Consider the following 224,114-nt stretch of genomic DNA (forward strand, 5'->3'; position numbering starts at 1 on the left):
GGGGGACCGTGTGGGAGAGTAGGACGCCGCCGAACAATTATTCAGCCTCGGTCTTCGAGTTTCGACTCGGAGACCGAGGCTTTTTCGCGTTGTGGTCGGTTCTGCTCCGAGGGGAATTCGACTTTCGGTGTGACGTCGCCGGTCTCGTGATGCCGTGACGCCGCGCGGTGTCGGCGTCAGGCCGGGAAGCGGCGGATGAAGCGGCGTTGCCGGGGTGTTTCGACGGCACGTGGGGAGTAGTGCTTCCTGACGTGGGTTACGGCCTCGTCACCCGGTAGTCCGTCCAGTGCGGCGAGGCAGGCCAGCGCCGTGCCGGTGCGGCCGTATCCGCCTCCGCAGGCGATCTCGACGCGTTCGGTTTCCGCGCGTTCCCATGCCTCGCGCAGGGCCTCGGCCGCCGCCGTCCGGTCCGGCGGCAGGCGGAAGTCCGGCCAGCGGACCCAGCGGAAGTCCCAGGGGACGGCGGGTGGTTCCTTGCCCAGGAGGTACAGCGCAAAGGCGGGGGCGGGGCCTTCGGGGAGCGGGCGGCGCAGTCCACGGCCGCGGACGAGCCGGCCGGACGGCAGCCGAAGCACACCTGCCGCGGCGGGATCCCAGGTCGTGGTCACGGTGTGGGTCTGGGAGCCGGCGGCCCGGTTTCGCCGAGCTGCGGCCACCAGACGTGTGCCTGGGCCTCCGAACGCAGCAGCGCCAGGGTCGGCATGCCCATCGGCTCGCCGTTCGCCAGCAGGTCGGGAAGCTGGGGGATGGGGGCGACGGCCGCGACGTTGTGGAGGATCAGGGAGAGTGGTGGGTCGAGCCGACCGGCGGATGACCCTGCGGCCATGCGGCGGCCGTGCTCGACCACGCTCGCGGTGAGGGCCGTGAGGAGCGGCATCGTGCCGGGGGCGCGGCGCGGATCCTCGACGGTTTCGCCCACGACATAGAGCGTTCCCCATTCGGCCGCAAAGGATTCCAGCGCGGCCGAATCCGTGCGGGGCGCCGTACACGCGTTGCGGACGTGGAGCTGGGAGAGGCAGGCGAGGGCGCTCCGGACGATGCGGAGGGCGGCGTCCCGGCGCTCGGGGTGGGCGATCAGGGTCGCCTCCAGCTCACCCGCCGCACCGGAAGCCGCCTTGGGGTGCGTGCGCAGGATCCGGACGGCCTCGGAGGAGGAGCCCGCCGTGGCGTTGGCCCAGCGGTGGACCTGGCGGAACGGCTCTCCGGCCACGGCGGCGGCGTGCAGCCAGCATCCCAGGAGCGTCTCGGCGGCGTCGTGGGCGGCCGCGTCCGCCCGTGCGGGGCTGCGTACGGGAGCGAGCAGGGCCGCGGCCCGCGCGGCGGCGGTACGGCGGTCGTCGCAGCCGTGGTGGGGTGACCAGCGCAGCCGTACGGGTGCGTCGGTGAGCTGTCCCGGGTCATAGACGTGGACGGGGCCGAGCTTGGCGCGGGCTCCCGCGGTCTCCGCCCACAGGGCGGGGTCGGCGGTCACGACGAGTGCGGCTCCGGGGGCGGCGCGCAGGGCGTCGGCCGCCCGGTGGGTGTGGAGAGCGCCGTACTCGGCGCCCGCGGGCGGACCGGAGAACGCCTCGGGGACGGGATGGGCCCGTACGGCGGCGGGGGCCTGTACGGGCTCCTGCGGGGACGTGGGGGCCGCCGCCTCGGGCGGTGCGGCTCCGTGGTCCTCGGGCCCTCCGTGAGAGGGGAGGGGCGCCGCGGCCGCCTCGTGGGGCGAGGGTGGGACGCTCTTGTGCGGAGCCGCCTGCCGGGCAGCCCGCCGGGCAGCCCGCCGGGCCGCGCGCAGGGCGCGCCGACGGGCCACGGCGCCGGCGGCGAAGAACCCCAGGACCGTCAGGACCATCGCCTGGCCGATGAGGATCCCCCAGAACAGGCCCGGCCCCGGCAGGGTCCCGGTCTGTGCCCCGGGCCAGGCGGCGGCCAGGTCGCCCGGTTCGGAGACGAGCGAGCGCATGGCCGCCGGGGTGTGGACGAAGGTGACGCCCCGCGGCCATGCTCCGTGGGCGAGGAGGCCGGCCAGTCCGGCGGCCGTCCAGCACAGGGCGGTGACGCCCAGCAGGAAGCCGATGAGGCCGAGCAGCAGGCCGTCGGGGATGCCCCTCTCCGGCGGGGCGCCCGTACCGCCGTCCTGTGCCCCGGGCGCTCCGCCGTGGCTCCGCGCCACCGTCAGGCCACCGTCTCGTCGGCGCGTGCGAGCCGCTCCATCGCGGCCGCCCGGGACTCGGTCTCGGCGTCGAGGTCGTCGGCCAGGGTGTCCTGCAGGGGCGAGCGGGGCGAGGAGTCGGCCGGGGAGTCGTCCGCGGAGGATTCGGTCATGGCGCGGTCGGTGAAGACCAGTGGGCGTTCGGCCTCGGTGACCAGGTGTTTGACGACCTGGACGTTGCCGTTGACGTCCCAGACGGCGATACCGGGGGTGAGCGTGGGGATGATCTCCACGGCCCAGCGGGGCAGTCCCAGCACCTTTCCGGTGGCCCGCGCCTCGTCCGCCTTCTGGGCGTAGATGGTGCGGGTGGAGGCCATCTTGAGGATGGCGGCCGCCTCCCTGGCCGCCGCTCCGTCGACGACGTCCGACAGGTGGTGGACGACCGCGACGAACGACAGGCCCAGGCGCCGGCCGAACTTCAGCAGGCGCTGGAAGAGCTGGGCGACGAAGGGGCTGTTGATGATGTGCCACGCCTCCTCGACCAGGAAGATCCGCTTCTTGCGGTCGGGGCGGATCCAGGTGTGCTCCAGCCAGACGCCGACGATGGCCATCAGGATCGGCATGGCGATGGAGTTGCGGTCGATGTGGGAGAGGTCGAAGACGATCAGGGGCGCGTCGAGGTCGATGCCCACCGTCGTCGGGCCGTCGAACATGCCGCGCAGGTCGCCGTCGACCAGGCGGTCCAGGACGAGGGCCACGTCCAGGCCCCAGGCGCGGACGTCCTCCAGGGCGACGTTCATCGCCTCGGCCGACTCCGGCTCCGGGTGGCGCAGTTGCTCGACTATGTCGGTGAGGACGGGCTGGCGTCCGGTGACGGTCTCGTTGACGTAGGAGTGCGCGACCTTCAGCGCGAAGCCGGCGCGCTCGTCGAGGCCGTGGCCCATGGCGACCTCGATGATGGTGCGCAGCAGGGCGAGCTGGCCGGTGGTGGTGATGGACGGGTCCAGCGGGTTGAGGCGGATGCCCTGGTCGAGCGCGGCCATCGGGTCCAGGCGGATGGGGGTGACGCCCATCTGCTCGGCGATCAGGTTCCACTCGCCCACGCCGTCCTCGCCCTGGGCGTCCAGGACGACGACCTGGCGGTCGCGGAAGCGCAGCTGGCGCAGGATGTAGGTCTTCTCCAGCGCCGACTTGCCGTTGCCGGACTCGCCCAGCACCAGCCAGTGGGGGGCGGGGAGTTGCTGGCCGTAGAGCTGGAAGGGGTCGTAGATGTAGCCCTTGCCGCTGTAGACCTCGCGGCCGATGATCACCCCGGAGTCGCCCAGTCCGGGGGCGGCGGTGGGCAGGTAGACGGCCTGGGCCTGGCCCGTGGAGGTGCGCACGGGCAGGCGGGTGGTCTCGGTCTTGCCGAAGACGAAGCTGGTGAAGGCGTCGGTGACGGCGGTCAGCGGATCGAACGCGGCCATGGTGGTTGCGCCTCCTCAGCGGCGGATGCCGGTCGCGAACGGCAGGGTGTTCACGAACGCACGGTGATGCTCCCGGTCGCACCACTCCAGCTTCAAGTAGCTCTTTCCGGCCGATGCCCGGATCGTGCGCTTGTCACGTGCCAGGGCGTCGGGGTTGCGGGACGAGACGGTGATGTAGCCGACGAGGTTGACGCCCGCGGCGCCGGAGGCGAGGTCCTCGCCGCGCTGGTCGACGCGGCTGTGGGCGGCCACGTCGCGCGGGTCGACGGTGCGGTTCATCTTGGCGGCGCGGCTGGCCTCGGCGGCGTCGTTGGTCTTCTCCGTCAGCATGCGCTCGATGGCGACCTCGGTCGGCTCCAGGTCCATGCAGACGGCGACGGTGCGGATCACGTCGGGGGTGTGGACCAGCAGCGGGGCGAGGAAGTTGACGCCCACGGGGGTCATCGGCCACTCCTTGACCCAGGCGGTGGCGTGGCACCAGGGGGCGCGGGTGGCGGACTCGCGGGTCTTGGCCTGGAGGTAGGTGGGCTCGGAGGCGTCCAGTTCGGCGGGCCAGGCGTTGCGGCGGCTCATGGCCTGGATGTGGTCGATGGGGTGGTCCGGGTCGTACATGGAGTGGACCAGGGACGCCATGCGGGACTGGCCCAGCGGCTGCCGCACCCGGATGTCGGCCTCGGTGAGGCGGGCGCAGATGTCGGTGAGCTCCCGGGCCATGACGACGGCCAGGCCCTCGTCGCGGGTGAGGCGGCGGCCGGTGGAGGCGCGGGTGGCCTTGGCGATCGCGGCGGCCTCGGCGGCCAGGTCGCGGGTGTAGTGCATACAGGCCACCAGATAGGCGCGGTGCTGCTCGCTTGAGGTGGAGACCATCGACAGCAGCTGCTCGTAGGAGTCGCGCAGCCAGGGTGCGGCCCGTTCGTCGCCGCGCTGCGCGACGTCCTTGGCGTGGGCGTCGGGGTCGGCGGGGAGGGTGCGGGCGAGCATCTGGAGGCGGGTGACGAAGCCGTCGCCGTTGGCCACGTGCTTGAGGAGGGTGCCGAAGCGGTCGACGAGGGCCTCCTGGTCCTCGCTGTCGCGCAGGCCCACGCCCGGTCCCTCGATCTCGATGGCGGCGGTGACGGTGCGGCGGTCGGCGTGGAGCAGTACGGCGATCTCGTCGGGCCCGAAGGGTGCGGACAGCCAGTTGACCCGGCCGACGCCGGGGGGAGCGGGGATGTCCACCTCGGTGCCGTCCAGCCGGGTGCCGGCCTCGGCGGCGGTGGAGCGGTAGGTGGTGCCGCGGCGCAGCAGGCGCCGGTAACTGCGGTTGATCTCGAACCACTTGTAGTACGTCCGGCCGTTGTAGGGGACGTACACCGCGGCCAGGGCGATCAGCGGGAAGCCGACCAGCAGGGCGATGCGCAGCGACAGGACGGGGACCAGGAGCCCGCTCATCATGCCGAGGAAGGCGCCCGCGATGATCAGCGCGATCTCGCCCGTCTCCCGGTTCCTGCCGACGATGGCGTTGGGACGGGCGCGCCCGATCATGTACGTGCGGCGCGGAGCGACGGTGTGGGACGGGGTCGTCATCCGCGATCACCTCCGGTGCGGTTGCTGGTGGTGCCGCCGCCGCTGCCCGTGCGGGGCGGGGGCGGCGCGGTGGGCCGGGAGGTCTGGGCGCCACGCGAGGCGTGGGCGGCCACACCGCCGGAGACCGGGTTGGCGGGCCGGGCGGCGGCGCCGGACTGCCCGCCGCCGCTGCCGCCCTCGGCGCCGCCGCGGGCGCTGTGGGTGGTGATGCCCTGGCGGAGCATGGCGGCGGGCGAGGAGACGACGGCTGCGGCCGTACGGGAGGCGGGGTCGGCGCTGGCGTTGCGCTGGCGGACGATCTCGTCGCCGAAGCCGGGGACGAAGCGGTAGATCATGGCGCTGGCGAAGATGGCGAGCAGGATGATCGCCAGGCCGGAGACGATCGCGGAGAAGGCGTTGGGGCCCTCGTCGGAGGCGAGCGCCCCGGCGAGGCCGAGGACGATGACGATGACCGGCTTGACGAGGATCACCGCGATCATGATGCCCGCCCAGCGGCGTACGTGGCCCCACAGGTTCTTGTCGACGAGCCCGGCGTAGACGACCGTGCCCAGCAGGGCGCCGACGTACAGCAGGGCGGCGCGGATGACGAGTTCGAGCCAGAGGACGCCGGCGGCCAGGACGGAGACGAGGGAGACGACGATCAGCATGATGGGGCCGCCGCCGATGTCGTCCCCCTTCTTGAGTGCCTCGGAGAAGGAGCCGAAGAACTTGTCGGTGTCGGATCCGGTGCCCGCGGCGATCACGTCGGTGACGGCGTCGGTCGCGGTGACCAGGGTGTAGAGGATCAGGGGGGTGAAGGCGGAGGCGAGGACCGTCAGCCACAGGAAGCCGATGGCCTCGGTGAGCGCCTCGGTGAGGGGGATGCCGCGGACGGCGCGCTTGGCGACGGCCAGCAGCCACAGCACGAGGGTGAGGATCGTCGAGGCGGCGAAGACGACAGCGTACTGGCGCAGGAACGCGGGGTTGGTGAAGTCGACGGTGGCGGTGGAGGCGACGGCCTCGGAGAGCTTGTCGACGATCCAGGCGGCGGCCTCGGCGCAGCCCTGGGCGAGGGAGGCGAGGGGGTCGAGGGTGGACAGGGGGTCGGTGCCGGAGCCGCCGGCGCCGTCGGGGTCGCCTGTGTCGCAAAGGTCCCTGGCGGGGCTGCGGAGTTCCTCGCAGGCGTCCTGGCTCGGGGGTGTCGGCTCGTCGGCTGCCGCGCGGGCGGCCAGGCAGAACCCCGCGGCCTGCAGGCCCGCCAGGATCCCGGCGAGCGACAGGGCGCGGCGGCCGGCTCGGTCAACGGGCATAGGTGAACCCTCCGTACTCCTCGACGGCCTTGCTGATGTCCTCGGCTGTGGAGGCCCGGATGTCGCCCGGTACGGGGGCGGGGCCGTCCTCCTGGGAGTCCTGTGCGATCCTCCAGTCGGATCCGGCCCACCGCAGCTGGAAGGTCCAGGTCTTCCAGGTGGTGGTCACGGGCGTGGTCGACTCCTCGCCGGCCATGCCGATCAGGCCCGTGTACCAGACCTCGACGGTGGCGCCGTCGTCCCCGTACTCCGTCACCCTGGTGCCGACGGGGATGGTGCGTGAGACGAAGGTCATGCCGTCGGGGGCCTCGCCCTCCGGGGTGAGACCCAGGCGCTCGAAGAGGGCCTTCGAATAGGCCCTGTCCTGCGCGTCCTTGACGCGTGCGGCGGCTTCGGGGGTGTAGAGGGTGTCGACGAGCATGTGCCGGTGCTCGGTCTCGAACATGCCCGTACCGCCCAGTGCCACCGCGTAGTTGGCCGCGGCGCTCTGCGCGCCCTGTTCGGTGCGGGGGAAGCCCGAGGGCACGCCGTTCGACTGCCCGGTGACGGGGCGTTCGCCGGTGGGGGCGGTGGGCCGGGCGTCCTCGCGCGCCTCCCCGCCGCCGCCACCGGACGTGGTGTCACCGCCGCCCCTGTTGGCGAAGGCGATGGCCGCGATCAGCAGGACGACGACGCCCACCACCGTCACCATGCTGCGGCCCACCCGGACGGGCTGCCGTCTGGGCTCGTCGTACGCGTCGACGACGTCGTCCCCGTACCCGCCATCGCCGCCGATGCTCATCGTGCGCGTGCCCTCTCGGTCGCCCGGGCGCCGCCCGGTTGTCGTCGTGCCCTGTCCATGACGTTAACTCCGCCGCGGCGGTTGTGGGACCGGTGTGTGCAGGATCGCTTCCGCACCGTGAGCAGTGGATCGCCGGACTCGGTCCGGTGGCGCCGCCTCGCGCCCTCCGGTCGTGTTCGGGCGGGGGAGGAGGGGAACCGGCCGGGGTGGGGGCGGATCCTGGGCTGGTGCATCGCTGCGGTGCTCTTTTTCCTGGTGGGGGGAGCGGTCGGGCGGACGCGGTCTCTCGGGTGCGGCGGGGCCGGCGCCGGCGGGTGCGCCGTCTGCCCCCGTCTGCCGCCGGTGCGCTGCCCGTGGGCGGGGACGTCCGGTCCCGCGGGGCCGTTCCGTCCGCCGTCGCGGGGTGACGGTTCTCACGGGGCGTCAGGCGTCCGCCGGCCGGGGCGCGCACCGCCGGCCGGCGGCGTACGGGACGGTTCGGACCTCTCGCCCGGGCACGCGGGCGCGCCCGGGAGCCGGGCACCGGGGGTGGGGGTCGGAGGGGGACGGGAGGCGGGGGCGGTGCGGCTACACGGCCATGCCGTAGACGATCGTGAAGAGCGTGCCGAGGGACCCGATGATGAAGACTCCGGTCAGGCCCGCCACGATCAGGCCCTTGCCCTGCTCCGCGCTGAAGGTGTCGCGCAGCGCCGTGGCGCCGATGCGCTGCTTGGCCGCGCCCCAGATGGCGATGCCGAGGCAGAGGAGGATGGCGACGGCCATGACGACCTCGATCATCACGCGGGCCTCGTTGCCCAGAGATCCGAACGGGCCCCAGTCGGGGGCGATTCCGCCGATGATGGTGGTGATGTCGCCCTTTTCGGCTGCCAGAAACATGCTGTGTTCACCGCCCCGGTGAGGGTTGTCGAAAGTTGCGCTTCACTTGGATTCTGACACGGTTGCGGCCGAATCGGCAGTGAACTCCTTTCGGATGGGGGAGGGTTGAGGGGTGCGGAAGGCGTGGGTGGCGATCGGGATCGGTTTCGGGCTCGTCATGTGCCTGATGGCGTTGCTCGTGGTGGGCACGTACAGCGCCGCGTCGAACCTGTTCGGCGGGAGGGGCGGCACGGTCGCGCTGGCGAAGAACTCGGTGCCGGCGGCGTACCGGCCCCTGGTGCAGAAGTGGGGCAACTACTGCCCGGCGCTCAACCCGGCGCTGCTGGCCGCCCAGCTCTTCCAGGAGAGCGGCTGGAACCCGAAGGCGCGGAGCCCCGCCGCGGCGCAGGGCATCGCCCAGTTCATCCCGGGCACCTGGGCGGTCCACGGCGTCGACGGCGACGGTGACGGCGACCGCGACGTGTGGGACCCGGCGGACGCGATCCCGTCGGCTGCGAAGTACGACTGCACGCTGGCGAAGGACGTCCGGGGGGTGCCCGGCGACCCGACGGACAACATGCTGGCCGCCTACAACGCGGGCCCGTACGCGGTGGTGAAGTACGGCGGTGTGCCGCCGTACCGCGAGACGCAGAACTACGTGAAGGTCATCCGGAAGCTGGAGCAGAGCTTCGCGGCGCCCGCCGGGCGCCTGTCGCCGACGCGGCAGGCCGCCGGGGCGATCGACTTCGCGCAGAAGAGGCTGGGGACGCCGTACCTGTGGGGCGGGGACGGCACACCGGAGGACGGCGGGCGGTTCGACTGCTCGGGCCTGACGAAGGCGGCGTACGCGAGCGTGGGCATCGAGCTGCCGCGTGTCGCCAACGACCAGTGGAACGCCGGCCCGCACCCGGAGCGGAACGAGCTGCTACCGGGTGATCTGGTCTTCTTCGCGCACGACTTGAACGATTCGCGGTCGATCCACCACGTGGGGATCTACGTGGGCGGTGGCTATATGATCGACGCGCCGTACACGGGCGCGGAGATCCGTTTCGATCCCATCGACTCCCCCGACTACTTCGGGGCGACGAGGCCCACGGCGTCGTGAACCCCGGGGCGGCCGGTGCCCCGGTGACACGGTGCGCGGCCGCGGCCTCCGGGCCGCGGGTGCGGGTCACCCTCCGGTAACGTCCGGGTGATCGTTCGGTGGAGGTCGGAACGTACGGCCGGGGCAGGGCGTTTCCTTGTCCGGAACGGGCATTCCGCTACCACGGGGGTCGGCAGCGAAGAGTGAAGGGCAGCATCGCGATGGCTGAATGGGACAACCCCGACGTCGAGCTGCTCCACGACATCAACGGATTGGCCAGGGAAGCCCCCGGCTGGGCCGACCACCTCATGGAGTACGTCGGCGAGTACGGCACGATCGCGGCGCTGGGGCTGCTGGGCCTGTGGGCCTGGTGGACGGCGCGGCGCCGCCCGGACGCGGTCTCGGCGGTGGCCGGGCTGGTCTGGGCGCCGCTGGCGGCCGGGGTGGCGGTGCTGGTGAACGTACCGATCCGGGAGTTCGTGGAGCGGCCCAGACCCTTCCTGACCCATGACGGGCTGGAGGTGCTGGTGGACGGGAAGAAGGACTTCTCGTTCGTCAGCGATCACGCGACCCTGGCGATGGCGCTGGCCGTGGGGATCTTCATGGTCAACCGGCGGCTGGGGCTGGTCGGCATCCTGGTGGCGGTGTTCGCGGGCTTCTGCCGCGTCTACATGGGGGTGCACTACCCCACCGACGTGATCGGCGGCCTGGCGCTGGGCACGGCCGTGACGCTGCTGCTGGCGCCGGTGGCGCTGGCGCTGCTGACTCCGCTGCTGCGCGCGATGGCGGCCTCGCCGCGGATCGGCCGGCTGGTGAGCGCGTCGCCGGAACCGCGACCGGAGCCGGGGGCGCGGGCCGGGGAGCCGGACGCGGAGCGGCGGCCGTACGACCGGGACCTGGTCGCCTGAGGAAGCCCGGGAAGCCCGGGACGCTCAAGGGGATTCACGGCCGCCGGGGCGCACGCCCCGGCGGCCGTTCGCCGCCTTCGGGACCGCCTCTCCGGCGGGCTCGCGTCTTCCGGCGGCTTCACGCCTCCTGGTGGGCCGCGGCGTCCGCGCGGGCGCGTCCGCGGGCCCGCCGGGCGGGCCCGCGCCACCCGCAACTGCAGGCGGCGCTGCAGAACGGGCCCTTCTCCACGGTCGAGATCAGATGCTCCTGCGGTGGTGCCTGCCGCTGGGGCGGCACCCTCTGGCTGTCGTCCTGCTGCACACGGTCACGGTACCGGCCGTGACGGGGGCCCGGAGCCGTCGTTAGTCGGAACGGGTTCCGATACGCGTGCTTGGGGGTCGTCAGACGATGGTGGTGCAGCGGGGGCGGAAGGGCAGGGCCGCGGCGGTCGGTGCGGTCTGCGCCGGGACGGTGCTGGCGGCGCTGGCGGCCGCGGGCTGCTCCGGGCGGGGGACCGCCGCCGCCGCCGCCGACGTGAGCGCCGCCGAGGCGCGGGCCGCCGTCCGGGGGGCGGCCGACGCGCTGGCCGGGGCGGGCACATCCCGGACGCGTACGGCGGTGGAGATGACCAACGGGGGCACCCGGGTCACCATCCGGGGCACGGGTGTCTTCGACTACGGCAGACGTACGGGGCGGTTGAGGGTGGTGCTGCCGGGGGAGGCCACCGGCGAGAGCGAGCGCCGCCGGGTCGTGGAACTGGTCACACCGGGCGCGCTGTACATGAGGAACCGGGGCGCGGGCGTGCCCGACGGCAAGTGGGTGCGCGTGGACACGGCGACCCTCCCGGACGGGAACCTGGTCACGGGAGGCGCCACGGACCCGATCAGCGCCGCCGAACTGCTGCGCGGCGTGCGGTCGGTGTCGTTCCACGGGGAGGAGCGGCTGCACGGGGAGACGGTGCGGCACTACCGGGGCACCGTGGACCTCGCGGCGGCGGCCGAGGCGGCGGAGCCGCGCTCACGCGGGCAGTTGGCCGCGGCGGCCAAGGGGCTCTCGAACCGGACGGTGGCCTTCGACGCGTACGTGGACGAGCGCGGGCGGCTGCGGAAGGTCCGCCACCGCTTCTCCTTCCCGCAGGCGGCGGGCGCCTCGGGGAGGCGGGGGGAGGAGGCCGCGGTGGTCTCCACCACGTCGCTGTACGGCTTCGGCGTGCCGGTGGAGGTCGAACTGCCGCGGCCGGAGGACATCTACACCGGGAGGATCGCCGCACCGTAGGTGGTGCGCCGGCGCGTAGCCGGGAGCGGTGGCGCGAAATGGCCCGGACGTGCCATGCGCCGGGGCGCGCTTCTTCCTACTCTTGAGTTCGGGTGCGTCGCAGGGGAGGCGGAGGAGGTGGTGCGTGTGTCCGGCGAGAACAGGGGTCCGCTGACCGAGGACCACGTGGCCCTCGACGAGATCGAGCTCTACGGGGAGCTGATGATCGCGGCGTCGGCCGCGGTCGAGGACCGGCTCAGCCCCGCCCGCATCGACGAGGTGCTGCGGGTCGGGCGCGACCACGAGCGCAAGGGCCGCGGCCGCCCGCGGCCCTGACCGTGATCCGGTGGCCGCCCACCGGCCGCCGGCGTCCGGATCCGGGAAGGACCGGACAGAGCGGTACGAAATAGGGCAGGGCGGTACGGAACGGGCGTCAGGTGCGCAGCAGCCGGGCGATGGCGGCCGTGGCCTCCTCCACCTTGGCGTCGATCTCCTCGCCGCCCTCGGTGGCCGCCTGGGCCACGCAGTGGCGCAGGTGCTCCTCCAGCAGCTGGAGGGCGAAGGACTGCAGGGCCTTGGTGGACGCCGAGACCTGGGTGAGTATGTCGATGCAGTAGATGTCCTCCTCGACCATGCGCTGCAGGCCGCGGATCTGGCCCTCGATGCGCCGCAGCCGTTTGAGGTGGGCGTCCTTCTCCTTGGCGTAGCCGTGCGGGCCGTGGGCGGTCTCTGGACGGGCGTCGGTGGTCGTCATACGGTCCTCCCGTGGTCGCCGTGAGGATCAATACCCCCACTGGGTATATGGTACCGAATGTTCCGTTCTGCGGTGATGAGAGCCGGATCCCCGGGTACGGAGCGTGTGGTCCGATGGGTGACACTGAAGGACGCCGGTTCCACGTGGCCGGATGATGCGCCTAGCATCATGAGACCGACAACGATGCACCTCGAGGAATCCCAGTGCGCTTTCGTCTGACCCCCAGGGAGACGAGCTTCTACGACATGTTCGCGGCTTCCGCGGACAACATCGTCACAGGCTCGAAACTCCTGATGGAACTGCTCGGGGCGGAGACCTCGGCCCGGGCCGAGATCTCGGAGCGCATGCGTGCTGCCGAGCACGCCGGTGACGACGCCACCCACGCGATCTTCCACCAGCTGAACTCCTCGTTCATCACGCCGTTCGACCGCGAGGACATCTACCGGCTCGCGTCGTCGCTCGACGACATCATGGACTTCATGGAGGAGGCCGTCGACCTCGTCGTCCTCTACCAGGTCGAGGAGTTGCCCAAGGGGGTCGAGCAGCAGATCGAGGTCCTGGCCCGGGCGGCCGAGCTGACCGCCGAGGCGATGCCGAACCTGCGGACGATGGCCAACCTCACCGAGTACTGGATCGAGGTCAACAGGCTGGAGAACCAGGCCGACCAGATCCACCGCAGGCTGCTGGCCCACCTGTTCAACGGCAAGTACGACGCGATCGAGGTGCTCAAGCTCAAACAGATCGTGGATGTCCTGGAGGAGGCGGCCGACGCCTTCGAGCACGTGGCGAACACGGTGGAGACCATCGCCGTCAAGGAGTCCTGAATCACGTGGACACCTTCGCGCTCGTACTGACCGTCGGGGTCGCGCTCTTCTTCACCTACACCAACGGCTTCCACGACTCGGCGAACGCCATCGCCACCTCCGTCTCCACCCGCGCGCTCACCCCCCGGGCCGCGCTGCTGATGGCGGCGGTGATGAACCTGGCGGGCGCCTTCCTGGGCAGCGGCGTCGCCAAGACCGTCAGCGAGGGGCTGATCGAGACACCGGACGGCCAGAGCGGGATGGCGATCCTGTTCGCGGCGCTGGTCGGGGCGATCACCTGGAACATGATCACCTGGTACTTCGGCCTGCCGTCCTCCTCCTCGCACGCCCTGTTCGGCGGCATGGTGGGCGCGGCGCTGGCGGGCGGCATCGCGGTGTACTGGTCCGGGGTGTTCTCGAAGATCGTCATCCCGATGTTCGTCTCCCCGGTGGTCGGCCTGCTGCTCGGCTACCTGGTGATGGTGGTCATCCTGTGGCTGTTCCGCAGGACCAATCCGCACCGGGCCAAGCGCGGTTTCCGCATGGCCCAGACGGTCTCGGCGGCGGGCATGGCGCTCGGCCACGGCCTGCAGGACGCGCAGAAGACGATGGGCATCGTGGTGATGGCCCTGGTGATCGCGGACGTCCAGGACCACGGCCAGATCCCGATCTGGGTCAAGGTCTCCTGCGCGCTGATGCTGTCGCTTGGCACGTACGCGGGAGGCTGGCGGATCATGCGGACGCTGGGGCGCCGGATCATCGAACTCGACCCGCCCCAGGGCTTCGCCGCCGAGACGACGGCGGCGTCGGTGATGTACACCGCCTCGTTCATGTTCCACGCCCCGATCTCCACCACCCATGTGATCACCTCCGCGATCATGGGTGTGGGCGCCACCAAGCGGGTCAGCGCGGTGCGCTGGGGCGTCGCGAAGAACATCGTGCTCGGCTGGTTCATCACGATGCCGGCCGCCGCGCTGGTGGCCGCGGTCAGCTACTGGGCCGTGAAGATGGTCGCGGGCTGAGGCCGTGTCCGGTGGTGCGGGGGCGCCGGTTTCCGGCCGGGGGTCCGGGGGTTGCCTCCCGGGAGGTGCGGTCTGGGCGGTGAAGACGGTCGCGGGCTGAGGCCGCGTCCGCCGTCCGCGGGCCCGGAACGTGGGGACGCCCGCCCCCCGGGAGCCGGGGGGCGGGCGTTTCGTCTTGCGGTGGCACCGCCATGCAGCACCGCAGACGGCCTGGACGGGCCGGGACCGGCCGGATCAGCCGAAGCGGCCCGAGATGTAGTCCTCGGTGGCCTGGACCGAGGGGTTGGAGAAGATGCGCTCGGTGTCGTCGATCTCGATCAGCTTGCCGGGCTGGCCGACCGCCGCCAGGTTGAAGAACGCGGTGCGGTCCGAGACACGCGCGGCCTGCTGCATGTTGTGGGTCACGATGACGATCGTGAAGCGCTCCTTCAGCTCGCAGATCAGGTCCTCGATGGCGAGGGTGGAGATCGGGTCGAGCGCGGAGCACGGCTCGTCCATCAGCAGCACCTGCGGCTCGACCGCGATGGCGCGGGCGATGCACAGCCGCTGCTGCTGGCCGCCGGAGAGGCCGGATCCGGGCTTGTTCAGGCGGTCCTTGACCTCGTTCCAGAGGTTGGCGCCCTTGAGGGACTTCTCGACGACGTCGTCGAGCTGCGCCTTCTTGTAGGAGCCGTTGAGCCGCAGGCCCGCCGCCACGTTGTCGTAGATCGACATGGTGGGGAACGGGTTCGGGCGCTGGAAGACCATGCCGATGGTGCGGCGGACGGAGACCGGGTCGACACCGCCGGCGTACAGGTCCTCGTTGTCGAGCATCACCTTGCCCTCGACGCGCCCGCCGGGGGTGACCTCGTGCATGCGGTTGAGGGTGCGCAGGAAGGTGGACTTGCCGCAGCCGGACGGGCCGATGAAGGCGGTCACGGAGCGGGGCTCGACGGACATCGAGATGTCCTCGATCGCCTTGTGGGAGCCGTAGTACGCGGTGAGGCCGCTGACGTCGATGCGCTTGGCCATGGGAATCACTTCTCTTCTGCTCGTGCGGCCGGTCAGCGGCCGGTCTTCGGGGCCTTCCAGCGGGCTATGCCGCGGGCCACCAGGTTCAGGATCATCACGAAGGCGATCAGCACGAGGGCCGCCGCCCAGGCCCGGTCGTAGGAGGCCTCGTTGCCGTTGGCCCACTGCTCGTAGACGTAGTACGGCAGGGAGGACTGGGCGCCCTCGAAGGGGTTGTTGTTGATCGACTGGGCGCCGAACACCAGCAGCAGGATCGGCGCGGTCTCACCGGCGATACGGGCGACGGCGAGCATGACGCCCGTGGTGATGCCGCCGATCGCGGTGGGCAGCACGACCTTGAGGATGGTGCGCCACTTGGGCACGCCCAGCGCCAGGGACGCCTCGCGCAGCTCGTTCGGGACGAGCTTGAGCATCTCCTCGGTGGAGCGCACGACGATCGGCATCATCAGGATCGCCAGCGCCATGGCGCCGGCGAAGCCGGAGTAGCCGAAGTCCAGGATGATGATCCAGAAGGACAGGACGAACAGGCCGGCGACGATCGAGGGGATGCCGGTCATGACGTCGACGAAGAAGGTGACGGCCGTGGCGAGTCTGCCGCGCCCGTACTCGACCAGGTAGATCGCGGTCAGCAGGCCGATCGGCGCCGCGATCAGGGTGGCGATGCCGACCTGCTCGACGGTGCCGATGATCGCGTGGTAGATGCCGCCGCCGGGCTGGAGGGTGATCACGCCGCTCATGGAGTGGGTGAGGAAGTACCCGTCCAGCACCTTGGTGCCGCGTGCGATCGTCTCCCAGATCAGGGAGGCCAGCGGGAGGACGGCGACCAGGAAGCTGACCCAGATCAGACTGGTGGCCAGCCGGTCCTTGGCCTGGCGGCGGCCCTCGACGGCCGTGGTGAGGGCGTAGGTGGCCACGACGTAGACGATCGCGGCGATCAGACCCCACTGGATGCGGCTGGCCAGGCCGAACGCCAGGCCGGCCCCTACCCCGACGCCCGCGGAGAGCAGGGCGAGGCCGACGGGGGCCCAGCGCGGCAGGCGGGGCTGCTTGAGGGTGCCGCCGGGGGGCGGCACGGCGACCGGGGGCTTCTCCATGACTGCGTTGCTCATCAGGCGTTCGCCCCCGAGTACTCCTTGCGGCGGGCGATGATCAGCCGGGCCGCACCGTTCACCAGAAGGGTGATGACGAACAGGACGAGGCCGGACGCGATCAGGGCGTCACGGCCGATGTCGCCGGCCTCCTTGAAGCCCGCGGCGATGTTCTGGGCGAAGGTGCCGCCGCCGGGGTTGAGGAGACTGACGTTGATCAGGAAGTTGGGGGAGAGGACGGTGGCGACCGCCATCGTCTCGCCCAGCGCACGGCCCAGGCCGAGCATCGAGGCGCTGATCACACCGGAGCGGCCGAAGGGCAGGACGGCCATCCTGACGACCTCCCACCGGGTGGCGCCGAGCGCGAGCGCGGCCTCCTCCTGCATCTTCGGGGACTGCTTGAAGACCTCGCGGCTGACGTTGGTGACGATCGGCAGGATCATGATCGCCAGCAGGATGCCGACGGTGAACAGCGAGCGCGGGGCGCCGCCGTCGTAGGAGAGGATGCCCGTCCAGCCGAGGAACTGGTCGAACCACTCGTACAGGCCGGTCAGGTGCGGCACCAGGAACAGGGCGCCCCACAGGCCGTAGATGATGCTGGGGACGGCGGCGAGCAGGTCCACCACGTACGCCAGCGGGGTGGCGATCCGGCGCGGTGCGTAGTGCGAGATGAACAGGGCGATGCCGACGGCCACGGGGACGGCGAGGAGCATCGCGATGATCGAGCTGACGATCGTGCCGTAGGCCAGGACCGCGATGCCGAAGACCGGCGGGTCGGCGTTGGCGCTCCACTCGAAGGTGGTGAGGAAGTTGCCCTCGTTCTCGGCGAGGGCGACCAGGGTGCGCCAGGTGAGGAAGACCGCGATGGCGGCCATGATCACCAGCAGCGCGATGCCGGAGCCCCGGGAGAGGCCGAGGAAGATCCGGTCGCCCGGGCGGGTGGCGGAGTCCTTGCCGGATGGGTCCTTCGGTGGTGGGTTCTGCGGGGCGGCTGAGGCGGTGGGTGCTATGTCCATGGTTTCTCCGGTCTGGTTAGGGGTTTCATCCCCTGGCGGCGGTGCACCGGATGGGTCGTTCGTGTGCGGAGCGGTTCCGTGCCCGGACGCGGCCGGGCGGCCGGCTCCGCTGGGGTGCGGGGCCGGCCGCCTGCTGCGTCAGGAGAGGGAGGAGATGGTCTCGCGGACCTTGGCGATGATCTCGTCGGGGATCGGGGCGTAGCCGGCGTCGGCCAGCGCGCTCTGGCCGTCCTCGCTGGCCGTGTAGGTCAGGAAGGACTTGGTCAGGTCCAGGGACTCCTTGCTGTTGCCCTTGTCGCAGACGATCTCGTAGGTCACCAGGACGATCGGGTAGGCGCCGTCGGCCTTGGTGGCGTAGTCCAGCTCCATGGCCAGGTCGCTGCCCTCGCCGACGACCTTGCCGGCGGCGATGGCCTTGGTGGCGTTGTCGACGGTGGCCTCGACGGGCTCGGCGGCACCGGTGTCGAGCTTCACGGTCGGGATGTTGTTGCCCTCGGCGTAGGACAGCTCGAAGTAGCCGATGGCGCCGTCGTTGTTCTTGACGTTGGTGGCCACACCGGAGGAGCCGTCGGCCGACTGGCCGCCCTTGCCGGCCCACGCCTTGGCGGGCTCGTACTTCCAGGCGTCGGGCGCGGCGGCGTGCAGGTACTCGGTGAAGTTGTCGGTGGTGCCGGACTCGTCGGAGCGGTGGAAGGCCTGGATCTTGGTGGACGGCAGCTTGGCGTCCGGGTTCAGCTTCTTGATCGCCTCGTCGTCCCACTGGGTGATCTTCGAGTCGAAGATCTTGGCGATGGTCTCGGCGTCCAGGACCAGGTCGTCCACGCCGGCCAGGTTGTAGCCGACGGCCACCGGGCCGCCGACCATCGGCAGGTTGATGCCCTGGCCGCCCTCGCAGACCTTCTTGGACTGCTCGACCTCCTCCTCCTTCAGGGCCGAGTCGGAGCCGGCGAAGCCGGTCTTGCCCTGGAGGAACTCCTGGATGCCCGCGCCGGAGCCGGTGGGCTTGTAGTTGACCGCGGAGCCCTCGCAGGCCGCCTGGTAGTTCTTGACCCAGATGTCCATCGCGTTCTTCTGGGCGCTGGAGCCGGACGCGAGGAGGTTGCCCTCGCCGTCGCACTTGATGTTGCTGGCGGCCTTGGTGCCGCCGCCCTCGTTGCCGCCCCCGGTGTTGTCGTCCGAGCCGCAGGCGCTCAGGACCAGTGCGCTGGAAACCACGGCGGCGCCGATGGCGAGCGTGCGGAGCCGGTTGGTGGGCTGAAGCTTCACTTCGTTCAGTTCCTTCCTGGGGCCCGCCGGTGGGGACGGCAAGCGGTGAGGTGTGTCCGGGTCTCGTCGTTCAGCATGCGGGGCGGTCCGCGTCCGCCGGCGACCGGGCGCGCTCCCCATGAGGCCGAAATTAGGCAGGACAGGTGAAGCGCCCGGCGGCCGAGAGTGAACGAGAGGTGAACCTCGGCGGACGGTGCAGTTGACGCGGCCGCCGGTGCGCCGCCGGCGGGGGCCGGCCGTGCCCTCTGTTGCCGAAGTGGCCGACGTGGCACCATCCCCGGCTGGGACTCGTTACGCGCGGGTAGGGACCGTGTGACGTGCGTGGAAGGGAGACGCGTGGAAGGGCAGGGGGGCGGCGCCGGTGCGGCACGCCGTGGAAGGCCGTCGGTGGGCGCCGTGTCCGTGGGGGCGGCCGTCTGCGCACTCGTGTGCGCGCAGTTCGCGCTGCTGGTGGCGCCGGCGGGAGCGGCCCGGGCGGAACCGGGCGGGCCGGGCGCGCGGGGGAAGGGCGTCGTCCGGACCTCGCCCCCGCCCTCGGCCCCGGAGCCCGGGGATGGGGGGAGGCCGGGGGAGGCCGGGCAGCCGGACGAGGAGGTCGGCGAGGGCTCCGCCGCGCGCCTGGAGGAGCTCCGCAAGAAGATCGAGAAGCTCCACGACAGGGCGGAATCGGCCACCGAGGAGTACAACGCGGCCGGCGAGCGGGCCGAGAGGCAGCGGCGCGAGATCGTACGGCTGGCCCGGGCGATCGTGCGGACCCGGGGGCAGCTGGACGATCTGACGGACCGGGCCGGGGCGATGGCCCGCGCGCAGTACCGCGGCGGCGGCCTGCCGCCCTCCGCGCGGCTGGTCCTCGGCGGTGATCCGGAGGACTTCCTGCGCGACCTCGGCCTGCTCCACAAGGGCGACCAGGCGGCCAAGGGGCTGATCGCGAAGCTGCGGACGGCCAACGAGGACCTGGACGAGTACGCGGACGAGGCCACCGGCCGGTGGGCGAAGCTGGAGGCGGACCGCAAGCGGAAGGCCAGGGCGAAGAAGGACGTCGAGGCCGAGCTGGCGAAGGCCGAGAAGCTGGAGTCGCGGCTGGAGGCCGACGAGCTGAAGCGGCTGCGGGAGCTGGAGGACGAGGCGGCCTGGGCCCGGCAGGCGCGCTGGCTGGAATCCGGTGTGCTGGAGGAGATCGACCAGCGGGCGTCGGCGCGCGGCAGGAAGGCCGTCGGGTACGCCATGGCCCAGATCGGCAAGGACTACGAGTGGGGCGCCGAGGGCCCGGGGACCTTCGACTGCTCGGGGCTGACACTGCGTGCCTGGGAGGCGGCGGGCCTGCGGATCCCGCGCACCTCGCAGGAGCAGTGGAGGCTGCTGCCGCGGGTGGACATCACCGACATGCGCCCGGGCGACCTGATCGTCTACAAGCGTGACGCCAGTCATGTCGGCATGTACGTCGGCGACGGCGTGATGGTCCACGCGCCGCGGACCGGCCGGCAGATCACCACCGCCGGCGCGGGATCGCTGCCGATCCTCGGTGTGGTGCGGCCTGACGCGTAGACTGCCTCGGTTGGTTGTCCGCAGGCCATTTGGCATATGCCACAAGGCATTCCGTGCAGGGCCCCGGGCCGCTATGGTCGCCCGGGGCGTCTCCACCCTGACGCCTGTGTGCCCTCGGGGGGAGGGAAGAGGAATTCTGGCATGCCCGTATCGATGGGCGACGAGGTGATGACCGTGGCGCTGCCGCGGCAGTCCGCCGGTCCGAGGACCGGTTCCCCCGGTCCTTCCGGTCCTCCCGGTTCCGCCGGGTCCCCCGGCGGGCTGACCCTGCTCGTCATCGAGGACGACCCGGCGGGCTCCCTGGCCATTCCCGAGCTGCTGGACGCCTCCGGGGGCCGGATGAGGGTCCGTACCGCCCGCAACCTCACCGAGGCCGAGCGGCTGCTCACCGACGACGTCCACTGCATCCTGCTCGACCTGGCGCTGTCCGACGGCAGCGCCGCCGGGGGCGCGCAGGAGGAGGGCGGGGGCGAGCTGGACATACTGCGCCGGGTGCTGCGGCTGGCGCCCCGGCACGCGGTGCTGGCGCTCACCGCCGAGGACGAGGCCGAGCGCGCGGCCGAGGCCGTACGCGTCGGGGCGCAGGACTTCCTCTTCCGCGACGAGCTGGACGGCCGGGTGCTGAGCCGGGCCGTCCGCTACGCGGTCGAGCGCAAGCGTGCGGACCTGGCCCAGCGGCAGCTCACCGAGTCGCGGCTGCGGGCCCAGGAGAACGCCCGGCTGGAGCGCGGGCTGCTGCCCACCCCGCTGCTGGACGGCTCGGAACTGCGGTTCGCCGCCCGCTACCGGCCCGGACGCTCCCGGGCACTGCTCGGCGGCGACTTCTACGACACCGTGCGCACCGCGGACGGGACGGTCCACGCCATGATCGGCGATGTGTGCGGGCACGGCCCGGACGAGGCGGCGCTGGGGGTGGAGCTGCGGATCGCCTGGCGGGCGCTGACCTTCGCCGGGCTCTGCGGCGACCAGCTCCTGGGCACCCTCCAGCGGGTGCTGGAGCACGAGCGCTCCAGTGACGAGATCTTCGCCACGCTGTGCACCGTCGACATCGCGCCGGACGGCCGGCGGGCCGGGCTGTGCCTGGCCGGGCACCCCGCGCCGCTGGTGGCGGGCGGCGGGCGCGGGCCGCGGCTGCTGCCGCACCACGAGGAGGGCGGCGGCCCGGCGCTGGGCGTCCTGCCGAAGGCCCGCTGGCCCCGCACCCAGGTGGAGCTGGGCGGCTCGTGGAGCCTGATGATGTACACCGACGGGCTGATCGAGGGCCGGATCGGCCAGGGCGAGCAGCGCCTGGGCCAGGAGGGCATGCTCGGGATCGTCGGGCACCGGATGGCCGCCGGGCTGCGCGGCGAGGAGCTGCTGGACGCCGTACTGGCCGAGGTGCGGGAGCTGAACGGCGACGAGCTGACGGACGACGTGGCGGTGATGCTGCTCGACCGGGGCTGACCCCCGGACGGGCGGCGGCCGGGCGGCCCGCTCGGGCGGGCGGGCCCGGCCGGCTCGGGTGGCCGGCGGCCCGGCGGCTCAGCGGCCGCCGTTGTACGGGCCGTAGGGGCCGTCGCTGCTGCTGCCGCGGCGGAAGCCGCCCCGGCCGCCCCCGCCGACCTGGACGAGCGCGGGCCGCACGTCGACCATGTAGACGATGTTGGCGATCAGCCCCGCGATGGTCAGGAAGAGCATCCCCAGGAAGAGGTTCACGGCCACCGTGATCCCCAGGATGATCAGCCAGAAGCCCTTGGTCTTCTTGTCCGCGGCGCGGTAGGCGTCCTCGCGGCGCAGCGCCGCGTCCACGAAGCAGAAGATGCTGAAGATGAGCAGGCCCAGGAACACCCAGGACATCAGCCCGTAGAAACCGTCCAACAGCACGCTGGCCACCATCCCGTCCATGAGCCGGTCGTCGGCCCTCCACGCTACCGGTCGGGGGACCGGACACGAAGTGCGTGCCCGGCCCCGGCGGCGCTCACTCCTGGGAGTTGTCCGTGGGCAGCTTGTCCGACGGCGACGACGCCTTCGGGGAGGCGGACCGCTTCGCGGCGGTCTTCTTCGCGGCGGACTTCCTGGCGGCCGCCTTCTTGGCGACCGTCTTGGGGGTCTCCTCGGCGGCGGCCTTCTTCGCGGCGCCGGTCTCGGAGGCGGCGCTCCTGCGGGCCGTGGTCTTCGAGGCCCCGGCCCTCGGGGCGGAGGTCTTCGAGGCGGAGGCCCTGCCGGGCGTGGCCCGGCGGGTGTCGCCCATCTTGGGGCGCGGCTTCTCCTCCTTCCCGCCCGCCTCGACGGTGACGGCCTCACCACCGCCGCGCCCGCCCTTCACCGGGAGTCCGCGGGCGACCCCGGCGCCGTTCCGCTCCCCGTTCTCCCCGGCGTTCTTCTCGCCGCGCCAGGTCTCCACCGCGCCGCGGCCGCGCTCGGCCAGCTCGCCGTACCCCTCGCGCGCCTTGACGGCGTACTCGGCGGCGAGCCCGACACCCTGGAGGGCCAGGTGCTGGGCCTGCTCGCGCAGCTTCTTCAGGTCGGCGTCGAAGCCGGACAGCGCGTTGGTCAGCCGCGACTGGGTCTCCTTGGCCTGCTGGGCGAGGCGCTCCTGCACGGCCTTGGGGTCGGCGGTCCTGTCCTTCACGGCGGCCAGGCGCTCGGGCGCCGTCCGGCGGATCTTGTCGATCACGCCCGCCGCGAAGTACAGCGGGGTGGGGTCGGTCAGGGCCTTGCGGAGGTCACCGGTCTTGTTGGCGGCCTCGCCGGCGGTCTTCTCGGGCATGAGGGTCCCTCCTGTTCATGGGGTCTGGGGCTTCGTCTCGGTGGAGGGGGCGTCCTCGGCCTCCGGGCCGGAGGCGTCCTCGGTGGGTCCGTCCTCGGTGTGTCCGTTCTCCTTGCGGAACGACCCGTAGATCTGGAGCAGTACCTGCTTCTGCTGCTCGTTGATCGACGTGTCGGCCAGGATCGCGCTGCGCACCTCCAGTCCCGCCTGCTCCTTCTCGTCGAGGATCCCGGCGCGGACGTAGAGCGTCTCGGCGGAGATCCGCAGCGCCCTGGCGAGCTGCTGGAGGATCTCGGCGCTGGGCTTGCGCAGCCCCCGTTCGATCTGGCTGAGGTACGGATTGGACACCCCGGCGGCATCCGCGAGCTGCCGCAGGGAGAGCTGCGCGCTGCGCCGCTGCTCCCGCAGGAACTCGCCGAGATTGCCGACATGCAGTGAAGCCATGTCTCCACAGTGCCTCCCTCCGCTAACTTTTGCAAGCAACTGCTTGCAGGAGTGTCGCTCCGCGCGTCCCGCGCCGCTTGTCCGCGGAACCCGCCACACACGCCCGCCGTACGCGGGAGCATGAGACATGCGACCGGACGGCTGGCACCTCACCGATGACGTCGACGACTTCCTCGCCCGGGCCGGGGGCTTCCTGCGCTCGCGGCCCGGCCTGCACGTCATGCCGCTGACGTGGGCCGAGAGGGTGCGAGTGCGCGGGGCGTCCGCGTTCGGCGCAGAGGCACCCGTCTTCGGCGTGCTGGAGCGGGCGGGCGAGGTCTGCGCCGCCCTCCACCGCGTTCCCTCCCGCGGCCTGGGCCTCACCCCGCTCACGCCCGGGCAGGCCGACGGCCTCGCCGCCCGCCTGGCAGCCCTCGGGCACTCCCCTCCGTACGTCAGCGCGGACCACGCCACCGCCACCGCCTTCGCCGGGGCCTGGCGGCGGCACACCGGCGCGGTGCCGCGGCTGCGCGACACACAGCTCCGCCTGTACCGCCTCGGCACACTCACCCCGCCGGACCCGCTGCCGCCGGGCCGGGGCCGCGTCCTGGGCGATCAGGACGTCGAGGAGGCCGTGCTCTGGTGCGGCGAGTTCGCCGAGGCCGTCGGGGAGGCCGTCACCGTGGACGCCGGTTCCTGGGCGAGCACGCGCTACGCCGACAAGCGGTACACGCTCTGGGAGACCCCGGACGGCACCCCCGTCTCCATCGCGGGCATGAACCCGATGATCGGCGGCCAGATCCAGGTGGACGTCGTCTACACCCCGGCCCGCCTGCGCGGCCGCGGCTACGCGGCCGCCGTGACGGCGGAGGTGAGCCGGGCCGCGCTGGCCGCGGGCGCGAGGGACGTCGTGCTCTTCGCGGACCTGTCCAACCCCACCAGCAACGCCCTCTACCGGCGCCTGGGCTACCGCGCGCTCACCGACTGGGCCGTGTACGACTTCTCGTACGCCGCACCGGCGGCCGGCTGAGACGGGAAGGCCGAGGGGCGGGGAGGACACCGCCGGTGTCCTCCCCGCCCCTCGGGGTGTCTCGGTTCCGCCTCGGTCTGCCTCAGCCCTCGGTGTCCTGCCGCGGCGGCACCGCGCCGGCGTACGGCTGCGCCCCCGCGCGGTGCCGGCCGCCCGCACCGCCGGACGCGCCGCCGACCGTGCCGTCGGCCTCCGCCGCGCGGGCGGTGGTTTCGCGGGTCTCGCGCCGGGTCTTGGTGATGTGCTCGGCCACGGCGAACGCCGCGACCACGACGAAGCCCAGCGCCGCGAACCCGATCGCCGCGCCGAGCTGGCCGTCCGGCGCGAGGAGGGCCCGGTCCTCGTCCTGCCAGGGCCACAGCGCCCGCAGGCAGCCGGCGACCACGCCGGTCAGGACCACCAGGGTGATGCGCTGCCGGTTCTCCAGCAGCCACTGCATCAGCTTGACGAAGGAGGCCAGACCCAGGAGGGCGCCGAGCGCGAACAGGCCCAGGTAGCCGAAGTCCCGCTCGTTGACGGCGGAGAGGGTCCGCTCGTACAGCCCGAACGTCAGCAGCAGGAACGAGCCGGACAGGCCGGGCAGCACCAGCGCGGAGACCGCGACCGCCGCCGCGGCCACGATGACCAGCGGGGTGGCCTCCACCTCGCCGGGCGGCAGGCTGACGATCACGAAGGCCGCCGCCGCGCTCACCAGGGCCACGACGACCTCACCCGGCCGCCAGGAGGATGTGGCGCCGTTCGGCAGCGGCGCCCGGGAGGCGAGGGAGAACGGCACCCACAGCGAGGCCAGCACCAGCCCGAAGAACAGGGCCCGGCTGTGCACCGGCTGCTCCTCGACCCAGCCCTCGACCAGCCCGGCCATCAGCACCAGCGCGGCGAACATGCCGATCAGCAGCGGGACGATGACGTTCCACCGGACCTGGCGGATCTCGTGGAGGGCCCGGGACGGCCCCCGCCCCCGGGGGAGGTCGGCGAGCGCCAGCCGGACGCCGGTGACCAGGCGGCTCGCCGAACCGATGGCCGTGTCGTACACGCCGACCACGAGCGCCACGGTGCCGCCGCTGACGCCCGGAACGGTCTCCGCGGTGCCTATCAGGGCGCCGCGCACCAGATTGAGGCCGTGTGCCGGCCAGGACGACGGTGACGACGGCTTCGCTGCCCTGTGTCGCTGGGTCTCCCCCACCAGAGCTCCTTCGGTGCTGGTCGAGTGCTGTGGGACTGTCCGCACGCCGGTCCCCGGGAGTGCCGGGGCGGGCGCCGAGGACACATTGTTCACGATGCCGGATCCCGCCGGCCGCCGGAGTCGGCCGGGGCGGCGCCGGCCCGGCCGACTCCGCCCGCCTTCCCGCCCGGCCCGTACGGAGTTTGACCGGCTCCCGGTGTGGAACCCGCCGCGCGCTGCGCGCCGCGGGGGTGCTTCCGGCCGCCGCGGAGCCGTGGAGCCGCGAACCTCGAAGCGGGCGGAAGATGACAAAAGCCGCATAGAGTGACGACCGGCAGACGGTGAACGGAACGCGCCGGCGGCCGAGCGGCCGCCGGCGCGGGCAAGGAGTCGGAATCAGATGAGCGATGTCAAGCTGTCCGTGATCTACTACTCGGCGACCGGCACGATCCACAAGATGGCCGAGCGTCTGGTCGAGGCGGGGAAGCAGGCGGGCGCGGAGGTGCGGCTGAGGAAGGTCGCCGAGCTCGCCCCGCCGGAGGCCATCGCCTCCAACCCCGTGTGGAGCCGGCACCACGAGGAGACCAAGGACGAGCCGAGGGCCACCCCCGACGACGTCGTCTGGGCCGACGCCGTGCTGTTCGGCACGCCCACCCGGTACGGCAACGTCGCCAGCCAGCTCAAGCAGTTCCTCGACACCCTCGGCCCGCAGTGGCAGCAGGGCCTGCTCGCCGACAAGGTGTACGCCGGCTTCACCGCCTCCCAGACCGCTCACGGCGGCCAGGAGTCGACGCTGCTGACCCTCTACAACGTCATCATCCACTTCGGCGGCCTCGTCGTCCCGCCCGGCTACACCGACCCGCTGAAGTTCACCGACGGCAACCCCTACGGCGTCTCCCACGTCACCGGGGCGAACAACGACGCCCCGCTCACCGACGCGGAGTACGCCGCCCTCGACCACATGGCGCAGCGCGTGGTGCGCATCGCGGGCCGCCTCAGGGGGGAGGGCTGACGGCCCCGCCGCACGGGTGGGCCGGGGGAGGGCGACGGCCGCCCTCCCCCGGCCGCCTCGGGCCCGGCGCCCGCCGTACGGCGGCAGCGGGGGCGGTCAGGCCCGGTGGACCTCCAGCGCCGTCCGTACCGCCGACTCCAGGGCGCCCTCGATCCACGCCGTCCTGATCGAGGTGTGGTCGCCCGCGAAGAACAGCGGCCCCTCGCGGCGGCCGAGCAGCGGGAACAGCTCGGTGTGCTGCCCCGGCAGCAGTACGGCCGCCTCGCCGTACGCGTACGGGTCCCGCTGCCAGCTCTGGGTGCGCCCGGCACCGGTGTAGAAGACCTCCACCCGCTGCCCGTAGACCTGCTGCACACCGCGCAGGGCGTACGGGTAACGGGCGTCGTCCTCCAGGCAGTCCCAGCGCCGGGCGTCGTCGGCCCAGCTGTAGGAGGCCAGCAGGACGCCGCCCTCGCTGCCCTCGACGCGGTGCGAGGGGTTGAACATGAACCGGTTGGGGTTGTCGCACACCGACCCGCCGCCGGTCACGCCCGCCGCCTCCGGCTGGTCCCGGGAGATCCAGCGGCAGGCGGTGTAGTGCACGCGCTGGGCGTCGGAGATGTGGCCGCGCGGCACGGACGGGTGGGCGCCCAGCAGGCTGCCGTCGTCCGGCGCCCTCCCCAGGCGGTAGGCGTCGTACAGCCCCGGCCGTACGCGCTCCAGCTCGCGCTTCCAGTCGGCCTCGCCGAACTCCCACCAGCGGCGGCTGAACTCCAGCAGCACCTTGGTGGCGCTGTCGTAGTGCAGTTCGGTGACGGCCCGCCGCTTGCCGTACGACAGCGGCGGGGCGATCTGGACCTGCCGCAGCCCGGAGAAGGGCACGGTGAGGACCGCGAAGTCGCCGGTGAACTGCTCGCGCACCACAGCGCCGTCGCGGCCCTCGGAGACGGTGTCGATCCACACCGCCGGGCCGTCGGCGCCGACGTGCGCGGTGCCGTCGCTTCCGTTCCGCCCCTCCCCGCGGTACTCGACGCGGGTGGCGCGGCGGTCGAAGCGCACCGGGACCTTCAGGCCCTCGAGTTCCTTCAGCAGCGCGTCCGCCAGGGTGGCGGTGCCGCCCCGGAGCTCCCAGAAGGCGGTGCCGGGGTTGATCAGGGACCAGCCGATGAAGCTGTGGAGGAAGGACAGGGGCAGGCGCGAGGTGAGGTTCTCCAGGGTGCCGATCAGGTCGATCGTGCGCTCGTCGAACCCCGCGTGCTCGGTCAGGAAGCGGTGCATCGACCAGCCGCCGAACCTCTCGACCACCCGCGCCCAGCCCTCCAGGCACTCCGGCAGCGGCTTGTTCACGCGCTTCCCGTCCGGCCCGACGGTGCTGTACTCGTCGCGCACCGGGTCCAGGACCCGGCCCAGGATCACCGCGGCGGGGACGTCCCGGTACTTCTCGGGCACGCCGAAGGACCGGTTGACCGCCCGCGGGTCCTTCGCGTAGTCGGCGCGGCGCACCCGGACGCCGTTGACGTTGATCCAGGTGCGGTACGCGGGCCTGCCGTCGGCGTCCACGTCCACCAGGTGGAAGCGGCGGCGCCTGAGCCCCAGTTCGTCGATCAGGCCCATCACCAGCGGGTGGCTGCCGGGGATGCGCATGGCCCCGGCCTCCGCGTACTGCCTCGGGTCGGCGAAGGGCTGCTCCGAGCCCTCGTGGCCGCCGGTGCGGAAGGTCTTGATCCGGCCGCCGGCCCGGTTGCCGTTGGCCTCGACGACGGTGACGCGGTGCCCGGCCCGGCCCAGCAGCAGCGCGGTGACCAGTCCGGCCGGGCCCGCGCCGACGACCAGCACCTTCTTGCCGGACGCGCCGGACGCGCCGCCCCGCGCGGCGCCGGAACGGGGCAGGCCGTCGCGCAGGATCCTCTCGTACCGCGGGGTGAGTTCGGAGCCGTCCTCGTCCAGCAGGAGGATGGCGCGGGCCACCGCCAGGCAGGCCTGCCGGTCGGCGGCGCCCGCGGGCCCGGGGGAGTCCCCGGGAGAGGATGCCCGGGACGGGGGAGCGGCGGGCGCGGCGGCACCGAGCCCGGCGACGGCGGCGGCCGTCGTGGTGCCGACCGCGAACCGCCGCCGCGACAGGGACGCGGCGGTCCCGGCGGTGCGGTGGGCGGTGACTTCGGTGGTGTGTCCGGTGGTGTGACTGTCTTCGTGGGGAGCCATGGCATCTGACTAGGGCCGCGCCGCCCCGGCGGGCCGTCGGCGCACGGGACGACCTGCCGGATTCCCCCGTACGGGAGCGGCTTCCGGGTGCGAAAAGCCGTTGGGGAGCGGCGCGCGTCTCGGGCAGTGTGCCCCCATGGACATCATGAGCTCCGCCCACGTCGCCCTGCGCCCCCTGGACGAGGCGCTGCTGGACGCGCTGGCGGCCACGGCCGCCGCCGACGCGGACCCCGGCGAGGTGATGCCGCCCGCCGAGGACGGGAGCGGGCCCGGCTGGACGGACGCCCGGCGCGAGGCGTTCGTCCGCTTCCACCGCTCGCGCTCCCTGCGCGCGGATCCGGTGGAGACCGTGTACGCCGTCCTCGTCACGGAACCGGGGGAGGACGGACGGCCGCGGGAGGCGGTCGCCGGAGCCGCCCGGCTGGCCCCCGCCCCGGAGCCGGGCGCGGTCGAGGCCGGACTGTGGCTCGGCCGCTCCCACCGCGGCCGGGGCATCGGCACGGCGGTGTTCGCCCTCCTCCTCGACGAGGCCCGTGCCGCCGGAGCCGCCCGGCTGCTCGCCCGTACGCACGAGACCAACGCCGCTGCCCGCCGCCTGCTCGCGGCCGCCGGAACCGGCCTGGAGTTCCACGGGGACGGGACGGTCACAGCGTGGTGGCCGCCGGCCGGCCGCCGCCCGCCGGCCTGATGTTGCGGTTGAAGCGGAAGAGGTTGTGCGGGTCGTGGACGGCCTTGAGGGCCGCCAGCCGCTCGTAGGCGCCCGCGTCGTAGCCCGCGCGGGTCTGGGCCTCGCCGGCCCGCTCGCCGTCCCCGTAGAGGAAGGCCGGGCTGTGGCCCAGCGTCCAGGGGGCCAGGGCCTCGCGCAGCAGGTCGAACCGGTCGCGGATCTGCCGGAGGCTGTGCCCGGTGCCGCCGGGCGGAGGACCGGGGGAGGCGATGGCGCGCACGATGTACTCCGCCTCCCGGTGGTCCACGGCGACCGCCGCCGGCCCGCGCCTGCGCAGCGCCCCGCCGAGGTGGCGCACGTCAGTGACGCAGGGGACGGGCGAGCCGGGCCCCACCGTGTCGAGCACCGCGTCCAGCGCCTCGGGCGGCAGTTCGCGCAGCAGGGCGTTGGTGGCGGTGTAGGGCTGGGGGAAGGGCGGGTCGCGGTGGACGGAGTCGCACTCGGCGTACGGCATCTCGCGCAGGTCGTCCACGAGCCGCTCGCCGACCGCCCGCAGCGGCGCCACCAGCCGCTCGCCCTCCTCGGCCGGGCCGCTGTGGACGATCCGGAACGAGGCGGCGTACCGGCCGCGCAGCGGCGCGGTGACGGCCGGCACGTCGGGGTGGGAGAGCAGGGCGACGGAGGAGGTCAGCGTCTCGGGCACGTCCGCCGTCCAGCGCCGCCAGACCTCCAGCGCCCGGTCCGCCAGCGGGGCGCCGAAGACGAGCTGCCCGCCGTAGATCGCGGGTACGGGGAAGAGTTCGATCTCCATGGCCGTCACCACGCCGAAGTTGCCGCCGGTGCCCAGCAGGGCGCCGAACAGCTCCTCGCCGGGAACGGTGCGGCGCGGCCGGCCGTCGGCGGTGACGACCTCCAGGGCGCGCACGTGGTCGGCCGCGTAGCCGAACCGCCGGGCCAGCAGGCCGATGCCGCCGCCCAGGGTGTAGCCGACGGCGCCGACGGTCGGCGAGGAGCCGTTGAGCGGGGCCAGGCCGTGGGCGGCGGCCGCCGCGACCACCGCGCCCCACCGTGCGCCGGCGGTGACGCGCGCGGTACGGCTCTCCGGATCGACGCTCACGCCCGTCATCCGCCGGGTGCCGATCAGCACCCCGCCCTCGGCGGCCACCGACAGCCCGTGCCCGGTGGCCTGCACCGCCACCGGCAGACGGCGTCCGGCGGCGTACGACACGGCCAGCCGTACGTCCTCGGCGTCCACCGCGCCGACGACCAGGTCGGGGCGGTGGGTCCAGGCCGTCTGGAAACCGGAGACCTCCTCGTCGTAGCCGGGGTCGCCGGGCCCGAGGACCGGGCCGGTGGCGGCGAGTGGACGGCGGGCGGTGCCGGGGGCTCCGGGGGTTCGGGCGCTGCTGTGCTGTGCGCTCTCCATGACCTCCAGGGTGGTGGCGGTTCGCCCATAAGTCCAAGATCTGGTCGGTATGGGAACTAGAATCAGCGGTTATGGAGATTCGGCAGCTTCGCTATCTCGTCGCCGTGGTGGAGGAGGCTGGCTTCACCCGCGCCGCCGAGCGCCTGCATGTCGCCCAGCCCGGCGTCAGCGCCCAGATCCGCCGGTTGGAGAGGGAGTTGGGCCAGCCACTGCTGGACCGGTCCGGCCGCACGGTGCGCCCCACGGAGGCGGGCGAGGCGCTGCTGCCCTACGCGCGGGCCGCGCTCGCGGCCGTCGACGGCATGAGGCAGACCGCGGACGAGTTCACCGGGCTGCTGCGCGGCCGGGTCACGGTCGGGCTGTTCTCGGCCGCGGCCACCCACGACCTCGACGTGGTCTCCGTGCTGGCCGGCTTCCACGAGGACCACCCGCACGTGGAGATCACCCTCACCGAGGACGTCTCGGACCGGATGGTCACCGCGCTCCAGCACGGTGAACTGGACGTGGCGGTGATCGGGCTCACCGGCGAGGAGCCGCCGCCGGGCGTCGACCTCCGGATCGTCGTCGACGAACCGCTGGTCGCGGCCGTCCCGCCGGGTGACCCGCTGGCCGGGCGCGCGAGCGTGGCGCTGGCCGCGCTCGGTGAGCGCACCCTGATCAGCCTGCCGCGCGGCACCGGGCTGCGCGCGGTGCTCGACCGGGCCTGCGCCGCGGCCGGGATCCGGCCGCGCGTCGGCTACGAGGCCGCCGCGCCGCACGTCCTGGCCGAGCTGGCCGCACGGGGCCTGGGCGTCGCCGTGCTCCCGGCGGGCTCGGCGGCGGAGGCCGGGGACCGGCTGCGCGCGCTGGAGATCGTACGGCCGCGGCTGCGCGGCCGGATCGCCCTGGCCTGGCGCACCGACGGCCCCTCCGGGCCGGCGGCCCGGGCCTTCCTGGCCCGCATGCGCGAGGCGATGCCGGCACCGGCGCCCGCCGGCCGGGTGGCGGGCGCCGGCCGGGCTACGGGCACCGGCATCGCGGGGTGAGACCGGGGGCGGTTCAGGGGACGGAGGGGCCGCCCAGATAGGTGCCGTCGGCGTCGTAGGGCCAGGCGTTGGCGACGCAGCCCTTGAGACCCTTGATCTGCTGCATCATCGCGGGCGCCGGCCGCCCCGGGCCGGGGCAGGTCTCGTGGCCGCGGCCGATGCGGTGGCCGACCTCGTGGTTGACGATCAGCGCCCGGTACTCGGTGACGGGCCCGGCGAACTGCGGCGATCCCAGCACCCAGCGTTTGAGGTTGACCACCACGGTGGGGCCGACGGCGCAGTTCAGCTCGCCGCGGGTGTTGAGCCCGGCGGCGCCGCAGATGGCGTCGGCGGTGCCGGGGGTGGCGATCTTGACGATGAAGTCGGCGGGCCCGGAGGCCACGAGGCGGAAGCCGTTGACACCGTCGTTGGTCCAGCCGCGCGGATGGGCGAGGATCGCGGCGACCTCCCGCGCGGCCTGCCGGGCGGAGAGCTCGATGCCGTCCTCCACCTGCACCTGGTAGGTGCGGATGGTGCCCTGCCCGACGGCCTCACCGGAGGCCTGGGCGGTGGTGAAGGTGCCCGGACCGGTTGCCGGGACCGGGATCACCGACTGCTCTGCCGACTCGTCCGGCTCGTCCGGCTCCTGCGTGGAGGGCGACGGCGACGGCGAAGGGGAGGGCGACTCGGAGACGGAGGGGGAGGGGGACGGCGGCACGAACACCGCCTCCTCGGAGGCCCTCAGCTCGTCCGGGTCCTGCGGCGTGGCCATGGTCCGGGACTCGGCGGAGTCCTGCTCGGTGACGAGTAATCCGCCGAGGGCGAAGGCCCCGACGGTCGCCACGGAGGCCAGTACCCGTATGTGCGGACGTCTCCGGCGGCGGCTGCCCGGACGGCCCCCGCCGCCCTGGCCGCCCCGGCGGTGGGTGGCACCGCGGCGAGCGGTGTCGGTGCGCCGGTTGCTGGGCCGGTCGGTGCGGCGGCGGCTCAAGATGGACTCCCCCCGTGGTTCGGCGTACGCGAAGGTGCTCTCGGCGAATCGTGGGGGGCGGTCGAAGATCACCGTAACACCGCCGTACGACAAGCCGGTTGTGGGACCACCGGCCGCCGCCGCACCCGGCGCGCCCCCGCGGAACTCCCCCGCGGCGCGCTCCGCGCCGCCCCCGTGTCACGCTCCGGCGAGCGCCCGCTCCCCGGGCTCGCAGGCCTTCCGCAGCGCGTCCAGCTCGTCCGGCGGCAGCCGCAGCGAGGCCCCGCGCCTGCCCGCGTCGAGCAACGACCGGCCCGCCGCCAGCCACTCCCCGTGGGGTTCGACGCCGACGAACTCGGCCAGCCGCGACAGCTCCCGCTCGGTCGCGTCCAGCAGGTCCTCGTACGACAGGCTCGTCCGGGCCGCCTCCGGCACCCGGGCCAGGTGCTCCAGGCACTCGGTCACCAGCCGAGACCACAACTCCCCGAACCGGGCCACCGGCATCACCCGGTCGAACACCAGCCGGGGGTCGAACGGGTCCTGGAGGAGCCCTGCCAGGTCCGGCGGGAGCTCGCGGGCGTGCTCGGGCGTCAGCTCGTCACCGAACTCCAGGCCCAGCAGCGCGTACATCTCCTCCAGCATCGAGATCATCCGGAAACCGGTGTGGCGGCTCATCGACAGCGCGCAGTCGGGGCCGCCGCGGTACAGGTGGACGAACCTCGCCTCGGGGAAGCCCGCCCGCAGCCTCGGCACCCACCGCACCGAGAAACCCGAGCGCTCCACCACCGCCCGGCGCCCGAACCGGGCGCACAGCAGCCCGAACAGCTCCCGGTACTGCTCCTCGACCGGGCGGCGCGGCCAGGCGGAGACCAGCGGGGCGAGCTCGTCCAGCAGGCCGTCGGGGTCGTCGGTGAGGTGCGGCAGCACCATCAGGGACAGCCTGGGGATGCCGGTGGTCTCGGCCGAGAAGCGCCCCGGACGGCGCGGGTAGAGGAACTCCGGAATGGGCGCGCCGCTGCGGACCATCCTGTCGAACGTGGGGTTGGGCTCGGCCAGGAGCCGCCAGAACTCCCCGCCCTCCAGGGACCCTTCGGGCATCCCCTCGGACCCGACCGAGGCCAGCAGCTCGTTGAGGCTGAGGACGTCCCGGTGCAGGTTCAGCACACGCGAAAGGGCGGTCGAACCGCTCCGCCCCGTCCCGACGACGAACGACAACGGCCGTGCGCTCACGTCCCCCACCCCACTGCCCCCTCGGTCCCGTTCCCGTTCCCGTTCCCGGCGCTGGTCCGGTTCCGCCGGTGATCTCCACACCGCAGCGTACGGACCCGGCCGCCGCGTGCGGCAGGGCGACTTCCGGCCACCCGCCGCCACCCGCCCGCCGAATCGCCCGGTGAGGCGGGCGGATGGGAGGGTGGGGCCATGACGGAGGGAAACGGGAACAGCGGCGGGGAGCGGCCGGGGAACGGCGATCTCGCGACGGGGATCTCCATCGGAACGGCGATCGGCGTCGCCCTCGGCCTGACGGTCTTCGACAACATCGCCCTCGGGATCGGCGTCGGGATGGCCTTCGGCGTCGCCCTCGGCTCGGCCCGGCGGAACCGCCGGGAGCCTCCCGGCGGTTCCGGGGACGAGCGCTGAGGCGCTCCTCCGCGGTGGCGGGCCCGGTGACGGCGGGCCCGGTCACGCGGCGGCCCGGGTCACGGCAGGAGGCGCCGGCTGCGGGCGTTGGCGGCGGCGAGACGGGCGCTGAGCTGTTCGTGCGCGGTGAGCGGCCGGACGTCGTCCGGCTTCGCGTCCCACTCCCGCCCGCCGCCGAGCGGGCGCAGCCACACCCGTCCGGGGTGGACGTCCATCACGTCCCCGATCCGCCCGTCCCGCAGATCCCGTGCCACCGAGCCGACCGCGATCGCGGGCGGCCTCTCCCGCCTCTCCTGCCTCTCCCGCCTTTCCGCGCTCACCGAGCCGCCCCGGGCCTCGGCGCGGCCAGGGCCGTCCCCGGCGGCTCGGCCGGTGGTCCGGCAGGTGGTGCGGAGTCCGGTGCGTACCCGGCGTGTACGGGCGCCGGCGTCCGCCGGGGGCCCCCGGCGCGGCGGCCCGGAGGAGCCTCCGCGGTCGTGTCCGCGCCCGCGTCCCTCGCGGCGCGGGCGAGGTCCTCGCCGTCGGCGAAGACCGCCGGGGAGTGGTGAGTTCGGGATTCCATCGTGCTCCGTGATACGTCGATGCCCTCTGACGGGCGACTATCACTTTCTGTATCCCGATCGTCGCTTTCCGACGCCGCCGCCGACGGATTTTTCACCGTGACCCCACACGGGCCCCGGGAAGGAGAACGGAAGGTGACGGCGCGGTGCCGGGGTCAACCGGCCGCTGGGGACGGGTGGTTCGACCGCGGTGCCCACCGGGACGCGAGCCCGGAGGTCTATCGTGAGCGGTATGTCCGCCCCTGAGCTGATCCGTATCGTCTCCCGCGACTCGCCCATGGCACTGGCGCAGGTGGAACGCGTCCGCGCCGGACTGGCCGCGCTCCACCCGCACGTCCGCACCGAGGTCGTCCCGGTGCGGACCACCGGCGACAAGTGGCTGGGCGACCTCTCGCAGGTCGAGGGGAAGGGCGCGTTCACCAAGGAGGTGGACGCCGCGCTGCTGGCCGGCGAGGCGGACCTGGCGGTCCACTGCCTCAAGGACGTCCCCGCCGACCGGCCGCTCCCCGCCGGTACGGTGTTCGCCGCCTTCCTCGAGCGCGACGACGTCCGCGACGCCCTGGTCCACCCCGGCGGCCTCACCCTGGACGAACTCCCGCCCGGCACCCGGATCGGCACCTCCTCGGTGCGGCGCGTCGCGCAGCTCGCGGGTTCCCACCCGCACCTGGAGTGCGTGCCGTTCCGGGGGAACGCCAACCGGCGCATGGAGAAGATGGCGGCCGGGGAGGCGGACGCCCTGCTGCTGGCGGTCTCCGGCCTGGAGCGGATCGGCCGCCCGGACGTGATCAGCGAGATCCTGCCGACCGAGGTGATGATGCCGCCGATCGGCGCGGGGATCCTCGTCCTCCAGTGCCGGGAGGGCGACACCGCCCTGATCGAGGCCGTCAGCGGCCTGGGCGACCCGGACACCCACCGCGAGGCCACCGCCGAGCGGATGCTGCTCCACGTCCTCCAGGGGCACTGCAACAGCCCGATCGCCGGGTACGCCAGGACCGAGCGGGACGGCGAACTCTCGCTGCGGGCCTGTGTGTTCACCCCCGACGGCAAGACCGTCCTCAACGCGCACGAGTGGGCGGGCCGCCTCGACCCGGCCACCCTGGGCACCTCCGTCGCCGTCGCCCTGCTCCGCCAGGGCGCGCGCGACCTGATCGACGGCATCGCGCACTAGGCGCAGCGCGCCGCGGGTCCGCCTCCGGCGCGGAGAACCGCCGTGCCCGGCGCGAGGGGGCGGGACGCGCGAGGCGGCCGGCCGGGGCGTGGGCCCCGGCCGGCCGCCTCGCAGCGCGGCTCACTCCGCGCCGAGCAGCTTCAGCAGCTCGTGGCGGCCGAACATCCGGGCCGTGTCGATGGCCGACGGATTGCCGGCGGCCGGGTCGGCGCCGGCCTCCAGCAGCAGCCGCACCATCTCCTCCTCGTCCTTGAAGACCGCGCCCCCGATGGGGGTCTGGCCGCGGTCGTTGACCCGGTTGGGGTCGGCGCCGCGCTCCAGGAGGGCCCGTACGGTGGGGGTCCGGCCGTAGTAGGCGGCGAGCATCAGGATCGAGTCGCCCTTGTCGTTGGTCAGGTTGGCCGGGACGCCCGCGTCCACGTACGCCGCGAGGGTGTCCGTGTCGCCTTCCCGGGCGAGGTCGAAGACCTTGGCCGCGAGCTGGAGCACCTCCGGGTCGTGAGCGGGCTCGGAGGTCTCGGGGGTCGGGGCGTCGGACATCGGGTGCCTCCTCGTCGTACCGTCTCGCCGCCTCGGCGGCTGATCGTCTTCAGAGTACGTATGCCCGCTTCCCGGCCGGTGCCGCCGCGCTCCCGCCGGCCGCTTCCTCCCGTGTGCCCCGCATACGCTTCGTTCCATGCCGCCGATCGCGACGTCCGCGCCCCGCCGCCCCGTCCGCCTCCTGGCGGCGGCGGTCGTGCTCGCCCTGGTGGGGCTCAACGCGTACCGGATGACCGTCATCCCCCAGCCGTGGCCGAGGATGGCCCTGGACTGGGCGCTGGTCGCGGCCGGCTGCGGCGCCCTGTACTGGCGGCGGCGCCGGCCGGTGCCGGTGGCGCTGGCCGTCCTGCTGTGCGCGGCGGTGTACTACCCGGCCAACCCGTACGACAGTCCGCTGCCGGTGATCGCCTTCGCCGTCGCGCTCTACACGGTCGCGGCCGAGGGGCGCATGACGGCGGCCGTGACGCTGGCCGTACTGGCCATGCTGGCCGTCGGCTACGGCGAACTGGCGCCCGGACAGGGCGGCGGGCGCCATGTGGACGACGCCGCGATGGTGCTCCTCACCGGCTGGCTGTTCGGGGTGATCGCCGCGGGGCACGCCCAGCGCAGCCGGCAGGCGTATCTGCGGGAGGTGGAGCAGCGGGCGGTCGCGGCGGAGCGGGAGAAGGAGGTGCGGGCGCGGCAGTCCGCGGTGGAGGAGCGGCTGCGCATCGCCCGCGAGCTGCACGACGTGATCGGCCACAGCCTGTCGCTGATCAACGTGCAGTCCGGGGCCGTGCTGCACCGGCACACCAAGCGGCCCGGGGAGACGCGGGAGCTGGTGGCCGCGCTGGAGGCGGTACGGGCCGGCAGCCGTGACGCCCTGCGCGAGCTGCGCGCCACGCTCGGGGTGCTGCGGCAGGCGGACGAGGAGGCGGCGCCGACCGCGCCCGCGGCCGGGCTGGAGGACGTGGGAGCCCTGGTGGAGCGGGCGAGCGCGGCCGGACTGGACGCGCGTCTGGTGACCGAGGGGCTGCCGGGGCGGCCGGTGCCGCCGCAGGTGGGGCTGGCCGCGTACCGGATCGTGCAGGAGTCCCTGACGAACGCGGTCCGCCACTCGGGGGCGCGGCGGGCGGTCGTCACCGTCCGCCACGAGGAGGACGCCGTGCGGGTGCGGATCGAGGACGACGGGCACGGGGTGCCGGGGGAGGCGGCACAGGGGGATGCGGCGCCGGGGAGGGAGGGGCCGAAGGAGGCGGGGAGCGCCGGCGACGGTTCGGACCGCGGCCCGGGCGGAAGCGCCGCGGGGAGCGGCATCGAGGGGATGGCGGAGCGGGCGCGGGCGCTGGGCGGTGGGCTGACCGCCGGGAACGTGCGCGGGGAGGACGGCAAGGGAGGCGTCCGGGGCTACCGGGTGGAGGCCCGGCTGCCGCTGGGGAAGTCCGCCCGGTGACGGCCGTTCAGAGCTTGATGACGACCAGGGCCGCGTCGTCGGCGGTGCCCCGGTTCATGCCGAGGTCCTCCAGGAGGTTGTCGGCGATCTCCTCCGGGCCCAGGTCACGGTGCCGGGTGAGGCTCTCCGACAGCCGCTTCAGCCCGACGTCGATGGACTCCTCGCGGCGCTCGACCAGCCCGTCGGTGTAGAGGATGAGGGCCGAGCCCGGCACATAGGTGGTGATCGCCTGCGGCCGGTGCGAGGGCCTGCTCCGGGCGGCCAGGGGCACGTCGGTGGCCTGGTCCAGCAGCTCGGTGTACCCGTCGGGGTGGCACAGCATCGGGGGCAGGTGGCCGGCGCTGCTGTAGGTGAGCGTGTGCGTGTGGGTGTCGATGTCGAGCTTGACGGCGGTGGTGGCCAGCGCGCCGTCGAGGGAGCGCGCGTACAGGTCCAGGCCGTACAGCGCCTGCGCGGGGCCGTCGGCGACCCGCATGGCCGCGCTGAGGGCGCTGCGCAGCTGCCCCATCACGCTGGCGGCCTCCAGGCCCCGGCCGACGACGTCACCCACGGCGACGGCGAAGCGGTCCTCGCTGAGGTTGATCATGTCGTACCAGTCGCCGCACACGTTCAGCGAACCCTGGGCGGGCCGGTAGCGCACGGCCGCGTTGCGGAGCTCCAGCGGCATGTGCGTCGGCAGCATGGCCTTCTGGAGGGTGAGGGCCACCTCGTGCTCACGGGCGTGCGCCCGCCGCAACCGCTCGTTGTGCTCGTACAGCTCCCGGGCGCGGGCGTACAGCTCGGACTCGGCGATCTTCCCGTCGGCCGCCCGCAGGCCGCCGCCGGTGTCGGCCAGGCCGGTGGGGTGGGCGAGGCTGTCGCGCACGTACGCCGTGGCGTCCTCGACGCGGTTGACGATCAGGCTCACCGAGCCGTCCTCGCCGAGGACGGGGGTGTTGACCGGGCTCCAGTACCGCTCCTCGTACCTGCCCTCGGAGCCGGGGCGGGGGATGTCGTACCGCTGGAGGATCATGGTGTCCGGCTTGCCCGTCTCCAGTACGCGCCGGAACGAGGCCAGCAGGTTCTCGGGGCCGTCGGCGTCCGGGTCGTCCGGATTGACGGGGAAGACGTCGAACAGGTGGTGGCCGATCAGCTCGTCGCGGGTGCGCCCGGTGATCTCCAGGTAGGCCTGGTTGGCCTCCACGAAGACGAAGTCCCGGTCCAGCACCGACAGGGGGGTGGGGACGGCGTCGAACAGGGCGGCGTAGTCGATGTCGCCGCTCACCTCGCTCATGGCCCCTCCCCTCTGCGTGGTGCCGGCCGGAGCCGGGGACCTCTTTCGTCATGGTGGCACGTACTCTCCACCCGCATCGAACACTACCGCGCGGCCCGTGGGGCCAGCAGGCCGCGGACGGATGGCCGGCGCCTCCCCCCGGCCGCGGTGTGCCGCGGGCGGACGGAGCGTCCCACTCCGGGCGGAGAGGGTGAATTCGGCCGTCGAGCACCTGCCTTTGTGCAATTGTGCGCCACCTGGGCGGGTGTGTGCCGCACCGGCGCGGCGGGCCACGACCGTACCCGATCTTGGGAGGACGTGTGGCAGGTTCCACAGCGTCTCCACACCCGGCGCGGGCGGCGGCCGGGCGGGGGCGGGCGGCATAGGCTCGTGCCATGGCCGCAGAGCACGACGGGCGACGGGTGCGCGTCATCCTCGCCGACGACCAGACCCTGGTGCGGGCGGGTTTCCGCTCCATCCTCGCCGACGAGGACGACATCGAGGTCGTCGGCGAGGCCGGGGACGGACTGCGGGCCGTCGAGCTGACGCGCGAGCTGCGGCCCGACGTGGTGCTGATGGACATCCGGATGCCCGGGCTGGACGGGCTGGAGGCCGCCCGGCGCATCGCCGCCGACGAGCGGCTCCCGGACACCAGGGTGGTCATCCTGACCACCTTCGACGTGGACGACTACGTGTACGGGGCGCTGCGCGCGGGCGCCTCCGGCTTCCTGCTCAAGGACACCGAGCCGATGGAGCTGCTGCACGCGGTGCGGGTCGTGGCGCGCGGCGACGCGCTGATCGCCCCCGCGGTGACCCGCCGGCTGATCGCGGAGTTCGCCGGGCGGGCGCGGCAGCCGGACCCGTCGCCCCGCCTCGGGGCGCTCACCGGGCGGGAGCGTGAGGTCATGACCCTGGTGGGCGAGGGCCTGTCCAACGACGAGATCGCCCGCCGCCTGGTGCTCAGCCCGGCCACCGCCAAGACGCACGTCAGCCGGATCATGACCAAGCTCGGCGTACGCGACAGGGCGCAGCTGGTGATCCTGGCGTACGAGTCGGGGATGATCACGCCGGGCTGGCTGGGTTAGGGACCGGCCCGGACGGGAGCCGGACGGAGCGGGGACGGGGGCGCGGGGAGACGGCGGCTGCGGGGATCCCTTAGGGGGAACGCGCCCGCGGACGCAACCCGGGTGGTACGTCCGCGCGCCCGGCCGCGCCCGGTGCCGTACCCGAGGTGTCCGCCACGGGCCGATGCGCCGGGGCGCACCGTTCGCCGACGGTGGTGGCGTGGACGGAACCGGAGCACTCGACCTGGCGCGGTGGCAGTTCGCCCTCACCGCCGCCGCGCACTTCCTGTTCGTCTCGCTGACGCTGGGCCTGGCCACCGTGGTGACCGCCGTCCAGACGTGGGCGGTGCTGCGGCGCGGGAGCGGCGGGGACGGCGGGCGGGACGCGGCCGTGCGCGCGCGCATGGTGCGCTTCTGGGGCCAGCTCTACGTCGTCAACTACGCGGTCGGGATCGTCACCGGCATCGCCATGGAGTTCCAGTTCGGGCTGGCCTGGAGCGGGCTCGGGCACTACGCGGGCGATGTCCTCGGCGCCTCGCTGGCGATGGAGACGATCGTCGCGTTCTTCGTCGAGTCCACCTTCCTGGGTCTGTGGATCTTCGGCTGGAACCGTTTCGGACCGCGCCTGCACTGCGCCCTGCTGTGGGTGGTCACCGGCACCGCCTACCTGTCGGCCTACTGGATCCTGGTCGCCAACGGCTTCCTCAACCACCCCGTGGGGTACACCAGGACGGCGCACGGCATCGAACTGGCCGACGCCCCCGCCGTCCTGGCCAACCCCAGCACGCTGCTCGCCTTCGGGCACATCGCGGGCGGGGCGCTGCTGACGGCGGCGTTCTTCGTCGCCGGGATCAGCGCGTACCACCTCCGCCGGCGCGGCACGTCCCGTCCGTCCGGGGCCGACACCGAACTGTTCCGCAGGTCGCTGCGGATCGGGGTCTTCCTCGCGCCGCCCGCGCTGCTGTGGACGGCGGCGTCCGGCGGCCTCCAGCTCTCCGCGATCGCCGGCCACCAGCCGATGAAGAGCGCGGTGTGGCGGGCGGAGACGGCCGAGATCGCGCGGCTCCAGGCGGAGCTGGTGGAGCGTTTCGGCCCGGGCGACTACGTCCCCTCCCAGGGGCTGGTGCGCGGCGCCGCGCTGCTGATGCTCGGCGCGTTCGCGCTGATGCTGTACGCCTCGGCCGGCTCGGCGCTGCTGGCCTGCTTCCGCCGGGCCGTGCTCCGCTTCCGGGGCTGGCACGTGCTGCTGATGGCGCTGGTGCCGCTGCCGTACGTGGCGATGACGGCGGGCTGGGTCTTCCGGGAGGCCGGACGGCAGCCGTGGGTGGTCTACGGGCTGCTGCGGACCGAGGACGCGCTCTCGGACGTGTCGGCCGGCGGGATGCGGGTCTCGCTGGCCGTCTTCACCACGCTCTTCGCGCTGCTGCTGGCCGTCAACTGGTGGCTGCTGCTGCGCACGGCCCGCCGGGGCCCCGGCGCCGTCGCGCTCGGGGGGCTCGGGGAGCCGGGTGAGGACGAGCGGGACGAGCGGACACCGGGGGACGGGCCGCCCGCCGGACGCGACATCGGCCCCGTCCCCGCGTACTGAGCCGTACCGAGAGCCGTACCGAGAGCGGAGACCGCCGTGGAGATCGCCGTGGAGACCCTCGCCGCCGCCCTGCTGGGCCTGTTCACCGCCGGCTACCTCGTGCTCGGCGGCGCCGACCTCGGCGTCTGCATGCTCCTGCCCCACCTGGGGCGCGACGCGGACGAGCGGCGGACCGTCCTGGCCGCCATCGCCCCCTTCTTCCTGGGCAACGAGGTGTGGCTGATCGCCGCCGCCGGGGTGTTCGTCGGCTGCTTCCCGGCGCTGGAGGGTGAGGTGTTCACCGGTCAGTCCGCCGTCCTCGTCCCCCTGCTGGCCGGATGGATCGTGCGGGACGCGGGCCTGTGGTGGCGCGGACGCGCCCCGTGGCGCGCCTGGCGGGCGCTCTGCGACGGCATGGTCGTGGCCGGGAGCTGGACGGCTGCCCTCGCCTGGGGATGGCTGCTGGCCGGACTGCTCACCGGCGACCCCGCCGAACCGGCCGCGGGCCCGGCCACCGTCCTCACCTCGCTGGGCGTGGCCGCGCTCTTCGCCGTCCACGGGTCGGCCTTCGCCGCGCTGCGGCTGACCGGTGGCCTCCGCCGCCGCGCCCGGCTGCCCGCGGGCCGTGCCGGCGAGCGCTCCACCTTCGCCCTGACCGCCCTGGCCATGGCCGTGCTGCCGCTCGCCGCGGGGGTACGGCTGCCCCTGGCCGAGTCGGCGGCCGGCGGCCAGGTGCTCGGCCTGCTGGTGCCTGCGGTGCTGGCGGTCGTACCGCTGCCGGTGGCCGCCCAGGTGTGGCTGTGGCTGACCTTCCGGGGCCGGGTCACCGGCCCCTCGTACCTGTGAACACCCCGATCCGAGAGAGCGAGAAGACCGTGAAGCACGTACTCGCCGCACTCGCCGGCCTCGTCGCCGGCTTCCTCCTGGGCGAGCTGGCCGCCGTGGCGATCGGCCTCACCGCCGAGGCCGTCCTCGGCGCCTCGATGCCCTTCGCGCTCAAGCTCATGCCCCTCTACCTGGCGGCGGCCGGAGCCGTCGCGGGCCCGTACCTCCTCGGCCGGAAGGCCCGCCGGAGGCGGGGAGGGAGGCCGGAGGGGAGCCGGTGACACCGGCCGCCCGCCCGCCGGGACGGGAGGCTCCCGCCCCCGCCGCGGCGCGTACCGCCGGGGCGGGGGCAGGGGCAGAGGCGGGGCGGCCCGGGCGGGGCTTCACGCGGCCGGGCGCCGTGTGCGCCGTGTGCGCCGCGTATGCCGCCTCGACCTCCCCCCTGCCGGGCACCCTGGCCATCCCCAGGGCGTCCGCGGCACGCTCCAGGACGCCGTGCACGGTCCCGGCGACCCTGCTCAGCCGCTCGCCGTACTCGGCCGGGCCCGCGCCGGCGAGCCACCGGGCCTGGCGGACGACGTCCGTGTACACCGACTGGGCCCTCTTGTAGGCGAGGTAGCGGGGCAGGTCCTGCCCGGCCGCGGCCCCCGCACCGGGCAGTACGGCTTCCACCGTCGTGCGCCAGCGTTCGACGACCTCGCCCTCCTGCGACGGCGGGTAGCCCATCAGGTACAGATGGGTGGCCAGGTCGTAGAGCGGGTCGCCGAGCATGGCCAGCTCCCAGTCGATGGTCCACAGCAGGCCCGATCCGTCGACGATCAGGTTCGCCCGGTGCAGATCGCCGTGGAGCAGGCAGAACGGCCGCGGCGTCAGCTTCCCGGCCTCGGACCACAGCCGCGACGTCCGGCCGAGGGCGCGCGGCGGGACGCCCAGCCGGTCGAAGAGCCGGCCGTACTCGGGGCGCCGGGCGCGGTAGGCGCGTCTGCGGGTGAACCGGATGAGGCCGCGCAGGAACTTCGAGCTGCGCGGCGAGGCGACGCGTTCCCGGCGAGAGCACCGGCGCGCCGCGGTGACGGCCTCGGGGCGTACGCGGGCCAGTTCCGAGAAGCGCCGCAGGATCTGCGCGAGGTGCTCCTCGGCCACGGCCTCCCCGGTGGGGGAGACCTCGGACAGCGTCCTTCCCGCGATGAAGTCCTGGACCGCCGGGCCTCCGGCGCCCACCGGGCGGGCCGACGGGACGCGGGACACGCCGTGCCGGCCGAGTTCGGCCAGCAGGTCCTCCTCGGAGCGGAAGCAGCGCCGGTCGAACCAGAGGACCTCGTCGCGGGGTTCGGCGAGTTTGACCCATCCGCGGCCTCCGGGCCCGGGGACCACGTGCCAGATGCGGTGGTGTCCCTGGAAGGTGGAGGGGTGTGCCATCGACGCGGTTCCGGAGTCCTTCGGTCGTGCGGACCGGCCCGCCGGGGACGGGACGGTGCAGGGCTGTGCGGTGCGGTGCGGGGGACGGGAGGCGGGGAAGGCGAAGACTACTCCGCGGACCGCGGGGGGATGCGCCCGTGCCCGGACCCCGCACACCCCCTCACCCGAAGGTGGGGGTCCGTACCGCGGTCAGTACGTCCTGGAGCGATGTGACGACGTGCGAGGCGCCCGCCTCGCGCAGCTGCTCCGCCTTTCCCCCGTTCCGGGCGTACCCCAGGAAGCGGACGCCCGCCGCCCCGGCGGCGAGCAGGTCCACGGGGCTGTCGCCGATCATCAGAGCGCGCTCGGGTCGCGTTCCGGTGGACTCAAGGGCGCGGTGCAGGCAGTCGGGATGCGGTTTGAGCAGCCGGGTGTCCGGCCGGCGGCCGTGGATGTGGCCGGAAAAGTACGGTGCGAGGCGCCGGCCGGTCAGATAGAGCTCGGCCGCACGGGCCGAGTTGTTGGTGGTGACGGCCAGCCGCCGCCCGGTGGCCGCCAGGGTCTGGACGAGCGGGTCGGCGTACGGGGTGGGGCGGGCGACCGCGGCGGCCCGCATCTCCTCCTCGGTGAGGGCCCGTTCCAGCAGGGCGGCGAGTTCGCCGCCGGGCCGGGCGGCGGCGACGGTGCGCAGGACGACCTGCGGATCGCCGGTGGAGCGGGCCTCCTCGCCGAGGAGCCGCTCCTGCCCGTGTTCGGCGACCAGATCGCGCATGCGCTGGGCTATCCCGGCGGACGGATGACCCGAGAAGAGCCGGCACACCGGTCCGTCGAAGTCGAAGAGGACGCACTCGGCCGAGCTGATGAGGTCATACATCTAACCGAGTGTCAGGGGTTGGGCAATGCTTGACCAGAGCGACTCGAACCACCGCCGTGTCTCGTCCACGAACGCCGTGCCGTGCTCGCCGTGGAGATCGGGGCCCGAGGCGTGGCGGAAGAGCTTGGCCCTGATCCCCATCACGTCGTGGATCTCCATCTCCTCGCCCCGGTAGGGCACCTTGTGTCGCATCACCTGGTAGTAGCCGAAGAGGGCCTCGGTGCCGTTGAGCAGGTACACCTTGTGGGTCGGGGTGATGGGCACGGTGCGGAACTCCACCGAGACCTCCGGCACCAGATCGCGCACCTTGAGGGTCTCCAGCTGCCTGCGCAGGGCGTCCGCGAAGGTGTGGGTCAGTTCGTGCAGCCGCTCCAGGGGGCGCTTGTCGTTCCCCTCCGGGTCCGAGACCGGGCGGGGGAGCGCCAGATCGGCCTCGGTGCCGGGCAGCAGCACCCGTGCCGTGATCGACCGGGGGGAGAGTTCACCGCTGCTGATGGCGATCGTCGCGTGCGCCAGGGCGGTGTTGAGGGTCTCGGTGGTCAGGGAGAAGACGTCGATGGTGACGTGCTCGGCGCGGAAGGCCTCGTGGAGCCGGTCGGCCAGCTCGATGTCGGCCTTGCGGGGGGCCTCGTGCCCGCGGGCGTGCTCGGCGACCGAGGGCGGGGCGCCGCGGCCGGTGCCGGTGAGCAGGCCCTCGCGCCGGAGGGTGTCGATGGCCTGGCGGACGGCCGTGCGGTTGGTGTCGAACTCGACGGCCAGCTCTTGCTGGGTGGGCAGGCGGGAGCCGGGGCGGAGGGTGCCGGAGAGGATGCGGGCGCGCAGGGCGTCTGCCACACGATCACGCGATGAGGGATGCGTTCCGTTTGTGGCGGTGCTGTCGTGGCTCACGCTGTGACCGTACAACTTCTGGCCATTGAGCGGGAGTTGGCCGCGAACCGTTTTGAAATTTCATCCGGATGGGAAGAAGTTAAGCAAGTTGGAGACCAACTTGAGAAAGTTGTAAGAGCCGCAATCCAGTTGGTCGCAAGGTCCTCGCCGAAAGGTACTCGCCAGGAGCGCGCCGTCGCGCGCCCGGCGGCGCAGGGCGTGGCCTCGGCCTCAGCACTCTTCACCCGTCGAGCCTGCCGACACCCGTCGAGCCTGCCGACACCCGTCGCCCGTTCCGACGAGCCTTCCGGAGGAGGGACCGCCATGCCCGTCTACGCTCTCGCGCTCGCCGCCCTCGAACAGCTGGTGGAGTCCCACCTCGGACTGGCCGGGGTGTTCGGCCTGGTCATGCTGACCATCGGCTACCGGGAGGGGAACACCACCTGCGGTTGCATCGGCGCCGTGGTGCTGACCCTGCTGGTGCTGCCGGCGGCGTAGCACCGCACGGCCGAACGCCCGTCCCTCCGCCGCCGTGAACCCACGCCCCGGCGGCGGAGGGGCGGGGCGGCACCCCGGGAGCGCGCCTGCGGAAGCGCGCCCGCGCGAGCGTGCCTGCGCAGCGCGCCCGGCGGGCGCCGTCAGAAGACGTCCGGTGACCAGGGCCGGCGGCCCGTGCGCAGCAGGGCGTCCGCCAGGGCCGCCGCACCGGGACGCTCCTCGGTCAGCTGCCCCAGCTCCCGCAGCCGCGAGGCGGACTCGTCCCCCAGGTACATCGAGCTCAGCGCGCCCACCCCCATCGAGAGGTCGGCCGAGCGCGTGGTGGGCGCGCAGGTGGCGCCCTCGGGGGAGGCGTCCAGCAGGAAGCGCCCCCCGGCGATGCCCATCGGATCCTCCAGCTCCAGCACCAGCGTGCCGGAGACCGGGTACGTACGGGTTCGGAGCAGCGCCGGGACGTCCAGCGGGCGCAGCCACAGGAAGTCCGCGTGGGAGGTGATCCGGGCGGCGCGCGGGTTCGGCAGCAGCCGGGGGAGGAGGGAGTCGGGGGCGCGCCGGCGGCAGTGGACGGTGGCGACCCAGTCCATGGAGAGCAGGAAGTGCCACAGGGCCCGCTCGGCGGCGGCGTCGGCGGCGATCAGATCGCGGACGCGGGCGTTCAGGCGCGGCGCCTCGTTCTCCCAGTTGTCGTCGGCGGTGTACGTCAGCAGCCCCTGCACCCGGCCCGCGGCGTCGCGGTACACGGCGGTGAAGGACGGCGGGAAGCCGCTGCCGGGCCAGTCGATCGCACCGGTGCTCAGCTTCCACCAGCGCTCGGTGCGGTCGGTCATGCCCTGCCGGTCGGGCAGCGCGCGCACCCGTTCGTGCAGCTCGGCGCCCAGGACGCGCGCCTGGGCGGGCTCCACCAGATCGATCCGGGCGCCCTCCTCCTCCGGGCGCGACCAGCGCGGGTCCAGCCCGGCGCGGGCGGCGTCCACGGTCCAGTCGGTCGACCAGGTGGCCGGGCCGTAGCCGTAGCGGCCGTAGATCGGGTACTCGGCGGAGTCCAGCGTGGAGCAGACGTCCCCGCGCTCGCGTCCGTCGGCCAGCGCGTTGCGCATCATCCGCGTCAGCAGCCCGCGCCGGCGGTGGGTGGGCAGGGCGGAGACGTTGGTGACGGCCAGGGAGTCCACCGCCGCGCCGCCGGGCACGGTCAGCCGCTGCGGCAGCGTGCGGAAGGTGGCGACGCAGCGGCCGTCCTCGAACGCCCCCTGGGTGCGGTCGAGTTCGATTCCGCCGCGCCGGGCGGCCAGCTCCTCGGCGGTGAGTTCCGAGGAGTTCAGGAAACCCGCTCGCAGAGCGCGCACCCAGCCCGGGTACTCGTCCTCGGCGATGGTGCGGATGTCAGGGGCGTTCGAGTCCATGGCGGTCACGTTAGGACCACCCGCCTCAGAACGTCGCGCGGATTTCACCCACCCGCCGCCCCCCGCCCAGCAGCGGGGAGTCGCCGATCTCCGCCAGCACCGGGGACTCCACGCCCATCCGCGCGAGCGTCCGGGCCAGGACCGGGCCGAGCGCCCGCAGCCCGCCGTCGTCGATCTTGATCGCCAGCGCGCGGCCGTCGGGCAGGGCCACCGCCTGGACCGCCTCGGCGCCCACCTTCGCCAGCGCGCCCGGCACCCCGCGCATCAGCCGGGTGTCCTCGCGCCGGGTGCCCGCCACGTACTCGGGGTGGGCCCGCATGGCGTCGGCGACCCGGCGCTCGGGCGTGCCGGGCGCGGCCAGCACGAAGGAGCGGAAGGCACGGGCCAGACCGGTGAGGGATATCGCCATCAGCGGAGCGCCGCAGCCGTCGGTGCCGGTGTGCGCGACCGGCTCGCCCGCCGCCGCCTCGATCCGCTCGCGCACCAGCACCTGGAGGGGGTGGCCGGGGTCGAGGTAGTCGGCGCCGGACCAGCCGTTCACCCGGCAGGCGGCGAGCATGGCGGCGTGCTTGCCCGAGCAGTTCATGGCGGTGCGGGAGGGCAGCGAGCCCGCCGCCAGGAACCGGTCGGCCTCCTCGCGGTCCAGCGGCAGGTCGGGCGGGCAGCCCAGGTCGTCCTCGGTCATCCCGTGCTCCGCGAGCACGGTGCGCACCAGCTCCAGGTGGAAGGGCTCGCCGGAGTGGCTGGCGGCGGCCAGCGCCAGCCGCTCGCCCGACAGCTCCAGACCCGCGTGCAGCACGGCCGCCGCCTGCATCGGCTTGTTGGACGAGCGGGGGTAGACCGGCGCGGCCACCTCGCCCAGCGACCACTCCACGCCGCCGTCCGGGCCGAGCACGACCACGGAGCCGCGGTGGTGCCCCTCGGTGAACCCCGAGCGCACGACCTCGGCGAGGACCGGGAGCTCCGCGGAGGGCCGTGCTCCGGTCGCTGCTCCGGTCTGCGCGCCGGAGGGCGTGCCGGTCTGCGTGCCGGGAGCGGGGGCGTTCGCGGGCGGGGTGGTGCTGGCGGACATGGGCGGCCTTCCCTGGGTGTAGGGGGGACGACCGCCTCCGGGGTCAGGGCAGCAGGTCGTCCACGTGTGCTTCGCCCTCACGGTACCTGCGCGCGATCTCGGCGCTGCACCCGTTCGCCGTCCGCTGGAGCGCCCGGCGGCGCCGGGAGATCCGGTGCTCGTGCCGGCCCAGCCGCGCCATGGCGGCGTGCAGCTCGGCGTCGGTGCGGGCGGCGAGGTCGGACAGCTCCACCTCGGCGAGCACCTCCTCGGCCAGCCGCCGGTACTCCTCGCTGCGCGGGGTGCGCAGCGTCACATGGCGGGCCGAGCGCGCGGGGCCCCGGCCGGGCGGGGGAGCGTCGGCGAGGATCTCCGCCAGCCGGTCGATCAGGGGTACGTCCGCGGCGCTGCGGCGGGCCAGCTCGGCGCGGAGGATGTCGACACGGCCCTGGACCAGCCGCCGCACATAGCTGAGGTCGGCCTCCTCCTGCTGCGCCTGGCGGCGCAGCTCGCGGAGCTGGGGCAGGCGCAGAGCGGTCAGCTCCGGCGGCTCGGCGTCGTGCGGGACCGCCGGGGTCGCGTCGTCCGTGTCGTCCGCGCCGTTCGCACCGGTGGTGCCGTCCGTGCCGATGGTGCCGTCCGCACCGGGAGGCGGTCCGGCCGAAGCGGCCCCGGCGGCCCTCGCGGCGCCGGCCGGAACGGTCTCCGCGGCACCCGCCGAGGCGGCGGAGGCGGTCGTGGACGCGGCCGTGGACGCTGTCGTGGAGGCGGCCTCGCGGGCCGTCGGTACGGCTCCGGGCGTCCGCCCGGTTCCGGCAGTGCTCATCTTCTGTCTGCCCCTCATCCCCTTCGCCGTGGATCACAACGAGGTCCACGGCCCGTCACGGATACGCCGCAGGCCACCGTGCGCACCGTGCTGCACGCATCGTGCCACCACGGGCACCCTCCGTGCAGTCCGGGCCACCCGTCCGGCGGCGGTCGGCGGGCGCACGACCGGGGCGGCATGATGGTCGGCATGCGAGCTGTGGTGCAGAGGGTCGGCGGCGCGAAGGTCGTCGTCGGGGGAGAGACCGTCGGCGAGATCACCGGGGAGGGCCTGTGCGTGCTGGTCGGGGTGACCCATGACGACACCCCCGAGAAGGCGGACCGGCTCGCGCGCAAACTGTGGGGCCTGCGGATCCTGGAAGGCGAGAGGTCCTGCTCGGACACCGGCGCCCCCCTGCTGGTCGTCAGCCAGTTCACCCTCTACGGCGACGCCCGCAAGGGACGCCGTCCCACCTGGCAGGCGGCCGCCCCCGGCCCGGTGGCCGAGCCCCTGGTCGAGGAGGTGTGCACCAGGCTGGGGGCGCTGGGGGCGCGGGTGGAGACGGGCCGCTTCGGGGCGAAGATGGAGGTCTCGCTCACGAACGACGGCCCGTTCACGGTGCTGCTGGAGGTCTGAGGGCCCGTCCCGCGGTTCCGTGCGGGTCCGCACGGAACCGCGGGACGGGCGCCCGGGCCCTGCCGCCCCCCGTGACGGCGGCAGGGACCGCTCACCCCCCCCCGCTCACCCCCCCCGCTCACAACCCCCCGGCCCTTACGGTCACTTCACCGATCCCGCCATGACGCCCTGCACGAAGTGCTTCTGGAAGGCGAAGAACACCACGAGCGGAACGGCCAGCGACAGGAAGGCGCCGGGCGCGAGGATCTCGATGTTGCTGCCGAACTGCCGCATCTCCGACTGGAGCGCGACGGTCAGCGGCTGCGAGTCGCTGTCGGCGAAGATCAGTGCGACCAGCATGTCGTTCCACACCCACAGGAACTGGAAGATGGCCAGGCTCGCGATCGCGGGCCTGCCCACCGGCAGGACGAGCCGCGTGAAGATCCGCCACTCCCCGCCGCCGTCCATCCGCGCGGCCTCCAGCATCTCCCGCGGGATCTCCGCGAAGTAGTTGCGCAGCAGGAAGATCGCGAACGGCAGTCCGTAGGCGACGTGGAAGAGGACCACGCCGGGGATCGTGCCGAACAGCCCGACCGCGCCCAGCATCTCGGCCACCGGCAGCAGACCGACCTGGACCGGCACCACCAGCAGCCCGACGACCACCAGGAAGATCCAGTCGCGGCCGGGGAACTCCAGCCAGGCGAAGGCGTATCCGGCCAGCGCGGCGACCACCACCACGGCGACGGTGGTGGGCACCGAGATCAGCACGGTGTTCCAGAACGCCTGGGTGATACCGGAATCCGCCAGCAGGGCCGTGTAGTTGTCGGCCGACAGCTGGCCCGGCTCGGTCAGCGCCGTCCACCAGCCGCTGGCGGAGTTGGCCTCCTCCGACCGCAGCGAGGACAGGAACAGCCCCAGCGCGGGGGTGATCCACACCAGCGCGACGACGACCAGGAACGCCTGGACCGCGCCCCTGCCCAGCCAGGTGCCGATCCGCGCGCCGGCGGGCCGCCGCGCCCGGCCCGTGCGCGGGGGGTGGTGCCCGGCCCCCGCGGCTGCCGCCGCAGCCGCGGGAGCCGGAGCCTGTGCCGCCGCTCCCTTTTCGACGGTGCCGTCGACGGTGCCGTGGGTCATGACTGGCTCCTGCGGAAGCGTCGGATGTTGAAGACCATGGCCGGGACCACCAGGAGCAGCAGCAGGACGCCGATGGCGCTGCCCAGCCCCTGGTTGTTGCCGCCGCCGAAGGACACCAGCCACATCTGCATGGCCAGCACGTTGGCGTCCTGGAGCACCGGGCCCGGGGCGATGATGTAGACGAGGTCGAAGACCTTCATCACGTTGATCACCAGCGTCACGAAGACCACGGTCAGCACGGGCGCGAGCAGCGGAACGGTGATCCTGCGGAAGATCTGCCACTCGTTCGCGCCGTCCATCCGCGCGGCCTCCAGCACGTCCCGGGGCATCGCGGCCAGCCCGGCGCCGATCAGCACCATCGAGAAGCCGGTCCAGATCCACAGGTACGCGCCGATGATCGCCGGGGTGACCAGGGCGGGGCCGAGCCAGGAGATCCCGCCGTAGGGCTCGGCGAAGTTGGACGCCGGCAGCCGCAGGGCGTACGAGCCGCCCTCCAGTCCGGTGATGCGGAACGAGCCGTCGGCGGCGGTGGTGGCCTCGCCCACCGTCTTCCCGTCGCGCACCGCCTGGACGGTCATCCCGGGCAGTCCGCGCTCGCCGGAGTCGATCCGGCCCGGCTCGCCGCCCCCGCCGGGGGTGAAGTCCAGGTAGACGGTCCCGGCGAGCGCGCCGTCCCCGGCTCCGGGGGAGCCCTCGGGCCCGGCGGCGGGCTTCGCGTCGGAGGGCACCTCCTTCGGCGGCACGCCGACGATGCCGAGCGAGGCGGTGCTGCCCGGAGCCAGGTCCGCGGCGGTGCCGTAGGAGCCGTCCTCGCCCTTGGCCAGAGGATTCGGGCCGGCGTCCTCCCGGGCCCGGGCGCCCGGGTAGGCGGGGCGGTCGGCGAAGACGTCGTGGACACCGACGGCGACCGCGTTGAGGACGCCGCGGTCGGGGTCCTGCTCGTAGGTGATGCGGAAGATGATCCCGGCGGCGAGGAAGGAGATCGCCATCGGCATGAACATCAGCAGCTTGAACGCGGTCGCCCAGCGCACCTTCTCGGTGAGCACGGCCAGGATCAGGCCCAGGCCGGTCAGCAGGGCCGGGGCGACCACGACCCAGATCGCGGTGTTGCGGACGGCCTTGAGCGTGGTCGGGTCGCGGAACATCTCGACGTAGTTGTCCGCGCCGACGAACCGGGTGCCGGAGGCGTCGAAGAGGCTGCGGCCGACGGAGAACAGGATCGGGTACGCGACCAGCGCGCCGAGCAGCAGCAGCGCGGGCAGCAGGAAGGCGGCGGCGACGGTCCTGCGGCGGCGCGTCGCGCGCCTGCGCGGGTCGTCGCCCCGGGCCGGCGCCCCCTGCCTGGGGGAGGCGCCGGCCGGGGTGCCGCCCGCTTCCGCGGGCGGCACGGCGGGGGCTGTGGCGGACATCGGTGCTCTTCGCCTCAGCTCTTCTTCCAGGCCTTGGCCGCGGCGGCCTCCAGCTTCTTCGCGGTGCCCTCCGGGTCGGAGGGGTCGCGCAGGAAGTCCTGCAGGAGCTTCCACTCGCCGGCGCCCTGGGTGCCGCCGAAGGCGGCCGGGGCCTGGTCGGACATGTCGAACCGCACGCCGTCACCGGCCTCCACCAGGGACTGGGCGATCTGCCGGGTGGTCTCGTCCTGGTAGGCGTCCAGGTTCAGGGCCTCGTTGGGGGAGATGAAGCCGCCGGCTCCGGCCCACACCTCGGCGGCCTCCGGGGTGGCCAGGAACTCCACGAACTTCATCCCGGCGTCGGCGTTCTTCCCGTCCTTGAGGACGACCGCCGCGTCACCGCCGCCGACCACCGGCGGCTCGCCGCCGTCCACGGCCGGGAAGGGGAAGAACTTGGCCTCCTCGCCGACCTTCTTGCCGAACTGCCCGCTGATCAGGCCCGCGACGAAATCGCCCTCGTAGACCATGCCCGCCTTCGGGTCGTCGCCGAAGACCTTCTCGACGGACTCGGGGAAGTCCGTGCGCAGCGCGCCCGCGCCGCCGCCCTCCACCAGCTCCTTGTCGCCGAAGAGTTCGCCGAGGGTGGTCAGGGCCTTGACGACGGACGGGTCGGTCCAGGGGATCTCGTGGGCGGCGAGCTTGTCGTACATCTCCGGGCCCGCCTGGGAGAGGTAGACGTTCTCGAACCAGTCGGTGAGCGGCCAGCCCGCCTCGCCCGCCACGGAGAAGGCCGCGACGCCGGAGTCGGAGAGGGTCCGGCCGGCCTTCAGCATCCCCTCGTAGTCCTTCGGCGGGGTCACGCCGGCCTGCTCCAGGGCCTCGGGGCTGTACCAGACGGTCGACTTGTTGGACGCCTTGAAGTACAGGCCGTAGAAGACGTCGCCGACCGTTCCGTACTCCTTCCACACCGGGGCGAAGTAGTCGCGCGCCCGGTCGTCGGCGGTCTTCGACAGCGGCTTGAGCCAGCCCTTCTCGGCGAACTGCTCGAGCACGCCGACCTGCGGGACCATCACCACGTCCGGCGCGTTGCCGCCCTGGATCTTGGAGCCGACGACGGTGGAGACGTTGTCGCCGGTGGAGACGAACTTCATCTCGGCGCCGGTCTTCTCGGTGAAGGCGTCCATCACCTTCTGGAAGTTCTTCTGCTCCACGCCGGTCCACACCCCGGCGACCGTGACCGTCTCGCCCTTCAGCTCCTGGCCGCCCTTGTCGCTCGCGGTGGTGGACTCGCCGCCGCAGGCGGACGCGGTCAGTGCGAGGACGAGCGCCGTCGCCGTGGCGGTCGCGGTGCGTCTGGCGGTGCTGGCTGTGTTCATGGACGTCCCTCTCGGGGTCGGCCGGCCCGGGGGCCGGAGGGCGGATGGGGTGGGGAGGTTCGGTGGAGCCACGGAAGCCCCGGTGGTCAGGGGGCGGCGGACGGTGCGGGGTCGGCGACCCACCAGGCGGCGGTGGAGCCGGGGAGCGTCCCGTCCGGGCACTCGCCGCTGGCCAGCAGGGGAGTGCCGGGCGCCGGGGCGGGCACGGGCGAGGTGCCGAAGTTGACCGCGCAGACCAGCCCGTCGCCGCGTTCGAAGGCCAGGACCTGCGGCGGCGCGTCCAGCCAGCGCAGCGTCCCCTCGCCGAGCTGGGGCAGGTCGCGCCGCAACTGGAGTCCGTCGCGGTACAGGTGCCAGAACGAGCGGGTGTCGGCCAGCGCCCGGTCGGTGGCGTGCTCGGCGAACCACTCGGGCTGCGGCAGCCACGGGCGGGCCTCCTCCGCGCCCGAGGTGAAGCCGAAGGGCGAGGCGTGGCCGGACCACGGCAGCGGTACGCGGCAGCCGTCGCGGATCCGGCTGCGGCTGCCGGTGCGGCGGAAGATGGGGTCGGTGAGCACCTCGTCGGGCAGGTCCACCACCTCGGGCAGGCCCAGCTCCTCGCCCTGGTAGACGTAGGCGGCGCCGGGCAGCGCCAGCATCAGCAGCGCGGCGGCGCGGGCACGTGCGGCGCCCAGGCCGGGGTTCCCCGGCCCGCCGCCCTCGCCCGCGTACCGGGTGACGGTCCTGACCTGGTCGTGGTTGTTGAGCACCCAGGTGACGGTGGATCCGGTGCCCGCGATGTCCCGCAGGGCCTCGTCGATGACCCGGCGGAAGGCCTCCGCGTCCCAGGGCGCGCTCAGCAGGTGGAAGAAGAACGCCTGGTGCAGCTCGTCGGGCCGCACGTACTTGGCGTGTTCGCGGGCGGTGGGCACCGACACCTCGCCCACCAGCAGCCGGTCGCGGCCGTCGCGGTCGGCGTACTCGTCGCACAGCGCTCTCCAGCGGCGCCACACGCCGTGCACCTCGGGCTGGTTCCAGGCCAGCGGGTTGACCGAGTCGCGGGTGCGCTCGTCGGCCTCCGGGTCGGGGGAGTCGGGCAGTTCGGGGTGCTTGAACAGGCCGGCGGCGACGTCGACGCGGAAGCCGTCCACGCCCCGGTCCAGCCAGAACCGCAGCACCCGGTCGAAGTGCTCGGCGACGGCGGGGTCGCGCCAGTTGAGGTCGGGCTGCTCGGGCGTGAACAGGTGCAGGTACCACTGGCCGGGTTCGCCGCCGGGCTCGGTGACGCGGGACCAGGCCGGGCCGCCGAACATCGCACGCCAGTTGTTGGGCGGCAGCTCGCCCCTCTCGCCGCGGCCGTCGGCGAAGTGGAAGAGGGCGCGGTGCGGGCCGCCCGGCCCCTCGGCCAGCGCGGCGCGGAACCAGGGGTGCTCGCTGGAGCAGTGGTTGGGGACGATGTCGAGGACGACCTTCAGGCCCAGGCGGTGGGCGGCGGCCACGAGGCGGTCGAACTCCTCCAGGTCGCCGTAGACCGGGTCCACGTCCAGGTAGTCGGCGACGTCGTAGCCGTGGTCGTGCTGCGGGGAGGGGTAGACGGGGCTGAGCCAGATGCCGTCCACGCCCAGCTTCCGCAGGTACGGCAGTCCGGCGCGGACGCCGGCCAGGTCGCCGATGCCGTCGCCGGTGCTGTCCAGGAAGCTGCGGACGTAGACCTGGTAGACCACCGCGTCCCGCCACCAGCGCCGGGGCTCGCCGGAGGCGGAAGCGGGCCGCGCGGGGCGGGGCGAGACGCCTTGTTCGGTCGTGGCTGTGAGCATCTCTCGTGATCCCGTTCCTGCTCGCAGAGCACATGGTTCGTGAGCCGCCGTTATGCATGCATGTTATGTACGGGTGTCATCGAGGTGTCAACGCGTAGTTGAAAAGCCGCCCTTGTATACCCTGGTATGTCTGTGCAAGGGGCGTGGAGGGAGGCTGTTCAATACCTAACGGGTAAGCAGGGAGAGAGGGTGTGACGCCCGCGAGCGGATCAGTCCTCGCCGGCGGGACCGGCGCCCCGGCGGACGGGTTCGGCGCCCTCGCGCGCGACGGACCGCAGCTCGCGCGCCAGCCGCGCGACCGCCTGACGCGGGGTCTGCCGCCCCGCCATCGCGTCGTGCACCACCGCCTGCACCACCAGGCTCACCTGGTCGTAGCGCGGGCTCTTGGGACGCGGCTCGGCCGCCAGCACGCTCTCGCGCAGGGTGGGCAGATAGGGGAAGTCGCGCACCAGCTCCGGGTCGGAGTACAGCGACGCCCGCACCGGCGGCAGCGCCCCCTCGGTGAGCACCCGGCGCTGCACCTGCTCACCGGTCAGGTACGCGATCAGATCGGCCGCCGTCTCCGGGTGCCGGGAACGGGAGTTGACCGCCAGGTTGGAACCGCCCAGCACGCTGACGCCCGGACCGTCCGGACCGGGCAGCGGCACCGCCCCGAACCTCCCGGCCACCTTCGACCCCTCGCCGCCCGCCAGCGCGTACACGTACGGCCAGTTGCGCAGGAACAGCAGCCGCCCGTCCTGGAACGCCTGCCGCGACTCCTCCTCCTTCCAGGTCAGCGACTCCTCGGGGATCCAGCCCTCGCGCACCCCGTCGGCCAGGAAGCGCAGCCCCTCGACGGTCGCCTCGGAGTCGGCGGTCACCGTCGCGCCCTCGTCGCCGAGGAGCGAGCCGCCCGCCGAGCGCACCGCCTCGGTGGCGTTGGCCGTGAGCCCCTCGTACGGCAGGAACTGGCCCGCGTAGCCGTCCAGCCCGTGCCGGGGGGCCACCTCCCGCGCCAGCCGCTCCAGCTCGGACCAGGTGCGCGGCGGCCGCTCGCCCTCCTTCGCCAGCACGTCCGCGCGGTAGTACAGCAGCCCGGCGTTGGTCACGTACGGCACCGCGTACAGCCGCCCGCCGAAGGTGGCGGTGTCCACCACCGGCGGCAGGAAGGCGTCCAGCGGGAAGCGGCCGGGGTCCACCGGGGCGATCCAGCCCGCCGCCGCGAACTCCGAGGTCCAGGCCACGTCGATGTTGAGCACGTCGAAGCGGGAGCTGCCCGAGCGCAGGCCGGTGACCATCTGGGCGCGGGTCTCGTCGGCGGAGTCCGGCAGCTCCACCAGGGTGGCCTTCTCGTCCGGGCGCGCGCGGTTCCAGTCGTCGAGCACCGGGTCGAGGTAGTCGGTCAGATCGCCGGCGGTGACCAGGGTGACGGGACCGCGCCCTCCGCCGGCCGGCGAGCCCAGTCCGGCGTAACCCGCCAGCACGACGGCGGCGGCCAGGAGCCCCCTTCCCGCGGCCCGCGTCCACCGCATAGGTCCCTCCCCAGCGCACCGGTCGTGCGCGGCCTCGCCATCGAGCACCGGACGCCCATATATACCCGTTGGGCATGGGCGATACTAGACGCCGAACGACAGACAGCCGGCGCACCGCCGTCCGGGCCGCCGCCGCCCGGACGGGCCGCCGGCCAGGCGCCGGCCCGGCACGGGACGGGGAGGAAGGAGTGCGCGCGTGCGTCTGCCGCTCCTGGCCCTCCTCGCGTCCGGTCCCGCCCACGGATACGAGCTCAAACAGGCCCTTGAGAAGCTGCTGGGCGCCGCGTACCCTCAGCCGAACGTCGGGCAGATCTACGTCACGCTGGGCAGGCTGGAGAAGTCGGGGCTGATCGAGGGCGAGGACGTCGCCCAGTCCACCCGGCCCAACAAGCGGATCTACCGGCTCACCGACGCGGGGCGCGAGGCGGTGCGGGCCTGGTTCGAGGAGCCGACCGACGAACCCCGGGTGCGCGACGAGTTCTTCATGAAGCTCGCGATCGCCCCGCAGACCGGTCTGGCCGACCAGATCGCGCTGATCAACAAGCAGCGCCGCCAGTACCTCAACACCATGCGCGAGCTGTCCCGGCTCGCCGCGGCCGAGGACCGGGACAACCGGGTGGCGCAACTGCTGATCGAGGGCGCGATGCTGCACCTCCAGGCCGACCTCGACTGGCTGGAACGCTGTCAGGAGGAGTTGGAATGAGCCTTTCCGAGGCGCCGGCCGGTACGGGCCCCACCGCACCGGCGGACGCGCCCCCTCTCGTACGGGCCGAGGGCCTGGTCAAGACCCACCACGGCGAGGGCGCCCCGGCCAGGGCGGTGCGGGGCGTGGACCTGACCGTCTCGCGCGGCGAGTTCGTCGCCGTCACCGGCCCGTCCGGCGCGGGCAAGTCCACCCTGCTCCACCTGCTCGGCGGGCTCCAGAAGCCGGACGCCGGCAGCATCTGGTTCGACGGCACCTGCCTGGACTCCTACGGCGAGTCCCAGTGGGCGGTGCTGCGCCGCCGCCGCATCGGCATCGTCTTCCAGTTCTTCAACCTCGTCTCCAACCTCACCGTCGCCGACAACGTCGAACTGCCCGCCCTGCTGGCGGGCAGCAGCCCGAAGGGGGCCCGCGCCGACCGCGCCGAGCTCCTTGCCGAACTCGGTCTGGAGGGCAAGGAGCGCAGCATGCCCGGCGAGCTGTCCGGCGGCGAGCAGCAGCGCGTCGCCCTGGCCCGCGCCCTGGTCAACCACCCCGACCTGCTGCTGGCCGACGAGCCGGCCGGCAGCCTCGACAGCCGGGGCACCCGCGAGGTGCTGCGCCTGCTCTCCCGCTTCCACGGGCGCGGCCAGACCATCGTGATGGTCACCCACGACGCCCGCATGGCCAGCGCCGCCGACCGCGTGATCAGCTTCTTCGACGGCCGCATAGCCGACGACGCCGCCCTGGACGCGGACGCCCCGGGCCTGCGGCGGCGCGGCAAGGGCGTGTCCGGCGTACTGGAACTGAAGGACTGAGACGACGTGCGCGCCACCCTGCGCTGGGCCCACGCCGACCTGCGGGCGCACCGCGGTGAGGCGCTGTTCACCGTCCTGGCCACGGCCGGGATCATCGCCTCCCTCCTGCTCGCCGGCGCCCTGTTCTCCTACACGGCCGACCCCTGGCAGCGGGTCTTCACCCAGTCCGAGGGCGCGCACGTGTGGATCCACACCCGCGACGGCGCCGAGCCGGAGGAACTGCGCGACCTGGAGGGCGTCGCGGGCCTGTCCGGCCCCTTCCGCACCGCCCGCACCACCGTGGAGCTGGGCGGCGCGCGGGCGAGCGCGGAGCTGCGCGCCACCGGGCCCGAGCCGCCCGAGGTGGGACGCCCGCTGGTCACCGACGGACGCTGGCAGGCGGCCGGCGCGGCCGACGAGATCGTCCTGGAGGGTTCCCTCGCCCGCGCCCTGTGGGCCGAACCCGGCGACACCCTCACCGCACGAGGGGCGCGCGGCACCGAGCACACGCTGCGCGTCGTGGGCGTCGCCGACACCGCCGAACCCCGCTACACCCCCGGCGACACACCCGGTATCGGCTGGCTGCCGGACGAGGCCCTGGACAGGCTCCAGCCCGACCCCGAACGCACCGGGCAGACCGTCGGACTGCGCCTGGCGGACCCCGACGACACCGACTTCATGGTCCAGCGCGCCGTCACCGCCCTCGGCGCCGACCAGGTCTCGGAGGTCACCCGCTGGCAGCAGGCCCGCGCCGACGCCGAGGGCGAGGGGCGCCTCCTCGGCCTGCTCCTGGCCCTCTTCGGGCTCGGCGCGCTGCTCGCCGCCGCCCTGGCGGTCGCCGGGGCGATCAGCACCCGCGTCCACGGCCACCTGCGCGACATCTCCGTGCTGAAGGCCATCGGCTTCACCCCAGCCCAGGTCGTCCGCGTCTTCCTCGTCCAGCACCTGGGCTTCGCCTTTCTCGGCGCCGCCTGCGGAGCGGCCGTCACCGAACTGCTGGGCGCGCGCGTCCCCGGCCGCATCGGCGAGGCGGTGGACGTGTGGCGGCAACTGCCCGGCCACACCTGGACGGTGCTGGCCACCACCGCCGCCGCCGTCCTCTTCATCGCCACCGCCACCTCGCTGGCCGCCTGGCGCGCCGGCCGGGTGCCGCCCGTGCCGGTGGCCCGTACGGCGGTGCCGCGCGGACTGGGCCCGCTGACCCTGCCGGAGCGGCGCGCCCTGGGCCGGGACGCGCCGCCCGCCCTCGTCCTCGGCTGGCGCGGCGCGTTCCCCGGCCGGACCCGTTCGCTGGCCGCCGTCGGGCGCCTGGCCGTGCCGCTGGCGATGATCACCGCGGCACTGGGCGCCTGGGCCACCGTGGACCGCTTCCACGAACGCCCGGAGGAGATCGGCCTGCCCGCCGCCCTGACCGTGCGCGACGGCTCCCCGGACGACTCCGGTTCCTCCGGCTCGCCCGGCTCGCCCGGGAGCGCGGCCTCCGGGGCCTCCGAGGCCGAGCGCCACGCCGGCACCGAGCGGTTGCTGGCCGCACACCCCGACGTCACCGCCGTCCACCCCGGCACGGAGGTCGAGGCCCTCGTCCCCGGCCAGACCGCCACCATCACCCTGCGCGGCCTGGGCACCGACGCCGACCCCTACCCCTTCGCCCTCGCCGAGGGCCGCCTGCCCGACGGCCCGGACGAGGCCGTCGCCGGACAGGGACTGCTCGACCTGCTGGACGTACGCGTCGGCGACTGGGTGCGCATGACCGTCCAGGGCCGCCCGCAGATCCTCCACATCACCGGCCGCTCCATCGAACCCGAGGACGGCGGCCGGGTGATCTCCACCTCCCTGGACAACCTCGACCTGGGCGACGGCTCGGGCACGACCGCGCCCGACCTCCACCACCTCGTCCTGCGCGACGGCGCCGACGCCGGGGAGGTCGGCGCCGAACTGGCCGCCTCCTCCGGCGGTCGGCTGGAGGTCCGCGAGGCGGTCAACCCCGCCGACGGGCTGGCCGGCGTACGCGGCGTCATCGCCGGACTGATCGCCGTACTCGCCCTGATCGGCCTGACCGAGCTGTCCACCGTCCTCGGCGCCCGCGTCCGCGACCGGGGACGCGATCTGCTCGCGCTCAAGGCCATCGGCCTGACCCCGCGCCAGATAGCGGGCGTGATCACCGTCTCCACCGCCTTCACCGCACTGGCCGCCGCCGTCGCCGGCACCGTGCTGGGGACCGCCGCCGGCCGCTGGCTGATCGACGCGCAGGGCCGCTCCAGCGGCATCGGCGCGGGCATAGCCCAGTCCCCGCCCCCCGGAGCGCTGCTGCTGGTGATCGCCGCGGCCGTGGTGGGCGCGGTCGCGGTCTCGGCCGTCCCCGCCGCCCGCGCCTCCCGCCGCCGCATCGCCGACACGCTCAGCGAGACGCTCTGACCGCCCGGGCGTGACCGGCCGGGTCCGACCGCCCGGAACCGGAAACGGGTCCTCCCCGTTCCGCCTCGGCGGAACGGGGAGGACCCGGAGGAAGAGACTGCCGTGAGAACGGACCGCGCGGGATCAGACGCCCGCGATCGACTGGATCCAGGAGCGGTAGGCGGTCACGTTGGTGTAGGCCGTGGTGGTCTGCCGGTCGCTGGTGGACGCGACACCGACCTGGACGCCATTGGCCATCATCGGGCCGCCGGAGTCGCCGCCCGCGGTGATGCCGTCGCCGCGGCGGGCGCAGATCGCCGAGCCGGAGTAGGCGTCACGGCAGCCGCCGGTCACGATCACGTTCGCGACCTTCAGGTACTGCGACTGGCAGTTGGCCTCGGAGCCGCAGCGGGAGGTCGCGCCCCAGCCGTAGACCTGCACGGTCTGGTTCACCGAAACCGAACCCGGCTGGCCCAGGCGGGCGTAGGTCGCCGAGACGGAGCGGTCCAGGCGGACCAGCGACAGGTCCGAGGAGGAGTGGTTGTAGATCTGGGTGCCGTTGGCGACGGTGCCGCCGCTGTGCTGGTTGAGGCTGCCGATGCGGAACGACAGCCCGCCTCCGCTGACGCAGTGCCTGGCGGTGAGGATCCAGGTCGGCGCGATGATCGTCGCGGAGCACGTCTCACGGCCGTTGGAGAACAGCCGGGCGGCCCAGGGTGCGTTCTGCGCGTAGCCGCCGCCGATGATCGGCTGCGGGCCGCCGCTGCCGGGCGCCTCCTTGGCGGACGCGGCGGGGGCCAGCACGAAGAGGGAGAGAACGGCGGCCATGGCCGCGATCAGAGCGGGGACGAGCCTGGTTATTCGCAAGGGGTGCCTCGCTTCCGGATACACGCGGTGGTTCGCGTGTGGCCTGTGGGGGAGGCACCAGGATTCCCGTAAGCGGAACGGGCTGGGTACTACCACTTGGCCATAGCACGGTGTTATGGCCCGGGCCTTCGGAAACCCGAGGAGGGCTCAGAGGCGGATTTGCCGCCCGCAGTCGCGGCAGCGGACCCTGCCGCCGAGCCTCCCGATCCGCCGGTGCCCGCACGTGCCGGTCCCCGTTCCGCTGTCTGTGCCGCCCGTTCCGTCCGGCGGCTCGTCCCGGCCGTGGGACTGGAGGCGCACCATGTGGTCCAGTTCCGCGATGCACGGGCCGCACGCGTACACGTCACCGGCCGCACCGGGCGTACGCACCGAGCCGATCCACAGCACCCGTACGCCCTCGCGGCGGCAGTACAGCCAACAGCCGCCCGTGGTCCAGCCGTTGGCGTCGTCGGTGCGTGCCGGCAGCGGCCACCCGTCGCGCCACGGGCGCTCGACGGCCGGAGAGAACGGAGGCAGCGTCACACCGCACCCCGCCCGGTGTCCTGCCCGGCGCCCCTCTTGGCGCCCCGCTCGATGAAGGCCGCCAACTCCCGTGCCACCGGCGCGGAGCACTCGCCGAGAACCACCATCGCGTAACCGGCCGCCCCGCTCAGTTCAGAGCGATTCTCGACGAGGCCGTTCTGCGCCGCCCATTGCCGGACACCACGGCATGGCGCGAGCAGTTGAAGTACCTGGTCGATACGGCAGGACTGTGGAACGTGATACTGCAAGTGCTTCCGTTTCGCGCCGGATCGCGCGAACTGAGCCACACGGACACGACGTTCCTGCGACTCCTGGACGGCAGGACCGTCGCCTGGGTGGAGACCGCCTACAGCGGGGAGTTGATCGAGGAAGCGGACCGGGCCGAAGAACTTCAGGTCGGTTACGATCGGCTGCGAGACCACGCCCTGTCCCCGTGTGACACGGTGGCGCAGGTCCAGCTACAGCAACCTCAACGGGGGCGACTGCGTCGAGGTCGCCGACAACCTCCGCGGCGCCGTCCCCGTGCGCGACAGCAAGCACCCGCACGGCCCGGCCCTCGCCCCGGACGCCTGGGCGTCGTTCGTTACAGCCGTCAAGGGCGACCGGCTCGCCGGCTGAGCCGGACCGGCAGACGCTGCCGGCGGGAGTGCCCCAAGGGACGGAAGTGGCAGACCACGCTGGACCGCCGCGGCCTTCACGTCCGAGCTCAATAGTGGTAGCGGGCCTGGACCACGATCAGTTCATCGCCTCTGACCCGGTAGACGAGCCGGTGTTCATCGTCGATCCTCCGCGACCAGTAACCGCTGAGGTCCCCCTTGAGCGGTTCCGGTTTGCCGATGCCCCCGAAGGGGTCTCGCTTGCTCTCCTCGATGAGCCGGTTGACGCGTCTGGTCATACGGCGATCCGTCTCGGACCAGTGGACGTAGTCGGCCCATCCGTGCTCGGTGAACACGATCCTCACTCGGCGTCGTCGGCCTCGATCAGCTCGCGGGGCGAGACCCGGCCTTCTTCGGCCTCCGCGATCGACTCGGCCAGACGGCGGGCGTTCGCGGGCGAGCGCAGGAGGTAGATCGTCTCCTGCCAGGAGGCGAAGTCCTCCTCCGACAGCAGCACGGCGTTCCCGTTGCGCGACGTGATGTGCACGGGAGCACGGTCGTTGTTGACCTGCTCGATCAGCGGGAACAGGTTCCTGCGAGCCTCGCTGGCGGTGATGGACACGGTCACCCCTCCCTTCGAGTGGTACAAGAAACGGTACCACTCGCTATCGTGTGGGGCCAGCCACGCCTTCCATGAGTCGCCGGAGACGGTCCTTTCGCGTTACGGCGGTGGTGGGCGCGGTGCGCGCGGTGGCCGCCTGCGGGTTCGACTGGATCGTGCTCAGCCTGGCCGTCCTGGTATTCGGTCTGCTGGACCTCACCGCGGCAGGGAAGACATGGACCGTGGTGCAGACGGTCCCGGTGGGCGTCTTCGCGGTGCTTCAGGCCGGGTTCGGGCCGGGGCGCTGACCGCCGTCAGCGGCGGGACGCGCCCCGCCTGGCCTCGCGGGCACGGGAGGGGCCGCGTCGGCGGCGCGCGGGGCCCGAGGGCCGCTTCCGGTCGCTCCGGTCGCCGGTGTCCGCGCCGGCGCCTTCGTCCGCAGCGGAGGCGTCGGCGTCGAACGGCGGCTCTCCGAGGTCCATGGCGTCGTCGAAGTCCGGGAGGTCCCCGAAGTCCGGTGCCTGGAAGGGGTTCCGGGCCGGGGGCTGCGACGCCGCCCTGGGGGCCGAGGGCACGGGGTCGGGCGCGGAGAACAGCTCGGTGGTGTCGATGGGGAGATCTGCCTCTCGGGGCGGAAACGTGGTGTGGGGGGAGACGGCCGGCCGCCGTACGGCGGCCGTGCGCGGCGGCCTCAGAGAGCGCTCAGCTTGAGGTACGGGCTGAGGATCCGCACCTGCTTCGACCCGAAGTCGACGAGCACCGCGATCCCGTCCTCGACGGAGACGATACGGCCGAGGCCGTATGTGTCGTGGGTGACCCGCTCACCCTCGGCGAAGTACTTGTCGGGCGGTGCTACCGGGGCTTTGAAGGGGCTGGTGGGCAGGTGGCGCCGGGCTACGGCCGATTTTGTCATTAACGCCAGTATGCACCCGACGGTCCGGTGCGCGCCCCGGCGTACCACTTCCACTTTCCGGGCCGCACCGCCCGCCGGGGCACGCTCACGGCTCGACGACGGTCTCCTGGGCCGCCGCGGTGTCGCCCGCGAGCAGCTCCGCGTCCACCGGGACGTTCCGCTTCACCAGGGCCAGGGCGATCGGGCCCAGTTCGTGGTGGCGGGCCGAGGTGGTGACGAAGCCGAGCTGCCGCCCCTCCTCACCGTCCTTCGCCAGCCGCACCGGGGTGCCGTGGCCGGGCAGGTGCACCTCGCTGCCGTCCAGGTGGAGGAAGACCAGCCGGCGCGGCGGCTTCCCCAGGTTGTGGACGCGCGCCACGGTCTCCTGGCCCCGGTAGCAGCCCTTCTGCAGGTGGACGGCCGTGCCGATCCAGCCCAGCTCGTGCGGGATGGTGCGGTGGTCGGTCTCCAGGCCCAGCCGCGGCCGGTGCGCCTCCACGCGCAGTGCCTCCAGCGCCAGTACGCCGACCGCCGGGCCGTGGGCGGCGGCGTAGGACTCCAGCTCGCCGCGCGGCAGGAACAGGTCGCGCCCGTACGGCGTTTCGCGGACGACGACGCCCTCGGGCACCTCGGCGATGGAGCCCGCCGGGAGGTGCACCACGGCGTACTCGGCCGTGGCGTCGGCGACCTCGACCCGGTAGAAGAACTTCATGCTCTCCAGGTAGGCGATCAGCGCTTCCTGGGTGCCCGGCTCGACGTGCATCCAGACCGTGGCGCCGTCGTCGACGAGGTAGAGCGCGTGCTCGATGTGGCCGTTGGCGGAGAGGATCAGCGCCTCGGTGGCGCGGCCGGGCTCCAGCTCGCTGACGTGCTGGGTGATCAGCAGGTGGAGCCAGCTCAGGCGGTCCTCGCCGGTGACGGTGACCACGCCGCGGTGCGAGAGGTCCACCAGTCCGCCGCCGTCGGCGAGCGTGCGCTGCTCGCGGAAGAGGTCGCCGTAGTGCGCGGCGACGCCTTCGTCCGGCGCCTCGGCGGGGACGGCGCCGGGCAGCGACAGCAGGGGGCTCTTGTACGACATGCGGCCAGCCTACGACCCGGCGCCGTCCGCGCTCTCGTCCGCGCCCCCCTCGACGCCCTCCTCCGGGTCCCTTCCCGGGGGTTTCCCGGCGCAGTCGCGGCAGCGGCCGAAGATCGCGAAGTGCTTCATGTCGGTGTCGAACCCGAACCTCTCCCGCAGCCGGCCGGTGAAGTCGGCGGCGAGCGCGATGTCGGCCTCGATCACCGTGGTGCAGTCCCGGCACACCAGGTGCATGTGGTCGTGCCGGTCGGCCAGGTGGTACGTGGGAGCGCCGTGGCCCAGGTGGGCGTGGCTGACCAGCCCCAGTTCCTCCAGCAGCTCCAGCGTGCGGTAGACGGTGGAGATGTTCACGCTCCCCGCCGTGCGCCGCACCTCGGCGAGGATGTCGTCCGGAGTGGAGTGCTCCAGCTTGTCCACGGCTTCCAGCACGAGCTGGCGCTGCGGCGTCAGCCGGTATCCGCGTCTGCGTAGGTCGCTCTGCCAGTCGGTGCTCACCACAGTGGCCAGTGTATGAGGACCGCGTGCGGAACGGGCCGTACGAGGAAAGGGAACGGCGGCCCGGGAGGGGCCGCCGCGCGCGTCACTTGAAGAAGGCGATCCCGTCGTCCGGGAGGTCCTTGAGGTCCTTGGCCCACTCGCGCGGGTCGACGACCTTCTTCAGGTGCGCCGACATGTACGGGCGCAGCGGGCGCTCCGGGTCCGGGGTGGCCAGCTCGCCGACCCACATCAGGTCGCCCTTGACGTAGCCGTACAGCCGCTTGCCGCCGGAGTACTCGCCGGCCGAGGACAGGCGGGCGAAGGCGTCCGTGGCCAGGTCGATCTGCGGCTTCTGCTCGGCCATCTCGCCGTGCCAGACCTCGACGATGCCCCGGTCGCGGACCATGACGACCTCGACCCGGCGCTCCGCGTCGATCCTCCAGTAGCCGCTCTCGCTCTCCAGCGGGCGGACCTTCTCGCCCTTGTCGTCCAGCTCCCAGGTGCGCGAGACGTACTCCAGGAAGTTCCGGCCGTCGTGGGAGAAGGTGACCTCCTGGCCGAAGTTGCACTCCCCGCGGCCCGGGCCCTGCTCGTTGTCGAGGGCGGCGACGCCCGCGCCCGCCCAGTCGCCGAGGAGGAACGCGAGGGGGACGAGGTCCGGGTGGAGGTCGGACGGAATCTCGATCATGGGATGCTCAGACGATCTGTCGAGGGCGTGTGGTCTGCGGTGCGGTGCCGCCCGGGCTGTCGGGGCGGGGTACGGGCCGGTCCGAGGATCAGCGCTGGCCCTGGTAGAGCTTCTTCACGGTCAGGCCCGTGAACGCCAGGACGCCGACACAGACCAGGACCAGCAGGGCGGTGAAGAATGCCTCAAGCACGGGAGCGCTCCTCGGGGGCTCGGCACGGACGTACGGGCCGGTGGGCGGCCCGCCGACGAGTCTAGTCGGCCCGTGGCGGGGCGGTGCTGTGAGGTGCGCCGCCCCGCCGCGGAGCCGGTCGAGGAGGGCTCCGGGAGCCGGGCCAGGGAGCCCGGCCAGGGAGCCGGCCCGGGAACTCAGCCCAGGAGCTGGGCCTGGAGGATCACCGTCTGCCGGAACGGCACCGCGGGAGCCGTCCCCTTCCGGGACTGGACGATCAGGGCCACGGTGTCGCCGGCGAGCAGGTACGCGTGGCGGGTGTGGACCTCGCCGCGGAGCTCCGGCTCGTCGTACACCTCGATCTCGACGTTCTCCGGGGCGGTCTCCGGCGGCCAGCTCTCGTCCATCTTCGACTCCGGGGCCTCGGCCAGGGGCAGGCCCGGCACCAGGCCCCCGTACAGCACCTCGGCGTGGAGGTCGCTCGCCACGGCGCCGCTGTTGAACCGCAGCAGGTGGACGCTGGTGCGGGTGCCGTCCGGCATGACCCAGCCGCGGGCGGCGATGTGCCGTACGGAGTCGTCCGCCAGCCGCTGCCGCAGCTCGTCGCGGTCGCCCTTCTCGTAGAGGCCGGTGTAGTCCCCGACCGTGGCCCAGCCGCCCTCCGACGGGGGAAGCCCGCCGTCCTCCCCGCTCTTCCCGGCGTCCTCGGCCTCCTCGGCCCCCTCGGGCAGGGGGATCAGCAGCTCGCGCAGGTCGGCGTGGTGAACCTCCCCCTCGTTGCCCTGCGCGAACGGGCGCGGGGAGCCGGAGGGGAGGGCGGGCAGGGCGAGCCGCGGGTAGTCCCAGCGCCCGTCGCTCTCGGTGGCCAGTCCCGGCACCTCGTGGCGTTCCAGCCGCGTGATGCCGTAGGCGGTGCCCGCGCAGAACACACCGAAGACCGCCACGGCGGCCGTCCAGCGGCCGACGGCCCGCAGGATGCGGGGCGACGGACGGCGGCGCTTCGGCGGCGCGGCCGGAACGGGTGCGGGGGAACCGTGCGGCGGGGAAGGCACGGCGGCCGCCGGCGGGTCCTCCGCCGGGCTCGCCGCCGGTACGGGCGAATGCGGCGGGACGGCGGGCGCGGTCGGCTCCTGCCGGTCTGTCACGGACTCTGTCATACGTACTCTCCCGGGGACACCAGGTGGTCGAGCTGGTCCTTCAGCAGTTCCGCCGCTTCCTTCTCGGGGAAGGGCTCGACGCCGTCGACCCGGAACGAGATCAGGTACTCGTCCTGGTAGGCGGTGCAGAACATCGCCTCCAGCTCCGAGTCGCCGTCCTCGGGCGGCAGGAAGCACCGAGCGTTCTCGTGGCCCTTGATCCTGGGGCCGTCGCGGAAGACCGACAGGGCGTCGGCCAGCTCGGACTGGAAGGTGCTCAGGTCCTTGACGCCCTTCTCGTTCTTCATGCGCGCGAGCTGGATCTCGGCCGTGAACCGGTTGTCGTAGGGCGTGTACGTGCGCATCACGATGCCCTGGAGACGCAGCTTCTCCACGTACTCGCGGTGCCGGCGGCGCTCCTTGCTCGGCAGTCCCTTGCCTCCCTCGCGCAGCAGTGCCTGGGCCTGCCTGCCGCTCAGTTCGGTGTCGTTGCCGAACTCGGAGACGTCCGGGCCGAGCCGGAAGTCCTCGGGGACGGGCAGCAGCTTCCTGCGCAGCTCGCCGTCGGTGCGGCCTTCCCGGAGGTCGGGCACCGGATCGTCCTCGGAGGGGGCCTTCGCGGGCTTCTTCCAGATCTTCGTGGGGGCCGAGACGTCGGCGCCGTCCACGGTGGCCTTGGTGTAGGCGAGTCCGCCGCCGGCCGCGCCGAGCACCAGGGCGGCGGACAGCAGGGGGACGAGGACGCGGCGGAGCCGGCCCCTCCCGCGCGGACCGGCGTCCTGCGGGCCGTCCGGGGCCGCCGTGGCGGGGGGCGCGTCCGGGACGGTCCCCGTGCCTGGCGCGGTCCCCGTGTCCGGGACGGTCCCCGTGTCCGGGGCGGTGGGTGCGGTCGGCGGATCGGCCGGTGCGTCCGCGGTGTTCCGGTTCTCCTGGTCGCTCACAGCCGCTCCAGCTGCCGCTCGGCCAGGGACCTGATGTCGCGCTCGGCGATCGGCTTGGTGTCGTAGATCCAGATGTCCATCATGATGTCGCCGCGCTGGGCGATGGCCCGGGCCCGGTACATCGGGAGGTAACCGGGCCTGCGGTCGGGCCGGTCGAAGGTGTAGTAGCGGCCGTTGCCCGACCCCTTCAGCGCGGAGCCCTCGTTGCCCGCGTGGCTGTCGAAGGACATGTACGACTGCTGGTTCTCGGTGTGGTCGAGGGCGGACCGGCGCTTCTCCTCGCGGAACTGCACGAGCCTGACGCTCACCGTGCGCCGTGCGCTCGGACGCCAGGCCGCGGTCGCGATGCGGCGCAGGTTCTCGTCGGCCAGGTAGGTGAACATGCGGCTGGGACTCTCGAACTGCCGGGCGTAGCCGGACAGCGAGAGCCAGCCGTCCGACTCCGACTTCATCTCCGACTCGCGGGCTCCCTTGGGCCGGTCCAGGAGCAGCTTGCGCAGATCGCCGTCCGTGCGGACCCGCCGGTCCTCCTCGGCGGTGAGGGGCTCGGGCCCCTCGCCTTCGGGCAGCGGCTTCTTCGGGTACGACAGCTCCGCCTGGGACAGCGGGGGCAGCGGGGTGGGCGCGCGGTCGGCCTGGACGGTGTAGCCGCCCGCGAGTCCGCCGACGGTGCCGAGCAGGGCGGCGCAGGCCAGCAGCAGGGCCGTACGGCCGCGGTGGTGCGGCCGGTCCTGGACGTGCGCCGCGGGCGGCGCATCCGCCGGGGGCGGTGGCGGAGGGCCGGCCGGGAGGGCCTGCGCGGCCTCTGCTCCGGCCTCCGGCACGGGCGCGGCCTCCCGCGCGGGCTCGGGCTCGGGTACGGACTCGGGAGGTTCCGCCGGTCGCGGCGGGAGCGTGGACATGAGATCTCCTCACACGTTTGTCAGTTCGCTGACAAGACCGTGGGGGAGAAGGTTGTGCCCGCGCCGATCACGATCGGATTGCGGTACGCGCCAGGGACTACCGTGGTCCGCATGGCAGCTGTGTCGAAGAAGCTCGTGATCAAGGTGACGGCCGGGGCGGACGCGCCCGAGCGGTGCTCGCAGGCCTTCACGGTGGCGGCGGTGGCCGTGGCCAGCGGGGTGGAGGTGTCGCTCTGGCTGACCGGGGAGTCGGCGTGGTTCGCGCTGCCGGGCCGGGCGGCGGAGTTCGAACTGCCGCACTCCGCGCCGCTGCCCGAGCTGCTCGACGGCGTCCTGGCGGGCGGGCGGGTCACCCTGTGCACCCAGTGCGCGGCGCGGCGCGGGATCGAGGAGAAGGACGTGCTCGAGGGCGTCCGCATCGCTGGGGCCCAGGTGTTCGTCAGCGAGATCACGGGCGAGGGCGTGCAGGCCCTCGTCTACTGAACACCCACCGGATGCCCGCTCCCGTCCGGACGCCCGCGTCCGGACAGGACGGAGGCCGTGCCCCGCGCAAGGTGTCCAACCCCGGGGCACGGCCTCCATACGTCATACGGCCGTCGGCGGCCGTCGTGCGGCCGTCACGCGGTCACACCGCGATGGGGACCTCCACCAGGCCGCCCTGCTGGGCGACGACGGTGCGGTCCGCGCTGCCGCCCGGGACCAGGGCGCGCACGGTCCAGGTGCCCTCGGCGGCGTAGAAGCGGAACTGGCCGGTGGCGGAGGTGGGGACCTCGGCCGTGAACTCGCCGGTGCTGTCCAGCAGCCGGACGTACCCGGTGACGGGCTCGCCGCCGCGGGTCACCTGGCCCTGGATCGTCGTCTCACCGGGCTTGATGGAGGAGGCGTCGGGGCCGCCTGCCTGTGCTCCGCACATGTCGGGTGCTCTTCCTTCCGGAACGAGGAGTTGGTGTGGCGGTGGAGCGGAGGGCTCAGGCGCTCTTGCCGTCGCCGAGCTCGATCGGCACGCCGACCAGCGAGCCGTACTCGGTCCAGGAGCCGTCGTAGTTCTTGACGTTCTCCTGGCCCAGCAGCTCGTGCAGGACGAACCAGGTGTGGGCGGAGCGCTCGCCGATGCGGCAGTAGGCGATGGTGTCCTTGGACAGGTCCACACCCGCCTCCTGGTACAGCTCCTTCAGCTCCTCGTCGGACTTGAAGGTGCCGTCGTCGTTGGCCGACTTCGACCACGGGATGTTGCTGGCGGTCGGGACGTGGCCCGGACGCTGCGACTGCTCCTGCGGCAGGTGGGCGGGGGCGAGCAGCTTGCCGCTGAACTCGTCGGGGGAGCGGACGTCCACCAGGTTCAGCTTGCCGATGGCCTCGACGACGTCGTCGCGGAAGGCGCGGATCGACTTGTCCTGCTCCTTGGCCTTGTACTCGGTCTTCGCGCGGGTGGGCACCTCGGAGACCAGCTCGCGGGCGTCCAGCTCCCACTTCTTGCGGCCGCCGTCGAGGAGCTTCACGTCCTGGTGGCCGTAGAGCTTGAAGTACCAGTAGGCGTAGGACGCGAACCAGTTGTTGTTGCCGCCGTAGAGGACGACGGTGTCGTCGTTGGAGATGCCCTTCTCGGACAGCAGCTTCTCGAAGCCCGCCTGGTCGACGAAGTCACGGCGGACCGGGTCCTGGAGGTCGGTCTTCCAGTCGATCCGGACGGCGTTCCTGATGTGGTTCTTGTCGTAGGCCGAGGTGTCCTCGTCCACCTCGACGATGACCACCTTGGGGTCGTCGATGTGGGCCTCGACCCAGTCGGCGTCGACCAGGACGTCACTGCGGCTCATGTCTCTCCTCCGGAGGGCAGGTACTACAGGGTGTGCGGTGCGGTGGACGTGCGTGCGGCGGCGCGGGGCGCCGACGGGCGCGCACGGGGCTGTACGCCGCGGTGGCGGGGGACAGCGGGGCGGTGTGCGGCTGCGGTCCGGGCTGCGAGGGCGCCGAGAGCCGGCCGTCAGACGACGGCGCGACAGAGCATGGCGGCGACACGGCAAAGATCGACTGCCCGTCGCTTCGTGAGATCCGCCTGTCGCTTCATGGGGCCGATCGTAGGGACGGAGGGGCGGGCGTGTCACCGTAGTTCCATATTATGAGAAAGCAGCGCCCGGAATGTGAGATGAAGGGGGAGTCGGGGAGCCCGTCCGGACGGACGTGCGGATGTCCGGGAGGGGATTTCTGAGAGGCGGACGCGGACGTCTCGGAGAGTGGACGGACCGGGCGGTCCGCGAACGGCACGGTGCCGGCCGGGTGCCGGTCGGGTGCCGGTCGGGCGCCGGCCGGTGAGGCGTCAGCCGGCCAGGTTCACGTTCGAGCCGCCCAGGTGCAGCACGACGCCCTTCTCGTCCACCTCCGCCTTCTCCAGCTTCAGCCCCGCGGGAAGGCCGGTGATCTCCAGCTTCCGGTCTATCTGCGCCCGCACGACGTCCTCGGCCACGGGCAGGTCGGGGAGGTCCTCGGCGTGCAGCGCGACGGTGTCGCCGTCCTCCACCTCGACCGAGCTGTGCAGGGTGAGCTCCACGAGGGTCAGGTTCACATCCAGTCTGACCTGGTTCCTCGCGGCCCGCTCCGCGCCCGCGTAGGCGAGGGAGGCGCCCTTCGTGCCCGCCTCGGTCAGGTCCTGGTAGCTGATCCGCGCGCTGCCGGCGGCGCGGTCGGCGACGGCGGAGGAGAAGTTGTCCTCCAGCCGCACGTCGCTGAGGCGCACGTCCACCTCGGTGACGTCCACGTCGCGTCCGCCGACCTGGACCGTCAGCCCGTTCATCGTGGCGTCCACCGACTCCAGCTCCTTGCCCACGACCTGGGTCAGGAAGGGGAAGCCGTGGATCTCCACGGCGGGCCGCTCGTTCAGGCCCCTGGAACTCTGGACCTTCTCGGCGACCTTGTCCTCGGCGAGGTTCACCGCCAGCCGGTCGGCGCCTACGAACAGGCCGCCGAAGAGGACGAGAAGTCCCAGCAGGGCTTTCAGTGCGCGCATCGTGGTGGTCCCCCCAGGGTGGCCGGGTGCGGTCGGGTCGGTCGGACTGTTCGCGCTGATCGGTCCGGTCCGGTCGGTCCGGGCCGATCGGACCTGGCTGATCGGGCTGCTCGGTTTGATCGACGCCGACAGAAGCCGATCGGGTTCCGGCGAGCCTAACCCGCGGTGCCCCGCGACAGTTCCGCACCACGGGCCGTGCGGGGCCGCGCCGGGTCCCGCCCGGCGCGGCGCGGCCCTACGCCAGCGCCCTGCCGAGCAGGTAGACCGCCGGCACGGCGGCGGTCAGCGGCAGCGCCACACCGGCCGTCATGTGGACGAAGCGGGAGGGGAAGTCGTAGCTCGCCACCCGCAGCCCGATCAGTGCGCACACCCCGGCCGCCGCCCCCAGCACCGCGCCGGAGCCGCCCAGGGAGGTGAACTCCCCGGCCGCGACACCCGCGCCCGCGGCGGCCGACAGCGACACGACCACGGAGACCGCCTGCGGCAGCGGCAGCGCCCGGGCGAGCGCGGCGGCCGCCACGGCGAGCGCGCCGACCGTCACCGCGTCGGGCTCGGCGGCCAGATGGCCGGCGGCGATCACGGTGAGGGCGGTGGAGGTGACCCCGGCCGTCAGGGCGTACAGGCGCTCGTCGGGCGAGGAGTGGTTGCGCAGCTGGAGGACGAGGACGAACAGGACCCACACCCCGAGCGTGCCGATGACGACGGCCGAGGCGTTCCCGGCGCCGAGCGCCAGCAGGGCGACGTCCGCGGTGACGCCCGCCAGGAAGGCCAGCGCGATGCCCTGCCGCGCCGGCCACATGCCGTTGAGCCGGAACCAGCCCGCGGCCGTGACCGCCTGGAGCAGCACCACGGCGACCGCAGACACCGGGCGGGAGACCTGGACGGTGGCCGCGAGCAGTACGGCCAGGAGGGCGGTGAGGGCGGCGGGCGCCAGGCCCGGCGCGATGATCGGGCTGCCGGTACGCCGCGGAGCGGCGGAGGGGGTCTCGGCGGTGGAAGCGGCGGCCGGGGCCTCGGTGGTGGCGGTGGCCGCCGCGCCCGGCGCGGCGGCCGCGCCGTCCCGCTCCGGGGGCAGGGGCCCGGGGCCGGGGTGGTGGGGCGGCGCGGGGACGTCGGGGACGCCGTACGGGTCCTGGCCCGGGGCGGCGTACGGGCCGGGCTGCTGGTACTGGCCGTACTGCTCGTACTGGCCGTACTGCTCGGGCCGGTGGCCGTACCCGCCGTACGCCTCCTGCCCGCCGTACTCGCCGTACTCGCCGTACTCGCCGTACGCGGGGCCTGCGGGGGCGGCCGAGGAGTCGTGGCCGTGGCCGTGACCGTGGTCGTAGCCGTAGGGGCCGGGCTGCGAGCCGTACGGCTGCCGGGGCGGGTACTGCTGGTCGGTCATCTGGAGCCTCCCGCGAAGGGGGGAAGCACCTCGACGGTGCCGCCCTCGGTCAGTCGGACGAGTCGGTGGTCGCGCTTGCCGACCGGTTCGCCGTCCACCAGGAAGGAGCACAGGCCCAGCACCCGGTCGAAGTCCGGCCGGCCGGCGTGCCGCAGGCGCGCCTCGGCCAGCGCTTCGGCCAGTGTGTGGGCCTCGTATCTCTCCTCGGTGATCCCGGCGGCGGCCTTGGCCGCGGCCCAGTAGCGGATCATGCCGCTCGGCATCGTGTGTCCCTCTCAGCCGTCCGTCGTGCCGCCACCATGATGGCGCGGCGCCCGCCCGGCCCGCGCCGTCGCCCAGGAGGCGATCCGCTCCAGCAGCTCCGGGGGCGCGGCGTTCTCGGCGTGTCCGAAGCCGCGCTCGATCCACAGCTCCGTGTACGCCGGGTCGGCGGCGTCGAGCAGCGAGTACGGGTGGTCCAGCGGGAAGTAGGCGTCCCGGTCGCCGTGCACCACCAGCAGCGGGGTCGGGGCGATCAGCGGTGCGGCCTCCACCGGCGACAGCGGCACCGGGTCCCAGTCCCGGTGGTGGATGCGGGTGCGCAGTCCGTAGCGGGAGACCAGGCGCCCGGCGGGGTGCTGGATCGCCCAGTGGACCCGCCGCATGGCCGGGGTGCCCCGGTAGTACCAGCGGGCGGGGGCGCTCACGGCGACGACCGCATCGGTGTGTGCGTCCGTGCGCCCCCGGTGCATCCTGTGCGCTGAGTCACCGGGGCCGGCCCCGCCGTCCGGACCGGCACCGTGCGCCGTGCCGGCCGGCTCCGCCCGGCAGAGCGCCGCGTGCCGCAGCACCACCGAGCCGCCCATCGAGAAGCCCGCCGTCACCACCGCGGAGTGCCCCAGCGAACGCGCCCAGCGCACCGCCGCGGCGAGGTCGAGCACCTCCCGGTCGCCGACCGTGGAGCGCCCGCCCGAACGGCCGTGCCCGCGGAAGGAGAACGTGATCACGTCCGCATGCCGGGCGAAGACCTGTGACACTCGTCGCACCGCGGGCCGCTCCAGCGAGCCGGTGAAACCGTGCGCGACGACGATCGCCAGGCCCCGCCCGGCGGCCCGTGCCGCGCCCTCGTCCCGGCCCGCGGAACTCCCGTCGCGGGGCTGGTAGCAGGCGTCTATGCCCACCCCGTCGTCGGTCCGCAGCCGTGTCCGCAGGGGCGTGCGCGAAGGCGCCCGCTCCCCCGTGCGCCCGGCACCCTGGGTGACCGTTCCGCCACGGAAAAGTCCCTCCGCGCCCTCCGCGTCCTCGCTCATGTGGGATATTGTCGATGACGAGAAGGATCCGGGCAGCGCCGCCCCCGGGTCCTTTCGTGCTTTCGGAGCGCAGTACGAAGCAGTGCCGCCACACGCCCCACGGGGCCGGGGAAGGACTCGACGTCATGAGCTCGCTACTCCTGCTGACCAACGCCCTCCAGCCATCGACCGAAGTCCTGCCCGCGCTCGGCCTGCTGCTGCACAACGTCCGTGTGGCCCCGGCCGAGGGCCCGGCGCTGGTGGACACCCCCGGCGCCGACGTCGTCCTGATCGACGGCCGCCGCGATCTGCCTCAGGTGCGCTCCCTGTGCCAGCTGCTGCGCTCCACGGGGCCGGGCTGCCCGCTGATCCTGGTGGTCACCGAGGGCGGCCTCGCGGCCGTCACCGCCGAGTGGGGCGTGGACGACGTCCTGCTGGACACCGCGGGGCCGGCCGAGGTCGAGGCACGGCTGCGGCTGGCCACCGGGCGGCGGCAGATCGCCGGCGACGACGGCCCGGCGGAGATCCGCACCGGCGACCTGTCGGTGGACGAGGCCACCTACAGCGCCAAACTCAAGGGACGCGTACTCGATCTGACCTTCAAGGAGTTCGAGCTGCTGAAGTACCTGGCGCAGCACCCCGGCCGGGTGTTCACCAGGGCGCAGCTCCTCCAGGAGGTGTGGGGCTACGACTACTTCGGCGGCACCCGGACCGTCGACGTCCACGTACGGCGGCTGCGGGCCAAGCTCGGCCCGGAGCACGAGTCGCTGATCGGGACCGTGCGCAACGTCGGATACCGCTTCGTGCTGCCGGAGAAGAAGGAGCCGACCGCCGAGGAGCGCAAGGCGCGCAAGGACGCGAAGGCGACCGTGGACGCCGCCGAGAGGATGGCGCAGGACGCGGCGAACGGCGTGGCCGGGGACGGGCGGAAGACCGCCGCTCGCCGGGGAGGGAACTGAGTCGGCGCGCGTAGACTTCCGCTGTGGCGAAGGTGACGCGGGACGATGTGGCGAGACTGGCGGGTACGTCGACCGCGGTCGTCAGTTATGTGATAAACGACGGGCCGCGGCCGGTCGCGCCGGCGACCCGCGAGCGCGTGCTCGCCGCGATCAAGGAGCTGGGGTACCGGCCGGACCGGGTCGCGCAGGCGATGGCGTCGCGGCGCACCGACCTGATAGGGCTGATCGTCCCCGACGCCCGGCAGCCGTTCTTCGCGGAGATGGCGCACGCGGTCGAACAGGCCGCCGCCGACCGCGGGAAGATGGTGCTCGTCGGCAACTCCGACTACCTCGACGAGCGCGAGGTGCACTACCTGCGGGCCTTCCTCGGCATGCGGGTCTCGGGCCTGATCCTGATCAGCCAGGGCCCCAGTGAGCGCGCCGCCGCCGAGATAGAGGCGTGGGACGCGCGCGTGGTGCTGCTGCACCGCAGGCCCGAGGCGATCGACGACGTGGCCGTCGTCCTCGACGACATCGGCGGCGCGCAGATGGTCACCCGGCACCTGCTGGAGCACGGCCACGAGTACGTGGCCTGCCTGGGCGGCGTGGAGTCCACCCCCGCCTACGGGGACCCGGTGACCGACCACGTGGAGGGCTGGCGCCGGGCGATGAAGGAGGCCGGCCGCTCCACCGACGGCCGTCTCTTCCAGGCCCCCTACAACCGCTACGACACCTACCGCGTCGCCCTCGACCTGCTCGCCGGCCCCGACCGGCCGCCCGCGCTGGTGTGCGCCACCGACGACCAGGCCATCGGCGTGCTGCGCGCCGCCCGCGAGCTGGGCCTGGACGTGCCCGGCGAACTGGCGGTGGCCGGGTTCGACGACGTCAAGGAGGCGGCGCTGACCGATCCGCCGCTGACCACGGTGGGCTCGGACCGCGAGGCGATGGCCCGCGCGGCGGTGGACCTGGTGCTGGACGACGGGGTGCGGGCGACGGGGTCGCGGCGCGAGCGCGTGCGCCAGTTCCCGTCGGGGCTGGTGGTGCGCCGCTCCTGCGGGTGCGGCGGCTAGACGGGAGCCGGCGGGGGTCCCGGCCGGACTCCGGTCCCCGGGCTCCGGTCCGCGGGGCTCCGGTCCGCGGGGCTTCGGAGGATCCCCGGGGACGGTTCTTCCCCGGGTTTCAGCCCGCCCTCATGAAGTTCTCATTCCGGGCGCGCACGGTTGTGTGCATGAGCGACCACGAGACGAACCGCGCGTACCCGCCCCGCCCTCCGTACGAGCTCGCCGCCCCCGGGGCCACCGCCCCTGAGGCCGCAGCCCCCGCACCTCCGCAGTCCGTCCCGCAGCCCGAACCCGGCACCGCCCCCGGAGCGCACGCCCGGCGGCGGGCGGGCCGCCCCGTCGGGCTGCTGGCGGCCGTGGCCGTCGTGGCCGCCGCGGTCGGCGGCGGCACGGCGACCCTGGCCGGCGAGGCGTTCGGCGACGGCGCCGCGCCCGCCGCCACCTCCTCCGTCCTCGGAACCAACGCCGCCGACACCGGTACCGGCGTCGCCGAGGTCGTCAAGGCCGTCGCGCCCGGCGTCGTGGAGATCGGCGCCTCCTCCCGCTCCGGCTCCGCGACCGGATCCGGCGTGGTGATCTCCGAGAAGGGCGAGATCCTCACCAACAACCACGTCGTCTCCGGCGCCACCGAGATCGAGGTCACCTTCTCCGACGGCGGCACCGCCCGCGCCGAGATCGTCGGCACCGAGCCCGACCTCGACATGGCGCTGATCCGGGTCGAGGACACCGACGGCCTCACCCTCGCCCCCGCCGAGCTCGGCGACTCCGACGCCGTCCGCGTCGGCGACCGGGTCATCGCCTTCGGCTCGCCCCAGGGCCTGTCGGGCACGGTCACCAGCGGCATCGTCTCCGCCAAGGACCGCGAGGTCACGGTGGAGAGGACGGAGGAGGACGCCCGGCCGAGGGACGACTGGGCCTGGCCCTTCGAGTTCGACGGCGACCGGTACAACGGCGACCTCGGCTCCGAGACCACCACCTACCGGGCGATCCAGACCGACGCCTCACTCAACCCCGGCAACTCCGGCGGACCGCTGGTCGACATGGAGGGCCGCGTGATCGGCGTCAACTCGGCGATCCACAGCAACGCCTCCACCGCCGCCGAGGCGGGCAGCGTCGGCCTGGGCTTCGCCGTACCCGTGAACGACGTGAAGGAGATCCTCGACGACCTGCGCGCCGACGGATGAGGTGAGTGCGACACTCCCCACCATGACCACCGCCTCCGCCTCCTCCGCCACGCCCCACCCCGCCCCGCCCGCACGCGTGCTGGTCGTCGACGACGAGCCGGCCGTACGGGAGGCCCTGCGCCGCAGCCTGGCCTTCGAGGGCTACGAGACCGAGCTCGCCGCCGACGGCCTGGAGGCGCTGCGGCAGGTGGAGGCGTACCGCCCCGACCTGGTGATCCTGGACGTGCTGATGCCGCGCATGGACGGGCTGACCGCCGCACGGCGGCTGCGCGCGAACGGGGTGACCGTCCCCGTCCTGATGCTCACCGCCCGCGACACCGTCGGCGACCGCGTCACCGGCCTGGACGCGGGCGCGGACGACTACCTGGTCAAGCCGTTCGAGCTGGACGAGCTGCTGGCCCGCATCCGCGCACTGCTGCGCCGCAGTTCCTACGCCCGCGAGCAGGCCGGCGCCGAGGAGACCGAGGTGCTCTCCTTCGCCGACCTGCGCATGGACCTCACCACGCGCGAGGTGACCCGCGGCGGGCGGCCGGTGGAGCTGACGCGGACGGAGTTCACGCTGCTGGAGATGTTCATGGCCCACCCGCGGCAGGTCCTCACCCGCGAGCAGATCCTCAAGGCCGTCTGGGGCTTCGACTTCGAGCCCTCCTCCAACTCCCTGGACGTGTACGTGATGTACCTGCGCCGCAAGACCGAGGCGGGAGGCGAGCCGCGCCTGGTGCACACCGTGCGCGGTGTCGGCTACGTCCTCCGGGACAACGCGGGCGCCGGTCCCGGCACGGCACCGGGCACGGCACCCGGTCCCGCACCGGGGGAAGCGCGCCCGTGACGTCCCGGCTCAACTCCCTGCCGCTGCGCTCGCGCCTGGCCCTGCTGGTCGCGGTGGCCGTGGCGGTCGCGGTGGCGGCGTGCTCGCTGGCCGCCTGGCTCCTGGTGCGGGAGCAGCTCGTCGACTCCCTCGACGACGCGCTGCACGCCAACCGGGTGCCCGACAGCCGGCTCATCGACCTCGTCCGCGCCGGGCAGTGCCGGGCGGTGCCGGAGGAGGAGCGGCTGGACACCCCCAATCCGTTCGACTCCACCGTGCAGCTCGTGGACCGCGACGGCGACAGCTGCATGGCCTTCGGCGAGCGGCCCCTGCCGGTCTCCGCCGCGGACGTGGCCGTCGCCCGCGGCGAGCGTGCGGAGGCCCTGCACACCGTCACCGCGGGGGGCGAGGAGTACCGCGTGCTCACCACCCCCCTGCGCGGCACGGACGCCGCCGTGACGGTGGCCCGTCCGATGGCCGAGATCGACCAGAGCCTGGACACCCTCGCCCTCGTCCTCGGCCTGGTCGCCGCCACCGGCGTGCTCGGCGCGGCGGGCGCCGGCGTCCTGCTCGCGCGCGCCGGCCTGCGCCCGGTGGACCGGCTGACGGACGCGGTCGAGCACGTCGCCCGCACCGAGGACCTGGCCGTCCGCATTCCCGTCGAGGGCGACGACGAGATCGCCCGCCTGTCGCGCTCCTTCAACGCCATGACCGCAGCCCTGGCCACCTCCCGCGACCTCCAGCAGCAGCTGACCGCCGACGCCGGGCACGAGTTGCGCACCCCTCTCACCTCGCTGCGCACCAACATCGACCTGCTGGTGCGCAGCGAGCAGGCCGGCCGCCCGCTGCCTCCGGAGGACCGCCGGGAACTGCTGGAGTCGGTGCGCGCCCAGATCGGCGAACTGGCCTCCCTCATCGGCGACCTCCAGGAGCTGTCCCGGCCCGACGCGGCGCCCGCCGGCGGGCCGGTGGAGATCGTCGGACTGCACGAGACCGCCGAACGCGCCGTGGAGCGCGCCCGGCTGCGCGGCTCGGACATCACCATCACCCGCGATCTGGCCCCCTGGTACGTACGGGCCGAACCGGCCGCGCTGGAGCGGGCGGTGGTCAACCTGCTGGACAACGCGGTGAAGTTCTCCCCGCCCGGAGGGACGATCGACGTCCGCCTCGACGGCTCCACCGGCACCCTGCGCGTACGCGACCGCGGCCCCGGCATCCCCGAGGACGAACTCCCCTACGTCTTCGACCGCTTCTGGCGCTCGCCGTCCGCCCGCAGCCTCCCCGGCTCGGGTCTGGGCCTGTCCATCGTGGCCCGCACGGTCCGCCGCAGTGGCGGCGAGATCGCCCTCCACCCGGCCCCGGGCGGCGGCACGGAGGCCGTCCTGCGCCTCCCGGGCGCACCCGCGCCCCCGCCGGACCCGCCGCCCTGACGGGGCCGGAGGTCCGGCGGCGCTGCGCGCCGGGTGGACCGGGACCGTGCTGCGGGCGGGCAGGTGCGTTCCGGCGGAGAAGCGGAGAAGCCGCCGACCACCGACCGGAGCCGGACACGGCGGGAGCCGCTGGAGCCGGCCGGGAGCACGCCCGGCCGTACGCGGTCCCCGTCGGGGTTCCGCCGGCCTCCCGTCAGCCTCCGGTGAGACGGCTGCCGCTGTGGGCGGCGCCGTACGCGTCGTGGGGGTTGGTCAGGGCGCAGCGGTCGAGGGAGAGGCAGCCGCAGCCGATGCAGTCGGTCAGGTCGTCGCGCAGCTCCTCCAGCTGCCTGATGCGGGTGTCGAGGTCCGCGCGCCAGCACTCGGAGACGCGCGCCCAGTCCTCCCGGGTGGGCGTGCGGTTGTCCGGCAGCAGCCCCAGCACCGTGCGGATCCCCTCCAGGGAGATGCCCACACGCTGCGAGGCGCGGACGAACGCGACCCGGCGGAGGGTGTCGCGGCTGTAGCGGCGCTGGTTCCCGCTGGTCCGGCGGCTGTGGATGAGCCCGTTGCGCTCGTAGAAGCGCAGGGCCGAGGTGCTGACACCGCTGCGTTCGGCCAGCTGGCCGATGGTGAGCTCTTGGGCCTTCCAGGAAACGGGCGGCATGGATCCCAGACTACTGGACTTGAACCTTTGTTCAAGTTGCACTCTGTGTGCCGGAGGGAATCCGCCCTGCGAGAGGAACCGAGGAGACGACGATGAGTGAGACCCTGCCGCGCCTCGCCGTGATCATCGGAAGCGTCCGCGAGGGACGCTTCGGGCCCACCGTGGCGAACTGGTTCGCCGGGCAGGCCGAGGAGTTCGGCCGCTTCGAGGTGGACGTGATCGACCTGGCCCAGTGGCCGCTGCCCGTGGTGATGCCGAGCTGGGACGGCGAGCCGCCCGCGGAGACGATCCGCAGCAAGGAGGAGCTCTCCCGCAGGCTGGCAGCGGCCGACGCCTTCGTCGTGGTGACCCCCGAGTACAACCACAGCTTCCCCGCCTCCCTGAAGAACGTGATCGACTGGTTCCGCGAGGAGTGGTTCGCCAAGCCGGTCGGCCTGGTCTCCTACGGGGGCATGGGCGGCGGCCTGCGGTCGGCGGAGCACCTGCGCCAGGTCTTCCCCGAACTGCACGCGATGACCGTCCGCGACTCCCTGAGCTTCCACAACGCCTGGGACGTCTTCGACGCGGACGGGCAGCCGAAGGACTCGGAGGCCGCCGCCTCGGCGGCCAAGGGGATGCTCGACCAGCTCGACTGGTGGGCCGGCGTGCTGCGCGAGGGCCGCAGGCAGCGCCCGTACGGGGCCTGAGCCCGCGGGCGGCGCGCCTCCCGGCGGAAAGAACGCCGCCGACCGGCGCGGGGCCGGTCGGCGGCGTTGTGGGGGTCCGCGGGCCGGGGGAAGGCGGCCCGCGGAGGGAGGGTCATCCGCCGTGGGGGGTCACCGGATGACCGTGATCCGGTCCGCCGCCGGGGCGCCGATCGGCGCGGAGGCGGAGGAGCCGGCGGTCAGGTAGTCCTGGAGGGCCGCCAGGTCGTCACCGCCGACCAGCGGGTCGGTGCCCTGCGCCAGCGTCGGGAAGCCGTCGCCGCCACCCGCCAGGAAGGAGTTGACCGCGACGCGGTAGGAGGCCGACGGGTCGATCGGCTCGCCGTTCAGCCGCACCGAGTCCGCGACGATCCGGTCCGCGCCGGACCGGGTGAGGTCGAGGGTGTAGGTGAGGCCGGAGGAGACCTGCAGGATCTTCGGGGAGGCCTCGTTGGCGCCGCTGACCTGCTCGCGCAGCACCTTCAGAAGCTGCTCGCCGGTGAGGGTGGTCAGGTTGACGGTGTTGGAGAAGGGCTGGACGGTGAAGCCCTCGGCGTACGTCACCACACCGTCGCCCTCGGCGCCGGAGGCCGCGTACACCAGGTCGGCGCGGATGCCGCCGGGGTTCATCAGGGCCAGGTCGGCCTCGGGGTCCAGCCCACGGGCGTGGGCGAGCTGGGCGTCGGCGATCAGGTCGCCCAGCGGGGACTCGGGCCTGGTGCGGTCGGCGGTGATGTCCTCGGAGATCCAGCCGATGGGGCGGCCCGCGACGGGCGCGGCCAGCCCCTTCCAGTAGTCGATCAGGGAGGTGAGGTCGGCGGCCTTCTCCTGGTTGCGGTGGACGACGCGGTTGGCGCCCTGGACCGAGGCGCGCACGATGTCGCGGGTGCGGCGGTCGTACTCCATGTTCAGCTCGGTGAACAGCCGGCCGAAGGAGGCGGCGGAGGTGACCAGGCGGTCCTCGCCGCGCGGGTCGGGGATGGAGCAGACGTACGGCTGGTGGGTGTGGCCGGTGATCAGCGCGTCCACGCCCGCGTTCGTCCGCTTCGCGATGTCGACGATCGGGCCGGACAGCCTGCCGCCGTCCTCGCCGCAGTCGGCGTTGTAGGCGCTGGAGGCCGGGGTGCCGCCCTCGTGGACCAGCGCGATGACGGCGTTGACGCCCTTGCGGCGCAGCTCCTCGGTGTACTTGTCGATCGTCTCGGCCTCGTCGAGGAACTTCAGTCCCTTGACGCCCTCGGCCGAGACGATGTTCGGCGTGCCCTCCAGCGTGACGCCGATGAAGCCGACCTTGACGCCCTTCATCTTCTTGACGGTGTAGGGGGCCATCAGCGGCTTGCCGGTCTTCTCGTCGACGACGTTGGCCGCGAGGATCGGGAAGTCGGCGCCGCCGAAGGTGCGGCCCTCGTCGTAGCAGCCGTCCTCGGGGTGGCAGCCGCCCTCCTGGAGGCGCCTGAGCTCGGCGGCGCCCTCGTCGAACTCGTGGTTGCCGACGCCCACGACGTCCATGCCGAGCGCGTTCATCGCCTCGATGGTGGGCTCGTCGTGGAAGAGGCCCGACAGCAGGGGGCTGGCGCCGACGATGTCGCCGGGGGCGACGGTCACCGAGTACGGGTTGCCCTTGCGGGCCTCGCGCAGGGAGGTGGCGAGGTACTCGGCGCCGCCCGCGTCGATCTGCTCGGTGGTGCCGTCGGGGTGCTGGTGGGTCACACGGCCGGAGGAACCTGTCGGGGGCTCCAGGTTCCCGTGGAAGTCGTTGATGGCGAGCACCTGGAGGTCGACGGTGCGGCCGTGGCGCTCGCCGCGGTCGCCGTGCGCGCCGGGGGCCCCGGACGGGGCGTCCTGCGCGGCGGCGGGCATGGCGGCGCCGAGGGCGCCGACGGTCAGCAGACCGGCCGCGGCTGCGGTGAGTCTGCGGGAGAGGGGAGACCGCTTGGGCGGAGTGGACATGTTCTGTCCCCTTCTGTTCCCTTGTCGAGGCCGTGAGTTGGCCCGAAAGTGGCCGGTGGTGGCGGAGGCAGCCTAGGTCAACGCGCGTAGCGTGTCATTGTTGCGTTGGTAACCGCCAGGTTTCGATGCTGCGTAGGCTTCTCCCCATGAGCGACGTGGTGGTTGTGGACGAGCTGACGCCCGAGGCCGTGCGGCAGGCCCAGGCGCTGATCGACGAGGCCGCCCGGGTGGACGGCCAGCCGGCCGTCTCCGAGCAGGGCCGCCTCCAGTTGCGCGGCGGGCGCCGCGAGGGCGTACGGCATCTGCTGCTCTGGGAACAGGGCGAGCTGGCCGGTTACGGGCAACTCGAGGACACCGATCCGGTCGAGGCCCCGACCGGCGAGTTCGTCGTCCACCCCGACCACCGGAACCAGGGCCACGGACTGGCCCTGGGCCGCGCGCTGCTGGAGGCGTCGGGCCGGCGGCTGCGGGTGTGGGCGCACGGCGGCCACCCGGCCGCACGGCACCTGGCCCGGCTGCTCGGCCTCACCCTCTTCCGCGAACTGCGGCAGATGCGGCGCCCGCTGACGGGCCTGGACCTGCCCGAACCGTCGCTGCCTCCGGGCGTGCGGCTGCGGACCTTCGTCCCCGGCCGGGACGACACCGCCTGGCTGGCCGCCAACGCCGCCGCCTTCGCCCACCACCCCGAGCAGGGCGGCATGACCCAGCGGGACCTGGACGACCGCAAGGCCGAGCCGTGGTTCGACCCCAAGGGCTTCTTCCTCGCCGTGCGCGACGGCGAGGGCGGCGCGGGCGGCGAGGGCGGTGGCGACGGTGGGGAACTGCTCGGCTTCCACTGGACGAAGGTCCACAGCGCCGAGCAGCTCGGCGAGGTGTACGTCGTCGGCGTCGCTCCGGACGCCCAGGGCGGCGGCCTGGGCAAGGCGCTGACACTGGTGGGCCTGCGCTACCTCGCCCGCGACCGCGGCCTGCCGACCGCGATGCTGTACGTGGACGCCGACAACACCGCGGCCGTGAAGGTCTACGAGGGGCTGGGCTTCCAGGTCCACGAGGTGGACCTGATGTACCGCACGGAGGGCTGAACCGGCCGCCGGCCGGAGGCGGCTGACCGGGGCGGCTGGGCGGCCGGGAACGGGATCAGGCTGCCACAGGCGCCCCCACCACGTCCCGCAGCCGGCGGGCCTCCTTCACCAGGCGGCCGCTCCCGCCCCGGGCGGCGGTCTCCGCCACCCCGCCGACCGGCCCGCGCGCCCCGCAGGTCCCGGCGCACTCGGTGGCCAGCGCCAGCAGATCCGGCAGCCCCCGCACCGGCTCCCGCATCGTCAGCATCCCCGGCAGCGCGGCGGCCAGCACGGCGAACACCGTGGCCGGGGCCCCGGCACGCGCCGTCTCCCGCAGCGACTCCAGCAGCCGGTTCGGTTTCACCGTCCCGGCCGCCGCCGTCTCGGCCACGTCCCGGCCCAGCCGCACCGCGTCCAGGTCGCCGCGCGCCGCCAGCACCAGCAGCGCGTCCACGGCCGCCGTACGGTCCTCCGGGTGCCGTGCGCCCAGGGCGTGGGCCAGCCCCAGGTGTACGGCCGGCCCGGCAGCGCCCCCGGCCTCGGCCAGCGCGGGCAGCAGCGCCGCGCCGCCGCGCAGCTCCTCGTCGCCGGTGGCGGCGAAGGTGGGCTGCAGGCGCAGGGCGACCAGTTCGCGGTGGACGGGCAGCACGGACGGCCACAGGCGGACGCCCTGGTTCCAGGACGTCTTGTCCCGCTTGCCGTCGGCGATGTACACGCCCAGCAGCCGCTGGAAGGCTGCGCCGAGCGGGCAGGGCGGGGTCGCCGCCTCACTGGAGAGCCGCACCCTGATGACGGGGCTGCCGTAGCCGTGGACCCGGTGCGTGGGCCGTGCGTCGCGGACCGGCTCGGGCAGGGACGGGCCGCCCGCCTCCAGCCAGGTGCGCACCCGCCGCCCGGCCTCGCCGCCCAACCGCCCGGCGGCGGCCAGGACTTCCGGACCGGCGGCGAAGACGTCCAGACGCAGCAGCGCCTGGTCCAGATCGCAGGGGCCGGGCACGGCGCCCGCCCGCTCGTACTCGGCCAGGCGTGCGACCAGTTCGGCCGGGTCGATCCGCCCGTCTGTGGTGGTGGGGGTGGCCAGCAGGAACGGCGGCGGGTCGTTCAGCACCCGCCAGGCGGCCTCCAGCAGACGGGCCGCGAGGACCTCCCCGAAGGGCGTGAAGTCACGGCCGCGCGGATGTGGCACCGCATGGGCGCCCGATGCCGACGGTGGGAGAGGGGAGTCCTCGCCGCACAGCACCGCCGCCACGTAGTGGATGTGGCCCGGCCCCGGATCGCCCCACCAGCCGTGCCGCCCGTTCCAGGGGTGGCCGCGTATGACCGGCTCCAGCGCCCGCACCAGGCCGTCGCGGTCCCGGTGGGCGTGGCGGACCAGGCCGTCCAGGGCCCGCTCGAAGGCGGCCGCGTCGACACCGGGGGCGGCGGAGGGCCGGAACTGGGCCGCCCGCACGGCGGCCATGACGGCGCCGACCTCCTCGGCCACCTCGGCGGCGGTGGCGAGCGGCGGTGCCATCGGCACCGGCTCGGGGACGGGCGGGAGGACGTCCTCCCAGGGCCCGGCGGCCCCGTCGTCCGGCAGCTCCACCCCCAGCAGTCCGGCGGCGCGGGAACGCAGAGCGGGGCTCAGCGCCTGAGCGGCCGAGGCCAGTTCCGGGCGCACCGCGTCCCCGGCGTGCTTCAGGTGGCGGGCGATCAGGTTCAGCGCCCGCTCCTGGAGGGCGGTGTCCTCGTGTCCGAGGGCGTCGGCGGCGGCGAGCACCACCGCCCCGACCCGCCCCCGGTCGCGGCGGGCGGCGGCGTCCAGCCAGCTCAACTGGGCGCGCACCAGCTTCTTCTCCGTCCGGAACAGCACCGCCCGCGACGCCTGGGCCAACTGCTCGTCGTCCAGCCGTCCGTCCGCGTCCAGGGCGGCAAGACGCTCCTGGGCGAGGGCCGCGACGGTGGAGTGGGCGTCGGGCAGCAGCCGCAGCAGGGTGGTGGCGCGAGCCGCGTACTCGTCGCCGGTGGGGGCGAGTCCGCCCAGGACGGAGAGGAAGCCGCGCAGCTCGGCCGGGCGTCCGCCGCGCAGCAGCCGGGAGAGGCAGCCGTCGAGCAGGGCGGACCGCTCCAGCCGCCCCTCGGCGGCGAGCGCCGCCAGGGCCTTCGGCCAGGACGGCTCCTCCGTCCCCCGGGCGGCGCCCCAGCCCTCCAGCACCGCACCGGCGCCCTCCACCTCGAACAGACGCGGGATGAGGGTGTCGAGGAACGGGTCGTCGCGCAGCCGCTCCGGAAGGGTGCCGCTGCCGCTCGGCGAGAGCCGTCCGTACGGCTCCGGTGCGCCGCCGGCCACGCCGGCCACGCCGGGCCAGCGGGCGGACCGCTGCGGCCACATCCGCTCCAGCGCCCAGCCCAGGACGAATCCGTCGCCGGTCGGCACGGGGCAGCCGGACAGGGCGACCAACCGCTCCGCCAGGGCGTAGCGGGGCCAGTCCCAGGCGTCTTCCGTGCGGATGCGGTCGGCGACGCGCCGGGCGACGTCACCCAGCCACTGTGCCGGGCGGCCGGCGAGGACGGTCAGGAGGCAGGCGGCGTCGGACGGCTCGGCCACCAGGCCCAGGTCGTCGTGCGCGAGCCACTGGGCGGCAGCGGCGGCCCCCGTGTGGCAGCCCGCGCCCGCGATGACCAGCGCCCGCCTGCGCGGCCGGAAGTCCGGATTCCACTCGTTGCGCAACCGCGCGCGCCAGGCCTTCAGATGGGGGACGCACGAGCGCCGCTGCCCGTCGGACAGGGCGGCGATCAGTTCGGGCAGCCGCTTCGGCTCACCACCCGCCACGGCGAGCAGCACCGCGTACGCGTCCTGGTCCAGCTCCCGTTCGGCCGCCGCCAGCACCTCGCGCTCCCCGTCGGACAGGTGGTTCGTGCGCGCCCGTCCGCGTACCAGCCGGGCCAGGGCGCCTCCCGCGCCGCTCACCGGGCACCCGCCGTGGTGGCGGTGGCGGTGGCGGCGGCGGCGGAGGCCGGGGCGTCCGAGTCGTTCCGGGCGTCCAGGGTGATGCGCACGGCCAGGGCGTGGCGGCACGGGCCGCGCCCGCCCCGGTAGTGGGCCCACCAGCGGCAGGTGCAGCTCAGCGCACCGCCGTCGGACCGGACCCGGTGGTCGTGGTCGCCGGTGGTGACGGTGAAGGTGCCGTCCGCCTCCGCGCGTACCGCACCGGCGGCCACCAGCTCGCGGGCGGCGCGCAGCCGGGGGTTGTGCCGCTCGGCGCGCCCGGCGTCGTAGGGCAGCTCGCGGTGGAAGTACGCCGCCTCGGCGGTGTCGTAGCCGATCCGCCCGGCGGTGCCCAGCACGGTCAGGGCGGCGCGCACCCGCTGCGGCGTCAGACCCGACTGCCGGGCCAGCTCCCCGACGTCCACGCGCGGTTCCCAGGCCAGCAGCACCGAGACCAGATCGGCGTCCTCGGCGGCCTCCTCACCGGACAGCGCCTCCAGCACCGCGCCCTCGCCCGAGAAGCCGCGGGCGGGGTCGGGGGAGAGGGTGAGCGTCAGCCGCATCCCCGGCAGCAGCAGCTCCCAGGCGGAGGCCGCCGCGCCGCTCGCGGTCGTCGCGGGCGGCCCGTACAGGCGCAGCCCGGTGGCGTGGCGCAGCACCCGCAGCAGGGCCGAGAGCCGGTCCGGGCCGGGCAGGCAGACGGCGCCGGGCACGGGGCGGGTGGTCGGCCGCAGGGAGCGCCCGGCCTGCACCGCCCAGAGGGCGGACCCCGCACCCGAGCGGGCGCGCGGCAGGGAGCGCAGGAAGCGGACCGCCTCGGCGGCGGTGACCTCCGCGCGCAGGTCGAAGGCGGAGGCGATCACCTGGGTCTCGGCGAAACCGCGCAGCCAGCGGTCCGGCAGCGGCACCTTCTTCTCCACCACCGGCCCGTCGAAGGTGGTCACCTCCAACTCCTCAGGCCCCACCCGCAGATGGAGGGGATCCGAGGGGCCCACCCGGACCAGTGCCTCACGCAGCGGATTGTTGACGTCCACGTTGGTGGTGCCATGGCCGATGTCGTCCCCGTCCAGGCCCTCGCCGAGGATGTCGAGGCGGGCGTAGACGCCGCAGCAGCCGGAGAACGACTCGAACCGCAGCCGGTCCCCGCTGCCCGTCACCACCGGGTCGAGGGACGCGGCCGCCAGGCGCTGGTGGTAGCGGGCCGAGGCCACGTCGGCGACGGACAGCAGCGCCGCGGCGGCGGCCTCGGGCGCGGTCACGAAGCCGGAGAAGAACCGGGGATGCGCGCTCGCCCCGGCCGGTGTCGCCCCGCCGGAGGTCTCCAGCCCCAACTCGGGCCCGCCCGCGCCACCGCGCACTGCCGAAGGCCGGAGATAGGTGTACGTGTGCACCGCTGATGCCGTGGTCGTCATGGCACACGAACGTAGAAGCGACCACTGACATTCAGCCCGAGCGGCTGTGGACCCCGGTCAGCGGTCGGCGGCGTACGCCGTGAAGTCGGCCCACGCCTCCGGCGTGAACGTCAGCCGGGCTCCTCGTATGCGCTTGGAGTCGCGGACGTGGATGGTGCCGGGCGTGGTGGCGACCTCGACGCAGTCGGGGCCGTCGTTGCTGCTGTAGCTGCTCTTGGTCCACTCCAGCTCGGAGCCGTCTCCGGCGGAGGGCTTGAGGCTCATGTGGTCTCTCCCAGCGGTTCTCCGATGAAAGCCGACGGTTCCCGAAAGTCGGGAGCCCGGGCCCGGACGCCGTAGCGCAGGTGCGGGATCAGTGTCCTGCGGTGTGTGCGACGAAGTCGGCCCACGCACCCGGCGCGAAAGCGAGTCGGGGCCCCTGGGTGTTCTTGGAGTCGCGGACGTGGATGGTGCCGGGCGTGGCCGCGACCTCGACGCACGCGGGGCCGTCGTTGGTGCTGTGGCTGCTCTTGGTCCACTCCAGCTCGTAGCCGTCTCCGGCGGAGGGCTTGAGAGTCATGTCATCTCCCCCAGCACTTTCCTGATGAAGGCCAGAGACTCACGCGGTGTGAGGGCCTGGGCACGAAGCATGCCATACCTCATCTCCAGAATCCGCACCTCTTTCGGGTCGGAGATCAGGCGGCTGGTGAGCTGAACTTCATTCTGGGCGACTGCTGTTCTGTCCTTGAAGCTCAGAACCCTCAGCGATCCGCTGAGTGCGGCGTGCTCCTCGATCTCCGTGGGCATCACCTGGATTTTGACGTGCCGCAGTTCGCTCAGTTCCAGGAGATGCTCAAGCTGATGTCGCAGGACAGCCCTGCCTCCGAGCGGGCGCCGAAGTGTGGCCTCTTCCTGAACGAAGGTCAGAAGAGGAGCAGGGTGCCGCGTCAGAATCTCCTGCCTGGCCATGCGCGCGGCCACCAGTCGTTCGAGTTCCTCCTCGCTGCACGCGGGGAGGCGCAGGCCGAACAGCGCTCTCGCGTACTCCTCTGTCTGGAGAAGACCGTCGATGACGGTGTTGGTGTACGACCCCACCTCCACGGCCTCGGACTCAAGCTTGGCCAGATCGCGGACCTTCTTCGGGTAGCGGGCCTCCTCCACGTCCTTCTTCATCGCGGCGAGCTTGCCGTCCGCGCCCAGGATCCGGTCCGCCTTGGCCAGGAAATCCGGATGAGGCAGCCTTCTGGCGCGCTCGACGGCCGAGACCATGCCCAGGCTGTAGCCGATGGCGTCGCCCAGTTCCTGCTGCGTCAGGCCCGCCCCCTCTCGCCACAGCTTGATCTGGCGGCAGGTGGCCCGGATCGCCGGGCCGTAGTCGTCCTCCCAGTCCTCCTCCCAGGAAGCGCCGTCCGCGCCGTTCGTCGTGTGGTCCGTTTGGTATCCGTGTCGCCTGCCGCCGTTGTCCGTGCTCATGTGCACCATCCCCTCCGTCACGCCCGTGTCCAACGGGCCCGCCCCCGGCCCGTCACCCCGTACAGGCCGCACAGATCCGGCCCGCGATTCCACAGCGGCCGGTGTCCGGAACACCGCCGGAACGCCGCCATCGACCACGGTAGTGACATATCGGTCACTATGGGTGGTGGGAGTTCGAAAATCGCTCGAACGGGAAATTCCGCCTCACTCCGTCCCGGCCCCCGCGACACCCGCCGTACACCGCCGGAACGCCGCCGCGACGGTTCGCCGGAGTGAATCGTTCCGGTGTCCGGCACCCGCGCGAAGTGCGGGGATCGCCTGACAGCCATGTCGGCTTAACCGGCGATTCAGACTCGCTTGCGAGCATCGCGGAATGCAGCCCGTCGTGCCGAAGGCGTCGGCCCCGGGGCCACGCCCCGGGCCGCAGCTTCCCGACGCGCCGTTGCCTCTGGCGGCGCGGAACAATGGAGGAATGAGCCAGCCCGTCCAGCCCTCCGTCGGTTTCATCGCCGCCTCGCGCCCGCACGCCATGGTCACGCCTCCGCATGACACCGGCCTCGACACCGACTCCGACGCCTACCGGGAGGGCGAGGGCCCCGACGGGGCGGACGAGGAGCTGCCGCAGGGACGTTTCCTCGACCGGGAGCGCAGCTGGCTCGCCTTCAACGAGCGGGTGCTGGAGCTGGCCGAGGACCCTGCCACGCCGCTGCTGGAGCGGGCGAACTTCCTGGCCATCTTCGCCAGCAACCTCGACGAGTTCTTCATGGTGCGCGTCGCCGGCCTCAAGCGCCGTATCGCCACCGGGGTGGCCACCCGCTCCGCCTCCGGCCTGCAGCCGCGCGAGGTGCTGGAGCTGATATGGAACCGCTCGCGCGAGCTCATGGCCCGGCACGCCGCCTGCTTCCAGCAGGACGTCCTGCCCACCCTGGCCGACGAGGGCATCCACCTGGTGCGCTGGCCGGATCTGACGGAGAAGGAGCAGGCCCGCCTGTTCACCCTCTTCCGGCAGCAGATCTACCCCGTGCTGACCCCGCTGGCGGTGGACCCGGCGCACCCCTTCCCCTACATCTCAGGGCTGTCGCTGAACCTGGCCGTGGTGGTGCGCAACCCGGTCAGCGGGCACAACCACTTCGCGCGGGTGAAGGTGCCGCCGCTGCTGTCCCGCTTCCTGGAGGCCTCCCCGCAGCGCTACGTGCCCATCGAGGACGTGATCGCGGCCCACCTGGAGGAGCTGTTCCCCGGGATGGAGGTCCTCGCCCACCACATGTTCCGGGTCACCCGCAACGAGGACCTGGAGGTGGAGGAGGATGACGCCGAGAACCTGCTGATGGCGCTGGAGAAGGAGCTGATGCGGCGCCGCTTCGGCCCGCCGGTGCGCCTGGAGGTCGAGGAGTCCATCGACCCGTACGTGCTGGACCTGCTGGTGCGCGAGCTGAAGGTCTCCGAGGCCGAGGTCTACCCGCTGCCCGGCCCGCTGGACCTCACCGGCCTGTTCGGGATCGCCGCGCTGGACAAGCCGGAGCTGAAGTACCGCAAGTTCGTCGCCGGCACCCACCGGGACCTGGCCGAGGTCGAGTCGGCGTCGGCGCCCGACGTCTTCGGGGCGCTGCGCGAGCGCGACGTGCTGCTGCACCACCCCTACGACTCCTTCTCCACCTCCGTGCAGCGGTTCCTGGAGCAGGCCGCCGCCGATCCGGACGTGCTGGCGATCAAGCAGACGCTGTACCGCACCTCCGGCGACTCCCCGATCGTGGACGCGCTGATAGACGCGGCCGAGTCCGGCAAGCAGGTGCTGGTGCTGGTGGAGATCAAGGCCCGCTTCGACGAGCAGGCCAACATCAAGTGGGCGCGGAAGCTGGAGGAGGCCGGCTGCCACGTCGTCTACGGCCTCGTCGGCCTCAAGACGCACTGCAAGCTGTCGCTGGTGGTGCGGCAGGAGGGCGAGACGCTGCGCCGCTACAGCCACGTCGGCACCGGCAACTACCACCCCAAGACCGCCCGCCTCTACGAGGACCTGGGCCTGCTGACGGCCGACCCGCAGGTCGGCGCCGATCTGTCCGACCTGTTCAACCGGCTGTCGGGCTACTCGCGCCGCACCACCTACCGCCGGCTGCTGGTCGCGCCCAGCTCGCTGCGCGACGGGCTGATACAGCGCGTCAACCGCGAGATAGCCCACCACCGGGCCGGGCGTCCGGCGTACGTGCGGATCAAGGTCAACTCGATCGTCGACGAGGCGCTCGTCGACGCCCTCTACCGCGCCTCCCGGGCCGGAGTGCCCGTCGACGTGTGGGTGCGCGGCATCTGCGCGGTACGGCCGGGGGTGGCGGGGCTGTCGGAGAACATCCGGGTGCGCAGCGTGCTGGGGCGCTTCCTGGAGCACTCCCGGGTCTTCGTCTTCGCGGGCGGGGGCGATCCGGAGGTGTGGATCGGCAGCGCCGACATGATGCACCGCAACCTCGACCGGCGCATCGAGGCGCTGGTACGGGTCACCGACCCCGGCCACCGGGCCGCCCTCAACCGGCTGCTGGAGACCGGCATGGCGGACACCACCGCCTCCTGGCACCTCGGCCCGGACGGCGAGTGGACGCGCCACGCGACCGACGCCGAGGGACGGCCCCTGAGGAACGTCCAGGAAATGCTCATCGACGCCCGGAGGCGCCGACGTGGTCCAGCCACATGACCTGCCCCTCGGTACGGCGGACGGGGGAGAGGAGCCGTATCCGGAGAAGTCCCCGGAGGCCCGCGAGGGTCCCTGCGGGCTCCATCCGGATCTGGGGGAGGCCACGGCGGGCGAGGTGCTGGCCGAGTACCTCCACCGGCAGGCCACCGGCTTCCTGCGCAGCCTGCGGCTGCACGAGGAGAGCGCGGGCAGCGCCGAGTCGGCGGCCGTCGCGGCCGAGGCCGTGCGGACGATGCGCCGCTGCGCCCGCCGCGTCAGCGCGGCACTGCGGGTCTACCGGCCGCTGACCGACACCGCCCGGGCCGACCAGCTCGGCTCCGAGCTGGCCTGGCTGTCGGGCGTGCTGGGGCGGGAGCGGGCGTACGAGACGCGGCTGGACCGGCTGCTGGGGGCGCTGCACCGGCTGTCGTCGGTGCCCGCGGGGGCTGCGGGCACCGACGGTTCCGCGACCGGTTCCGCGGCCGGTTCGACTGACGGCGGGGCGTCCGGCCCGCCCGTCCAGCGGGGCTCCGTCTCGCCCGGCGGCGGCCTGGGGATCGGCGCCGCCCGCGCCGGGGCGCTGCTGGAGCGGCAGCTCACCCTCGCCCGGACCCGCGCCCACTCCGCCGCCCTCCGGACGCTCGGCTCGGCCCGCTTCCACGCCGTGGCCGACGCGGTCGCCGTCCTGGCCTCCGAGGCGCCGCTGGCGGGCGAGGCCGCTTCCCGCCCGGCCGTACACGTGCTGCCGCCGCTGGCCGAGCTGGCCCACCGGCGGGCGGCGGAGGCGGTGGAGGCGCTGCCGCTGACCAGGGCCCGCCAGTCGTACAACGGCGAGGCGTTCGCCCACACCCTCGTCGTGGACGGGGAGCTGGACGCCGCCTGGAACCAGGTGCGGCTGCTGGTGCGGCTGCGCCGTTACGCCCACGAGGTGCTGGGCGCCGACGATCCGGCGCTGACCGCCGCGAGCCGGGCGCTGGACCGGCACCGGGACGCCGCCGAGGCGGCCTCGGCGGCTGCCGCCGCCGCCCGCACCCCGCGTATCGCCCCCGCCACCGCCTACGCGCTCGGGGTGCTCCACGCCGACCAGCGGCACGAGGTGGAGGCGGCGAGGTTCAGCTTCGGGCGGCTGTGGCGCCCGGCGGCCTCCGCCCACCAGGCCCGGCCGGCCGGTCCGGACCGGCCGGCGCAGGAACAGGAGCAGGGGACGGAGGCGGCCCCGGTGGCCTTCGGAGCGGAGTGGGGCCGCTGATGGGCGGCTCGGGCTCCGGTCGCGCACCCGGATCCGGCCCCCGCTCCGGTCCCGGCCCCCGTACGATCCGCGCCGCGGGCTGCGTGCTGTGGCGCCGTACGCGCTCCGGCGCGGGGGCGGGCGAAGGGGCGTCCGCAGAGGGCGCGGGCATCGAGATCGCGCTCGTCCACCGCCCCAAGTGGGACGACTGGTCGCACCCCAAGGGCAAGCTCAAGCCGGGCGAGGCGGCCCTGCCCGCGGCGGTGCGCGAGGTGCGCGAGGAGACCGGCATGTCCTGCACCCCGGGCGCGGTGCTGCCCACCATGCGCTACGAGACCGGCGGCCGGACCAAGGAGGTCCGCTACTGGGCCGCCGAGGCGACCGGCGGGGCCTTCACGCCCGGCGACGAGGTGGACCGGCTGCTGTGGCTGGCCCCTCGGGAGGCCCGGCGGCAGCTCACCCAGGAGCAGGACCGGCTGCTCGTCGACGCCCTGCTGGCGGCCCTCCACCTCGACTGAGGAGCGGTCCGGTCTTCCGGAGCACCCCTGAAGCACCTACCCTGACCTGCCTTTTCAATAAACTTGAGTCGGCACTTGTCAATTTTCCTCCCTGGAGTTATATAGGAAGTGAAGGGCACAGCAGGATGGAGTGCCAGGGAAGGAGATGACCCGTGATGCTGATGCGCACCGACCCGTTCCGCGAACTCGACCGCCTCACCGAGCAGCTCCTGGGCACCACGGCCCGCCCGGTCGGAATGCCGATGGACGCCTACCGCTCCGGTGACGACGTCGTGGTCCACTTCGACCTCCCCGGCGTCGACCCGGAGAGCATCGACCTCGACGTCGAGCGCAACGTCCTGACCGTCCACGCCGAGCGCCGGTGGCTCGGACCGGAGGACGCCGAGCGGATCGCCGCCGAGCGGCCCACCGGCAAGTTCAGCCGGCAGCTCTTCCTCGGCGACACCCTCGACACCGACCGGATCGACGCCTCGTACGACGCCGGTGTCCTGACGCTGCGCATCCCGGTGGCCGAGCAGGCCAAGCCGCGCAAGATCCAGATCAGCGGCGGCTCCGGCAAGAAGGAGCTGACGAGCTGACCCCGGGGCTTCGCGCCCTCACGTCCCCTTCCTGCCGCCGCCCGGCGCCAGGGCCTCCCACCGCACGGTGACCTCGCCCTGGCGCCAGCGGCGCGGTCCGTCCACGACCGGCCAGCCGGCGGCGACCTCCTGCACCGAACGCATCCAGCGCTGCCGCGCGCCCAGCGCGGCGTACGGGGAGGCCGCCGCCCAGGCCCGGTCCATGTCGAGCAGGAAGGCATGCACCGGCTCACCCGGCACGTTGCGGTGGATGAGCGCCTTGGGCAGCCGTTCGGCCAGGTCGGAGGGGGTGCCCAGGGAGCCGAGCCGGGCCGCGAACGTCACCGTGCGCGGCCCCTCCGGGCCGATCGCCACCCACACGTGCCGCCGTCCGATCTCGTCGCACGTCCCCTCCACCAGCAGCCCGCCGGGCGCCAGACGGGCGCGCAGCCGGTCCCAGACGGGGACGACCTCCCGCTCGTCGTACTGGCGCAGCACGTTCGCGGCCCGGATCAGCATGGGCCGCCGCCCGCCCGGCAGCGGCACCTCGAAACCGCCGCGGGCGAAGACCAGGCCGGGACGCTCGTAGGGGCGGGCCGCCTCGACCCGCGCCGGATCGATCTCGATGCCGACGACGCTCACGTCCGGGCACGCCGCCCGCAGCCGCTCCAGCAGCTCGACGGCCGTCCACGGCGCGGCGCCGTACCCCAGGTCCACGGCGACGGGGCCGTACGGATCGGCGGTGCGGCGCAGCGCGGACCCGTGGACGGCGGCGATCCAGCGGTCCATGCGCCGCAGCCGGTTCGGATTCGTCGTTCCCCGCGTGACGGTCCCCACGGGCCGCTCCGCCCCACGCCTGCCCATGCCGGCAACCCTACGGTCTCCCGCCGCGGCCCCGTCCGCCCGCTCCCGTCCGCTCCCCCCGCTCCCCGCCCGTCCGCGCGGGTGACCGCCGGTGTCCGCGCCGCGCCCTCGCGTCACGGTTTGGCAAAGCGGGCAGGAGCGGGAAGGGAACGGCCCCGGCCGGTGTTGACGCGTTGACGCCCCCAGAGAGCGGACCGTCGCTCGGCGTCCCGTCCCCGAGGAGGCAGCGCAGGTGAGCCCGCACCACACCAGGCTCGGTCGGCGGCTGCACCGGTTCACGCGACGGCCCCGCCGCGTGGCCATGCTCAGCGTCCACACCTCGCCACTGCACCAGCCCGGCACCGGCGACGCCGGCGGCATGAACGTCTACATCGTCGAGCTGGCCAGGCAGCTCGCCGCCCAGGGCACCGAGGTCGAGGTCTTCACCCGCGCCACCACCGGCGGGCTCCCGCCCGCCGTCGAGCTCGCCCCCGGCGTACTGGTGCGGCACGTGGACGCCGGCCCCTACGAGGGGCTCGCCAAGGAGGATCTGCCCGCCCAGCTGTGCGCCTTCACCCACGGCGTGATGCGCGCCTGGGCCCGCCACCGGCCCGGCCACTACGACCTGGTCCACTCCCACTACTGGCTCTCCGGCCACGTCGGCTGGCTCGCCGCCGAACGCTGGGGCGTCCCCCTGGTGCACGCCATGCACACCATGGCCAAGGTCAAGAACGCCGCCCTCGCCGAGGGCGACACCCCCGAGCCCCCCGCCCGCGTCATCGGCGAGACGCAGATCGTACGGGCCGCCGACCGGCTCATCGCCAACACCGCCGAGGAGGCGGGCGAGCTCGTCCACCACTACGGCGCCGACCCCGCCCGCACGGCCGTCGTCCACCCCGGCGTCAACCTCGACCGCTTCCGCCCCGCCGACGGCCGCGCCGCCGCCCGCGCCCGCCTGGGCCTGCCGCAGGACGCCTTCATCCCCCTGTTCGCCGGGCGGATACAGCCGCTCAAGGCCCCCGACGTCCTGCTGCGCGCCACCCGCCTGCTGCTGGACGAGGACCCCTCGCTGCGCGAACGCCTCGTCGTCCCCGTCGTCGGCGGACCCAGCGGCAGCGGGCTGGCCAAGCCCGAGCAGCTCCAGAAGCTCGCCGCCCGCCTGGGCATCACCGACGTGGTGCGCTTCCGCCCGCCGGTCGGCCAGGAACTCCTGGCCGACTGGTACCGAGCGGCGAGCGTGCTGGTGATGCCCTCCCACAGCGAGTCCTTCGGCCTGGTCGCCGTCGAGGCGCAGGCGTGCGGCACCCCCGTCGTCGCCGCGTCCGTCGGCGGGCTGCCGGTGGCGGTGCGCGACGGGGTCAGCGGCCTCCTCGTCGACGGCCACGAGCCGGCCGGCTACGCGCGGGCGCTGCGGCGGCTGATCGACGACCGGGAGCTGGCGGCCCGCATGGGCGAGGCCGCGGCCCGCCACGCGAGCGGCTTCGGCTGGGACACCGCCGCCGCCGCCACCGCCGAGGTGTACGCCGAAGCGATGGCCGGACGCCGCCGTCACCTACGATCGGCGCATGGGTGACAAGCGCGACGACAACGGCGGTGACGCGACCGCGAAGGCCAGGGCCGCGATCGAGCAGGCGCTGCGGGAAGCCGAGCTGAAGTGGGAGAGCCCGTCCGACGGCAACTACGTCGTCACACTGCCGGGCACCCGCAAGCTCTCCACGACCTGCTCCCTGATCGTCGGCAGGCACTCCCTGTCCGTCAACGCCTTCGTCGTCCGCCGCCCGGACGAGAACCACGCCGAGGTCCACCGCTGGCTGCTGGAGCGCAACACCCGCCTGTACGGCCTGGGTTACGCCATCGACAGCCTCGGCGACGTCTACCTCGTGGGGAAGCTGCCGCTGTCGGCCGTCACCCCCGAGGAGGTGGACCGGCTGCTCGGCGTGGTCGTGGAGAACGCCGACGGTGCGTTCAACACCCTGCTGGAGATGGGTTTCGCCACCTCCATCCGCAAGGAGTATGCCTGGCGGACCTCCCGCGGCGAGTCCACGCGCAACCTGGAGGCGTTCGCGCACCTGCTGCGCGACGAGTGAGCGGACGGGCGGGGGACGGGTCGGCCGGCGGGAACACCGCGGAACCGCACGGCGGAACCGGACCGCGGGACCGCACGGCGGAATCACAGCACGGAACCACGCCGCGGACGGCACCGCGGGATCGGGACGCCCCGGCGCCCATGTGGCGGAAGCCCATGCGCCGGGGCGTTCCTGTGTACGGCGCGGACATTGCCGGTGCACACGGGTGAGGCGACGCTGCCAGGCATCACCACCGTGAGCCGGCCACCCGCCGGTGGCCCGTACAGACCCGCCGAGGAGCCCTCCCGCCATGCGCAGACCCGCCATCACCTCCCTCGCCGCGGCAGCCGTGGCAGCCGCACTCGCCACCTCCTGCTCCAGCCCCGGCACCGCTGCCTCCGGCGGCGAGGGAGCCGAGGAGGTCGAGGTCGCCCTGATCACCTCCACCAGCGGCCCGCTGGCCTCCTACGGCGAGCAGTACCTGAGGGGCTTCGAAGCCGGACTCGACCACGCCACCGGCGGCACCGGGAAGATCGACGGCGTCGAGATCAAGGTGAGCAGGTACGACGACGGCGGCGACCCCGCCAAGGGCGTCTCGCTGGCCAAGAAGAGCGCCGGCCAGGGCGTGCGGATCATCGCCGGCACGGCCGCCTCCGGCGTGGCCACCCAGATCGCGCCGGTCGCCGCCCAGAACAAGGTCCTCTACATCTCCGGCCCCGCCGCCACCGACGCCCTGACCGGCGCGAACAAGTACACCTTCCGCTCCGGGCGCCAGACCTTCCAGGACGTGGCCACCGCCCAGCGGATCCTCGAGGCCCAGGAGGGCGGCGAGGCGGGTGAGGACGGCAAGAGCGGCAAGGGCGGCAAGGGCGGCAAGGGGAGGAAGGTCGTCGTCCTCGCCCAGGACAACGCCTTCGGCCAGGCCAACGTCGCCGCCGTGGAGAGCGTGCTCGGCACCGGCGGCACCACCGTGGACTCCGTCCTCGCCCCGCCCAGCGCCACCGACCTCACCCCAACCGCCACCAAGGTCAAGGCCGCCGGGCCCGACATGGTCTTCGTCGCCTGGGCCGGCGACACCGCCCAGTCGATGTGGACCACCCTCGACCAGCAGGGCGTGCTCGACGCCGCCACCGTCGTCACCGGACTCGACAGCCGCGCCAGCTACCCCGTCTTCGGCAAGGCCCGCGACAAGGTCACCCTCCTGGCCCACTACGTGCCCGGCGCCATCGACAACCCCGAGGCGAAGGCCGTCGAGGAGTACTTCGGGAAGAAGGGCTGGAAGACCGACCTGTTCACCCCCGACGGCTTCAACGCCGCCCAGATGGTCGCCCAGGCCGTCCGCGAGGCCGGAGCCGACGGCGACACCGACGCCATGGTCAAGGCCCTGGAGGGCCACACCTTCGCGGGCATCAAGGGCGAGAACACCGTCCGCGCGGGCGACCACGCGCTGCTCCAGCCCATGTTCCAGGCGGAGTTCGACGGCGACGCGCCGAAGGTCGTCCAGACCCTCGACGCCCGGGAAGTCGCCCCCGCCGAGAAGAAGATCGGCTGACGGCTGTGTCACCTGTCCTCGAACTGAGCGGGCTGAGCTGGTCCGTCGGTGCGGCGACCATCGTCGACGGGATCGAACTGGCCGTGGAGGAAGGCGAGTTCGTCGCCGTCATCGGACCCAACGGCGCCGGCAAGACCTCCCTGTTCAACCTCGTCTCCGGCATCACCCGCCCCACCGGCGGCACCGTCCGCCTGGACGGCGCCGACATCACCGGCCTGCCGCCCCACCGCCGCGCCCGCCGCGGACTGGGCCGCACCTTCCAGTCCTCCTCCGTCTTCCCGACCATGACCGTCGCCGGGCACGTCGCCCTGGCCGCCCGCGCGGCCGGCGCGAAGCGGGTCGCGGAGGACGGGGAGGGCGTGCGGGCCGTACTGGAGCGCGTACGGCTGGCCCGGCGCGCCGGCGACCTCGCCGGGGGGCTGTCCCACGGCGACAAGCGCAAGCTGGAGCTCGCCGTGCTGCTCGCCCCCACCCTCGCGCAAGGGGGCTCCGGCCCCTCCCCGGGCGGCCCCCGTCTGATGCTCCTGGACGAGCCCATGGCGGGCGTCGCCGCCGAGGAGGTCGGCGAGCTGACCGACGTCATCCGCACCCTCCACCGCACCGAGGGCCGCACCGTGCTGATGGTCGAGCACCACATGGACATCCTGCTCGGCCTCGCCGACCGGGTGGCCGTGATGCACCACGGCACCCTGCTGGCCACCGGCACGCCCGACGCGGTGATGGCCGACCCGACCGTCCAGGAGGCGTACGTGGGGGAGGAACTGTGAGCACGAACCCCGAAGCGGGCTCCGGAACGGACCCCGGACCGTCCCCCGTCCTGTCCGTGCGCGACCTGCGGGTGCGCATCGGCCAGTCCAGCATCCTCCAGGGCGTCGGCTTCGACGTCGCCCCCACCGGCACCACCGCCCTGCTGGGCCGCAACGGCGTCGGCAAGACCACCACCGTCCGCGCCGTACTGGGCCTGCTGCCCGAGGGCGGCGAGGTCACCGGCGGCACCGTCCGCCTGGACGGCGCGGACGTCACCGGCCACCGCACCCACACCGTGGTGCGGCGCGGCGTCGGCTACGTGCCCGAGGACCGCGGGGTGTTCGGCTCCCTCACCGTCGCCGAGAACCTCGCCCTCGCCGAACGCGGCTCCGGCCCCCACCACTACGACCTGGTCCACGACCTCTTCCCCGAGCTGAAGACCCGGCGCGGGCAGCGCGCCGGTACCCTCTCCGGCGGTCAGCAGCAGATGGTCGCCCTCGCCCGCGCCCTGCTCAACGACAACCGCCTGGTCATCGTCGACGAGCCGACCAAGGGGCTCGCGCCCCGCGTCGTCACCGAGGTCGCCGAGGTCCTCCGGCGCGCCGCAGAACGCGTCCCGGTTCTGCTCGTCGAGCAGAACCTGGCCGTCGTACGCCGGCTGGCGCGCGACGCCGTGGTGCTGGACGCGGGCCGCACCGTCCACACCGGCGACGCGGCCGCCCTCCTGACCGACCGCGAACTCACCACGAGCCTGCTCGGCGTCGGACGCCACGAGCGGCCCGGGCAGGCCGGAGGGCAACCCGGGGAGCAGTCCGGGGAGCAGTCCGGGGAGCAGGGACAGCGCGAGCACGCGACCAAGGAGACCACCCCATGAGCACGCTGGTCCTGCTCACCCTCACCGGACTGGGCCTGGGCGCCCTGTACTTCCTCATCGCCTCCGGCCTCGCCCTGATCTTCGGCCTGATGGACGTCCTCAACTTCGCCCACGGCGCCTTCCTCACCGTCTCGGCGTACGCGGCCTGGCGCACCGCCGAGACCGTCGGCGGCACGGGCGGGCTGGCACTGGCCGTGCTGGTCGGCACCGCCACCGGCGCACTGCTGGCGATCGTCGTCGAACTCGTCCTCATCCGCCGCCTCTACGGGCGCCCCCGCGAGCAGATCCTGGTCACCGTCGGCCTCTCGCTGGCCATCCCCGCGCTCGTCCAGGCCGTCTGGGGCGCGGACTCCCGGCCCTTCCCCGTCCCCGACGCGCTGTCGGGCACCGTCTCGGTGCTGGGCGCGCAGGTGCCGGTCAGCCGTTTCGTGCTGATCGCGGTGGCCCTCGCGGTACTGGCGGCCGTCACCCTCTTCCTCTCCCGCACCCGCTACGGGCTGATCGTGCGGGCGGGCGTGGAGGACCGGGCGATGGTCACCGCCCTGGGCATCGACGTCACCCGCGCCTTCACCCTCGTCTTCGCCATCGGCGGCGCCCTCGCCGGGCTGGCGGGCGTCCTCGGCGGGCTCTACTTCGGCTCGCTCTCCCCCCACCAGGGCACCTCGCTGCTGGTGTTCGCCTTCGTCGTGGTGGTCATCGGCGGCATGGGCTCCATCCCCGGCGTGGCGCTCTCCGCGCTCGCCGTCGGCCTGGTGCAGCAGTACGCCAACTACTACGTCGACGGCTACGGCGACTTCGCCGTCGTCGTGCTGCTCGCGGCCGTCGTCCTGGCCCGCCCCGCCCCCCGACTCGCAGGAGGAGTCGCATGACGACCTCCCCGGCTTCCCCGGCCGCCGCACCGTCCTCATCCGGCGAGCGACCCGCGTCCACCGCCACCGGGCCCGCCGGAACCACCGGACCCGCCGCCCGGTCCGCCCGACGGTGGCGGGGCCTGCTCGCCCCGGCCGCCGTGCTGGCCGCCCTGGCCCTGCTGCCGTACTCCGCCCTGGAGATCCCGGTACTGCTCGACGGCCCGGTCAACTCGCCCGGATCGCTCCAACTGCTGGCCCTGTGCCTGGTGTTCGGCGGACTCGCCCTCGGCTACGACCTGATGTTCGGCCGCACCGGCCTGCTCTCCTTCGGCCACGCCCTCTACGTCGCCGGCGGCGCGTACGGCACCCAGCTCGCCATGACCGAACTGGGCCTGGGCCTCTTCCCCGCCATCGGGCTGGCCCTGGCCGGCGGCACCGCCGCCGCCGTGCTCCTGGGCGCCGTCTCGCTGCGCGGGCTGGCGCTGGGCGGCATCGGCTTCGCCATGGTCACCCTCGCCTTCGCCCAGGCCGGCTCGATCTGGGTGCAGCGCAACCCGGGCGGCCTGACCGGCGGTGAGGAGGGCCTGCCGCTGCACACCGACGGGGTGCCCGCCGCGCTGGTCGGCGTGGAGAACACCGCCAACGTCTACTGGCTGGCCCTGGCCTACCTCGCCCTGACGGCCGCCGTGGTGTGGACGGCCGTGGCCCGGCCGGTCGGCAGGGTCTGGCAGGGCATCCGCGACAACGAGCAGCGGGTCTCCGTCCTCGGCTACGACCCGTTCCGCCACAAGCTCGGCGTCTTCGTCCTGGCCTCCGCCCTCGGCGTGCTGGGCGGCGCGCTGCACCTGCTGGTCACGGCGGGTGCCACCCCGCGCTCCAGCACCCCGGAGTTCACCCTCACCCTGCTGGTGATGGTCGTCCTGGGCGGCAGCGGCACCCGCTGGGGCCCGCTGATCGGCGGGGTGCTGTTCACCTTCCTCGACCAGCGGCTCGCGGTGCTGGCGAGTTCGGACCTGGTGCACGGGCTGCCGGGCGCCCTGCGCGCGCCGCTGTCGGAGCCGATGGTGATCCTCGGCACGCTGTTCGTGATCGCGGTGTACGCGGCGCCGGGCGGCATCGCGTCGATACGGCGCTCGCTGACCTGGCGGAGGGGAGAGGAGACCCGATGACGGACCCGACGACGACCGGACGCACCGGACGCACCGCCGAGGAGACGGCAGTCCCGGTGCGCGGAGGGGAACTGGCCGTCTCGCGGTGGCCCGGCGCCGGGGAGCCGGTGATCGCCCTGCACGGCATCACCGCCAACGGCCGCTCCTTCGCCCCCCTGGCCGCCGCCCTGGGCGATGACACCCCGCTGTACGCCCCCGACCTGCGCGGCCGGGCGCGCAGCGCCGCGCTCCCGGGGCCGTACGGGCTCGCCGCCCACACCGAGGACGTCATCGCCCTCCTGGACCACCTGGGCCGGGAGCGGGCGGTGCTGGTGGGCCACTCCATGGGCGCCTTCGTCGCCGCGCTGACGGCGGCCCGCCACCCGGACCGGATCGCGGGCGTGGTGCTGGTGGACGGCGGCGTGGGCTTCCCCGCCCCCGCGGGAACGGACATCGACGAACTGCTGGAGGCCGTGATCGGCCCGGCGATGCGGCGGCTGTCGATGACCTTCCCCGACCGGGAGGCGTACCGCGCGTTCTTCCGCGAGCACCCGGCCCTGGGCCCGCACTGGAACGACGACGTCCAGGCCTACGTCGACCGCGATCTGGTGGGGCGGGCGCCGCGGCTGCGCAGCAGCTGCGTGCTGGAGGCGGTACGGGCCGACGGGGCGGACGTCCTGGCCGACCCGGAGACCCTCGCGGCGGTGCGGACCGCCGCCTCGGCCGGAGTGCCCGTCACCCTGCTGTGGGCCGAGCGCGGCATGCTGGACGAGCCGCGGGGGCTGTACGACGAGGACCGCCTCGCCACGGCCGGCCTCGGCCCGGGACCCGACTCCGGCGTCACCGTGCGGTGCGTGCCCGGAGCCAACCACTACTCCGTCCTGCTAGCCCCCGACGCGACGGCGGCCATCCGTACGGCGCTGGACGCCGTACGGACCGCCTGACCCGCCTCAGGACCGCCTGACCCGCCGCCGTCCGCCTGCGGACGGCGGCGCGTCGCCGCGGGCTGCCGGGCAGAGCATCCTCTTCACCGGCCCGCGGCCGAACCGACCCCGTCCGCCACCGCCCCGGAGCCGCCCTCCGCCGCCGTCGCGGCCTCGGCGGTCGTCTCCGCGGCCTCGCCGTCCCGCCGGGCCGCGGCCCGCACCAGCAGCACGTAACCCGCCGCCGCGACCGCGCCCACCGCCGCCGAGGCCGCCCACAGCGTCCCCGCCCCCCAGCGGTCGATCACGGACCCGGCCGCCAGCGGCGCGACCAGCGCGGCGAGCGACCAGGAAAGCGTGTACACCCCCTGGTACCGCCCTCGTCCGTGCACCGGGGACAGCCGCGCCACCAGCCCCGTCTGGACGGGCGCGTTGACGATCTCGCCGAGCGTCCAGACGCAGATGACCAGCGCGTACGCCACCGTCGACCCGGCGAACGCCGTCAGCCCCATCCCGCCTCCGACCAGCAGCGAGGAGGCCACCAGCAGCCGGGCCGGGTCGCGGCGCTCGATGAGACGGGTGACGGGGATCTGGAGGACGACGATCAGCACGCCGTTCGCCGCGATGGCCAGCCCGTAGTCGGAGCTGCTCAGCCCCTTGGCCGCCATGTCCAGCGGCAGCGCCACGTACGTCTGCGTGAACAGCACGGACACCAGGAAGCTCAGTCCCACCACGGCCATGAACGGCCCGTCCCGCAGCACGTCCCCCAGGGAGACCCCGCCCGCGCCCTTCCCGCTCTTCCCCTCCTCGCCGCTCGTCCGGGCGCGCCCGGCCACCGCCCCCGCGCCTGTCCCCGCCTTCCCGTCCGTCCCCGTCTCCGGCCGGGACTCCGGCAGCTTGACGAAGACGAGCACCGCGCACACCAGCGTCAGCGCCGCCTCACCGAGGAACAGCAGGAGGTAGCCGTGCTCGGCGATCAGCCCGGCGGCGGAGGCCGAGACGGCGAAACCGAGGTTGATGGCCCAGTAGTTGAGCGAGAACGCCCGCATCCGGTCCTCGGGCGCCACGATGTCGGCGATCATCGCCTGCACCGCCGGACGCGACGCGTTGCTCGTGGCACCGACGGCGAAGGCGGCCGCCGCGATGGCCACCGGCTGCTCCATGAAGCCCAGCAGCGCCACCGAGAACGCCGTACCGAGCTGCGAGGCCAGCAGCGTGGGGCGCCGCCCCAGCCGGTCGGCCAGCACCCCGGCCCCGACGGAGGAGGCCACCCCGCCCAGCCCGTACAGCGCGGCGACGAGACCGGCGTACGTCGCCGAGTGGCCGCGCTCGACGGTCAGGTACATCGCCAGGAAGGTGGCGACGAAGCCACCGAGCCGGTTGACCAGCGTGCTGGTCCACAGCCACCAGAACGCTCGGGGCAGTCCCGACACACTTCGCACCACGGCACGCCTCCCGCGACCTGCCGGCCTGTAACGGCCGTCCCTGGAGCACGCACGTTACGAACACCCGCTCCCGCCCCTCCACCGAATTGACGCGGACCGTCAACCGGCGGCCCCCGTGCACCCCGCCGGGCCCGTGTCTCGCCAGTCGGCCGCCCCCGGCCCGCCCACCGGGCGTCGATTAGGCTCGGGCCCATGGCCGACGCACCGTACAAGCTGATCCTCCTCCGCCACGGCGAGAGCGAGTGGAACGCGAAGAACCTGTTCACCGGCTGGGTGGACGTCAATCTGACCGAGAAGGGCGAGAAGGAGGCGGCCCGCGGCGGTGAGCTGCTCAAGGACGCCGGCCTGCTCCCCGACGTCGTGCACACCTCCGTCCAGAAGCGCGCCATCCGCACCGCGCAGCTCGCCCTGGAGGCCGCCGACCGCCTCTGGATCCCCGTCCGCCGCTCCTGGCGCCTCAACGAGCGCCACTACGGCGCGCTCCAGGGCAAGAACAAGGCGCAGATCCGCGACGAGTTCGGCGAAGAGCAGTTCATGCAGTGGCGCCGCTCCTACGACGTCCCGCCGCCGGTCCTGGAAGACGGCGCCGAGTGGTCGCAGAGCGACGACCCGCGCTACGCGATGATCCCCAGCGAGCTGCGTCCGCGCACCGAGTGCCTCAAGGACGTGGTGATCCGGATGATGCCGTACTGGTACGACTCGATCGTCCCGGACCTGCTCACCGGCCGCACCGTCCTGATCGCCGCGCACGGCAACAGCCTCCGCGCACTGGTCAAGCACCTCGACGGCATCTCCGACGCCGACATCGCGGGCCTGAACATCCCCACCGGCATCCCGCTCTCCTACGACCTGGACGCCGACTTCCACCCGGTCAACCCGGGCGGCACCTACCTCGACCCGGACGCGGCCAAGGCCGCCATCGAGGCCGTGAAGAACCAGGGCAAGAAGTAGCAGTCCGACGGCACGAACGGGCCCCTGCCGGCGACTCCGCCGCCGGCAGGGGCTCGTCGCCGTTCCGCGCAGCGGCTCCCGTCCGTAGCCGCCGCACCGCCCCCACCAACCCCGTCGTCCTGGCGACATCCGCTCGGAAAGTGCGGGAAAGCTGCGATCGTCGCCGTATGGCAGAAGCGCGGCTCCCGGCGGGTTGGACGCTCCAGCGGATCCGGGACGTCTCCGGGGACCGGGAGGCGGTCGCGCTCCACACCGCCCGGAGCGTGACGTGGTGCGGCTCCGCGGGGGCCGATGCCGACGAGGAGGTGCGGCCCGACATCGTGCTGGGATTCCACGGCCTGTGCCTGGTGAAACCCGTCGATGACGAGGACTGGTACATGGGTTGCCTCAACGACGACGGCAGTGCCGACTGCTGGAGCGTCTACGGAGACCTCTCCGAGGCCCTGCACGGGCTGTAGCCCGTGACAACCGGAGCCGGGCGGTGCCCGGGGCCGCGCAACGCACCGATGCCACGCGGTGGTTCTCCACCGCGTCGCATCGATCGGCCCGTCACATGGGTGAACCTACGGGGCGGGCTCCCTGCGCCGGCATTGTCCGGATCAGGTTGTGGAGGTCGCCTTCCGGTGTCGCCACCTTCCGGCCTCTCAGCCCGACCGTCGACGTCGGCCTCAGCGGAAGCCGGAGCTTTCCGCCCAAGTCGGCTACTCCGGTCGAACTCCCTCGCTCGTCCCGTAGGTCCAATTCCACGGTAACTCTCCCGTGCTGAATCGGAAGGGGTGGAAGGCGGTTTTTTCCACCTTCTGTCCGTTCGTCGGAGCCGGGGCCGTGGCGGGGCCCGGACGCGGGGCGGGCCGGAGCCCTTCGCCGGCCCGCCGTCCCGCCGCCCTCCGGGCGGGGATCCGCGGGCTCGGACTCGTTTGCGTATCGGTCCGCTCGACAGGGTGGTCGAGGTGCGGACCGAGCGTTACTTTTCAGCCACCCTGCGGTGGCTTCCAGGGGGTGCCGCGCTCCGGCTTCCGAATCGGTTGCAGGCGTGGTTCTCAGCGAACGCCGACCCAGGAGCAGTACCGGTTAAGTAAGGGGTGGCACGGATGCGGAGAAGACGGTTCCTGGGCTTGGCTTCGGGGGTGGCCGGATCTGTCGCATTGACGGCGACCGGGTGCGGCAGCGGAGGCGGGGCGTCCCGCACCGGTGACGTCACCCTGACGATGGTCGCGTCGGATCACGGAGACCTGGAGGGCAACGACCTCACCCAGGACTACTGGGACGGGGTGGTCGCCTCGTTCGAGAAGAAGAACCCCGGCATCAAGGTGAACGTCTCCGTCCACGCCTCGGGGAAGGCCGAGCAGAAGGTCGCGGAGATGATCGGGAACGGACAGGCCCCCGATCTGGCGCAGATCGACTCCTTCGCCGACCACGCGGCCGCAGGGCGGCTCTACCGGGCCGACGACGTGCTGTCCATCCCCGTCCAGGCCGACTTCGTCCCCGCGCTCAGCACGGCGGGCGAGCTGCGCCGCGTGCGGTACGCGATGCCCTTCACCGCCGACATCCAGCTCCTCTTCTACAACCGCGGCCTCTTCGCCGAGGCCGGCCTGGACCCGGAGAAGCCGCCGCGGAGCTGGGAGGAGCTGAAGCAGGCCGCCGTCGCGCTCAAGGCGATCGGCGTGGACGTGCCCTACGGACTGCCGCTCGGCAGCGAGGAGGCGCCCACCGAGGCCATGACCTGGATGCTGGGCAACGGCGGCGGCTACACCGGCGACGGCGGTATGTACGCCATCAACGCCCCCGCCAACATCCAGGCGATGGGGTGGCTCCGAGACGAGCTCGTCGACCAGGGCCTGACCACGTCCAACCCCGCCGTCACCAACCGCCAGGGGCTGTTCAACCTGTTCACGGGCGGGCACGTCGGAATGCTCAACGGGGACCTGTCGCTGACGCGGCAGGCCGACCGCAAGAAGACCGACTACGGGACGGCCCCGCTGCCCGGCCGCGACGGGCTCTCGGACACCACCACCGGGTCCGCGGGCTGGATGCTCGCCTTCCGCCGGGAGGGCAACCGGGAGGCGGTCGCCGCCTTCCTCGACCATGTCTACGACGTGGAGAACCAGTTCGCCTTCGCCGACCGCTACCACACCCTGCCGGTCACGGTGTCCGCCTCGGAGCAGATGCGCGGCGACAAGCGGCACAAGCGGATGCGGCCGTTCCTGGACCGGCTCGGAGCCGCGGAGTTCTTCCCGTCCAACAAGGTGTCCTGGGCCAGGGTCAGCCGGGAGATCGGCCTCTACGTCGGCCAGTCGGTACTGGCCGACGGCGATCCGGCCGCCGTGCTCGGCACCCTCCAGCGCACGGCGGAGAAGGAGGAGGAGGCGGCCAAGGAGCTGTGACGGGCCGCTCCGCGCAGTGAGGCGGTGAGGCGGTGGGGCGGTGGGGCGGCCTGACGGCGGTACGCCGGGGTCAGGACGCGGCGCCTCCGCCGTCGGGTGCCGCGTGGACGTCCCTGACGCCGGGGACGGGTGTGGTGCCGGAGAAGTCGTCCTTCATCGCGTCGACGCCCCACTGCGGACGGGCCAGGTCGAGGAAGGACTGCCGGGCGGCCCGGTTGGCCTCGGTGTCCAGGCCCATGGCCCGGTCGCGGTCGCGCTTGAGGTCCTCGTCGCACTCGCCCTCGCGGTTGAAGGACCACATGAGCCGGGGGTCTCCGTAGGGGAGGTCCATGCCCGCGCCGTGGCCGTGGCCGTGGCCGCTGGTGTGCCAGGTGTGCCAGGTCTTGCCGTAGGAGTTGACCAGCTGCTTCATGAGCGCCGTCTCGGCGGACCGGGGGAGCCCGGGGGCGGCGAGCTGTCCGGAGAACACCTCGAAGTTGTGCGGGTGCCAGTAGGCCCTCTCCTCCTCGGGCAGGGTGTCGAACAGCCGCTCGGAGACGATGTACTCGATGCCGATCAGGTTCGCTTCCCCGGTGTTGCCGTCGAACAGGACGCACTGCAGCAGATCGTCGTTGACCACGCGGCAGTAGTGGTGGGCCTCCATCTGGGAGTCCGGTTCGCCCTTGGCGCAGTGGAAGCCGACGACGTAGACGTCGAAGCCCTTGAGCGGTGTCGCGGACTGGAGCAGGTTCGAGCCCTGTTCCAGGGCCGCGAGCCAGGCGCCCTTGTCCCGTCCGGCCGGGGTGGCGCCGGTCATGCGGTCCTTGATCCTCGGGTTGGGGCCCATCTGCGGTGCCTCCGTCGTGTCGGCGTCGCTGTCGGGGGAGCCGGCCGGAGCCGGACCCGCGCGATGCCGCGGTGGCCCGGCGGGCTCCGGGACTCCGTGACGACTACCCCGCCGCCCGCATCCCTCACCCGACGGCACGGCCCCCGGGCCCGTACGGCGGCGGAGGTACGCGGGCGGTACGCGGGCGGTACGCGACGGGGCCCGGCCGGTGGTCCGGCCGGGCCCCGTTCCGGCGTGCGGCGCCGGCGCGGGTGTACGCGCCGGCAGGCGTTCCGAGGGTCAGCAGTTCCCGCCGCACTGGCAGGAGCCGCCGGACTGGCAGCCGCACGAGCACCCCGATCCGCAGCCGCAGGCCCCCGGTACGGGCAGCGAGGGCCTCTCGCCGGAGCGCTCGGCCGTGGTGGGTGGAGTCGGGAAGTCCGCCATGAGTGCCTCCTCCGCGTCTCGCCGGCTGTCGCCGGCTCGTCTCGCCACCCATTGACGGCCCGCACAGCCGAGCGCGTCAACGGCGCGCGGGGGCACGTACCGCGTGCTCACGGGCCCGGGGCGCATCGGCCCGGGCGGCAGGCGCTCCGCGCCCTCCGCGCGCCCCGGCCCCCGCCCCGGGGCCCACCGTCCGCGGTCACGCGTCCCCGGCCGGAGCCTCCTCGGCGGTGGCCGCGGCGGTCGCGGCGGCGGCCGGGTCCACCTCGTCCGCGTAGTCGCCGGTGACCAGGTAGACGACGCGGCGCGCGACCGAGACCGCGTGGTCGGCGAAGCGCTCGTAGTAGCGGCCCAGCAGGGTGACGTCCACGGCCGTCTCGATGCCGTGCTTCCAGCGGTCGTCCATCAGGTGCTGGAAGAGGGTGCGGTGCAGGAGGTCCATCGCGTCGTCGTCCTGCTCCAGCTGGAGCGCCAGGTCGACGTCCTTGGTGATCAGGATCTCGCCCGTCTTCGCCATCAGGCGCTGCGCGAGCTGGCCCATCTCCAGGATGGTCGCGTGCAGGTCGCGCGGCACCGCCGACTCGGGGTAGCGCAGCCGGGCCACCTTGGCGACGTGCTGGGCCAGGTCGCCGGAGCGCTCCAGGTCGGCGCTCATCCGCAGCGAGGTGACGACGATCCGCAGGTCGGTGGCGACCGGCTGCTGCCGGGCCAGCAGGTTTATGGCCTTGGTCTCCAGGTCCCGCTGGAGGGTGTCCACCTTCTCGTCCGCTGCGATCACGCTCTCGGCGAGATTGAGGTCCGCGTCCAGCATCGCCGTGGTGGCGCGGCCGATCGCGGAGCCGACGAGCCGGGCCATCTCGACCAGGCTGTCGCCGATCGAGTCCAGCTCCTCGTGGTACGCGTCCCGCATGACTTTCCTTCCCCTCGCATGACGTGACCGTAGGGCCCGGTGCCTTCCGCGAAGAGTGCGCGGGGCCCCGGTTCTCCCCTACGCTCCCACGTTCTGTCCGAAACACGTCCGGTTCCGCCCGACCAAGTGAACCAGCACCGACACCGACGTGAACTCTCGGAGACGTCTGTTCGAGCAGGTGCCCGAACGGCTGGGGCGGTCTTCCGGGGCCCGCATAACCTGGACGCATGGACGTGAACGCGGCGGTCGCCGCAGTGGCAGCGATCGCCGGGGTGTGCACCGGCGTGTTCGCGATGCTCGCGTTCCGCTGGAGCGAACGAGAGCAGGCCCGTCCCACGCGCAGCTCGCTGCACACCGAGGCGGTGCTGCCGCCCGGAGTGGACACCGTGCTGTCCGTGCTGCGCTCCTCCGCCGTGGTGCTCGACGAGGCCGACGCCGTCGTCAAGGCCAGCTCGGCCGCGTACGCCCTCGGGCTGGTGCGCGGCGGGAGGCTCGCGGTGGAGCCGATGCTCAAGATGGCCCGCGACACCCGCCGCGACGGTGAGATCCGCCAGGTCGAGCTGGACCTGCCGCGCCGCGGGACGGGCCGGGGCGAGGCCCTGGCGGTCTCCGCGAGAGTGGCGCCCCTGGGCTCCCGGCTGGTGCTGCTGCTGGTCGAGGACCTGACCGAGGCCCGCCGCATAGAGGCGGTGCGGCGCGACTTCGTGGCGAACGTCAGCCACGAGCTGAAGACCCCGGTCGGCGCGCTGTCGCTGCTGTCGGAGGCCGTGATGGACGCCTCCGACGACCCGGAGGCGGTGGAGCGCTTCGCCGGGCGCATGCAGACCGAGGCGACCCGACTGACCAACCTCGTCCAGGAGCTGATCGACCTCTCCCGGGTGCAGAACGACAACCCGCTGGAGGACTCCGAACCGGTCCGGGTGGACGAGCTGGTGGCCGAGGCCATCGACCGCTGCCGCCAGGCGGCGGGCGTCAAGCAGATCACCATGGCCACCGGCGGCACCGCCGACCTGCACGTGTGGGGCAACCGCGGCCAGCTCGCGGCGGCGCTGGGCAACCTGGTGGAGAACGCGGTGAACTACTCCCCGGCCCGCACCCGGGTGGGCATCGCCGGACGCCGGGTCGCCGCCCCGGGCGGGGACATGATCGAGATCGCGGTGACCGACCAGGGCATCGGCATCTCGGACAAGGACAAGGACCGGATCTTCGAGCGGTTCTACCGCGTCGACCCGGCCCGCTCCCGGGCCACCGGAGGCACCGGCCTGGGTCTGGCCATCGTCAAGCACGTGGCCGCCTCGCACGGCGGGGAGGTCACGGTGTGGAGCGCGGAGGGCCAGGGCTCCACCTTCACCCTGCGCCTGCCGGAGGCCGCCAGCGCGCGCGAGCGTGCCGAAGCCCGGAGGCTGGAGAGGGAGCGGGCCGGCGGCGCGCTGCGCGAGCCGGCGGAATTCGACGACGGCGACCCCGATGACGACGGCGACGACGTGCACAGAACCGGCCCCGGCCCGGACCGCCCGGCCGCCGCCGACCTGGCCGATTCCGACGACCTGGTCGATGCCGACACCCCCGACGACCCCGCGTACGGCAGCCCGTACGGCGCGGGCGACGGCCCCGTGCCTCCGTACGGGGTCTCCCACCGGACCCCCACCAAGCCCCGCGGTCTTCCCCGCGGGACCCACCGAACCCCCCACGACTCCACCGATCACCACCCTGATCCCGCCCCGGAGGTCCTCCCGTGACCCGAGTGCTCGTCGTCGAGGACGAGGAATCGTTCAGCGACGCACTGTCGTACATGCTGCGCAAGGAAGGTTTCGAGGTGGCCATCGCGGCCACCGGCCCGGACGGGCTGGAGGAGTTCGAGCGCAACGGCGCCGATCTGGTGCTGCTCGACCTGATGCTGCCGGGACTGCCCGGCACCGAGGTGTGCCGCCAGCTCCGCGGCCGCTCGAACGTGCCGGTCATCATGGTGACCGCCAAGGACAGTGAGATCGACAAGGTCGTCGGCCTGGAGATAGGGGCCGACGACTACGTGACCAAGCCCTTCTCCTCCCGCGAGCTGGTGGCCCGCATCCGGGCCGTGCTGCGGCGGCGCGGCGAGCCGGAGGAGGCCGCCCCGCAGGCGCTGGAGGCCGGACCGGTGCGGATGGACGTGGACCGGCACGTGGTGACGGTCTCCGGCGCCAAGGTCGACCTGCCGCTGAAGGAGTTCGACCTGCTGGAGATGCTGCTGCGCAACGCCGGGCGCGTGCTGACCCGCATGCAGCTCATCGACCGGGTCTGGGGCGCGGACTACGTCGGCGACACCAAGACGCTGGACGTGCACGTCAAGCGGCTGCGTGCCAAGATCGAGCCGGACCCGAGCGCGCCCCGCTACCTGGTGACGGTGCGGGGGCTGGGCTACAAGTTCGAGCCGTGACGGGTCCGTGACGGGCCGGTGAAGGGGCCCGTGACCGGCTCACGGAGGGACCCCGCGGGTCCCGCCGCGCCCGGGATCCGGCGCGGCGGCGGCCTGCGCGGTGCGACGCGGGTGGGGGCCGCTCCCCGATCAGGAGCGGCCCCCACCCGCGTCCGTGCCCCGGGCGGCCTTCGCACGCCGGCCGGGGCGGGGCCTGACGGGGGTCACTGCCCTCCGGTGTCCTCGGTGCCGCCGTCCTCCTGGGAGTTGCCGATCTCGCCCTGGGTGTCGTCGTCGCCGCTGTCGTTGGCGCCCTCGTCCTGGCCGTCCGGGTCGTCCTCCTCGGGGGCGCCCGGGGTCTGGGTCGGGGAGGCGTCCGGGTCGGGCAGGCCGGACTCGGTCGGCGCCGGGGCGCCGCTGGGACCGAAGTCCTTCCAGGTGCCCGCGGCCGGGACCACGGTGGCGCGCAGCTCCACCCGGCCGGTCGAGCTGAGCTCGAAGACCAGCGGCTGGGCGTTGCCGGCCTCGATGCCGGCCTGCTCGGGGTCGTCGATGATCGCGGAGGCGTTGCCCTCGCCGCCGAGCGCCAGGGAGCCGCCCGCGGGGACGGTCAGCTCCTGCTCGCCCTCGGCCGGGCTCAGCTCCACGCGCTGCCCGTCCACCGTGATGGACTCCAGCGTCTGGTCCTCGGTGCCGCCGTTGAAGATGCGCGCCGAGACGGAGGCGGGGCCGGAGCCCTCCTCGGAGGTGACGACGTTGACGTTCTGGACCTTGATGTCGTCGACCTCGGCCGAGGCGTTGTCGGGGTTGATGTTCAGGCTCTGCGCGTCCGGCCCGGCCCCGCAGGCGGTCAGGGACGCGATCGAGAGCGCGAGAGAGCTGGCGGCGAGGGCGCCGCGTCGAAGGCTGCTGCTCACGGCGGCGGCAACTCCTTGCGGGATGGATGGGTCTGTCGGCGGGCTCAGAGTACCGACCCCGCGAAACGCCCCCGCACCCGACCCGCCCCACAGCCCTCCGAGTGCCGCATCCGGCGCGGGCGCGAGGGGATCCCGGGCGGGGTGCGGGGAGGCGGGGAGGTTTCCGTGCGGGGCCGGGGGGCGGTGGGAGCCGGCGGGGGCGCGTTCCGCGGAATATCGACTGCACGTCCGTACGAACGATTACGAGCATTCCGGGGAAGTGCCGGTGAAGGAGGCGGGGAAGTTCGCCGGAAAACATCGCCCGGGGCCGTTCGCCCGTGCGCTGATCAATTCGCTTCCGGCCGTTCGACCGGATCAACGATACCGACAAAACGGACGTACAGGTGTTTCGGTCAAGCTCTGCGGAGCGCTTCCGCGTGCGATTCCCGCCCCGCGCAGACCCCCTCCGACCTGCGGATTCCTGCTCTCCGGGGGCCCGCGCAGCACGATCCGGGCGTTGTTGTCAAGCCCCGAGATATGCCCTGACCTGCGAAAACGCCATTCAGAAGAGGGCGTTCCCGTGTTACCCTGGATAGCCACGGAAGGGGTACCTGTCACATGACGTTCAAGGTTGGCGACACCGTGGTCTATCCCCATCACGGGGCCGCGCTGATCGAGGCTATCGAAACTCGCCAGATCAAAGGCGTGGACAAGACCTACTTGGTTCTGAAGGTCGCCCAGGGCGACCTGGAGGTGCGCGTCCCGGCGGAAAACGCGGAGCTCGTCGGCGTGCGTGACGTGGTCGGCCAGGACGGCCTCGACCGGGTCTTCGAGGTGCTCCGCGCGCCCTACGCCGAGGAGCCGACCAACTGGTCCCGCCGGTACAAGGCGAACCTGGAGAAGCTCGCCTCCGGCGATGTCATCAAGGTCGCCGAGGTCGTGCGCGACCTGTGGCGCCGGGAGCGCGAGCGCGGACTCTCCGCCGGTGAGAAGCGGATGCTCGCCAAGGCGCGCCAGATCCTGGTGAGCGAGCTGGCCCTCGCGGAGAACACCAACGAGGACAAGGCCGAGACGCTGCTGGACGAGGTCCTGGCGTCCTGAACCGGACGGCACCCGCCCGGACCGGCGGCCCCGGCGAGCCGGCGGTGACCGGTGCGGCGTACCGGACAAGGCCCGCCGCCCGTGTCCGGCCCCTGTGACGGACGTCCGCCGTCCGCCACCATCCGTCAGCAAGACATGCGGGATGTGAAGGCGACACATGTCGCAGCTCCGGCGGCCACCGGCCGGCGGACGCGAGGAGTGCCGCGGCGCCCCGGTGGCGACACGAGTCGTCGCCGGGCGCTGCGGCATGTCGGGGGAGCGCACACGGGTGTCCGTCGGGTTCTCCGGTGCGCGGGGCTGCCGGAACGCGGTTGTACGGGGTCGTACGGGCCGCCCGCGATACTCGGTGCCGGGCTGCCCGGTGCCGGAAGCGCCGGGCCCGGGCGGCTGCTCGACCGGTCGTCACGGAAGGGTCCGGTCGGGGCCTCGCACCCGGCACGCTGATTGCCATACCCACCTCCGCCGAGGAAACAAACCTGAACGGGCGACCAATGCCAGACGAAACCAGGCACGCAGAAGCGATCGACGGCGCGCCGTCCCCCCGCACCGCGGCGGTCATCCCCGCCGCGGGCCGCGGCGTACGGCTCGGCCGAGGCGCACCCAAGGCGCTGCGCCCGCTCGGCGGCACCCCGATGCTCGTCCACGCCGTCCGCGCGGTCGCCCGCGCCCGTACGGTCTCGCTCGTGGTCGTCGTGGCACCGCCCGACGGTGCCGCGGCCGTCCGCACGCTCCTGGACGAGCACCCCCTGCCCCAGGCCGCCGGCGACACCGACGTGATGGTCGTCACCGGCGGCGGCACACGGCAGGAGTCGGTCGCACGCGGGCTGGCGGCGCTGCCCGGCGACGTCGACACCGTCCTCGTCCACGACGCCGCCCGCCCGCTGGTCCCGGTGGAGACGGTGGAGGCCGTGGCCGCCGCCGTACGGGCCGGAGCGCCCGCCGTCGTCCCCGCGCTGCCCGTGGCCGACACCGTCAAGCAGATCGCGCCCGGCACGCCGGCCGGGGAGCCCGAGCCGGTCGTGGCCACCCCCGAGCGGTCCCTGCTGCGCGCCGTGCAGACCCCCCAGGGCTTCGACCGGACCGTCCTCGCCAAGGCCCACGCGGACGCACCGCGCGAGGGCGAGGGCGCCACCGACGACGCCGGGATGGTCGAGCGGCTGGGCGTGCCCGTGGTGCTGGTGCCCGGCCACGAGGAGGCCTTCAAGGTCACCCGCCCCCTGGACCTCGTGCTCGCCGAGGCCGTACTCGCCCGCCGGAGGGTCACCGATGGCTTCTGAGCGCGCCTCTTCCCCCGCCCTGCCGCTGGTCGGCATCGGCACGGACGTGCACGCCTTCGAGGAGGGCCGCGAACTGTGGTGCGCCGGCCTGCTGTGGGAGGGGGAGACGCACGGCCTGGCCGGGCACTCCGACGGCGACGTCGCCGCGCACGCCGCCTGCGACGCCCTCTTCTCGGCGGCCGGACTCGGCGACCTGGGCGCCCACTTCGGCACCGGCCGCCCCGAGTGGTCCGGTGCCGCGGGCACCGTGCTGCTGGCCGAGGCCGCCCGGATCGTCCGTGCCGAGGGCTTCGAGATCGGCAATGTGGCGATCCAGGTGATCGGTGTGCGGCCCAAGATCGGCAAGCGCCGCGCGGAGGCGCAGAAGGCGCTCTCGGAGGCGGCCGGCGCGCCCGTGTCCGTCTCCGGCACCACCACCGACGGCCTGGGCCTGACCGGCCGCGCCGAGGGACTGGCGGCCGTCGCCACGGCGCTGGTCGTGCGCCGCGCCTGACCCGGGCCCGCCCCGGAGCCCGGTCCGCGACCGGTCCGTGTCCGGCCCGCACCGCCCCCCTTGCGTTTCCGACTACCCTTGACCCGTGACTCTTCGCCTGTACGACACCAGCGCCCGGCAGATCCGTGACTTCACCCCGCTCGCACCGGGCCGCGTCTCGATCTACCTGTGCGGCGCGACCGTGCAGGCAGCCCCGCACATCGGTCACATCCGGTCGGGGCTGAACTTCGACATCATGCGCCGCTGGTTCACCCACCGCGGCTACGACGTGACGTTCGTCCGCAACGTCACGGACATCGACGACAAGATCATCGCCAAGTCCGCGGAGCAGGGCCGCCCCTGGTGGGCGATCGGCTACGCCAACGAGCGCGCCTTCGACGACGCCTACACCGCGCTGGGCTGCCTGCCGCCCACCTACGAGCCGCGCGCCACCGGCCACATCCCCGAGATGGTCGGGATGATGCGCGAGCTCATCGACCGCGGCCACGCCTACGCCGCCGACGGCAACGTCTACTTCGACGTGCGCTCCTTCCCCGGCTACCTCTCCCTGTCCAACCAGGACCTGGACGACCTGCGCCAGCCCTCCGGCGAGGGCGAGACCGGCAAGCGCGACCCCCGCGACTTCGCGATGTGGAAGGCCGCCCGGCCCGGCGAGCCGAGCTGGGAGACGCCCTGGGGCCCCGGCCGCCCGGGCTGGCACCTGGAGTGCTCGGCGATGGCCCACAAGTACCTGGGCCGCGCCTTCGACATCCACGGCGGCGGCGTCGACCTCGTCTTCCCGCACCACGAGAACGAGATCGCCCAGTCCAGGGCGTACGGCGACGACTTCGCCGCCTACTGGCTGCACAACGCCTGGGTGACGATGAGCGGCGAGAAGATGAGCAAGTCGCTGGGCAACTCGGTGCTGGTCTCGGAGATGGTCCGGCAGTGGCGGCCCATCGTGCTCCGCTACTACCTGGGCACCCCGCACTACCGCTCGACGATCGAGTACAGCGAGGACGCCCTGCGCGACGCCGAGGCCGCCTTCGGCCGCATCGAGGGCTTCGTCCAGCGGGCCGTGGAGCGGGCCGGTTCCGTGGAGCCGGCCGCCGAGGTGCCCGACGAGTTCGCGGCGGCCATGGACGACGACTTCGGCGTCCCGCAGGCGCTCGCCGTCGTCCACACCACAGTCCGGCAGGGCAACGCGGCCCTGGCCGAGGACGACAAGGACGCGGTGGCCGGCGCGCTGGCCGACGTGCGGGCGATGCTGGGAGTGCTCGGCCTCGACCCGCTCGACGCCCACTGGGCGGGCGGCGGCTCCGCCGGGCGCGGCGAGGAACTGACCTCGGTCGTGGACGCCCTGGTCGGGCTCGTGCTGGAGCAGCGTCAGGCGGCGCGCGCCCGCAAGGACTACGCGACCGCCGACGCCATCCGCGACCAGCTCCAGCGCTCCGGCCTGGTTATCGAGGACACCCCGTCCGGGCCGCGCTGGGAACTGGGCTCGCGCGACGCCCGCTGAGCCCGCGCGACCCGGAGCGCGGCCTCGAACCGCCCCCGCCCGCCCACCCGTTCCACCGAACTCCATCGAACTCCACCGAGTTCCACCGAGCAGCAAGAAGAGATGAGTGATCCCGATGGCCGGGAACAGCCAGCGCCCGAACCGCCGTACGTCCAACAAGAAGGGCGCGCAGGTCGGCAGTGGCGGCAAGCGGCGCCGCGGCCTCGAGGGCAAGGGCCCCACGCCGCCCGCCGAGATGCGCAAGGGCCACGTCAAGAACCGCATCGCCGGCGCCAAGGCCCGCCAGTCCGCCCGCCGCCCCGCGGCCCGGCGCGGCGGCAAGGGCACCTCCGAACTGGTCGTCGGCCGCAACCCGGTGGTCGAGGCGCTGCGCGAGGGCGTGCCCGCGAGCACGCTGTACGTGCAGCAGTTCATCGACAACGACGAGCGCGTGCGCGAGGCCCTCAAGCTCGCCGCCGACCGCGGCGGCATCCATCTGATGGAGGCCCCGCGCCCCGAGCTGGACCGGATGACGAACGGCCTCAACCACCAGGGCCTGGTCCTCCAGATCCCGCCCTACGAGTACGCCCACCCCGAGGACCTGTCCGCGGCCGCCTACGACGACGGCGAGGACCCGCTGATCGTCGCGCTCGACGGCGTCACCGACCCGCGCAACCTGGGCGCGGTGGTCCGCTCCGTCGCCGCCTTCGGCGGCCACGGCGTGGTCGTCCCCGAGCGCCGCGCGGCCGGCATGACCGCGGGCGCCTGGAAGACATCGGCCGGCACCGCCGCCCGCACCCCGGTCGCCCGGGCCACCAACCTCACCCGCGCCCTGGAGGCGTACCAGAAGGAGGGCCTGTTCGTGGTCGGCCTGGCCGCCGACGGCGAGGCCGAGATCCAGGACGTGGCCGCGCTCGACGGCCCGCTGGTGATCGTGGTCGGCAGCGAGGGCAAGGGCCTGTCCCGGCTGGTCGGCGAGACCTGCGACATGCGGGTGCGCATCCCGATGCCGGGCGGCGCCGAATCCCTCAACGCCGGTGTCGCCGCGGGCGTGGCCCTCTACGAGGCCGCCCGCCGCCGCGCGTGACCCCGCGCCCGCCCGGGCCTTGACGGACCCCCGACAGATCGGGACCGTCAAGGCAGTGTCCTATGCGTCCGTCACTCGGTTAGATGAGTGTGGACACCAGAACACCCCGCGGTTTCTTCGACGACGAGCCGGTGCTGAGCACGGTCAAGGTGCCCAGCGACCCGGCCGAGGTCGTCGTCAACCACGCCAGCTTCCGGGTGCGGCTCGCCTCGCCGCCGCCCCGCGGCCGCGTGCTGACCGGGGCCGACGTGCCGCCGGCGGCGCACGGCGCCGTCCCGGTCCGCCGCCCGGCGGCCGGGCGGCGCGCGCCCGTGGTGTGGAGCGGCCGGACGGAGCCCGGCGACGTACGGGCCACCCGGCTGCTCCAGGCGGTACGCCGCGCGAGCGCGGGCGCGGACGGCGCCGGCGGGGACGAGGCGGGCAACGCCACCACACAGGTGCTGCCGCGCGTGGTGCCGCGCCCCGCGCCGGGCCCGGACGGCGGCCCGCGCACCACGGTGCTCCCCGCCCTCGACGACACCCCCGGCAGCGGCGGTCCCACGATCATCGCCCCCCGCGCACCCCGGCCGCCCGAGCGCCCGCTGCCGGCGGGTGTGCGCCCGGCCGGGGGCGCGTACGGCGCGTCGGACGCACCGGGCGCCCCGCTCCGCCCCTTCGAGCGGTACGAGCCCGGCGAGCCGTACGAGCCCGCCGCCGGTGACCGCGACGGCGGGTACGGCAACGGGTACGGCGACGCGTACGACGACGGGCCGGACGGCTACGACGACGGATACGACGGGCCGGACGGCTACGAGGAGGAGGACCCGCGCGAGGAGGCCCGCCGCCACGCCCGGCACGGCTTCTACCCCGACCGCCGCATCAACCTCGGCGTCGTACTGCTGCCCCTGCGGATCCTCCTCGGCTTCGTCTCCGTCTACGCCGGGATGGGCAAGCTCTGCGACCCGGTCTACTTCGATGGCGACGAGCGCGGCTCCCTGGTGGCCTGGCTGGGCTCGCTCCAGCCGTGGGCCGTCGCCGCCCCGCTGCGCGACTTCGCGGTCGACCACCCCGTCGGCGCCGGGCTCACCGTGGCCTTCCTCCAGATCGTCATCGGCGTGCTGACCTTCATGGGGCTGTGGCAGCGGGCCGCCGCGGGCCTCGGCGCGCTGCTGTCGGCGGCCCTGATCCTGACGGTGAGCTGGCGCACGGTCCCGGTGTACGACGCCCCGGACTTCATCTACCTGGCCGCCTGGAGCCCGCTGGTCATCGCGGGGGCGCCGTACTACTCGCTGGACGCGCGCCTGGCGGGCGAGGCCTGGCGGCGGCTGGGCCCGCGCGTGGAGGTGTGGGAGCTGCGCCGGCGCGTACTGCGGCGCGGCGCGGCCGTCGCCGCGGTGGTGCTCGGCCTGACGCTGCTGGTCGGCTCGGTGCTGGGCAGCGCGGTGCGCTCGGCGCAACTGGCCACCGTGCCCCGGCCGGGCGAGCCGCTGACCAACAACCAGCCGGGCTCGCCGCTGCCGCAGCGGTCCACCGGCGGTCCGAGCCCGTCCACCTCGGGCACGGGAGCGGGGGTGCCGGGGGCGGGCGACGGCTCGTCGCCGAGCCCGTCCACCTCCGGCACCGGGGACGCCAATCCGAGCGCGGGCAGCACCGGCACCGGGGAGCGGCCGGGCACACCGAGCCAGGGGCAGACGGTGGAGGCGCCGCGGCAGCCCGCCGCCCCGCCCGTGCCCGAGCCGGACGTTCCGACCGGCCCCGGCGGCCCGGGCGGCACCGGGGACACCGGCGCCGCGGGCGGTACGGGCGGCGGCGAGGACGACGGAGACGGGGGCGACGGAGGAGCGGGCTCCGGCGACGGTGGCGGCAGCGGCGGCGGCGCACTGGGCGGCCTCCTGGGCTGAACGGGACCCTCGCGCGGGCCACGGCGCGGCCCCGGTGACGCCCACCGGGGCACACCCGGAACGGACCGACAGGGCCGGACTAACGGGAACGGCCGTGGCCCGCGAGCTCCCTGGCGGCCTCGCTGAGGTCCTTGGCGGTGTCGATGGCCCGCCAGTACGCGCCCTGCGGGATCGGGAAGCCCGCCAGGGCGCGTTCGCGCGCCAGCCGGGGGAAGGTGGTCCGCTCGTGGTCGCCGCGGTCGGGCAGCAGCGCCGTGAAGGGCGCGGAGAAGACGTAGATGCCCGCGTTGATCAGGTACGGCGAGGGCGGGGCCTCGATGAAGTCCAGGACGTGACCGAACTCGTCGGTCTCCACGGCGCCCCAGGGGATGCGCGGGCGGGCCAGCGCGAGAGTCGCGGTCGCGTCGCGCTCGGCGTGGAACTCCGCCATCTCCCGCAGCGAGAAACGCGTCCAGATGTCCCCGTTGGTGGCGTACCACGGCTCGTCGGGGCGGGGGAGGGAGGCGGCGGCGTACTTCAGGCCGCCGCCTCGGCCGAGGGGCTCCTTCTCGACGACGGTCGTCACCCGCAGCGGCAGGCCGGCACCGTCCAGCCACTCCTGGAGCACCTCGGCGAGATGGCCGCAGGAGACCACGGCGTCGGTGACGCCCTCGGCGGCCAGCCAGGCGAGCTGGTGGCCGATGATCGGGGTGCCCGTGCCGGGGATCTCGACCATCGGCTTGGGGCGGTCGTCCGTGTACGGACGCAGCCGCGACCCCTGGCCGCCGGCCAGGACCACGGCCTGGGTGGGATACGTGTGCGCGAGCTGGTCGTCGAGTGTCATGCGGTGACGATAAGCGCACCCGTTCCCGGGTTCCTCCGGCGCCCGCTCCGCGCGGCCGCGCCCGAGCACGCGGGAGGCGTGAAAGAGGTGGGAGGCACGGTACGTACGGCGGAGCAGCCCCCTCGCACCCGGGGGCCGCGCCGGTCGGTCAGCGGGCGTCGGCGACGCCCGCGGCGAAGGAGGTGTCGCACACGGGCCGGGAGTAGGCGTGGGCGCGCGCGGGCCCGTACTTCTGGACCGCGGCCCGGCCCAGCGCGCGGGCGATGGAGGTGCAGTGCCGCGCCAGCGACGGCCGGCGGGCGATCTCCTTCTGCAGGCCCGTCAGGGCGGTGCCCGGGTCCTTCTGCTGGAGTTCGGCGACGAGCCGGTCGCGCACCACCTCGTGCGGGGCGCGGGGACTGTCGCGGGGGGCCGTCCGCTCCGCGGAGGCGGTCAGCACCTGCGTCCCCGACTGCGGCGCCCAGGGAACGGCGGTGACGGCGAGGGTCCCGGACAGGACCAGGACGACCGGGAGGACGAGGGCGAGAGTTCGGCCGATGCGGCGCGCTGCCTGATTCACTGTGGAGTCTTCCTCGCGAAGGACGGTATCGGGTGTCGGGAAGCCCGTTCCGGGGCGTTTGCGATGGTAGCGAGGAGTGGTGATTTGGCGACATTCGGTCACTCTCGCGAGTGACGGAAAACCCCGTAGTCCCAGGTGCGGCGGTGTCCTCGTGTTGACGCGGACCGCGGGCGGCGCGGCCCCGGGAACCGCCGGACGACCGGGGGCCCGTACGCCCGCGGTTCGCGGAGGTACGGGCCCCTTGCCGGCCGTTCGGAGGACGGCCGCTCAGCCGTCGACGGCTCGGCCGTGCTCGGCCGTGCTCGGCCGTTCAGTCGGTCAGGCGCTCACCGGTGGAGGTGGAGAACACGTGGGCCTCACCGGCGCGCGGCACCACGTGGATGACCGCGCCCTTCTCCGGCACCTCGCGGCCGCCGACGCGGACCACCAGGTCCTTCGCCTCGCCGCCGACCTGGGCGGTGCCGTAGACGTAACCGTCGGCGCCCAGTTCCTCGACGACGTTGACGGTGACGGCCAGACCGGCGTCGCTGCCCTCGCCCGCGATGTCCAGGTGCTCGGGACGGATACCGACCGTGACGGTCTTGTCGCCCTTGTTGGCGGCCTCGGCGACGGCGTCGCGCTCGACCGGCACGATGCTGTTGCCGAACTTCACGCCGCCGTCGGCGATCGGCACCTCGACCAGGTTCATCGCCGGGGAGCCGATGAAGCCCGCGACGAAGAGGTTGGCCGGCTTGTCGTACATGTGGCGCGGCGAGTCGATCTGCTGCAGCAGACCGTCCTTGAGCACCGCCACCCGGTCGCCCATGGTCATGGCCTCGGTCTGGTCGTGGGTGACGTAGACCGTGGTGATGCCCAGACGGCGCTGGAGGCCGGCGATCTGGGTGCGGGTCTGGACGCGGAGCTTGGCGTCGAGGTTCGACAGCGGCTCGTCCATGAGGAACACCTGCGGCTCGCGGACGATCGCGCGGCCCATCGCCACACGCTGCCGCTGACCGCCGGAGAGCGCCTTGGGCTTGCGGTCCAGGTACGGCTCCAGGTCCAGGATCTTCGCGGCGTCCTCGACCTTGGCGCGGATCTGGTCCTTCGGCACGCCCGCGATCTTCAGCGCGAAGCCCATGTTCTGGGCGACGGTCATGTGCGGGTAGAGCGCGTAGTTCTGGAACACCATGGCGATGTCCCGGTCCTTCGGCGGAAGGTGGGTGACATCGCGGTCACCGATGCGGATGGCGCCGCCGTTGACGTCCTCCAGGCCCGCGAGCATGCGCAGGGAGGTGGACTTGCCGCAGCCGGAGGGGCCGACGAGGACGAGGAACTCGCCGTCCTCGATCTCGATGTTCAGCTTGTCGACGGCGGGCTTGTCGCTGCCCGGGTAGATCCGGGTGGCGTTGTCGTACGTGACCGAGGCCATGGTCGGTTGTCTCCTTCACCGGCAGGAACGTGCCGGACGATCCGAGTAAAGGTCGTGTTCCACATGTGTGAACCTGTGTGAACGTGGGCTGACGGTAACCCGCCGGGGGTTGTCTTGTCAGTACCTCCACGGTCACGAAAGGCTCCGGGCCGGCGCCGGGAAGTAGGTACACTGCACACTGCGTACGCGCCGAGGCCCCGCCGGTCCCGCGGCGCCGCCGCACACGCCGCCTTAGCTCAGCTGGTAGAGCGCCGCTCTTGTAAAGCGAAGGTCGTCGGTTCGAACCCGACAGGCGGCTCCACGCCCGAACAGGGAAGAAGCCCCGAGCCGAGACCGGCTCGGGGCTTCTGACATCCACAGGTGACATCAGCGAGGGCGGTCACCCGCGATCGAGGCGGCGCCTGAGCAGCCGGTCCATGTGGCTGATCGCCTCCCGCTGCGTGTCCTGCGCCACGTGCGTGTAGACGTCCATGGTGATGCTGATCTGGCTGTGGCCCAGGATCTCCATCACCACGCGGGGAGCCACCCCGGCCGCGGCGAGCGGCGTCGCGCAGCCGTGCCGGGCGTCGTGCGGCCGGATGCGCCGCAGGCCGGCTCCTTCTCGCTCGGTGTCGCGGACGCCATGGGCGTCACGGCGGTCCTCACCCTCCTGGCGGCGGTGGTCGTCTTCTTCGTGTGGCCCCGCCGAGCCCGCCGCGCACCCGCGGGGACTCTCCGGGAGACATGACGGCCGGGCGCCGTACCGCGACCCCGGCTGGTAGGTTCCGGCGCGTCCGGATGCGGGAAGTCCCACATCACGGCCGGGGGAAGGACGGGACGATGGCACACGATCAGGCGGAGCGGGACGCGATCACGGTGGAGATCGGCTACGCCGTCGTCTCCGCGGCCCTCCTCGCGGGGGCGGTGTGGCTGGTCCTGGCGAGTCCGGTCCTCCTGTTCGGTGTGGAGGGCTCCGCCGCGAGGGCCGTCGCGGGCACCGCCACCGTCCTGGCAGCGGTCGTACTGCTGTGCCGGATCGTCGGCGTCCTGTGGGGTTTCGACACGCGGCGGCGGACGGGGCGGACGGACGGGGCCGGGTGAGGGCCTTCGCGTACCGGGTGGTCGCGGGCCCCGGCCCGGGACGTGACTTCCCGCCCGCCGAAGGGGCAGACGGGCACGGGGAGGTGATGCCGTGTCGTCTGAGAAGAGCTGGATGTTCCAGGCCCTCGGCTCCCTGTGCTGGGTCGTGGTGGGCGCGATCAACGTCGCGCTGGCGCTCCGCCCGGGCGGCGGTACGGGCCACTGGGCCATGGCGGCCATCGCCTGCATCGGGGCGCTGAGCCTGGGAGGCGCGGCCTGGTCGGGGCGGCGGAGGGCCCGCGGTTCAGTGGCGGAGGAGCGGGAGAAGGAGCCCTGCTGAGGCGGGGCGGGCGGGTGCGGGCGGGGTGCGCAGCCCGTGGTCCGGCCCGGCTCGGCGCGGCCGGCCCGAGGCTGTGATGGAGCCGAGGCGGGGCCGCGCCGAGGCGGGGCCGTTCGGACCGGCCCGGGGCTGAATGCACGGTGTGGGCATACGCGCGTCGGCGGAGTGAAACCGTCCGGTAACCCCGTCGGCCCAGGCTCCTTCGGAGGTTTCCGCGCCCCCGACCAGAGGAGACGTCCGTGACCGTGCGCCGATCAGGCCGACTGGCGACCCTGCTGCTGTGCACCGCCCTCGCCGTCTCCGCCGCGCCCGCCCACGCGGGCCCTTCCGGCTCGTCCGCCCTGCCCTCCGTCACTCCCCGGGCCGAGACGGAGGCGCTGTACGACGACGAGGAGGGCGGCAACGCCGACGCCGACGACCCCGCCATCTGGCGCAACCCCGCCGACCCCGGCCGGAGCCTGGTCGTGGCCACGGCCAAGGAGGGCGGCCTGCGGGTCTACGACCTCGACGCCCGCCGGATCCAGTCGGTCCCCGCGCCGCCGCCCGCCGCGCCCGGTGACGCACCCGGCCGCTTCAACAACGTCGACCTCCTGCACGGCCTGCGCCTGCCGGACGGGCGCGCCGACCTCGCCGTCGTCAGCGACCGGGGCCACGACCGGCTGCGCTTCCACCGCATCGACCGCGACCGGCCCGGCGGCCCGCTCACCGACGTCACCGACCCCGCGGCCGCCCCGGTCTTCTCGGCGGACCAGGAGGAGATCAACGAGGAGGAGACCGCCTACGGCCTGGCCACCTGGACCGACCGTTCGACGGGCCGCTCGTACGCCCTGGTCAGCCGCAACAACCGCACCACCGTCGCCCTGCTGGAGATCGTCCCCCGCGCCGGCGGCACCGTCGGCTACCGCCGGGTCCGCACCCTGGACCTGCCCGCCTCCTTCCGCCTGCCGAACGGCGCCGTCTGGTCCCCGTGCGGTGAACCGGGTGAACTGCCGCAGGTCGAGGGCATGGTCGTCGACCCGGCGAACGGCATGCTCTACGCCGGGCAGGAGGACGTGGGGATCTGGCGGATGCGCGCCGACCTCACCGGCACGCCCGAACTGATCGACAGGGTCCGCGAGTACGGCGTTCCGGCCGCGTACGACGAGGCGAGCGACGAGTGCCTGCCGGCCGGCGCCGACCCGGGCTACGGGGGCGAGCACCTGGCCGCCGACGTCGAGGGCCTGACGCTGCTGACCGAACGCGACGGCGACGGATACGTGATCGCCTCCAGCCAGGGCGACGACACCTTCGCGCTCTACGACCGCGAGCTCGGCGACGGCAACGAGTACGAGGGCGGCTTCCGCGTCACGGCCGCCTCGCGCACCCTCGACGGTTCCGAGGAGTGCGACGGCGCCGCCGTGCTGAACGCGCCGCTGGGGGCGCGGTATCCGGACGGCCTGCTCGTTGTCCAGGACGGGCGCGAGACTCCGGCCGAGGACGGCCGCGAGGCGACCGGATTCAAGTTCGTCGACCTCGCCGACGTCATGGACGCGGTGGACGACTGAGCCGCCCGGCCGTCGAGCCGGCCGGGTCCGGTCGGAACCGGCCGCGTCGCGGTCGCCGTGGCCGCCCCGAGCTCCCCGGGGCGGCCACGGTCGTCACCGGCCGTCGCAGTCGTCGGGGCCGCCGGGGCCGTCGGGTCCACCACGGCCGCCACGGCCGCCGGCGATCCGTCGCGGGGTGTCCGGCAGGAGGGGCCCCGGTGCGTCGGTCTCGGCCAGGCTCACCAGGCCCGCGGCTATGTCGCGGAGTTTGGTGTTGGTGCGCTGGGAGATGGTCACCAGGATCTGGAAGGCGTCCTCGGGGCCGCAGCGCCGCTCGGCCTGCACGATGCCGATGGCCTGGTCGATCGTCGCGCGGCTGCGCATGGCCCGTCTGAGCTGGGCCGCCTCCTGCTCCAGTTCCCGGTAGCGCCTGAGGTCGTACGCGGCCTGCGCCAGATGGCGCTCGTAACCGCGCTGGGCGACGGCGTTGTGGGTGCGGGCCGTCGGGGTGTCGGTGTGCCGGTAGGCGTGTTCGATGCGGGCCAGCTCCTCGTGGAAGCCGGTGACGTCCTCGACGTGGTGCAGAAGTCCGGCGACCTCCCCGCCGGGGCTGAGAACGGGGCTGCTGACCGGGCTCCAGTACTTCTCGCGGAAGCCGGTGGGGCTGCCGGAGTAGGGCACGTCGTACTTCAGGACGGGCAGGGACTGGGCCGCCCCGGTCGTCAGGACACGCCGGAACAGGGCGTCCAGGTCGTGTATGCCGCCCCCGTCCGGGTCGTTGGGGTTGGCGGGATAGGCGTCGAAGACGTGCCGTCCGACCACCTCGTCCCGCTCGCGGAACGTAGCCTCCTCACAGGCGCGGTTGACCTCCACGATCACCAGATCGGTGCTGAGCACCAGCAGGGGCGAGGTCGTGGCGCGGAATATGGCCTCGAAGTCGGCGGGGGACGGGGGAGACGGAGCCATATCTCTACTCATGCTCCAAGTCCGGCGTTCAATGCACACGGCCTCCGCGCGCGGTGCCGCCGCCGCGGCCCGCCGGGTCAGGGGGCTTCACGGCGGACCGCCGGACGGTCCATGGTGCCGGTGCGAGGAAGGCCGGAACGGTGCGGTCCGGAGGGAATGAGGCGGGAACGACACCTTTGGCTGGATCGTGCGGGTTGGGTGGTTGGCATCCGGCCCACTCGGCAACAGACCAGTATCGAGCGGGCTCCCGGAGCCCGGCAGCCTACGTTCAGGAGCGCGCAGTGACACGTCGTACGACCATGACCGCGATCGCCCTCGCGTCGGCCCTCCTCGTGGCGGCCTGCGGCGGGGCGGAGGGGGAGGAGGGAGCGGGAGGCGGCACGAGTACGGCCGCGACGTCCGACCGGTCCGAGGACGCCGGGCGGAGCACCACGCCCTCCGAGTCCGCCGGCACGTCCCCCTCCACCTCCTCGCCGCCGTCCTCGTCCCCGTCCGGGGGCGGGCCGGAGGGCGTGCTGCTGCGCGACACCTCCCGCAAGACGGGGGCCGCCCGGGACGCGGGCGTGAACGACTTCCCGGAACTGCGCGGGGTGCGGGTGGGAATCCACGAAACCTACGACCGGGTCGTCTTCGACTTCGACGAGGGCACCCCGCGGTTCGTCGCCGAGTACGTGGACACCCTCCACCAGGACGGCTCCGGTGAGGTCATCCCCCTCAGGGGCGACCAGGACCTGAAGATCTCCTTCCTCCGGGCCGTGCCCGACCCCGACTTCGACGACGGCGGCAAGAACACCCCCGTCATCCGCGAACTGCGGCTGGTGAGCTACTTCGAGGGCGAGACGCTCTTCGGCGTCGGCGTCGATCCCGAGGGCGGGGGCCGGGCGGGCTTCCGGGTGACCACGGGCAAGAACAAGATCATCCTCGATGTGGCGCACAGGGCGGCGGGCTCGGCGGGCTGAGGCGGCAGGGGCAGCCTCGGGGCAGCCGGAGGGACCGGAGCAACCGGGGCAGCCGGAGGAACCGGAGGAGCCGTGAAGCCCTCTGATGCCCTGGCCGGTGATCACTCCTCGGCCGGGGCGAAGCGGGCGAGGAGGTCGGAGGCGGCCAGGAGGCGGGCGTCCGGGCCGAGACCGGCGTCCAGGGGCCCGGGAAAGAGGCGGTAGAGCAGGCAGTTCTCCCACCGGGCGGGCACATCGCCGTCGACCAGGGCCGCGAAGCGGACGTCCGCGCCTGTGGAGTCCGCGAGGAGCCGGGCGTTCCGCGCCGGGGTGCCGGTGTGCCGTTCGTCCGGGTACCCCTCCGCGATCCGAGTGGCGAAACCCTCCGCGCTCTCCCACTCCCCGATCCGGTAGTGGTCCAGGGAGAGCCCGTCGGCCGAGCGGACCCACACCCGCGGGGAGGCGGCCGCGGCCAGGCGGACGGCGAGGTCCCAGACGGTCGCGCGGGTGCCGGACGCGAAGTGGGCGGTCAGGTCGGAGGCGAGCCGGCCCAGGCGATCGCGGTGGCGGTACACGTTGTGCAGGCCGCCGGCCGCCGACAGGTTGGCGTCCGTCCACAGGCTGCCGCGCTCCTGGAGGTCCAGGACCATGGGGACGCACACCCGGGCGTTCCCGGCCAGGTCGAAGCGCTGCCGGACCTGGCGGGGGTCGTATGCGCGGCCGGGGCTCCCGCCGTGCTCCCGGCCGCGCTCGGCCAGGGGCATGAAGCCCGCGAACGCGTCGGCCAGGTCCTCGAACGGCACGTCGTTGTAACTGAAGACCACGACCACCGCGTACCGGGCGCCGGCCCGGGCCAGCGCGGGCGTGTCCAGGTCGACGAACTCCGTCGCGCCGTGCGGCGGCGGCGCGGAGGTGAAGTCGCCGGAGTGGACGGCGGCGCGGGCGCCGAAGACCAGACGGGTGTAGTCGCACAGGCCGACGAAGCGCCACTGCGCGTCGTACAGCGCCACCGACAGATCCAGGTCGACACGCTGCCCCCGCATCTCCGTCCAGTGCAGGAACAGCCGCAGCCGTCCGGTGGCGGGCAGCGGGCGGCGGCTGCCGCGTGGCAGGGCCACCAGGCTTCTGGACGCCGCCCGCTCGGCGAACGGCACCGCCAGATCGGTCAGCGCGGCGTCCAGAACGGACACGCCGGCCGGTTCGCCCGTCGACTCGCGTGCCCGGAGCATCAGTTCGGCCTCCAGGGGCACGCACACCGCCGCCGCCGCGGCGCGCGGCACCGGCGGGGCGTGGTCGTCGACACCGTGGGCCAGGGCGATGGCGCCGCGCGGGAAGAACACCCGCCGCTCGCCCGCCTCGTGCGGGACGCGCAGCCGTCCCCAGGCGCCCAGCAGCGGCCCGGGGCCGACGCGGCGCAGGGCCGCGGGAAGGCCGTCGAGCAACCCCGGCGGGAGGCCGGGGGCGTTCTCGTCACCCGCGTTCCACATGCTGTGGACGCGCAGCAACCGGTGCAGACGGCGCACCAGTTCGCCGGGGCGGCGCAGCAGCAGCTCGGTGGCTCCCCCGGTGTCCCCGCGGGCCAGCAGCTCCTCGGCCTCGGAGGCGAATGTCCGCACCGCCAGACGGACCGCCCCGCCGGGACGGCCCGCGACCAGCCGCGTCCGGTCGCCGGGGAGGGCGGTGGCGGCCTCCAGCAGCCATTCGGCCCGCGCCGCCGTCAGGTCGGTGTCGCGTACGGCGGCGAACGCCACGGCGGCGCGCGGGAAGCGGTTCCGGTACTCGAACGGGTGCAGCACCTCACCCGCGCGCTTCCACGCCTCGGGCCGGCGCAGCATGTCCTCGGCCACCGGCCCGGGCGGCAGGGCGTCGAGCACGCCGAGGAGTTCGCGGCGCAGCGGGCGCGGCAGCGAGCGCAGGCGCGGCGGTTCCAGCAGGTCCGGCTCGCCGCCGGAGTACGCCCACATCAGGCGCAGCACGTCGGTGGCGGTGTCGAGGCGGTCGCGCAGCACCTCCCGCGCGGACGCGGCGGTCTCGGGGGCGCGCAGCAGGGCGGCCAGGACGGCGGCCCTGGTCTCGCGCACCGGGACGTCCTCCGGCAGCCAGTCCAGGCCGGGGCCGGCGTGCGGCAGCAGGGCGGCCAGATCCTCGCGGTCCTGCGGGGACAGCGGGGTACGCCGGGCCAGCAGGTCGGCCAGCACCGCGCGTGCGGCCACCCGCACGCCCGTCTTCTCGCCCAGCCGCAGGGGGCGCAGCGAAGCGTCCGCCGACGTGCTCGCCGGTGCGTCCTCCCGTCCGGCCGACCGCTTCCGCGCCCCGGCCGGGGCGCCGGAATCCGGTCGCGACGCGGCGGGGTCCAGATAGGGGTTCGCCCGGTCGGTCACGGTGGTCAGGCACAGCGGGCAGCAGGGGGCGAAGAAGTCGGCGCCCCCCTCGCAGCCGCACAGCCGGGTGGTGTCGCGCAGGCACTCGGAGCACACCAGGTGGGCGCACGGCGCGAGCGCGCCGATGTCGCCGGTGCGTCCGCACACCACGCACGGCTGGTGCGGCTGGGCGAGCAGGAAGGACAGGACGCGCTCGCTGTACAGGCTGTGCGCGTGGTCCGGTACGGAATCGGGGAAGTGGCGGAAGAGCGGCTCGTGGCTGCGGTCGGCGCCGAGGAGCGCGTCGATCCGGCCGAGCAGGCGGATGCCGTGCTCCGCCAGACCGGCCGGCGGCAGGGCGGCGAGCGCGGAGCGCAGCGGGGCGGTCAGGACGTATCCGCGTCCGGCCAGGTCGGCCTCCAGGGCGGTCAGCCCGTCGGCGTTCACCCCGGGCCCGGCCTGTCCGCCGTCCGCCGGGGCGCCGACGTACACCGTGGAGAGCCGCCGCAGCAGCAGCCCCTCGAGATCCTCCGCGGCCGTGTTCGTCGTGACGCGGGTACGGTCGCCGGTACGTGTGGCAGCCATGCTGCAACCCCCCGTTGGGAAGCCTGGAGAGCCGTGTCCGGGCGGGAAGCCGGAACGTTCGGCGGAAGCGGCACGGGGGCGGGGAGAGGGCGCGCTCGGGATTCTTTTGAGAGAAGAGGTGGAGAAGGAAGCGCGCCGCGGAGCCGCCCCCGCGCGACGCTCACCCTAGGCCGCGGACGCGGCGGCCGGCGAGCCGTTTTCCCGCTGTGGCGGCACGTCGGGAGTCCGGTGACGCGGCACGGACGCGGCCGACGGCTCTCAGGACCTCGTCGCGGTTCCTTCCGCGCTTGGTCCACACGGGCAGGGAGGCCACCAGCGTCTTCTCCGTGCCGATGTCGTACCAGTGGGCCCTCTCGCGCAGCGACGCCCGCACGTACCGCTCGATCAGATCGAGGTGTTCGGGGTTGTGGGCCCACAGCAGGCCGTGGCGGGTCCGGGTCTGCAACCGCAACGGCACGCCGAAGTACGGGTCCCGGGCGGTCCCGCCCGGACTCCGGTGGAAGACCGGGCCCCCACCCTTCCACGTCCGGGACAGTGCGCAGGCGCGGCGGACCAGCCGCCGGGGCGCGAGAGCCGGATAGAGGGGGTGGCCCGGCTCGTGCGGGATCCTGACGACGCGCGCTTGCGCGCCGCAGGCCGGGCAGGTGACGAGGATCGGGTCGAGGAAGTCGTACCTGGTGTGGCGCCGGTCCCGGAACCGGTGGGAGCGGGGCGGTGGCGACTGGTTCACGCGGACGAGTATGGGCGGCGCGGCGGAATCCGGCTTGTCGTGCATCTGGCCGACGATCCTCCGGGCCGCTACGTTACCCCCGGTAACTAAACCCGTCCGTCCGAACCGGGAGCGCGCCATGACGCCCACACCGTCACCCCACAGCCCCTCCCCGCGACACTGCCCCTCCCGCCCGTCCCGCCCGTCCCGCCGAGCCCGCGGGATCGGCGGATGCGCCGCGGCCCTCGTCCTGGCCGCCGCGGCCGCCGTACCCGCCTCCGCCACGCCCGGCGACGCGGGGGCCGCGGGGGCGGGCGGCGGCCTGAACGAGGTGCTGTTCGTCGGCAACAACTGGGACGGGACCGCCGACGTCATCGAGTCCACCGGCGACTACGCGAAGGTCGGCCGGATCGACGTCATCCCCGACAGGAAGGAGCGGATGAGGGAGATCTACCTCAACCCGATCAGGCTCGCCTTCTTCCTCGGCATCCGCCAGACCGTCGGTGAGGGCCACGACCAGTACGTCGACGACATGTACTCCACCCCGGACGGCTCGGCCGTCGTCGTCTCCCGGCCCAGCTTCGCCGACGTGGTGTCGATCGACGTGGCCACGGGGAAGGTCAACTGGCGCTTCCCGGTGTCGGGTTTCCGCTCCGACCACATGGCGGTCTCGCCCGACGGCCGCCGCGTCGCGGTGTCGGCCTCCACGTCCAACACCGTCCACGTCCTGGACATCGTGACGGGGAAGGAGGTGGGATCGTTCGGGACGGGCGACAAGCCGCACGAGAACGTCTTCACCGACGGCGGCCGGCACATCTGGAACATGTCCATCGGAGAGGTCAACAACGACCTCGACGCCCCCTGGCTGGACTGGACGAAGGGCGACCGGCGGATCACGGTCGTCGACGCGGCCACCTTCGAGCAGGTGAAGGTCGTCGACATGCGCGAGCGGCTGGACGCCTTCGGCCGCAAGGACCTCTCCGACTCGGTGCGGCCCGTGGCCTTCACCCCCGACGAGTCGAAGCTCTACTTCCAGGTGTCGTTCTTCAACGGCTTCCTGGAGTACGACGTGGCCGCCGACGAGATCACCCGGGTCAAGGAGCTGCCCAAGAACCCGGCCACCGACGAGGACCGCACCACCTGGGTCAACGACTCGCGCCACCACGGCATGTCGATGAACCCGCAGGGCACGAAGCTGTGTGTCGCCGGGACGATGGACGACTACGCCACCGTCGTGGACCGCGGGACGCTGGAGGAGGGGCCGCTGGTGACGGTCTCCAAGCCGTACTGGGCGACGGTGAGCGGCGACGGCAGGCACTGCGTGGTCTCCGAGAGCGGGGCCGACCAGGTCACCGCGATCGACTTCGCGACCGGCCGGAAGGTGGCCTCCGTGCCCGTCGGCGACCATCCGCAGCGGGTGCGCGTGGGGCACGTTCCGGCCGGGTGGAGCGGCCCCTCCGCGGGCTGACCCGCGGATCCCGTCCCTCCGGCCCGCGTCCGCCGCCCCGCCCCGTTCGCCTCGCCCGGTCCGCCCGGTCCGCCCGGGCGGGGCGAACGGGGCGACGGGGTGTTCCGTGCACGACTCTTGCCGTCCCGTCACGGCCGCCTCTATCGTCTCGGGAGCGCTCCCACACCTTCCGTCGGCGCCCTGGCGCGTACGTCTCCGCCCGGCGCGTCGATGAATCGATTCACCAAGGCTCTTCCCCCACCCGTGGGCGCGCCACCCCCTACTAGGAGCCGCCATGCCTGCCCACAGCACGTCCGCCAGACCCCGCTCCCGCCTGAGAGGGCTGTACGCCGCCGCGTCGGCCGCGCTGCTGGCCGCCGTCTCGCTCGTCGCCCTGCCCGCGCAGGATGCCGACGCCGCCGAGATCGACACCTCCGCCTACTACCAGCTCGTCTCCCGCCACAGCGGCAAGGCGATCGACGTCTTCGAACGCTCCACCGACAACGGCGCCTCCGTGGTGCAGTGGACGCCGGGGACGGGCGCCAACCAGCAGTTCCGCTTCGTCCCCTCCGGTGACGGCTGGTACCGGATCGCGGCCCGCCACAGCGGCAAGGTGCTGGACGTGGAGGCCCGCTCCACCGCCGACGGCGCGAACGTCGTCCAGTGGACCGACAACGACTCCGCCAACCAGCAGTTCCGCGTCGCCGACTCCGACGGCGGCCACGTCCGGCTGATCAACCGCCACAGCGGCAAGGCGCTGGACGTGTGGGAGTGGTCCACCGCCGACGGCGCGCGGATCTCCCAGTACACCGACACCGGCGGCCACAACCAGCAGTGGCGCCTGGTGGAGGTGGGCGGCGGGGACGGGGGGAGCGGTGAGCCCCCGGCCGGGAACGCCAAGCAGATGGAGGACCTGAACCGGGGCCTGGTATCGGTCCGTTCGGGCACGGGCAACCTGGTCTCGTGGCGCCTGCTGGGCACCGAGAGCCGCGACACGGCCTTCAACCTCTACCGGGGCGGGACGAAGGTCAACTCCTCGCCCATCACCGGCTCCACCAACCACCTGGACGCCGGCGCCCCGGCCGACGCCTCCTACACCGTGCGCGCGGTGGTCAACGGCGCCGAACAGGCCGCATCCGCGCCCTCGTTGCGCTTCACCGGCGGCGACCACCTGGACGTACCGCTCTCCCGTCCCAGCTCCACCCACACCCCCGTCGAGGCCTCCCCCGGCGACCTGGACGGCGACGGGCAGTACGAACTGGTCGTCAAGTGGGACCCGGACAACGCCAAGGACAACTCCCAGTCCGGCACCACCGGCAACGTCTACATCGACGCCTACCGCCTCAGCGGCCAGCGGCTGTGGCGCATCGACCTGGGCCGCAACATCCGCGCCGGGGCGCACTACACCCAGTTCCAGGTCTACGACTACGACGGCGACGGCCGGGCCGAGGTCGCCATGAAGACCGCCGACGCCACCCGTGACGGACGCGGCACCGTCATCGGGAACGCGAGCGCCGACCACCGCAACTCCAGCGGCTACGTCCTGACCGGCCCCGAGTACCTGACGATGTTCGACGGCCTGACCGGCGCCGCGCTGGACACCGTGAACTACGAGCCCGGCCGCGGCAACGTCTCCTCCTGGGGCGACTCCTACGGCAACCGCGTCGACCGCTTCCTGGCCGGCACCGCCTACCTCGACGGCACCCGGCCCTCCCTGATCATGGCCCGCGGCTACTACACCCGCGCCACCATCGCCGCCTGGGACTTCCGAGACGGCAAGCTCACCCGGCGCTGGCTGTTCGACTCCAACGCCTCCGGCAACGGCGCGGCCTACGGCCAGGGCAACCACCAGCTCTCCGTCGCCGACGTGGACTCCGACGGCCGCCAGGAGATCGTCTACGGATCGGCCACGGTCGACGACAACGGCACCCTGATGTACGCCACCGGCTTCGGCCACGGCGACGCCCTGCACGTGGGCGACTTCGCGCCCTCCCGTCCGGGCCTGGAGGTCTTCACCATCCACGAGCCCGGCAACCAGCCCGGCTCCGACCTGCACGACGCCCGCACCGGCCAGGTCATCCACCGCACGCCCACCAGCGGCAGCGAGGGTCCGGGACGCGGCGCGGCCGGCGACATATACGCGGGCAACGCCGGAGCCGAGTTCTGGGGCTCGGGCCCGAACATGGACCGGCTGCGCAACGCCTCCGGCGGCGAGGTGGGCCGCAACCCGTCCTCGGCCAACTTCCTCGCCTGGTGGGACGGCGACCCGGTGCGCGAACTGCTCGACGGCACCCGGATCGACAAGTACGGCACCGGCGGCGAGACCCGTCTGCTGACCGGCAGCGGGGTGGCCTCCAGCAACGGCACGAAGTCCACGCCCGTCCTCTCCGGCGACCTGTTCGGCGACTGGCGCGAGGAGGTGATCTGGCGGCACGGCGACAACTCCGCGCTGCGCATCTACGCCACCACCGCCACGACCGGCCTGAAGCTGCACACGCTGGTCCACGACGCGCAGTACCGGGTGGCGCTGGCCTGGCAGAACACCGCCTACAACCAGCCGCCGCACCCGAGCTTCTTCCTGGGCCAGGGCATGAGCACCCCGCCCCAGCCCAACGTCTACCTGCGCTGACCCCCCCATGGGACCGGGCCCGCCCGGGCCGCGTCACGCGGCCCGGGCGGGCCCCGGGGTTTCCGCGGCCCCCTGGCCGCCGCTGCTCTCGGGTGCCTTGCCGCTTGCCAAACCTACCTATCGATAGGTGGGTTTAGTGCCGTGGCCGGACCCACGGCGCCGGTCATCCGGCCGGCCGGGCCCGGCCGGTCCACTCGCAGAGGAGTTCGAACCGCCATGCCACGCCAGCCCGACACCCGCGACCGCGCCCGCCAAGAATTCGCCCGCCTGCTCACCGAACGCGGCTACCTCGGCGTCTCCCTCGACGAGATCGCCAAGGTGGTGGACGTGAAGAAGGCCAGCCTCTACCACCACTTCCCCGGCGGTAAGCCCGCACTGTTCATGGAGGTCGCACACCGCTACGTCGAGGAGACCGCGGCCGTCCTGCACGGGGCGCTGCGCACGGAGGGCGGACTGCGGGAGAAGCTCCTCGCGGTCGCCGGCACGTACGCCCGCGGAACGTACGACTCCGCCCTCGGCGACCAGATCTACTACGCCACCCGCCACCTCGACGAGGAGCGGCGCACCGAGATCTCCCGCGCCTACGTCCGCGCCCTGATCGAGCCCGTCACCGAGCTGATGGCCGGCGCGGTCGGTTCGGGGGAGCTGCGTGAGGCCGAGCCCGGCTTCCTGGCCATGGCCTTCATGGAACTGGCCGGGACGCTCCAGCCCATGCCCGGGGAACTGGCGACGCCCCCGCAGGAACGCCCCGCGCCGTCTCCGGCCGACCGGCGCGTGCGGGAGGTCGTCGACCTCTTCCTGCACGGCGCCGCCCCTGACAGTCCGGCGGCCTGACGGCCTGACGGCCTGACGGCCTGACGGCCGGACCCGGCCCCGCCGCGGCCCCGGGGCGGGGCCGCGGCCGGTCAGGGGACGAGGGCGACCTTGCCCAGCGTGGCGCGGGTCTCCAGCGCGCGGTGGGCGCGGGCGGCCTGGGCTAGCGGAAAGTGGTGGACGGGCGGGACGAGGACGCCCGCGGCGGCCAGCGTCACGGCCTCCTCCTCCAGCACCCGGATGTTCCCCATGCCGCCGACGCGGTCGAACATCGGCTTGCCCAGCACCGAGAGCGAGGTGACCCCCAGCTCCCGCTGCTCCTCCTCGCTCAGCACGGTCTGTCCCTCGGGTGAGAAGCCGGTCGAGGCGTAGCCGTACGAGAGGTGGGAGCCGCCAGGGGCGAGGAGGGCGGTGGCGCTGCGGCCGAGAGCGCCGCCGACGCCTTCGAAGAGGTACGTGGCGGGCCGGTCCCCGAACTTCTCCCGGATCCGCTCGGCCCAGTCGCCCCGGGTGTAGTCCACCGCCAGGTCCGCGCCCAGTTCCTCCACCGTCCGTACCTTCTCCGGCCCGCCCGCCGCGCCGACGACGGTGGCGCCCCTGTGCCGGGCGTACTGGACGAGGAGCGAGCCGATGCCTCCGGCGGCGGCCAGGACCAGCACCGTGTCGGCGGAGGAGAGCTCGGCGAAGCGGAGGATGCCCATGGCGGTACGGCCGGTGCCGACCAGGGCGACGGCGTGGTCCTCGCTCAGGCTGCCGGGCAGCGGATGCAGCCGCTCGGTACCGGTGACGGCCAGCTCGGCGTACCCGCCGGGCGCCATGCCCAGGTGGGTGGCGACGCGGCGGCCCAGCCACGCCGGATCGACGCCCTCGCCCAGCGCGTCCACGGTGCCGGCGACCTCCCGTCCGGGGATGGTCGGCAGTTCGGCGGGTGTGGGCACCGGGCCGAGCCGCAACCCCTCGCGCAGGGCGGTGTCGACCAGGTGCACCCCGGCCGCCGCGACGGCGATCCGCACCTGGCCGGGGCCGGGCTCGGGGTCCGGGACCCGCTCGTAGCGGAGGTTCTCGGCGGGGCCGAAGGCGTGCAGACGTACGGCGTGCATGGTCTCTCCCCGTGGCTGTGGTGGATGGTCACCGCCGGTCCGGCGGCCGCCGGACCGGCGGTGACCACTCTCCAATCTCAAGTGGGCTTGAGGTCAAGGCGGTTGGGGAGGGGTCCTTGGGGCGGCGGGTTCACACCCTGGGGAAGCGGGCCTGGAGGTCCCAGACCACTGGGTTGTCGCCCAGCCCCTCGTGGATGTCGGTGAGGTCGGCGATCAGGTCGTGCAGGAAGTCGCGGGCCTCGCGGCGCAGCTCACCGTGGTTGACCGTCAGCGGCGGCTCGTCGGCGGGCAGCCAGTCCGCGGTGACGTCCACCCAGCCGAAGCGGCGGGCGAAGTGGAGGCTGTCGGCCGACTCCACGAAGTCCAGCTCGGCGTACTGCGGCTTCGAGGCGCGGCTGCCGAGCGGGTCTCGGTCGAGGCGCTCGGCGATGTCGCACAGCGCCCAGGCGAAGTCGAGCACCGGCACGGTGCCGCGCGCGGTGGACAGCTCCCGGTCCGTCTCGGTGTCCGCGAGGTAGACATCGCCGCAGAACAGGTCGTGCCGCAGCGCCCGTACGTCCGCCGAGCGGTAGTCGGTCTGCGGCGGGTCGGGGAAACGGCGGGAGAGGGAGTAGCCGATGTCGAGCACGGAAGCGATGGTGGCACGGCGGGGCGCGCGTACGCCCGCCGGGCTGGGCTACTCCTCGTCGTCGCCGGGGCCGGTCTCCCCGGGTTTTCGCTCGACGACGAACGATCCCTTGCCGACGACTACGAGTGTCTGCACGATGCCCTGCTCGGTCAGCAGCACCGACGCCTTCCTGGTGGCGCCTCGGGCGGTGCCCAACTCCTGCACCAGCCGATCCACACCCGGCACCGCCCGGCGCGGCGGGTGGCCGCCGCTTCGCCCCGCCCGACGCTCCGCAGTGGCTCGTGGACGAGCTCCGCACCCCGGAGGCGGGCGAGGAGCACCGCTCGGTGGCGTGCCGCCTGGGGCAGCACCGCACCTGCCGCGACGGAGAGGAGACCGAGCCGCCCTGCGAGGGCGTGACCACGCTGCGCTGCTCCTGCCCCTGCCACGCACGGGAGCCGTGGAACGCGGAGGGCGCCCGGCACCGCACGCGGTGCCGGGCGCCCTCGCGAGGCGTCAGGCAATCCGTACCTGCGTGTCGCCGAAATCGGCGACCAGCTCCAGATGTCCGCCCAGGGCCTCCACATACGAGCGGAGAGTCGCGATCTCGGTCGCGTCGATCTCACCGTTCTCGATCTGCGACACCCGGGGCTGGCGCACCCCCATCGCGGCCGCCACGTCGGCCTGGCGAAGCGCGCGCTCCTTCCGGATCTGTGCGAGGCGGTAGGCGCGGGCCTCCGACGCCATGGCCCGGCGGCGTTCGGCGACGCGGGTCTCGTCGGTGACGATCCCGGGCCGGACGTCCTTCCAACTCTTCATGGCATCCCCTTGAGATGTGGTGTCGCTCCGTACACCGGGCGTCAGTCGTCGGCTCTCCGCGTGCCGAGCTTTTCCAGATGCTGTGCGTAGCGCTTCTCCGCGACTTTGAGGTTGTCCTTGTACCACTGGGTCCACTGCCCGGACTTGTCGCCCGCGACGAGCAGGACGGCCTGCTGGATCGGGTCGAACACGAACAGGATGCGGTACTCGGCGCCGGCGGAGGTGCGAGGGCGAAGCTCCTTCATGTTGTGGTACGCCGACCCCTTGATGCGATCGACGAAGGGCCTGCCGAGGGTCGGGCCGTGCTCTTCCAGAAGGTCGATCGCGGCAACCACGTCATCGGCCTCGGCGGGACTCGTCTCCGCTAACTCCAGGAGCCACAGCTCCACCTCCTCCACCAGGAGGACCTCCCAGCTCACACCTGAATTATGCCTTCAGGCTTATATGTGGGCAACTCCCCGAGGAAACGCGGAGGGCGCCCGGCACCGCACGCGGTGCCGGGCGCCCTCGCGAGGCGTCGAACTGGTCAGACGTTGACGCCGAAGTCCTTGGCGATGCCGGCCAGGCCCGAGGCGTAGCCCTGGCCGACCGCGCGGAACTTCCACTCCGCGCCGTGGCGGTACAGCTCGCCGAAGACCATGGCGGTCTCGGTGGCGGCGTCCTCGCTCAGGTCGTAGCGGGCGATCTCGGAGCCGCCGGCCTGGTTGAGGATGCGGATGTAGGCGTTGCGCACCTGGCCGAAGTTCTGGCTGCGGCTCTCGGCGTCGTAGATGGAGACCGGGAAGACGATCTTGTCGATGTCGGCGGGCAGCGCCGCGAGGTTGACGTTGATCTGCTCGTCGTCGCCCTCGCCCTCGCCGGTGCGGTTGTCACCGGTGTGGACGATCGCCTGGTCCGGGGTGGCCTTGTTGTTGAAGAAGACGAAGTGCTGGTCCGAGTAGACCTGGCCGCCCGCGTTGACCGCGATGGCGCTGGCGTCGAGGTCGAAGTCGGTGCCGGTGGTCGTACGGACGTCCCAGCCGAGGCCGACCGTCACGGCGGTCAGGCCGGGGGCCTCCTTGGTGAGCGAGACGTTGCCGCCCTTGGACAGGCTTACAGCCATGGGGATGCCCTTCTGTGGTGTTTCCGTGCTGGCCCTTACTGGTCCATTTCCTACCCTCTCCAACGCCGACGGTGGGGGACCGGGTTCCATGTTTCTTTGCTTTCTTCACCCTCCCCGCCGAGGTGGCGGGCGGGAGGGGAGCCGGAGGGCGGGGAAAACGCCGTGACGGCGGGCCCGGAGGGCGGGATCATGGGAGCCATGTCCGGGCCCTACCTCATCCGCGGCTCGGTCTCCCTGCCGGAGGCCGAGCTGACCTGGCGTTTCTCCCGCTCGTCCGGGCCCGGCGGCCAGCACGTCAACACCAGCGACAGCCGGGTCGAGCTCCGCTTCGACCTCGCGCGCACCGAGGCACTGCCCGAGGTGTGGAAGGAACGGGCACTGGAGCGACTGGCCGGACGGCTGGTGGACGGAGTCCTGGTCGTACGGGCCGCCGAGCACCGCTCCCAGTGGCGCAACCGCGAGACCGCGGCCGTACGCATGGCCTCGCTGCTGGCGGAGGCGACCGCGCCGCCGCCGCGCCCGCGCAAGAAGGGCAAGGTTCCGCGCGGAATCAACGAGCGGCGGCTGCGGAACAAGAAGCACCGCTCCGACGTCAAGCGCGGCCGTTCCGGCCGCGACTGGGGGTAGGCCGAACGGATCGGCCCACCCCCCTTGCCCCTCAGTACCGGGGCTGTGCCTGTGCCCGGCGCCGGAAGGCGACGGCGGTGACGACCGCGGCGACGGCGACGAGTGCCGCGGCTCCGATGCCGATGGCCGTCCAGGGCGGTCCGCCGCCGTCGGTTTCCCCTTGCGCGACTGCCTGCTCGCTGTCCTTGCCGGGCTTGGCGGTGGGCGGTCCCTCGTTCCCGCCCTTGCCGTCCTCGGGGGAGGGGGACTTGGAGGCCTCGAGGGACGCGTAGTACTTGGAGAAGATCGGGCTCACATCCGCCGGCCCGGGGTCGCCGTCACCGTCGACCAGGACCTGTGCGGGTCTGACGATGCCGTGCCCGAGGTACATGCTGGGCTCCTCGCCCCGCTGCGACATCCCCGTCGTCTCGATCATCACGCGCAGGACCTGGTGGTGCGTCCAGTCGGGGTGCTCGGCCCAGATGAGGGCGGCGGAGGCGGAAGCGATCGCGGACGCCACACTTGTACCGCCGGGATCGCCGGGAGCGGAGAGAACCAGGTGGGGGCCGTAGTTGGAGAAGTCGGCCACCGTCCCTTTCTTGTCTACCGCTCCTACTGGCACGACGCCTGGAAGTACAGCGGGGTAGTCCCGCGTTTCCACCCGACGGCCGTCATTCCCTGAGGCAACGAAGATCAGCTTGCCGCGCTCGTTGGCTTCGTCAATCGCGTCTTGCATCTCGGCAAGGGTCTCATCGTCCAGGTTGGAGACACCCTGCGAGATATTGATGATCTTGGCATCGCTCCGAGCCGCATATCGGATCGCGTTGACGAGTGTCTTGTCCCAACTGGTGACGAAGTCCGCTTTGGTGTGTGTCCGCACGGGAAGGATCTTCGCTTCGGGAGCGAGACCGCGGAGGCTGTTCCCTGCCCCGGAGCCGGCGATCAACGCGGCCATGTCCGTCCCATGGCCGCTTATGTCTTCGTGAGGCTCGGGAGCTTTCGAAGCGAAGCTTTTCCCCGGCAGCAACCTGCCCTCCAAACCGCGGATCGGCTTCACCCCGGAGTCGACCACGGCGACCGTCACGCCTTCGCCCTTGCTGACCTTCCACAGCCCTGAGGCGTTCATGGCGTCGAGGTACCACTGCTGGTCCGGCCTGATACTCGCGAAGGCAGGGGGTGCGAACAGACCCAGAGACATGAGCATGGCCGTGAACAGACCGGCCAAGGTCAGTGCTCGCCTCTGTGGGGGTAGGGCATGGGATCGCATGGGACAGTGCACTTCCTCGGAGTTAGTCGATGACCGGCGGCACCACGTCCCGCCGCCCTGCCCAGGTCTCCTCGTCCTCGGCAAGGTAGTCGGGACGGTCCTGCCCACGCCGTCGGTTCTCCGACGGCGAATTCGTGCCGACCGGCCGCCCCGCCATGCCCGGGGTGGTGTTTCCCCTGACAAGTCCGGTGCCGCCTGGTGTGAAACTCGCGCCTCTGAAGCCACTTCCCGTACGGGACGCTCCCGCCGGACTACCCGGTGATGGAGCGAAGGGACGCCCGGGAGGCACGCTCCTGCCCGCTGGGGCCCCGCCTCCTGCGGCACCCGGGTAGCCGCCCATGGGACGGCCCGCGTGAGCACGGTCACCGGCGACAGTTCCGCGTGGAGTTCCGGCCCCGGGCGCGGGGTTGCCCGCATGGCGGGGCGTGCCGCCCATGATGCCGTCCTTCACCGGGCCTCGTGGCGAAACGCTGCCTCCGCCAGTGCCAACCGACGGTCGGCCGCTGCTGGGGGCACGACCCGTCTGCCGAGTCGGTCCAGTGGTCGGCATCGGAGCCACCGGCGGAGGAGAGGACGGGCCGGCAGACTGCTGAGGAGGCACAGGCACTGCGGTCTGTGGCCGCTGCTCGGCAACAGGGAGAGGGATTACGGAGTCGAGTTTCGTGTTCGTAGAACGTTCGAATACGGGAGCGGAAGGGTCAGTGACAGGGAAAGAGCGTACTTCCGGCCCTTCTCTGACAGAGATGCTCCTATCGAAAGCGGTACCCGAGTCGCGGTAAGTCGCCGACGCCTTAGCCCCTCCGCTTGGTGCTGCGGCCGACGTACCCGGGCCGGATTGCCTTTCCTCCCTGGCATCAGGCAGCGGCTTGAAGTCCGGTTCCTCCGCCGCGCGGAGACTCTCCCCGGTCGTCCTGTAGTACGACGACAGCCGGTTGAGCTGGTTGATCGCCTCCTGGCGCTTGCTCTCCTCGCGCTCCTGGCGGGCCTTGTCCTTCTCCGGGTCGGCGTAGCACATCGACTCGGGCTCGGGGATGGCGGCCTTGGCCTCGGTCAGGGCCTGGCCCGCGTTCACCATGTGCTGCCCGAGCGTGCGGACGTAGGCGGCGAACCGCATGGACTCCAGGGCGAACTGGCGCCCCCACTCGCGGAAGGCGTCGCCGCCCTCGCCGTCCCACTCCACGCGGTCGATGTAGGTACGCAGTTCGCTGCCGATGCCGTCCATGTCGGAGCCGGCCTTGCCGAGGGCCTGGCCGCGAGAGGTGAGCAGACCGGGGTCGGCCTTCGCGACCATCGCGTTGAGCGCGGCGAGTGACTTGCCCTCGAACTCTCCTGTGGCCATTCCTGCCCCCCTTTACTCGAAGTCCGTGTCCGCGTCGAGGCCCTTCTTGGTGCCTTCGGAGGAGGAGTCCCGGCCGCTCTCGGAGTCGCCCCGCCTGCTTGCCGCCCAGTGCTCGTCCACCTGCGTCTGGATGGCCTGGAAGCGCTGCCGCTGGTCCGCCTCGACGTTGCCGTAGCCCTTGTCCACGATCTCGGTGGCGATGCCCAGCGCCTCCAACTGCTCGCCGAACAGCCGGGAGAGCGTTTCCAGGCGCGTGTGCACCTTGTCATAGAGGGCTGACAGATCCTCCGCCGCGCTGAAGCCCGTGCCGTACGCGTCCGGGGTGACGGTCTGTTCGCCGATCTGCTTGTGGGACGCCGGGGACTTCCCCAACTCGGCCAGGAGCTCGTCGATGCGGCCCTTGAAGGCGGTCAGCGTTTCGGCCCGGTAGTCCAGGCCCTTGCCGCCGCCGAAGTCACGCTCGCCCGTCACGCCGTGCCCCCGTCCCCCGATTAGTCGCCACGCTGTGCCAAGGTCGTGCCGCGTCAGTGTAGTCAGCGCACGGCCCGGCCCGTCGGGGCCTGTGGACGGCGGGCGCGCTTTCCGGCCGGGTGGCCGCTATGCCAGGTGGCGGTAGCGCCCGCGGAAGTACGTCAGGGGCCCGCCCTCCGAGGACGGCAGCGAGGTGGCCAGCACCCGGCCGATCACCAGTGTGTGGTCGCCCGCGCCCACCCGCTGCTCGGTACGGCACTCCACCGTCGCCAGCGCGCCGTCGACCAGGGGCGCGCCGGAGGCCTCGCCGCGGGTGCAGGGCATGTCCTGGAAGAGCAGTCGGTCGCTGACGCGGCCGCGCATGGAGAAGCGGCCCGCGATGTGGCGCTGGCCCTCCGCGAGGAGCGAGGCGGCCCACAGCGGCTGCCGTTCCAGCAGCTCGTCCATCCGGGAGCCCTCGCGCACGCTGACCAGTACCAGCGGCGGGTCCAGGGAGACGGAGAGGAAGGAGGTCGCGGTCATGCCCGCGTCCTCGCCGCGCGGCCCGTCCTCCGGGTCGTGCGCCGTCACCAGTACCACGCCTGCGGCCAGCCGTGCCAGGGCTGCGCGGAACTCCTCCTCGCCCACCCCCTCAGGATGCGGGACACCGGAGGTGCGGCGCGAGGTCGAAGTAGGGGCGTTCCGGGACATCTGCTGCTGCGGTGTCGAGTGCACACCTCGCACGCTAGACGCTGCTCCGGGGGTCCGCATCGGCCCCGGGGACCAGGTCGGACCTAGGTACATGGGCTGAACGATCCGCAGGTCAGAGCCGGAATTTGCGTTCGGTACGGTTGTGGTCCGGGCAGGAGCGCTCCCACGCGGCGCGGTCGCGCGCCCACACTCGGTTGTGACATGAGTCACACACAGGGTCAATTGTTGACCCTGTGTACCGGCTGGACAGCTCGCTGTGATTCAGTGGCTTGAAGACAGGAGAAAGTCCAAAACCGGATCATCTGGAGTCACTCACTCGAGTCTCAGGGGGAGGGCGGATGGAAGCCGAGTCGGAGCCGTACGTGCGCCTCGCCACCCTGCGCAGGCTCCACCAGTCCATGGCGGACCTCAACACCGCGCGCAGCCTGGCGGACACCCTGCAGACCGTCGCCGACGGCATCGTGAACGGCCTCGACTTCGAACTGGCCGCGGTCAACCTCGTCAAGCCCGACGGGGACCTCGTGGTGGCGGCCGTCGCAGGCAGCGAGGGCGCCGAGGCGATGATGGCGGGCCGCACGGGCTCGCGGGCGGCCTGGGAGCGGCGGCTGGCGCTGGGGGAGCGCTGGGGCGAGCTGCGCTTCATCCCGTACACCGAGGCGTGGGTCCTGACGGACGACGACGTGCCGCAGTGGCACACCGCCGGGCCGGCGCCGCGGTATCCCGACGAGTGGCACCCCATGGACCTCCTGATGGCGCCGATGCACTCCTCCGACGGAGAGCTCCTCGGCGTCATCTCCGTCGACAAGCCGCGCAACGGGCGGCGCCCGGGCGCATGGGGGCGCGAAGCGCTGCAGATGTACGCCTTCCAGGCGGGGATTGCGATCAGCAACGCCCGGCTGCGCGCAAACATGCAGCGCGCGCTGGTCCGCCTGGAGCGCGAGCAGCAGGCGCTGCGGGCGAGCGAGGAGAGCTTCCGGCAGGCGTTCGAGTACGCGCCCAGCGGCATGGCGATCACCGAGCTGGGCGGCGACCAGCACGGACGGCTGGTGCGCACCAACGACGCGCTGTGCCGGCTGCTGGGCCGGCCGGCGGCGGCGCTGCGGCGCTACAGCTTCTCCGACCTCGTCCACCCCGAGGACCTGACCACCCTGCTGCGCACCTCCGCCGAGGGCGGCCGGGCCGAGCTGCGGCTGGCGCGGCGCGACGGCTCCTACCTGTGGGTCTCCCTGCGCAACTCGGTGGTGGCCGACGCCACCGACGGCCCGCGCTTCCTGCTCACCCACGTCGAGGACATCGAGGAGCGCAAGCGCCACGAGCTCCAGCTCGCCCACCGCGCCAGCCACGACTCGCTCACCGGCCTGCCCAACAGCGCCGAGCTGCGGGCCCGGCTCAGCGCCCGGCTGTGCGACAAGCCCGCTCCGGTGCCCGACGCCGCGCAGATGGGCCCGGGGGGCGCCGGCGGCGCCGTCGACGGCGGTTTCGGACCCGAGGGCCTCGGTGGCGGTCCCGGCGGCGGGTTCGGCCTCGACGGCTTCGGCCCGGACGGTTACCGGGACTGCTTCGGGGGAGTCTTCCCGGAGCCGGCCGGCGGCTACGACCACCACGTCCACACCGTCCCGCCCGTGAGCGACGACCCGTCCGAGAAGGGGCTGGCCGTCCTCTTCTGCGACCTCGACGGCTTCAAGTCGATCAACGACCGCTTCGGCCACCACTGCGGCGACGCCGTGCTGATCGAGGTGGCGAGACGCCTTTCGAGTGGTGTTCGCGACAATGACACCGTCGCCCGGCTGGGTGGTGACGAATTCGTCGTCCTGGCGGACGGGCTGTGCCGCGGTGATGCCGCTGACCTGGCCGTACGGCTGCGCAACGCGATCATTCCGCCCATCCGCGTGGAGGGGCGCGCGGTGCGGGTGGGGGCGAGCTTCGGCATCAGCTGGGCGGGGTGCGGCATGTCCGCCGAGGAGGTCCTGCACTCCGCCGACCAGCGGATGTACGTCGAGAAGCGGTCGCGGTCCAAGGCCCACCGCAGGGCCGGATGAGGTCCCGCCCGGCCCGGCGCCGGGGGCAGGGCCGGGCGGGGGTGCGAGAGGTCACAGGCGCCGCGTTCTTTAACCCGAAAGAGGTAGGCTGCGCCGGGCAGGCACCCGTCATGGAGGAGCGCACGGAATGACCGCCGGTAACAACGGCTCGGGCACGCCGGAGAACGACGACCCGTTCGCCTACCTCTACCGCTCCGAGGGCGGTACGGGCGGCGGCGGGGGCGCCGCGGCGTCGCAGCCGGGAGTGCCTCGCACCTCGTACAACCAGGTCCGCGCCGTGGGCGAGCGCCGCTACGGCGGGCAGCAGGGCCAGCAGCAGGGACCGCCGCGCCAGCACCAGCAGCAGGCGCACCAGTCCAGCGCGCACTACGCGGCCCCCGAGACCGTGCCCGGCGGCCGTGCCGCCGCGCGGCGCGAGGCCGCCGCGGCGGGTCCGGCCGGCCGGGGGCGCGGCCGCAACCACAACGGCCTGCTGGTCGGCGCGCTGGCGGTCGTCGCCGCGGTGGTCCTCGGCGTGGGCGCCGCGATCTTCTTCAGTGACGGCGACGACGCGAACGCGGACCAGACCGGCGGTGTCCAGGCCGCCACGGCCGGAGCCGGCGACGGTGGCGGGGACGACGGGGACGACGGGGACAAGGGCTCCGACAAGAACAAGAACAAGGAGAAGGAGCCGGGCGCCCTCCCCTCGGAGGACGCGGCCAGCCTCCAGCTCGGCGGCGGAGCGACCACGGACAAGGCCGTCCAGGGAGCCCAGTCCAGGAGCGGCGCGTACGTCACCGGTCTCGACAAGCCCGGGTCCTCGGCGACCTGGACCTTCGAGGTCCCCGAGGACGGCAAGTACACGCTGTTCGTCGGCTACGGGGTGCCGGGCAAGGACGCGAACTCCACGCTCGCCGTCAACGGCACGCCCCGCAAGGATCCGCTGAACATGAAGAACTTCGCGGGCGCGGGCGAGGGCGAGTGGGAGAAGGGCTGGACGCGCACCTTCGCCTGGGTCGATCTGAACAAAGGCTCCAACACCGTCAGCATCTCCTGCGAGGAGGGCAACCAGTGCGGGTTCGTCCTCGACCGGGTCTGGCTCAAGGAGGGTCACGTCCGCGGCTGACGCCGCCGCGACAGGGGCCGGCGGCGAGGCGCAGGCCCGTCAGCCGCCGACCACCTTCAGGAAGGCCGCCACCGCCTGAGCCATCGCCTCCCGCGCCGGGAGCAGGTACCTGCGCGGATCGACGGTCCGCGCGTCCTGCGCGAGGAAGGCGCGGACGGCCCCGGTGAAGGCGGTGTTCAGTGCCGTCCCCACGTTGATCTTCGTCATTCCGGCCGCGACCGCCCGCCGCAGTTCCCCGTCCGGCACCCCGGAGGAGCCGTGCAGCACCAGCGGCACGGGCACGGCCTCGCGCAGCTCGCCGATCAGGGCGTGGTCGAGGACGGCGGTGCGCTCGGTCATGGCGTGGGAGCTGCCGACCGCGACGGCCAGGGCGTCCACACCGGTGGCGGCCACATACGCCGCGGCCTCGGCGGGATCGGTCCGCACACCGGGGGCGTGCGCGTCGAGCGTTCCGCGCCCCTCCTCCGGCTCCCCGTCGCCGGGCTTGCCGCCGACCCGGCCCAGCTCGGCCTCCACCCACATCCCGTGCGCGTGGCCGAACCGCACGGCCTCCGCCGTGGCCGCCACATTGCGGCCGTAGGGCAGCTTCGAGGCGTCGAACATCACCGAGCCGAACCCGGCCTCCGGCGCGGCGCGCAGCAGCTCGGGGCTCTCCACGTGGTCCAGGTGCAGCGCCAGCGGCGCGCCGGAGGCCCGCGCCACGGCCGCCGCGGCGGCGGCGACGGGGGCGAGCCGGCCGCCGTGGAAGCGCACGGCGTTCTCGGAGATCTGGAGGATGGCGGGCAGGCCGGCGGCCTCCGCGCCGGCGGCGATCGCCTCGGCGTGCTCCAGGGTGATGACGTTGAACGCGGCGACGCCGCGGCCGGACGCGTGCGCGTCCGCCACGAGTTCCCCGCTGCCGACCAGTGGCATGCCCGCCCTCCTCCGTACCCGTCTTTCGTGCCCGTCTTCCCCGCCCGCCGCCGTACCGCCGCCGTACCGCCGCCGTCCCGCCGCCGTCCCGCGACTCCCGTCGCCGCCCGCCGGGCCGCCGGACGGGCCGTCAGACGGCCGCCATCTGCCGGTCGATCCGCACCCCGGGCAGCAGCTCCTCGTACAGCACCCGGTCGAACTCGCCCGCCGCCTCGGCCCGTACGGTCGCCGCCGACAGGGCGGCGGCGCGGGCCAGCCGGTCCGGCCAGGGCAGGCCCTCCACGAGTCCGGACAGCAGCGCGGCCACCACCGAGTCCCCCGCCCCAGTCGGGTTGCCCGCCAGCCGCCGGGGCGGCTCGACGCGCCAGACGCCCTCCGGGGTGAGGGCCAGCAGGCCGTCCTCGCCCAGCGAGGCGACCACGGAGTGCGCCCCGCGCCGCCGCGTCAGCCGCGCGGCCCGCAGCGGCTCGGTGGTGCCCGTTATCCCGGCCAGTTCCCGGGAGTTGGGCTTGACGACGTCCGGCCGGGCGGCCAGCCCGCGCAGCAGCGGCTCCCCTTCGGTGTCCAGCAGCACGGGCACGCCCGCGGTTCGCGCGGCGCGCACCAGCGCCCCGTACGCCCCCACGGGCACCCCGGGCGGCAGGCTGCCGCACAGGGCCACGGCGGTGGCGTCGTGCAGCAGCCCGCCGTAGAAGTCCAGGAAGCGCTCCCACTCGGCGGGGGCTATCTGCGGGCCGGGCTCGTTGAGCACGGTGGCGTCGCCGGACGCCTCGTCCACGACCGTGACGGTGCGGCGGGTGTCCCCGCCGACGGCGACGAACGCGTCCCCGACCGGGCCCTCCTCCGTCACCTCCGACAGCAGCGCCCGCAGCCGGTCGCCGTTCGGGCCGCCGGTGAAGCCGGTCACCAGCGTCTCGTGGCCCAGCGCGCCCAGGACCCGCGCCACGTTCAGGCCCTTGCCGCCCGGGCGCTCGGCGACCTCCCGGACCCGGTGGGAGGCGCGGGGCTCCAGGCGGGGGACGCGGTAGGTGATGTCCAAAGCCGCGTTGAGCGTGACGGTCAGGATCATCCGGTACTCCGCCTCCCACCGGCGAGTGTGAACGTTCGGCATACCCACGGCGGCGCGGGGCCGCCGACCGTGCGAGTGATCATGCCAAAGCGGAGGCGGTCGGCCCAGAGGGCGGAGACACCCGCCTCCGCTCGATGTGGGAACGAGACCGGAACGCAATCAGCCCGTCGCGCCGCCGCGTACAACCCCGGCGGCCCCGGCGGTGTCCGGGAGGGCCGGGGGCACCAGCCACTCGCCCCGGCGCATGACGCCCGCGACCCGGTAGCCGTCGTCCAGCACCACCAGGTCGGCGTCCTTGCCGGGCTCGATCGACCCCACCCGGTCGGCGACCCCCAGCAGCCGCGCCGGGTTGAGCGCCAGGGCCCGCACCGCGTCCTCGATGCGCAGGCCGTCCACCGTCACCGCGCGCCGCAGCGCCTCGTCCAGGGTGAGCGTGGACCCCGCGATCGAGCCGCCCTCCACCAGCCGGGCGACGCCGTCGGTGACGCGCACCTTCAGCGGGCCGAGCGGATAGAGGCCGTCGCCCATCCCGGCCGCGCCCATGGCGTCGGTGACGAGGGCGACCCGGCCGGCGCCGGCGCGTGCGAAGGCCAGCTCCAGGACGGCGGGGTGCAGATGGACGCCGTCGTTGATCAGCTCGACGGTGACCCGCTCGTCCTCCAGCAGCGCCGCCACCGGGCCGGGGGCGCGGTGCAGCAGCGCGGGCATCGCGTTGAACAGGTGCGTGGCGACCGTCGCGCCCGCCCCGATGGCCTCCAGCACGGCCTCGTACGAGGCGTCGGTGTGGCCGACGGCCGCGATCACCCCGCTGTCGGCCAGCAGCCGCACCGACTCCAGACCGCCGGGCAGCTCAGGAGCGAGCGTCACCATCCGCGCCGCGCCGCGCGCTGCCTCCACCAGCGCGCGCACATCGGCCGGGTCGGGATCGCGCAGCAGGCCGGGATCGTGGGCGCCGCAGCGGCTGCGGGCGATGAACGGCCCCTCGAAGTGGATGCCCGCCAGGTCGCCCTGCTCCACCAGCTCCGACAGTACGGCCGCCTGCCGGGCGAGTTCGTCCAGACCGCCGGTGACGGTGGAGGCCACCATCGTCGTGGTGCCGTGCGCGCGGTGGGTGGCGATCGCCCGCAGCGCCTCCTCGGCCGAACCCGCGGAGAAGGACGCCCCGCCGCCGCCGTGGACGTGCATGTCGACGAAGCCGGGCACCACCCAGTGGCCGGCCAGGTCGAGCGTGCCCGCCTCCCCGGGGACGTCGGCGGCGATGCGCGAGCCCTCCACCGTCACCCTGCCGTCCTCGGCCACGCCGTCCGGCAGCACCACCCTGGCGCCCGTCAGCACGGTGCGCCGCGCACCGCCCGGCCGCGCACCGCCCGGCCGCGCCCCGCCCGGCCGCGTCCTCGCCGGCCGGGCGCTCGCCGCCGGTGCTTCCGCCGTCCGCGCCCCCGTCGTCTGCGCCCCCGTCGTCTGCGCCGTCTTCGGACCGGTCATAGGCTCGCAACCTCCGCGGAGAGTAGGTCCCAGGCGAGGAGCCCCGCGCCCAGGCACCCGGCGGCGTCCCCCAGGGCCGCCGGAACGATCGTGGGGACGTGCTGGAAGGTGACCTTGGCGCGTACGGCCTCGCGCAGCGGCGCGAGAAGCGTCTCGCCCGCCTCCGCGAGCCCGCCGCCGACGATCAGCACCCGCGGATCCAGCAGGGTGATCGCGGTGACCAGGCCCTCGGCGAGGGCGTCGACCGCGTCGTGCCAGACGGCCGCGGCCCGCGGGTCGCCGGCCTCCACCGCCCGGGCGGCGCCGGCCGCCGTCGCCTCCGGATCACCGCACGCCTCGGCCCAGGCCCGGCCCACGGCGGCGGCGGAGGCGAACAGCTCCAGGCAGCCGCGCCGCCCGCAGCCGCACTCGGGCCCGCCGGGCCGTACGGTGATGTGGCCGATCTCGCCCGCGCCGCCGTGCGCTCCCGGCTCCACCCGGCCGTCGATCCCGACGGCCCCCGCGATACCGGTGCCCAGCGCCGTGAACAGGAAGCGGTCCACGCCCGCCCCCGCCCCGATCCGCCCCTCGGCCAGCCCGCCGGTGCGCACGTCGTGCCCGAGGGCGACGGGCACCCCGCCCAGCCGTTCGGCCAGCAGGTCGCGCAGGGGGAGGTCCCGCCAGCCGAGGTTGGCGGAGTAGACGGCCGTCCCCGTCGCGCCGTCGACGATCCCGGGCACGGCGATCCCCGCGGCCACCGGCTCGGCGCCGTACCGCACGACCCCGGCCTCCCGCAGCTCGGCGGCGAAGGCGAGCACGTTCTCCACCACGGCGTCCGGCCCGCCCTCCCGCCCGGTGGGCCGCCGCGCCTGGTGCAGCAGCGTGCGGCCGGCCCCGACGAGGGCGGCCTTCAGCCCGGTGCCGCCCACGTCGAGGGCGACGACATACGCGGTTTCGTCATGCCGAGGAGTCACGGGGACAGTCTCACCTGTCACCCGCGAAAGGTCTAGTCCACTCCTCGGTCTGTGCCGTGCCCGGGGCCGGGTCCCAGAGCAGGACCGCTTCGGGAACCGGGCCGGCCGGCTGGACCCGCGGCCACCGGAAGACCGAGAACCAACTCCACCATGGGCGGGCCCGGCCATCGGTCGGCACCCGGCCGAGTGCCGACCGACGACTTCGAGGGATCAGTCGCGGACGATGTTCCCGAACTCGTCCATCACCGGGTGGAGCCGCATCGGCGGTTCCGGGTCCCAGTCCGAGGGGCGGGACGTCTCGGGCCCGCCGGGGCCGACGCGGATCAGCCGCTCGACGCGGACGATCCGGAAGCAGCGGCCGCGCACCCGCAGCTCGTTGCCGCGCGGGGTGGTGGTCAGGTACTCCTCGGCCGCCCGCGCGTCCTCCTCGGCCTCGTCCGGGGGAACGTCGTAGAGCATGGGCCGGATCTCCTTCAGGTGGTTCACCATCGACCGCCGGGCGTCGTGCGGGGTGGGCAGGGAGACGCAGACCGGTTCCCAGGAGTCCTCCTTCTCCTCGGCGAAGGCGAAGGCGGCGGGCAGGAGCACCACGCCGGGGTGGGTCTGGAGGGCGCGCAGGGAGTCCGCGCGCACCTCCTCCGGATAGCGCGCGGCCCGGTAGGCCAGCGACAGCAGCTCGACCCGCTGGATGCCCGTCATGAAACCGACGGCGGCGGCGTGGTCGATGACGAAGCCCTTCGTGCGCGAGACCGACCGGTCGCCCAGACCCCAGGAGAGCGGCCCGGGGGGCTCGGGATCGGTTGGGCGGGGCGGCTCGAGCCCGTCGGGGCCGATGCGGGCGAACTCGTCGCCGCGCACGACGCGGTAGCGGGTGTCGCCCACCGAGACCTCGTCCACCGGCTCGGTCTCCAGCCGGGCGACGGCGGCCAGCAGCCGGCGGCGCAGCGTCCGGTCCTCGGTGTCGTCCCGGGCCATGAACCACAGGTACGAGTTGAGGCCGTCCCGGGCGTGCTGGGGGAAGCCGCTGTCCATGTCGCTCAGCAGCCGCCAGCGGGGCCCGTCCTCGGGCCGCTGCTCGGCGAAGCCGAAGACGGGCCCCCGGATCACGACATGCGGGTAGCGCACCGACGCCTCGGCGGTGTCCTGCTCGGTGACCCGGGAGACGGGGTCGTCCTGGGCCTGCACGCGGATGGTCAGGTGGTCGGGTGAATTCTCGCGGTGTTCATCCATGCGCCCACTGTGTTCGCGGCGCCCCGCCGCGTCAGCCGGTTCCGGGGATTTCCGCACGTACAGTTCCCGGTTGTACGAGGGCTGTACGGGCCGTACGAGAGGTACGGACCGGGCGGCCGTACGGACGGGCGGCCGTACGGCCCGGCGGGGGGAGGGGCGCCGGCGGGCGCGTCAGCCCAGGACCACGCTGCGCGTGAGGTTGCGCGGCCGGTCCGGGTCCGCGCCGGAGGCCTCCGCCAGGGCGACCGCCAGGCGCTGGGCCCGGATCAGGTCGGCCATCGGGTCCAGCGCCCGCTCGCCCGTTCCCGGGCAGTCCGAGTCCGCGAGCAGTGCCCCGCCCACCCGCGCGATGTCGCCGGAGAGCCCCTCCGGCAGGGAGCCCAGCAGCCAGACGGCACGGCCCGGGCGGGCGATCGCGATGGGGCCGTGGCGGTACTCCATCGCCGGGTACGCCTCCGTCCAGGCACCGGCCGCCTCGCGCATCTTCAGGGCCGCCTCCAGCGCCAGGCCGTACGTCCAGCCGCGACCCAGGAACGTCCACTGCTCGGCGCCCAGCGCGGCCGGGGGCAGCGGCTGGACGACGGCCAGCTCCGCGTCGACCGCCGCCTGCTCGACCGGCTTCACCCCGGCCGGCAGCGCGCCGTGCCGCTCCAGGCCCGCGCGCAGCAGGGCCAGCGCCGTCGTGGCGAAGCGGGTCTGGACGACCGACTCCTCGTCGGCCCAGTCCAGGACGGCGGTGTGGTCGGCGGCCTCCATCACGGGCGTGGCGGGGTCGGCGGTCAGGGCGGTGGTCGGCACGCGGCCCCGCAGGTGGGCCAGGAGGCCGAGCACCTCGGAGGTGGTGCCGGAGCGGGTGATCGCCACCACGCGGTCGTACGCGCGCCCGGCCGGGAACTCCGAGGCCGCGAAGGCGTCCGTCTCGCCCTGCCCGGCGGCCTCGCGCAGCGCCGCGTAGGACTGGGCCATGAACCACGAGGTGCCGCAGCCGGTCACCGCCACCCGCTCGCCCGGGCGCGGCAGCGCCCCGGCGGACCCGGACTCCACCGCCCTCGCCGCCCGCCGCCAGCAGCCGGGCTGGGTGGCGATCTCGGCGGCGGTGCGGGACTGCTCTGCGGCGGACATGCGGGGGCTCCTCGTGACGGGGGCGTGGGTGTGGGTGTGGGGGTGGACGGGGGAGCGGTGCGGCCGGCGGTGGAATCAGGTGGGCGGGTACACGCACGTGGATAGCAGCCCCGACCTGGGAGAGTGAAGCACCGTTGTCGAAGCGATACGCGATGGGGCGCGGACCGTCCGGCCGCCGGGATGCGGTGTCCGAGCGCGGCAGTAGGTTGGAGGGGTGAGCACCGGCAGCGAGCAGCCGAGCGGCGGCAACGGCACCGGCGGCCTGTCCGAGGAGGACGAGGCCGTGCTCGCCGTCGAGCGCCGCGGCTGGCCGAACCCCGGTGCCAAGGAGCGTGCGATACGCGAGCGCCTCGGCATGTCCCCCACGCGCTACTACCAGGTGCTCAACGCCCTGCTCGACGACCCGCGCGCCCTGGCCCGCGACCCGGTCACGGTCAACCGGCTCCGCCGCCGCCGCGACGAGCGGCGCGGGCTGCGGTAGGAGCGCGGCCCGCGCCGGTGGTGCGGACCGTGACGGGTGACACGGCCGTGGCGGGCCGTCGCCGGGAGCGGTGAGGAGACGGCCGGTGGGTATGGTCCCAGGCATGGGCAGCCACTCCTCACACACCTTCCCGGAGCAACTCCCCGTACCGACCACCCCCGCCGGACGCGACGGGCTGGCCGCACTGCTGGCCGACCCCGGGCGGGCCGTGGTCGCCCTCGACTTCGACGGGACGATCGCCCCGATCGTCCCCGACCCCGACAGCGCCCGCGCCCACCCGGAGGCGGTGCCCGTCCTCAGCCGGCTGGCGCCGCTGCTGCGGGCCGTCGCCATCGTCACCGGGCGCCCGGCCGGGACGGCCGCGCGCTACGGCGGCTTCGCCGGGGCACCGGGCCTGGAGCGTCTGGTGGTGCTCGGCGCGTACGGCGCGGAGCGCTGGGACGCCGCCACGGGCGAGACCCGCACCCCGCCGCCCCACCCCGGTGTGGAGGCCGTACGCGCCGAACTGCCCGGTCTGCTGGAGAAGGCCGGGGCGCCGCAGGGCGTCCGGACCGAGGACAAGGGCCGCGCGCTGGCCGTGCACACCCGCCGGGCCGCCGATCCGCAGGGTGCCTTCGAGTTGCTGCGCGAACCCCTGGCGGACCTGGCCGGGCGGCACGGGCTGGCCGTGGAGCCCGGCCGGCTGGTGCTGGAACTGCGGCCCCCGGGCATGGACAAGGGCATGGCCCTGTCGGAGTTCCTCCGCGAGACGGGTGCCGCCTCGGTCCTCTACGGCGGCGACGACCTGGGCGATCTGGCCGCCTACGACGCGGTGGACCGGCTGCGCGGCGAGGGCGTGCCCGGGGTGCTGCTGTGCAGCGGCAGCGACGAGGTCACCGCACTGGCCGAACGGGCGGATCTGGTCGTGGACGGCCCCGCCGGGGTGGTGGGCCTGCTGGGCGCGCTGGCGGACGCGCTGGGGGCCTGACGGCCCGGTGGCCTCCGCACGGGGTGCCGCGTGGAGTGCCGCGTGGGGCGGCCGCGGGCGCAGGCCCGTTGGCCGCCCCACGCGTACGAGGGTCCGGCAGGCGGCCGGCGGTCAGCCGCGAAGCGCGTTCAGCTGGTCCAGGAACCACTTCGTGGGCGGCAGGGCCGTGGCCGCCGCGGCCAGGCGCTTGGTGCGCTCGGCACGCTCGCCCGCGTCCATCGTCAGCGCCCGGTGCAGGGCGTCCGCCGTCGCGCCGATGTCGTAGGGGTTGACGGTGATGGCGTCCTCGGCCAGTTCGGCGAAGGCGCCCGCCTCGCGGGAGAGGACCAGCGCGCAGCCGCCGTCGGAGAGCACCGGGATCTCCTTGGCCACCAGGTTCATGCCGTCCCGGATCGGGTTGACCAGGGCGACGTCGGCCAGCCGGTAGGCCGCCAGGGAGCGCGCGAAGTCGTCCTTGAGGTGCAGCTCGACCGGTGTCCAGTCGCCCTCGCCGTACTCCGCGTTGATCTCGGCGGCGACACGGGCGACCTCGTCGGTGTACTCGCGGTAGACCGCCAGGTCCTGCCGGGAGGGGTAGGCGAAGGCGACGTGCACGACCCGGCCGCGCCACTCGGGGCGGTCCGCCAGCAGCCGCCGGTAGGCGAGCAGGCCGCGGACGATGTTCTTGGACAGCTCGGTGCGGTCCACGCGCACGATCGCCCTGCGCGGCTCGCCGTCGGGCCCGCGGCCGATCTGCTCGCGCAGCAGCGCGATGCGGTCCTCCACGTCCGGCCGCCGGGAGCGTTCGCGCAGGAAGTCGGCGTCGGCGCCCAGCCCGTGGACGCCTATGCGCGTCCGGCGGCCCTCGTGGGTGACGATCATCTCGTCGCCGCCGTCGGCCACGGCGACCTCCGCGCCCAGCAGCCTCACGCAGCAGTCGGTGAAGGCGTTGGCCCAGCGCTGGGTGAGGAAGGCGGCCCGGTCGGCGCCCAGGATGCCGCGCAGCACCTCGGCGGCCACCCCGCCGTCCGGGTCGTCCGGCAGCATCCGGAAGTAGTCCGGCGGCGCCCAAGGGGTGTGCGAGAAGTGGCCGATGCGCAGGTCTGGCCGCCGCTCGCGCAGCATGGCCGGGACGAGGGTGAGGTGGTAGTCCTGCACGAGGACGGCCGCGCCCTCGGCGGCCTCCCGGGCCAGCGCGTCGGCGAACGCCGCGTTGTACGCCTCGTAGGAGCGCCACTGCCGTTCGAAGTCCGCGTCGAAGACGGGCTCCGTCGGGGTCTGGTAGAGCATGTGGTGGACGAACCACAGCACGGAGTTGGCGATGCCGTTGTAGGCGTCCGCGAAGACGTCGGGCGCGATGTCGAGCATCCGCACCTGCTGGCCGCCGGTGTCCGCCGGGTCCAGCTCGCCGCCGGTGCGGCGCACCGCCTCGCGGTCGCCCTCGCCCAGCGCCGCGCAGACCCACACCGCGTCGCCCTTGACGGCCGACAGGCCGGATACCAGCCCGCCGCCGCCGCGTTTGACGGTCAGCTCGCCCCCTTCGCCGAGCGTGTGGGAGACGGGACCGCGGTTGGAGGCGACGAGTACCTGGTGCCGAGTGACCATGAGCGGAACCTAGCCGCTGTCCGTACCGCTCAAACGTACGGTTCTCGTCACACGGGGGCCGGACGGGCCGGGACGGGCCCGCCGGAGCGCACGGGGCGGTGGGGGAGGGGCGGCGCACGCGGGGGAGCTCCCGCACCGGTCGGTGCGGGAGCGGTTGGAACGGCGCGCGCCGGGCCGGGTACGCACTTCACCGGCGCGCGCCGGGCCGGGGTCCCCCCTCTCAGGCCGCGGTGCGGCGGGCGGTGTACTCGGGGACGGTGCACATCGGCGGGCGCTCCTCGGTGTCCACCGGGTGGCTGTGCGGGACGAACCCGCCCCCGGGCACCCGCTCGAACTGCGTGAGCACCGGGCGTATCAGCGGGCCGCGCGCCTGTCGTACGTGGGCGGTGCGGTGTATCGCCGCGGCCATCCGCCCCAGCGCCAGCCCGTCCTGGTTGCGGTGCCTGCGCACGCCGACGTCGACCTGCGCGAGCGCGTCGAGCCCGACGGTGTGCAGCGCGTCCACCAGCAGGCCCAGCTCGACGCCGTAGCCGACGGGGAAGCTGAGCCGCTCCAGCAGGGAGCGGCGTGCCGCGTACTCGCCGCCCAGCGGCTGGACGAAGCCCGCGAGCTGCGGCCAGTACAGGTTGAGCAGGGGACGGGCGACCAGCTCGGTGACCCGGCCGCCGCCGGCCGGGCTGTCGCCGATGGCGCGGTCGTACATCGCCTTGACCATCGCCAGGTCCGGGTCGGTCAGCAGCGGCCCGACGATGCCCGACACGAACGTGGTGTCGAAGTCCCGCAGGTCCGCGTCGACGAAGCAGACGATCTCGCCGCTGGTGGCCAGCAGCGACCGCCACAGCACCTCGCCCTTGCCCGGCACCGTGGGCAGCCGGGGCAGCACCTCGTCGCGGTGCACCACCTTCGCGCCCGCGGCGGCCGCCACCTCGGAGGTGCGGTCGGTGGAGCCGGAGTCCACCACCACCAGTTCGTCGACCAGCGGTACCTCCTCGGTCATCAGCCCGCGGCGGATCGCGGCGACGATGTCGCCGACCGTCGCCTCCTCGTTCAGCGCCGGAAGCACCACGCTCACACTGCCCGCCGGTCCGGCCGCCCGCTTGGCGGCCAGCAGCCGGGGCAGCGGGCGTTCGGCAGCGCTCCATGAGCGTCGCTCCAGCCAGTGGTCGACCTCATTCAGCACGTGTGCCTCCCTGTCCTCGGCGGTCCTCGGCGGTCCTCAGCGGTTGTCGGCGGTCTGGACACCCCCGGCGGCCCCGGTGTTCCCGGCTGCCCCCGCCGTCCCGGCGGCCCCAGGCATTCTGCGGGACCGGGATCACCCGGGTGTCCGTGCGGGGTGCCGGTACGTGGTGTCGGTCTCTGCGTCGGTCTCCGCGCCGGCCGCCGCCGGTCGGAGTCTGTCGGTCGCGGTCGGACCGTGGTTGCCCGCCACCGGCCGTCCATGCCCGTTGGCGGGCATGTTTCCGGGGCGTTCGCCGGGACCTCGCGTTCCCGGGGCGGCCCGTGCCGCCCCGTGTGCCTCTCGTCTCGCGGTTCGGACGGCCGGCCTTGCGGCCGAGGGCTTCGGTTACAGTCTTGGACGACACGCGGGAGTTCCGCATCTTGGAGCCTCCGGCGTGCACAAACGCACCGGTCAGGCTGCTGGCCGGCGCCATAGAGCTCATCCAGAGGGGCAGAGGGAACGGCCCGTTGAAGCCCCGGCAACCCTCCCGCCGGCACTCGTTCACAACAGTCCGAGGCCACGGTGGGGAAGGTGCCAATTCCGGCCTGCGGCGAAAGGCGTCGCGGGGAAGATGAGGAGAAAGGGCCTCGCCGACCATGGCTGTGCAGACTGTTGCAACCCACACCGACCTTTCGCTCGGTCCCGCCGCGGCGCTCTCCTGCCGCGAATGCGGTGAGCGTTTCCCGCTCGGGCCGGTCTTCGCCTGCGAGGCGTGTTTCGGTCCCCTGGAGATCGCGTACGACCTGCCCGAGGGCGACCCGGAGGAGCTGCGCCGGCGGATCGCCGCCGGTCCGGACAGCATCTGGCGCTACGCCCCGCTGCTGCCGGTCCCGGCCGACGTGGCCGGCAAGCCCAATCTGAACCCGGGCTTCACCAGGCTGGTCAAGGCCGACAACCTCGCCCGCGAGCTGGGCGTCACCGGCGGCCTGTACGTCAAGGACGACTCCGGCAACCCCACGCACTCCTTCAAGGACCGGGTGGTGGCCATCGCCGTCGAGGCCGCCCGGGCCTTCGGCTTCACCACCCTGTCGTGCTCCTCCACCGGCAACCTCGCCGGCGCCGTCGGCGCCGCGGCGGCCCGCGCGGGCCTGCGCTCGTGCGTGTTCATCCCGCACGACCTGGAGCAGGGCAAGGTCGTCATGGCCGCGGTCTACGGCGGCGACCTGGTGGGCATCGAGGGCACCTACGACGATGTGAACCGCTTCTGCTCGGAGCTGATCGGGGACCCGATCGGCGAGGGCTGGGGCTTCGTCAACGTCAACCTCCGCCCGTACTACGCGGAGGGCTCCAAGACCCTGGCGTACGAGATCTGCGAGCAGCTCGGGTGGCGGCTGCCGGACCAGCTCGTCGTCCCGATCGCCTCCGGCTCCCAGCTCACCAAGATCGACAAGGGACTGCGCGAGCTGATCGCCCTGGGGCTGGTCGAGGACAGGCCCTACAAGATCTTCGGCGCCCAGGCCGAGGGCTGCTCGCCGGTGGCACGGGCCTTCAAGGACGGCCACGACGTGGTGCGGCCGGTGAAGCCGGACACCATCGCCAAGTCGCTGGCCATCGGCAACCCGGCCGACGGCCCGTACGTGCTGGACATCGCCCGCCGCACCGGCGGCGCGGTGGAGGACGTGAACGACGGGCAGATCGTCGACGCGATCAAGCTGCTGGCCCGGACCGAGGGCGTCTTCGCCGAGACCGCGGGCGGCGTGACCGTCGGCGTGACGAGGAAGCTGATCGAGGCCGGCGTGCTCGACCCGACCCTGACCACCGTCGTCCTCAACACCGGCGACGGCCTCAAGACCCTGGACGCGGTGGCCCCGACCACCGGACCGTCCGCGATCATCCGTCCCAACCTGGACTCCTTCCGAGAGGCTGGCCTGGCATGAGCGTCACCGTCCGAATCCCGACCATCCTGCGCACCTACACCGGCGGCCGGGCCGAGGTGCCCGCCGAGGGCGCCACGCTCGCCGAGGTCATCGCCGACCTGGAGAAGAACCACCAGGGCATCTCCGCCAGGGTGCTGGACGACTCGGGCAAGCTGCGCCGCTTCGTGAACGTCTACGTCGACGACGACGACGTCCGCTTCGCCGACGGCCTGCAGACGCCGACGCCGGACGGCTCGGGCGTCTCCATCATCCCGGCCGTCGCGGGCGGCTGCTGACCCGACCCGGCCCGGTCTGACCCGGCCCGGCCCGGCCTGGTCCGACCCGGCCTGAACTGCTGAGACGCCGGGAGCGGCCCACGGCTCCCGGCACCGAACGCGGGCGGCCCCGCCCCCCGATCCGTACGACTCCGTACGAGGGGGAGCGGGGCCGCCCGCGCGTGTGCTCCGGGAGGGGGCGCACACCGCGGACGGTGAACGGAATTGGTAATTCCGCCCCTCGAAGAGCGGTAGAGTGAGCGTGCCTCCCCCCGAATGCGCGCTCGGCGCCCATGAGAACGCGACAACTTGCGCCCGGATTTACCGGGCGAATTGTCGTGTCGGTCCGCTATGCCCGGCCCGGGTTGCCCTACTTTCCCGCCGTTCATGTGCTTATCGGCAATCCGGCGTGACCGGAATTCTCGTCTGACAGACCTGTTGCGGAGGGCGTCTGCCCAGATACATTCAGCCGCGGTCGACGCGTTCCGGCGCACGCCGCCCCCTCTCGCCGGGGGGTGGCAACTGACCCGGGTCCGCGGAGCGCGGGCCCGCGCAAGGGCCGGCAATAGGGGAGTTAGGAATGGCTCAAGGCACCGTCAAGTGGTTCAACGCGGAGAAGGGATACGGCTTCATCGCGGTCGACGGTGGGGCGGACGTGTTCGTCCACTACAGCGCGATCCAGATGGACGGATACCGCACCCTTGAGGAAGGGCAGCGGGTCGAGTTCGAGATCTCGCAGGGCCAGAAGGGCCCGCAGGCGGACATGGTCCGCGTGACGGCCTGAAGCGCCGGACACACGCACCACCACGCACATCAGCAGTAGACGGCACAGGAGGGCCCGCGTCCCCGCAAGGGGCGCGGGCCCTCCCGTCGTGCGCCCACGCACCGGCGCGCGCCCCAGGCCCGCCCGCGCCCCCGCGTCCGTCCCGTACCCGGCGGTACGGGCGCGCGGAATCCCTGACGCGCTTGCACTCGGAGGGGTCGAGTGCTAATCATTGGCGTTAGCACTCTGAAGGTGAGAGTGACAAAGCAAGGACCGGTTCGGTGAGGTCCGCAAGCCCGGTGGAGCAAGGAACCGCCGGGCCGGTGGGCCGTCCGTCGCGGGCGCCAGAGCGGTCCGGAGACATCCCAACCCGCCCCTGGCCTTCGGCATGGGGAACCCCAGGGAGGACCACTTCACATGGCCAAGATCATCGCGTTCGACGAGGAGGCGCGGCGCGGCCTCGAGCGCGGGATGAACCAGCTCGCCGACGCCGTCAAGGTCACGCTCGGCCCCAAGGGCCGCAACGTCGTCCTTGAGAAGAAGTGGGGCGCCCCCACGATCACCAACGATGGTGTCTCCATCGCCAAGGAGATCGAGCTCGAGGACCCGTACGAGAAGATCGGCGCCGAGCTGGTCAAGGAGGTCGCGAAGAAGACCGACGACGTCGCCGGTGACGGTACGACCACCGCGACCGTCCTGGCCCAGGCGCTGGTCCGCGAGGGTCTGCGCAACGTCGCCGCCGGCGCCAACCCGATGGCCCTCAAGCGCGGCATCGAGAAGGCCACCGAGGCCGTCTCCGCCGCCCTGCTGGAGCAGGCCAAGGAGGTGGAGACCAAGGAGCAGATCGCCTCGACCGCCTCCATCTCCGCCGCCGACACCCAGATCGGCGAGCTGATCGCCGAGGCCATGGACAAGGTCGGCAAGGAAGGCGTCATCACCGTCGAGGAGTCGCAGACCTTCGGCCTGGAGCTCGAGCTCACCGAGGGCATGCGCTTCGACAAGGGCTACATCTCCGCCTACTTCGCCACCGACATGGAGCGGATGGAGGCGGTCCTGGAGGACCCCTACATCCTGATCGCCAACTCCAAGATCAGCGCCGTCAAGGACCTGCTCCCGCTGCTGGAGAAGGTCATGCAGGCCGGCAAGCCGCTGCTGATCATCGCCGAGGACGTCGAGGGCGAGGCCCTGTCGACCCTGGTCGTCAACAAGATCCGCGGCACCTTCAAGTCCGTCGCCGTCAAGGCCCCGGGCTTCGGCGACCGCCGCAAGGCCATGCTCGGCGACATCGCCATCCTCACCGGCGGCCAGGTCATCTCCGAGGAGGTCGGCCTCAAGCTGGAGAACGCCGGTCTGGAGCTGCTGGGCCGCGCCCGCAAGGTCGTCATCACCAAGGACGAGACCACCATCGTCGACGGTGCCGGTGACAGCGAGCAGGTCAACGGCCGCGTGAACCAGATCCGCGCCGAGATCGAGAACTCCGACTCCGACTACGACCGCGAGAAGCTCCAGGAGCGTCTGGCGAAGCTGGCCGGCGGCGTGGCCGTCATCAAGGCCGGCGCCGCCACCGAGGTGGAGCTGAAGGAGCGCAAGCACCGCATCGAGGACGCGGTGCGCAACGCCAAGGCGGCCGTCGAGGAGGGCATCGTCGCCGGCGGTGGCGTGGCCCTGCTGCAGGCCTCCGCGGTCTTCGAGAAGCTTGAGCTCGACGGCGACGAGGCCACCGGCGCCGCCGCGGTCAAGGCCGCGCTGGAGGCCCCGCTGAAGCAGATCGCGGTCAACGCCGGCCTCGAGGGCGGCGTCATCGTGGAGAAGGTGCGCAACCTGACCCCGGGCCACGGTCTGAACGCCGCGACCGGTGAGTACGTGGACATGATCGCCGAGGGCATCATCGACCCGGCCAAGGTCACCCGCTCCGCGCTGCAGAACGCCGCCTCCATCGCGGCGCTCTTCCTCACCACCGAGGCCGTCATCGCCGACAAGCCGGAGAAGGCCGCGGCCGGCGCCGACGCCGCCGCAGCCGGCATGGGCGGTGGCATGGACTTCTGATCCGCCCGGCGGATCGGCGGTTCCCACCGGGCGCGCACCGCGCGCACGGTGACGAGGGCGGCACCCCGAGGGGTGCCGCCCTCTCGTCATGTCCGGGATGTGAGATTTGGCACCGTGTCGGGGCCTGACCGGGGGGCGGCGCACCGGATAGCCTCCCGGGGGCCGCGTACGGGCGATCCCCTCCCGCGGTGCTTCCACTCTGTTTCCAGAGCCGAAACCACCCCACACGACTCCTGGACGGCAACGACGCGATGAGCACGCTCGAAACCGTGATCGTCGAGATCAACGATCACTTCTGGACCTACCTGCTGATCCCCCTGGTGGCTGTGGCGGGTCTGTACTTCACCATCCGCTCCCGGGCCCTGCAGATCCGGCTCCTGCCGGAGATCCTCAGGACGGTCGCGGAGCAGCCCCGCGCCGGGGCCGACGGCAGGAAGCCGGTCTCCCCGTTCGGCGCCTTCACCATCTCCGCCGCCGCCCGGATCGGCACCGGCAACATCGCCGGCGTCGCGGCGGCCATCACCGTCGGAGGGCCCGGCGCGGTCTTCTGGATGTGGATGATGGCGCTGGTCGGCGGCGCCTCCGCGTTCGTGGAGTCCACCCTCGCCCAGCTCTACAAGGTGCGCGACCGCAGCAGGGGCGGCGAGGGCGCCTACCGCGGCGGTCCCGCGTACTACATGCAGCGCGGCCTGGGCAGGCGCTGGCTCGGCGTGCTGTTCGCCGTGATCATCACCCTGACCTTCGGGCTCGTGTTCACGGCCGTGCAGTCCAACACGATCGCCTCGGTCACCGCCGGATCGCTGGGCACGGGCGGTGACGGCGGCTCCGACTGGGTCGCCCCGGCCGTCGGCGCCGCCCTCGCCGTGCTGCTCGGCCTGGCCGTCTTCGGCGGAGTGCGCAGGATCGCCTCGGTCACCAAGGTGCTCGTCCCCGTGATGGCCGTGGTGTACCTGCTGGTGGGACTGGCCGTCGTGGTGCTCAACATCTCCGAGGTGCCGCGCGTCCTCGCCGACATCGTCGGCGGCGCCTTCGGCCTGCGCGAGGTCGCCGGAGGCGGCATCGGCGCGGCGATCCAGCAGGGCGTGCGCCGCGGCATGTTCTCCAACGAGGCCGGCCTGGGCTCCGCTCCGAACGCCGCCGCCGCGGCCGAGACCTCCCACCCGGTCAAGCAGGGCCTGGTGCAGACCCTGGGCGTCTTCTTCGACACCCTGGTGGTCTGCACGATGACCGCCTTCGTCATCCTCTCCGCCAACCCGGAGCTCTCCGGGCGCCAGGGCGCCGACCTCACGCAGTCCGCGCTGCAGGAGACCCTGGGCGGCTGGGCCGGCCATCTGCTGACGCTGGTGGTCTTCCTGCTCGCCTTCAGCTCGATGATCGGCAACTACTACTACGGCGAGTCCAACATCGAGTTCATCACCCGCCGCCGCTCGGTCATGCTCGGCTACCGGGGGCTCGTCCTGGCCGCCGCCTTCCTGGGCGCGCTGGGCTCGCTGAGCGTGGTGTGGAGCCTCGCCGACGTCACCATGGGCGCCATGGCCCTGGTCAACCTGCTGGCGATCCTGCCGCTGTCGGTGATCGCCTTCCGGCTGATGGAGGACTACCTCGCCCAGCGCCGCGCGGGTCTGGACCCCGTCTTCACCCGCGACCGCCTGCCCGGCCTGACCGGGGTGGAGTGCTGGGACCCGGCGCCCGCCGCGCGCGGCGCGGAGAGCGAACCCGCGCAGGCGGGGACGCGGAACGGCTGAGCCGGCCCGCCGTCCGGCGCGGGCGTACGGCGGGACACGCGTACGCCCGCGACGCCGGCCCCCGGCGCGCACCACCCCCTTCCGTGCGCGCCGGGGGCCTCTGCGTACCCGTGCACGCGTCCCGCCGCAAGCGCCCCGCCGTGCGGACGCGGAAGGGCGGGCCGGGTGCGGGCCGGACCCCACCGGCGGCCGGACCCCGCCGCGCCCCGCCGTGCTCCGCCGGCCGGGGTGCGCGGCGCGGGCCGGGTGCGGGCGGGCCGTCAGCCGCGTGCCGCCTCCAGGGCCGTGCGCAGCCGGCCGCCGGACTCCCGCAGCAGGCGCTCGGCCGTGGGGCCGTCCACCTCGCCCAGGATGGTGAGGATCGCGTTCTTCACCTCGCCGCCGGTGGCCGCGAGCGCCGACTCGATCCGCTCGTCGCTCGCCCCCGTGGCCAGCGAGACGATACGGCGGGAGCGGGCCCGCAGCTTCTCGTTCGAGGCGCGCACGTCGACCATCAGGTTCCCGTACGTCTTGCCCAGCCGGATCATGGTGATGGTCGAGATCATGTTGAGGACCAGCTTCTGGGCCGTGCCAGCCTTGAGCCGGGAGGAGCCGGTGATCAGCTCCGGTCCCACGACGACCTCGATGCCGTGGTCGGCGGCCGCCGCCAGCGGTGAGCCGGAGTTGCAGGACAGCCCGACCGTCAGCGCCCCCAGCCGTCGCGCGTGCTCGACCGCGCCGACGGTGTACGGGGTGCGTCCGGAGGCCGACACGCCGACCACCACGTCGCCGGGGCCCAGGCCCAGCCCGTCGAGGTCCGCCGCGGCGAGGTCGGCGCGGTCCTCGGCGCCCTCGGCCGCGCTGACCAGCGCTTCGGGGCCGCCCGCGATCACCCCGACGACCTGGGAGGGATCGGTGTCGAAGGTGGGCGGGCACTCGCTGGCGTCCAGTACGCCCAGCCGCCCGGCCGTCCCGGCCCCCGCGTAGACCAGCCGCCCGCCGCGCGCCATCCGCTCGGCGGTGGCGTCGATGGCGGCGGCGATGCGCGGGAGCTGGGAGGCGACGGCGGTGGGGACGGTGGCGTCCTCCCCGTTCATGACCCTGGCGATCTCCAGGGTGGGGAGCCGGTCGATCTCGGACAGGTCGCTGCGGAACGCCTCGGTGGTGAGCGTGTCCAGTTCGGCGCGCAGCCGGCCGTACGCGCCGTCCGGGGCGAGGGGGTCGAGGGGGCCGAGGGGGTCGCGGGAGTCGTCGGATGAGCTGGGATCGCCGGGATCGCGGCCGGGGTCACCGGGTCCGTGGCCGGCGGCGGTCGGGAAGGAGGTCATGACGGTGCGGCTCTTTCCGTTCTTCCGGATGCCGGGGCCGGCCACCGGTGCCGGCGCCCGGGGATGGGTGTGGGGGGTTGGGCGGTTCTGCTCGGGCGGCCGGGGGTTCGTGCGGTCGCGGGGGTGGAGGGACGGTCAGCGCTGCCGGGGCGAGTGGCGGTGGGCCAGCGCCTCGTAGGAGGCCGACAGCGCGGGGGCGGCGGTCTCGTAGGTGCGCTGTGCCACGCCGATGAACAGGCAGTCCACGACCAGCAGTTGACTGGTCCGGCTGGACATGGCCGCCGGGCGCAGTTCGCTCTCGCGCGCCGTGGAGGTGGTCAGCACGTGGTCGGCGTACTGCGCGATCTCCCCGTCCGGGCGGCCGGTGACGGCCACGGTGGTGGCACCGTGGTCGAAGGCGACGCGCAGCGGTTCGATCACGTCCACCGTACGGCCGGAGTGGGTCACCGCCAGGGCGACGTCGCCGGCGCGCAGCTGCACGGCGCCGGTGACGGCCAGATGCGGATCGGCGTGGGCGTGGGCGACCAGGCCGATCCGCAGCAGCTTCTGCGCCAGGTCCTGGGCGACCAGGGCGGAGGCGCCGGCGCCGTAGAGGTCGATCCGGCGGGCGGAGGCCATGGCGTGCACGGCCGCCTCGACCTGGCCGGGATCCAGCCCGGCGGCGGTGTCGGCGAGGGTCTGCCGCTCGTCGTGGGCGAGCTTGGCTATGACGTCCTCGATGGGATCGTCCACGGCGATGTCGGCGGTCACCGACGGGGAGGCGCCGGACGCCTGCTGCGCGGCGAGTCCGGCCAGCGCCAGCCGCAGATCGCGGTAGCCGGGATAGCCCAGCAGGCGCGAGGTCCGCACGACGGTGGCCTCGCTGGTGCCGGTGCGCTCGGCGAGGCCGGTGACGGTGAGCTGCGCGCATCCGGCGGGGTCGCCGGCGACGGCCTCGGCGACGCGCTGCATGGAGCGGGTCATCGAGGGGGCCATGGTGCGCACCTTGGCGGCGAGGGCGGCGGGCTCGGGGGGACCGGGGCGACGGCCCGGCGCGGTGTCGCGGACCGCGCCGGAGAAACTTTCCTTCACGATGTTGTTCACACGGCGGAAGATATTTTCGCCGCGCGGGGCCGTCAAGACGTCCGTCGCTTTCCGCGACCGCGGTCGGCGGGGCGGTTCCCCCGGCCGTCTGCTCCAATGGAGGGGCTATGACAGAGGAGCATCCCCCTTCCCCCGGTCCCGATCCCCACGACCCCGGTCCCCGCGGCCTCGAACGCGCCCTCCACACCGGCCGGGCGCTCGTCCTCGCCGACCTCACCGCCTGCGGCATCGCCGAGGCCGAGGTCGTCTCGCTGGTCGAGGAGGCGGTCTCCCACCGCCGCTGGTGGGTCGAGCAGTGGCCCGAGGGCGCCTCCTTCGTCGCGGGCCTGATCGCCCAGGACGTCCAGGACGCCCTGCTGGACCGCCGGGGACGCTGGCCGGGCTGCCCGCTGTGCGGCGGTCCCGAGGAGCACGCCCTCGACGTCGAGCCCGAGCTGGGCCCGGACCCGCACTGGGTGTGCGGCCGGACGGCGACGGCGGTGGCGCCCGTCGGGGAGCTGGGAAGCGCCCGGTGACCGTCTACATCGACCCGCCCGAGTGGCCGGGCCACGGGATGCTGTGGTCGCACCTGGTCAGCGACGTCTCCTACGAGGAACTGCACGCGTTCGCCGCCGCCGCCGGCTGCCCGCGCCGCGCCTTCGACCGCGACCACTACGACGTACCCGCCCACCGCTACGAGCGGGCTGTACGGCTGGGCGCGGTCGAGGTGGGCAGCAAGGAGCTGCTGCGGCGGCTGACGGATGCGGGCCTGCGGCGGCGCAGGCCACCGCGCCGGGTGGTCACGGCGCCCTGATCGGCCCAGGTCCGTCCGGCCCGTCAGGGTCCGTCAGGCCCGTCCGGGTCCTTACGGGAGGCGGGGACGCCGAGGGCCAGTACGGCGGTGTCGTCGTCCACGCCCTCGCCCAGGTCCTCCAGCAGGGCGCCGACGGCGGCGACGGCGCCCGCGGCGCTCGTCGGGGCCAGTCCGGCGGCGAAGTCGAGCAGGGCCTCTTCCCCGTACCGCTTCCCGCGGCGGCCGGTGCGGTCGGTGCGGGCCTCGGTCAGCCCGTCGGTGTACAGCAGCAGGGTGTCGCCGGGGGCCAGGCGCACGGTGGTGGCGGTGAAGTGGGCGTTCGGCAGCACCCCGACCAGCTGGCCTCCGGGGGTGTGCAGGTATTCGGCGGTGCCGTCGGCGCGCAGCAGCAGGGCCGGCGGATGGCCGCCGCTGGCGAGGACGAGGCCGCAGCCGTGCTCGCCGGGGGTGAGCAGGCCGTGGACGACGGTGCAGAAGCGCGGGTCGGCGCCGTGGTTCTCGTGCTCCAGGACGGTGTTGAGGTTGGCCAGCACCCTGACCGGGTCGGGGTCGGAGACGCTCGCGGCGCGCAGCGAGTAGCGGGCGAGGGAGGTGACGGCCGCCGCCTCGGCGCCCTTGCCGGACACATCGCCGAGGAAGAGCCCCCAGCGTCCGCCGGAGACGGGGAACAGGTCGTAGAAGTCGCCGCCGACCTCGTCGGCCGAGGCGGTGTGGTAGTGCGCGGCCAGTTCGGCACCGGGGATGCCGGGCAGGGCGGGCGGCAGCAGGCTGCGCTGGAGGGTGGTGGCGAGCTGCTGGACGCGTTCGCGCTCGCGCTCGGCCTCCCGGCGGGCGCGCAGCAGCTCGGTCTCGTAGGCGCGGCGGTCGCGGGCCTCGAAGACGGAGGTGCGCACCAGCGGCGGCCGTCCCTCCGAGCCGTCCCGCACCGTGGAGGCGACCATCACCGGGAGGCGGCTTCCGTCGGCCGCCTTCATCTCCAGGGCTATCCCGCCGATGCGGCCCTGCATCCGCAGCAGCGGGGCGAGGTGGGTCTCGTGGTAGATCCTGCCGCCGACGGTGAGCAGGTCGGAGAAGGTGCGGCGGCCGACCAGCTCCTCGCTGCGGTAGCCGAGCCAGTCCAGCAGGGTGGCGTTGACCCTGACGATCCTGCCGTCGGGGAGGGTGGAGAGCTGGCCGCACGGCGTGTTCTCGTACAGGTCCTCCGGGTCGTCCTCCAGCTCCCTGCCCTCCCCCGGCCCCGGTGCGGCCTCCGGCCGGCCGGGCCGGTCGGGCCGATCCGGTCCGTCCGGCCCGGGGCCCGCGCGGGAGGTCACCGCGCCCTCGCGAAGGAGGCGATGGCCTCGGCCGTCGGCCCCGGGTCGCTCAGCTGCGGGCAGTGCCCGTGGGCGTCCAGGGTGACCAGGGTGCTCCCGGCGATCCTGTCCCGGACGAACGCCCCCACCTCGCGCGGGGCCAGGGTGTCGTGCGCGCACTCGACCACCAGCGTCGGCACGGTCACCCCGGCCAGGTCCTCGCGGTTGTCGGACAGGAAGGTGGTGCGGGCGAAGACGCGGGCCATGCGCGGGTCGGTGCGGCAGAAGCTGTTGGTCAGCTCCTCGCCCAGCTCGGGCCGGTCCGGGTTGCCCATGATCACCGGCGCCATCACCGACGACCAGCCCAGGTAGTTGCTCTCCAGCGACTCCAGCAGCTCCTCGATGTCGGCTTCGCTGAAGCCGCCCCGGTACTCGCCGTCGTCGATGTAGGACGGGGAGGGGGCCAGCAGGACCAGCCCGGCGAAGCGCTCCGGCTCGCGCGGCGCCGCCAGCACCCCGATCATGGCGCTGACCGAGTGCCCCACGAACGTCACGTCCCGCAGGTCCAGCTCGCGGCAGATCTCCAGCACGTCCTGCGCGTACCCCTCCAGCGAGGAGTACCGCGCCTCGTCCCAGGCGGAGGGGTCGGAGTCGCCGGAGCCCACGTGGTCGAAGAGCACCACCCGGAACTCCCCGGCCAGGACGGGCGTCACCAGGCGCCACATGTTCTGGTCGCAGCCGAACCCGTGTGCCAGCACCACCACCGGCCCGTCCTCCCGGCCGGTGACGGTGACGTTGTTCCTCCGGACGATGTCCATCTCGCATGTCCTCTCACCCGTACCCGTACCCGTACCCGTGCCCCCGGGCGCCCGGGTGCGCTCGGAACGCGGGACGCCGACCGCGGGCGGTCTGCGGGTTCACCGGCCACCGAGGTTAATGCCGTACCGCGAACAGGGCGTACCGGGGCGTTCCGGCGAGAGGGCGCTCACGCCCGGACGGGTCAGCCCGCCGCCTCGGTGACCCGCGCGGATCCGTCGGCGGCCGCGTCCGCGGGCGAGCCGGCCACCACGCGGGAGGCGGCGGTGCGCCGGTGCCACCGCGCGGCGGCCACCGTGGCGCCGACGGCCGCGGCGGCCAGCAGCGCGCTGACCCAGGCGACGCCGGTGTAGCCCCAGCCGGCGGTGATCACCAGCCCGCCGACCCAGGGGCCGATGGTGTTGCCGATGTTGAACGCCGAGGTGGTCGTCGCGCCCGCCAGGGTGGGGGCGGCGCCCGCCACCTCGAACATCCGGGCGTTGATGGCGGGCGCGGTGAAGAACGAGGTCACCCCCAGCCCCAGCGCCAGCCCGACGGCCGCCACCGGGAGGTGCGCGGTGAGCGCCAGCAGCGCCAGCACGGCGGTGGTGGCGGCCAGACCGGCGTACATGGCGCCGAACAGGTGGGCGTCGCCGACCCGGCCGCCGAGCGCGGCGCCGATCAGTGCGCCGACCCCGTACAGCGCCAGCACGGTCGGCACCCAGCCCTCGTCCAGGCCGGCGGTGTCGGTGAGCAGCGGGGAGAGGTAGGAGAAGAGGCAGAAGGTGGCGGCGGCGTTGAGCGCGGTGATCACCAGCGCCAGCCACACCTGGCCGCTGCGGTAGATCCGCAGCTCGCGGCGGAGTACGGGCCGGTCCGCGCCGGTGGGCGGCTGGGTGGGCGGCACCAGCGCCAGCACTCCGGCCACCCCGACCGCCGCCAGCAGGGCCACCGCCCAGAACGCGGCCCGCCATCCGGCGTGCTGCCCCAGGAGCGCCCCGGCCGGTACGCCCAGGACGTTGGCGACGCTCAGCCCGCCGATCATCACCGCCATCGCCTTCGCCTTCGCGCCCGCCGGGGCCAGCGACACGGCCACCGCCGCGCCCACCGCCCAGAACCCGGCGCACGCCAGCGCGCTCACCACCCGCGAGGCGAACAGCACCTCGTAGGTCGGCGCGAGGGCGCCGGCCATCTGCCCGGCCCCGAAGACGGCCAGCAGTGCCACCAGCGTGGTGCGGCGGGGCAGCCGCAGCGTCGCACCGGCCAGCACGGGGGCGCCGATCACCATGCCGACGGCGAAGGCGGACACCAGCAGCCCGGCCTGCGGAATGGACACCGACATGTCGCGGGCGATCGGCTGGAGCAGCCCGGCGATCATGAACTCCGAGGTGCCGAGCGCGAACACGGACAGCCCCAGGACGTAGACGGCCAGGGGCATGCGGGGGCGCTCGGTGCGGCGCGGAACGGCCGCGGGCTCGGCGCCGGGGGAGGACTCGGACGGGGTGCCGGGGGTTTCGCCGGAGGCGGCGCCGGGATCGGGATGGGGCATGTACGGGCCCAACATCACCGGCGGTTTCCCCATTCCTCGCCGCCTTCGCTCACACCTTTGGTGCCGGAAAGTCCTTTACGCCCTCGTGTCGCGGGCTCCTCCGCCGCCCACCTGACCGCCCGCCCCGCCGCCCGTCGCACCGCCCACCTCATCGCCCGCCCCGCCGCTCCCGCCGGCCGACAGCAGCTCCAGTTCCGTGGCCAGGTTGCGGCGGGCGGTGTGCTCCCAGTGCTCCCGGCCGTAGCGGGTGCGGAACAGGGCGGGCAGGCCCAGCAGATGGCGCAGGACCTCGGCGCGTCCGGCGCGGAAGGCGTCGTCGGGGACGAAGCCGTACTCCTCGCGGACGGCGGCGGCGTAGGCCGCGTACTCCTGCGGTGATCCGGCCAGCACCGCGAGGTCGGCGTCGCAGAGCACCTCGCCGCCCGTGTCGCCGGGGGCCGGGTCGTGGCCGGCGGTGAGGCGGACCAGCCGGGCCACCTCGGCGGCCAGGGCGGGGGAGGCGCCCGCCTCGGCCAGGGCGCGCTCGGCCAGGCGGGCGCTGCGCTCCTCGTTGGTGGAGCGGTCCGGGAGGTGGACGGCGTCGTGGAACCAGGCCGCCAGCGAGACGGCGGCGACCTCCCCGGGGCCGGAGCAGTGGGCGGAGAGCAGGCCGACGCGGTCCAGGACGGCGATCAGGTGGTCGGTGGTGTGGTAGCGGCGGTGGGGCTCGGCCCAGCGCGCGAGGAGGTCGTCGGCGTAGGCGTACGGGGAGGGGGTGTCCGCGGGCAGGTCCGCCTCCGGGCGGCGGGCGGCGAGGAGGGTCCGGACCCAGCGCTCGCGCAGTCCGTCGTGGGCCGGATGGCGGTTCTTCGGCGTGACCATGACGCAATTGTGTGCCCCGTCTTCCCGGCGTGTCCCGCGATGTGGCAGGCTCCGCTATATGTCTAGACCAATCCTCGAAGTGATCGCCCTCGACGCCCAGGACGCGATCGCCGCGCAGACCGGCGGGGCCGACCGCCTCGAACTGGTCGGCGACATGGCCTCCGACGGCCTCACCCCCGCCCGTGAGACCTTCGCCGCCGTCCGCGGGGCCACCGATCTGCCGGTGCGCGTGATGCTGCGCGCGGCGGACGGGTTCGCAGCGGGCGGCGAGGCGGCACTGGAGGCGCTGCGCGAGCGGGCGCGCGGCCTGCGCGCGGAGGGGGCGGAGGAGTTCGTGCTCGGCTTCCTCGACGACACCGGGCAGCCCGACCTCGCCGCGATCGGCGCCGTCCTCGACGCCGTCCCCGGCTGCCGCTGGACCTTCCACCGCGCCATCGACCGCTGCGCCGACCGCGCCGGGCTGCGCAAACGGCTCGACGGGTACCCGGGCCTGGACACTTACCTCACCGCCGGCTCGGCGGACGGCGTGGCGGCGGGCCTGGCCGTCCTGTGCGCCGAGGCGGCCCGTACGGTAGCCGGGGAGCCCGGCTACCTCCCGCTCCTGATGGCCGGCGGCGGCCTGGACCTCGGCCACGTCCCCGCCCTGCGCGCGGCGGGCGTGACCGCCTTCCACATCGGCGGCGCGGCCCGCTTCGGCGGCTGGGACACCCCGGTCTCCCCGGACGCGGTGCGTCTGTGGCGCGAGGCGCTGGACGGCTGAACGGGCCGGTTCCCCGGTGCCGCCGGCACCGGGGAACCGGCCCGTTCAGCCCGGCCCGCTCAGCCGTCCGCGGCGGGGACGGTCTCGTGCCACTCCACGCCCAGGGACCGCACCAGCTCGTGGCAGTTGCGGCCGAAGGCGGGGGAGGGGACGTCCCGGAAGAGCCCGCCCAGGTCCCCCGGCCCGTCGTCCGGATCGGGCAGGACCATGGCCAGCCGCTGGAGGGAGGGGGAGCTCTGCGCCGCGACCAGTTCGCGGAACTCCCGGTACGTCACGTGCCGCAGGTCGCGCGCCGGGCCGAAGCGCCCCATGAGGTCGTCCAGCCGGGTCGGCTCCCGCTGCACCACGTGGAAGGTCTCGCCCAGGCGGCGCTCGCGCACCGCCGCCGAGATGAACCGGCTGACGTTGTCCACCGGGGTGAAGTCGCCCAGCGCGCCCGTCTCGAAGCGGACGCCGAGTTCCGCGCACGCCGTCAGGACGAACTCGGCGAGGCTGCCGCCGTGGCTGAGGACGCCGGTGCGCGAGTGCGGCATCACCTCGCCCATGCGGTACAGGCTCACCGGGAGGCCGTACCGCCCCCGGGCCTCGCGCAGCAGCGCCTCGGCGACCCACTTGCTCCGGCTGTAGCCGTCGCCCGGCACCTCCTCGGCCGCGGGGAAGGCGTTCTCGTCGAGCACCGAGCCGCCGTGGGGCGCGCGGGGCAGGATGCCGAGCGTCGACAGGTGGTGCACGGGGCTGGCCGGCCCGGGGCCGGTGCGGGCGAGCCGGACCACCTCGCGGGTGCCGAGCACGTTCACCGCGCGTAGACGCCGGTAGGGGTAGACGAGGTTCACCTCCGCGCCCGCGTGCACGATCGTGTCCGTCCACTCGGCCAGCTCCCGGAAGCCGGACCCGGACAGCCCGAACCCCTCGGCGCCGAGGTCGCCGCGCACGACCCGGACCCGGTCGCCGCCGCTGCCGACGGGCAGGCCGTAGTGGCGGGCGCGGGCGTCGAGCCGGGCGCGGGCGGCCGCGTCGTCCCCGGCGTTGACCAGGCAGGCGACGGTGGCCGTCGTGGACCGCAGCAGCTCGTCCAGCAGGTGGATGCCGATGAAGCCGGTGCCGCCGGTGAGGAGGATGTGCCGGGGCGGGGCGACGGCCGCGGACCGCGGGGGCGGTACGGCTGCCGGACAGGCCGGTTCCAGAGCGGCGGCGTCGGCCAGCATCTCCCGGTGGACGGCCGCCTCCCCGGCCTCCGGGCCGCCCCGGGCGATCAGACGGACCTGGGCGGCGACGGTCGGCGCCTCGGCGATGTCCCGCACCGACAGGCGCAGGCCGAACAGGTCGCGCAGGCGCAGTACGAGCCGCTGGGCGCTGAGGGAGGTGCCGCCGATCTCGAAGAAGCCGTCCCGCGGACCGGGGGTGACGCCCAGGAGCTCGGCCCACAGGGAGCGGACCGTCCGCTCCGGGTCGCCCCCGGGGGCCGGCCCGCCCCCGGCTCCGCCGCTCCCGGGCGCCGCGGCCCGCTCCGCCGCGCTCCGCTCCGCCGCGTCCGGCCCGTCCAGCAGCCGAGCCAGGGCCCGGCGGTCGGCCTTGCCGTTGGGGGACAGGGGCATGCTCTCGATCCGCACGAACCGGTCGGGCACCAGCTCGGCCGGGAGCAGCTTCCCGGCCCGCGCCCTGGTGTCCGCGAGGTCGAGGTCCTCGCGGGCTACGACGGCCGCGACCAGGGTCTGGCCGTCGGCCTCGCCCCGCAGCACGACCCGCACGTCCTGGACCCCCGGCAGCGTCAGCAGCGCCCGCTCGACCTCCGCCGGTTCGATCCGCACCCCGCGCACCTTGAGCTGGTCGTCGCGCCGCCCCACGAAGTACAGGCAGCCGTCGGCCCGGTAGTGGCCGAGGTCGCCGGTGCGGTAGAGGCGGTCGCCGGGGATGTCGGGGAAGGGGTTGGGCACGAACGCCGCCCCGGTCCGCTCCGGGGCGCCGAGGTAGCCCAGCCCCAGGCAGTCGCCGCCGATGAGGATCTCGCCGGTCTCGCCCGTGCCCAGGCGCCGCATCGAGGAGTCCACGACCACCGCCGAGGTGTTGTCGATGGGGCGGCCGACGGGTATCTCGTCGCCGGTGCCGCCACCGCCGGCGCCCGCGGTGACGGTGTGGAAGACACTGCCGATCGACGCCTCGGTGGGGCCGTAGGTGTTGGTGATCGCCGTGCCGGGCAGCAGCCCGTGGAACCTGCGGACCGCCTCCACGTTGATCGCCTCGCCTCCCAGCAGGACGTGCCGCAGGGAGCCGGCCGCCCGCACCAGCGCCGGGTCCGAGGCGAGCAGGTCGACGAGCACGGTGAAGATCGACGGCACGAAGTCGGTGATCGTCACCCCGTGGCGGCCGATCTGGTCGACGGTGCGCTCCAGGTCGAGCAGCCCGTCGCGGCGCGGCATGACGACGCTGCCGCCCATGGTCAGCGGCCACAGCAACTGCCACAGCGACGAGTCGAAGACCGACCGGCTGTTCTGGAGCGCCACGTGCCCGGCGCCGAACCTGCGGGTCATGTAGAGGAACCGGTTGAGCAGGCCGCGGTGCACGTTGAGCGTGCACTTGGGCAGGCCCGTGGTGCCCGAGGTGAAGAAGCCGTAGGCGAGGTCGGTACGGCCGGGGCGCCCGCCGGCGGGGGCGGCGTCGGTGCCGTCCAGCTTCCGGTGGTCGGCCACGAGGGCGCGGGCGCAGCCGGCCGCCGGAGCCGGGGTGCGCGGGGAGACGACGGCGATGTCGGTGCCCAGGCCCCGCAGCAGCGCGCCGATCCGCTCCCGGGGCCAGCCCGGGTCGAAGGGGATGAAGGGGACTCCGGCCTTCATCGCCGCGACCATCGCGAGCGGGAGTTCCATCCCGTCGCTCACCAGCAGGGGGAGCAGCGTCTCCCGGCGCGCGCCGTGGTCCACGAGCACCGCGGCCAGGGAGTTGGCCCTGCGGTCCAGCTCCCGGTAGCTCAGCGTCGCGCCGTCGTAGTACAGCGCGTCGGCGTCGGGGGTGGCACGGGCCTGCTCCTCGATCAGGTGCAGGGTCGTCGCGGTGCCCCGCGGGTACGGCACGCGGCGTCCGTTGGGATCGGGCAGCGCGGGCGAGGACATGCTGGCTGGCATCGTGGACCCCAATCGAGTGTGGTTCCAGGCGTTTCCAGGCGTTTCCGGGACTGCTCTGCGGTACGGGCTGTGCGGGTGGGGGGCTGTGCGGGCCGCCGCGCGAGGGGGCGCGCGGCGGCTGTGTGCTGCGTGTCGCGTGCGGCGGGGGCTCGCGGTGGCGCGCGGGCCTTCAGACGGCGGGCAGGACGAGGGAGCGGGAGCGCAGCTCCTCGTAGAAGGGCAGGTGGTGCCGGAGGTAGCCGGCCAGCACCGGGCTGTCGTCGACCGTGACGGCGTGGCGCCGGTCGCTCTGCCGGAAGCCGGAGCTGCGGGCGACGTCCTGGTGCCACCGGCTGGTGCGGCTCCACTCGGAGCGATCCCCCGACTGCCAGGACAGGGCCCGCTCGTCGTAGGGGATGCCGACGGCCTCGCAGTAGGCGCGGACGGTGTCGCCGGGGCGCTCGACGAGGACGTCGGCGTCGACCACGACGGGGTCGCGCCCCGTCTCCCGGCGGACCCGGTCGAATATCTCGTACTGGTGCTCGAACCCGATCTCCGGGAGCTTCACGTCGGGGTTCACCGCGTAGTGCGACTCGATGGCGCGCCGCGGGTCGCGGACGATGAAGGTGTGCATGACGGCCTCGGCCAGCGGCAGCGCGTCGAAGAGGCGGGCGTGCGGGTACTCGGTGGTGTCCTTGAAGAACACCGGGGTCTTCGCCGACTCCGCCGTGAACCCCCGCAGCGCCTCCTCCGGCGTGGCGAGGCGCCGCCCGCCGACCTCGACGTGGTGCCCGGCGGCCAGTTCGGAGAACGGCTCGTGGTACGCGCGGAAGTCGCCGCGCTGCACCATCATCCGGAAGAAGGCCGTCGACATGGCCCGCGGCGGGGACCACAGGGCCAGCACCGCCGGCCGTACGGGGGCGCTCACTGCGACCACTCCGTCGGCTCCCGGTCCCAGCGGTGGGCGCGCAGCTCGCGCATCAGCTCCTCGGGCAGCCGGCGGCCGTCGCTGACCGCGATGTTGGCGGAGACGTGCCCGGGGCGGCGCATGCCGGGGATCACGGTGTGCACGTCGTCGTTCTGCAGGATGAAGCGCAGGGCCAGTTCGGGCAGTGTCATGCCGTCGGGGACGATCTTCTTCAGCGCCTCCGCGCGGTCCACGCTGGCGTGCAGGTTCTCGGGCACGAAGTAGGAGGCCCGCCAGTCGCCCTCGGGCCAGGTGGTGTCCTTCGTCAGCGTCCCGGTCAGGGTGCCCTCGTCGAACGGGACGCGGGCGATCACGCCGATGCCCAACTCCCGGCAGAGCGGGAAGAGTTCGTCCTCGGGCGCCTGGTCGAAGATGTTGTAGATGACCTGGACGGCGTCGATCAGGCCGGTCCGCAGGACCTCCGTCGCGTTCCAGGGCTCCCAGCGGTTGATGCTGATGCCGATCCCGTCGACCATGCCCGAGGACCGCAGCGCCTCGACGGTGGCCAGCCAGCGCTCGTCCCGCGCCCAGTGGTCCTCCCACACGTGGAACTGCATCAGGTCCACGCGGGGGACGCCGAGGTTGCGCAGGCTCTTCTCGGTGTACTCCATGACGTGGTCGTACGGGAACACGTCGTCGACGTCGGAATCCCGGGTGGAGGGGAACCTCCGGTCCTTGGGAGGGATCTTGGTGAAGGCCTTCAGCCCCTTCTCCGGATTGGCCGCGAGGAGCTTCCCCAGCAGGACCTCGCTGTGCCCGCGGCCGTAGATCCACGCGGTGTCGAACGCGTTGCAGCCGAGGTCCACGGCGAGCTGGAGGGCGGCGAGACTCGTCTCGTCGTCCGCACCCTGCCAGCCGCCCGGTCCGGCGCCGACCCCCCACATCCCGTAGCCGACCTCCCCGACCCGCCAGCCCAGCCGGCCGAATGTGCGCTGAAGCATGTCTGTTCCCCTGTGAGCGAGTGGACGGGTGTGAGCGAGTGCGCGGGAAAGCGCGGAAGCCGCCCGCGGGTCATCCGGAGGCGGGCCCGGCGAGGGGCGCCGAGTCCCAGTTGTGGCCGCCTCCGCCGGTGAACCGGCGCTGCCGCAGGACGTCGGCGCCCCCGCCGATCTCCGGCAGCGCCCGCCCGACGACGCCGCCCTTGTAGAGGTCGAGCCGGACGGTGGCGTCGGCCGGGCCGGCGATCTCGGCCAGACCGGCCCGCGCCGCCCGGGCGGTACGGCCGTGCGCCGTCCCCTCGTAGACGCAGACGGCGAGCTGCCGGGCGAGGAACCGGGCGGTGTCCGCGGCGCCCCGGTCGGTGACCGTCTCGTAGGCGGCGCGCACCGCGTGCGACAGCAGCTCCATGCCCGGCGCCTCGTACACACCGCGGCACTTGGTGCCGTTGATGCGGTGCTCCACCACGTCGGTCAGGCCCAGCCCGTTCCGCCCGCCGACGGTGTTGGCCAGCTCCAGCAGCTCCTCCGGCGGCAGGCGGCGGCCGTCGAGGGCCACCGGGCGGCCGTGCTCGACGGTGACGGAGACCGTCTCCACCCGGTCCGGCGCCTGCCGGGGCGACACGCCCATCAGCCGTTCCAGGCCCGCCGCCGTGGTGCCCAGGTCCTCCAGGCCGGCGTCCTCGTGGGAGGTGCCCGCGAGGTTGCCGTCGACGGAGTGCTCCGCGGTGTTCCCCGGCATGCACACCAGGCCCGCCGAGGCGATGTGGCGGGCCATCGCCTCCCGGTCGGGCAGGGCGGCCAGCACCTCCGGGTCGCGCCAGGGGGCGAAGACCGCGAGGTCCGGCGCGAAGTGCGCGCCGTAGCGCTCGAAGCGGCGCTGGTCGTTGCCGCCGCCGACGCAGCCGTGCGCCAGTACGCCGGCGCCGGCCCGGCGCAGCTCGGGCACCACGCGCTCGACGATGACGGCCCGGGACAGGCCCGTGGTGTTCCAGTAGCCCCCGTCGTAGTGGGCCTGGAAGGCGACGACGTCGAGTGCCGCGTCGGCCATGGTGCGCCGGGCGTCCACCTCGTGCACCGGTATGCCGGCCGCGCGCACCGCGCCGGTGAACTCGCGGAAGTCCTTCTCCGGGCACTGGCCGATGTCGAGGACGAACGCCTCCACGTCGTATCCGCCGCCGTGCAGCCAGGAGGCCAGCGCGAGGGAGGAAAGCCCTCCGGAGAGGCAGATTCCGATCTTCCGCCGCTTCAGTTCGGACAGCGAGAGGTCCACCCATCCTCCAGGGGAGATGCGCCTGCGCCCCGGTATTCGCACCGGGCTGTGCGATACGGGGGACATGCTGTCCAACCCGCGCGGGCGGGGGGAAGTGAGCACCGCGGGGCATGATGCTGCAATGCGTAAACCTGAAGGCGTTGTACATGGGCGGAAACCGGGCCAACCCGGAACCGCCCGGCATCCCGCGCCGCGGTTCCGGGAGCACGCCGTTCAGCCGAACCGGGTGCGCCCGTCCGGCCGCTGGGATTCCAGGAGCCCGGACCGGGCGAGCAGGTAGCCCAGTTGGGCCCGGCTGCCGGCCCTGAAGTGGTCCGCGGCCCACTTGATGTGGTTGGCCACGGTGCGGGGGCTCACGCCCAGCCGGCTCCCGATCGCCTTGTCGGTGTGCCCCTCCACCATCAGGCGCAGTACGGCCCGCCGGGTCTGGGAGGTGAACGTGTGCGGCTGCCACCGGTCCGTGCCGCGGAAGACGGGCTCGGCCCGGTCCCACGCGCAGTCGAAGGCGTTCACCAGATAGCGCACGATCGCGGGGTGGCGCACGGACAGGGCCGCCGGCTGGTGCTCCTGCGCGGCGGGTATGAAGGCGACGGCGCCGTCGAAGACGGTGACCTGGCTGAACGCCTCGGCCAGTGTGCGCACCTCGGCGCCGGCCGCGGTGATCTTCTCCGCGTAGGCGAGCGTCGGGCCGTGGGAGCGCACGGTGTGCTGGTACAGCACCCGCTGCCGTACCCCCCTGGAGCACAGGTCCAGCGCCTCCGGCAGGGTGCGGGCCAGCGTCTCCTCACTCAGGCCGCCGCCCGGCTGGGCGGTCATCACATCGCTTCCGCAGGACCGGGCGGCCCGGCGCAGGGCCCGGTCGACGGCCTCCTCGCCGAGGAGCAGGTCCGCGGTGCGGTTGACCTCCCGGCCGATCTGCCGGTACGCCGCCTCCGCGCGGGCCAGCACCGACCGGACCGACCGCAGGGCCTGCTCCTGCTCCAGGATGGCCCGCTCGATCGGGCGCGCGAGCCTGGCGGCCGCGATGTCCGGCGGCACCGGGACCAGCGTCCCGGGGCTCTCCGGCGACCGGCGCAGCAGCCCCAGTTCCAGCAGGCATCCGGGCGCCTGCGCGGCGGGCGCGCTGCCCCGGGTCAGCGCCTGCCGGTAGAAGGCGTCGCCCTCGTCGCAGATGTCGGACCCCGGGCGGCCGGCCGTGGTCCCGGCCGTGCTGCCTGCCGTACCGGTCGTGACGGTGCACATGTGGCGCTCTTCCAGCTTCCAGGTCTTCGTCCCCTCCCCGCCCCGTACCGGGCCCGGCGCGTCCGCGGGGCGCCCGGTCGGTGGCGGCGGCGGGGAACGGCGGGGGACGGCGGGTCGGAGGGCGGTCGGTCAGGCGATGGCGACCTTGGCGGCGAGGCCGAGGAAGACGACGCCCGCCAGGCGGTTCAGCCAGGTGCCCGAGCCGGGCCGCTTGCGCAGCCGCTCCCCGATCCGGCCCGAGAGCAGCGCGATCACACAGTCGACCAGCAGTCCGATCACCGTGAACGTCACGCCCAGCGCCAGGAGTTGGAGGGCGGGACTTCCGGCGGAGGGCGTGACGAACTGCGGCAGGAAGGCGAGGTAGAAGATGATGATCTTGGGGTTGAGCAGGTTGACGATGGTCGCCCTGCGGAAGACCGTCATCGGCGGCGCGGCCGTGTGCTCTCCGTCGAAGGTCGTCCCGGAGGAGTCCCGCAGCGTGTGCCAGGCCAGGTAGAGCAGGTACACGGCCCCGGCGTAGCGGAGCACCTGGTACGCCGTCTCCGACGACTGGACGAGGGTGGCGACCCCCAGCGCGACCGCCAGGGTGTGGCAGGCCATACCGGCCGACATGCCGAGCGACGCCAGCAGACCCGCCCTGGTGCCCTGGCTGATGCCGTGGGTGAGGATGTAGACCATGTCGGGGCCGGGAGTGACGCAGATGACCAGCACCGCCATGACGAAGACCGTGTAGGACGCCAGTCCTAACCCGAACATGTTCCCCCTCTGATCCGGCCGACCGTTCGGAACCTAGACAGCCGGGCCGCTCCGCGCAACCGGTACCGGCCCGTCGGCGCGATCCCGTCCGCCGGCGGACGGGAGAAAGCGGGAGGAGGGGCCCGCCGCGTTTGGCCCCCCGCACCCGGGGCGCGGGGAGCCGGACGCGGGTGCGGACGCGCCTACGAGACGGCCGCCGAGAAGGCCGGCAGGTACCCCTTCTCGTGGCCCTCGGCCGTGGGGTGGATGTTGGTGGAGCTGATCCACGGGTCACTCGTGCAGATCTCGTGCCCGGCGAAGGCGGGACGGGCGTCCGCGAAGGCGAACCCGGCCGCGGCGGCGCGGCCGGCGATCACCTGGTTGAGCACGTCGGCGCCGTCGTTGATCGCAGTGCGCTTGCCCGAGCCCATGCTCAGGCAGAAGCCGCCCTCCTTGTAGAGGTAGGGGTAGCCCACGACGACGACCTCGGCGTTCGGCGCGCGGTCGCGGATGGTGGCGTACAGGGCGTCCAGTTCGCGGGGAAGCTCGTCGCGGGCGTAGTCGGCGGCCTCGTCCAGTCTCTGCTCGCAGGTCGCCTGCGAGGAGAGCATGCAGGTCAGCATGATGGAGGCGAAGCCGGAGTCGTTGCCGCCGATGCTGATGCTGACCAGCGTCGTGCTCCCGTCCAGATACCGCACCTGGTTGTTCAGCACGTCCGGGATCTTCGCCCCGCCGCAGGCGGCGAAGGTGAAGGACGCGGGTGCGGAGAGCCGCGCCCACCGGGCCGGGTAGGCGTTGCCGCTGCGGGTGCACAGCACGTCGGAGTAGTCTCCGGCACCGGTACCGGAGGAGTAGGAGTCGCCGAGGGCCACGTAGTTCTCCGCCGCGTTCTGCGTGGCGTTCCCGGCGGCTGAGGCGGGGGCGGCCGGTACGGCGAACGCCGTCGCCAGGGCCAGCAGGGCGGTGGTGAGGAGACGGGGGACGCGCATGGTTTCCTCCAGGAGACATGCACAGGGGTGTGAGGGGGCGTCACACCATTACCGCCCCGGACTGCTCCTGAAATCAGTGAAATCGCCGGTCTTGGCACTCGGGTGGGTGATGCGGTGCGGGTTCATGTGATCATGTGACGATTACGGAAAGGCTCCGGCTGTCACTGTGTGTGTCTACGCTGGGCGGGAGTTCGGCCACCGTGACCGACACGGCCGACGCGACCGTTCCGCGACAGGGGGATCCCGCCATGACCGAGCCCAGGCAACTCGACCCGTACGCCTCACCCAAGACCTTCTACGGCGCGGAACTGCGCCGCCTGCGCGAGGCGGCCGGGCTCACCCAGTCCCAGCTCGGCGAGCGCGCCTTCTGCTCCGGCACCTACGTCGGCCAGTTCGAGACGGCGGTGCGCCGCCCGCAGCCGGACACCTCCAGGCTGTTCGACGAGATCCTCGGCACCGGCGAACACCTGCAACGCCTGTGCCGGCTGGCCCGGGAGAACAAGTACCCCGACTACTTCGCCGACGCGGCGGAACTGGAGCAGATGGCGACGGAGATCAGCGAGTACGCGCCGATGCTGGTGCCGGGGCTGCTCCAGACCGAAGGCTATGCGCGGGCCATCACACGAACCGGTCTCCCTCTTGTGCCGGACGCGGAGGTGGAGGAGATCGTCCGAGCCCGTATGGGTCGCCAGCACGTTCTGGAGTCAGCCGGTCGGCCTCGGATGTGGGTGGTTGTCCATGAGGCGGTACTCCGGGTCCCCATGGGAGGTTCCGCCGTCATGCGGGAACAGTTGTGCCACATCGCTGACCTGATGCGCTCCCACACGGTCTTCGCCCAGGTGCTTCCCTTCGGTTCAGCGGCCGATGCCCCCGTGAACGGAATGCTGTCCGTGATGACCTTCGAGGACGCGCCGCTGACCGTGTATGTGGAGAACGCCCACACGGGCCAACTCATCGATGAACCGGCGCTGGTGGCGCGCTACCAGAAGTCATACGATCTGGTCAGGGCCGCCGCTTTGCCTCCGAAGGCGTCCCTGGCTCTGATCGAATCGGTGGCCGAGGAGTACACGACGCCATGAGCACCGCACACGACCTGAGCACGGCCGTCTGGCGCAAGTCCTCCTACAGCAATGCCGAAGGCGGAAGCTGCGTCGAGGTGGCCGACGGCCTCCCCGGCGTCGTGCCGGTCCGGGACAGCAAGGTTCCGGACGGGCCCGTGCTGGTCTTCCCGGCCGCCGGGTGGGCGGCGTTCACCGAGACGCTCAGGCGCCCGCGCTGACGGGCACGGACGCCTGAGCGGCCTACCGCTCGGCTCGCCGTTCCGCCGAGAAGTAGGCGTTGGACGCCGGAAGGAACATCAGCACGATGGTCCCGGCGACCAGCAGGTCCGGCAGGAGGTCGGTCAGCAGCAGGTCTCCGATACCGCCGCCCGCCGACCACCGGAAGCCGTCCGTGCTCAGGCTGTTGAGGAAGAAAAGCCCGCTGAGGACGCCGACGGCGGTGAGCGCGATCCGGGCACGTCCGTCGCCCGCGCGCATCTTGAAGCAGAACAGCAGCCACAGGGCGCCGAGGACGGCCAGGACAACGGCGGACACGGCGAGTTGCCGGGCCGCGCCGTCCCGCCCCAACTCGCCGCGCAGTTCCTCCAGCCCGGTGGGGGAGACGACGAACGAGCCCAGCACCCAGACCGCGACCTGCACGGCGAGCGCCGCGAGCGAGAGCGCGAAAGCCGCATCCACCTGCCTCGGACGCCCGGCCCGCCCCACTGTCACATCGGTCATCTCTCTCCCCTCTCCGCCGGATAGGACGGCCCCGCCGGGCCCGATGGTTGTCTCCGCGCCGGAACGGGCCGCGCGCGGTCAGTTCCGGGCCGCCGGAGGATCGAGGCGGGTCGTCTCGTCGTCCGTCAGCCGCAGCGCGCCCGCCGCGACGTTCTCCGCGAGGTGGTCCGGGTCGCCCGTGCCGGGGATGGCCAGGACGTGCGGGCCCTGCCCGAGCGTCCAGGCCAGCCGCACCTGCGCGGGCGTCGCGCCGTGCGCCCGGGCCACGGCGCGTACGGCCTCGTCCCCGGTCCCGCTTCCGTCCGCGCCCGCCTCGCGCCGCTTCCCGGCGATCGCGAAGAACGGCACGAACGCGATGCCCGACTCCCCGCACAGACGCAGCAGTTCGCGGTCTCCGGGCTCCGCGGCGCCCAGGCCGTAGGCGTTCTGCACGCACACCACCGGAGCGACGGACCGTGCCTCCGCCAGTTGTGCGGCCGTGGCGTTGGAGATGCCGAGGTGGCGTATGAGTCCGGCCTCGCGCAGCCGCGCCAGCGCGCCGAAGTGCTCGGCGATCGAGCCGTCCCTCCGGCTGGGCGGGACGCGCAGGTTGACCACGTCCAGGTGGTCCAGGCCGAGTTGGCGGATGTTCTCCTCGACCTGGCCGCGCAGTTGCTCGGGCCGGGCCCACCACCACTCACCCGACGGATCGCGCCCCGGCCAGACCTTGGTGGTGATGACCAGGTCGTCGGGGTAGGGGGCCAGCGCCCGGTTGATCAGCTCGTTGGCCGAACGGAGGGAGGAGAAGTAGAAGGCCGCGGTGTCGATGTGGTTCACGCCGAACTCGTGGACGGCGCGGCGCAGTACGGCGACCGCCCGGTCGCGGTCGCTGGGCGTGCCGTCGTGGAAGGCGCCGCTTCCCGTCAGCCGCATGGCCCCCAGGCCCATCCGGTTGACCGTAAGGTCGCCGAGCGTCCAGGTGCCGGCGGCGTCCGCGCGGGGGCGCGCCGCCCGGTGTTCCGTCAGATGTCCCATCAGGCGTTGCTCCCGTTGCTCCCGTCGCTCCCGTCGCGCAGCGGCTCGGGCAGGGGGGCCGCGTGGACGACGGTGAGGCCGGAGACCGCGCGGGTGAGGGAGACGTACAGGCGGCGCAGGCCGGTGCGCTCGTCCGGTTCGCCGTCGACGACGGCGGCCGGTTCGTCCAGGACCACGTGGTCGTACTCCAGGCCCTTGGCCAGTGTCGCCGGGACGAGGGTGAGGCGGGCGTCGGCGTCCGTCTCCGTCCCCGGGTCGAGGTGGGGGATGCCGGCGGCGTCCAGGGCCGCGGCCAGGGCCGGGACGCGGGCGTCGGCGGCGATCAGGCCGATCGAGCCCTCGCGCTCCAGCGCCTCGCGGCAGGCGTCCACCACCGCGCCGTCCAGCTCCTCCACCGCCACCGCCCGCACCCGCAGGGAACCCGCCGCGTCGCGGATCGAGGTCGCCTCGGACAGACCCGGCGCGATGTGCGGCAGCAGCCGGGAGGCGTACGCGATGACCTCGCGCGGCACGCGGAAGCCCCGGGTCAGCTCCTCCACCGCCGCGTCCGGCTTGCCCAGGTGGGACAGGGCCTCGGCCCAGCTCGCGGTCGCCCACGGCGTGGTGCCCTGCGCCAGGTCGCCCAGCACCGTCGCCGAGCCGGTGGTGCAGCGGCGGCCCACCGCCCGGTACTGCATGGGGGAGAGGTCCTGCGCCTCGTCCAGGACGACATGGCCGAGCGAGGGGGTGCGCCGCACCAGGTCGGCGGCCTCGTCGATCAGCACGGCGTCGGCGGCCGACCACTTCGCCGACCGCACCCCGCGCGGTGGCTTCGTCCACAGGATCGCCTTGCGCTCCTCCTCGGTGAGGATCCCCTCGGAGCACTCGGCCAGGAAGCCGTCGTCCGACAGCAGCCGCAGCACCAGCCTCACCGGATCGACCTCCGGCCACACGGCCTTGACCAGGGCCTTCACCGCCGCGTTGCGCGCCACCGCGTCCTGTACCCGGTCGTCGGGGGCCTCGCCGGAGCGCTCCATGCGCGTCAGCACGGCGTGCGCGACGCGCTGCGGCAGGGCCTCACGGGCGGCGCCGTAGCGGATGCCGCGCTCCAGCAGCTCGCGGACAATCTCCTCCAGCTCGTACGCCGGGACGCGCCAGCGGCGCGAGCCGCGGACGACGACGCACGGCTCGGCCGGCATCGTCACGCCCGAGCGGACCGCGCGGCGCAGCACCTCGGCCATGCGGGCGTCGCCCTTGATCCGGGCGGCCTCCGGGTCGTCCGTGCCGCGCACCTCCACGCCCGTCGCCTCGGTGACCAGGTCCTCCACGGTCGCCTGCCGCACCGCCAGCTCGCCCAGGGCCGGCAGGACCTGCTCGATGTAGCGCAGGAAGGACCGGTTGGGGCCGATGACCAGCGTCCCGGTGCGGGCCAGGCGCTCGCGGTGGGCGTAGAGCAGGTACGCCACGCGGTGCAGGCCGACGGCCGTCTTGCCGGTGCCCGGCGCGCCCTGGACGCACACGGTGCCGTCGACGCCGGTACGGACGATCTCGTCCTGCTCGGGCTGGATGGTGGCCACGATGTCGCGCATCGGGCCGACGCGCGGACGCTCGATCTCGCGCTTGAGCAGTGCGCTGGCCTTCTCGGCCTCGTCCGGGTCGGACAGCCGCTCGTCCTCGTACGCGGTCAGCTCGCCGCCGGTGTAGCCGAAGCGGCGGCGCAGGCCGACGCCCTGCGGGTCCTTCTTCGACGCGCGGTAGAAGGGCTGGGAGACGGGGGCGCGCCAGTCGACGACCATCGGGTCGCCGTCGGCGTCGTGGACGTGGCGGCGGCCGATGTAGTAGCGGGCCGCCTCCGGAGCGCCGTCCTCCGGGGCGGCGGGGGCGTCCGGGGCGGCGGAGGAGCCCGGAGGGCTCGGGAAGTCCGTGTAGTCCAGGCGGCCGAAGAACAGCGGGGTGTCGGCGAGGTCTGCGAGGGCCTCGATCCGGGCGTCGATCTGGCGCTGGAGCACCTCGGCGTTCACCCAGTTGGCGGTGACGTTCCGGATGTCGAGCGACTCGACGTCATGGCGCATGGCGCGCAGCGCGGTGCGCGAGGCGGCCAGGTGGGCGCGTTCGCGTTCGAGGGGGTCGAGCGTGCCGTGGTCGGGCATGCCGGGGGCGTGCGGGTCGGGAGCGTGCGCGGGCACGTTGCTGGCCTCCTGCGGAAAGCGCGCACGGCGGCGGCACGGCGAGCCGCTCGGGCGTGCGGCCGCGCCGCACGCCGGGTGCGGTGGACGACAGGGTCGGAGGGGACCGCGTACGCCGACGGGGCCGGCGGGCCGGCGGAAGCCGACCGGAGCACGGCCGCCGGGGGCGCGGTCCGCCGGCCGGTACCGACCGGCCGACTCCTCCCCGGCGGCACGGCGGCACGGCGGCACGCGGGCATGCGGAACGCATGCCATGCGGTGCCGTGGCGCGGGAGGCGGGAGACGCGTGATTCTAGCCCCGCTCGTCCCGGTGGGCGAACGGGTTTCCCCCGTACGCGGGGAAGGAGGACGGGCCGGGTTGCGGGCGGAGGAAAGCCGTGGTGAGACCTAGGATGGATATGGACCAATAGGGCGAAACGACTGCAAACCCGTGGAGTCATGAACAGCACCCCCATTCCTCCCCAGACATCCGGCGGCCGGGCCTCGGGCGCCACCGCGCTCGCCGCGCTCGACGCACGGAGCGGCGACGGCGGCCACCGTCACCGCCGGCACCTGCTGGGCGACGCCGTCCGGGCGATCTCCGTCTTCGCCGCCGCGGCGTTCGACGTCGCGGTCCTCGGCGACTACGCGGAGGCGCGAGAAGAGGACCGGGAGCAGGACCCGGTGCACAAACGGGACCACGGGAGGCGCGAGGGCAGAGCGCACGAGCCCGCGCCCCGCGCCTGACACCGGCCGGGCGCACCGGACCGTCGGTTAGGGTCGCTCCGCGGCGGCGACCGCAGAGGATCGCAGGACGACCGTCGACCGACGGACCGGAACCCAGGAGGTGGCCGAGTGCCGACCGCGCCCACACCCGACACCGGCACCGGCACCGGTGGCGACCTTGGTACCGACCCCGGCGCCGGACGCCCGGCCCGCACCGCGCGTGACGGCCGCACCGCACGTGACGGCCGTACCGGCCGTACCGCTGCCCGCGCCCGGATACGCGGCGCGCTCGGCGCGCCCGGCGACCGCCGCACCCGCGCGGCCGCCACCGCCCTGCTCGCGCTCTCCCTCGCCGCGCTCGCGGCGGTCTGCGCGGCGCAGCCCAGCTTCCTGGTGGACGTGCTCGTCTACCGCGCCGAGGGGCAGGCCGTCGTCGAGGGGCGCGACCTGTACGGCTTCACCGTCACCGAGTGGGACCTGCCCGCCACCTACCCGCCCTTCGCCGCGCTGCTGTTCGTCCCCACCGCCCTGCTGCCCCTGCCCGCCGTCCAGGCCCTCTTCGCGGCCGGCAACGTCGTGCTGCTCGCCCTGCTGGTCCACCTCTCCCTGCGCCTGGCCGGACGGCGGACCTCCCCGGCGCTCCTGATCGCCGCCACGGCGCTCGGCCTGTGGCTGGAGCCGGTCTTCCAGACCATGGTCTTCGGGCAGATCAACCTCGTCCTGGCCTGCCTGGTCCTGTGGGACCTCGGCCGCCCGGACGGCGCCCGCGGCAAGGGCCTGGCCATCGGCGTCGCGGCCGGGATCAAGCTCACCCCCGCGATCTTCGCCGTCCATCTGCTGCTGACCGGCCGGATCCGGGCCGGACTGACGGCGCTGGCGGGCTTCGCGGGGACGGCGGCGCTCGGCGCGGCCGTCCTGCCGGGCGCGAGCGTGGAGTTCTGGACGCGGCGGATGTTCGAGACCGGCCGCGTCGGCAAGGCGTGGATCGTCGACAACCAGTCCCTCCAGGGGATGATCGCCCGCCTCCTGCACACCCCCGAGCCCGGCCTGTGGTGGGCGGCCCCCGCGGCCGTCGCCGGCCTGCTGGGGCTGTGGCTGGCCCGCCGTGCTCACCTGCGCGGACGGGAGAGCTGGGGGGTGCTGGCCGTAGCGGGCACGGCGGTGCTGGTCTCGCCGATCAGCTGGTCCCACCACTGGGTGTGGTGCGTGCCGCTGCTCGCCGTCATGGCGGCCGCCGCCGGACCGGGCCGCCGGTGGCCGCTGTACGCCGCGGCCGCCGTCGCCGTGCTCTTCACGGCCCGCACGCACTGGCTCGTCCCCCACTCCGGCGACCTCGACCTCCACCTGCCCTGGTGGCAGCAGCCCCTCGCCTCCCCGTACGCGCCCCTGGCCCTGGCCCTGACGGCGTACGCGGCGTGGCGCCTGCGACGGGAGGGCCCCCGGCCCACCGGATGACGCCCCGGCAACGCCGTCACCGCGCCGCGAAGCGGTCCAGCGCGTCCAGGACGCGGGTGCGGGTGGTGGCGCCGCCGAGGTGGCCCTCGGCGGCGACGGCGGTCAGCTCCGCGTCCGGCCAGGCGCGGGACAGCTCCCACGCGGTGTCGAGCGGGCTGCTCAGATCGGCCCGGCCGTGGATCAGCACGCCCGGGACGCCCGCCAGCCGCCCCGCGCCGCGCAGCAGTGCGCCCTCCTCCAGCCACGCGCCGTGGGAGAAGTAGTGCGCGCAGATCCGTGCCAGGGCCACCCGGGCGGCCGAGGGGCGGCCGCCGTACGGGCTCGCGGCGCCGCTGCCGCCGCCCGTCTCGCCGGACAGGACGGCGTCCTCCCAGGCGCACCAGTCGGCCGCGGCCCGCTCGCGCACCGCCGCGTCGGGATGCTCCAGCAGGCGCGCGTACGCCCCGAGCAGCTCGGGCGTGGCCGCGTCGCGCGGTACGCCGGGCCCGGCCCCCGCGCGGAAGCGCTCCCACTCCCCGGGGAAGAAGCGGGCCACGCCCCGGTAGAGCCAGTCGATCTCCGAACGCCGGGTGGTGGTCACACCGGAGATCACGATGTGCGACACCCGCTCCGGATGCCGCTGGGCGTAGGCGAGAATCAGCGTGGAACCCCACGATCCGCCGTACAGCAGCCAGCGGTCGACGCCCAGGTGCTCGCGCAGCCGCTCCATGTCGGCGACCAGGTGCCAGGTGGTGTTGTGCCGCAGGCCGGCGGCCGGGTCGCTCGCGTGCGGGGTGCTGCGGCCGCAGCCGCGCTGGTCGAACAGCACCACCCGGTACCGCCCGGGGTCGAAGAGGCGGCGCGCCCCCTGCCCGCACCCCGAACCCGGCCCGCCGTGGACGACGGCGGCGGGCCTGCCGTCCGGGTTGCCGCACACCTCCCAGTACAGGCGGTGGCCGTCGCCGACGTCGAGCATGCCGCTCTCGTACGGCTCGGCCGGCGGGTACGGCTCGCGCATCTCCCGGCCCCCTCGTTCCGCGGTGGAACGCGAGGCTAGCCCACCTCGTCCGGCTCCTCGTCGCCCGCCAGCAGCTCGGAGGCGTCCACGATGCGGTAGGCGTAGCCCTGCTCGGCCAGGAAGCGCTGGCGGTGGGCCGCGAAGTCCTGGTCGACGGTGTCGCGGGCGACGACCGAATAGAAGCGGGCCTCGTGGCCGTCCGCCTTCGGGCGCAGCACGCGGCCCAGGCGCTGGGCCTCCTCCTGGCGGGAGCCGAAGGTGCCCGACACCTGGATGGCGACGGTGGCCTCGGGCAGGTCGATGGAGAAGTTGGCCACCTTGGAGACCACCAGCACCGACAGCTCGCCCGCGCGGAAGGCGTCGAACAGCTTCTCGCGCTGCGCGTTGCCGGTGTCGCCCTTGATCACGGGCGCGCCCAGGTGCTCGCCCAGCTCGTCGAGCTGGTCGATGTACTGGCCGATGACGAGCGTCTGCTGCCCGGCGTGGCGGCGCACCAGCGCCTCGGTGACGCGCTGCTTGGAGGCGGTGGTGGAGCAGAAGCGGTACTTCTCGTCCGACTCGGCCGTCGCGTACGCCAGCCGCTCGGACTCGGTGAGGTCCACCCGGACCTCCACGCAGTCGGCCGGGGCGATGTAGCCCTGCGCCTCGATCTCCTTCCATGGCGCGTCGAAGCGCTTGGGGCCGATGAGGGAGAAGACGTCGGACTCGCGGCCGTCCTCGCGCACCAGCGTGGCCGTCAGGCCGATGCGGCGGCGGGCCTGGAGGTCGGCGGTGAACTTGAACACCGGCGCCGGCAGCAGGTGCACCTCGTCGTAGACGATCAGGCCCCAGTCGCGGGAGTCGAACAGCTCCAGGTGCGGGTACACGCCCTTCCGCTTCGTCGTGAGTACCTGGTACGTGGCGATGGTGACCGGGCGGATCTCCTTCTTCGCGCCGCTGTACTCGCCGACCTCGCTCTCCGTCAGCGAGGTGCGCCGCACCAGCTCGCTCTTCCACTGGCGGGCGGAGACGGTGTTGGTCACCAGGATCAGCGTGGTGGCCTTCGCCGTGGCCATCGCGCCCGCGCCCACCAGCGTCTTGCCCGCGCCGCAGGGCAGCACGACGACGCCGGAGCCGCCGTGCCAGAAGTTCTCCACGGCCTGCCTCTGGTACGGGCGCAGCGCCCAGCCGTCCTCGTCCAGCTCGATCGGGTGCGCCTCGCCGTCCACGTAGCCGGCCAGGTCCTCGGCGGGCCAGCCCAGCTTGAGCAGCGCCTGCTTGATCTGGCCGCGCTCGGAGGGGTGCACGGCGACGGTGTCGGGGTCGATGCGGGCGCCGACCAGCGGCTGGATCCGCTTGGAGCGCAGGATCTCCTCCAGCACCGGCCGGTCGGAGGACTCCAGGACCAGCCCGTGCACGGGGTGCTTGAGCAGCCGCAGCCGGCCGTAGCGGTCCATCGTCTCGGCCACGTCCACCAGCAGCGCGTGCGGCACCGGGTAGCGGGAGTAGGTGACCAGGGCGTCGACGACCTGCTCGGCGTCGTGACCGGCGGCGCGGGCGTTCCACAGACCCAGCGGGGTGAGCCGGTAGGTGTGGATGTGCTCGGGGGCCCGCTCCAGCTCGGCGAAGGGCGCGATGGCGCGGCGGCAGTCGTCGGCCTGCTCGTGGTCGACCTCCAGCAGCAGGGTCTTGTCGCTCTGGACGATCAGGCAGGACACGCGCACCTCCAGCGATCGGATCGTCGTGTGACGGGCGCACACGCCGAATGGAAGAGTCTACTTTTTCCGGGCGCGCAGCGGCGTGCCGGAGCACCGGGCGGCCCCCGGCGGGGGCCCTTCGGCCCTCCTCCGTGGGCCGTCCCGTCCGTGTGAGGGACGGCCCGCGGCGCCTACGCTGCCGGTCATGGATGCGATCCGGATCAGGCGGACACGGCGTGCGGAGGGCTGCGGTATGGACGGCTATGTGAAGTGGGCGGGCAGGGTGGCGGCGACCGCCGGGGCGGTCGCCGCGCTCGCCGGGGCCTGGGCGGCGATCGCCGGGGCGGTGGCGGCCACCAACGGCGCGAAGGCGGCGCGGAGGGCCGCGCGGCGGTGAACGCGGTGGCGGGTCACGCCCGGCCCGCCGTTTCCGCCGGGCCGTCCGGGGCCCCCGCGTCCGCCGCGCCCGTGATGCGGTGCAGCGGGTAGGTGCGGACCTCCTCGGCGGTGTGGTCGTACGCCGTGACGAGGCCGCCCTCGACGCGGACGGGTTCGACGACGCGCTGACCGGCGGTGCCGTCGGCGTCCACGTGGCCGATCCACACCGGCGTCCCGCGGCGGGCGGCGGCACGCAGGACGGCCAGGGTGTCGGCCGCGGGGGTGCGCGGCGGTGGGCCGCCGGGAGCGGCCGGGACGGGGCGGCGGGGCCGGGGCGGGGCGCCCCCGGCCGCCACGTCGCCCGAGCGGATGGCGCGTACGGCCGCGGCCAGCAGCGGGGCGCCGGGGTCGGGCGGGCCGTCCGGCACCGGCTCGGGCGCGGTGCGCGGCGGTGTGCGCAGGGCGTCGGCGCGGTGGACCACCACGTCGCCCTCGGCGGACTCGGCGGCCGGCGCGTACCCCATCGCGCGCAGCCGCTCCAGCAGGGTGGCCGGGTCCGCCTGGGCGGCCAGCACCGTCGGCGCCAGCAGCCGCAGGCCCAGGGAGGCGGCACGGCGGTCGGCGGCGATCTCGGCGAGCAGCGTGTCGTCGTCGCAGCGGACGTAGGAGCCTGCCGCGCCCACCCGCAGCCGCCCGTGCCGCCGCGCCACGTCGTCGATCAGGTACGCCAGCGGCTGCGGGACGGGCGTACGGGAGTGGGCGGCCAGGAAGGAGTGCAGGTCGCCGGCGCTGTGGCCCGCGTCGAGGGCGCGGCGCACCGACTCGGGGGTGAAGCGGTAGACCGTCGCGCCGCCCTTGGACTCCACGTCGGCCAGGGTGTTCAGCGTCTCGGCCAGGTGGCGGCGGAGCGGCCCCGGAGCCACGGCCGTCAGGTCGGCCTGGAGCAGGACGTGGTCCAGCGGCTCGGGCAGGAGGGGGGCCAGGAGGGAGGCGGCGGTGTCCGCCGGACCCGCGGTGTCCGGACCGGCCGTTTCGGGTTCCGGACCGGCCGTGTCCGGGTCGGCGGCGCTCCCGTCCAGCAGGGGCCGCGCGTACGAGGTCAGTGCGCCGCGGCCCGTCACGCCCAGCAGCTCCGCCTCCGTCAGCGTCCACCGCACGATCCGGCCGCGCAGCTCCGCGCCGCCGCGCAGCGGGCACTCCCAGTCCAGCCGGGCGGCCACCGCGTCGGCCTCCGGGGCCGTCCCCGCGGGTTCGGCGGCCAGCAGGCCCAGGGTGCGGCGGCGCAGCTCGGGCGCGGGACCGCGGTCCAGGCCGGGGCCGAGCGCGCCGAGCGTCCGGCTGCGCGCGTCGCGCCCGCCGACCAGCCCGGCCAGCCGGGTGGCCGCCAGCCAGGCGCGGGCCAGGCGCGTCCAGCGCCGCTCGGGCGGCTCCTCCAGCCACGCGTCGTAGGCGGGGGTGGGCGCGTACCGCTCGCCCTCCTCGCCGTCGGAGGCCAGCAGCCCGGCGGCGTAGGCCAGTTCGATCCAGAAGGCGGCGACCGGCTCGGACACGTCGAGCGCGACGGCGGTGCGCTTGAGGTCCCGTACGCCCAGGCCGCCCGCGCGCAGCACCGGCGGCGCGCCGGCGTCCGTGCTCCACAGCTCCAGCAGCTCCTCGACGGCCGCCAGCGCCGCCAGCGCCTGCCCCGCCCCGGCGGAGTCCGCCACCGCCGGTGTGCGGGCGCGGCCGGGCCCGACGGGCGGCGGCAGCGGCTCCAGGCGGCGGTGGGCGCGGCCGCCGCGCAGATGCAGGGCCACCTCCCGGGGCAGTACGACCGTGCGGGGCGCGGCCGGCAGCAGCAGGGCGCGGTCCAGCAGCCAGCGGACCGGAGGGGAGGGGACCTCGGAGACCTCGCCGTAGGGCGGACCCCACATCAGCTTGGCGAGCATGGCCCGCGCCTCCTCGGGAGCCTGTCCCAGCAGGGCGTCCATCCGCTCCCGGTCGCCGAAGAGGGAGGCCAGGGACTCCAGCGCGCTCACCGGGTCGTGGGTGGTGGGCAGCCCGGCGGCGGTCAGGATCTCCTGGAGGCGGCCGGGCGACATCCCCGCGGTGGCCTCGGCCAGGGACGGGCCCAGGCCGGTGGGGGAAGGACGCGACGCGGACGGGGCGAGCAGCTCGCGGGCGGTGCGCACCAGCCGCAGCCGGTCGTCGCCGCCCCAGACGAGGGCCCGCTCGCGCAGCAGGCCCAGCGCGCGCGGCAGTTCTTCCTCGCCGCCCGGCAGCAGGGCGGCCAGCTCCCCGTACGGGGAGGGGTCGGGGGCCACGGCCAGCGCCTCGGCGGCCTGGAGGGCGAAGCGGTCCAGCCGCTCCAGCGCCCGCAGCACCGAGGGACGGGCGCCCGCGCGGGTGGCGAGCTGGGAGAGGTCGCCGGGGACGGGCGAGAGCAGGTCCGGACGCGCCCGCAGCAGAGCGGCGAGCGCGTCGTCGGTGCGGGAGCGCAGCTCGTCGGCGAGCGTGCGGGGGGCCGCTCGGCGCTCTGCTGCGGGCTCTGTCGTCATCCGTACCACGGTACCGGCAGCCTGTGGACGAGCGGTTCCGCGCGCGGGCGGTGCGGGTACGGTCGTTGCGTACGGATGCCAGGGACCAGTAGCCGCTGAGGTGTCGGGTGGGGATCGAGAGCGAACAGCTGGTCTTCGACTATCTGAGCCGGATCGGCGATCTGGCGCACGGCACGGCCATGACGGCCGCCGAGCGGGCGCGTCTGGTGGCCGGGGTGCGCGCCGACATCGAACGGCGCCGCGCCGAGGCGGGCGGCGCGCACACCGCGGCCGGGGTGCGCCGGATCCTGGACGGCATCGGGCGGCCGGAGGACGTGGTCGCGGGCGCGGGCGTCTCCGTGCCGCAGCCCAGGGAGCACCGGCCCGTGGAGCACCGGCCCGCGCGGGGGACCCCGGAGGGCGGGCGGGCCCCGGGAGGCGGCGGCCCGCCGCCGAAGCCGCCGAGACCGTCGAAGCCGTCGACCGCCGCCTCGCCGCCCCATCTCGCACCCGCCCACGAGCTGGGCCCCGGGGAGAGCGACCCCGACTGGTGGCGCAAGGGGCCGGGCGCCCCCCGGTACGCGCCGGGCGGCCGGCGGCCGGTCGGCGGCTTCGACGGCGGGATCGAGCTGCCGGAGGTGCTCGAACAGCCGCCGGACCCGGAGAAGGAGGAGGAGGCGCGGCGGAAGGCGGAGACGGCGGAGGCCGCCGACGCCGAAGCGGCCGGCGGGGCCCCGGCCGCACCCGGGCGGAACCGGTGGGCGCGCCTGCTGCGCCCGCGTACGGCCGGGGCGGCGGGCGGCGCTCCGCGTACGGCCCGCGTGCCGCGCGCCGGCGGCGCCGTGGAGCTGGCGGCCGCCGCCCTGCTGGTGGCGGGCGCGGTCATGGGCTCGCTGATCCCGCTGGGCCTGGGCTGGCTGGCCGCCTGGTGGTCGCCCCGGCTGAGCCGCCGGGAGGCCAAGTGGGCGGTGGCGGTCGTGCCCGGTACGGTCGCGGCCGCCGCGCTGGTGTGGCTGTGGGGCCGCACCGAGGGCCGCTGGGGAGAGCCGGTGGCGAAGGGCGCGCTGGGTGAGGCGATCACCGCCTCCTGGCCCTGGGCGCTGCGCGCCGCGGCCGTCGCCAGCGCCCTCTACCTGCTGTGGCGGGCGCGCAGGCCGAAGGGGTAGCCGCCGCGCGCGCCGCCCGCGGCCGGTGGGGGTGTTGCCACGAGCGGAACCACGTGCGGAACCACGTGCGGAACCACGAGCGGGAGAGGGGGGATGCGCGGTGCCGGACGCGATCGCGTGGCTGTTCACGGCCGTCGCCGTGGCGGTCGCGGTCTGCGGGGCGGTGGAGCTCGTCACCGGCTGGATCATGCCGTGGGAGCGGGACCGCGTCCTGCGCCCGGTGCCCCACGGGATCGGCCTGCTGCTCCTGGGCGGGGGCCTCCTCTGCCTCGTGGGGGCGGTCTCCTTCGCCGCGCCGCCCGGCGGTGTCCTCCCGGAGATGCTCGCGGCGGGCGCCGCGCTCTTCGTCGCCGGCGCCGCCCTCAGGGGTGCGGCGTCCTTTCCGGACCGGGGCGGCCGCTGACCGGCGGCCGCCCCGGCCGCGGAGAGACCGGAGACCTGGGGCCGGAGACCTGAGGCCGGAGATCAGCCCTCGGAGCCGCCGGAATCCCTGGTGAGCAGTTCCTTCATCTCGTCCAGGATCGTGTCTGCGGCCGTGTAGCCGATGCCCTGGATCCAGGTCTCGTCGTCCACGCGGTGGGCGCGGCCGTTCTCCACCGCCTCCATGCTCTTCCACAGCGCGCCGCCGACGGCCTTGTCCTCGCCGGACTTCGCCGGGTCGCCGTAGGAGGTGTAGAAGACGACGTCCGCGTCGCCCTGGTCGACCTTCTCCGGGCTGACGTCGACCGAGAAGCCGTCGGGGGCCTTGTCGGCGATGGCCGGGCGGCTCACGCCGATGTCGGCGAGGATCGAGCCGATGTAGTTCTGCCTGCCGTAGACGCGGGTGTCGGCTCCCTCGACGAAGCGGACGACGCTCACCGTCAGCTTCCGGGCCTCCTTCCGGCCGCCGAGCGCCTCGGTGACCTCGGCCGTCTTCACCTCGTACGCGTCGATGACCTTCTCCGCCTCCTCCTGCCGGTTGAGGGCGTTGGCGTGGATCAGGAAGTTCTCCTTCCAGGGGGCGCCGGTGGACTCGGTGAAGACGGTCGGGGCGATCTTCGACAGCTCGTCGTAGCGGTCCTTGTCGCGGATGTCGCTGCCCAGGATCAGGTCCGGCTTGAGCGCCGCGATCCTCTCCAGGTTGGGCGCGGCGATGTTGCCGACGTTCTCGATGCCCTCGACCTTCTCCTCCGGCAGGTACTTCAGGAAGCCGGAGGCCACGTCGGAGCGGGTGGAGCCGACGGGCTTGACGCCCAGGGTTATGGCCGAGTCCAGCTCCGCGGTGTCGAGGACGACCACGCGCTCGGGGTCGGCGGGGACCTGCACCTCCCCGTGGGCGGTCATGACCGTCCGGGTCTCCCCGGCGGTGTCGTTCCCGGAGCCGCCGCAGGCGGACAGGGCGAGGGCGAGGACGGGGGCCAGCGCGGCGGCACCGGCGGCGGTCGTACGGCGGCGGGTGAGGGTCACGGGGAAGCCTTTCGCGTGCTGACGGGAACGGTTGCGGGAGCGGGCGCGCCGGGGACGACGAGGGGGCCGCCCGTCACCGGGTCGGGCACCACCACGGCCTCCAGGCCGAAGACCTCGCGGACCAGCGCGGCGGTGACGGTCTTCGCGGGCGGGCCCTGCGCGACGATCCGGCCCCCGCGCATCGCGACGAGGTGGTCGGCGTAGCGGGCGGCCTGGTTGAGGTCGTGCAGAACCATCACGACCGTGCGGCCCCGCTCCCGGTTGAGCCGCCGCACCAGGTCGAGGACCTCCACCTGGTGGGCGATGTCGAGGTACGTCGTCGGCTCGTCGAGCAGCAGCAGCCCGGTCTCCTGGGCGAGCGCCATGGCGATCCACACGCGCTGCCGCTGTCCGCCCGACAGCTCGTCCACGGCGCGGTCGGCCAGCTCGGTGACGCCGGTGCCGTCCATGGCGTCGGTGACGGCCCGCTCGTCGGCCTCCGACCACTGCTGCCACCAGCGCTGGTGGGGCTGGCGGCCCCGGGCGACGAGGTCGGCGACGGTGATCGCCTCGGGCGCGACCGGCGCCTGGGGGAGCAGCCCGAGGGATCGGGCGACCGCGCGGGTGGGTACGCGGTCCAGCTCCCGGCCGTCCAGCAGCACCGCGCCGCGCCGGGGCCGCAGCAGCCGGCCCAGCGCCCGCAGCAGGGTGGACTTGCCGCAGGCGTTGGGGCCGACGACGACGGTGACGCGGCCGTCCGGCACGTCGAGGTCGAGGCCGTCGACGACCGTGCGGCTCTCGTAGGCGAGGGTCAGGTCCCGGGCCGACAGCCGGCTCGCGGGCGCGTCCGGCCCGTCGGCCGCCGCGGGTGCGGTCGTGGTGTCCGTCATGGTCTTCCTCCGGTACGGCCGCGGGCGATCAGCCAGACGAGGTAGGGGGCCCCGATCGCGGCCGTCAGCACCCCGACCGGCAGCTCCACCGGCGCCAGGATCCTGCGGGCCAGCAGATCGCCGAGGGTGACGACGAGGGCGCCCAGCAGGGCCGTGGCGAGCAGCGGGATCTGCGCGGTGCGCGTCAGGCGGCGGGCGATCTGCGGGGAGAGCAGCGCCACGAAGTCCACCGGTCCGGCCGCTCCGGTGGCCACCGAGGCCAGGACGACGCCGGTGGCCGTCAGCCCCAGCCGCACGCGGCCCAGCCGTACGCCCAGGGCGGTGGCGGTGTCGTCGTCCAGCGCCGCCCGGCGCAGGGCGCGGGCGCACCACAGCACGGCGGGCAGCGCGGCCAGCAGCGCCCAGCCCAGGGGCGCTGCCTGCTCCCAGCCTCGCCCGTTGAGCGAGCCGGTCATCCACACCTGGGCCTGCTGGGCGGCGAGGAAGTCGCCCTTGGTCATGAACAGCTGGGTGACCGAGCGCAGCGCGACGGAGAAACCCAGGCCGATCAGGACGAAGCGGGCCGCGCCGAGGCCGCGCCGCCAGGCGAAGACGTAGACCAGCGCGGCGGCGAGCATCCCGCCCGCCACGGAGAGGTAGGGCAGCAGGGCGTACGAGGTCAGGCCGAAGGTCATCGCGCCGACGGTCACGGCCGCGGCGCCGTGGGTGACGCCGATGATCTCCGGGCTGGCCAGGGGGTTGCGGGCGACGGTCTGGATCAGTCCGCCCGCCACCCCGAGCGCGGCGCCCACCATCAGCCCGAGGACCACGCGCGGCAGCCGCAGCGTGCCCACGACCAGTTCGTCCGGCGACGGCAGCCCCAGCAGCACCCGTACCACCTCGGAGGGCGCGGTGGCGGTCTCGCCGAGGCAGAGCGAAGCGACGACGGCCGCGGCCAGCGCGGCGGCGAGGGCGGCCGTCACCGCCGCCGACCGGCGGTGGAGCAGGAACGAGGCGCGCCCGCGGCGCACCAGGCCGTACCCCGGGGGTCTGGCCGGCGCCCCGCGGCCCGGCGTCCCGCGGCGGGCGGGCGTCTCGCGTACGGTGCCGGGCGCGGTCACGGCCCCACCGCCTTCCCGGCCCTGCCGCGCACCAGCGCCACCAGGAACGGCACGCCGATCAGCGCCGTCATCACGCCCGCCGGCACCTCGCCCGGCGGCACCACGATCCGCCCGGCCACGTCCGACACCAGCAGCACCACCGGGCCCAGCAGCGCGGTCGTGGGCAGCAGCCAGCGGTGGTCGGAGCCGACGAGGGCGCGGGCCAGATGGGGGACGGCCAGGCCGACGAAGGCGATGGGACCGGCGGCGGCTACCCCGGCGCCGGTCAGGACGGTGGCCCCGAGGCCGCCGGTGATCCGTACGGCCGCGGTGTTCTGCCCCAGGCCCCTGGCCATGTCCTCGCCCAGCGCCAGGGCGTCCAGGCCGCGCGCGACGGCCAGCACCAGCAGCGCGCCCGTCGCCAGGAACGGCAGGACCTGCCCGATCACCTCCGTGTCGCGCCCGGCGACCGAGCCGACCTGCCAGAAGCGGAACTCGTCCAGGGCCGCGGCCCGTGTCGTCAGCACCCCCGCCACCACCGAGTACAGCAGCGCGTTGACGGCGGCCCCGGCCAGTGCCAGGCGTACCGGCGTGGCCCCCTCGCGGCCCCGCGCGGCGATCGCGTAGACGGCCGCCCCCGCCGCGCCCGCACCCGCGAAGGCGAACCAGACGTACCCGGAGAGCGTGTGCACCCCGGCGAAGGCGATGGCCAGTACGACGCCCAGCGCCGCGCCCTGGCTGACACCGAGGATGCCGGGCTCGGCGATCGGGTTGCGGGTCAGGCCCTGCATCACGCAGCCGGCCAGCCCGAGCGCGGCGCCGACCAGCACCGCCAGCAGGGTGCGCGGGGCGCGCATGGTCCGCACCACCTGGGCGGCGGGGCCGTCGCCGCCGTGCACCAGCGCCTCGTAGACCGCGCCCGGCGCGATGGCGCGGCTGCCGACGGCCAGGCTCAGCAGCACGGCCAGGGCGAGGGCGACCGAGACCGCGGCCACCGCGCCCAGTCGGCGGGCCGCCCGCGCGCGGTGCGGGCCGGCCGCCGGCCGGCCGGGCACGGCGGGGGCTGGGGCAGCGGGCATCTGAGACCTCGGACGGTGTGCGGGCGGATGGACGGGTGGACGGACGGGCCGACGGGCGGACAGGACAGGACACAGCCGGTTCCGCGTCACGGAAGCCGCGGAACCGGCCAGATCAGGTTAGGTGAACCTAACCACCTATGTCACGGAGTGCACAATGTGGGACATGGCTTCTCGTGCGGTGACGGTCGGCTTCGACCTGGACATGACGTTGATCGACTCGCGCCCCGGCATCCGGGCGACCTATCTGGCCCTGGCCGCCGAGACCGGCACGTACATCGACGCCGACCTCGCCGTCACCCGCCTCGGGCCGCCGCTGGAGGTCGAGCTGGCGCACTGGTTCCCCGAGGAGGCGATCGACGAGGTCGGCGCGCGCTACCGCGAGCTGTACGTGAGCCACGCCATCGAGCCGACCGTGCCCATGCCCGGTGCCCGGGAGGCGGTGGAGGCGGTCCGGCGGACGGGCGGTACGGCGATCGTGGTCACCGCCAAGCACGAGCCCAACGCCAAGCTCCACCTCGACCACCTGGGCATCGAGCCGGACGCGGTGATCGGCTGGCTGTGGGCCGAGGCCAAGGCGGAGGCGCTGGTCGAGCACGGCGCGGGCGTCTACGTCGGGGACCACCTGGGCGACGTGCGCGGGGCGCGCGCGGCCGGGGCCCTGTCGGTGGCGGTGCCGACGGGCCCGTGCGGCGCGGCGGAGCTGCGGGAGGCGGGGGCCGATGTGGTGCTGGAGGACCTGACGGCCTTCCCCGCCTGGCTGGAGGCGTACGCGGCGGCCTGAACCGCGTCGGCCCGAGCCGCGGCCGTCGCGGCCGCGGCCGTATGCGTCGCGCCCTCCGCTACCGGCGGGCCGCCTCGCGCGCCTGGCGGCGCTGCACCGCGATCGACCGCAGCACCCCGGCGCCGGCGACGGCGAAGCCGACGCCCATCAGCATGCTGACGAGGTACGCGGCCGTGGGCAGCGGGTCGGATCCGAGGAACAGGGGCGTGATGGTCGCGAGAGTGGCCACCGCGCCGACGACGAAGACGACGGCGCCGATGCGGACGAGCAGATCTCCCGCGCGGGACGTTTCACTGGTCACCGGGACAGGGTAGTTCCGTGTGAAGACACGCGCGGGACACGGGGGAGGCGGTTCCGGGGCGCCTTGTCACCGGGGAGCGGATCATTAGTCTTGGTGACGGCGGGTCATGCGGCCCGCCGCGTTCCTGTGCGGAACCGCTGCCTTTCAAGAAGTCTTGCTTTCCCGACAGTTTCCCCGACAGTTCTCCCGAGATTTTCCCGACAGGACGTAGCCCGGTTCATCCGGACGAATGACGAGGACGAGGACAGACGTGCCTACCGGCAAGGTCAAGTGGTTCAACAGTGAGAAGGGTTTCGGCTTCCTCTCACGCGACGACGGCGGTGATGTCTTCGTGCATTCGTCGGTGCTCCCGTCCGGGGTGGACACGCTGCGGCCCGGCCAGCGCGTCGAGTTCGGGGTCGTCGCGGGCCAGCGCGGTGACCAGGCCCTCTCGGTCACCCTGCTGGACCCGGCCCCCTCCGTGGCCGCCGCCCAGCGCCGCAAGCCGGACGAGCTGGCGTCGATCGTGCAGGACCTCACCACCCTGCTGGACGGGGTCGCACAGCAGCTGGAGCGGGGCCGCTACCCCGACCGCCAGCACGGCCACAAGATCGCGGGCATGCTCCGCATCGTGGCCGACCAGCTCGACGTCTGACCGGGCGCCCGGCCGTACGTACGGGGGCGCGGGCCCGGCCCGCGCCCCCGGCACGCCCTATCGCACGAAGTCCAGCGCTCCGGGACCCAGGGGCGGCACCAGCTCCTCGGCCGCGGCGCGCGTGAGCAGCCCGCGCACCGCCGCGTAACCGCTCTCGCCGAGGTCGGCGGTGAACTCGTTGACGTACAGCCCGATGTGCCGGTCCGCGACCGAGGGGTCCATCTCCTGGGCGTGCTCCAGCACGTAGGGCCGTGACGCCTGGGGATCCTCCCAGGCCATCCGCACCGAGGCGCGGGCCGCCCCGGCGAGCGCCCGCAGCGTCGGCGCGCCCAGCGAGCGCCTGGCGATGATCGCGCCCAGCGGGATCGGCAGCCCGGTGGTGCCCTCCCAGTACTCGCCCAGGTCGGCGAGCCGGTGCAGGCCGTAGTCCTGGTAGGTGAAGCGGGCCTCGTGGATGACCAGCCCGGCGTCCACCCGGCCGTCGCGCACGGCGGGCATGATCTCGTGGAAGGGCAGCACCACGATCTTCCCGACCCCGCCCGGCACCCGCTCGGCCGCCCACAGCCGGAACAGCAGGTACGCCGTCGAGCGCTCGCTCGGCACCGCGACCGTCGCACCGCCCAGACCGGCCTCGGCGCCCGGCTCGCGGGTGAGCACCAGCGGGCCGCAGCCGCGCCCGAGGGCGCCGCCGCACGGCAGCAGCGCGTACTCGTCCAGCACCCACGGCAGAACGGCGTAGGAGACCTTCAGCACGTCCAGCTCGCCGCGCTCGGCCATGCCGTTGGTGACGTCGATGTCCGCGAACGTCACGTCCAGCTCCGGCGCGCCCGGCACCAGGCCGTGCGACCAGGCGTGGAAGACGAAGGTGTCGTTGGGGCAGGGGGAGTAGGCGATCCGCAGCGGCCGCTCAGTCCTGGCGCCGGTCAAGGTCCCTCCAACCGTCGAGTACGGGAACGATCCTGCCGAAGGCCGCGGTCAGCGCGTCCAGTGCCTCCGCGAAGCGCCAGGCGGCGCGGTCGCGCGGGCCCACCGCGTTGGATACGGCGCGGACCTCCAGTACGGGTACCCCGCCGCAGGCCTCCGCGGCCTCCGCGACCCCGAAGCCCTCCATCGCCTCGGCCAGCGCGCCCGGGTGCCGGTGTGCCAGCAGCGCGGCCCGCTCGGCGGTGCCGGTGGCCGTGGAGACCGTCAGCACCGGGCCCAGCGCCGCGCCGGCCGCCTCGGCGACGGCCCGCGAAAGCCCCTCGGGCGGCAGGTGGACGGTGGTGCCGAAGCCCAGCTCGGACACCGAGGCGAAGGGCTCGGGCCCGGCCGGGGTCTCGGCGCCCAGGTCCGCGGCGACGATCTCGGAGGCGACGGCCACCGAGCCGACCGGGGCCAGCGGGGCGAAACCGCCGCCGATGCCGGCCGACACCACCAGACCGTACGGGCGGCCCCCCGCCGAGCGCCGCTCCAGCGCCACCGCGGTACGGGCCGCCGCGGCCGCGGGCCCGGCGCCCGCGGCCAGCACGTCGATGCCGGCCGGGGCGCAGGCGACAGCCACCGCGTCGCGCTCGGCGGGCACGGCCGTGACGACCAGGACCGGCACGGCCTCCGCGGCGGGCGGGGCGGGGCGGCGGGACGGTGCGGGGCTCAGTCTTCGCTCTCGCGCTCGAGTTCGAAGTTCCACACGCCCCGGTAGTTGCTGCCGTCGTACTCGACGATGCTCAGCTGCACCGACTGGGGCCTGCCGCCCTGCTGGTCGCCGCCGTTCTGGAAGAAGGCGTCGCCGGAGAAGCTGCGGTACGTCTTGGTGATCCGGTCCGTCACCGCGGGCTGGCCGTTGAGGAACAGCACCCAGCCGTCCTCGGCGATCTCGGGGTCCACGCCGATGCGCAGCAGGTCGCCCTGGCCGACGGTGACGGAGGTGTCGGTCCCCTCCTTGGTGCAGGACAGCACCTTGTCCTGCGAGATCTTGCCGTTGTCCTCGTAGCAGGCGGCTTCCGTGGACGCGCTGTCGGAACCGACGGTCACGGTCGCTCGGGGAGTCGGCTTCTCGCAGGCGGAGAGGGCGACGAGCCCGAGGGTGGCCGCACCGATGGCTACGGCAGTGCGGATGGTGCGGCTGCCCTTGCCCCGGGAGATCGTGTGGGTCATAGCGGCAGGCTACCCGGCGGTTCCGCTCAGGCGACGCGCGGGTGGGGCGTGCCGTGCCGTGCGGCCGACAGCAGGGGCCGGACGGTGGCGAGCGCGCCCACCGCCACGATCACCCCGGCCACGCCCATGCCGACCGGCCCGATCAGCGGCAGCGCGATCCCGACGGCGCCGCCGACCACCCACGACATCTGCATCAGCGTCTCGGAGCGGGCGAAGGCGGAGGTGCGCACCACCTCCGGCACGTCCCGCTGGATCAGAGCGTCCAGCGACAGCTTGCCCAGGGCCTGCGCCAGTCCGGCGACGGCCGCGACCACGGGCACGGTGACCGTGCCGTACAGCACCGCCGCCACCACGGTGGCGGCCAGGGCCAGCGCCAGCACCGACGCGATGATCATTTCCGGGACGCGGTCGCGCAGCCAGGCGCCCAGCGCCGTGCCCAGGGCGTTGCCGCCGCCCGCAGCCACGGCCACGACGCCCAGCGAGACCACGGGGTCCAGGCCGGCCAGGGGGTGCTCGCGCAGCATGAAGGCGAGGAAGAAGGTGAGGAAGCCGGAGAGGGCGCGCAGGGAGGAGTTGGCGAGCAGGGCGTTGAACACGGAGGCGCCCACGGTGCGCAGGCCGGGCCTGCGGGGCCTGCCGTTCCCGCTCCCGTTTCCGTTGCCGCCCTTCCTCGCGGTGCTCCCGTCCCCGCTCCCGCCGGCGGAGGCGCCGGGGGCGTCGGCGGGGACGTCGGTGTCGCCGCCGTCCGTGCTGTGCGCGGCCTCGTAGGCGGTCAGCAGGGCCCGCCGCTCACCCTTGGCGGAGTCCACCTTGTGGGGCAGCGAGAAGGACAGGAACGTGCCGATGACGAAGACGGTGAAGGCCCCGTACAGCGGCCAGGACGGCCCCAGGCTGTGCAGCGCGGCCCCGACCGGCGCCGCCGCGCCGGTGGCCAGCAGCCCGGCGAGCGTCACCCGCGAGTTCGCCTTCACCAGCGAGATCCGGTGCGGCAGCAGCCGGGGCACGACGGCCGATCTCACCACCCCGTACGCCTTGGAGGCCACCAGCACCCCCAGCGCCGCCGGATACAGTTCGAGGCTGCCGGTGGCCACCGCCCCGGCCATGCTCAGCGCCAGCAGCGCCCGGCCCAGCATCGACCCGGCCATCGCGGCGCGGCGGCCGTGCGGGATGCGGTCCAGCAGCGGCCCGATGATCGGCGCGAGCAGCGCGAAGGGGGCCAGGGTGACGGCCAGGTAGAGCGCGACGCGCCCGCGCGCCTCGCCGGTGGGGACGGAGAAGAAGATCGTGGACGCCAGGGCGACGGTGATCATCATGTCGCCCGCGGAGTTCACCGCGTGCAGTTCGATGAGCTTGCCCAGCCCGGACTCGCCCGCGCCCTGGGCGTGGGTGGCCTTCCGGATGCGCCTGCCCAGCGCGCGGGGAGGCGTGTGTACGGCGCGGACGATCGCCCGCGCCGTGCGTCGGAATCGCCCCTCGCCGTGCTGGGGCGTCCTCAAGGCAGCCACGTCGTCAGTGTGCCCTACCGCCCGCCGCCTAGCCCGGCTCCTCCGGCTGAACGTTTTGGTTGAAGGTGCGACGGTCGGCGGCGTACGCGCGTGGGGTAGCGTGGGGGAGATGGTGCGCTCCGCCCTATGGGAACGCTTGGGTCCGGACGTCGCAGCGGTCCCCCGGTCCGCTCCGTCCTCACCCGTCTGACCTGGGCGTACGGTAGGCGCACTCGCGAAACGGCGTAGGAGAGAATCGATTCTTGTGAGTGCTGCGATGCGAGGCCGTACCCCTGATCGCCTGTGCGCCGAGGCGGTTGAACTGGCTCGGGAGGCGGCACGGGAGGCGGCGTTCCCCGGCCGGATCGGCGACCATCTGGGTGCCGTCGCCGACGGGGACCGCGTCGTCACGCACTACTTCGAGTGCCTGGAACCGGGCTACCGCGGCTGGCGCTGGGCCGCCACCGTCGCGCGGGCCTCGCGGGCGCGGGTGGTGACCGTCGACGAGACGGTGCTGCTGCCCGGCCCCGACGCGCTGCTCGCCCCCGAATGGGTGCCCTGGAGCGAACGCCTGCGCCCCGGCGACCTCGGCCCCGGCGACCTGCTGCCCACCGAGGCGGACGACCCGCGCCTGGAGCCCGGCTACACCGGCGGCGGCGACCCCTCCCCGCACGCGGCGGTCGTGGAGTCCGCCTGGGAGGAGGCCGGTGCCGAGGGCCCGGCCGAGGCCGAGGACGCCGACGTCGTCACCAGCGAGCCCGGCGAACTCCCCGGCGCCCCGGCGCGCGGCAGCATCGCGGCGGTCGCCGAGGAGATCGGCATGGGCCGCCCCCGGGTCCTCTCCCGCCAGGGCCTGCACGACGCCGCCGACCGCTGGGAGGAGGAGTTCGGCCCCCGGACGCCCATGGCGCAGGCGGCCCCCGCCTCCTGCATGAGCTGCGGGTTCCTGGTGCCGATGGCGGGCTCGCTGCGCCAGGCCTTCGGGGTGTGCGCCAACGAGTTCTCCCCGGCGGACGGCCGTGTGGTCTCCCTCGCCTTCGGCTGCGGCGGCCACTCGGAGGCGGCCGTCATGCCCAGGACGCCGCGCCCGCCGGCGCCGGTGATCGACGAGACGAGGGTGGACGAGCTGCCGCTGGACACCGGGGCGGACGCCTCGGACGGCGGTGAGGCGGACGCCTCGGACGACGGCGCGGACGGCCCGGAGTCCTAGGCCCCCGCCCAGGGCACCGGGCACCCGCCTCCGTCACAGTCCCGGGGCGCCCCAGAGCGGGAACCAGCGGCTCAGGTCCGGCTCGATGTTCAGGTCGTCCTGGAGGGCCGCCCTGACCTGGAGCTCCAGCGGGTTGTCGCGCTTTTGGCCGGGCAGCGGGGCGAAGGGGTAGAACGTGCCGCGCTTGTAGAGGTAGACCAGTGCGAGGGGCTGCCGCCCGGAGGCGCGGAAGGCGACCAGCGAGCACAGCAGCTGCGGGCCGAAGCCGCTGTCCCGCAGCGTGGCGTTCACCGCGTGCAGGTCGTTGACCAGGGAGGGCAGCTCGTCGGGGGCGCGGCGGGAGAGCAGCCAGGAGTACCCGTAGTCGTCCTGGCTGAACTCCACCGTCCCGCCGCCGCGCTCGGAGTCCGCGCCCAGCAGGGCCTCCACCTCCTGCCGGATCCGTGTGAAGGCGCCGCCCTCGATGCTCGCGAAGCACACCGAACCCGCCCCGGTCGGGACCAGGCCCGCGGCGGCCTGGAGGGTGATCGCCGCCGAGGGCAGGGCGAAGAGGCGGTCGAGGTCGGGCCGGACCGGCTTGCTCCGGCCGAACAGGACGTCCAGCAGGCCCACGGCGACTCCTTCCCGGATCCGGTCTCTCAGGGCGCCTCGCCGCCCAGCCGCTCGGAGATCTCCGCCAGCGCCTCCAGGCGGCGGTCCAGGCTGGGGTGGGTGGAGAACAGGCCGGCCACCGTGCTGCCGGCCCCGAGGGCGGGGGTGAAGAAGAACGCGTTGAACGCCTGGGCCGTGCGCAGGTCCCGGGTGGGGATCCGGGCGATGTCGCCGCTGACCTTGGTCAGGGCCGAGGCCAGGGCGGAGGGCTTCCCGGTGAGCATGGCCGCGGCGCGGTCGGCGGCCAGCTCGCGGTAGCGGGACAGCGCCCGGATGAGCAGGAAGCTGAGGGCGTACACGACGGCGGAGACCAGCATGACCATCGCGAACACGGCGGCGGTGTTCTGGTCGCGGCGGCCCCCGCCGAACAGCTGGGAGTAGAAGGCGAAGCGGACGACCAGCCCGGCCAGCACGCCCAGGAACGAGGCGATGGTGATCACCGCCACGTCGCGGTGGGCGACGTGGGAGAGCTCGTGGGCGAGGACGCCCTCCAGCTCCTCGGTCTCCAGGCGCCGCGTCAGCCCGGTGGTCACGCAGACCACGGCGTGGTCCGCGTTGCGGCCGGTGGCGAACGCGTTGGGCAGGTCCATGCCCGACACGGCGACCCGCGGCTTCGGCATGTCCGCGGTGGCGCACAGCCGGTCGATCACCCCGTGCAGCCGCGGCTCCTCCTCCGGGGTCACCAGGCGGCCGCGCATGGCGTACAGGGCGACCCGGTCGGAGAACCAGTACTGCGCGCCCAGCAGGACGGCGGCGATGACGACGACCAGGACGAGGGAGTCGAGCAGCACGATCAGCGCGCCGACGAACCCCACGTACAACAGCCCGAGCAGGAACATCGTGAGCACCATGCGCCCGGTGAGCCGCCGGTCGGGCTCGAAGCGGCTGCGCATCACGCACCCGCCCCGGAAGCCGGACCCCCGCCGGAAGCCCGTACAGCGGTCGTGACCCTCATGCCCATGGGGTCCTCCTGTCCGTCACGCTCCCGCCGGACGGGACCGTGGATCGAGACGCGGTTGCCTTTCCTCCCTGTATACCCCAATGTCCCGAATCGCCCCTTCCCGGCCGTGTGCGGGGGGCCGACCCGCGCCACCGGCAGCCCGGCGCGCACGAGGTGCGCCGGACGCAGTACCGTCGCCCGCAGACAGGCAATCGGGCTCGTCCCGTGACTGGACGTGGCGGAGGAGACGGACACGTGAGCGGCACGGTGCTGGTGCAGGGCGCGGACGACGGAGCGGATCCCTTCGACACCGCACGGCTGCGCCGCGGCGTACTCGACGCCTGGACGGCGTCCCCCGCGCGCTTCCGCGAGGACGCCAACGCCGAGGAGGACCTGGCCCTCGGCGGCTACCGCGACCGGCTGGTGGTCGAGCTGGCCCAGAACGCCGCCGACGCCGCCGCCCGCGCCGGCGTGCCCGGACGGCTGCGGCTCACCCTGCGCGGCAAGGTGCTGGTGGCCGCCAACACCGGGGCGCCCCTGGACGCGGCCGGTGTGGAGTCCCTGTCCACCCTGCGCGCCTCCGCCAAGCGCGACGAGGAGGCGCCGGGAACACCGGAGGGGCCGGGCGGACCGGGCGGGCCCCAGGCGGGCCCCGTCGGCCGCTTCGGCGTCGGCTTCGCCGCCGTCCTGGCCGTCAGCGACGAGCCCGCGATCGTCTGCCGCACCGGCGGCGCCCGCTGGTCGCTGGCCGAGGCCCGCGAGATGGCCGCCCGCGCCGCCGAGGACAACCCCGGCCTCGCCGACGAGCTGCGCCGCCGCGAGGGCCACGTACCGCTGCTGCGCCTGCCGATGCCCGCCCAGGGCACCGCCCCCCGGGGGTACGACACGGCCGTCGTGCTGCCGCTGCGCGACGGCGCCGCCGAGGAACTGGCCGCCCGGCTGCTCACCGCGGTCGACGACGCCCTGCTGCTCACCCTCCCCGGCCTGACCGAGGTCGTGATCGAGACCGACGGCGGGGTGCGCACGCTGACCCGCCGCCAGGACGGCGCGTACGTCGTGGTCGAGGACAGCGGCGCCACCGGGGGAGAGGGCGCCACCCGCTGGCGCGTGGCCGCCGACGCCGGGCGCACCGACACCGCCCTGCTCGCCGGCCGCCCCGTCGAGGAGCGGCGGCGGCCGTACTGGTCGGTCACCTGGGCCGTACCCGTCGACGCCGACGGCGCCCCCGCCCCCGCCCGCACCGTGCCCGTCGTCCACGCGCCCACCCCCACCGACGAGCCCCTGGGCCTGCCCGCCCTGCTCATCGCCTCCTTCCCGCTGGACCCCTCCCGCCGCCACATCGCGCCAGGACCGCTGGCCGACTTCCTGCTGGAGCGCGCCGCCGACGTCTACGCGACCCTGCTGCGCGACTGGCGGCCGGTCGCCACCGGCACCGTCGACCTGGTGCCCGGCCCCCTGGGCAGGTCCGAACTCGACGGAGAACTGCGCCGTCTGGTGCTGGAGCGGCTGCGGCGCACCCCCTTCCTGGCCGGCGCCGCCGCCGACGAAGGCGGCGAACCCCACGCGCTGCGCCCCACCGACGCCGAGATCGCCGAGGGCGCCGGGGCCGAGACGGTCGCCGTACTGGCCGAGCTGTTCCCCGGCCTGCTGCCCGCCGGGCTGGAGCGCCGCACCGAGCTGCGCACCCTCGGCGTCCCCCGGGTGCCGCTGGGCGAGCTGATCGACCGGCTGGCCGGCGTGGAGCGGGACCCGTCCTGGTGGCGGCGGCTGTACGACTCCCTCGCCGGCACCGACCCCGACCGGCTGACCGGCCTGCCCGTCCCCCTCGCCGACGGCCGCACCACCATCGGACCGCGCCGGGTGCTGCTGCCCCTGCCCGACACCACGGGCGCCGGCTCCCTCACCCGCCTCGGACTGAAGGTCGCCCACCCCGACGCCGCACACCCGCTGCTGGAGAAACTGGGCGCCACCCCGGCCACGCCCCGCGCGGTGCTCACCACCCCGCAGGTGCGGGCGGCCGTCGCCGCCTCGCTGGAGGCCGAGGAGGCGTGGTACGGCGACGAGGAGGAGGACGGCGGCCCCCTGGACGCCGAGGAACTGGCCGACACCGTCCTCGCCCTCGTCCGCGACGCGCGGCTCTCGCCCGGCGACGAGCCCTGGCTGGGCGCGCTCGCCCTCCCCGACGAGGACGGCGAACTCGCCCCGGCCGCCGAACTGGTCTTCCCCGGCAGCGCCTTCGAGCGCGTCATCCACGAGGGCGAACTGCCCGCCTGCGACGCCGAACTGGCCGAGCGGTGGGGCGAGGAGACCCTCGCCGCGGTCGGCGTGCTCGCCGACTTCGCCCTGGTGCGCGCCACCGACGTCGTCCTGGACCCGGACGAACTGGAGCCCCGCGACACCGACTTCCCCGAGCCCGACGACGCGGGCCTGCTGGACGCCGTCGACGTGTGGTGCGAGGACGTACTCGACACCCTGCCCGAGACCTCCGTCCCGCCGGTGGTCTCCGAACTGCTCGCCGTACGCGACCTGGACCTCGTCGACGACGACCGCTGGCCGCAGGCCCTGCGGATGCTCTCCCGGCCCCCGCTGCGCGACGCGCTCACCACCCCGGTGCGCGTCCTGCTGCCGGACGGCACGGTGGAGACCGTCCGCCCCTACACCGCCTGGTGGCTGCGCGGCCACCCCGTCCTGGACGGCCGCCGCCCCGCCGGACTGCGCGCGGCGGGCGGCGACCCGCTGCTGGCGGGCCTGTACGAGGAGGCGCCGCCCGCCACGGCCGACCTGGACGAGCAGGTGCTGCGCGCCCTGGGCATCCGCACCTCCGCCGCCGCCCTGCTGGACGAACCCGGCGGCGCCTCCGAACTCCTCGGCCGCCTCGCCGACCCCGAGCCGTCCGTCGGCGCCGCCCAGCTCCACGGCCTGTACACACTGCTGGCGGAGCTGGACCCGGACGAGGTCACACTGCCGGACGAGCTGCGCGCCGTGGTCGACGGCGAGGTACGCCTGGTGGACGCCGCCGACGCGCTGGTCGCCGACGCCCCCGACCTGCTGCCCCTGGCCGCCGGCCGCCCGCTGCTGCCGGTGCGCCCGGCCCTGGCCGCCTCGCTGGCCGCCGTCCTCGACGTACGCCGCCTGAGCGAGGCGGTCGGCGCGGACCTGCCCGCCCCGGAGGCCGCGGCGGGCGAGGTGCGCGAGGTGCCCGACGCGGTGCGGGTCCTGCTGCCCGGCGCCCCGGCCACCTACGTCGAGCACGACGAACTCGTCCTCGGCGGCGTGGAGCTGGACTGGCGGCTCACCCCCGACGGCACCCTCCACGCCACCACCGTCGAGGGCGTCGCGGCCGGCCTGGCCTGGGCGGCCGGCCAGTGGCCGCGCCGCTTCGAGGCCGCCGCCCTGCTGGAGGACCCCTCCCGGGTCGCCGAACTGGCCCGGGACCGCTGGTTCGACTGACGCCCGGCGGCCACCGCCGCCTCGGCGCCCTGCCGGGGCACCCCGGCAGGGCGGCCCGCCCCGCAGGCTCCGTCAGCGCCGCGCGACGGTGACGATCTCCGGGCTGGAGTCCGTCAGCGGACCCCGCGCCCAGTCCCCGTAGCGTTCCACGACCGTCAGCCCGGCCCCGGCCAGGAGGCCGTCGAGCGCCTCCGCCTCCCAGAACCGCAGTTCGCTGCGGCCGGCCCGCTCCCAGCCGGGGCCGGTGAAGGTCGTGGTGAAGCGGACGGTGCCGCCCGCCACCGGCTCCTCCACCCGGTGCGCGACCCGTACCGCCGCGCCCGTGCCGTCCACCACCTCGACCGCGTGCTCCGGCGTCCAGCGCTCCCACGGCCGGGCCGCCGGATTGCGGGTCTCGAACGCGAAGCGCCCGCCGTCGGCCAGCGCCGCCCGCACGGCGGCCAGGGCGGTGCGCACCTCGCCGTCCCCGAGCAGCACTTGGAAGGCGTGCCCGGTCATCACCACCAGCTCGAACTCCCCCTCCCAGCGGGCCGATCCCAGATCCCCGAGCACCCACTCCACCCCGGCCCCCGACCGCGCCGCCTCCCGCCGCGCCCGGTCGAGCATCGCGGCGGCCGGATCGAGCCCGCACAACCGCCCGCCGTGCCCGGCCTCCCGCGCGCGGCGCAGCAGCGTGCCCGTACCGCACCCGACGTCCAGCACCGAGGCGGCGGACATCACCAGCTCCAGGTAGAAGTCGTCGCAGCGCCCCCACGGGTTGAGCGCGTCGTACAGGGCGGCGAGAGCGGGATCGGAGTAGGCGCGGTCGACCACCGCCCCGGTGCGCCCGGCCCCGGCCGCGTCCGCGTCCGCCGCGGGCCCCGGCCCGCCCGTCACGCCGGCCCCCCGAGGACCGGCTCGCTCAGCAGCAGGGCCGCCCGGCCGGTGCGGCGGGCCTCGGCGAGGGCGGCCAGCCGCCGGTAGCCCTCGGGCGTCATCAGCCGCTCCCAGACGGGCCAGTCCTCCACCGCCCAGCGGTCGTGCTCCTCCGGGTCCAGCCGGATGGAGGCGATCTCCTCGTCGCTCAGCGTGCCGCCGTCGAAGCAGAAGCCGACCTTCGCCAGTGGCGCCTCGGCCGGGTCGGAGCGGATGTAGTGCACCAGCAGCAGCGGGCACGGACCCTCGACCCGCAGCCCGGTCTCCTCGTACGTCTCCCGCACGGCCGTCCGGAACGGGTCCTCGCCCGGGTCCATGTTGCCGCCCGGGATCTGCCACACCCGTCTGCCGTACACCGAACGCAGCTGCACTGGACGCCCGCGCGCGTCGGTGAAGTACACGCACGCGTAGACGGTGGCCTTGGGCAGGGTGGCCAGGTACTCGGCCTGCGGCATCGGGAACGGCGGCCCGGCGGGCTCGTCACTGGTGGAGGTCATGCCCCCACTCCTACCGGATCTCGGGTTCCGGGACGCGGGATCCGGGCGCTCTCTCAGTGGAACGGGTGGGTCGCAGGCCCACCCTCCCCCGGCACTGTACGTCTACTGGGCCGCGCTCTCCCGGAGGAAGTCCGTCAGCAGCGCCGTCGTCTCCTGCGGGCGCTCCAGGTTGGGGAGGTGGCCCGCCCAGGGGAGTTCGAGGTGGCGGGCGCGGGGGAGCAGGCGGGCCAGGCGGGCGGCGATCGTGCGGAAGTCCGCCAGGTCGTGGGCGCCGGAGACGGCGAGGACGGGGGCCGTGATCGCGGAGAGGTCGAGGGCGGGCTCGGGGAGTTCGCCGATCTCCCCCCACCGCTCCTCCGCTGCCGTCTGCACCTCGAAGGCGTGCCGCTGCATCCGCCGCACCTTCTCGCGCACCGCCTCCCCGGCGTCCGGGCCGAGCCAGGTGGCCACGTTGAGTTCGACGGCGGCTGCCAGGTCGCCGGCCTCGAACAGCGCCTCCTCGCGCGCGTCGAAGGCGGCCAGTTCCGGGCCGGGCCCGTGGCCGGGCATTCCGGGGCAGAGCAGTGCCATGGCGGTCACCCGGTCCGGCCACCGCGCGGCGAACTCCAGGGCGACGCGCCCGCCGTAGGAGGAGGCGACCAGGGCGGCCCGCCCGATGCCGAGGGTGTCCAGCAGGGCGCGTACGTCGTCGGCGTCGCGGTGGGGGGCCGTCGCGGCCGGGGTGCCGCCGTAGCCGCGGAAGTCGCAGCGCACCGTCCGGTGGCCCGCCCCGGCCAGGGGCGCCCACTGCGGGTCCCACATGCGCCGGTCGCAGACCGAGGAGTGCAGCAGCACCAGGGTCGTGCCGTCGTCGGAGGGCCCGTCGTCGAAGGGGCCGCCGCCGGAGGTGTCGTGGGAGAGCGTCGCCGGGGTCGTCACTCGGGACAGGGTAGGGACGCGGGGGCGGGGCCGCCCGCGGATATCCGCGGGCGGCCGGGTCGGGGTCAGTCCGGGAAGCGGCGGCCGATCCAGCGCCAGGTGACCTCCAGGAGGGCGGCCGAGGCGGCGGCGACGCCGACGGCCGTCCACGGCATCACCGTGCCGACCAGGCGGACGGCGAAGAAGTCCTGGAGGAACGGGGTGACCAGGACGACCACGAAGGCCGACGCCATGGTGAGCACCAGCCCGATCCGCCACCACGTGTAGGGGCGGGCGATGATCGCCAGCACCCACAGCGCCACCAGGAACAGCGTCAGCGTCGCCGCGCTGGTCTCGGCCTCCAGCGCGTCCGCACCGGTGTAGTGGTGGCGGGCCAGCAGGTAGACGGTGAAGGTGGCGGTCGCGGCGATGAGGCCGGAGGGGATCGCGTACCGCATCACGCGCCGTACGAAGTGCGGGCGGGCGCGCTCCCTGTTGGGGGCCAGGGCCAGGAAGAAGGCGGGGATGCCGATGGTCAGGCCGCCCAGCAGGGTCAGGTGGCGCGGCAGGAACGGGTAGGGCACCTGGGAGACGATGACCAGCAGGGCCAGCAGCACCGAGTAGACGGTCTTGGTGAGGAAGAGGTTGGCGACGCGCTCGATGTTGCCGATGACCCGCCGCCCCTCGGCGACGACCGACGGCAGGGTGGCGAAGGAGTTGTTGAGCAGCACGATCTGGGCGACGGCCTTGGTGGCCTCCGAGCCCGAGCCCATCGAGACGCCGATGTCGGCGTCCTTCAGGGCCAGTACGTCGTTGACGCCGTCGCCGGTCATGGCGACGGTGTGGCCGCGCGACTGGAGGGCGCCGACCATGTCGCGCTTCTGCTGCGGGGTGACGCGGCCGAAGACCGTGCCGTCCTCCAGGGCCGCCGCCAGTTCCTCGCGGTCCTCCGGCAGGGTGCGGGCGTCGACGGTGGATTGCGCGCCGGGCAGGCCGAGCTTGGCGGCGACGGCGCCGACGGAGACGGCGTTGTCGCCGGAGATGACCTTCGCCGACACGTCCTGTTCGGCGAAGTAGCGCAGGGTGTCGGCGGCTTCGGGGCGCAGCCGCTGCTCCAGGACGACCAGGGCCGCGGGCTCGGTGGCGGGACCGGTCGCGGTGGGGCCGGCGAGGAGGGCGGGGTCGTCCAGGGCGTGGGAGGAGCGGGCCAGCAGCAGTACGCGCAGGCCCTGCTCGTTGAGGCGGTCGGTCTCGGCGAGGGCCGGGGAGCCGGGGGGGAGCAGTACGTCGGGGGCGCCCAGCAGCCAGGTGCTCGTGGTGCCGCCTCCGGTGCCGCCGGGCCCGGTGAGGGTCGCGCCGCTGTACTTGCGGGCGGAGGAGAAGGGGAGGGCGCCGGTGCACGTCCAGCCGGCCGCTTCGGCGGCGGGGTGGGCGTCGGCGATGGCCTTCAGGCTGGCGTTGGGGCGGGGGTCGCTGTCGCCGAGCGCGGCGAGGACCTGCCGTACGAGGGCGGGGTCGGCGCCGTCCAGCGGGCGGACCTCGGCCACGTCCATGCCGCCCTCGGTGAGGGTGCCGGTCTTGTCCAGGCAGACGGTGTCGACGCGGGCCAGGCCCTCGATGGCGGGCAGTTCCTGGACCAGGCACTGCTGCCGCCCCAGCCGGATGACGCCGATGGCGAAGGCGATGGAGGTCAGCAGCACCAGGCCCTCGGGCACCATCGGCACGATGCCGCCGACCATGCGGCGGATCGCCTCGTCGACGCTGTGGTCCTCCACCAGGAGCTGGCTGAGGACCAGGCCGATCGCGGCCGGGACGATCATCCAGGTGATGTACTTGAGGATCTGGCTGATGCCGCTGCGCAGTTCGGAGTGGACGAGGGTGAAGCGGGAGGCCTCCTCGGCCAGTTGGGCGGCGTACGCCTCGCGTCCGACCCTGGTGGTGGTGAAGGCGCCGCCGCCGGCGACGACGAAGCTGCCGGACATCACCGCGTCGCCGGGCCGCTTGTGGACGGGGTCGGCCTCGCCGGTCAGCAGGGACTCGTCCACCTCCAGGCCGTCGGACTCGGTGACGGTGCCGTCCACGACCACCTTGTCGCCGGGGCCCAGCTCGACCAGGTCGCCCAGGACGATCTCGTTGGTGCGGACCTCGACGGCGGTGCCGTCGCGGCGGACGGTCGGCCTGGACTCGCCGATGACGGCCAGGTTGTCCAGCGTCCGCTTGGCGCGCAGCTCCTGGACGATGCCGATGAGGGTGTTGGCGAGGATGACGAAGCCGAACAGGCCGTCCTGGATGGGGCCGACGACCAGGATGATCGCGAAGAGGACGCCGATGATGGCGTTGAAGCGGGTGAAGACGTTGGCGCGGACGATGTCGGCCGTGGAGCGGGAGGACCGCACGGGGACGTCGTTGACCTGGCCGAGGGCCGTGCGTTCGGCGACCTCGGCGGCGGTGAGGCCGCGGGACCGGGTGGCGGGGGTTCCCGCCGCCGTGTCCGTGCGGGGGGAGGGTACGGCGAGCACCGTGCCCTCGTGCGGCTCCGCGGCGCCCCGCTCGCCTCGTACTGTCTCAGCCCGTTCGGTCATGCCCAGACAGTACGAGGCGAACGCGTCTTCGCGCGCGGTCTGCCGCCGGGGCGCGGGTGTGACATGAGACAAATCAGGGGAGAACGCCGGATTTTCCGGGCCGCGGATCACTCGGCGGGCGCGGGGCCCTCCGGGGCGGTACCTGTGCCGGGGCCCGTGCCCGTGCCCGTGCCCGTACCTGTGCCGGGGCCGGAGCCCGCCCCGGTCTCCCGTGCGAGGCGTTCGCGGCGCAGCGCCGCCTCGCGGCGGCGGACGAACCAGATGCCGTAGAGGCCCAGGACGCCGCCCGCCAGGCAGGTCCACAGCCACCAGGTGCGGTCGTGCTCGTCGAACCAGCGGTAGAAGGGGAGCTGGACCAGGAAGAGTGTGAACCAGATGACCGTGCCGCCCACGACGGTGGCGACGACGTTGCCCTCCAGGGGCTCGGGTGCCTCACGCTCGCCGCTGGTCCATCTGCTCAAGCCCATCGCCTGGCCCTCTCGCTTCCCGTCACCCCGTCGCCCGTCCGTGCCGCGGCGTTCCGCACCAGCGTAACGAGGGGGGAGGCCGGGGCCGACCCGGGAGCGGCGTCCGGGTGGGGGAGGGGTCTGCGAGGGATCAGGGGGAGCCGCGCGGGCGGGTGTGGGAGTGAGGCGGTGGCGGGGTGTGGGAAGCGTCACGGCCGCGCCCGGGGAATGCGCCCGTCCGCGGATGGCCTTTTCAACAGTGGTGCGTTCATACTGAAAGCACTCTGGATTGGCTGGTTCCCATTGGAGGAACCTCCGAAACCGTCCCCGAACCGCCCAGCGAAGGTCACGCATGTCCGCTCCGGCCACCGACACCCCGGCCACGCCAGACACCCCTGGCACCCCTGGTAACGACCCCGGAACCCAGTCGCCCGGGAACGGCATCGACCGCTTCTTCAAGATCTCCGAGCGAGGCTCGACCGTGGGCCGCGAGCTGCGCGGCGGACTCGCCACCTTCTTCGCGATGGCCTACATCGTCGTGCTGAACCCGATCATCCTGGGCGCGGGCACGGACAAGTTCGGCCAGCAGCTCGACAACGCCCAGCTCGTCACCGCCACCGCGCTGATGGCCGGCCTCACCACCATCCTGATGGGCGTCATCGGCAACGTGCCCATCGCGCTGGCCGCCGGGCTCGGCATCAACGCCGTGGTCTCCCTCCAGCTCGCGCCGCAGATGAGCTGGCCCGACGCCATGGGCATGGTGGTCCTGGCCGGCCTGGTGCTGATGCTGCTGGTCGCCTCCGGACTGCGCGAGCGCGTCATGGACGCCATCCCCGGCGGGCTGCGCCGGGCCATCGCGATCGGCATCGGCCTGTTCATCACCCTCATCGGCCTGGTGGACTCCGGCTTCGTCACCCGCAACCCGGACGCCGCGCACACCACCGTGCCGCTCGGCCTCGGGCAGGGCGGCCACCTGACCGGCTGGCCGGTGCTCGTCTTCGTCCTCGGTCTGGCCCTGACCTTCGTCCTGGTCATCAGGAAGACCAAGGGCGCGATCCTGATCAGCATCGTCGTGATGACCGTGGTCGCCGTGGTGATCAACGCGGTCGCCCGGATCCCCGACGCGGCGTGGGGCCTGGCCGTGCCCAACGTGCCCGAGAGCATCGTCAGCACCCCGGACTTCGGCCTGATCGGCGAGGTCAGCCTCTTCGGCGGCTTCGCGGAGGTCGGCGTGCTGACCGGCTCGCTGTTCGTCTTCACCGTGCTGCTGTCCGGTTTCTTCGACGCGATGGGCACCATCATCGGCGTCGGCCACGAGGCGAAGCTGACCGACGAGCAGGGCCGGCTGCCCGGTATGGGCCGCATCCTGATGACGGACGGCGTCGCGGTGGCGGGCGGCGGCTTCGGCTCCTGCTCGGCCAACACCTGCTTCGTGGAGTCCACCGCCGGTGTCGGCGAGGGCGCCCGCACGGGTCTGGCGAACATCATGACCGGCGCGCTGTTCCTGCTGGCCCTGGTCTTCACGCCGCTGGCCACCGTGGTGCCCTCGCACGCCGCGACCCCGGCGCTGGTCGTGGTCGGCTTCCTGATCATGGCCTCGAACGTGCGGGAGATCGACTGGAGCGACCAGACCGTCGCCGTCCCGGCGTTCCTGACGCTGATCTCCATGCCGTTCACCTACAGCATCACCAACGGCATCGGCATCGGCGTGCTGTCCTACATCCTGCTGCGCGCCGCCACCGGGCGCTTCCGCGAGATCCCGTGGCTGCTGAACGCCGTCGGCGCCTGCTTCCTGGTCTACTTCCTGCTGGACCCGATCCAGCAGGTGCTCGGGATCGGGTGACCGGGACCGGGTGACCGGAGCCGGGCGAGCCGCCCGGCGGATCAGGCGGAGCGCCGCCCGCACGGAACGAGCGTCCGGACCACACGGTCCGGGCGCTCGTTCCGCGTTCCGGGGCGTGGCGGCGGATCCGTTCGAACGGCGCGCCGTTCGTCCGTAGGCTTGGCGCTTTCGTTTCCGTGGACTCCGTGGGGGCGTGGTCGCGGGGTAGGTGGGGGAGTGCACCGGCTTTTCCCGCCGGCTCGCTCGCGAGGCGAGGGTGGCGAAGAGCACTCCTCCCGCCACCTCCCCGGACTGGTCCTTAGGAGAAGTAATGAGTTAGGCTAATGAATATGCCGGATCTGTCCCGGGGCGAGGACGCCGAAGCCGTCAACGCCCTCCGCTCCGCCACGATGCGCCTGGCGCGCCGTCTCAAGCACCAGCGCGTCGACGAGTCGCTGAGCCCGGCCGAGATGTCGGTCCTCGGCACCCTCGCGCGCTGCGGCTCCGCCACGCCCGGTGAGCTGGCGCGCAAGGAGCACGTGCAGCCGCCGTCGATGACCCGCATCGTGGCGATGCTGGAGGCCAAGGGGCTCGTCCGGCTGGAACCGCACAGGGACGACCGCCGCCAGAAGGTGGTCACCCAGACCGAGCAGGCCGAGGCGATGCTCCTCGCGAGCCGTACCAAGCGCAACGCCTGGCTCGCCGAGCTCGCCGGGCAGCTCGACGAGGACGAGTGGGCGCGTCTGCGCGCCGCGGCCCCCGTCCTGGAGAAGCTCGCGCAACTGTAAGAAGGAGCAGTGCCACGAGGAGGCGAAACCGATTGAGTCCGGGACCCGGAGCACATTCCGCACCCGCACCTGACGAGAACACGAACGACCCCGCCGCGGCCGGGGGGGCCGGGAAGGCCGCGAAGGGCACGGAGCCCGGGAAGAACGCGGAGCCCGCGAAGACGGCGAAGACCGGGAAGCCCGCGAAGACCGCGAAGCCCTCGACGTTCAGCTCGCTGCGCATCCGCAACTACCGGCTGTTCGCCGCCGGGCAGCTCGTCTCCAACACCGGCACCTGGATGCAGCGCATCGCCCAGGACTGGCTGGTCCTCAGCCTCACCGGATCCGCGACGGCCGTCGGCATCACCACGGCACTGCAGTTCCTGCCCATGATGCTGCTGGGGCTGTACGGCGGCGTCATCGCCGACCGCTACCCCAAGCGCAGGCTGCTGCTGATCACCCAGACGGCGATGGGCCTGACCGGACTCGCGCTCGCCGCGCTGACCCTCAGCGGCCACGTCCACGTCTGGCACGTCTACGCGCTCGCCTTCGTCCTGGGGCTGGCGACGGTCGTGGACAACCCCGCCCGGCAGACCTTCGTCTCGGAGATGGTCGGTCCCGAACAGCTCGCCAACGCCGTCTCCCTCAACGGCGCCAACTTCCAGTCCGCCCGCCTGGTCGGCCCGGCCGTCGCCGGTGTGCTGATCACGGCCGTGGGCAGCGGCTGGGCGTTCCTGCTCAACGGGCTGTCGTTCATCGCGCCGATCACCGGCCTGCTGATGATGCGCACCGCCGAGCTGCACACCGTCGAGCGCGCCCCGCGCGCCAAGGGACAGCTCCGCGAGGGCCTGCGGTACGTCGCGAGCAGGCCGGAG

214 protein-coding genes, 1 tRNA gene, 2 pseudogenes and 1 riboswitch (1 of these 218 running past the window's edge) are annotated in these 224,114 nt (G+C 73.8%); of the genes and pseudogenes, 93 read left to right on the plus strand and 124 right to left on the minus strand.

What is annotated here, in order from left to right:
* Window positions 1-176: 176 nt before the first annotated feature.
* From BMY40_RS12235 to BMY40_RS12265, 7 genes are all read right to left on the minus strand, one after another.
* The gene (locus BMY40_RS12235) at window positions 177-608 is read right to left on the minus strand and encodes a protein-tyrosine phosphatase family protein (protein WP_093659135.1); all 432 of its coding nucleotides are present in this window, start codon (window positions 606-608) and stop codon (window positions 177-179) included.
* A complete protein-coding gene (locus tag BMY40_RS12240; RefSeq protein ID WP_245770038.1) occupies window positions 605-2,161 on the minus strand; it encodes a type VI secretion protein in 1,557 nt (518 codons plus the stop codon). The genes BMY40_RS12235 and BMY40_RS12240 overlap by 4 nt, the downstream gene beginning before the upstream one ends.
* A 2-nt stretch (window positions 2,162-2,163) precedes the next feature.
* Window positions 2,164-3,606, minus strand: a complete 1,443-nt coding sequence (locus BMY40_RS12245; protein WP_093658645.1) for an ATP-binding protein — start codon at window positions 3,604-3,606, stop codon at window positions 2,164-2,166.
* A gap of 15 nt (window positions 3,607-3,621) precedes the next feature.
* The gene (locus BMY40_RS12250; protein WP_093658647.1) at window positions 3,622-5,172 is read right to left on the minus strand and encodes an SCO6880 family protein; all 1,551 of its coding nucleotides are present in this window, start codon (window positions 5,170-5,172) and stop codon (window positions 3,622-3,624) included.
* Complete coding sequence (locus BMY40_RS12255) at window positions 5,169-6,461, minus strand: hypothetical protein (protein ID WP_093658649.1); 1,293 nt, start codon at window positions 6,459-6,461, stop codon at window positions 5,169-5,171. Before BMY40_RS12255 ends, BMY40_RS12250 begins: the two co-directional genes overlap by 4 nt.
* Window positions 6,451-7,242, minus strand: coding sequence for a DUF8175 domain-containg protein (locus BMY40_RS12260; RefSeq protein ID WP_093658651.1), 792 nt, complete (start codon window positions 7,240-7,242; stop codon window positions 6,451-6,453). The genes BMY40_RS12255 and BMY40_RS12260 overlap by 11 nt, the downstream gene beginning before the upstream one ends.
* A gap of 567 nt (window positions 7,243-7,809) precedes the next feature.
* Entirely contained in the window at window positions 7,810-8,118 is a 309-nt protein-coding gene (locus BMY40_RS12265; RefSeq protein WP_093658653.1) for a hypothetical protein, read from the minus strand.
* 157 nt (window positions 8,119-8,275) lie between these two features.
* Between BMY40_RS12265 and BMY40_RS12270 the strand changes: the two genes are divergently transcribed.
* Both BMY40_RS12270 and BMY40_RS12275 read left to right on the plus strand, forming a co-directional pair.
* Window positions 8,276-9,202 (plus strand): C40 family peptidase, encoded by a 927-nt coding sequence (locus BMY40_RS12270; protein WP_177214002.1) that lies wholly within the window; start codon window positions 8,276-8,278, stop codon window positions 9,200-9,202.
* Window positions 9,203-9,402: 200 nt separating this feature from the next.
* Window positions 9,403-10,089, plus strand: coding sequence for a phosphatase PAP2 family protein (locus BMY40_RS12275; RefSeq protein ID WP_093659139.1), 687 nt, complete (start codon window positions 9,403-9,405; stop codon window positions 10,087-10,089).
* A 118-nt stretch (window positions 10,090-10,207) separates the two neighbouring features.
* On the opposite strand, the gene BMY40_RS12280 is transcribed toward BMY40_RS12275, so the two are convergent.
* Window positions 10,208-10,390, minus strand: a complete 183-nt coding sequence (locus BMY40_RS12280) for a hypothetical protein (RefSeq protein WP_093658657.1) — start codon at window positions 10,388-10,390, stop codon at window positions 10,208-10,210.
* Window positions 10,391-10,477: 87 nt separating this feature from the next.
* On the opposite strand from BMY40_RS12280, the gene BMY40_RS12285 reads away from it, so the two are divergent.
* Together BMY40_RS12285 and BMY40_RS12290 are read left to right on the plus strand one after the other, a co-directional pair.
* On the plus strand, window positions 10,478-11,344 hold the full coding sequence (locus BMY40_RS12285) for an SCO4651 family lipoprotein (protein ID WP_093658659.1): 867 nt from the start codon (window positions 10,478-10,480) through the stop codon (window positions 11,342-11,344).
* A gap of 126 nt (window positions 11,345-11,470) precedes the next feature.
* On the plus strand, window positions 11,471-11,659 hold the full coding sequence (locus tag BMY40_RS12290; protein ID WP_093658661.1) for a hypothetical protein: 189 nt from the start codon (window positions 11,471-11,473) through the stop codon (window positions 11,657-11,659).
* A 97-nt stretch (window positions 11,660-11,756) separates the two neighbouring features.
* On the opposite strand, the gene BMY40_RS12295 is transcribed toward BMY40_RS12290, so the two are convergent.
* The gene (locus BMY40_RS12295; protein WP_093658663.1) at window positions 11,757-12,077 is read right to left on the minus strand and encodes a metal-sensitive transcriptional regulator; all 321 of its coding nucleotides are present in this window, start codon (window positions 12,075-12,077) and stop codon (window positions 11,757-11,759) included.
* A gap of 203 nt (window positions 12,078-12,280) precedes the next feature.
* On the opposite strand from BMY40_RS12295, the gene BMY40_RS12300 reads away from it, so the two are divergent.
* Window positions 12,281-12,901 carry a DUF47 domain-containing protein gene (locus BMY40_RS12300; RefSeq protein ID WP_093658665.1) on the plus strand — a complete coding sequence of 207 codons (621 nt, stop codon included), beginning with the start codon at window positions 12,281-12,283 and terminating at the stop codon, window positions 12,899-12,901.
* Window positions 12,902-12,906: 5 nt separating this feature from the next.
* Window positions 12,907-13,902 (plus strand): inorganic phosphate transporter, encoded by a 996-nt coding sequence (locus BMY40_RS12305; RefSeq protein WP_093658666.1) that lies wholly within the window; start codon window positions 12,907-12,909, stop codon window positions 13,900-13,902.
* Between the two features lie 234 nt (window positions 13,903-14,136).
* Here the strand turns inward: BMY40_RS12305 and pstB are convergent, their stop codons facing one another.
* The 4 genes from pstB to pstS form a co-directional block, all read right to left on the minus strand.
* Window positions 14,137-14,913: a phosphate ABC transporter ATP-binding protein PstB gene (pstB, locus tag BMY40_RS12310; RefSeq protein WP_093658668.1), complete on the minus strand. Its 777-nt coding sequence runs from the start codon at window positions 14,911-14,913 to the stop codon at window positions 14,137-14,139.
* 32 nt (window positions 14,914-14,945) lie between these two features.
* Window positions 14,946-16,022, minus strand: a complete 1,077-nt coding sequence (gene pstA, locus BMY40_RS12315; protein WP_093658670.1) for a phosphate ABC transporter permease PstA — start codon at window positions 16,020-16,022, stop codon at window positions 14,946-14,948.
* On the minus strand, window positions 16,022-17,017 hold the full coding sequence (gene pstC / locus BMY40_RS12320; protein ID WP_093658672.1) for a phosphate ABC transporter permease subunit PstC: 996 nt from the start codon (window positions 17,015-17,017) through the stop codon (window positions 16,022-16,024). Before pstC ends, pstA begins: the two co-directional genes overlap by 1 nt.
* A gap of 138 nt (window positions 17,018-17,155) precedes the next feature.
* Window positions 17,156-18,283 (minus strand): phosphate ABC transporter substrate-binding protein PstS, encoded by a 1,128-nt coding sequence (gene pstS / locus BMY40_RS12325; RefSeq protein WP_093658674.1) that lies wholly within the window; start codon window positions 18,281-18,283, stop codon window positions 17,156-17,158.
* 387 nt (window positions 18,284-18,670) lie between these two features.
* On the opposite strand from pstS, the gene BMY40_RS12330 reads away from it, so the two are divergent.
* Both BMY40_RS12330 and BMY40_RS12335 read left to right on the plus strand, forming a co-directional pair.
* Window positions 18,671-19,828, plus strand: coding sequence for a C40 family peptidase (locus tag BMY40_RS12330; protein ID WP_245770039.1), 1,158 nt, complete (start codon window positions 18,671-18,673; stop codon window positions 19,826-19,828).
* 168 nt (window positions 19,829-19,996) lie between these two features.
* Window positions 19,997-21,271, plus strand: a complete 1,275-nt coding sequence (locus BMY40_RS12335; RefSeq protein ID WP_093659143.1) for a PP2C family protein-serine/threonine phosphatase — start codon at window positions 19,997-19,999, stop codon at window positions 21,269-21,271.
* Window positions 21,272-21,349: 78 nt separating this feature from the next.
* Here BMY40_RS12335 and BMY40_RS12340 read toward each other — a convergent pair whose 3' ends face one another.
* The 3 genes from BMY40_RS12340 to BMY40_RS12350 form a co-directional block, all read right to left on the minus strand.
* Window positions 21,350-21,712: a DUF2516 family protein gene (locus tag BMY40_RS12340; protein WP_093658676.1), complete on the minus strand. Its 363-nt coding sequence runs from the start codon at window positions 21,710-21,712 to the stop codon at window positions 21,350-21,352.
* 73 nt (window positions 21,713-21,785) lie between these two features.
* Window positions 21,786-22,577: a hypothetical protein gene (locus BMY40_RS12345; protein WP_093658678.1), complete on the minus strand. Its 792-nt coding sequence runs from the start codon at window positions 22,575-22,577 to the stop codon at window positions 21,786-21,788.
* A gap of 15 nt (window positions 22,578-22,592) precedes the next feature.
* The gene (locus BMY40_RS12350; protein WP_093658680.1) at window positions 22,593-23,021 is read right to left on the minus strand and encodes a helix-turn-helix domain-containing protein; all 429 of its coding nucleotides are present in this window, start codon (window positions 23,019-23,021) and stop codon (window positions 22,593-22,595) included.
* Between the two features lie 127 nt (window positions 23,022-23,148).
* Between BMY40_RS12350 and BMY40_RS12355 the strand changes: the two genes are divergently transcribed.
* The gene (locus BMY40_RS12355) at window positions 23,149-24,030 is read left to right on the plus strand and encodes a GNAT family N-acetyltransferase (protein WP_093658682.1); all 882 of its coding nucleotides are present in this window, start codon (window positions 23,149-23,151) and stop codon (window positions 24,028-24,030) included.
* Between the two features lie 82 nt (window positions 24,031-24,112).
* On the opposite strand, the gene BMY40_RS12360 is transcribed toward BMY40_RS12355, so the two are convergent.
* A complete protein-coding gene (locus BMY40_RS12360; protein WP_218158277.1) occupies window positions 24,113-25,213 on the minus strand; it encodes a DUF368 domain-containing protein in 1,101 nt (366 codons plus the stop codon).
* Window positions 25,214-25,592: 379 nt separating this feature from the next.
* On the opposite strand from BMY40_RS12360, the gene wrbA reads away from it, so the two are divergent.
* Window positions 25,593-26,204 carry an NAD(P)H:quinone oxidoreductase gene (gene wrbA, locus BMY40_RS12365; protein ID WP_093658686.1) on the plus strand — a complete coding sequence of 204 codons (612 nt, stop codon included), beginning with the start codon at window positions 25,593-25,595 and terminating at the stop codon, window positions 26,202-26,204.
* A gap of 96 nt (window positions 26,205-26,300) precedes the next feature.
* Here wrbA and BMY40_RS12370 read toward each other — a convergent pair whose 3' ends face one another.
* Entirely contained in the window at window positions 26,301-28,385 is a 2,085-nt protein-coding gene (locus BMY40_RS12370) for a flavin monoamine oxidase family protein (protein ID WP_093658688.1), read from the minus strand.
* A gap of 136 nt (window positions 28,386-28,521) precedes the next feature.
* Here BMY40_RS12370 and BMY40_RS12375 point away from each other — a divergent pair, with 136 nt between their 5' ends.
* Window positions 28,522-29,073, plus strand: a complete 552-nt coding sequence (locus BMY40_RS12375) for a GNAT family N-acetyltransferase (RefSeq protein ID WP_093658690.1) — start codon at window positions 28,522-28,524, stop codon at window positions 29,071-29,073.
* On the opposite strand, the gene BMY40_RS12380 is transcribed toward BMY40_RS12375, so the two are convergent.
* On the minus strand, window positions 29,030-30,478 hold the full coding sequence (locus BMY40_RS12380; protein WP_093658692.1) for an FAD-binding oxidoreductase: 1,449 nt from the start codon (window positions 30,476-30,478) through the stop codon (window positions 29,030-29,032). The genes BMY40_RS12375 and BMY40_RS12380 overlap by 44 nt on opposite strands.
* A gap of 71 nt (window positions 30,479-30,549) precedes the next feature.
* Between BMY40_RS12380 and BMY40_RS12385 the strand changes: the two genes are divergently transcribed.
* Complete coding sequence (locus tag BMY40_RS12385) at window positions 30,550-31,503, plus strand: LysR family transcriptional regulator (protein ID WP_093658694.1); 954 nt, start codon at window positions 30,550-30,552, stop codon at window positions 31,501-31,503.
* Between the two features lie 13 nt (window positions 31,504-31,516).
* Here BMY40_RS12385 and BMY40_RS12390 read toward each other — a convergent pair whose 3' ends face one another.
* Entirely contained in the window at window positions 31,517-32,326 is an 810-nt protein-coding gene (locus tag BMY40_RS12390) for a DUF3152 domain-containing protein (RefSeq protein WP_245770040.1), read from the minus strand.
* Between the two features lie 324 nt (window positions 32,327-32,650).
* Entirely contained in the window at window positions 32,651-33,616 is a 966-nt protein-coding gene (locus BMY40_RS12395) for a sulfotransferase (protein WP_245770041.1), read from the minus strand.
* A gap of 255 nt (window positions 33,617-33,871) precedes the next feature.
* On the opposite strand from BMY40_RS12395, the gene BMY40_RS12400 reads away from it, so the two are divergent.
* A complete protein-coding gene (locus tag BMY40_RS12400; protein WP_093658698.1) occupies window positions 33,872-34,090 on the plus strand; it encodes a glycine zipper domain-containing protein in 219 nt (72 codons plus the stop codon).
* Between the two features lie 59 nt (window positions 34,091-34,149).
* Here the strand turns inward: BMY40_RS12400 and BMY40_RS12405 are convergent, their stop codons facing one another.
* Window positions 34,150-34,410 (minus strand): hypothetical protein, encoded by a 261-nt coding sequence (locus tag BMY40_RS12405; protein ID WP_177213982.1) that lies wholly within the window; start codon window positions 34,408-34,410, stop codon window positions 34,150-34,152.
* A 472-nt stretch (window positions 34,411-34,882) separates the two neighbouring features.
* Between BMY40_RS12405 and hemC the strand changes: the two genes are divergently transcribed.
* Window positions 34,883-35,818, plus strand: coding sequence for a hydroxymethylbilane synthase (gene hemC, locus BMY40_RS12410; RefSeq protein WP_093658700.1), 936 nt, complete (start codon window positions 34,883-34,885; stop codon window positions 35,816-35,818).
* A 120-nt stretch (window positions 35,819-35,938) separates the two neighbouring features.
* Here the strand turns inward: hemC and BMY40_RS12415 are convergent, their stop codons facing one another.
* A complete protein-coding gene (locus BMY40_RS12415; RefSeq protein WP_093658702.1) occupies window positions 35,939-36,358 on the minus strand; it encodes an ankyrin repeat domain-containing protein in 420 nt (139 codons plus the stop codon).
* A gap of 136 nt (window positions 36,359-36,494) precedes the next feature.
* On the opposite strand from BMY40_RS12415, the gene BMY40_RS12420 reads away from it, so the two are divergent.
* Window positions 36,495-37,790 carry a sensor histidine kinase gene (locus BMY40_RS12420; protein WP_093658704.1) on the plus strand — a complete coding sequence of 432 codons (1,296 nt, stop codon included), beginning with the start codon at window positions 36,495-36,497 and terminating at the stop codon, window positions 37,788-37,790.
* Window positions 37,791-37,797: 7 nt separating this feature from the next.
* Here the strand turns inward: BMY40_RS12420 and BMY40_RS12425 are convergent, their stop codons facing one another.
* Entirely contained in the window at window positions 37,798-39,063 is a 1,266-nt protein-coding gene (locus BMY40_RS12425) for a PP2C family protein-serine/threonine phosphatase (RefSeq protein WP_093658706.1), read from the minus strand.
* A gap of 374 nt (window positions 39,064-39,437) precedes the next feature.
* Here BMY40_RS12425 and BMY40_RS12430 point away from each other — a divergent pair, with 374 nt between their 5' ends.
* From BMY40_RS12430 to BMY40_RS29145, 4 genes are all read left to right on the plus strand, one after another.
* Window positions 39,438-40,127, plus strand: a complete 690-nt coding sequence (locus BMY40_RS12430; RefSeq protein WP_093658708.1) for a response regulator — start codon at window positions 39,438-39,440, stop codon at window positions 40,125-40,127.
* Window positions 40,128-40,326: 199 nt separating this feature from the next.
* Window positions 40,327-41,694: a cytochrome ubiquinol oxidase subunit I gene (locus tag BMY40_RS12435; RefSeq protein WP_245770042.1), complete on the plus strand. Its 1,368-nt coding sequence runs from the start codon at window positions 40,327-40,329 to the stop codon at window positions 41,692-41,694.
* A 36-nt stretch (window positions 41,695-41,730) separates the two neighbouring features.
* On the plus strand, window positions 41,731-42,519 hold the full coding sequence (locus tag BMY40_RS12440) for a cytochrome d ubiquinol oxidase subunit II (protein ID WP_245770043.1): 789 nt from the start codon (window positions 41,731-41,733) through the stop codon (window positions 42,517-42,519).
* 29 nt (window positions 42,520-42,548) lie between these two features.
* Complete coding sequence (locus BMY40_RS29145) at window positions 42,549-42,779, plus strand: DUF5957 family protein (protein ID WP_425443108.1); 231 nt, start codon at window positions 42,549-42,551, stop codon at window positions 42,777-42,779.
* Here the strand turns inward: BMY40_RS29145 and BMY40_RS12450 are convergent.
* The 3 genes from BMY40_RS12450 to BMY40_RS12460 form a co-directional block, all read right to left on the minus strand.
* Window positions 42,676-43,917, minus strand: a complete 1,242-nt coding sequence (locus BMY40_RS12450; RefSeq protein WP_093658713.1) for an aminoglycoside phosphotransferase family protein — start codon at window positions 43,915-43,917, stop codon at window positions 42,676-42,678. The two genes, BMY40_RS29145 and BMY40_RS12450, sit on opposite strands and share 104 nt — an antisense overlap.
* Window positions 43,918-44,077: 160 nt before the next feature.
* Window positions 44,078-44,770, minus strand: a complete 693-nt coding sequence (locus BMY40_RS12455; RefSeq protein WP_093658715.1) for an HAD family hydrolase — start codon at window positions 44,768-44,770, stop codon at window positions 44,078-44,080.
* Entirely contained in the window at window positions 44,771-45,604 is an 834-nt protein-coding gene (locus tag BMY40_RS12460) for a winged helix-turn-helix domain-containing protein (RefSeq protein WP_245770044.1), read from the minus strand.
* Between the two features lie 357 nt (window positions 45,605-45,961).
* On the opposite strand from BMY40_RS12460, the gene BMY40_RS28045 reads away from it, so the two are divergent.
* On the plus strand, window positions 45,962-46,135 hold the full coding sequence (locus BMY40_RS28045) for a hypothetical protein (protein ID WP_177213983.1): 174 nt from the start codon (window positions 45,962-45,964) through the stop codon (window positions 46,133-46,135).
* Between the two features lie 140 nt (window positions 46,136-46,275).
* On the opposite strand, the gene BMY40_RS12465 is transcribed toward BMY40_RS28045, so the two are convergent.
* Genes BMY40_RS12465 through BMY40_RS12475 form a run of 3 tightly spaced genes read right to left on the minus strand, consistent with a single transcriptional unit; the run spans window position 46,276 to window position 49,412 of the window.
* Window positions 46,276-47,535: a GNAT family N-acetyltransferase gene (locus BMY40_RS12465; protein ID WP_093659151.1), complete on the minus strand. Its 1,260-nt coding sequence runs from the start codon at window positions 47,533-47,535 to the stop codon at window positions 46,276-46,278.
* A 25-nt stretch (window positions 47,536-47,560) separates the two neighbouring features.
* A complete protein-coding gene (locus BMY40_RS12470; RefSeq protein WP_093658719.1) occupies window positions 47,561-48,607 on the minus strand; it encodes an asparaginase in 1,047 nt (348 codons plus the stop codon).
* 43 nt (window positions 48,608-48,650) lie between these two features.
* Window positions 48,651-49,412, minus strand: coding sequence for an RsiG family protein (locus BMY40_RS12475; protein ID WP_093658721.1), 762 nt, complete (start codon window positions 49,410-49,412; stop codon window positions 48,651-48,653).
* Window positions 49,413-49,601: 189 nt separating this feature from the next.
* Between BMY40_RS12475 and dtd the strand changes: the two genes are divergently transcribed.
* Window positions 49,602-50,027: a D-aminoacyl-tRNA deacylase gene (dtd, locus tag BMY40_RS12480; protein WP_093659153.1), complete on the plus strand. Its 426-nt coding sequence runs from the start codon at window positions 49,602-49,604 to the stop codon at window positions 50,025-50,027.
* Between the two features lie 141 nt (window positions 50,028-50,168).
* Here the strand turns inward: dtd and BMY40_RS12485 are convergent, their stop codons facing one another.
* The 5 genes from BMY40_RS12485 to BMY40_RS12505 all read right to left on the minus strand — a co-directional run bounded on the left by BMY40_RS12485 (window position 50,169) and on the right by BMY40_RS12505 (window position 57,211).
* Entirely contained in the window at window positions 50,169-51,140 is a 972-nt protein-coding gene (locus BMY40_RS12485; protein WP_093658723.1) for a carbohydrate ABC transporter permease, read from the minus strand.
* Window positions 51,137-52,549: a carbohydrate ABC transporter permease gene (locus BMY40_RS12490; protein WP_093658725.1), complete on the minus strand. Its 1,413-nt coding sequence runs from the start codon at window positions 52,547-52,549 to the stop codon at window positions 51,137-51,139. Before BMY40_RS12490 ends, BMY40_RS12485 begins: the two co-directional genes overlap by 4 nt.
* A 14-nt stretch (window positions 52,550-52,563) precedes the next feature.
* Window positions 52,564-53,904 (minus strand): ABC transporter substrate-binding protein, encoded by a 1,341-nt coding sequence (locus BMY40_RS12495; protein ID WP_093658727.1) that lies wholly within the window; start codon window positions 53,902-53,904, stop codon window positions 52,564-52,566.
* Window positions 53,905-53,990: 86 nt separating this feature from the next.
* Window positions 53,991-55,700, minus strand: a complete 1,710-nt coding sequence (locus BMY40_RS12500; RefSeq protein ID WP_093658729.1) for a glycoside hydrolase family 13 protein — start codon at window positions 55,698-55,700, stop codon at window positions 53,991-53,993.
* Between the two features lie 209 nt (window positions 55,701-55,909).
* Window positions 55,910-57,211, minus strand: a complete 1,302-nt coding sequence (locus BMY40_RS12505) for an ABC transporter substrate-binding protein (protein WP_093658731.1) — start codon at window positions 57,209-57,211, stop codon at window positions 55,910-55,912.
* Between the two features lie 196 nt (window positions 57,212-57,407).
* Between BMY40_RS12505 and BMY40_RS12510 the strand changes: the two genes are divergently transcribed.
* From BMY40_RS12510 to BMY40_RS12520, 3 genes are read left to right on the plus strand one after another with little or no spacing between them, the layout of a single operon-like run.
* Complete coding sequence (locus BMY40_RS12510; RefSeq protein WP_093658733.1) at window positions 57,408-57,914, plus strand: PadR family transcriptional regulator; 507 nt, start codon at window positions 57,408-57,410, stop codon at window positions 57,912-57,914.
* Window positions 57,911-58,711, plus strand: coding sequence for an ABC transporter ATP-binding protein (locus BMY40_RS12515; protein WP_093658735.1), 801 nt, complete (start codon window positions 57,911-57,913; stop codon window positions 58,709-58,711). Before BMY40_RS12510 ends, BMY40_RS12515 begins: the two co-directional genes overlap by 4 nt.
* Window positions 58,712-58,717: 6 nt before the next feature.
* The gene (locus tag BMY40_RS12520) at window positions 58,718-61,105 is read left to right on the plus strand and encodes an ABC transporter permease (protein WP_093658737.1); all 2,388 of its coding nucleotides are present in this window, start codon (window positions 58,718-58,720) and stop codon (window positions 61,103-61,105) included.
* Window positions 61,106-61,228: 123 nt separating this feature from the next.
* Here the strand turns inward: BMY40_RS12520 and BMY40_RS12525 are convergent, their stop codons facing one another.
* Complete coding sequence (locus tag BMY40_RS12525; protein WP_093658739.1) at window positions 61,229-61,951, minus strand: S1 family peptidase; 723 nt, start codon at window positions 61,949-61,951, stop codon at window positions 61,229-61,231.
* Between the two features lie 147 nt (window positions 61,952-62,098).
* On the minus strand, window positions 62,099-62,473 hold the full coding sequence (locus tag BMY40_RS12530; protein ID WP_245770045.1) for a hypothetical protein: 375 nt from the start codon (window positions 62,471-62,473) through the stop codon (window positions 62,099-62,101).
* Here BMY40_RS12530 and BMY40_RS28580 point away from each other — a divergent pair.
* Both BMY40_RS28580 and BMY40_RS12540 read left to right on the plus strand, forming a co-directional pair.
* Window positions 62,407-62,862, plus strand: a pseudogene (locus tag BMY40_RS28580) (Scr1 family TA system antitoxin-like transcriptional regulator); the annotation flags it as partial. The gene BMY40_RS12530 and the pseudogene BMY40_RS28580 overlap by 67 nt on opposite strands.
* Window positions 62,863-62,908: 46 nt before the next feature.
* Window positions 62,909-63,091 carry a DUF397 domain-containing protein gene (locus tag BMY40_RS12540; RefSeq protein ID WP_245770046.1) on the plus strand — a complete coding sequence of 61 codons (183 nt, stop codon included), beginning with the start codon at window positions 62,909-62,911 and terminating at the stop codon, window positions 63,089-63,091.
* Between the two features lie 88 nt (window positions 63,092-63,179).
* Here BMY40_RS12540 and BMY40_RS12545 read toward each other — a convergent pair whose 3' ends face one another.
* Together BMY40_RS12545 and BMY40_RS12550 are read right to left on the minus strand one after the other, a co-directional pair.
* On the minus strand, window positions 63,180-63,434 hold the full coding sequence (locus BMY40_RS12545; RefSeq protein ID WP_093658745.1) for a Txe/YoeB family addiction module toxin: 255 nt from the start codon (window positions 63,432-63,434) through the stop codon (window positions 63,180-63,182).
* Window positions 63,431-63,691, minus strand: a complete 261-nt coding sequence (locus tag BMY40_RS12550; RefSeq protein ID WP_093659157.1) for a type II toxin-antitoxin system Phd/YefM family antitoxin — start codon at window positions 63,689-63,691, stop codon at window positions 63,431-63,433. Before BMY40_RS12550 ends, BMY40_RS12545 begins: the two co-directional genes overlap by 4 nt.
* Before the next feature lie 107 nt (window positions 63,692-63,798).
* Here BMY40_RS12550 and BMY40_RS12555 point away from each other — a divergent pair, with 107 nt between their 5' ends.
* Window positions 63,799-63,978: a hypothetical protein gene (locus tag BMY40_RS12555; protein ID WP_093658747.1), complete on the plus strand. Its 180-nt coding sequence runs from the start codon at window positions 63,799-63,801 to the stop codon at window positions 63,976-63,978.
* Between the two features lie 383 nt (window positions 63,979-64,361).
* On the opposite strand, the gene BMY40_RS12565 is transcribed toward BMY40_RS12555, so the two are convergent.
* The 7 genes from BMY40_RS12565 to BMY40_RS12600 form a co-directional block, all read right to left on the minus strand.
* Window positions 64,362-64,583 (minus strand): hypothetical protein, encoded by a 222-nt coding sequence (locus BMY40_RS12565; RefSeq protein WP_093659159.1) that lies wholly within the window; start codon window positions 64,581-64,583, stop codon window positions 64,362-64,364.
* An 85-nt stretch (window positions 64,584-64,668) separates the two neighbouring features.
* A complete protein-coding gene (gene ygfZ / locus BMY40_RS12570; protein WP_093658750.1) occupies window positions 64,669-65,640 on the minus strand; it encodes a CAF17-like 4Fe-4S cluster assembly/insertion protein YgfZ in 972 nt (323 codons plus the stop codon).
* Window positions 65,641-65,649: 9 nt separating this feature from the next.
* Window positions 65,650-66,138: a Fur family transcriptional regulator gene (locus BMY40_RS12575; protein ID WP_093658752.1), complete on the minus strand. Its 489-nt coding sequence runs from the start codon at window positions 66,136-66,138 to the stop codon at window positions 65,650-65,652.
* 82 nt (window positions 66,139-66,220) lie between these two features.
* The gene (locus tag BMY40_RS12580; RefSeq protein ID WP_093658754.1) at window positions 66,221-66,805 is read right to left on the minus strand and encodes a heme-binding beta-barrel domain-containing protein; all 585 of its coding nucleotides are present in this window, start codon (window positions 66,803-66,805) and stop codon (window positions 66,221-66,223) included.
* A gap of 366 nt (window positions 66,806-67,171) precedes the next feature.
* Window positions 67,172-68,119: a hypothetical protein gene (locus BMY40_RS12590; protein ID WP_093659161.1), complete on the minus strand. Its 948-nt coding sequence runs from the start codon at window positions 68,117-68,119 to the stop codon at window positions 67,172-67,174.
* Window positions 68,120-68,127: 8 nt separating this feature from the next.
* Window positions 68,128-69,051 (minus strand): hypothetical protein, encoded by a 924-nt coding sequence (locus BMY40_RS12595; protein ID WP_177213984.1) that lies wholly within the window; start codon window positions 69,049-69,051, stop codon window positions 68,128-68,130.
* Entirely contained in the window at window positions 69,048-69,953 is a 906-nt protein-coding gene (locus tag BMY40_RS12600) for a hypothetical protein (RefSeq protein WP_281250767.1), read from the minus strand. Before BMY40_RS12600 ends, BMY40_RS12595 begins: the two co-directional genes overlap by 4 nt.
* 120 nt (window positions 69,954-70,073) lie before the next feature.
* On the opposite strand from BMY40_RS12600, the gene BMY40_RS12605 reads away from it, so the two are divergent.
* Entirely contained in the window at window positions 70,074-70,436 is a 363-nt protein-coding gene (locus tag BMY40_RS12605; RefSeq protein WP_093658756.1) for a DsrE family protein, read from the plus strand.
* 142 nt (window positions 70,437-70,578) lie between these two features.
* On the opposite strand, the gene BMY40_RS12610 is transcribed toward BMY40_RS12605, so the two are convergent.
* The 7 genes from BMY40_RS12610 to BMY40_RS12640 all read right to left on the minus strand — a co-directional run bounded on the left by BMY40_RS12610 (window position 70,579) and on the right by BMY40_RS12640 (window position 75,630).
* Window positions 70,579-70,866, minus strand: a complete 288-nt coding sequence (locus BMY40_RS12610; RefSeq protein WP_093658758.1) for a DUF1416 domain-containing protein — start codon at window positions 70,864-70,866, stop codon at window positions 70,579-70,581.
* A gap of 55 nt (window positions 70,867-70,921) precedes the next feature.
* Complete coding sequence (locus BMY40_RS12615; protein WP_093658759.1) at window positions 70,922-71,767, minus strand: sulfurtransferase; 846 nt, start codon at window positions 71,765-71,767, stop codon at window positions 70,922-70,924.
* A 167-nt stretch (window positions 71,768-71,934) separates the two neighbouring features.
* On the minus strand, window positions 71,935-72,018 hold the full coding sequence (locus BMY40_RS29150) for a putative leader peptide (RefSeq protein WP_369126573.1): 84 nt from the start codon (window positions 72,016-72,018) through the stop codon (window positions 71,935-71,937).
* Window positions 72,019-72,267: 249 nt separating this feature from the next.
* Window positions 72,268-72,954 carry an LmeA family phospholipid-binding protein gene (locus tag BMY40_RS12625; RefSeq protein ID WP_093658761.1) on the minus strand — a complete coding sequence of 229 codons (687 nt, stop codon included), beginning with the start codon at window positions 72,952-72,954 and terminating at the stop codon, window positions 72,268-72,270.
* A gap of 235 nt (window positions 72,955-73,189) precedes the next feature.
* Window positions 73,190-74,341: a hypothetical protein gene (locus BMY40_RS12630; RefSeq protein WP_093658763.1), complete on the minus strand. Its 1,152-nt coding sequence runs from the start codon at window positions 74,339-74,341 to the stop codon at window positions 73,190-73,192.
* Window positions 74,338-74,604, minus strand: coding sequence for a MoaD/ThiS family protein (locus BMY40_RS12635; protein WP_093658765.1), 267 nt, complete (start codon window positions 74,602-74,604; stop codon window positions 74,338-74,340). The genes BMY40_RS12630 and BMY40_RS12635 overlap by 4 nt, the downstream gene beginning before the upstream one ends.
* A gap of 12 nt (window positions 74,605-74,616) precedes the next feature.
* Window positions 74,617-75,630 carry an alpha/beta hydrolase gene (locus BMY40_RS12640; protein WP_093658767.1) on the minus strand — a complete coding sequence of 338 codons (1,014 nt, stop codon included), beginning with the start codon at window positions 75,628-75,630 and terminating at the stop codon, window positions 74,617-74,619.
* 125 nt (window positions 75,631-75,755) lie between these two features.
* Between BMY40_RS12640 and BMY40_RS12645 the strand changes: the two genes are divergently transcribed.
* The 5 genes from BMY40_RS12645 (at window position 75,756) to BMY40_RS12665 (ending at window position 81,030) form a co-directional block, all read left to right on the plus strand.
* A complete protein-coding gene (locus BMY40_RS12645) occupies window positions 75,756-76,568 on the plus strand; it encodes a response regulator transcription factor (protein ID WP_245770047.1) in 813 nt (270 codons plus the stop codon).
* A 23-nt stretch (window positions 76,569-76,591) separates the two neighbouring features.
* The gene (locus BMY40_RS12650; RefSeq protein ID WP_093658769.1) at window positions 76,592-77,617 is read left to right on the plus strand and encodes a LacI family DNA-binding transcriptional regulator; all 1,026 of its coding nucleotides are present in this window, start codon (window positions 76,592-76,594) and stop codon (window positions 77,615-77,617) included.
* Window positions 77,618-77,775: 158 nt separating this feature from the next.
* Window positions 77,776-78,792 carry a S1C family serine protease gene (locus tag BMY40_RS12655; RefSeq protein WP_245770048.1) on the plus strand — a complete coding sequence of 339 codons (1,017 nt, stop codon included), beginning with the start codon at window positions 77,776-77,778 and terminating at the stop codon, window positions 78,790-78,792.
* 22 nt (window positions 78,793-78,814) lie between these two features.
* Complete coding sequence (locus tag BMY40_RS12660) at window positions 78,815-79,621, plus strand: response regulator transcription factor (protein WP_093658773.1); 807 nt, start codon at window positions 78,815-78,817, stop codon at window positions 79,619-79,621.
* Window positions 79,618-81,030, plus strand: coding sequence for a sensor histidine kinase (locus BMY40_RS12665; protein ID WP_093658775.1), 1,413 nt, complete (start codon window positions 79,618-79,620; stop codon window positions 81,028-81,030). The genes BMY40_RS12660 and BMY40_RS12665 overlap by 4 nt, the downstream gene beginning before the upstream one ends.
* Before the next feature lie 193 nt (window positions 81,031-81,223).
* Here the strand turns inward: BMY40_RS12665 and soxR are convergent, their stop codons facing one another.
* Entirely contained in the window at window positions 81,224-81,676 is a 453-nt protein-coding gene (gene soxR / locus BMY40_RS12670; RefSeq protein ID WP_093658777.1) for a redox-sensitive transcriptional activator SoxR, read from the minus strand.
* Between the two features lie 92 nt (window positions 81,677-81,768).
* Here soxR and BMY40_RS12675 point away from each other — a divergent pair, with 92 nt between their 5' ends.
* Window positions 81,769-82,362 carry an NADPH-dependent FMN reductase gene (locus BMY40_RS12675; RefSeq protein WP_093658779.1) on the plus strand — a complete coding sequence of 198 codons (594 nt, stop codon included), beginning with the start codon at window positions 81,769-81,771 and terminating at the stop codon, window positions 82,360-82,362.
* Window positions 82,363-82,491: 129 nt separating this feature from the next.
* Here BMY40_RS12675 and BMY40_RS12680 read toward each other — a convergent pair whose 3' ends face one another.
* Window positions 82,492-84,309, minus strand: a complete 1,818-nt coding sequence (locus BMY40_RS12680; protein WP_093658781.1) for a bifunctional metallophosphatase/5'-nucleotidase — start codon at window positions 84,307-84,309, stop codon at window positions 82,492-82,494.
* 146 nt (window positions 84,310-84,455) lie between these two features.
* Between BMY40_RS12680 and mshD the strand changes: the two genes are divergently transcribed.
* Entirely contained in the window at window positions 84,456-85,391 is a 936-nt protein-coding gene (gene mshD, locus BMY40_RS12685; RefSeq protein WP_093658783.1) for a mycothiol synthase, read from the plus strand.
* 55 nt (window positions 85,392-85,446) lie between these two features.
* Here mshD and BMY40_RS12690 read toward each other — a convergent pair whose 3' ends face one another.
* From BMY40_RS12690 to BMY40_RS12710, 5 genes are all read right to left on the minus strand, one after another.
* Window positions 85,447-88,320, minus strand: a complete 2,874-nt coding sequence (locus BMY40_RS12690) for a DUF6493 family protein (RefSeq protein ID WP_093658785.1) — start codon at window positions 88,318-88,320, stop codon at window positions 85,447-85,449.
* Window positions 88,317-89,750 carry an SWIM zinc finger family protein gene (locus BMY40_RS12695; protein WP_093658787.1) on the minus strand — a complete coding sequence of 478 codons (1,434 nt, stop codon included), beginning with the start codon at window positions 89,748-89,750 and terminating at the stop codon, window positions 88,317-88,319. The genes BMY40_RS12690 and BMY40_RS12695 overlap by 4 nt, the downstream gene beginning before the upstream one ends.
* Before the next feature lie 57 nt (window positions 89,751-89,807).
* Window positions 89,808-90,014 carry a DUF397 domain-containing protein gene (locus tag BMY40_RS12700; RefSeq protein WP_093658789.1) on the minus strand — a complete coding sequence of 69 codons (207 nt, stop codon included), beginning with the start codon at window positions 90,012-90,014 and terminating at the stop codon, window positions 89,808-89,810.
* Window positions 90,015-90,102: 88 nt separating this feature from the next.
* Entirely contained in the window at window positions 90,103-90,309 is a 207-nt protein-coding gene (locus BMY40_RS12705) for a DUF397 domain-containing protein (RefSeq protein ID WP_093658791.1), read from the minus strand.
* Complete coding sequence (locus tag BMY40_RS12710) at window positions 90,306-91,202, minus strand: helix-turn-helix domain-containing protein (protein ID WP_093659165.1); 897 nt, start codon at window positions 91,200-91,202, stop codon at window positions 90,306-90,308. The genes BMY40_RS12705 and BMY40_RS12710 overlap by 4 nt, the downstream gene beginning before the upstream one ends.
* Window positions 91,203-91,674: 472 nt before the next feature.
* Between BMY40_RS12710 and BMY40_RS12715 the strand changes: the two genes are divergently transcribed.
* The 4 genes from BMY40_RS12715 (at window position 91,675) to BMY40_RS12730 (ending at window position 96,185) form a co-directional block, all read left to right on the plus strand.
* On the plus strand, window positions 91,675-93,882 hold the full coding sequence (locus tag BMY40_RS12715; protein WP_245770049.1) for an RNA degradosome polyphosphate kinase: 2,208 nt from the start codon (window positions 91,675-91,677) through the stop codon (window positions 93,880-93,882).
* Window positions 93,866-95,110: a CHAD domain-containing protein gene (locus BMY40_RS12720; protein ID WP_093658795.1), complete on the plus strand. Its 1,245-nt coding sequence runs from the start codon at window positions 93,866-93,868 to the stop codon at window positions 95,108-95,110. Before BMY40_RS12715 ends, BMY40_RS12720 begins: the two co-directional genes overlap by 17 nt.
* Window positions 95,110-95,607 carry an NUDIX hydrolase gene (locus tag BMY40_RS12725; protein WP_093659167.1) on the plus strand — a complete coding sequence of 166 codons (498 nt, stop codon included), beginning with the start codon at window positions 95,110-95,112 and terminating at the stop codon, window positions 95,605-95,607. Before BMY40_RS12720 ends, BMY40_RS12725 begins: the two co-directional genes overlap by 1 nt.
* 155 nt (window positions 95,608-95,762) lie before the next feature.
* Complete coding sequence (locus tag BMY40_RS12730) at window positions 95,763-96,185, plus strand: Hsp20/alpha crystallin family protein (protein WP_093658797.1); 423 nt, start codon at window positions 95,763-95,765, stop codon at window positions 96,183-96,185.
* A gap of 18 nt (window positions 96,186-96,203) precedes the next feature.
* On the opposite strand, the gene BMY40_RS12735 is transcribed toward BMY40_RS12730, so the two are convergent.
* Complete coding sequence (locus BMY40_RS12735) at window positions 96,204-97,028, minus strand: class I SAM-dependent methyltransferase (RefSeq protein ID WP_177213985.1); 825 nt, start codon at window positions 97,026-97,028, stop codon at window positions 96,204-96,206.
* A 232-nt stretch (window positions 97,029-97,260) separates the two neighbouring features.
* Between BMY40_RS12735 and mshA the strand changes: the two genes are divergently transcribed.
* The 8 genes from mshA to BMY40_RS12775 all read left to right on the plus strand — a co-directional run bounded on the left by mshA (window position 97,261) and on the right by BMY40_RS12775 (window position 105,189).
* The gene (gene mshA, locus BMY40_RS12740) at window positions 97,261-98,580 is read left to right on the plus strand and encodes a D-inositol-3-phosphate glycosyltransferase (RefSeq protein WP_245770050.1); all 1,320 of its coding nucleotides are present in this window, start codon (window positions 97,261-97,263) and stop codon (window positions 98,578-98,580) included.
* Entirely contained in the window at window positions 98,573-99,094 is a 522-nt protein-coding gene (locus BMY40_RS12745) for a type III secretion system chaperone family protein (protein ID WP_093658801.1), read from the plus strand. Before mshA ends, BMY40_RS12745 begins: the two co-directional genes overlap by 8 nt.
* Before the next feature lie 289 nt (window positions 99,095-99,383).
* Window positions 99,384-100,625: a substrate-binding domain-containing protein gene (locus tag BMY40_RS12750; protein ID WP_093658803.1), complete on the plus strand. Its 1,242-nt coding sequence runs from the start codon at window positions 99,384-99,386 to the stop codon at window positions 100,623-100,625.
* A gap of 5 nt (window positions 100,626-100,630) precedes the next feature.
* A complete protein-coding gene (locus BMY40_RS12755) occupies window positions 100,631-101,392 on the plus strand; it encodes an ABC transporter ATP-binding protein (RefSeq protein ID WP_093658805.1) in 762 nt (253 codons plus the stop codon).
* Window positions 101,389-102,246, plus strand: coding sequence for an ABC transporter ATP-binding protein (locus tag BMY40_RS12760; protein ID WP_245770051.1), 858 nt, complete (start codon window positions 101,389-101,391; stop codon window positions 102,244-102,246). The genes BMY40_RS12755 and BMY40_RS12760 overlap by 4 nt, the downstream gene beginning before the upstream one ends.
* Entirely contained in the window at window positions 102,243-103,115 is an 873-nt protein-coding gene (locus BMY40_RS12765; RefSeq protein ID WP_093658807.1) for a branched-chain amino acid ABC transporter permease, read from the plus strand. The genes BMY40_RS12760 and BMY40_RS12765 overlap by 4 nt, the downstream gene beginning before the upstream one ends.
* Window positions 103,112-104,266: a branched-chain amino acid ABC transporter permease gene (locus BMY40_RS12770; RefSeq protein WP_093658809.1), complete on the plus strand. Its 1,155-nt coding sequence runs from the start codon at window positions 103,112-103,114 to the stop codon at window positions 104,264-104,266. Before BMY40_RS12765 ends, BMY40_RS12770 begins: the two co-directional genes overlap by 4 nt.
* Window positions 104,263-105,189 carry an alpha/beta hydrolase gene (locus tag BMY40_RS12775; RefSeq protein WP_093658811.1) on the plus strand — a complete coding sequence of 309 codons (927 nt, stop codon included), beginning with the start codon at window positions 104,263-104,265 and terminating at the stop codon, window positions 105,187-105,189. Before BMY40_RS12770 ends, BMY40_RS12775 begins: the two co-directional genes overlap by 4 nt.
* 83 nt (window positions 105,190-105,272) lie before the next feature.
* Here BMY40_RS12775 and BMY40_RS12780 read toward each other — a convergent pair whose 3' ends face one another.
* The gene (locus BMY40_RS12780; RefSeq protein WP_483883291.1) at window positions 105,273-106,613 is read right to left on the minus strand and encodes an MDR family MFS transporter; all 1,341 of its coding nucleotides are present in this window, start codon (window positions 106,611-106,613) and stop codon (window positions 105,273-105,275) included.
* A 192-nt stretch (window positions 106,614-106,805) separates the two neighbouring features.
* On the opposite strand from BMY40_RS12780, the gene BMY40_RS12785 reads away from it, so the two are divergent.
* The 3 genes from BMY40_RS12785 to BMY40_RS12795 all read left to right on the plus strand — a co-directional run bounded on the left by BMY40_RS12785 (window position 106,806) and on the right by BMY40_RS12795 (window position 109,948).
* A complete protein-coding gene (locus BMY40_RS12785) occupies window positions 106,806-107,564 on the plus strand; it encodes a phosphoglyceromutase (RefSeq protein ID WP_093658813.1) in 759 nt (252 codons plus the stop codon).
* Between the two features lie 167 nt (window positions 107,565-107,731).
* Window positions 107,732-108,022 carry a hypothetical protein gene (locus tag BMY40_RS12790; RefSeq protein WP_093658815.1) on the plus strand — a complete coding sequence of 97 codons (291 nt, stop codon included), beginning with the start codon at window positions 107,732-107,734 and terminating at the stop codon, window positions 108,020-108,022.
* Window positions 108,023-108,709: 687 nt separating this feature from the next.
* Window positions 108,710-109,948, plus strand: coding sequence for an ABC transporter substrate-binding protein (locus BMY40_RS12795; protein WP_245770052.1), 1,239 nt, complete (start codon window positions 108,710-108,712; stop codon window positions 109,946-109,948).
* A gap of 70 nt (window positions 109,949-110,018) precedes the next feature.
* On the opposite strand, the gene BMY40_RS12800 is transcribed toward BMY40_RS12795, so the two are convergent.
* Entirely contained in the window at window positions 110,019-110,774 is a 756-nt protein-coding gene (locus BMY40_RS12800) for an OBAP family protein (RefSeq protein WP_093658819.1), read from the minus strand.
* A gap of 622 nt (window positions 110,775-111,396) precedes the next feature.
* Window positions 111,397-112,107, minus strand: a complete 711-nt coding sequence (phoU, locus tag BMY40_RS12805; RefSeq protein WP_093658821.1) for a phosphate signaling complex protein PhoU — start codon at window positions 112,105-112,107, stop codon at window positions 111,397-111,399.
* Window positions 112,108-112,334: 227 nt separating this feature from the next.
* On the opposite strand from phoU, the gene BMY40_RS12810 reads away from it, so the two are divergent.
* Window positions 112,335-113,846 (plus strand): sensor histidine kinase, encoded by a 1,512-nt coding sequence (locus BMY40_RS12810; RefSeq protein WP_093658823.1) that lies wholly within the window; start codon window positions 112,335-112,337, stop codon window positions 113,844-113,846.
* Window positions 113,847-113,851: 5 nt separating this feature from the next.
* A complete protein-coding gene (gene phoP / locus BMY40_RS12815) occupies window positions 113,852-114,523 on the plus strand; it encodes a two-component system response regulator PhoP (RefSeq protein ID WP_481906815.1) in 672 nt (223 codons plus the stop codon).
* Between the two features lie 203 nt (window positions 114,524-114,726).
* Here phoP and BMY40_RS12820 read toward each other — a convergent pair whose 3' ends face one another.
* On the minus strand, window positions 114,727-115,419 hold the full coding sequence (locus BMY40_RS12820) for a copper chaperone PCu(A)C domain-containing protein (RefSeq protein ID WP_093658827.1): 693 nt from the start codon (window positions 115,417-115,419) through the stop codon (window positions 114,727-114,729).
* 597 nt (window positions 115,420-116,016) lie between these two features.
* On the opposite strand from BMY40_RS12820, the gene BMY40_RS12830 reads away from it, so the two are divergent.
* The 6 genes from BMY40_RS12830 to BMY40_RS12855 all read left to right on the plus strand — a co-directional run bounded on the left by BMY40_RS12830 (window position 116,017) and on the right by BMY40_RS12855 (window position 122,713).
* On the plus strand, window positions 116,017-116,499 hold the full coding sequence (locus BMY40_RS12830) for a CarD family transcriptional regulator (RefSeq protein WP_093658831.1): 483 nt from the start codon (window positions 116,017-116,019) through the stop codon (window positions 116,497-116,499).
* A 491-nt stretch (window positions 116,500-116,990) separates the two neighbouring features.
* Window positions 116,991-117,776 (plus strand): 2-C-methyl-D-erythritol 4-phosphate cytidylyltransferase, encoded by a 786-nt coding sequence (gene ispD, locus BMY40_RS12835; protein WP_093658833.1) that lies wholly within the window; start codon window positions 116,991-116,993, stop codon window positions 117,774-117,776.
* Complete coding sequence (gene ispF / locus BMY40_RS12840; protein WP_093658835.1) at window positions 117,766-118,269, plus strand: 2-C-methyl-D-erythritol 2,4-cyclodiphosphate synthase; 504 nt, start codon at window positions 117,766-117,768, stop codon at window positions 118,267-118,269. The genes ispD and ispF overlap by 11 nt, the downstream gene beginning before the upstream one ends.
* A gap of 85 nt (window positions 118,270-118,354) precedes the next feature.
* A complete protein-coding gene (gene cysS, locus BMY40_RS12845; protein WP_093658837.1) occupies window positions 118,355-119,767 on the plus strand; it encodes a cysteine--tRNA ligase in 1,413 nt (470 codons plus the stop codon).
* A gap of 115 nt (window positions 119,768-119,882) precedes the next feature.
* Window positions 119,883-120,833 carry a 23S rRNA (guanosine(2251)-2'-O)-methyltransferase RlmB gene (gene rlmB / locus BMY40_RS12850; RefSeq protein WP_093658839.1) on the plus strand — a complete coding sequence of 317 codons (951 nt, stop codon included), beginning with the start codon at window positions 119,883-119,885 and terminating at the stop codon, window positions 120,831-120,833.
* An 83-nt stretch (window positions 120,834-120,916) separates the two neighbouring features.
* A complete protein-coding gene (locus BMY40_RS12855; protein WP_093658841.1) occupies window positions 120,917-122,713 on the plus strand; it encodes a DoxX family protein in 1,797 nt (598 codons plus the stop codon).
* A gap of 79 nt (window positions 122,714-122,792) precedes the next feature.
* On the opposite strand, the gene BMY40_RS12860 is transcribed toward BMY40_RS12855, so the two are convergent.
* From BMY40_RS12860 to BMY40_RS12870, 3 genes are all read right to left on the minus strand, one after another.
* On the minus strand, window positions 122,793-123,536 hold the full coding sequence (locus BMY40_RS12860; protein WP_093658843.1) for a nucleotidyltransferase family protein: 744 nt from the start codon (window positions 123,534-123,536) through the stop codon (window positions 122,793-122,795).
* 148 nt (window positions 123,537-123,684) lie between these two features.
* Window positions 123,685-124,095: a hypothetical protein gene (locus tag BMY40_RS12865; protein WP_093658845.1), complete on the minus strand. Its 411-nt coding sequence runs from the start codon at window positions 124,093-124,095 to the stop codon at window positions 123,685-123,687.
* Between the two features lie 310 nt (window positions 124,096-124,405).
* A complete protein-coding gene (locus BMY40_RS12870; RefSeq protein WP_093658847.1) occupies window positions 124,406-125,503 on the minus strand; it encodes an ABC transporter ATP-binding protein in 1,098 nt (365 codons plus the stop codon).
* Between the two features lie 225 nt (window positions 125,504-125,728).
* Between BMY40_RS12870 and BMY40_RS12875 the strand changes: the two genes are divergently transcribed.
* Window positions 125,729-125,804, plus strand: a tRNA-Thr gene (locus tag BMY40_RS12875).
* Window positions 125,805-125,882: 78 nt separating this feature from the next.
* Here the strand turns inward: BMY40_RS12875 and BMY40_RS12880 are convergent.
* Window positions 125,883-126,101 (minus strand): annotated as a pseudogene (locus tag BMY40_RS12880) (tyrosine-type recombinase/integrase); the annotation flags it as partial.
* A 221-nt stretch (window positions 126,102-126,322) separates the two neighbouring features.
* Between BMY40_RS12880 and BMY40_RS12885 the strand changes: the two are divergent.
* The 3 genes from BMY40_RS12885 (at window position 126,323) to BMY40_RS12895 (ending at window position 128,446) form a co-directional block, all read left to right on the plus strand.
* Window positions 126,323-126,583 (plus strand): DUF6332 family protein, encoded by a 261-nt coding sequence (locus BMY40_RS12885; RefSeq protein ID WP_093658849.1) that lies wholly within the window; start codon window positions 126,323-126,325, stop codon window positions 126,581-126,583.
* 91 nt (window positions 126,584-126,674) lie between these two features.
* Entirely contained in the window at window positions 126,675-126,902 is a 228-nt protein-coding gene (locus BMY40_RS12890; protein ID WP_093658851.1) for a hypothetical protein, read from the plus strand.
* 239 nt (window positions 126,903-127,141) lie between these two features.
* Window positions 127,142-128,446, plus strand: coding sequence for a phytase (locus BMY40_RS12895; RefSeq protein WP_093658853.1), 1,305 nt, complete (start codon window positions 127,142-127,144; stop codon window positions 128,444-128,446).
* Window positions 128,447-128,539: 93 nt separating this feature from the next.
* Here the strand turns inward: BMY40_RS12895 and BMY40_RS12900 are convergent, their stop codons facing one another.
* Window positions 128,540-129,391: an ANTAR domain-containing protein gene (locus BMY40_RS12900; protein ID WP_177213986.1), complete on the minus strand. Its 852-nt coding sequence runs from the start codon at window positions 129,389-129,391 to the stop codon at window positions 128,540-128,542.
* Between the two features lie 281 nt (window positions 129,392-129,672).
* On the opposite strand from BMY40_RS12900, the gene BMY40_RS12905 reads away from it, so the two are divergent.
* Window positions 129,673-130,350 carry an AMIN-like domain-containing (lipo)protein gene (locus tag BMY40_RS12905; protein ID WP_143071767.1) on the plus strand — a complete coding sequence of 226 codons (678 nt, stop codon included), beginning with the start codon at window positions 129,673-129,675 and terminating at the stop codon, window positions 130,348-130,350.
* A 101-nt stretch (window positions 130,351-130,451) separates the two neighbouring features.
* On the opposite strand, the gene BMY40_RS12910 is transcribed toward BMY40_RS12905, so the two are convergent.
* Both BMY40_RS12910 and BMY40_RS12915 read right to left on the minus strand, forming a co-directional pair.
* Complete coding sequence (locus tag BMY40_RS12910; RefSeq protein WP_107436763.1) at window positions 130,452-133,274, minus strand: MXAN_6230/SCO0854 family RING domain-containing protein; 2,823 nt, start codon at window positions 133,272-133,274, stop codon at window positions 130,452-130,454.
* 160 nt (window positions 133,275-133,434) lie between these two features.
* A complete protein-coding gene (locus BMY40_RS12915) occupies window positions 133,435-134,004 on the minus strand; it encodes a hypothetical protein (protein WP_093659177.1) in 570 nt (189 codons plus the stop codon).
* Window positions 134,005-134,122: 118 nt separating this feature from the next.
* On the opposite strand from BMY40_RS12915, the gene BMY40_RS12920 reads away from it, so the two are divergent.
* The 3 genes from BMY40_RS12920 to BMY40_RS12930 all read left to right on the plus strand — a co-directional run bounded on the left by BMY40_RS12920 (window position 134,123) and on the right by BMY40_RS12930 (window position 138,893).
* Window positions 134,123-135,451 carry a YncE family protein gene (locus BMY40_RS12920; protein WP_107436764.1) on the plus strand — a complete coding sequence of 443 codons (1,329 nt, stop codon included), beginning with the start codon at window positions 134,123-134,125 and terminating at the stop codon, window positions 135,449-135,451.
* Between the two features lie 274 nt (window positions 135,452-135,725).
* Entirely contained in the window at window positions 135,726-138,059 is a 2,334-nt protein-coding gene (locus BMY40_RS12925) for a rhamnogalacturonan lyase family protein (RefSeq protein ID WP_093658859.1), read from the plus strand.
* A gap of 216 nt (window positions 138,060-138,275) precedes the next feature.
* Window positions 138,276-138,893: a TetR/AcrR family transcriptional regulator gene (locus BMY40_RS12930; protein ID WP_093658861.1), complete on the plus strand. Its 618-nt coding sequence runs from the start codon at window positions 138,276-138,278 to the stop codon at window positions 138,891-138,893.
* A 71-nt stretch (window positions 138,894-138,964) separates the two neighbouring features.
* Here the strand turns inward: BMY40_RS12930 and BMY40_RS12935 are convergent, their stop codons facing one another.
* From BMY40_RS12935 to BMY40_RS12960, 6 genes are all read right to left on the minus strand, one after another.
* Window positions 138,965-139,972 (minus strand): zinc-binding dehydrogenase, encoded by a 1,008-nt coding sequence (locus BMY40_RS12935; protein WP_093658863.1) that lies wholly within the window; start codon window positions 139,970-139,972, stop codon window positions 138,965-138,967.
* Window positions 139,973-140,102: 130 nt separating this feature from the next.
* Complete coding sequence (locus BMY40_RS12940) at window positions 140,103-140,600, minus strand: hypothetical protein (protein WP_093658865.1); 498 nt, start codon at window positions 140,598-140,600, stop codon at window positions 140,103-140,105.
* A gap of 48 nt (window positions 140,601-140,648) precedes the next feature.
* On the minus strand, window positions 140,649-140,816 hold the full coding sequence (locus BMY40_RS12945) for a hypothetical protein (RefSeq protein ID WP_177213987.1): 168 nt from the start codon (window positions 140,814-140,816) through the stop codon (window positions 140,649-140,651).
* 279 nt (window positions 140,817-141,095) lie between these two features.
* Entirely contained in the window at window positions 141,096-141,398 is a 303-nt protein-coding gene (locus BMY40_RS12950; RefSeq protein ID WP_093658867.1) for an XRE family transcriptional regulator, read from the minus strand.
* Window positions 141,399-141,439: 41 nt separating this feature from the next.
* Window positions 141,440-141,817, minus strand: coding sequence for a type II toxin-antitoxin system RelE/ParE family toxin (locus BMY40_RS12955; protein WP_093658869.1), 378 nt, complete (start codon window positions 141,815-141,817; stop codon window positions 141,440-141,442).
* A 107-nt stretch (window positions 141,818-141,924) separates the two neighbouring features.
* Window positions 141,925-142,500 (minus strand): TerD family protein, encoded by a 576-nt coding sequence (locus BMY40_RS12960; protein WP_093658871.1) that lies wholly within the window; start codon window positions 142,498-142,500, stop codon window positions 141,925-141,927.
* A 189-nt stretch (window positions 142,501-142,689) separates the two neighbouring features.
* Here BMY40_RS12960 and arfB point away from each other — a divergent pair, with 189 nt between their 5' ends.
* Complete coding sequence (arfB, locus tag BMY40_RS12965) at window positions 142,690-143,127, plus strand: alternative ribosome rescue aminoacyl-tRNA hydrolase ArfB (RefSeq protein WP_093659181.1); 438 nt, start codon at window positions 142,690-142,692, stop codon at window positions 143,125-143,127.
* A 31-nt stretch (window positions 143,128-143,158) separates the two neighbouring features.
* On the opposite strand, the gene BMY40_RS12970 is transcribed toward arfB, so the two are convergent.
* From BMY40_RS12970 to BMY40_RS12980, 3 genes are all read right to left on the minus strand, one after another.
* Window positions 143,159-144,331, minus strand: coding sequence for a S8 family serine peptidase (locus tag BMY40_RS12970; protein ID WP_177213988.1), 1,173 nt, complete (start codon window positions 144,329-144,331; stop codon window positions 143,159-143,161).
* Between the two features lie 1,393 nt (window positions 144,332-145,724).
* Window positions 145,725-146,183: a hypothetical protein gene (locus tag BMY40_RS12975; protein WP_218158280.1), complete on the minus strand. Its 459-nt coding sequence runs from the start codon at window positions 146,181-146,183 to the stop codon at window positions 145,725-145,727.
* Between the two features lie 126 nt (window positions 146,184-146,309).
* Window positions 146,310-146,873, minus strand: coding sequence for a flavin reductase family protein (locus tag BMY40_RS12980; protein ID WP_093658877.1), 564 nt, complete (start codon window positions 146,871-146,873; stop codon window positions 146,310-146,312).
* A 338-nt stretch (window positions 146,874-147,211) separates the two neighbouring features.
* On the opposite strand from BMY40_RS12980, the gene cdgB reads away from it, so the two are divergent.
* Both cdgB and BMY40_RS12990 read left to right on the plus strand, forming a co-directional pair.
* Window positions 147,212-148,912 (plus strand): diguanylate cyclase CdgB, encoded by a 1,701-nt coding sequence (cdgB, locus tag BMY40_RS12985; protein WP_093658879.1) that lies wholly within the window; start codon window positions 147,212-147,214, stop codon window positions 148,910-148,912.
* A 127-nt stretch (window positions 148,913-149,039) separates the two neighbouring features.
* Complete coding sequence (locus BMY40_RS12990; protein ID WP_093658881.1) at window positions 149,040-150,017, plus strand: carbohydrate-binding protein; 978 nt, start codon at window positions 149,040-149,042, stop codon at window positions 150,015-150,017.
* A 39-nt stretch (window positions 150,018-150,056) separates the two neighbouring features.
* Here BMY40_RS12990 and BMY40_RS12995 read toward each other — a convergent pair whose 3' ends face one another.
* The 6 genes from BMY40_RS12995 to BMY40_RS13020 all read right to left on the minus strand — a co-directional run bounded on the left by BMY40_RS12995 (window position 150,057) and on the right by BMY40_RS13020 (window position 156,788).
* Window positions 150,057-150,929, minus strand: a complete 873-nt coding sequence (locus BMY40_RS12995; protein ID WP_093658883.1) for a class II fructose-bisphosphate aldolase — start codon at window positions 150,927-150,929, stop codon at window positions 150,057-150,059.
* A gap of 130 nt (window positions 150,930-151,059) precedes the next feature.
* Window positions 151,060-151,998 carry a 1-phosphofructokinase family hexose kinase gene (locus BMY40_RS13000; protein WP_093658885.1) on the minus strand — a complete coding sequence of 313 codons (939 nt, stop codon included), beginning with the start codon at window positions 151,996-151,998 and terminating at the stop codon, window positions 151,060-151,062.
* Window positions 151,999-152,157: 159 nt separating this feature from the next.
* Window positions 152,158-153,483: an N-acetylglucosamine-6-phosphate deacetylase gene (gene nagA / locus BMY40_RS13005; RefSeq protein WP_093658887.1), complete on the minus strand. Its 1,326-nt coding sequence runs from the start codon at window positions 153,481-153,483 to the stop codon at window positions 152,158-152,160.
* Window positions 153,480-154,436 carry an ROK family protein gene (locus BMY40_RS13010; protein WP_245770053.1) on the minus strand — a complete coding sequence of 319 codons (957 nt, stop codon included), beginning with the start codon at window positions 154,434-154,436 and terminating at the stop codon, window positions 153,480-153,482. Before BMY40_RS13010 ends, nagA begins: the two co-directional genes overlap by 4 nt.
* A gap of 210 nt (window positions 154,437-154,646) precedes the next feature.
* Window positions 154,647-155,666, minus strand: coding sequence for a DUF5954 family protein (locus BMY40_RS13015; protein WP_093658891.1), 1,020 nt, complete (start codon window positions 155,664-155,666; stop codon window positions 154,647-154,649).
* A gap of 171 nt (window positions 155,667-155,837) precedes the next feature.
* On the minus strand, window positions 155,838-156,788 hold the full coding sequence (locus tag BMY40_RS13020) for an SIS domain-containing protein (RefSeq protein WP_093658893.1): 951 nt from the start codon (window positions 156,786-156,788) through the stop codon (window positions 155,838-155,840).
* A gap of 214 nt (window positions 156,789-157,002) precedes the next feature.
* On the opposite strand from BMY40_RS13020, the gene BMY40_RS13025 reads away from it, so the two are divergent.
* A complete protein-coding gene (locus tag BMY40_RS13025) occupies window positions 157,003-157,269 on the plus strand; it encodes a DUF3263 domain-containing protein (RefSeq protein ID WP_093658895.1) in 267 nt (88 codons plus the stop codon).
* A gap of 103 nt (window positions 157,270-157,372) precedes the next feature.
* The gene (otsB, locus tag BMY40_RS13030; protein ID WP_093658897.1) at window positions 157,373-158,236 is read left to right on the plus strand and encodes a trehalose-phosphatase; all 864 of its coding nucleotides are present in this window, start codon (window positions 157,373-157,375) and stop codon (window positions 158,234-158,236) included.
* A 111-nt stretch (window positions 158,237-158,347) separates the two neighbouring features.
* Here the strand turns inward: otsB and BMY40_RS13035 are convergent, their stop codons facing one another.
* Both BMY40_RS13035 and BMY40_RS13040 read right to left on the minus strand, forming a co-directional pair.
* Window positions 158,348-159,820, minus strand: coding sequence for an alpha,alpha-trehalose-phosphate synthase (UDP-forming) (locus tag BMY40_RS13035; protein ID WP_093658899.1), 1,473 nt, complete (start codon window positions 159,818-159,820; stop codon window positions 158,348-158,350).
* A gap of 220 nt (window positions 159,821-160,040) precedes the next feature.
* The gene (locus BMY40_RS13040) at window positions 160,041-161,000 is read right to left on the minus strand and encodes a glucosyl-3-phosphoglycerate synthase (protein WP_093658901.1); all 960 of its coding nucleotides are present in this window, start codon (window positions 160,998-161,000) and stop codon (window positions 160,041-160,043) included.
* A 474-nt stretch (window positions 161,001-161,474) separates the two neighbouring features.
* Window positions 161,475-161,617: riboswitch (SAM riboswitch) on the plus strand.
* 18 nt (window positions 161,618-161,635) lie between these two features.
* On the opposite strand from BMY40_RS13040, the gene thrC reads away from it, so the two are divergent.
* From thrC to BMY40_RS13065, 5 genes are all read left to right on the plus strand, one after another.
* Entirely contained in the window at window positions 161,636-162,916 is a 1,281-nt protein-coding gene (gene thrC, locus BMY40_RS13045; protein WP_093658903.1) for a threonine synthase, read from the plus strand.
* On the plus strand, window positions 162,913-163,191 hold the full coding sequence (locus tag BMY40_RS13050) for a MoaD/ThiS family protein (RefSeq protein WP_093658905.1): 279 nt from the start codon (window positions 162,913-162,915) through the stop codon (window positions 163,189-163,191). The genes thrC and BMY40_RS13050 overlap by 4 nt, the downstream gene beginning before the upstream one ends.
* Window positions 163,192-163,750: 559 nt before the next feature.
* Entirely contained in the window at window positions 163,751-163,954 is a 204-nt protein-coding gene (locus tag BMY40_RS13055; RefSeq protein WP_004986573.1) for a cold-shock protein, read from the plus strand.
* A gap of 396 nt (window positions 163,955-164,350) precedes the next feature.
* Window positions 164,351-165,979 (plus strand): chaperonin GroEL, encoded by a 1,629-nt coding sequence (gene groL / locus BMY40_RS13060; RefSeq protein ID WP_093658907.1) that lies wholly within the window; start codon window positions 164,351-164,353, stop codon window positions 165,977-165,979.
* A 251-nt stretch (window positions 165,980-166,230) separates the two neighbouring features.
* Window positions 166,231-167,724, plus strand: a complete 1,494-nt coding sequence (locus BMY40_RS13065; RefSeq protein WP_093658909.1) for an alanine/glycine:cation symporter family protein — start codon at window positions 166,231-166,233, stop codon at window positions 167,722-167,724.
* 260 nt (window positions 167,725-167,984) lie between these two features.
* On the opposite strand, the gene murQ is transcribed toward BMY40_RS13065, so the two are convergent.
* Together murQ and BMY40_RS13075 are read right to left on the minus strand one after the other, a co-directional pair.
* Entirely contained in the window at window positions 167,985-169,031 is a 1,047-nt protein-coding gene (murQ, locus tag BMY40_RS13070; protein WP_093659183.1) for an N-acetylmuramic acid 6-phosphate etherase, read from the minus strand.
* Between the two features lie 135 nt (window positions 169,032-169,166).
* Entirely contained in the window at window positions 169,167-170,102 is a 936-nt protein-coding gene (locus tag BMY40_RS13075) for a MurR/RpiR family transcriptional regulator (protein WP_093659185.1), read from the minus strand.
* A 119-nt stretch (window positions 170,103-170,221) separates the two neighbouring features.
* Here BMY40_RS13075 and BMY40_RS13080 point away from each other — a divergent pair, with 119 nt between their 5' ends.
* Both BMY40_RS13080 and BMY40_RS13085 read left to right on the plus strand, forming a co-directional pair.
* Window positions 170,222-170,629, plus strand: coding sequence for a hypothetical protein (locus BMY40_RS13080; protein ID WP_093658911.1), 408 nt, complete (start codon window positions 170,222-170,224; stop codon window positions 170,627-170,629).
* Window positions 170,626-170,907 carry a DUF4031 domain-containing protein gene (locus tag BMY40_RS13085; RefSeq protein ID WP_093658913.1) on the plus strand — a complete coding sequence of 94 codons (282 nt, stop codon included), beginning with the start codon at window positions 170,626-170,628 and terminating at the stop codon, window positions 170,905-170,907. Before BMY40_RS13080 ends, BMY40_RS13085 begins: the two co-directional genes overlap by 4 nt.
* 23 nt (window positions 170,908-170,930) lie before the next feature.
* Here BMY40_RS13085 and BMY40_RS13090 read toward each other — a convergent pair whose 3' ends face one another.
* The 4 genes from BMY40_RS13090 to BMY40_RS13105 form a co-directional block, all read right to left on the minus strand.
* Window positions 170,931-172,220 (minus strand): SpoIIE family protein phosphatase, encoded by a 1,290-nt coding sequence (locus tag BMY40_RS13090; RefSeq protein ID WP_218158282.1) that lies wholly within the window; start codon window positions 172,218-172,220, stop codon window positions 170,931-170,933.
* Window positions 172,217-173,017 (minus strand): alpha/beta fold hydrolase, encoded by an 801-nt coding sequence (locus tag BMY40_RS13095; RefSeq protein WP_093658915.1) that lies wholly within the window; start codon window positions 173,015-173,017, stop codon window positions 172,217-172,219. The genes BMY40_RS13090 and BMY40_RS13095 overlap by 4 nt, the downstream gene beginning before the upstream one ends.
* A 182-nt stretch (window positions 173,018-173,199) precedes the next feature.
* The gene (locus BMY40_RS13100; protein WP_093659189.1) at window positions 173,200-174,432 is read right to left on the minus strand and encodes a Cmx/CmrA family chloramphenicol efflux MFS transporter; all 1,233 of its coding nucleotides are present in this window, start codon (window positions 174,430-174,432) and stop codon (window positions 173,200-173,202) included.
* A gap of 186 nt (window positions 174,433-174,618) precedes the next feature.
* Window positions 174,619-175,404 carry an HD domain-containing protein gene (locus BMY40_RS13105; RefSeq protein WP_245770054.1) on the minus strand — a complete coding sequence of 262 codons (786 nt, stop codon included), beginning with the start codon at window positions 175,402-175,404 and terminating at the stop codon, window positions 174,619-174,621.
* 58 nt (window positions 175,405-175,462) lie between these two features.
* On the opposite strand from BMY40_RS13105, the gene BMY40_RS13110 reads away from it, so the two are divergent.
* A complete protein-coding gene (locus BMY40_RS13110; protein ID WP_093658917.1) occupies window positions 175,463-176,164 on the plus strand; it encodes a copper homeostasis protein CutC in 702 nt (233 codons plus the stop codon).
* Between the two features lie 59 nt (window positions 176,165-176,223).
* On the opposite strand, the gene BMY40_RS13115 is transcribed toward BMY40_RS13110, so the two are convergent.
* The 7 genes from BMY40_RS13115 to BMY40_RS13145 form a co-directional block, all read right to left on the minus strand.
* Complete coding sequence (locus tag BMY40_RS13115) at window positions 176,224-179,280, minus strand: non-ribosomal peptide synthetase (RefSeq protein ID WP_093658919.1); 3,057 nt, start codon at window positions 179,278-179,280, stop codon at window positions 176,224-176,226.
* Window positions 179,281-179,449: 169 nt separating this feature from the next.
* Window positions 179,450-180,196 (minus strand): sulfotransferase-like domain-containing protein, encoded by a 747-nt coding sequence (locus BMY40_RS13120; protein WP_143071768.1) that lies wholly within the window; start codon window positions 180,194-180,196, stop codon window positions 179,450-179,452.
* The gene (locus BMY40_RS13125) at window positions 180,184-181,167 is read right to left on the minus strand and encodes an aldo/keto reductase (protein ID WP_093658923.1); all 984 of its coding nucleotides are present in this window, start codon (window positions 181,165-181,167) and stop codon (window positions 180,184-180,186) included. The genes BMY40_RS13120 and BMY40_RS13125 overlap by 13 nt, the downstream gene beginning before the upstream one ends.
* 70 nt (window positions 181,168-181,237) lie before the next feature.
* Window positions 181,238-182,434 (minus strand): argininosuccinate synthase domain-containing protein, encoded by a 1,197-nt coding sequence (locus BMY40_RS13130; protein ID WP_177213990.1) that lies wholly within the window; start codon window positions 182,432-182,434, stop codon window positions 181,238-181,240.
* A gap of 213 nt (window positions 182,435-182,647) precedes the next feature.
* Window positions 182,648-183,676 (minus strand): helix-turn-helix transcriptional regulator, encoded by a 1,029-nt coding sequence (locus tag BMY40_RS13135; protein WP_093658927.1) that lies wholly within the window; start codon window positions 183,674-183,676, stop codon window positions 182,648-182,650.
* A gap of 129 nt (window positions 183,677-183,805) precedes the next feature.
* Window positions 183,806-184,432: a LysE family translocator gene (locus BMY40_RS13140; RefSeq protein ID WP_093658929.1), complete on the minus strand. Its 627-nt coding sequence runs from the start codon at window positions 184,430-184,432 to the stop codon at window positions 183,806-183,808.
* Between the two features lie 182 nt (window positions 184,433-184,614).
* Window positions 184,615-185,400: an SGNH/GDSL hydrolase family protein gene (locus BMY40_RS13145; protein ID WP_093658931.1), complete on the minus strand. Its 786-nt coding sequence runs from the start codon at window positions 185,398-185,400 to the stop codon at window positions 184,615-184,617.
* A 248-nt stretch (window positions 185,401-185,648) separates the two neighbouring features.
* Here BMY40_RS13145 and BMY40_RS13150 point away from each other — a divergent pair, with 248 nt between their 5' ends.
* On the plus strand, window positions 185,649-186,479 hold the full coding sequence (locus BMY40_RS13150; protein ID WP_093659191.1) for a helix-turn-helix domain-containing protein: 831 nt from the start codon (window positions 185,649-185,651) through the stop codon (window positions 186,477-186,479).
* Window positions 186,476-186,679: a DUF397 domain-containing protein gene (locus BMY40_RS13155; RefSeq protein WP_093658933.1), complete on the plus strand. Its 204-nt coding sequence runs from the start codon at window positions 186,476-186,478 to the stop codon at window positions 186,677-186,679. Before BMY40_RS13150 ends, BMY40_RS13155 begins: the two co-directional genes overlap by 4 nt.
* A 22-nt stretch (window positions 186,680-186,701) precedes the next feature.
* On the opposite strand, the gene BMY40_RS13160 is transcribed toward BMY40_RS13155, so the two are convergent.
* The 3 genes from BMY40_RS13160 to BMY40_RS13170 form a co-directional block, all read right to left on the minus strand.
* The gene (locus BMY40_RS13160) at window positions 186,702-187,181 is read right to left on the minus strand and encodes a hypothetical protein (RefSeq protein WP_143071769.1); all 480 of its coding nucleotides are present in this window, start codon (window positions 187,179-187,181) and stop codon (window positions 186,702-186,704) included.
* Between the two features lie 78 nt (window positions 187,182-187,259).
* Window positions 187,260-188,195 (minus strand): aldo/keto reductase, encoded by a 936-nt coding sequence (locus BMY40_RS13165; RefSeq protein WP_245770055.1) that lies wholly within the window; start codon window positions 188,193-188,195, stop codon window positions 187,260-187,262.
* Window positions 188,195-190,324, minus strand: coding sequence for a HelD family protein (locus tag BMY40_RS13170; RefSeq protein WP_093659195.1), 2,130 nt, complete (start codon window positions 190,322-190,324; stop codon window positions 188,195-188,197). Before BMY40_RS13170 ends, BMY40_RS13165 begins: the two co-directional genes overlap by 1 nt.
* Before the next feature lie 474 nt (window positions 190,325-190,798).
* On the opposite strand from BMY40_RS13170, the gene BMY40_RS13175 reads away from it, so the two are divergent.
* A complete protein-coding gene (locus tag BMY40_RS13175; protein ID WP_425443103.1) occupies window positions 190,799-191,086 on the plus strand; it encodes a hypothetical protein in 288 nt (95 codons plus the stop codon).
* Between the two features lie 255 nt (window positions 191,087-191,341).
* Window positions 191,342-192,520 (plus strand): glycosyltransferase 87 family protein, encoded by a 1,179-nt coding sequence (locus tag BMY40_RS13180; protein ID WP_425443109.1) that lies wholly within the window; start codon window positions 191,342-191,344, stop codon window positions 192,518-192,520.
* Window positions 192,521-192,536: 16 nt separating this feature from the next.
* Here BMY40_RS13180 and pip read toward each other — a convergent pair whose 3' ends face one another.
* Window positions 192,537-193,517 (minus strand): prolyl aminopeptidase, encoded by a 981-nt coding sequence (gene pip, locus BMY40_RS13185; RefSeq protein WP_093658937.1) that lies wholly within the window; start codon window positions 193,515-193,517, stop codon window positions 192,537-192,539.
* 35 nt (window positions 193,518-193,552) lie between these two features.
* Window positions 193,553-195,214 carry a DNA repair helicase XPB gene (locus tag BMY40_RS13190; protein WP_093658939.1) on the minus strand — a complete coding sequence of 554 codons (1,662 nt, stop codon included), beginning with the start codon at window positions 195,212-195,214 and terminating at the stop codon, window positions 193,553-193,555.
* Window positions 195,215-195,398: 184 nt separating this feature from the next.
* On the opposite strand from BMY40_RS13190, the gene BMY40_RS27760 reads away from it, so the two are divergent.
* On the plus strand, window positions 195,399-195,590 hold the full coding sequence (locus tag BMY40_RS27760; RefSeq protein ID WP_143071770.1) for a hypothetical protein: 192 nt from the start codon (window positions 195,399-195,401) through the stop codon (window positions 195,588-195,590).
* 13 nt (window positions 195,591-195,603) lie between these two features.
* Here BMY40_RS27760 and BMY40_RS13195 read toward each other — a convergent pair whose 3' ends face one another.
* Window positions 195,604-198,108, minus strand: coding sequence for a helicase-associated domain-containing protein (locus BMY40_RS13195; RefSeq protein ID WP_093659199.1), 2,505 nt, complete (start codon window positions 198,106-198,108; stop codon window positions 195,604-195,606).
* A gap of 107 nt (window positions 198,109-198,215) precedes the next feature.
* Between BMY40_RS13195 and BMY40_RS13200 the strand changes: the two genes are divergently transcribed.
* Both BMY40_RS13200 and BMY40_RS13205 read left to right on the plus strand, forming a co-directional pair.
* The gene (locus BMY40_RS13200; RefSeq protein ID WP_093658941.1) at window positions 198,216-199,253 is read left to right on the plus strand and encodes a hypothetical protein; all 1,038 of its coding nucleotides are present in this window, start codon (window positions 198,216-198,218) and stop codon (window positions 199,251-199,253) included.
* A 100-nt stretch (window positions 199,254-199,353) separates the two neighbouring features.
* Window positions 199,354-199,656, plus strand: a complete 303-nt coding sequence (locus tag BMY40_RS13205; protein WP_093658943.1) for a hypothetical protein — start codon at window positions 199,354-199,356, stop codon at window positions 199,654-199,656.
* A 62-nt stretch (window positions 199,657-199,718) separates the two neighbouring features.
* On the opposite strand, the gene BMY40_RS13210 is transcribed toward BMY40_RS13205, so the two are convergent.
* Genes BMY40_RS13210 through BMY40_RS13225 form a run of 4 tightly spaced genes read right to left on the minus strand, consistent with a single transcriptional unit; the run spans window position 199,719 to window position 203,726 of the window.
* Window positions 199,719-200,699, minus strand: coding sequence for an ABC transporter substrate-binding protein (locus tag BMY40_RS13210; protein WP_245770056.1), 981 nt, complete (start codon window positions 200,697-200,699; stop codon window positions 199,719-199,721).
* Window positions 200,696-201,568 (minus strand): ABC transporter ATP-binding protein, encoded by an 873-nt coding sequence (locus BMY40_RS13215; protein WP_093658945.1) that lies wholly within the window; start codon window positions 201,566-201,568, stop codon window positions 200,696-200,698. The genes BMY40_RS13210 and BMY40_RS13215 overlap by 4 nt, the downstream gene beginning before the upstream one ends.
* Window positions 201,565-202,668: a FecCD family ABC transporter permease gene (locus BMY40_RS13220; RefSeq protein ID WP_093658947.1), complete on the minus strand. Its 1,104-nt coding sequence runs from the start codon at window positions 202,666-202,668 to the stop codon at window positions 201,565-201,567. Before BMY40_RS13220 ends, BMY40_RS13215 begins: the two co-directional genes overlap by 4 nt.
* Window positions 202,665-203,726, minus strand: coding sequence for a FecCD family ABC transporter permease (locus tag BMY40_RS13225; RefSeq protein ID WP_093658949.1), 1,062 nt, complete (start codon window positions 203,724-203,726; stop codon window positions 202,665-202,667). Before BMY40_RS13225 ends, BMY40_RS13220 begins: the two co-directional genes overlap by 4 nt.
* Window positions 203,727-203,889: 163 nt before the next feature.
* Between BMY40_RS13225 and BMY40_RS13230 the strand changes: the two genes are divergently transcribed.
* Entirely contained in the window at window positions 203,890-204,507 is a 618-nt protein-coding gene (locus BMY40_RS13230) for an HAD family hydrolase (RefSeq protein ID WP_093659203.1), read from the plus strand.
* 58 nt (window positions 204,508-204,565) lie between these two features.
* Here BMY40_RS13230 and BMY40_RS13235 read toward each other — a convergent pair whose 3' ends face one another.
* A complete protein-coding gene (locus BMY40_RS13235; RefSeq protein ID WP_093658951.1) occupies window positions 204,566-204,808 on the minus strand; it encodes a hypothetical protein in 243 nt (80 codons plus the stop codon).
* 250 nt (window positions 204,809-205,058) lie between these two features.
* On the opposite strand from BMY40_RS13235, the gene BMY40_RS28950 reads away from it, so the two are divergent.
* The gene (locus BMY40_RS28950) at window positions 205,059-205,442 is read left to right on the plus strand and encodes a cold-shock protein (RefSeq protein WP_093658953.1); all 384 of its coding nucleotides are present in this window, start codon (window positions 205,059-205,061) and stop codon (window positions 205,440-205,442) included.
* Between the two features lie 57 nt (window positions 205,443-205,499).
* Here BMY40_RS28950 and BMY40_RS13245 read toward each other — a convergent pair whose 3' ends face one another.
* The 4 genes from BMY40_RS13245 to BMY40_RS13260 are packed head-to-tail and all read right to left on the minus strand — an operon-like array spanning window position 205,500 to window position 209,074.
* Window positions 205,500-206,369 (minus strand): 1,4-dihydroxy-6-naphtoate synthase, encoded by an 870-nt coding sequence (locus BMY40_RS13245; RefSeq protein WP_093658955.1) that lies wholly within the window; start codon window positions 206,367-206,369, stop codon window positions 205,500-205,502.
* The gene (locus BMY40_RS13250) at window positions 206,350-207,030 is read right to left on the minus strand and encodes a futalosine hydrolase (RefSeq protein WP_093658957.1); all 681 of its coding nucleotides are present in this window, start codon (window positions 207,028-207,030) and stop codon (window positions 206,350-206,352) included. Before BMY40_RS13250 ends, BMY40_RS13245 begins: the two co-directional genes overlap by 20 nt.
* 44 nt (window positions 207,031-207,074) lie before the next feature.
* The gene (locus BMY40_RS13255) at window positions 207,075-207,578 is read right to left on the minus strand and encodes a hypothetical protein (protein WP_093658959.1); all 504 of its coding nucleotides are present in this window, start codon (window positions 207,576-207,578) and stop codon (window positions 207,075-207,077) included.
* Between the two features lie 26 nt (window positions 207,579-207,604).
* The gene (locus BMY40_RS13260) at window positions 207,605-209,074 is read right to left on the minus strand and encodes an MFS transporter (RefSeq protein WP_245770074.1); all 1,470 of its coding nucleotides are present in this window, start codon (window positions 209,072-209,074) and stop codon (window positions 207,605-207,607) included.
* A gap of 265 nt (window positions 209,075-209,339) precedes the next feature.
* Here BMY40_RS13260 and BMY40_RS13265 point away from each other — a divergent pair, with 265 nt between their 5' ends.
* The gene (locus BMY40_RS13265) at window positions 209,340-210,272 is read left to right on the plus strand and encodes a DUF3027 domain-containing protein (protein WP_093658961.1); all 933 of its coding nucleotides are present in this window, start codon (window positions 209,340-209,342) and stop codon (window positions 210,270-210,272) included.
* Between the two features lie 33 nt (window positions 210,273-210,305).
* On the opposite strand, the gene pspAB is transcribed toward BMY40_RS13265, so the two are convergent.
* Both pspAB and htpX read right to left on the minus strand, forming a co-directional pair.
* Complete coding sequence (gene pspAB, locus BMY40_RS13270) at window positions 210,306-210,884, minus strand: PspA-associated protein PspAB (protein WP_093658963.1); 579 nt, start codon at window positions 210,882-210,884, stop codon at window positions 210,306-210,308.
* Window positions 210,885-210,910: 26 nt separating this feature from the next.
* The gene (gene htpX / locus BMY40_RS13275; protein ID WP_093658965.1) at window positions 210,911-211,816 is read right to left on the minus strand and encodes a zinc metalloprotease HtpX; all 906 of its coding nucleotides are present in this window, start codon (window positions 211,814-211,816) and stop codon (window positions 210,911-210,913) included.
* A 302-nt stretch (window positions 211,817-212,118) separates the two neighbouring features.
* On the opposite strand from htpX, the gene BMY40_RS13280 reads away from it, so the two are divergent.
* Window positions 212,119-215,313 carry a sacsin N-terminal ATP-binding-like domain-containing protein gene (locus tag BMY40_RS13280; RefSeq protein ID WP_093658967.1) on the plus strand — a complete coding sequence of 1,065 codons (3,195 nt, stop codon included), beginning with the start codon at window positions 212,119-212,121 and terminating at the stop codon, window positions 215,311-215,313.
* A gap of 72 nt (window positions 215,314-215,385) precedes the next feature.
* Here BMY40_RS13280 and BMY40_RS13285 read toward each other — a convergent pair whose 3' ends face one another.
* The 5 genes from BMY40_RS13285 to BMY40_RS13305 all read right to left on the minus strand — a co-directional run bounded on the left by BMY40_RS13285 (window position 215,386) and on the right by BMY40_RS13305 (window position 220,671).
* On the minus strand, window positions 215,386-216,126 hold the full coding sequence (locus tag BMY40_RS13285; RefSeq protein ID WP_093659207.1) for a class I SAM-dependent methyltransferase: 741 nt from the start codon (window positions 216,124-216,126) through the stop codon (window positions 215,386-215,388).
* 59 nt (window positions 216,127-216,185) lie between these two features.
* Entirely contained in the window at window positions 216,186-216,725 is a 540-nt protein-coding gene (locus tag BMY40_RS13290) for an NUDIX domain-containing protein (RefSeq protein ID WP_245770057.1), read from the minus strand.
* A 102-nt stretch (window positions 216,726-216,827) separates the two neighbouring features.
* Window positions 216,828-217,643 carry an alpha/beta fold hydrolase gene (locus BMY40_RS13295; protein WP_425443104.1) on the minus strand — a complete coding sequence of 272 codons (816 nt, stop codon included), beginning with the start codon at window positions 217,641-217,643 and terminating at the stop codon, window positions 216,828-216,830.
* A gap of 65 nt (window positions 217,644-217,708) precedes the next feature.
* Window positions 217,709-220,204 carry an HAD-IC family P-type ATPase gene (locus BMY40_RS13300; RefSeq protein ID WP_093658969.1) on the minus strand — a complete coding sequence of 832 codons (2,496 nt, stop codon included), beginning with the start codon at window positions 220,202-220,204 and terminating at the stop codon, window positions 217,709-217,711.
* A 107-nt stretch (window positions 220,205-220,311) separates the two neighbouring features.
* Window positions 220,312-220,671, minus strand: coding sequence for a DUF2530 domain-containing protein (locus BMY40_RS13305; RefSeq protein ID WP_093658971.1), 360 nt, complete (start codon window positions 220,669-220,671; stop codon window positions 220,312-220,314).
* 331 nt (window positions 220,672-221,002) lie between these two features.
* Here BMY40_RS13305 and BMY40_RS13310 point away from each other — a divergent pair, with 331 nt between their 5' ends.
* The 3 genes from BMY40_RS13310 to BMY40_RS13320 form a co-directional block, all read left to right on the plus strand.
* Complete coding sequence (locus BMY40_RS13310) at window positions 221,003-222,493, plus strand: NCS2 family permease (protein WP_093658972.1); 1,491 nt, start codon at window positions 221,003-221,005, stop codon at window positions 222,491-222,493.
* A gap of 329 nt (window positions 222,494-222,822) precedes the next feature.
* A complete protein-coding gene (locus BMY40_RS13315; RefSeq protein ID WP_093658974.1) occupies window positions 222,823-223,260 on the plus strand; it encodes a MarR family winged helix-turn-helix transcriptional regulator in 438 nt (145 codons plus the stop codon).
* A gap of 32 nt (window positions 223,261-223,292) precedes the next feature.
* A protein-coding gene (locus tag BMY40_RS13320) for an MFS transporter (RefSeq protein ID WP_245770058.1) crosses the window boundary here: on the plus strand, window positions 223,293-224,114 show its 5' portion. Its footprint extends 792 nt past the window's final position; 822 of the gene's 1,614 nt are visible here — the first part of the coding sequence; it begins with the start codon at window positions 223,293-223,295; the stop codon falls past the right edge of the window.

The organism is Streptomyces radiopugnans (genome assembly GCF_900110735.1).
Taxonomy (GTDB): domain Bacteria; phylum Actinomycetota; class Actinomycetes; order Streptomycetales; family Streptomycetaceae; genus Streptomyces; species Streptomyces radiopugnans.

Bases quoted from the DNA above. Each gene is read 5' to 3' on its own strand.
- BMY40_RS12615 (WP_093658759.1), bottom strand. From the start codon at position 71,767: ATGAGCCGCAGTGACGTCCTGGTCGACGCCGACTGGGTCGAGGCCCAC.
- BMY40_RS13055 (WP_004986573.1), top strand. From the start codon at position 163,751: ATGGCTCAAGGCACCGTCAAGTGGTTCAACGCGGAGAAGGGATACGGC.
- BMY40_RS12770 (WP_093658809.1), top strand. From the start codon at position 103,112: ATGACGACCTCCCCGGCTTCCCCGGCCGCCGCACCGTCCTCATCCGGC.
- BMY40_RS12250 (WP_093658647.1), bottom strand. From the start codon at position 5,172: ATGACGACCCCGTCCCACACCGTCGCTCCGCGCCGCACGTACATGATC.
- phoU (WP_093658821.1), bottom strand. From the start codon at position 112,107: ATGCGGGACGCGTACCACGAGGAGCTGGACTCGATCGGCGACAGCCTG.
- BMY40_RS12730 (WP_093658797.1), top strand. From the start codon at position 95,763: ATGCTGATGCGCACCGACCCGTTCCGCGAACTCGACCGCCTCACCGAG.
- BMY40_RS13170 (WP_093659195.1), bottom strand. From the start codon at position 190,324: ATGCCCGACCACGGCACGCTCGACCCCCTCGAACGCGAACGCGCCCAC.
- BMY40_RS12995 (WP_093658883.1), bottom strand. From the start codon at position 150,929: ATGCCACTGGTCGGCAGCGGGGAACTCGTGGCGGACGCGCACGCGTCC.
- BMY40_RS12355 (WP_093658682.1), top strand. From the start codon at position 23,149: ATGCGACCGGACGGCTGGCACCTCACCGATGACGTCGACGACTTCCTC.
- BMY40_RS12680 (WP_093658781.1), bottom strand. From the start codon at position 84,309: ATGTCCACTCCGCCCAAGCGGTCTCCCCTCTCCCGCAGACTCACCGCA.
- BMY40_RS12635 (WP_093658765.1), bottom strand. From the start codon at position 74,604: ATGCCGAGCGGCATGATCCGCTACTGGGCCGCGGCCAAGGCCGCCGCC.
- mshD (WP_093658783.1), top strand. From the start codon at position 84,456: ATGAGCGACGTGGTGGTTGTGGACGAGCTGACGCCCGAGGCCGTGCGG.
- BMY40_RS13105 (WP_245770054.1), bottom strand. From the start codon at position 175,404: ATGGTCACGCCGAAGAACCGCCATCCGGCCCACGACGGACTGCGCGAG.
- BMY40_RS12505 (WP_093658731.1), bottom strand. From the start codon at position 57,211: ATGCGGTGGACGCGGGCCGCGGGAAGGGGGCTCCTGGCCGCCGCCGTC.
- thrC (WP_093658903.1), top strand. From the start codon at position 161,636: ATGGCTGTGCAGACTGTTGCAACCCACACCGACCTTTCGCTCGGTCCC.
- BMY40_RS12695 (WP_093658787.1), bottom strand. From the start codon at position 89,750: ATGACGACCACGGCATCAGCGGTGCACACGTACACCTATCTCCGGCCT.
- BMY40_RS12800 (WP_093658819.1), bottom strand. From the start codon at position 110,774: ATGGGCCCCAACCCGAGGATCAAGGACCGCATGACCGGCGCCACCCCG.
- BMY40_RS13225 (WP_093658949.1), bottom strand. From the start codon at position 203,726: ATGCCCGCTGCCCCAGCCCCCGCCGTGCCCGGCCGGCCGGCGGCCGGC.
- BMY40_RS12495 (WP_093658727.1), bottom strand. From the start codon at position 53,904: ATGAACACAGCCAGCACCGCCAGACGCACCGCGACCGCCACGGCGACG.
- BMY40_RS12655 (WP_245770048.1), top strand. From the start codon at position 77,776: ATGAGCGACCACGAGACGAACCGCGCGTACCCGCCCCGCCCTCCGTAC.
- BMY40_RS12930 (WP_093658861.1), top strand. From the start codon at position 138,276: ATGCCACGCCAGCCCGACACCCGCGACCGCGCCCGCCAAGAATTCGCC.
- BMY40_RS12810 (WP_093658823.1), top strand. From the start codon at position 112,335: ATGGACGTGAACGCGGCGGTCGCCGCAGTGGCAGCGATCGCCGGGGTG.
- BMY40_RS13310 (WP_093658972.1), top strand. From the start codon at position 221,003: ATGTCCGCTCCGGCCACCGACACCCCGGCCACGCCAGACACCCCTGGC.
- BMY40_RS12645 (WP_245770047.1), top strand. From the start codon at position 75,756: ATGAGCTCGCTACTCCTGCTGACCAACGCCCTCCAGCCATCGACCGAA.
- ispD (WP_093658833.1), top strand. From the start codon at position 116,991: ATGCCAGACGAAACCAGGCACGCAGAAGCGATCGACGGCGCGCCGTCC.
- BMY40_RS12960 (WP_093658871.1), bottom strand. From the start codon at position 142,500: ATGGCTGTAAGCCTGTCCAAGGGCGGCAACGTCTCGCTCACCAAGGAG.
- ispF (WP_093658835.1), top strand. From the start codon at position 117,766: ATGGCTTCTGAGCGCGCCTCTTCCCCCGCCCTGCCGCTGGTCGGCATC.
- BMY40_RS27760 (WP_143071770.1), top strand. From the start codon at position 195,399: ATGGATGCGATCCGGATCAGGCGGACACGGCGTGCGGAGGGCTGCGGT.
- BMY40_RS12630 (WP_093658763.1), bottom strand. From the start codon at position 74,341: ATGACCGACCAGCAGTACCCGCCCCGGCAGCCGTACGGCTCGCAGCCC.
- BMY40_RS12385 (WP_093658694.1), top strand. From the start codon at position 30,550: ATGGAGATTCGGCAGCTTCGCTATCTCGTCGCCGTGGTGGAGGAGGCT.
- BMY40_RS12420 (WP_093658704.1), top strand. From the start codon at position 36,495: ATGCCGCCGATCGCGACGTCCGCGCCCCGCCGCCCCGTCCGCCTCCTG.
- BMY40_RS13095 (WP_093658915.1), bottom strand. From the start codon at position 173,017: ATGGACATCGTCCGGAGGAACAACGTCACCGTCACCGGCCGGGAGGAC.
- BMY40_RS12855 (WP_093658841.1), top strand. From the start codon at position 120,917: ATGAGTGTGGACACCAGAACACCCCGCGGTTTCTTCGACGACGAGCCG.
- BMY40_RS13150 (WP_093659191.1), top strand. From the start codon at position 185,649: ATGACCGAGCCCAGGCAACTCGACCCGTACGCCTCACCCAAGACCTTC.
- pstB (WP_093658668.1), bottom strand. From the start codon at position 14,913: ATGGCCAAGCGCATCGACGTCAGCGGCCTCACCGCGTACTACGGCTCC.
- otsB (WP_093658897.1), top strand. From the start codon at position 157,373: ATGGGCAGCCACTCCTCACACACCTTCCCGGAGCAACTCCCCGTACCG.
- BMY40_RS12715 (WP_245770049.1), top strand. From the start codon at position 91,675: ATGAGCCAGCCCGTCCAGCCCTCCGTCGGTTTCATCGCCGCCTCGCGC.
- BMY40_RS12750 (WP_093658803.1), top strand. From the start codon at position 99,384: ATGCGCAGACCCGCCATCACCTCCCTCGCCGCGGCAGCCGTGGCAGCC.
- BMY40_RS12375 (WP_093658690.1), top strand. From the start codon at position 28,522: ATGGACATCATGAGCTCCGCCCACGTCGCCCTGCGCCCCCTGGACGAG.
- soxR (WP_093658777.1), bottom strand. From the start codon at position 81,676: ATGCCGCCCGTTTCCTGGAAGGCCCAAGAGCTCACCATCGGCCAGCTG.
- BMY40_RS12370 (WP_093658688.1), bottom strand. From the start codon at position 28,385: ATGGCTCCCCACGAAGACAGTCACACCACCGGACACACCACCGAAGTC.
- BMY40_RS12340 (WP_093658676.1), bottom strand. From the start codon at position 21,712: ATGGACGGGATGGTGGCCAGCGTGCTGTTGGACGGTTTCTACGGGCTG.
- BMY40_RS13050 (WP_093658905.1), top strand. From the start codon at position 162,913: ATGAGCGTCACCGTCCGAATCCCGACCATCCTGCGCACCTACACCGGC.
- BMY40_RS12265 (WP_093658653.1), bottom strand. From the start codon at position 8,118: ATGTTTCTGGCAGCCGAAAAGGGCGACATCACCACCATCATCGGCGGA.
- BMY40_RS12275 (WP_093659139.1), top strand. From the start codon at position 9,403: ATGGCTGAATGGGACAACCCCGACGTCGAGCTGCTCCACGACATCAAC.
- wrbA (WP_093658686.1), top strand. From the start codon at position 25,593: ATGAGCGATGTCAAGCTGTCCGTGATCTACTACTCGGCGACCGGCACG.
- BMY40_RS12990 (WP_093658881.1), top strand. From the start codon at position 149,040: ATGACCGCCGGTAACAACGGCTCGGGCACGCCGGAGAACGACGACCCG.
- nagA (WP_093658887.1), bottom strand. From the start codon at position 153,483: ATGACCGGTCCGAAGACGGCGCAGACGACGGGGGCGCAGACGACGGGG.
- BMY40_RS12400 (WP_093658698.1), top strand. From the start codon at position 33,872: ATGACGGAGGGAAACGGGAACAGCGGCGGGGAGCGGCCGGGGAACGGC.
- BMY40_RS12350 (WP_093658680.1), bottom strand. From the start codon at position 23,021: ATGGCTTCACTGCATGTCGGCAATCTCGGCGAGTTCCTGCGGGAGCAG.
- BMY40_RS12725 (WP_093659167.1), top strand. From the start codon at position 95,110: ATGGGCGGCTCGGGCTCCGGTCGCGCACCCGGATCCGGCCCCCGCTCC.
- BMY40_RS13290 (WP_245770057.1), bottom strand. From the start codon at position 216,725: ATGACCTCCACCAGTGACGAGCCCGCCGGGCCGCCGTTCCCGATGCCG.
- BMY40_RS12245 (WP_093658645.1), bottom strand. From the start codon at position 3,606: ATGGCCGCGTTCGATCCGCTGACCGCCGTCACCGACGCCTTCACCAGC.
- hemC (WP_093658700.1), top strand. From the start codon at position 34,883: ATGTCCGCCCCTGAGCTGATCCGTATCGTCTCCCGCGACTCGCCCATG.
- BMY40_RS12490 (WP_093658725.1), bottom strand. From the start codon at position 52,549: ATGTCCGCCACAGCCCCCGCCGTGCCGCCCGCGGAAGCGGGCGGCACC.
- BMY40_RS12830 (WP_093658831.1), top strand. From the start codon at position 116,017: ATGACGTTCAAGGTTGGCGACACCGTGGTCTATCCCCATCACGGGGCC.
- BMY40_RS12705 (WP_093658791.1), bottom strand. From the start codon at position 90,309: ATGACTCTCAAGCCCTCCGCCGGAGACGGCTACGAGCTGGAGTGGACC.
- BMY40_RS13110 (WP_093658917.1), top strand. From the start codon at position 175,463: ATGTCTAGACCAATCCTCGAAGTGATCGCCCTCGACGCCCAGGACGCG.
- BMY40_RS13300 (WP_093658969.1), bottom strand. From the start codon at position 220,204: ATGACCGAACGGGCTGAGACAGTACGAGGCGAGCGGGGCGCCGCGGAG.
- BMY40_RS13145 (WP_093658931.1), bottom strand. From the start codon at position 185,400: ATGCGCGTCCCCCGTCTCCTCACCACCGCCCTGCTGGCCCTGGCGACG.
- BMY40_RS12980 (WP_093658877.1), bottom strand. From the start codon at position 146,873: ATGTCCCGGAACGCCCCTACTTCGACCTCGCGCCGCACCTCCGGTGTC.
- BMY40_RS12675 (WP_093658779.1), top strand. From the start codon at position 81,769: ATGAGTGAGACCCTGCCGCGCCTCGCCGTGATCATCGGAAGCGTCCGC.
- BMY40_RS12640 (WP_093658767.1), bottom strand. From the start codon at position 75,630: ATGAGCGAGGACGCGGAGGGCGCGGAGGGACTTTTCCGTGGCGGAACG.
- BMY40_RS12600 (WP_281250767.1), bottom strand. From the start codon at position 69,953: ATGTCCACGCTCCCGCCGCGACCGGCGGAACCTCCCGAGTCCGTACCC.
- BMY40_RS12295 (WP_093658663.1), bottom strand. From the start codon at position 12,077: ATGACGACCACCGACGCCCGTCCAGAGACCGCCCACGGCCCGCACGGC.
- BMY40_RS12565 (WP_093659159.1), bottom strand. From the start codon at position 64,583: ATGACAAAATCGGCCGTAGCCCGGCGCCACCTGCCCACCAGCCCCTTC.
- BMY40_RS13165 (WP_245770055.1), bottom strand. From the start codon at position 188,195: ATGGGACATCTGACGGAACACCGGGCGGCGCGCCCCCGCGCGGACGCC.
- BMY40_RS13065 (WP_093658909.1), top strand. From the start codon at position 166,231: ATGAGCACGCTCGAAACCGTGATCGTCGAGATCAACGATCACTTCTGG.
- BMY40_RS13315 (WP_093658974.1), top strand. From the start codon at position 222,823: ATGCCGGATCTGTCCCGGGGCGAGGACGCCGAAGCCGTCAACGCCCTC.
- arfB (WP_093659181.1), top strand. From the start codon at position 142,690: ATGGGAGCCATGTCCGGGCCCTACCTCATCCGCGGCTCGGTCTCCCTG.
- BMY40_RS12790 (WP_093658815.1), top strand. From the start codon at position 107,732: ATGGCAGAAGCGCGGCTCCCGGCGGGTTGGACGCTCCAGCGGATCCGG.
- BMY40_RS12500 (WP_093658729.1), bottom strand. From the start codon at position 55,700: ATGCTCACAGCCACGACCGAACAAGGCGTCTCGCCCCGCCCCGCGCGG.
- BMY40_RS28045 (WP_177213983.1), top strand. From the start codon at position 45,962: ATGCCCGTCTACGCTCTCGCGCTCGCCGCCCTCGAACAGCTGGTGGAG.
- BMY40_RS29150 (WP_369126573.1), bottom strand. From the start codon at position 72,018: ATGAAGCGACAGGCGGATCTCACGAAGCGACGGGCAGTCGATCTTTGC.
- BMY40_RS13020 (WP_093658893.1), bottom strand. From the start codon at position 156,788: ATGTCCGCCGCAGAGCAGTCCCGCACCGCCGCCGAGATCGCCACCCAG.
- BMY40_RS12450 (WP_093658713.1), bottom strand. From the start codon at position 43,917: ATGGCACACCCCTCCACCTTCCAGGGACACCACCGCATCTGGCACGTG.
- BMY40_RS12950 (WP_093658867.1), bottom strand. From the start codon at position 141,398: ATGAAGAGTTGGAAGGACGTCCGGCCCGGGATCGTCACCGACGAGACC.
- BMY40_RS12660 (WP_093658773.1), top strand. From the start codon at position 78,815: ATGACCACCGCCTCCGCCTCCTCCGCCACGCCCCACCCCGCCCCGCCC.
- BMY40_RS12710 (WP_093659165.1), bottom strand. From the start codon at position 91,202: ATGAGCACGGACAACGGCGGCAGGCGACACGGATACCAAACGGACCAC.
- htpX (WP_093658965.1), bottom strand. From the start codon at position 211,816: ATGCGCAGCCGCTTCGAGCCCGACCGGCGGCTCACCGGGCGCATGGTG.
- BMY40_RS12485 (WP_093658723.1), bottom strand. From the start codon at position 51,140: ATGACCCACGGCACCGTCGACGGCACCGTCGAAAAGGGAGCGGCGGCA.
- BMY40_RS12745 (WP_093658801.1), top strand. From the start codon at position 98,573: ATGGGTGACAAGCGCGACGACAACGGCGGTGACGCGACCGCGAAGGCC.
- BMY40_RS13255 (WP_093658959.1), bottom strand. From the start codon at position 207,578: ATGACCCACACGATCTCCCGGGGCAAGGGCAGCCGCACCATCCGCACT.
- BMY40_RS13305 (WP_093658971.1), bottom strand. From the start codon at position 220,671: ATGGGCTTGAGCAGATGGACCAGCGGCGAGCGTGAGGCACCCGAGCCC.
- BMY40_RS12775 (WP_093658811.1), top strand. From the start codon at position 104,263: ATGACGGACCCGACGACGACCGGACGCACCGGACGCACCGCCGAGGAG.
- BMY40_RS12885 (WP_093658849.1), top strand. From the start codon at position 126,323: ATGGCACACGATCAGGCGGAGCGGGACGCGATCACGGTGGAGATCGGC.
- BMY40_RS12345 (WP_093658678.1), bottom strand. From the start codon at position 22,577: ATGCCCGAGAAGACCGCCGGCGAGGCCGCCAACAAGACCGGTGACCTC.
- BMY40_RS12255 (WP_093658649.1), bottom strand. From the start codon at position 6,461: ATGCCCGTTGACCGAGCCGGCCGCCGCGCCCTGTCGCTCGCCGGGATC.
- BMY40_RS12925 (WP_093658859.1), top strand. From the start codon at position 135,726: ATGCCTGCCCACAGCACGTCCGCCAGACCCCGCTCCCGCCTGAGAGGG.
- dtd (WP_093659153.1), top strand. From the start codon at position 49,602: ATGCGAGCTGTGGTGCAGAGGGTCGGCGGCGCGAAGGTCGTCGTCGGG.
- BMY40_RS12285 (WP_093658659.1), top strand. From the start codon at position 10,478: ATGGTGGTGCAGCGGGGGCGGAAGGGCAGGGCCGCGGCGGTCGGTGCG.
- pip (WP_093658937.1), bottom strand. From the start codon at position 193,517: ATGCGCGAGCCGTACCCGCCGGCCGAGCCGTACGAGAGCGGCATGCTC.
- cdgB (WP_093658879.1), top strand. From the start codon at position 147,212: ATGGAAGCCGAGTCGGAGCCGTACGTGCGCCTCGCCACCCTGCGCAGG.
- BMY40_RS12335 (WP_093659143.1), top strand. From the start codon at position 19,997: ATGACCGTGGCGCTGCCGCGGCAGTCCGCCGGTCCGAGGACCGGTTCC.
- BMY40_RS12430 (WP_093658708.1), top strand. From the start codon at position 39,438: ATGGCCGCAGAGCACGACGGGCGACGGGTGCGCGTCATCCTCGCCGAC.
- ygfZ (WP_093658750.1), bottom strand. From the start codon at position 65,640: ATGTCGTACAAGAGCCCCCTGCTGTCGCTGCCCGGCGCCGTCCCCGCC.
- BMY40_RS13140 (WP_093658929.1), bottom strand. From the start codon at position 184,432: ATGTTCGGGTTAGGACTGGCGTCCTACACGGTCTTCGTCATGGCGGTG.
- murQ (WP_093659183.1), bottom strand. From the start codon at position 169,031: ATGACCTCCTTCCCGACCGCCGCCGGCCACGGACCCGGTGACCCCGGC.
- BMY40_RS13100 (WP_093659189.1), bottom strand. From the start codon at position 174,432: ATGCCCCTGGCCGTCTACGTCCTGGGGCTGTCCGTGTTCGCGCTCGGC.
- BMY40_RS12765 (WP_093658807.1), top strand. From the start codon at position 102,243: ATGAGCACGCTGGTCCTGCTCACCCTCACCGGACTGGGCCTGGGCGCC.
- pstC (WP_093658672.1), bottom strand. From the start codon at position 17,017: ATGGACATAGCACCCACCGCCTCAGCCGCCCCGCAGAACCCACCACCG.
- groL (WP_093658907.1), top strand. From the start codon at position 164,351: ATGGCCAAGATCATCGCGTTCGACGAGGAGGCGCGGCGCGGCCTCGAG.
- BMY40_RS12415 (WP_093658702.1), bottom strand. From the start codon at position 36,358: ATGTCCGACGCCCCGACCCCCGAGACCTCCGAGCCCGCTCACGACCCG.
- BMY40_RS13115 (WP_093658919.1), bottom strand. From the start codon at position 179,280: ATGCCAGCCAGCATGTCCTCGCCCGCGCTGCCCGATCCCAACGGACGC.
- BMY40_RS13160 (WP_143071769.1), bottom strand. From the start codon at position 187,181: ATGACCGATGTGACAGTGGGGCGGGCCGGGCGTCCGAGGCAGGTGGAT.
- BMY40_RS12425 (WP_093658706.1), bottom strand. From the start codon at position 39,063: ATGAGCGAGGTGAGCGGCGACATCGACTACGCCGCCCTGTTCGACGCC.
- BMY40_RS12625 (WP_093658761.1), bottom strand. From the start codon at position 72,954: ATGCGCGCACTGAAAGCCCTGCTGGGACTTCTCGTCCTCTTCGGCGGC.
- BMY40_RS13015 (WP_093658891.1), bottom strand. From the start codon at position 155,666: ATGGATGAACACCGCGAGAATTCACCCGACCACCTGACCATCCGCGTG.
- BMY40_RS13155 (WP_093658933.1), top strand. From the start codon at position 186,476: ATGAGCACCGCACACGACCTGAGCACGGCCGTCTGGCGCAAGTCCTCC.
- BMY40_RS12475 (WP_093658721.1), bottom strand. From the start codon at position 49,412: ATGAGCACTGCCGGAACCGGGCGGACGCCCGGAGCCGTACCGACGGCC.
- BMY40_RS12610 (WP_093658758.1), bottom strand. From the start codon at position 70,866: ATGTGCGGAGCACAGGCAGGCGGCCCCGACGCCTCCTCCATCAAGCCC.
- BMY40_RS13265 (WP_093658961.1), top strand. From the start codon at position 209,340: ATGCGAGGCCGTACCCCTGATCGCCTGTGCGCCGAGGCGGTTGAACTG.
- rlmB (WP_093658839.1), top strand. From the start codon at position 119,883: ATGGCCGGGAACAGCCAGCGCCCGAACCGCCGTACGTCCAACAAGAAG.
- BMY40_RS12735 (WP_177213985.1), bottom strand. From the start codon at position 97,028: ATGGGCAGGCGTGGGGCGGAGCGGCCCGTGGGGACCGTCACGCGGGGA.
- BMY40_RS13230 (WP_093659203.1), top strand. From the start codon at position 203,890: ATGGCTTCTCGTGCGGTGACGGTCGGCTTCGACCTGGACATGACGTTG.
- BMY40_RS12470 (WP_093658719.1), bottom strand. From the start codon at position 48,607: ATGTCCGCCAGCACCACCCCGCCCGCGAACGCCCCCGCTCCCGGCACG.
- BMY40_RS12900 (WP_177213986.1), bottom strand. From the start codon at position 129,391: ATGGCTCCGTCTCCCCCGTCCCCCGCCGACTTCGAGGCCATATTCCGC.
- BMY40_RS12270 (WP_177214002.1), top strand. From the start codon at position 8,276: ATGTGCCTGATGGCGTTGCTCGTGGTGGGCACGTACAGCGCCGCGTCG.
- BMY40_RS12465 (WP_093659151.1), bottom strand. From the start codon at position 47,535: ATGGACTCGAACGCCCCTGACATCCGCACCATCGCCGAGGACGAGTAC.
- BMY40_RS13135 (WP_093658927.1), bottom strand. From the start codon at position 183,676: ATGTGCACCGTCACGACCGGTACGGCAGGCAGCACGGCCGGGACCACG.
- BMY40_RS12785 (WP_093658813.1), top strand. From the start codon at position 106,806: ATGGCCGACGCACCGTACAAGCTGATCCTCCTCCGCCACGGCGAGAGC.
- BMY40_RS13035 (WP_093658899.1), bottom strand. From the start codon at position 159,820: ATGGTCACTCGGCACCAGGTACTCGTCGCCTCCAACCGCGGTCCCGTC.
- BMY40_RS12580 (WP_093658754.1), bottom strand. From the start codon at position 66,805: ATGATCGAGATTCCGTCCGACCTCCACCCGGACCTCGTCCCCCTCGCG.
- BMY40_RS12455 (WP_093658715.1), bottom strand. From the start codon at position 44,770: ATGTATGACCTCATCAGCTCGGCCGAGTGCGTCCTCTTCGACTTCGAC.
- BMY40_RS12380 (WP_093658692.1), bottom strand. From the start codon at position 30,478: ATGGAGAGCGCACAGCACAGCAGCGCCCGAACCCCCGGAGCCCCCGGC.
- BMY40_RS12935 (WP_093658863.1), bottom strand. From the start codon at position 139,972: ATGCACGCCGTACGTCTGCACGCCTTCGGCCCCGCCGAGAACCTCCGC.
- pstA (WP_093658670.1), bottom strand. From the start codon at position 16,022: ATGAGCAACGCAGTCATGGAGAAGCCCCCGGTCGCCGTGCCGCCCCCC.
- BMY40_RS13195 (WP_093659199.1), bottom strand. From the start codon at position 198,108: ATGACGACAGAGCCCGCAGCAGAGCGCCGAGCGGCCCCCCGCACGCTC.
- BMY40_RS12700 (WP_093658789.1), bottom strand. From the start codon at position 90,014: ATGAGCCTCAAGCCCTCCGCCGGAGACGGCTCCGAGCTGGAGTGGACC.
- BMY40_RS12870 (WP_093658847.1), bottom strand. From the start codon at position 125,503: ATGGCCTCGGTCACGTACGACAACGCCACCCGGATCTACCCGGGCAGC.
- BMY40_RS12515 (WP_093658735.1), top strand. From the start codon at position 57,911: ATGAGCCTTTCCGAGGCGCCGGCCGGTACGGGCCCCACCGCACCGGCG.
- BMY40_RS13175 (WP_425443103.1), top strand. From the start codon at position 190,799: ATGAACAGCACCCCCATTCCTCCCCAGACATCCGGCGGCCGGGCCTCG.
- BMY40_RS12910 (WP_107436763.1), bottom strand. From the start codon at position 133,274: ATGGCTGCCACACGTACCGGCGACCGTACCCGCGTCACGACGAACACG.
- BMY40_RS12260 (WP_093658651.1), bottom strand. From the start codon at position 7,242: ATGAGCATCGGCGGCGATGGCGGGTACGGGGACGACGTCGTCGACGCG.
- BMY40_RS13125 (WP_093658923.1), bottom strand. From the start codon at position 181,167: ATGCTTCAGCGCACATTCGGCCGGCTGGGCTGGCGGGTCGGGGAGGTC.
- BMY40_RS13000 (WP_093658885.1), bottom strand. From the start codon at position 151,998: ATGATCCTGACCGTCACGCTCAACGCGGCTTTGGACATCACCTACCGC.
- BMY40_RS12860 (WP_093658843.1), bottom strand. From the start codon at position 123,536: ATGACACTCGACGACCAGCTCGCGCACACGTATCCCACCCAGGCCGTG.
- BMY40_RS12920 (WP_107436764.1), top strand. From the start codon at position 134,123: ATGACGCCCACACCGTCACCCCACAGCCCCTCCCCGCGACACTGCCCC.
- BMY40_RS13080 (WP_093658911.1), top strand. From the start codon at position 170,222: ATGACAGAGGAGCATCCCCCTTCCCCCGGTCCCGATCCCCACGACCCC.
- BMY40_RS13215 (WP_093658945.1), bottom strand. From the start codon at position 201,568: ATGACGGACACCACGACCGCACCCGCGGCGGCCGACGGGCCGGACGCG.